Origin of the sequence: Mesorhizobium sp. WSM4308, from assembly GCF_002294905.1 — a bacterium.
Classification (GTDB): Bacteria; Pseudomonadota; Alphaproteobacteria; order Rhizobiales; family Rhizobiaceae; genus Mesorhizobium.
The window spans coordinates 168,930-370,916 of sequence record NZ_NSFW01000006.1; the positions used below are offsets into that span (position 1 = coordinate 168,930).

General features: G+C 64.2%; 197 protein-coding genes, 2 tRNA genes and 2 pseudogenes (1 of these 201 cut by a window edge). 87 read left to right on the top strand and 114 right to left on the bottom strand.

Translation table 11 applies throughout. The features are described 5' to 3' along the window. Positions 1 to 493, bottom strand: partial view of a transporter gene (locus tag CK227_RS13245; protein ID WP_095773250.1) — the 5' portion only. 158 nt of this gene lie to the left of the window's left edge; the window shows 493 of its 651 coding nt (coding positions 1-493); the start codon lies at positions 491 to 493; its stop codon lies off the left edge, out of view. A gap of 5 nt (positions 494 to 498) precedes the next feature. Then, positions 499 to 1,692: a succinyl-diaminopimelate desuccinylase gene (dapE, locus tag CK227_RS13250; RefSeq protein ID WP_095773251.1), complete on the bottom strand. Its 1,194-nt coding sequence runs from the start codon at positions 1,690 to 1,692 to the stop codon at positions 499 to 501. 125 nt (positions 1,693 to 1,817) lie between these two features. Here dapE and CK227_RS13255 point away from each other — a divergent pair, with 125 nt between their 5' ends. Further along, a complete protein-coding gene (locus tag CK227_RS13255; protein WP_095773252.1) occupies positions 1,818 to 2,888 on the top strand; it encodes a 2-dehydropantoate 2-reductase in 1,071 nt (356 codons plus the stop codon). Here CK227_RS13255 and CK227_RS13260 read toward each other — a convergent pair. From CK227_RS13260 to dapD, 4 genes are all read right to left on the bottom strand, one after another. Next, positions 2,791 to 3,564 (bottom strand): hypothetical protein, encoded by a 774-nt coding sequence (locus tag CK227_RS13260; protein ID WP_095773253.1) that lies wholly within the window; start codon positions 3,562 to 3,564, stop codon positions 2,791 to 2,793. The two genes, CK227_RS13255 and CK227_RS13260, sit on opposite strands and share 98 nt — an antisense overlap. A 127-nt stretch (positions 3,565 to 3,691) precedes the next feature. Next, positions 3,692 to 4,069, bottom strand: coding sequence for a DUF805 domain-containing protein (locus tag CK227_RS13265; protein WP_179296442.1), 378 nt, complete (start codon positions 4,067 to 4,069; stop codon positions 3,692 to 3,694). Beyond that, on the bottom strand, positions 4,062 to 4,424 hold the full coding sequence (locus tag CK227_RS13270; RefSeq protein WP_095773254.1) for a DUF805 domain-containing protein: 363 nt from the start codon (positions 4,422 to 4,424) through the stop codon (positions 4,062 to 4,064). Before CK227_RS13270 ends, CK227_RS13265 begins: the two co-directional genes overlap by 8 nt. 72 nt (positions 4,425 to 4,496) lie before the next feature. Continuing rightward, the gene (gene dapD, locus CK227_RS13275) at positions 4,497 to 5,351 is read right to left on the bottom strand and encodes a 2,3,4,5-tetrahydropyridine-2,6-dicarboxylate N-succinyltransferase (protein ID WP_095773255.1); all 855 of its coding nucleotides are present in this window, start codon (positions 5,349 to 5,351) and stop codon (positions 4,497 to 4,499) included. A 224-nt stretch (positions 5,352 to 5,575) separates the two neighbouring features. Between dapD and CK227_RS13280 the strand changes: the two genes are divergently transcribed. Further along, positions 5,576 to 6,421 carry an LOG family protein gene (locus CK227_RS13280; protein WP_095773256.1) on the top strand — a complete coding sequence of 282 codons (846 nt, stop codon included), beginning with the start codon at positions 5,576 to 5,578 and terminating at the stop codon, positions 6,419 to 6,421. Between the two features lie 120 nt (positions 6,422 to 6,541). Here the strand turns inward: CK227_RS13280 and CK227_RS13285 are convergent, their stop codons facing one another. After that, a complete protein-coding gene (locus CK227_RS13285; protein WP_095773257.1) occupies positions 6,542 to 7,246 on the bottom strand; it encodes a pyrimidine 5'-nucleotidase in 705 nt (234 codons plus the stop codon). A gap of 162 nt (positions 7,247 to 7,408) precedes the next feature. Between CK227_RS13285 and CK227_RS13290 the strand changes: the two genes are divergently transcribed. The 3 genes from CK227_RS13290 (at position 7,409) to CK227_RS13300 (ending at position 9,989) form a co-directional block, all read left to right on the top strand. Then, complete coding sequence (locus CK227_RS13290) at positions 7,409 to 8,170, top strand: GGDEF domain-containing protein (protein WP_095773258.1); 762 nt, start codon at positions 7,409 to 7,411, stop codon at positions 8,168 to 8,170. 185 nt (positions 8,171 to 8,355) lie between these two features. Then, a complete protein-coding gene (locus CK227_RS13295; protein ID WP_095773259.1) occupies positions 8,356 to 8,553 on the top strand; it encodes a hypothetical protein in 198 nt (65 codons plus the stop codon). After that, on the top strand, positions 8,550 to 9,989 hold the full coding sequence (locus CK227_RS13300; RefSeq protein ID WP_095773260.1) for a GMC family oxidoreductase: 1,440 nt from the start codon (positions 8,550 to 8,552) through the stop codon (positions 9,987 to 9,989). Before CK227_RS13295 ends, CK227_RS13300 begins: the two co-directional genes overlap by 4 nt. Before the next feature lie 48 nt (positions 9,990 to 10,037). On the opposite strand, the gene CK227_RS36720 is transcribed toward CK227_RS13300, so the two are convergent. Further along, on the bottom strand, positions 10,038 to 10,205 hold the full coding sequence (locus CK227_RS36720) for a hypothetical protein (protein WP_179296443.1): 168 nt from the start codon (positions 10,203 to 10,205) through the stop codon (positions 10,038 to 10,040). 94 nt (positions 10,206 to 10,299) lie between these two features. Between CK227_RS36720 and CK227_RS13305 the strand changes: the two genes are divergently transcribed. Further along, positions 10,300 to 10,794 (top strand): MarR family transcriptional regulator, encoded by a 495-nt coding sequence (locus CK227_RS13305; protein ID WP_095773261.1) that lies wholly within the window; start codon positions 10,300 to 10,302, stop codon positions 10,792 to 10,794. A gap of 60 nt (positions 10,795 to 10,854) precedes the next feature. Here CK227_RS13305 and CK227_RS13310 read toward each other — a convergent pair whose 3' ends face one another. After that, entirely contained in the window at positions 10,855 to 11,478 is a 624-nt protein-coding gene (locus tag CK227_RS13310) for a TetR/AcrR family transcriptional regulator (RefSeq protein WP_095773262.1), read from the bottom strand. A gap of 102 nt (positions 11,479 to 11,580) precedes the next feature. Between CK227_RS13310 and CK227_RS13315 the strand changes: the two genes are divergently transcribed. Continuing rightward, positions 11,581 to 11,985: a VOC family protein gene (locus tag CK227_RS13315; RefSeq protein WP_095773263.1), complete on the top strand. Its 405-nt coding sequence runs from the start codon at positions 11,581 to 11,583 to the stop codon at positions 11,983 to 11,985. A gap of 66 nt (positions 11,986 to 12,051) precedes the next feature. Here CK227_RS13315 and phhA read toward each other — a convergent pair whose 3' ends face one another. Further along, a complete protein-coding gene (gene phhA / locus CK227_RS13320) occupies positions 12,052 to 12,888 on the bottom strand; it encodes a phenylalanine 4-monooxygenase (protein ID WP_095773264.1) in 837 nt (278 codons plus the stop codon). A gap of 138 nt (positions 12,889 to 13,026) precedes the next feature. Here phhA and CK227_RS13325 point away from each other — a divergent pair, with 138 nt between their 5' ends. From CK227_RS13325 to CK227_RS13335, 3 genes are all read left to right on the top strand, one after another. Beyond that, on the top strand, positions 13,027 to 13,503 hold the full coding sequence (locus tag CK227_RS13325; protein ID WP_095773265.1) for an Lrp/AsnC family transcriptional regulator: 477 nt from the start codon (positions 13,027 to 13,029) through the stop codon (positions 13,501 to 13,503). Positions 13,504 to 13,614: 111 nt separating this feature from the next. Continuing rightward, a complete protein-coding gene (gene bchE / locus CK227_RS13330; protein WP_095773266.1) occupies positions 13,615 to 15,162 on the top strand; it encodes a magnesium-protoporphyrin IX monomethyl ester anaerobic oxidative cyclase in 1,548 nt (515 codons plus the stop codon). Positions 15,163 to 15,327: 165 nt separating this feature from the next. Beyond that, complete coding sequence (locus CK227_RS13335; protein WP_010912737.1) at positions 15,328 to 15,726, top strand: RidA family protein; 399 nt, start codon at positions 15,328 to 15,330, stop codon at positions 15,724 to 15,726. Between the two features lie 30 nt (positions 15,727 to 15,756). Here the strand turns inward: CK227_RS13335 and argB are convergent, their stop codons facing one another. Continuing rightward, positions 15,757 to 16,650 (bottom strand): acetylglutamate kinase, encoded by an 894-nt coding sequence (gene argB, locus CK227_RS13340; protein ID WP_038651183.1) that lies wholly within the window; start codon positions 16,648 to 16,650, stop codon positions 15,757 to 15,759. Between the two features lie 162 nt (positions 16,651 to 16,812). After that, positions 16,813 to 18,309: an amidase gene (locus tag CK227_RS13345; protein ID WP_095773267.1), complete on the bottom strand. Its 1,497-nt coding sequence runs from the start codon at positions 18,307 to 18,309 to the stop codon at positions 16,813 to 16,815. Positions 18,310 to 18,447: 138 nt separating this feature from the next. On the opposite strand from CK227_RS13345, the gene CK227_RS13350 reads away from it, so the two are divergent. The 4 genes from CK227_RS13350 to msrB all read left to right on the top strand — a co-directional run bounded on the left by CK227_RS13350 (position 18,448) and on the right by msrB (position 21,201). Further along, positions 18,448 to 18,987 (top strand): sigma-70 family RNA polymerase sigma factor, encoded by a 540-nt coding sequence (locus CK227_RS13350; protein ID WP_095773268.1) that lies wholly within the window; start codon positions 18,448 to 18,450, stop codon positions 18,985 to 18,987. Continuing rightward, the gene (locus CK227_RS13355) at positions 18,984 to 19,706 is read left to right on the top strand and encodes an anti-sigma factor (protein ID WP_095773269.1); all 723 of its coding nucleotides are present in this window, start codon (positions 18,984 to 18,986) and stop codon (positions 19,704 to 19,706) included. The genes CK227_RS13350 and CK227_RS13355 overlap by 4 nt, the downstream gene beginning before the upstream one ends. 225 nt (positions 19,707 to 19,931) lie before the next feature. Continuing rightward, positions 19,932 to 20,489: a fasciclin domain-containing protein gene (locus CK227_RS13360; RefSeq protein ID WP_095773439.1), complete on the top strand. Its 558-nt coding sequence runs from the start codon at positions 19,932 to 19,934 to the stop codon at positions 20,487 to 20,489. 208 nt (positions 20,490 to 20,697) lie between these two features. Continuing rightward, on the top strand, positions 20,698 to 21,201 hold the full coding sequence (msrB, locus tag CK227_RS13365; protein WP_095773270.1) for a peptide-methionine (R)-S-oxide reductase MsrB: 504 nt from the start codon (positions 20,698 to 20,700) through the stop codon (positions 21,199 to 21,201). Between the two features lie 174 nt (positions 21,202 to 21,375). Here the strand turns inward: msrB and CK227_RS13370 are convergent, their stop codons facing one another. Both CK227_RS13370 and CK227_RS13375 read right to left on the bottom strand, forming a co-directional pair. Continuing rightward, entirely contained in the window at positions 21,376 to 22,971 is a 1,596-nt protein-coding gene (locus tag CK227_RS13370; protein ID WP_095773271.1) for a DHA2 family efflux MFS transporter permease subunit, read from the bottom strand. A gap of 72 nt (positions 22,972 to 23,043) precedes the next feature. Beyond that, on the bottom strand, positions 23,044 to 24,231 hold the full coding sequence (locus tag CK227_RS13375; RefSeq protein WP_095773272.1) for an HlyD family secretion protein: 1,188 nt from the start codon (positions 24,229 to 24,231) through the stop codon (positions 23,044 to 23,046). A 128-nt stretch (positions 24,232 to 24,359) separates the two neighbouring features. Between CK227_RS13375 and CK227_RS13380 the strand changes: the two genes are divergently transcribed. Then, complete coding sequence (locus CK227_RS13380) at positions 24,360 to 25,094, top strand: TetR/AcrR family transcriptional regulator (RefSeq protein WP_095773273.1); 735 nt, start codon at positions 24,360 to 24,362, stop codon at positions 25,092 to 25,094. Between the two features lie 97 nt (positions 25,095 to 25,191). Here CK227_RS13380 and yihA read toward each other — a convergent pair whose 3' ends face one another. The 6 genes from yihA to rpmH form a co-directional block, all read right to left on the bottom strand. After that, positions 25,192 to 25,851, bottom strand: a complete 660-nt coding sequence (gene yihA / locus CK227_RS13385) for a ribosome biogenesis GTP-binding protein YihA/YsxC (RefSeq protein WP_019862432.1) — start codon at positions 25,849 to 25,851, stop codon at positions 25,192 to 25,194. Further along, positions 25,848 to 26,486, bottom strand: coding sequence for a CatB-related O-acetyltransferase (locus tag CK227_RS13390; protein WP_095773274.1), 639 nt, complete (start codon positions 26,484 to 26,486; stop codon positions 25,848 to 25,850). Before CK227_RS13390 ends, yihA begins: the two co-directional genes overlap by 4 nt. A gap of 399 nt (positions 26,487 to 26,885) precedes the next feature. Further along, complete coding sequence (locus CK227_RS13395) at positions 26,886 to 27,446, bottom strand: fasciclin domain-containing protein (protein WP_095773275.1); 561 nt, start codon at positions 27,444 to 27,446, stop codon at positions 26,886 to 26,888. A 166-nt stretch (positions 27,447 to 27,612) separates the two neighbouring features. Further along, the gene (gene yidC / locus CK227_RS13400) at positions 27,613 to 29,424 is read right to left on the bottom strand and encodes a membrane protein insertase YidC (RefSeq protein WP_095773276.1); all 1,812 of its coding nucleotides are present in this window, start codon (positions 29,422 to 29,424) and stop codon (positions 27,613 to 27,615) included. Between the two features lie 14 nt (positions 29,425 to 29,438). Next, entirely contained in the window at positions 29,439 to 29,792 is a 354-nt protein-coding gene (gene rnpA, locus CK227_RS13405; RefSeq protein ID WP_027040889.1) for a ribonuclease P protein component, read from the bottom strand. 14 nt (positions 29,793 to 29,806) lie between these two features. After that, positions 29,807 to 29,941 carry a 50S ribosomal protein L34 gene (gene rpmH, locus CK227_RS13410; protein WP_008833937.1) on the bottom strand — a complete coding sequence of 45 codons (135 nt, stop codon included), beginning with the start codon at positions 29,939 to 29,941 and terminating at the stop codon, positions 29,807 to 29,809. A gap of 280 nt (positions 29,942 to 30,221) precedes the next feature. Here rpmH and CK227_RS13415 point away from each other — a divergent pair, with 280 nt between their 5' ends. Together CK227_RS13415 and CK227_RS13420 are read left to right on the top strand one after the other, a co-directional pair. Continuing rightward, positions 30,222 to 31,709, top strand: a complete 1,488-nt coding sequence (locus tag CK227_RS13415; RefSeq protein ID WP_095773277.1) for a HAMP domain-containing sensor histidine kinase — start codon at positions 30,222 to 30,224, stop codon at positions 31,707 to 31,709. A gap of 277 nt (positions 31,710 to 31,986) precedes the next feature. Beyond that, a tRNA-Arg gene (locus tag CK227_RS13420) sits at positions 31,987 to 32,063 on the top strand. A gap of 108 nt (positions 32,064 to 32,171) precedes the next feature. Here CK227_RS13420 and CK227_RS13425 read toward each other — a convergent pair. Beyond that, a complete protein-coding gene (locus tag CK227_RS13425; RefSeq protein WP_095773278.1) occupies positions 32,172 to 33,719 on the bottom strand; it encodes a winged helix-turn-helix domain-containing tetratricopeptide repeat protein in 1,548 nt (515 codons plus the stop codon). 108 nt (positions 33,720 to 33,827) lie between these two features. On the opposite strand from CK227_RS13425, the gene CK227_RS13430 reads away from it, so the two are divergent. Beyond that, positions 33,828 to 34,289 carry a cupin domain-containing protein gene (locus CK227_RS13430; protein WP_095773440.1) on the top strand — a complete coding sequence of 154 codons (462 nt, stop codon included), beginning with the start codon at positions 33,828 to 33,830 and terminating at the stop codon, positions 34,287 to 34,289. 44 nt (positions 34,290 to 34,333) lie between these two features. Here the strand turns inward: CK227_RS13430 and CK227_RS13435 are convergent, their stop codons facing one another. Beyond that, entirely contained in the window at positions 34,334 to 35,239 is a 906-nt protein-coding gene (locus CK227_RS13435) for a LysR substrate-binding domain-containing protein (RefSeq protein ID WP_095773279.1), read from the bottom strand. A 112-nt stretch (positions 35,240 to 35,351) separates the two neighbouring features. Here CK227_RS13435 and CK227_RS13440 point away from each other — a divergent pair, with 112 nt between their 5' ends. Then, positions 35,352 to 36,743, top strand: a complete 1,392-nt coding sequence (locus tag CK227_RS13440) for an FAD-binding oxidoreductase (protein WP_095773280.1) — start codon at positions 35,352 to 35,354, stop codon at positions 36,741 to 36,743. Positions 36,744 to 36,746: 3 nt separating this feature from the next. Beyond that, on the top strand, positions 36,747 to 37,943 hold the full coding sequence (locus tag CK227_RS13445) for an MFS transporter (protein WP_245318141.1): 1,197 nt from the start codon (positions 36,747 to 36,749) through the stop codon (positions 37,941 to 37,943). Positions 37,944 to 37,979: 36 nt separating this feature from the next. Here the strand turns inward: CK227_RS13445 and CK227_RS13450 are convergent, their stop codons facing one another. From CK227_RS13450 to CK227_RS13470, 4 genes are all read right to left on the bottom strand, one after another. After that, a complete protein-coding gene (locus CK227_RS13450; protein WP_095773281.1) occupies positions 37,980 to 38,270 on the bottom strand; it encodes a helix-turn-helix transcriptional regulator in 291 nt (96 codons plus the stop codon). 111 nt (positions 38,271 to 38,381) lie between these two features. Then, the gene (locus CK227_RS37235) at positions 38,382 to 38,645 is read right to left on the bottom strand and encodes a hypothetical protein (RefSeq protein WP_095773282.1); all 264 of its coding nucleotides are present in this window, start codon (positions 38,643 to 38,645) and stop codon (positions 38,382 to 38,384) included. Positions 38,646 to 39,239: 594 nt separating this feature from the next. Then, the gene (locus CK227_RS13465) at positions 39,240 to 40,085 is read right to left on the bottom strand and encodes a DUF3313 domain-containing protein (RefSeq protein ID WP_095773283.1); all 846 of its coding nucleotides are present in this window, start codon (positions 40,083 to 40,085) and stop codon (positions 39,240 to 39,242) included. A 216-nt stretch (positions 40,086 to 40,301) separates the two neighbouring features. Continuing rightward, positions 40,302 to 40,931, bottom strand: a complete 630-nt coding sequence (locus CK227_RS13470) for an isoprenylcysteine carboxylmethyltransferase family protein (protein WP_179296444.1) — start codon at positions 40,929 to 40,931, stop codon at positions 40,302 to 40,304. 109 nt (positions 40,932 to 41,040) lie between these two features. On the opposite strand from CK227_RS13470, the pseudogene CK227_RS37240 reads away from it, so the two are divergent. Further along, positions 41,041 to 41,235 (top strand): annotated as a pseudogene (locus CK227_RS37240) (hypothetical protein); the annotation flags it as partial. Continuing rightward, positions 41,235 to 41,504, top strand: coding sequence for a hypothetical protein (locus CK227_RS13475; RefSeq protein WP_095773285.1), 270 nt, complete (start codon positions 41,235 to 41,237; stop codon positions 41,502 to 41,504). The pseudogene CK227_RS37240 and the gene CK227_RS13475, both read left to right, overlap by 1 nt. A gap of 52 nt (positions 41,505 to 41,556) precedes the next feature. Here CK227_RS13475 and CK227_RS13480 read toward each other — a convergent pair whose 3' ends face one another. The 6 genes from CK227_RS13480 to CK227_RS13510 all read right to left on the bottom strand — a co-directional run bounded on the left by CK227_RS13480 (position 41,557) and on the right by CK227_RS13510 (position 47,599). Next, complete coding sequence (locus CK227_RS13480; RefSeq protein WP_095773286.1) at positions 41,557 to 42,846, bottom strand: HAMP domain-containing sensor histidine kinase; 1,290 nt, start codon at positions 42,844 to 42,846, stop codon at positions 41,557 to 41,559. Between the two features lies 1 nt (position 42,847). Continuing rightward, the gene (locus CK227_RS13485; protein ID WP_095773287.1) at positions 42,848 to 43,534 is read right to left on the bottom strand and encodes a response regulator transcription factor; all 687 of its coding nucleotides are present in this window, start codon (positions 43,532 to 43,534) and stop codon (positions 42,848 to 42,850) included. A 272-nt stretch (positions 43,535 to 43,806) separates the two neighbouring features. Further along, a complete protein-coding gene (locus CK227_RS13495) occupies positions 43,807 to 44,331 on the bottom strand; it encodes a GNAT family N-acetyltransferase (RefSeq protein WP_095773288.1) in 525 nt (174 codons plus the stop codon). Positions 44,332 to 44,344: 13 nt separating this feature from the next. Further along, on the bottom strand, positions 44,345 to 44,896 hold the full coding sequence (locus CK227_RS13500) for an XRE family transcriptional regulator (RefSeq protein WP_095773289.1): 552 nt from the start codon (positions 44,894 to 44,896) through the stop codon (positions 44,345 to 44,347). 70 nt (positions 44,897 to 44,966) lie between these two features. After that, positions 44,967 to 46,820 (bottom strand): ABC transporter ATP-binding protein, encoded by a 1,854-nt coding sequence (locus tag CK227_RS13505; RefSeq protein WP_095773290.1) that lies wholly within the window; start codon positions 46,818 to 46,820, stop codon positions 44,967 to 44,969. 248 nt (positions 46,821 to 47,068) lie between these two features. Further along, the gene (locus CK227_RS13510) at positions 47,069 to 47,599 is read right to left on the bottom strand and encodes a dihydrofolate reductase family protein (protein WP_095773291.1); all 531 of its coding nucleotides are present in this window, start codon (positions 47,597 to 47,599) and stop codon (positions 47,069 to 47,071) included. A 176-nt stretch (positions 47,600 to 47,775) separates the two neighbouring features. Here CK227_RS13510 and CK227_RS13515 point away from each other — a divergent pair, with 176 nt between their 5' ends. After that, complete coding sequence (locus CK227_RS13515; protein ID WP_095773292.1) at positions 47,776 to 48,429, top strand: glutathione S-transferase family protein; 654 nt, start codon at positions 47,776 to 47,778, stop codon at positions 48,427 to 48,429. A 29-nt stretch (positions 48,430 to 48,458) separates the two neighbouring features. Here CK227_RS13515 and CK227_RS13520 read toward each other — a convergent pair whose 3' ends face one another. Beyond that, complete coding sequence (locus CK227_RS13520) at positions 48,459 to 49,175, bottom strand: GntR family transcriptional regulator (protein ID WP_095773442.1); 717 nt, start codon at positions 49,173 to 49,175, stop codon at positions 48,459 to 48,461. A gap of 252 nt (positions 49,176 to 49,427) precedes the next feature. Between CK227_RS13520 and CK227_RS13525 the strand changes: the two genes are divergently transcribed. The 8 genes from CK227_RS13525 (at position 49,428) to CK227_RS13560 (ending at position 57,439) form a co-directional block, all read left to right on the top strand. Next, positions 49,428 to 50,069 (top strand): GntR family transcriptional regulator, encoded by a 642-nt coding sequence (locus CK227_RS13525; RefSeq protein ID WP_095773293.1) that lies wholly within the window; start codon positions 49,428 to 49,430, stop codon positions 50,067 to 50,069. 89 nt (positions 50,070 to 50,158) lie between these two features. Then, complete coding sequence (locus CK227_RS13530) at positions 50,159 to 51,010, top strand: transporter substrate-binding domain-containing protein (protein ID WP_095773294.1); 852 nt, start codon at positions 50,159 to 50,161, stop codon at positions 51,008 to 51,010. 74 nt (positions 51,011 to 51,084) lie between these two features. Then, a complete protein-coding gene (locus CK227_RS13535) occupies positions 51,085 to 51,798 on the top strand; it encodes an ABC transporter permease subunit (RefSeq protein WP_095773295.1) in 714 nt (237 codons plus the stop codon). Further along, positions 51,795 to 52,487 carry an ABC transporter permease gene (locus tag CK227_RS13540; RefSeq protein WP_095773443.1) on the top strand — a complete coding sequence of 231 codons (693 nt, stop codon included), beginning with the start codon at positions 51,795 to 51,797 and terminating at the stop codon, positions 52,485 to 52,487. Before CK227_RS13535 ends, CK227_RS13540 begins: the two co-directional genes overlap by 4 nt. A gap of 130 nt (positions 52,488 to 52,617) precedes the next feature. Next, positions 52,618 to 54,204, top strand: coding sequence for a gamma-glutamyltransferase (ggt, locus tag CK227_RS13545; RefSeq protein ID WP_095773296.1), 1,587 nt, complete (start codon positions 52,618 to 52,620; stop codon positions 54,202 to 54,204). A gap of 197 nt (positions 54,205 to 54,401) precedes the next feature. Further along, positions 54,402 to 55,922, top strand: a complete 1,521-nt coding sequence (locus tag CK227_RS13550; protein ID WP_095773297.1) for an acyl--CoA ligase — start codon at positions 54,402 to 54,404, stop codon at positions 55,920 to 55,922. A gap of 2 nt (positions 55,923 to 55,924) precedes the next feature. Further along, the gene (locus CK227_RS13555) at positions 55,925 to 56,905 is read left to right on the top strand and encodes a 2-dehydropantoate 2-reductase (RefSeq protein ID WP_095773298.1); all 981 of its coding nucleotides are present in this window, start codon (positions 55,925 to 55,927) and stop codon (positions 56,903 to 56,905) included. A 141-nt stretch (positions 56,906 to 57,046) separates the two neighbouring features. Continuing rightward, positions 57,047 to 57,439 (top strand): lysozyme inhibitor LprI family protein, encoded by a 393-nt coding sequence (locus CK227_RS13560; RefSeq protein ID WP_095773299.1) that lies wholly within the window; start codon positions 57,047 to 57,049, stop codon positions 57,437 to 57,439. Positions 57,440 to 57,514: 75 nt separating this feature from the next. Here CK227_RS13560 and CK227_RS13565 read toward each other — a convergent pair whose 3' ends face one another. From CK227_RS13565 to CK227_RS13585, 5 genes are read right to left on the bottom strand one after another with little or no spacing between them, the layout of a single operon-like run. After that, positions 57,515 to 58,486 carry a branched-chain amino acid ABC transporter permease gene (locus CK227_RS13565; protein WP_095773300.1) on the bottom strand — a complete coding sequence of 324 codons (972 nt, stop codon included), beginning with the start codon at positions 58,484 to 58,486 and terminating at the stop codon, positions 57,515 to 57,517. A gap of 22 nt (positions 58,487 to 58,508) precedes the next feature. Continuing rightward, positions 58,509 to 59,396 carry a branched-chain amino acid ABC transporter permease gene (locus CK227_RS13570; RefSeq protein WP_095773444.1) on the bottom strand — a complete coding sequence of 296 codons (888 nt, stop codon included), beginning with the start codon at positions 59,394 to 59,396 and terminating at the stop codon, positions 58,509 to 58,511. 7 nt (positions 59,397 to 59,403) lie between these two features. Then, positions 59,404 to 60,114 carry an ABC transporter ATP-binding protein gene (locus CK227_RS13575; RefSeq protein WP_095773301.1) on the bottom strand — a complete coding sequence of 237 codons (711 nt, stop codon included), beginning with the start codon at positions 60,112 to 60,114 and terminating at the stop codon, positions 59,404 to 59,406. After that, positions 60,107 to 60,886 carry an ABC transporter ATP-binding protein gene (locus tag CK227_RS13580; protein WP_095773302.1) on the bottom strand — a complete coding sequence of 260 codons (780 nt, stop codon included), beginning with the start codon at positions 60,884 to 60,886 and terminating at the stop codon, positions 60,107 to 60,109. Before CK227_RS13580 ends, CK227_RS13575 begins: the two co-directional genes overlap by 8 nt. Positions 60,887 to 60,898: 12 nt before the next feature. Continuing rightward, positions 60,899 to 62,107 carry an ABC transporter substrate-binding protein gene (locus tag CK227_RS13585; RefSeq protein ID WP_095773303.1) on the bottom strand — a complete coding sequence of 403 codons (1,209 nt, stop codon included), beginning with the start codon at positions 62,105 to 62,107 and terminating at the stop codon, positions 60,899 to 60,901. A gap of 371 nt (positions 62,108 to 62,478) precedes the next feature. Between CK227_RS13585 and CK227_RS13590 the strand changes: the two genes are divergently transcribed. The 3 genes from CK227_RS13590 to CK227_RS13600 are packed head-to-tail and all read left to right on the top strand — an operon-like array spanning position 62,479 to position 67,313. Next, positions 62,479 to 63,354 (top strand): glycosyltransferase family 2 protein, encoded by an 876-nt coding sequence (locus CK227_RS13590; protein WP_245318142.1) that lies wholly within the window; start codon positions 62,479 to 62,481, stop codon positions 63,352 to 63,354. 22 nt (positions 63,355 to 63,376) lie between these two features. Beyond that, the gene (locus CK227_RS13595) at positions 63,377 to 64,663 is read left to right on the top strand and encodes a rhamnan synthesis F family protein (protein WP_179296445.1); all 1,287 of its coding nucleotides are present in this window, start codon (positions 63,377 to 63,379) and stop codon (positions 64,661 to 64,663) included. Then, positions 64,656 to 67,313 carry a glycoside hydrolase family 99-like domain-containing protein gene (locus CK227_RS13600; RefSeq protein ID WP_143750504.1) on the top strand — a complete coding sequence of 886 codons (2,658 nt, stop codon included), beginning with the start codon at positions 64,656 to 64,658 and terminating at the stop codon, positions 67,311 to 67,313. The genes CK227_RS13595 and CK227_RS13600 overlap by 8 nt, the downstream gene beginning before the upstream one ends. Before the next feature lie 12 nt (positions 67,314 to 67,325). On the opposite strand, the gene CK227_RS13605 is transcribed toward CK227_RS13600, so the two are convergent. The 8 genes from CK227_RS13605 to CK227_RS13640 form a co-directional block, all read right to left on the bottom strand. Further along, on the bottom strand, positions 67,326 to 69,089 hold the full coding sequence (locus CK227_RS13605; protein ID WP_095773307.1) for an ABC transporter ATP-binding protein: 1,764 nt from the start codon (positions 69,087 to 69,089) through the stop codon (positions 67,326 to 67,328). A 163-nt stretch (positions 69,090 to 69,252) separates the two neighbouring features. After that, positions 69,253 to 70,197 carry an acetamidase/formamidase family protein gene (locus tag CK227_RS13610; protein WP_095773308.1) on the bottom strand — a complete coding sequence of 315 codons (945 nt, stop codon included), beginning with the start codon at positions 70,195 to 70,197 and terminating at the stop codon, positions 69,253 to 69,255. Then, complete coding sequence (locus tag CK227_RS13615) at positions 70,187 to 71,830, bottom strand: ABC transporter substrate-binding protein (RefSeq protein WP_095773309.1); 1,644 nt, start codon at positions 71,828 to 71,830, stop codon at positions 70,187 to 70,189. Before CK227_RS13615 ends, CK227_RS13610 begins: the two co-directional genes overlap by 11 nt. 34 nt (positions 71,831 to 71,864) lie before the next feature. After that, entirely contained in the window at positions 71,865 to 72,785 is a 921-nt protein-coding gene (locus CK227_RS13620; RefSeq protein ID WP_095773310.1) for an ABC transporter permease, read from the bottom strand. Continuing rightward, positions 72,782 to 73,648 (bottom strand): ABC transporter permease, encoded by an 867-nt coding sequence (locus CK227_RS13625; RefSeq protein ID WP_179295954.1) that lies wholly within the window; start codon positions 73,646 to 73,648, stop codon positions 72,782 to 72,784. Before CK227_RS13625 ends, CK227_RS13620 begins: the two co-directional genes overlap by 4 nt. Positions 73,649 to 73,667: 19 nt before the next feature. Next, positions 73,668 to 74,285: an ANTAR domain-containing protein gene (locus CK227_RS13630; RefSeq protein ID WP_095773312.1), complete on the bottom strand. Its 618-nt coding sequence runs from the start codon at positions 74,283 to 74,285 to the stop codon at positions 73,668 to 73,670. After that, positions 74,282 to 75,376, bottom strand: coding sequence for a transporter substrate-binding protein (locus tag CK227_RS13635; protein ID WP_095773313.1), 1,095 nt, complete (start codon positions 75,374 to 75,376; stop codon positions 74,282 to 74,284). The genes CK227_RS13630 and CK227_RS13635 overlap by 4 nt, the downstream gene beginning before the upstream one ends. 152 nt (positions 75,377 to 75,528) lie before the next feature. Then, entirely contained in the window at positions 75,529 to 76,395 is an 867-nt protein-coding gene (locus CK227_RS13640) for a helix-turn-helix domain-containing protein (protein WP_095773314.1), read from the bottom strand. A 95-nt stretch (positions 76,396 to 76,490) separates the two neighbouring features. Here CK227_RS13640 and CK227_RS13645 point away from each other — a divergent pair, with 95 nt between their 5' ends. Both CK227_RS13645 and CK227_RS13650 read left to right on the top strand, forming a co-directional pair. After that, on the top strand, positions 76,491 to 78,035 hold the full coding sequence (locus CK227_RS13645; protein WP_095773445.1) for a 4-hydroxyphenylacetate 3-hydroxylase N-terminal domain-containing protein: 1,545 nt from the start codon (positions 76,491 to 76,493) through the stop codon (positions 78,033 to 78,035). A 6-nt stretch (positions 78,036 to 78,041) separates the two neighbouring features. Further along, positions 78,042 to 78,551 (top strand): flavin reductase, encoded by a 510-nt coding sequence (locus CK227_RS13650; protein ID WP_095773315.1) that lies wholly within the window; start codon positions 78,042 to 78,044, stop codon positions 78,549 to 78,551. A 31-nt stretch (positions 78,552 to 78,582) separates the two neighbouring features. On the opposite strand, the gene hpaR is transcribed toward CK227_RS13650, so the two are convergent. Beyond that, positions 78,583 to 78,978 (bottom strand): homoprotocatechuate degradation operon regulator HpaR, encoded by a 396-nt coding sequence (hpaR, locus tag CK227_RS13655; protein WP_245318148.1) that lies wholly within the window; start codon positions 78,976 to 78,978, stop codon positions 78,583 to 78,585. 212 nt (positions 78,979 to 79,190) lie between these two features. Between hpaR and CK227_RS13660 the strand changes: the two genes are divergently transcribed. The 5 genes from CK227_RS13660 to hpaH all read left to right on the top strand — a co-directional run bounded on the left by CK227_RS13660 (position 79,191) and on the right by hpaH (position 84,022). Then, positions 79,191 to 79,577 (top strand): 5-carboxymethyl-2-hydroxymuconate Delta-isomerase, encoded by a 387-nt coding sequence (locus CK227_RS13660; protein WP_095773317.1) that lies wholly within the window; start codon positions 79,191 to 79,193, stop codon positions 79,575 to 79,577. Positions 79,578 to 79,589: 12 nt separating this feature from the next. After that, on the top strand, positions 79,590 to 81,107 hold the full coding sequence (gene hpaE, locus CK227_RS13665) for a 5-carboxymethyl-2-hydroxymuconate semialdehyde dehydrogenase (protein WP_095773318.1): 1,518 nt from the start codon (positions 79,590 to 79,592) through the stop codon (positions 81,105 to 81,107). A 15-nt stretch (positions 81,108 to 81,122) separates the two neighbouring features. Beyond that, positions 81,123 to 82,103 (top strand): 3,4-dihydroxyphenylacetate 2,3-dioxygenase, encoded by a 981-nt coding sequence (hpaD, locus tag CK227_RS13670; RefSeq protein WP_095773319.1) that lies wholly within the window; start codon positions 81,123 to 81,125, stop codon positions 82,101 to 82,103. Positions 82,104 to 82,346: 243 nt separating this feature from the next. Next, positions 82,347 to 83,219, top strand: coding sequence for a fumarylacetoacetate hydrolase family protein (locus CK227_RS13675; protein WP_095773320.1), 873 nt, complete (start codon positions 82,347 to 82,349; stop codon positions 83,217 to 83,219). Beyond that, a complete protein-coding gene (gene hpaH, locus CK227_RS13680) occupies positions 83,216 to 84,022 on the top strand; it encodes a 2-oxo-hept-4-ene-1,7-dioate hydratase (RefSeq protein ID WP_095773321.1) in 807 nt (268 codons plus the stop codon). The genes CK227_RS13675 and hpaH overlap by 4 nt, the downstream gene beginning before the upstream one ends. A gap of 9 nt (positions 84,023 to 84,031) precedes the next feature. On the opposite strand, the gene CK227_RS13685 is transcribed toward hpaH, so the two are convergent. The 6 genes from CK227_RS13685 to CK227_RS13710 are packed head-to-tail and all read right to left on the bottom strand — an operon-like array spanning position 84,032 to position 90,482. Continuing rightward, positions 84,032 to 85,054 carry a phosphotransferase gene (locus tag CK227_RS13685; RefSeq protein WP_095773322.1) on the bottom strand — a complete coding sequence of 341 codons (1,023 nt, stop codon included), beginning with the start codon at positions 85,052 to 85,054 and terminating at the stop codon, positions 84,032 to 84,034. Beyond that, a complete protein-coding gene (locus tag CK227_RS13690; protein WP_095773446.1) occupies positions 85,051 to 86,358 on the bottom strand; it encodes an aminotransferase class III-fold pyridoxal phosphate-dependent enzyme in 1,308 nt (435 codons plus the stop codon). Before CK227_RS13690 ends, CK227_RS13685 begins: the two co-directional genes overlap by 4 nt. A gap of 37 nt (positions 86,359 to 86,395) precedes the next feature. Continuing rightward, complete coding sequence (locus CK227_RS13695) at positions 86,396 to 87,745, bottom strand: aminotransferase class III-fold pyridoxal phosphate-dependent enzyme (protein WP_095773323.1); 1,350 nt, start codon at positions 87,743 to 87,745, stop codon at positions 86,396 to 86,398. A 21-nt stretch (positions 87,746 to 87,766) separates the two neighbouring features. After that, entirely contained in the window at positions 87,767 to 88,435 is a 669-nt protein-coding gene (locus CK227_RS13700) for an HAD-IA family hydrolase (RefSeq protein WP_095773324.1), read from the bottom strand. Further along, positions 88,432 to 89,712 (bottom strand): Tm-1-like ATP-binding domain-containing protein, encoded by a 1,281-nt coding sequence (locus CK227_RS13705; RefSeq protein WP_095773325.1) that lies wholly within the window; start codon positions 89,710 to 89,712, stop codon positions 88,432 to 88,434. Before CK227_RS13705 ends, CK227_RS13700 begins: the two co-directional genes overlap by 4 nt. Further along, a complete protein-coding gene (locus CK227_RS13710; protein WP_095773326.1) occupies positions 89,712 to 90,482 on the bottom strand; it encodes an IclR family transcriptional regulator in 771 nt (256 codons plus the stop codon). Before CK227_RS13710 ends, CK227_RS13705 begins: the two co-directional genes overlap by 1 nt. 187 nt (positions 90,483 to 90,669) lie before the next feature. On the opposite strand from CK227_RS13710, the gene CK227_RS13715 reads away from it, so the two are divergent. From CK227_RS13715 to CK227_RS13735, 5 genes are all read left to right on the top strand, one after another. Next, positions 90,670 to 92,118: an APC family permease gene (locus tag CK227_RS13715; RefSeq protein ID WP_095773327.1), complete on the top strand. Its 1,449-nt coding sequence runs from the start codon at positions 90,670 to 90,672 to the stop codon at positions 92,116 to 92,118. Positions 92,119 to 92,173: 55 nt separating this feature from the next. Continuing rightward, positions 92,174 to 93,661 (top strand): aldehyde dehydrogenase, encoded by a 1,488-nt coding sequence (locus CK227_RS13720; protein WP_095773328.1) that lies wholly within the window; start codon positions 92,174 to 92,176, stop codon positions 93,659 to 93,661. 241 nt (positions 93,662 to 93,902) lie between these two features. After that, complete coding sequence (locus tag CK227_RS13725; RefSeq protein ID WP_095773329.1) at positions 93,903 to 94,757, top strand: MetQ/NlpA family lipoprotein; 855 nt, start codon at positions 93,903 to 93,905, stop codon at positions 94,755 to 94,757. Between the two features lie 92 nt (positions 94,758 to 94,849). After that, positions 94,850 to 95,947, top strand: coding sequence for a methionine ABC transporter ATP-binding protein (locus CK227_RS13730; protein WP_095773330.1), 1,098 nt, complete (start codon positions 94,850 to 94,852; stop codon positions 95,945 to 95,947). Then, on the top strand, positions 95,928 to 96,584 hold the full coding sequence (locus tag CK227_RS13735) for a methionine ABC transporter permease (protein ID WP_095773447.1): 657 nt from the start codon (positions 95,928 to 95,930) through the stop codon (positions 96,582 to 96,584). Before CK227_RS13730 ends, CK227_RS13735 begins: the two co-directional genes overlap by 20 nt. Before the next feature lie 83 nt (positions 96,585 to 96,667). On the opposite strand, the gene CK227_RS13740 is transcribed toward CK227_RS13735, so the two are convergent. The 4 genes from CK227_RS13740 to CK227_RS13760 form a co-directional block, all read right to left on the bottom strand. Next, positions 96,668 to 97,129: a Fic family protein gene (locus CK227_RS13740; protein WP_348628967.1), complete on the bottom strand. Its 462-nt coding sequence runs from the start codon at positions 97,127 to 97,129 to the stop codon at positions 96,668 to 96,670. Between the two features lie 3 nt (positions 97,130 to 97,132). Next, on the bottom strand, positions 97,133 to 97,339 hold the full coding sequence (locus CK227_RS13745) for a hypothetical protein (protein WP_095773331.1): 207 nt from the start codon (positions 97,337 to 97,339) through the stop codon (positions 97,133 to 97,135). A 272-nt stretch (positions 97,340 to 97,611) separates the two neighbouring features. Continuing rightward, positions 97,612 to 99,297 carry a hydantoinase B/oxoprolinase family protein gene (locus tag CK227_RS13755; RefSeq protein WP_095773448.1) on the bottom strand — a complete coding sequence of 562 codons (1,686 nt, stop codon included), beginning with the start codon at positions 99,295 to 99,297 and terminating at the stop codon, positions 97,612 to 97,614. Positions 99,298 to 99,304: 7 nt separating this feature from the next. Beyond that, positions 99,305 to 101,398, bottom strand: a complete 2,094-nt coding sequence (locus CK227_RS13760; RefSeq protein ID WP_095773333.1) for a hydantoinase/oxoprolinase family protein — start codon at positions 101,396 to 101,398, stop codon at positions 99,305 to 99,307. Between the two features lie 220 nt (positions 101,399 to 101,618). On the opposite strand from CK227_RS13760, the gene CK227_RS13765 reads away from it, so the two are divergent. From CK227_RS13765 to CK227_RS13785, 5 genes are all read left to right on the top strand, one after another. Beyond that, entirely contained in the window at positions 101,619 to 102,446 is an 828-nt protein-coding gene (locus CK227_RS13765; RefSeq protein WP_095773334.1) for a ferredoxin--NADP reductase, read from the top strand. A 184-nt stretch (positions 102,447 to 102,630) separates the two neighbouring features. After that, positions 102,631 to 103,677 (top strand): deoxyribose-phosphate aldolase, encoded by a 1,047-nt coding sequence (gene deoC / locus CK227_RS13770; protein ID WP_010912704.1) that lies wholly within the window; start codon positions 102,631 to 102,633, stop codon positions 103,675 to 103,677. A 67-nt stretch (positions 103,678 to 103,744) separates the two neighbouring features. Beyond that, the gene (locus CK227_RS13775) at positions 103,745 to 106,117 is read left to right on the top strand and encodes an aldehyde dehydrogenase family protein (protein ID WP_095773335.1); all 2,373 of its coding nucleotides are present in this window, start codon (positions 103,745 to 103,747) and stop codon (positions 106,115 to 106,117) included. 191 nt (positions 106,118 to 106,308) lie between these two features. Beyond that, positions 106,309 to 107,040 (top strand): SDR family oxidoreductase, encoded by a 732-nt coding sequence (locus CK227_RS13780; protein WP_019862384.1) that lies wholly within the window; start codon positions 106,309 to 106,311, stop codon positions 107,038 to 107,040. Positions 107,041 to 107,232: 192 nt separating this feature from the next. Beyond that, positions 107,233 to 108,078, top strand: coding sequence for a fumarylacetoacetate hydrolase family protein (locus CK227_RS13785; RefSeq protein WP_095773336.1), 846 nt, complete (start codon positions 107,233 to 107,235; stop codon positions 108,076 to 108,078). A gap of 211 nt (positions 108,079 to 108,289) precedes the next feature. Here the strand turns inward: CK227_RS13785 and CK227_RS13790 are convergent, their stop codons facing one another. The 6 genes from CK227_RS13790 to CK227_RS13815 all read right to left on the bottom strand — a co-directional run bounded on the left by CK227_RS13790 (position 108,290) and on the right by CK227_RS13815 (position 114,640). Continuing rightward, entirely contained in the window at positions 108,290 to 109,288 is a 999-nt protein-coding gene (locus CK227_RS13790; protein ID WP_095773337.1) for an ABC transporter ATP-binding protein, read from the bottom strand. A 58-nt stretch (positions 109,289 to 109,346) separates the two neighbouring features. Then, complete coding sequence (locus CK227_RS13795; RefSeq protein WP_095773338.1) at positions 109,347 to 110,408, bottom strand: Gfo/Idh/MocA family oxidoreductase; 1,062 nt, start codon at positions 110,406 to 110,408, stop codon at positions 109,347 to 109,349. Continuing rightward, positions 110,405 to 111,244 carry a carbohydrate ABC transporter permease gene (locus CK227_RS13800; protein WP_010912697.1) on the bottom strand — a complete coding sequence of 280 codons (840 nt, stop codon included), beginning with the start codon at positions 111,242 to 111,244 and terminating at the stop codon, positions 110,405 to 110,407. Before CK227_RS13800 ends, CK227_RS13795 begins: the two co-directional genes overlap by 4 nt. Positions 111,245 to 111,253: 9 nt before the next feature. Continuing rightward, positions 111,254 to 112,183 carry a sugar ABC transporter permease gene (locus CK227_RS13805; protein ID WP_095773339.1) on the bottom strand — a complete coding sequence of 310 codons (930 nt, stop codon included), beginning with the start codon at positions 112,181 to 112,183 and terminating at the stop codon, positions 111,254 to 111,256. Positions 112,184 to 112,418: 235 nt separating this feature from the next. Further along, a complete protein-coding gene (locus CK227_RS13810) occupies positions 112,419 to 113,678 on the bottom strand; it encodes an ABC transporter substrate-binding protein (RefSeq protein ID WP_010912695.1) in 1,260 nt (419 codons plus the stop codon). Between the two features lie 2 nt (positions 113,679 to 113,680). Then, complete coding sequence (locus tag CK227_RS13815; RefSeq protein ID WP_095773340.1) at positions 113,681 to 114,640, bottom strand: N-acetylmuramic acid 6-phosphate etherase; 960 nt, start codon at positions 114,638 to 114,640, stop codon at positions 113,681 to 113,683. A 198-nt stretch (positions 114,641 to 114,838) separates the two neighbouring features. On the opposite strand from CK227_RS13815, the gene CK227_RS13820 reads away from it, so the two are divergent. The 6 genes from CK227_RS13820 to CK227_RS13845 all read left to right on the top strand — a co-directional run bounded on the left by CK227_RS13820 (position 114,839) and on the right by CK227_RS13845 (position 121,954). Beyond that, positions 114,839 to 115,720 carry an N-acetylglucosamine kinase gene (locus CK227_RS13820; protein ID WP_095773341.1) on the top strand — a complete coding sequence of 294 codons (882 nt, stop codon included), beginning with the start codon at positions 114,839 to 114,841 and terminating at the stop codon, positions 115,718 to 115,720. Beyond that, complete coding sequence (locus CK227_RS13825) at positions 115,717 to 116,499, top strand: GntR family transcriptional regulator (RefSeq protein ID WP_095773342.1); 783 nt, start codon at positions 115,717 to 115,719, stop codon at positions 116,497 to 116,499. Before CK227_RS13820 ends, CK227_RS13825 begins: the two co-directional genes overlap by 4 nt. Further along, complete coding sequence (locus CK227_RS13830) at positions 116,496 to 117,530, top strand: SIS domain-containing protein (protein WP_095773343.1); 1,035 nt, start codon at positions 116,496 to 116,498, stop codon at positions 117,528 to 117,530. The genes CK227_RS13825 and CK227_RS13830 overlap by 4 nt, the downstream gene beginning before the upstream one ends. Continuing rightward, positions 117,527 to 118,699 carry an N-acetylglucosamine-6-phosphate deacetylase gene (gene nagA, locus CK227_RS13835; protein ID WP_095773344.1) on the top strand — a complete coding sequence of 391 codons (1,173 nt, stop codon included), beginning with the start codon at positions 117,527 to 117,529 and terminating at the stop codon, positions 118,697 to 118,699. Before CK227_RS13830 ends, nagA begins: the two co-directional genes overlap by 4 nt. 9 nt (positions 118,700 to 118,708) lie before the next feature. Next, positions 118,709 to 119,821: an NAD(P)/FAD-dependent oxidoreductase gene (locus CK227_RS13840; protein WP_095773345.1), complete on the top strand. Its 1,113-nt coding sequence runs from the start codon at positions 118,709 to 118,711 to the stop codon at positions 119,819 to 119,821. Between the two features lie 75 nt (positions 119,822 to 119,896). After that, a complete protein-coding gene (locus CK227_RS13845) occupies positions 119,897 to 121,954 on the top strand; it encodes an ABC transporter ATP-binding protein/permease (protein ID WP_095773346.1) in 2,058 nt (685 codons plus the stop codon). Between the two features lie 117 nt (positions 121,955 to 122,071). Here the strand turns inward: CK227_RS13845 and CK227_RS13850 are convergent, their stop codons facing one another. The 5 genes from CK227_RS13850 to CK227_RS13870 form a co-directional block, all read right to left on the bottom strand. Beyond that, a complete protein-coding gene (locus tag CK227_RS13850; RefSeq protein ID WP_095773347.1) occupies positions 122,072 to 123,586 on the bottom strand; it encodes a malonyl-CoA synthase in 1,515 nt (504 codons plus the stop codon). A gap of 179 nt (positions 123,587 to 123,765) precedes the next feature. Beyond that, positions 123,766 to 124,509 carry a GntR family transcriptional regulator gene (locus CK227_RS13855; RefSeq protein WP_095773348.1) on the bottom strand — a complete coding sequence of 248 codons (744 nt, stop codon included), beginning with the start codon at positions 124,507 to 124,509 and terminating at the stop codon, positions 123,766 to 123,768. A gap of 359 nt (positions 124,510 to 124,868) precedes the next feature. Then, the gene (rpe, locus tag CK227_RS13860; protein ID WP_095773449.1) at positions 124,869 to 125,546 is read right to left on the bottom strand and encodes a ribulose-phosphate 3-epimerase; all 678 of its coding nucleotides are present in this window, start codon (positions 125,544 to 125,546) and stop codon (positions 124,869 to 124,871) included. Between the two features lie 188 nt (positions 125,547 to 125,734). Continuing rightward, the gene (locus CK227_RS13865) at positions 125,735 to 129,598 is read right to left on the bottom strand and encodes a hypothetical protein (RefSeq protein WP_095773349.1); all 3,864 of its coding nucleotides are present in this window, start codon (positions 129,596 to 129,598) and stop codon (positions 125,735 to 125,737) included. Positions 129,599 to 129,608: 10 nt separating this feature from the next. Continuing rightward, positions 129,609 to 131,846, bottom strand: a complete 2,238-nt coding sequence (locus tag CK227_RS13870) for a hypothetical protein (protein WP_095773350.1) — start codon at positions 131,844 to 131,846, stop codon at positions 129,609 to 129,611. A gap of 212 nt (positions 131,847 to 132,058) precedes the next feature. Between CK227_RS13870 and dnaK the strand changes: the two genes are divergently transcribed. From dnaK to CK227_RS13900, 6 genes are all read left to right on the top strand, one after another. Further along, positions 132,059 to 133,975, top strand: a complete 1,917-nt coding sequence (gene dnaK, locus CK227_RS13875; RefSeq protein WP_010912682.1) for a molecular chaperone DnaK — start codon at positions 132,059 to 132,061, stop codon at positions 133,973 to 133,975. Positions 133,976 to 134,198: 223 nt separating this feature from the next. Further along, positions 134,199 to 135,329: a molecular chaperone DnaJ gene (gene dnaJ, locus CK227_RS13880; RefSeq protein WP_095773351.1), complete on the top strand. Its 1,131-nt coding sequence runs from the start codon at positions 134,199 to 134,201 to the stop codon at positions 135,327 to 135,329. Positions 135,330 to 135,480: 151 nt separating this feature from the next. Next, the gene (pmtA, locus tag CK227_RS13885; protein WP_095773352.1) at positions 135,481 to 136,086 is read left to right on the top strand and encodes a phospholipid N-methyltransferase PmtA; all 606 of its coding nucleotides are present in this window, start codon (positions 135,481 to 135,483) and stop codon (positions 136,084 to 136,086) included. A 153-nt stretch (positions 136,087 to 136,239) separates the two neighbouring features. Further along, a complete protein-coding gene (locus tag CK227_RS13890) occupies positions 136,240 to 136,836 on the top strand; it encodes an NADPH-dependent FMN reductase (protein ID WP_095773353.1) in 597 nt (198 codons plus the stop codon). A gap of 11 nt (positions 136,837 to 136,847) precedes the next feature. Next, positions 136,848 to 137,561, top strand: a complete 714-nt coding sequence (pyrF, locus tag CK227_RS13895) for an orotidine-5'-phosphate decarboxylase (RefSeq protein WP_179296456.1) — start codon at positions 136,848 to 136,850, stop codon at positions 137,559 to 137,561. Between the two features lie 15 nt (positions 137,562 to 137,576). Continuing rightward, entirely contained in the window at positions 137,577 to 137,864 is a 288-nt protein-coding gene (locus tag CK227_RS13900; protein ID WP_095773354.1) for a DUF1330 domain-containing protein, read from the top strand. A gap of 22 nt (positions 137,865 to 137,886) precedes the next feature. Here CK227_RS13900 and CK227_RS13905 read toward each other — a convergent pair whose 3' ends face one another. Then, on the bottom strand, positions 137,887 to 138,633 hold the full coding sequence (locus tag CK227_RS13905; protein WP_095773355.1) for a GntR family transcriptional regulator: 747 nt from the start codon (positions 138,631 to 138,633) through the stop codon (positions 137,887 to 137,889). Positions 138,634 to 138,715: 82 nt separating this feature from the next. On the opposite strand from CK227_RS13905, the gene CK227_RS13910 reads away from it, so the two are divergent. Continuing rightward, positions 138,716 to 139,252, top strand: a complete 537-nt coding sequence (locus CK227_RS13910; protein ID WP_095773356.1) for an autotransporter — start codon at positions 138,716 to 138,718, stop codon at positions 139,250 to 139,252. Positions 139,253 to 139,259: 7 nt separating this feature from the next. On the opposite strand, the gene CK227_RS13915 is transcribed toward CK227_RS13910, so the two are convergent. From CK227_RS13915 to CK227_RS13935, 5 genes are all read right to left on the bottom strand, one after another. Continuing rightward, complete coding sequence (locus CK227_RS13915) at positions 139,260 to 140,333, bottom strand: D-alanine:D-lactate ligase-like protein (protein WP_095773357.1); 1,074 nt, start codon at positions 140,331 to 140,333, stop codon at positions 139,260 to 139,262. A 157-nt stretch (positions 140,334 to 140,490) separates the two neighbouring features. Beyond that, positions 140,491 to 141,366: an SMP-30/gluconolactonase/LRE family protein gene (locus tag CK227_RS13920; RefSeq protein WP_095773358.1), complete on the bottom strand. Its 876-nt coding sequence runs from the start codon at positions 141,364 to 141,366 to the stop codon at positions 140,491 to 140,493. Continuing rightward, a complete protein-coding gene (locus CK227_RS13925; RefSeq protein WP_095773359.1) occupies positions 141,363 to 142,001 on the bottom strand; it encodes a 2-dehydro-3-deoxy-6-phosphogalactonate aldolase in 639 nt (212 codons plus the stop codon). Before CK227_RS13925 ends, CK227_RS13920 begins: the two co-directional genes overlap by 4 nt. Then, positions 141,998 to 142,957 (bottom strand): 2-dehydro-3-deoxygalactonokinase, encoded by a 960-nt coding sequence (locus tag CK227_RS13930; RefSeq protein WP_179296446.1) that lies wholly within the window; start codon positions 142,955 to 142,957, stop codon positions 141,998 to 142,000. Before CK227_RS13930 ends, CK227_RS13925 begins: the two co-directional genes overlap by 4 nt. Next, on the bottom strand, positions 142,954 to 143,721 hold the full coding sequence (locus tag CK227_RS13935; RefSeq protein ID WP_095773452.1) for an SDR family oxidoreductase: 768 nt from the start codon (positions 143,719 to 143,721) through the stop codon (positions 142,954 to 142,956). Before CK227_RS13935 ends, CK227_RS13930 begins: the two co-directional genes overlap by 4 nt. A gap of 57 nt (positions 143,722 to 143,778) precedes the next feature. Between CK227_RS13935 and CK227_RS36160 the strand changes: the two genes are divergently transcribed. After that, a complete protein-coding gene (locus tag CK227_RS36160) occupies positions 143,779 to 143,970 on the top strand; it encodes a hypothetical protein (protein ID WP_142877238.1) in 192 nt (63 codons plus the stop codon). 18 nt (positions 143,971 to 143,988) lie between these two features. On the opposite strand, the gene CK227_RS13940 is transcribed toward CK227_RS36160, so the two are convergent. The 4 genes from CK227_RS13940 to CK227_RS13955 all read right to left on the bottom strand — a co-directional run bounded on the left by CK227_RS13940 (position 143,989) and on the right by CK227_RS13955 (position 149,130). Further along, complete coding sequence (locus tag CK227_RS13940) at positions 143,989 to 145,338, bottom strand: EAL domain-containing protein (protein WP_095773360.1); 1,350 nt, start codon at positions 145,336 to 145,338, stop codon at positions 143,989 to 143,991. A gap of 210 nt (positions 145,339 to 145,548) precedes the next feature. Next, the gene (locus tag CK227_RS13945) at positions 145,549 to 147,366 is read right to left on the bottom strand and encodes a polysaccharide biosynthesis protein GtrA (protein WP_095773361.1); all 1,818 of its coding nucleotides are present in this window, start codon (positions 147,364 to 147,366) and stop codon (positions 145,549 to 145,551) included. A 115-nt stretch (positions 147,367 to 147,481) separates the two neighbouring features. After that, positions 147,482 to 147,889 (bottom strand): GtrA family protein, encoded by a 408-nt coding sequence (locus tag CK227_RS13950; RefSeq protein ID WP_095773362.1) that lies wholly within the window; start codon positions 147,887 to 147,889, stop codon positions 147,482 to 147,484. After that, positions 147,886 to 149,130, bottom strand: coding sequence for a glycosyltransferase family 2 protein (locus CK227_RS13955; protein ID WP_095773363.1), 1,245 nt, complete (start codon positions 149,128 to 149,130; stop codon positions 147,886 to 147,888). Before CK227_RS13955 ends, CK227_RS13950 begins: the two co-directional genes overlap by 4 nt. 657 nt (positions 149,131 to 149,787) lie before the next feature. On the opposite strand from CK227_RS13955, the gene gshB reads away from it, so the two are divergent. Beyond that, entirely contained in the window at positions 149,788 to 150,732 is a 945-nt protein-coding gene (gshB, locus tag CK227_RS13965) for a glutathione synthase (RefSeq protein WP_095773365.1), read from the top strand. Positions 150,733 to 150,913: 181 nt separating this feature from the next. Beyond that, positions 150,914 to 152,446, top strand: coding sequence for a YifB family Mg chelatase-like AAA ATPase (locus CK227_RS13970; RefSeq protein WP_095773366.1), 1,533 nt, complete (start codon positions 150,914 to 150,916; stop codon positions 152,444 to 152,446). A 60-nt stretch (positions 152,447 to 152,506) separates the two neighbouring features. On the opposite strand, the gene CK227_RS13975 is transcribed toward CK227_RS13970, so the two are convergent. The 8 genes from CK227_RS13975 to CK227_RS14015 all read right to left on the bottom strand — a co-directional run bounded on the left by CK227_RS13975 (position 152,507) and on the right by CK227_RS14015 (position 160,753). Beyond that, positions 152,507 to 153,094, bottom strand: a complete 588-nt coding sequence (locus CK227_RS13975) for a TetR/AcrR family transcriptional regulator (protein ID WP_095773367.1) — start codon at positions 153,092 to 153,094, stop codon at positions 152,507 to 152,509. Between the two features lie 130 nt (positions 153,095 to 153,224). Continuing rightward, a complete protein-coding gene (locus CK227_RS13980; protein WP_095773368.1) occupies positions 153,225 to 153,815 on the bottom strand; it encodes a DUF308 domain-containing protein in 591 nt (196 codons plus the stop codon). Between the two features lie 379 nt (positions 153,816 to 154,194). Beyond that, positions 154,195 to 156,378, bottom strand: coding sequence for a malate synthase G (locus CK227_RS13985; protein WP_095773369.1), 2,184 nt, complete (start codon positions 156,376 to 156,378; stop codon positions 154,195 to 154,197). Positions 156,379 to 156,677: 299 nt separating this feature from the next. After that, positions 156,678 to 158,720 carry a hydantoinase/oxoprolinase family protein gene (locus CK227_RS13995; protein WP_095773370.1) on the bottom strand — a complete coding sequence of 681 codons (2,043 nt, stop codon included), beginning with the start codon at positions 158,718 to 158,720 and terminating at the stop codon, positions 156,678 to 156,680. A gap of 176 nt (positions 158,721 to 158,896) precedes the next feature. Further along, positions 158,897 to 159,199, bottom strand: a complete 303-nt coding sequence (locus tag CK227_RS14000; protein ID WP_095773371.1) for a cupredoxin family copper-binding protein — start codon at positions 159,197 to 159,199, stop codon at positions 158,897 to 158,899. Between the two features lie 59 nt (positions 159,200 to 159,258). Next, positions 159,259 to 159,885 (bottom strand): CDGSH iron-sulfur domain-containing protein, encoded by a 627-nt coding sequence (locus CK227_RS14005; protein WP_095773372.1) that lies wholly within the window; start codon positions 159,883 to 159,885, stop codon positions 159,259 to 159,261. Positions 159,886 to 159,996: 111 nt separating this feature from the next. After that, entirely contained in the window at positions 159,997 to 160,368 is a 372-nt protein-coding gene (locus tag CK227_RS14010) for a hypothetical protein (protein ID WP_095773373.1), read from the bottom strand. Positions 160,369 to 160,510: 142 nt separating this feature from the next. Next, on the bottom strand, positions 160,511 to 160,753 hold the full coding sequence (locus CK227_RS14015) for a DUF1127 domain-containing protein (RefSeq protein ID WP_245318143.1): 243 nt from the start codon (positions 160,751 to 160,753) through the stop codon (positions 160,511 to 160,513). Positions 160,754 to 160,984: 231 nt separating this feature from the next. Here CK227_RS14015 and CK227_RS14020 point away from each other — a divergent pair, with 231 nt between their 5' ends. Next, positions 160,985 to 162,499, top strand: coding sequence for a winged helix-turn-helix domain-containing protein (locus tag CK227_RS14020; RefSeq protein ID WP_179296447.1), 1,515 nt, complete (start codon positions 160,985 to 160,987; stop codon positions 162,497 to 162,499). A gap of 132 nt (positions 162,500 to 162,631) precedes the next feature. On the opposite strand, the gene CK227_RS14025 is transcribed toward CK227_RS14020, so the two are convergent. Next, complete coding sequence (locus CK227_RS14025; RefSeq protein ID WP_095773453.1) at positions 162,632 to 162,988, bottom strand: hypothetical protein; 357 nt, start codon at positions 162,986 to 162,988, stop codon at positions 162,632 to 162,634. 44 nt (positions 162,989 to 163,032) lie between these two features. Here CK227_RS14025 and CK227_RS14030 point away from each other — a divergent pair, with 44 nt between their 5' ends. The 3 genes from CK227_RS14030 to CK227_RS14040 all read left to right on the top strand — a co-directional run bounded on the left by CK227_RS14030 (position 163,033) and on the right by CK227_RS14040 (position 164,035). After that, a complete protein-coding gene (locus CK227_RS14030) occupies positions 163,033 to 163,257 on the top strand; it encodes a hypothetical protein (RefSeq protein ID WP_095773376.1) in 225 nt (74 codons plus the stop codon). A 96-nt stretch (positions 163,258 to 163,353) separates the two neighbouring features. Beyond that, positions 163,354 to 163,533, top strand: coding sequence for a hypothetical protein (locus CK227_RS14035; protein WP_179295948.1), 180 nt, complete (start codon positions 163,354 to 163,356; stop codon positions 163,531 to 163,533). A gap of 124 nt (positions 163,534 to 163,657) precedes the next feature. Further along, a complete protein-coding gene (locus CK227_RS14040; RefSeq protein ID WP_095773378.1) occupies positions 163,658 to 164,035 on the top strand; it encodes a YkvA family protein in 378 nt (125 codons plus the stop codon). A 94-nt stretch (positions 164,036 to 164,129) separates the two neighbouring features. On the opposite strand, the gene CK227_RS14045 is transcribed toward CK227_RS14040, so the two are convergent. Then, positions 164,130 to 164,438: a UBP-type zinc finger domain-containing protein gene (locus CK227_RS14045; protein ID WP_095773379.1), complete on the bottom strand. Its 309-nt coding sequence runs from the start codon at positions 164,436 to 164,438 to the stop codon at positions 164,130 to 164,132. Between the two features lie 57 nt (positions 164,439 to 164,495). Beyond that, positions 164,496 to 166,178, bottom strand: a complete 1,683-nt coding sequence (locus tag CK227_RS14050) for a cyclic nucleotide-binding domain-containing thioredoxin-disulfide reductase (RefSeq protein WP_095773380.1) — start codon at positions 166,176 to 166,178, stop codon at positions 164,496 to 164,498. A gap of 242 nt (positions 166,179 to 166,420) precedes the next feature. Between CK227_RS14050 and CK227_RS14055 the strand changes: the two genes are divergently transcribed. Genes CK227_RS14055 through CK227_RS14065 form a run of 3 tightly spaced genes read left to right on the top strand, consistent with a single transcriptional unit; the run spans position 166,421 to position 169,512 of the window. Then, positions 166,421 to 167,257 carry an FMN-binding protein gene (locus CK227_RS14055; RefSeq protein ID WP_095773381.1) on the top strand — a complete coding sequence of 279 codons (837 nt, stop codon included), beginning with the start codon at positions 166,421 to 166,423 and terminating at the stop codon, positions 167,255 to 167,257. A gap of 24 nt (positions 167,258 to 167,281) precedes the next feature. Then, on the top strand, positions 167,282 to 168,004 hold the full coding sequence (locus CK227_RS14060) for an FAD:protein FMN transferase (protein WP_245318144.1): 723 nt from the start codon (positions 167,282 to 167,284) through the stop codon (positions 168,002 to 168,004). Then, positions 168,001 to 169,512, top strand: coding sequence for an RnfABCDGE type electron transport complex subunit D (locus CK227_RS14065; protein ID WP_095773383.1), 1,512 nt, complete (start codon positions 168,001 to 168,003; stop codon positions 169,510 to 169,512). Before CK227_RS14060 ends, CK227_RS14065 begins: the two co-directional genes overlap by 4 nt. A gap of 7 nt (positions 169,513 to 169,519) precedes the next feature. Here CK227_RS14065 and CK227_RS14070 read toward each other — a convergent pair whose 3' ends face one another. The 13 genes from CK227_RS14070 to CK227_RS14130 form a co-directional block, all read right to left on the bottom strand. Then, entirely contained in the window at positions 169,520 to 170,863 is a 1,344-nt protein-coding gene (locus CK227_RS14070; protein WP_095773384.1) for a HAMP domain-containing sensor histidine kinase, read from the bottom strand. Further along, entirely contained in the window at positions 170,863 to 171,528 is a 666-nt protein-coding gene (locus CK227_RS14075; RefSeq protein ID WP_095773385.1) for a response regulator transcription factor, read from the bottom strand. Before CK227_RS14075 ends, CK227_RS14070 begins: the two co-directional genes overlap by 1 nt. Beyond that, a complete protein-coding gene (locus tag CK227_RS14080; RefSeq protein ID WP_245318145.1) occupies positions 171,528 to 171,845 on the bottom strand; it encodes a hypothetical protein in 318 nt (105 codons plus the stop codon). Before CK227_RS14080 ends, CK227_RS14075 begins: the two co-directional genes overlap by 1 nt. 117 nt (positions 171,846 to 171,962) lie before the next feature. Further along, a complete protein-coding gene (locus CK227_RS14085) occupies positions 171,963 to 172,505 on the bottom strand; it encodes a cytochrome b (protein WP_095773387.1) in 543 nt (180 codons plus the stop codon). 292 nt (positions 172,506 to 172,797) lie between these two features. After that, a tRNA-Leu gene (locus CK227_RS14090) sits at positions 172,798 to 172,882 on the bottom strand. 140 nt (positions 172,883 to 173,022) lie between these two features. Beyond that, entirely contained in the window at positions 173,023 to 173,643 is a 621-nt protein-coding gene (locus tag CK227_RS14095) for a 2,3-bisphosphoglycerate-dependent phosphoglycerate mutase (RefSeq protein ID WP_095773388.1), read from the bottom strand. Between the two features lie 41 nt (positions 173,644 to 173,684). Then, entirely contained in the window at positions 173,685 to 174,506 is an 822-nt protein-coding gene (gene dapB / locus CK227_RS14100; RefSeq protein ID WP_095773389.1) for a 4-hydroxy-tetrahydrodipicolinate reductase, read from the bottom strand. Next, positions 174,503 to 176,362, bottom strand: a complete 1,860-nt coding sequence (locus CK227_RS14105; protein ID WP_095773390.1) for an ABC transporter ATP-binding protein — start codon at positions 176,360 to 176,362, stop codon at positions 174,503 to 174,505. Before CK227_RS14105 ends, dapB begins: the two co-directional genes overlap by 4 nt. A gap of 135 nt (positions 176,363 to 176,497) precedes the next feature. Then, on the bottom strand, positions 176,498 to 177,523 hold the full coding sequence (locus tag CK227_RS14110) for a glucokinase (RefSeq protein ID WP_095773391.1): 1,026 nt from the start codon (positions 177,521 to 177,523) through the stop codon (positions 176,498 to 176,500). A gap of 188 nt (positions 177,524 to 177,711) precedes the next feature. Then, on the bottom strand, positions 177,712 to 178,797 hold the full coding sequence (gene mepA / locus CK227_RS14115) for a penicillin-insensitive murein endopeptidase (protein ID WP_095773392.1): 1,086 nt from the start codon (positions 178,795 to 178,797) through the stop codon (positions 177,712 to 177,714). A 121-nt stretch (positions 178,798 to 178,918) separates the two neighbouring features. Continuing rightward, positions 178,919 to 179,818, bottom strand: coding sequence for an SDR family oxidoreductase (locus tag CK227_RS14120; protein WP_095773393.1), 900 nt, complete (start codon positions 179,816 to 179,818; stop codon positions 178,919 to 178,921). Then, on the bottom strand, positions 179,815 to 180,969 hold the full coding sequence (gene queG, locus CK227_RS14125) for a tRNA epoxyqueuosine(34) reductase QueG (RefSeq protein ID WP_095773394.1): 1,155 nt from the start codon (positions 180,967 to 180,969) through the stop codon (positions 179,815 to 179,817). Before queG ends, CK227_RS14120 begins: the two co-directional genes overlap by 4 nt. Continuing rightward, on the bottom strand, positions 180,950 to 181,642 hold the full coding sequence (locus CK227_RS14130) for a glutathione S-transferase family protein (protein WP_010912586.1): 693 nt from the start codon (positions 181,640 to 181,642) through the stop codon (positions 180,950 to 180,952). The genes queG and CK227_RS14130 overlap by 20 nt, the downstream gene beginning before the upstream one ends. A gap of 317 nt (positions 181,643 to 181,959) precedes the next feature. Here CK227_RS14130 and CK227_RS14135 point away from each other — a divergent pair, with 317 nt between their 5' ends. Beyond that, on the top strand, positions 181,960 to 182,766 hold the full coding sequence (locus CK227_RS14135) for an undecaprenyl-diphosphate phosphatase (RefSeq protein ID WP_095773395.1): 807 nt from the start codon (positions 181,960 to 181,962) through the stop codon (positions 182,764 to 182,766). A 147-nt stretch (positions 182,767 to 182,913) separates the two neighbouring features. Here CK227_RS14135 and CK227_RS14140 read toward each other — a convergent pair whose 3' ends face one another. Next, on the bottom strand, positions 182,914 to 183,291 hold the full coding sequence (locus CK227_RS14140) for a YraN family protein (protein WP_095773396.1): 378 nt from the start codon (positions 183,289 to 183,291) through the stop codon (positions 182,914 to 182,916). After that, the gene (gene rsmI, locus CK227_RS14145; RefSeq protein ID WP_095773397.1) at positions 183,284 to 184,213 is read right to left on the bottom strand and encodes a 16S rRNA (cytidine(1402)-2'-O)-methyltransferase; all 930 of its coding nucleotides are present in this window, start codon (positions 184,211 to 184,213) and stop codon (positions 183,284 to 183,286) included. The genes CK227_RS14140 and rsmI overlap by 8 nt, the downstream gene beginning before the upstream one ends. A gap of 154 nt (positions 184,214 to 184,367) precedes the next feature. Here rsmI and CK227_RS14150 point away from each other — a divergent pair, with 154 nt between their 5' ends. Both CK227_RS14150 and CK227_RS14155 read left to right on the top strand, forming a co-directional pair. Further along, the gene (locus CK227_RS14150) at positions 184,368 to 184,553 is read left to right on the top strand and encodes a hypothetical protein (protein ID WP_095773398.1); all 186 of its coding nucleotides are present in this window, start codon (positions 184,368 to 184,370) and stop codon (positions 184,551 to 184,553) included. Between the two features lie 7 nt (positions 184,554 to 184,560). Next, entirely contained in the window at positions 184,561 to 184,749 is a 189-nt protein-coding gene (locus CK227_RS14155) for a hypothetical protein (protein ID WP_038650961.1), read from the top strand. Positions 184,750 to 184,830: 81 nt separating this feature from the next. On the opposite strand, the gene CK227_RS14160 is transcribed toward CK227_RS14155, so the two are convergent. The 6 genes from CK227_RS14160 to rph form a co-directional block, all read right to left on the bottom strand. Continuing rightward, positions 184,831 to 185,154 carry a low molecular weight protein tyrosine phosphatase family protein gene (locus CK227_RS14160; protein WP_095773399.1) on the bottom strand — a complete coding sequence of 108 codons (324 nt, stop codon included), beginning with the start codon at positions 185,152 to 185,154 and terminating at the stop codon, positions 184,831 to 184,833. 42 nt (positions 185,155 to 185,196) lie between these two features. Beyond that, positions 185,197 to 185,520, bottom strand: a complete 324-nt coding sequence (locus CK227_RS14165) for a hypothetical protein (protein WP_095773400.1) — start codon at positions 185,518 to 185,520, stop codon at positions 185,197 to 185,199. Positions 185,521 to 185,602: 82 nt separating this feature from the next. Beyond that, the gene (gene hemW, locus CK227_RS14170) at positions 185,603 to 186,781 is read right to left on the bottom strand and encodes a radical SAM family heme chaperone HemW (protein WP_179296448.1); all 1,179 of its coding nucleotides are present in this window, start codon (positions 186,779 to 186,781) and stop codon (positions 185,603 to 185,605) included. Then, entirely contained in the window at positions 186,778 to 187,440 is a 663-nt protein-coding gene (rdgB, locus tag CK227_RS14175; RefSeq protein ID WP_095773402.1) for an RdgB/HAM1 family non-canonical purine NTP pyrophosphatase, read from the bottom strand. The genes hemW and rdgB overlap by 4 nt, the downstream gene beginning before the upstream one ends. Continuing rightward, positions 187,440 to 187,850, bottom strand: coding sequence for a VOC family protein (locus CK227_RS14180; RefSeq protein ID WP_095773403.1), 411 nt, complete (start codon positions 187,848 to 187,850; stop codon positions 187,440 to 187,442). The genes rdgB and CK227_RS14180 overlap by 1 nt, the downstream gene beginning before the upstream one ends. A gap of 183 nt (positions 187,851 to 188,033) precedes the next feature. After that, entirely contained in the window at positions 188,034 to 188,750 is a 717-nt protein-coding gene (gene rph, locus CK227_RS14190; protein WP_095773405.1) for a ribonuclease PH, read from the bottom strand. 157 nt (positions 188,751 to 188,907) lie between these two features. On the opposite strand from rph, the gene hrcA reads away from it, so the two are divergent. The 6 genes from hrcA (at position 188,908) to CK227_RS14220 (ending at position 194,637) form a co-directional block, all read left to right on the top strand. Further along, positions 188,908 to 189,990 (top strand): heat-inducible transcriptional repressor HrcA, encoded by a 1,083-nt coding sequence (hrcA, locus tag CK227_RS14195; protein WP_010912575.1) that lies wholly within the window; start codon positions 188,908 to 188,910, stop codon positions 189,988 to 189,990. Positions 189,991 to 190,120: 130 nt separating this feature from the next. Further along, positions 190,121 to 190,318 carry a hypothetical protein gene (locus tag CK227_RS14200; protein WP_010912574.1) on the top strand — a complete coding sequence of 66 codons (198 nt, stop codon included), beginning with the start codon at positions 190,121 to 190,123 and terminating at the stop codon, positions 190,316 to 190,318. Between the two features lie 92 nt (positions 190,319 to 190,410). Continuing rightward, positions 190,411 to 191,778: a sorbosone dehydrogenase family protein gene (locus CK227_RS14205; protein ID WP_095773454.1), complete on the top strand. Its 1,368-nt coding sequence runs from the start codon at positions 190,411 to 190,413 to the stop codon at positions 191,776 to 191,778. Between the two features lie 313 nt (positions 191,779 to 192,091). Next, positions 192,092 to 192,709, top strand: coding sequence for a LysE family translocator (locus tag CK227_RS14210; protein WP_095773406.1), 618 nt, complete (start codon positions 192,092 to 192,094; stop codon positions 192,707 to 192,709). Positions 192,710 to 192,889: 180 nt separating this feature from the next. Further along, positions 192,890 to 193,870, top strand: a complete 981-nt coding sequence (gene cysK, locus CK227_RS14215) for a cysteine synthase A (RefSeq protein WP_095773407.1) — start codon at positions 192,890 to 192,892, stop codon at positions 193,868 to 193,870. A 140-nt stretch (positions 193,871 to 194,010) separates the two neighbouring features. Then, positions 194,011 to 194,637 carry a glutathione S-transferase family protein gene (locus tag CK227_RS14220; protein ID WP_095773408.1) on the top strand — a complete coding sequence of 209 codons (627 nt, stop codon included), beginning with the start codon at positions 194,011 to 194,013 and terminating at the stop codon, positions 194,635 to 194,637. 3 nt (positions 194,638 to 194,640) lie between these two features. Here CK227_RS14220 and CK227_RS14225 read toward each other — a convergent pair whose 3' ends face one another. Next, positions 194,641 to 195,885 (bottom strand): RNA polymerase sigma factor, encoded by a 1,245-nt coding sequence (locus CK227_RS14225; protein ID WP_095773409.1) that lies wholly within the window; start codon positions 195,883 to 195,885, stop codon positions 194,641 to 194,643. 25 nt (positions 195,886 to 195,910) lie between these two features. Beyond that, positions 195,911 to 196,279 (bottom strand): YciI family protein, encoded by a 369-nt coding sequence (locus CK227_RS14230; RefSeq protein WP_095773410.1) that lies wholly within the window; start codon positions 196,277 to 196,279, stop codon positions 195,911 to 195,913. Between the two features lie 221 nt (positions 196,280 to 196,500). On the opposite strand from CK227_RS14230, the gene CK227_RS14235 reads away from it, so the two are divergent. Beyond that, positions 196,501 to 196,962, top strand: a complete 462-nt coding sequence (locus CK227_RS14235) for a RidA family protein (RefSeq protein ID WP_095773411.1) — start codon at positions 196,501 to 196,503, stop codon at positions 196,960 to 196,962. Between the two features lie 351 nt (positions 196,963 to 197,313). Here CK227_RS14235 and CK227_RS14245 read toward each other — a convergent pair whose 3' ends face one another. Continuing rightward, a complete protein-coding gene (locus CK227_RS14245; protein WP_013892047.1) occupies positions 197,314 to 197,454 on the bottom strand; it encodes a hypothetical protein in 141 nt (46 codons plus the stop codon). A 398-nt stretch (positions 197,455 to 197,852) separates the two neighbouring features. On the opposite strand from CK227_RS14245, the gene CK227_RS14250 reads away from it, so the two are divergent. The 3 genes from CK227_RS14250 (at position 197,853) to ligD (ending at position 201,848) form a co-directional block, all read left to right on the top strand. Further along, positions 197,853 to 198,359 (top strand): ferritin-like domain-containing protein, encoded by a 507-nt coding sequence (locus CK227_RS14250; RefSeq protein WP_095773412.1) that lies wholly within the window; start codon positions 197,853 to 197,855, stop codon positions 198,357 to 198,359. 114 nt (positions 198,360 to 198,473) lie between these two features. Continuing rightward, complete coding sequence (locus tag CK227_RS14255; protein WP_095773413.1) at positions 198,474 to 199,340, top strand: Ku protein; 867 nt, start codon at positions 198,474 to 198,476, stop codon at positions 199,338 to 199,340. A 12-nt stretch (positions 199,341 to 199,352) separates the two neighbouring features. Further along, the gene (gene ligD / locus CK227_RS14260; RefSeq protein ID WP_095773414.1) at positions 199,353 to 201,848 is read left to right on the top strand and encodes a DNA ligase D; all 2,496 of its coding nucleotides are present in this window, start codon (positions 199,353 to 199,355) and stop codon (positions 201,846 to 201,848) included. A gap of 18 nt (positions 201,849 to 201,866) precedes the next feature. Here the strand turns inward: ligD and CK227_RS37245 are convergent. After that, positions 201,867 to 201,987, bottom strand: a pseudogene (locus CK227_RS37245) (IS110 family transposase); the annotation flags it as partial.

A 201,987-nucleotide genomic window follows, 5' to 3' on the forward strand; every position in this document is an offset into this window, starting at 1 on the left:
CCTTGCCGATCGTGGCATTGGTCATGCGCCAGGTCAGCGCCATCGACAAGGCGAACAGCAGCAGCGACACAAGGCTCGAGACCTGGCTTGCCGACGACAGGAAAAGCCTGATCAGCGCCGAGGGCAGCATGAGCCAGGCAGTGATGGCCGAGGCCCAGTTGCTGGCGACGACATAGTGGACGAAGCGCCCGCCAATGCCGGCGCGCGGCGCGACCAGGGCAAGCACGACCAGCGGCAGCACCCAGGAGCCGATGTCGACCGTCGCCAGGCGCACCAGCATGCCGAAACGGCCCACGAAGGCGTTGGGATCGCCGATCTCGTTGGCGATGCCGACCCAGCCCACGATCAGCGCCGGCGCGGCAACGACGATGGCGAAGAAGGAATTCCAGAAACCGTCGGCCGACAGGTCGAGCAGGCGCAGGCCGTCGGCCTTGCCGAGCATAAGCCGCCAGGCACCGGTCAACGAAGCTTGGGTTTCATCCGCCGAAAGCATGCTGCTCAGCCCTGTCCGAACCAGTCTTCGATGAAGCGCTGGTAGATCCGCGTCAGCGTTTCGAGATCGGCAAGGGCGACGCGCTCGTCGACCATATGCATGGTCTTGCCGACCAGACCGAACTCGACCACCGGGCAGTAATCCTTGATGAAACGCGCATCCGACGTACCGCCGGAGGTTGACAATGTCGGCTCCTTGCCGACCGCCGCCTTGATCGAGCCGGCAAGTGTGTCGACCAACTTGTCGTCGCGGGTCAGGAAGACATGGCTTGGCCGGTCGCGCCAGACAAGGTCGTAGTCGACCGGCGTCTTCTTGCCCGGTCGGTACTTCTTGCGCTTCGCCGCCTGGTCGAGCCTGTTGTGGATTTCGGCCTGGACGGTCTCGGCCGTCCAGGTGTCGTTGAAGCGGATGTTGAAGGTCGCGGTCGCCTTCGCCGGGATGACATTGGTGGCCGGATTGCCGACATCGATGGAGGTGACCTCCAGATTGGTCGGCTGGAAATCCCTGGTTCCCTTGTCGAAGACGGGATGCAGCAAGGCGTCGACCAAGCCGATCAGACCGCGCACCGGATTGTCGGCAAGCTGCGGATAGGCGGCATGGCCCTGGCGGCCGTTGACGGTGACCGAACCGGACAGCGAACCGCGCCGGCCGATCTTGATCATGTCGCCCAGCGCATCCGGGTTGGTCGGCTCGCCAACGATCGAGGCATCCCATTTCTCGCCCCTGGAAGCCGCCCATTCGAGCAGCTTGACCGTGCCGTTGATGGCCGGGCCTTCCTCGTCACCGGTGATCAGCAGCGAGACCGAGCCCTTGGGGCCGCCATGCTTCTCGACATGGCGCGCTATCGCCGCGATGAAGCAGGCGATGCCGCCCTTCATGTCGACGGCGCCACGGCCATACATCTCGCCATTGGCGATCTCGGCGGCGAAAGGCGGATGCGTCCAGGCGGCCTCGTCGCCGACCGGCACGACATCGGTATGGCCGGCGAACATCAGATGCGGGCCGTTGCCGGACCGCCGTGCATAGAGGTTCTCGATGTCGGGCGTGCCGTCTTCCGAAAAGACCGGCCGGTCGACCAGGAAGCCGAGCGGTTTCAGCATCGTTTCCAGGGCGCCCAGCGCACCGCCTTCGGCTGGTGTCACTGAGGCGCAACGGATAAGGGCGGCGAGGTTTGCGGCGGGATCGGTCGGCAGCGTCATGGCAAAAGCGATAGTCGAAAGCTGAGGGCCTGTCACGGGCAGACATAGGAGCCAGCGCAATGGCAGACGATGCCGCCGACATTATGGTTTTCATGTCGTATAGTCGGGCCGGTGCGGAGCAAGAGATGGCAGACGGGGAAAAACGGATCGTCATCGCCGGCGCCGGCAGCATCGGCTGCTATGTCGGCGGCTGCCTGGCGCTTGCCGGGCGGCCGGTTGTGCTGCTGGCCCGGCCGCGCATCGAGGCAGCGCTGCGGCAGGGCGGATTGCGCGTCAGCGACCTTGAAGGCCGCGATCGCCTGGTCAAGCCTGACGCGCTCGGGATCACCGCCGATCCGGCCGTCGCTCTGCCGCGGGCGGATGTGATCCTGGTGACCGTCAAGAGCGGCGCGACGCAGGCGATGGCGGCGCTGATCGAGGCCCATGCCCGACCCGACGCGGTGGTGGTCAGCCTGCAGAACGGCGTCGACAATGCCGACAGGCTGCGCGCCGGGTCTGGCCAGCGCACCGTGCTGGCCGGCATGGTGCCGTTCAATGTGGTGCAATCGCCTGACGGCGAGCTGCCGCTGCGCGTCCACCGCGCCAGCGACGGCAAGGTGATGATCGAGGATGGCGGCCCTGCCGGCCGTCTCGATGTCGCCGGCCTTCTCGATGTCGCCAGTCTTCTTGATGTCGAAGGGCTGGCGGCAGAGACGCATGGCGACATGAAGGCCGTGCTGTGGGGCAAGCTTTTGATGAACCTCAACAACGCTCTGGTGGCATTGTCGGACCTGCCGCTGGCGAGCGAACTCGCCGATCGGCGCTGGCGGCTGATCCTGGCCGGCCAGATCGACGAGGCGCTGCGGGCGATGAAAGCCTCCGGCATCGCGCCGGCGCGGATCGCCGGACCGCGGCCGGCGCTGCTGCCGAAAGTGCTCCGGCTGCCGGACTGGCTGTTCAAACTGCTGGCGCGGCGCATGCTGGCGATCGACCCTCAGGCACGCTCGTCGATGTGGGACGATCTGCAGCGCCGCCGGCCGACGGAAATCGGCGAACTGCAAGGCGCGGTGCTCGGCCTCGCCGAAAAAACGGAGACGCCGGCGCCGCTCTTGAAAAGCGTTACCGCTTTGGTGCGCGCGGCGGAAGCGGCGCGGCTTGGCCCGCCCGGCCTGGCGCCGGAACAGGTCGTGCCGCCGGGTGCCTCTCGATCAGCGTGATCTTCTGCCAGATCTTGCGCGACAGGTTGGACGCCAGGTTCTCGATGTCATTGACGCCGTCGATGACGACATTGTCATTGACCGACTGCGCGAACAGCGCGGCGATCTTGCCGGTGATCGACAGCATTTCGGAGCAATAATCGAGGTAGCGAGCGAGATCGGCGGCATTGGTGATGCGGGCCGGGGAATGCGCCGTCGGCTTGAAATCGGCCGAGAGCGCCGCCGGATCCTTGGTCAGCTGGTGCATGTCGACGACATGGATCAGCGAGCGCAGGCCGTGCAGCTGGCGAAACACCCGCTTGCGCTTTATGCGCTCCTCGGTGCGGATCAACGCCAGCAGGCCGAGCACGGCAAGGATGATCATGTTGATCGTGGCTTCGATGCCTTGCACCGACTGCACCGCATCGTCAGCCTGGGAGATGTGAATGAGCGGCAGGATGGTGCCGACGAACAGGAAGATCAACGCGCCGGCGAGGACGGCGGCGATGATGAGCCCGCGCAGCCACCAGATCGGCGCTTCGAGCGCCTGGGCCGCCCTGGCCAGATCGCGTGACAGCGACACCAGTTCGGCGGCGACGCCGCGCAGCCCGGCCTGGGGAAACCGTTCCGCAACGCGCTCCTCAAGCCGTTCGGCGGTCTCGATGATCAGTTTCGGATCAAGCGTGCGGTAGCGCATGTCCGATCGGCCCTCAGAGCATGATGCCGAAAAGTGTGAAGCGATTTTCGGACGACATCATGCTCTATCTCTTTGATTTAGAGACGGATTCAGATTTCAGGTCGATTCGACCTGAAATCATCCGGCTCTAGCGTTGCGCCGGCTCGTTGGTGCGCCGGCCATAGCGGTTGGGCCCAGGCTGCCCTGGAAACAGGCACAACACAAGAAAGGCGACGATCGAGACGACCGGTACGAACAGGATCAGCGCGGCAATGCCCGGCTTGTCGAGGTCGTGCAGCCGCTTCACCGCCAGCGCGATGTTCGACCATAGCGAGGCAATGAAGGCGATGAAAAAGATGAACGACCACATATTGCCCTCGGCCGAGCCTTCCGGCACCAGCGTGAAGCGGTAGAGCGGGAAGGCCTGGATGATGGCGACGAGCAGGCCGCCAAGAAAATAGGCCGCGCGGCTGACGCGGCCCGATGTCTTGAAGAAAAGCCAGGTGAGATTTGGACTGTCAGGCAAGCGGGTCCGGTCCGTATTGATTGGCACCGCTGGTGCCTTGGAGGATGCCGAGTTCGACCAGCAGCCAGATGCCGCCGATGACAGGTACGAGGCCAATCAGCGTCCACCAGCCCGACTTGTCGCGGTCGTGCCAGCGTTTCGCGTAGAGGGCAATAGCGAAATAGATCGATGCCAGCGCGAAGAGGATGCCGATGATGCCGACCTGAGCGCCGCTGCTGGTGGTGAAACGCGTGCCAAGGATCGAGTCGAGAATGAAGGCGACGATGCCGATAACGATGAACACGCCGATGCCGGCCCAGAACTTGGCGCGATTGATGCGGCCGTCGAAACTTGTCAGCAGATATTTCCAGTCCATGTCACCCCTCCATGTTGAACCAGCGCGACGGATTGTCGCGCCGGCGGAAGGTGCGCCCGCTTTGCGGAAAGATCAATCGCGCAGCAATTCGTTGATCGAGGTCTTGGACCGGGTCTTGGCGTCGACGCGCTTGACGATGACGGCGCAGTAGAGGCTGGGCCCCGGCTCGTTGTTCGGAAAAGGCTTCCCCGGCAGCGAGCCGGCGACGACCACCGAATTGGGCGGCACTTCGCCGTAGAAGATCTCACCGGAGGCGCGGTCGACGATCTTGGTCGACTGGCCGATGAACACGCCCATGCCGAGCACCGAGCCTTCGCGCACGATGCAGCCCTCGACGACTTCCGAACGCGCGCCGATGAAGCAATTGTCCTCGATGATGGTGGGGCCGGCCTGCATCGGCTCGAGCACGCCGCCAATGCCGACGCCACCCGACAGATGCACGTTCTTGCCGATCTGGGCGCAGGAGCCGACCGAGGCCCAGGTATCGACCATGGTCCCCGTATCGACATAGGCGCCGACATTGACAAAGGATGGCATCAGCACGGCGCCCGGCGCGACATAGGCGGAACGGCGCACGATCGACGACGGCACGGCGCGGAAGCCTGCCTTCTCGAAATCGACCGCACTCCAGCCATCGAACTTGGACGGCACCTTGTCCCACCAGACGGCCTGGCCCGGGCCACCCTTGATGATCTCCATCGGGTTGAGCCGGAAGGAGAGCAGAACGGCCTTCTTCAGCCACTGGTTGACCTGCCACTTGCCGTCGGCCTGGCGCTCGGCGACGCGCGCCGTGCCCCGGTCGAGCAGGTCGAGCGCGGCCTGGATGGCGTCGCGCGTCTCGCCGCGGGTCGCGGTCGAAATCGTATCGCGTTCGTCGAAGGCCTTCTCGATGGTCTTTTCGAGGCTCGCCAGATCGGGCTTCGACATGAATTCGCTCCATTACCAAGCTGTTAAGGGGCCGCGCCTTAACCTGTTTTGAAGTCGCGTGGACCCTGGGCGTGCTTCGCCTGCCTGGGTCTTTGCATAAGCAGGTTCTTGTCGCAAAACCGCCGGACACGTTTGCGGAACCTGCTTATGTTAAGGCTCAGTGAGGGTCAATCGCACCTGCGTCATGGGACGGCGCAGTCAAGGAAATCTGGACGGGTAATTTGATGACACCTATGGAAAAGGCGGGGTGGACGCCGCTGCCGCATTCGGACGAGGATCTGGAGCGGTCGAAAAGCGTGCCGGACACGCCGCAGACGCGGGCCGAGACCTACCGGCTTGCCTGGAACGATCCCGACTTCATGACGCGGCGCGAATTGCGCGCGGTGCGGCTGCAGCTCGAACTCTTGAAGCCGGAAATGATCCTGGCCGAGCGCGGCATCCGTTCGACGGTGATCCTGTTCGGCGGCGCGCGCCTGCCGGAACCCGGCGGCGTGGCCTGGGCGGCCAAGAACGAGACGCAGAAGAAGAACCTCGAGGAAAACAGCAAATATTACGAGGAGGCGCGCAAATTCGCCCGCCTGTGCTCGCGGCAATCGGCCGCCTCATACTACCGCGAATATGTTGTGGTGACCGGCGGCGGCCCCGGCGTGATGGAAGCGGGAAATCGCGGCGCCGACGATGTCGGCGCGCCGTCGATCGGACTCAACATCGTGCTGCCGCATGAGCAGGCGCCGAACGTCTATGTGACGCCGGAGCTGTGTTTCAACTTCCACTATTTCGCCATCCGCAAGATGCATTTCGTCATGCGCGCCAAGGCGGTGGCGGTGTTTCCCGGCGGTTTCGGCACGATGGACGAGTTCTTCGAGACGCTGACGCTGATCCAGACCGGACGCATGGAGCGCGTGCCGGTGATCCTGTTCGGCAAATCGTTCTGGAAACGCGCGATCAACCTCGACTTCCTCGCCGAGCAAGGCACGATCAGCCCCGGCGACCAGGACATCATCGATTTCGTCGACACCGCCGACGAGGCCTGGGGGATTGTCAGCCGGTTCTACAAGTTGGGGGAGTGAGGGAGGAGTTGGGGAACTGGAGAATTGAGGAATTGAGGAATTGAGGAATTGAGGAATTGAGGAGAATCGTGGCCCCCGCATTCCCGATCAAATCCCCAATTCTTCAGTTCTTCAATTCCCCTACTCCCTCTCCACAATCGCGGTCAAAAACCCCGCCAGATCGTCAGTGACGAAATCGACGTCGTCTTCCTGCGTGGGGTCGCGTTCCCAGATCTCGGCGAAGGTCGGCTCGAAATTGCGCGGCACGACGAGCACGGTGGTCATGCCCAGCGCCTTGGGCACCTCCAGGTTGCGGGCGAGGTCCTCGAACATCACCGCATTGTGGCCGGTAACGGCATGCAGCTCGGCGAACTTCTCGTAGGTCTGGCGCGCGGGCTTGGGATTGAGGCCGGCGGCGACGATATCGAAGATGTCGTCGAAATGGTCGAGGATGCCGAGCTGGCGCGCGGTGCGCTCGGCATGCCGGCGGTCGCCATTGGTGAAGATGAACTTGCGGCCGGGAAGCTGGCGGATGGCGGTGCCCAGGACAGGGTCGGGCACCAGCCATGAATAGTCGATGTCATGCACCTTCTCGAGGAAATCGTCGGGATCGATGCCGTGGCGCGCCATCAACCCGTTCAGCGTCGTGCCATATTCGCGATAAAGCTCCTTCTGCAGCTTGCGCGCCTCCTCGCGCGGCAGCGACAGCAACTCCCCGACATAGGCGGTCATCTTGACGTCGATCTGCGAGAACAGATTCGAATGATGCGGATAGAGCGTGTTGTCGAGGTCGAACACCCAGTCGGTGACATGGGCGAAGCGGGCGGGGTCAGGCTGCGTGGTCATGCGCTCCTTATGGCATGAAACGCGGATTCTGAAATGGACTTTATCCACAACTTCCACGCGCTTTTGGTGGCAGAAATGGCCGCAAGATTCAAATTTTATGCAACCGGGAAAGGTGGCCTTCAGGGCTTGCTGGCACAGAGAAAGTCCTGTGGGGAGCCCGCGATGAACAGCATCATTCTGAAATCCGCCGCTATCGCTTTCGCCTCCGTCGCCGCCTCGCTTGTTCTGACGCTGATCATCGTTCCGGCCTTGGGATTCCCGATCAGCCGAACGATCTGGCTGAGTTCGACGCTCTGTCCGCTGGTGCTTGCATGGGTGGCCTGCGCCAGCACCTTCTGGCAGAGCGACAGGCTGAAGAACGCGCACCGCGAACTGGCCCGGGCACACGCCCAGCTTGCAGCCGCGCACCGCCGCCTGTCGGAGAAGGCCAGCCGCGACGACATGACCGGCATGCTCAACCGGGAAAGCTTCTTTGCCGCGTTGGACGGTTCGCGGCGCAAGTCCGACCGCGGCGCGCTGCTGATCATCGACGCCGACCATTTCAAGAAGATCAATGACAGTTTCGGCCACCTGACCGGTGACGACGCGCTGCTGCTGATCGCCAGCGCCATCGAGCGCGGCGTGCGCAGCGGCGACGTGCTTGGCCGCATCGGCGGCGAGGAGTTCGGCGCCTTTCTGGTCGGCGCCACCGAGCAGGAAGCCAAGCGTGTCGCCGAGCGCATTCGCCGAGAGGTCGAGCTGATCCGCTTCCGGCCGGTGGACGAACGGACCATTCCGCTGACCGTCAGCATCGGCGGCACCGTGTGCGGCGAGGACGTCAACGTATCGGATTTGATGCGCGCCGCGGACCGGCGCCTCTACCAGGCCAAGCATGGCGGCCGCAACCTGACGATCCTCGATACGGACATTTCCGCGGCCGCGTGAGCCGGCCGGTCGGGCACACCTCGCCCGTTAAGGAATTTCTAACCCTGTTTGCATTCGGTTGTAGCACTTGCCCGCCTTTTCACGCCTTGGGGCCGGGCTTGGCACGATACTGGCGTCTGTGACGATGCGTGTGCCGTTTGGGGAATGTCATGCGCGCATCGAGGCCCTTATCCGAGAGACCCGGCATGAGCTTCTTCAAGAAAATGTCGCGCCGCACGCTCGTGCAGGCGCTGATCGCCCTGCCTGCCTTGTCCTTGTTCCGCAAGCTGCCTGAAGCCGACGCGGCCCGTGCCGGTCCTTCAAGGGCCGATCCGTCACCGGCCGACCCGAATGAGATCGTCGAGGTCAATGGCTGGATCCTGAAGCGGAGCGACCTGGCATGATCTTCGACAGTCATGAGGCGTATCGCGCCGCCAACTTCAAACCCAAGGTCTGCATCCTCGGTTCGGGTCCGGCCGGCACCACCATTGCCCGCAAGCTGGGCGCCGCCGGCATCCCCGTCGTGGTGCTGGAGGCCGGCTCGCGCGAGTTCAGCGACGAGTCGCAGGATTTCTACCGCGGCACCACGGTCGGCGATTTCTATTTCGACCTCGACATCACCCGGCTGCGGTATATGGGCGGCAGCTCCAACCATTGGGCCGGCTGGTGCCGCGTGCTCGACAAGCAGGATTTCGAGCCGAAGGCCTGGGCACCCGACACAGGCTGGCCGATCAGCCGCACCGACATCGAGCCCTATCTGCCGGAGGTGCACGATATCCTCGAACTTCCTGATTTCCGGCCTGATGTGCCGATCTCGGACGACATTCGCTGGGTGCAGCTGATCAAGAGCCCGGCGGTGCGCTTCGGCGAGAAATTCGCCGACGAGCTCGACAAGAGCCGCAACATCGCCGTCGTGCTCAACACCTATGCCACCGAGCTTGCCGGCGACGGCAAACGGGTGACCGGCGCCAAACTATGGTCCAACGGCCAGGACGCGGGCGCCTTCAGCGCCGACTATTTCATCGTCTGCACCGGCGGGCTGGAGAATTCACGGCTGCTTCTGTGGTCGAACCAGCGTTCCAATGGCGGCGTCGTCCCGAACGCCACGGCACTTGGCCGCTACTGGATGGAACACCCGACCTTCGAGGGCGGCAATGCCATTCTTGCCGACTATGGCGAGTTCGAAGTGGATGCCGTCAACGAGGCCTTCTTCTCGCCGACGCTTGCCGCGATGGAGCGCCTGCGGATCATGAATTTCGGCATCAGGCTTATCGAGACGCCCTATGCCGGCGTCAAACATGTGATTGCCGACCTCGCCTGCACGGCGCCCGACATGGCCGAATGGGTCGCCTATCGGCTCAGCCAGAACCTGCGCTGCGCGGCGCAGCTCTACGTCGCCTGGGAACAGGCGCCGCTGGCCTCCAACCGGATCGAGCTGTCCAAGACCGATGTCGACCATGCCGGCGTGCCGCGCATCGAGCTGCACTGGAAGAAATCGGAGCTCGAGCGCCGCACGCTTGTCGAAGGCTTGAAGCTGTTCGGCACGACGCTCATCGAGAAGAATCTCGGCCGTGTCCGTCTCATGGACTGGATTGCCAATAGCGAGGATTATCCGACCGACGAGGAGACCGCCGGCCACCATCACATGGGCGGCACGCGCATGGGCACCGACATCACCAGGAGCGTGGTGGACGCCAACTGCAAGGTGCACGGCATGGACAATCTCTATGTCGGCGGCTCCTCGGTGTTCTGCACATCCGGTCAAGCCAACCCGACGACGACGATCACCGCGCTGGCCTGCCGGCTGGGAGATCATCTGAGCAAGGTGGTCGCTGTCTGACATTCCACGGTAGCCGGCGCCAGTGATGGCGCCGGCAGATGCTCCAGCTCAGAAGCCCTGGATGGCGATGCGCACCAGTACCGCCGCGGCGGCCAGCGCGACGAGCAGGATGCCGAGGCCGATGGGGGAACCCCAGCCGTACCATTCCATCGCCAGCTTGGCGTATTTGAATTCGTCTTCGTGCGAGAGAGGGGTACGTTGTTCGATCGAGCTCATTTTTCACTCCGTGTCGGCGGCCGGCCCTTGCCTTGTCGGCACTGCCGCCGCATATTGCTGCGATAGTCTAAATGTTAGACGGATTGATAGTTAGATGATCGAAATAAAGTCGTCAAGCGGGGATCGCGACGAAATGGCGGCCGCGATCGGCGTTGCCGTGATGCAATGGCAGGACGCCACCCAGGCCTATGACGAGGCGGTGGGGATGAGGCTCGGGCTGAACATGGCCGAGCGCCATTGCATCGGGCTGCTCCATGGCGGCCCGCAATCGGCTGGCGCGATCGCGACCGCGACCGGCCTGACGCCGGCCGCCGTGACGGCGCTGATCGACCGGCTGGAGGCGCGCGGGCTGCTGACGCGCACGCGCAGTCTCGAGGACAGGCGCAAGGTGGTGATTGAAGCGACCGAGGCGACGCGGGAGCTGTCGGCGCGCTATTACGGCGCCATCGCCAAGGAGGGCGAAAAGGTGATCGCCACCTTCAGCGACGCCGAGCTCGCGACCATATCACGCTTCGTCAACGCCGCGCTCGAACTGCAGCGTGCCCAGCTTGCACGGCTGAAGGCCGAGGGGCCGGACACCCCTGGATGATAGGGTTCGGTGTGTCGGCGGCGTTGTCGCAAACGTCGGCGGGGAACGGCACTATTTCGGCTAGGCCCCGTAGACGGCCAGAAATGCATCGACCGAGGCATCCGCGTGCCGTTCCAGTTCGGCCTTGGAGCGCCGGTTGCTGCCCGTGAACATGGCTTCATTCATGGGGATCCAAAGAAGCATTCCAAAAAGATGGCTGGCTGCCAGATAGGGATCACTTGTTTGTAACAGTCCTCGATTGGTGAGCTTTTGAAAGCAGGACGCCGTCGAGGCAAGCATGCGCTCAAAACCTTTTTCGTACCAAGCGCGGCCAAGCTGCGGCATTCGATCCGCGTTGGCGATGATCAAGCGTCGCAGCTTCAACAACTCTTCATCCATGAGAACCGCTATCAGGCGTCTGGCAAGCTGCTGCAGGCCGCCTTCCATGAATTTCGCCTCGGAAAGCAGCGTCGTCACGGCCTCGATGATGTCATTGACCTGGGTAGCGGTTGACAGAACGACTTCGCCGAACAGCGTCTCCTTGTCGGTGAAATGCTTGTAGACGGTCTGCTTGGAAGCCCCCGCCTTGGTGGCGATTTCCTCCATGCTGGTCCCGTCATAACCCTTGCTGATGAACGCCGCCGTGGCCGCCTGGATGATCTCACGATCCTTGCGAGCCGATCTGGTCTCACCGTCGGTTTTCATTGCGCCCTTCCAACCAGTACTAGACGGTACCGTTCTCTCATGGTAGCCATGATACGGTACTGGACTGACTAGTACCTGTCAACGAAGGCAAGGCTTAGACCGATGACCAAGATGATCTTCATAAATCTGCCGGTGCGCGATCTGCAGGCAGCGACCAACTTCTATCTCGCGATCGGCGGCACGCTCAATCCGCAGTTCTCGAACGACCAGGCGAGCTCGATCATGTTCTCCGACGCGATCGGCGTGATGTTGCTGACGCACCAGCATTACGGCCAGTTCACAACCCGCCAGATCGGCGACGCCAGGCGCGACAGCCAGATGCTGATCGCGCTCACCGCCGGCAGCAAGGACGAGGTCAATGCCACGATCGAGAAGGGCGTCGCGGCCGGCGGCCGCGCCGATCCCAACCCCGCGCAAGACCTCGGCTTCATGTTCAACCGCCACATCGAAGACCCCGACGGCAACGTCTGGGAGCTCCTGTGGATGAACCCCGCCGCCATGCAATAGCCCAGCGGGATCAAAGCGTCCAAAGCGCGTCGCGTTGAAACGGATTCATGCGACGCGCTTTGTGTTTTAGACCGTCGCCGGGTCGAGTGCCGGCTGGTCCTTGCGGCGCGCGACGATCGCCTCGAAATCGGCCGTCTGGAAAGCATCGCGCAAGGCGTCGAAGGATGGCAGCACGAAATAGGCGCGCTGGAACTTGTCGATCTCGTAGCCGGTGCGCATCACCGTTTCGAGATCGAAAGGCACATGGTGGGCGTCCTTGCCCTCGACGGCGAACTGCAATTCGGTGAAGGACGACATCAGGCCGGCGCCAAAGGCCTTCAACGGCTGGCCGGCCTCCTGCATCAAGCCGTATTCGGCCGTGTACCAGTAGAGCCGGGTGATCATCTCGTCACCGCCGAGCGCGATGATGTCGCCGGCCTTCTTGCCATACATCTGCATGAAGTCGGCGAAGACCGGCTGCGATAGCACCGGCACGTGGCCGAAGAAATCATGGAACATGTCCGGCTCGACGATGTAGTCGAGCTCCTGCCTGGTGCGCAGCCAGTTGGTGACCGGGAAGCGGCGGTTGGCGAGATGATCGAAGAAGGGGGCGGCGGGAATGAGGCCCGGCACCGCAACGATCTCCCAGCCGGTCAGCTTGCGCAGCTTGGTGCTGACGTCCTCGAAGTCGGGAATGCGGTCGAGCAGGCCGAGTTTGTCGACACCGTCGAGATAGGAATGATGGGCGAGCTTGCGCGTCAGCTTGGTCTGGCGGTCGCACAATGTGCGCCACACCGCCTGTTCCTCGCCGCTGTAGTCATAGCCCTGGGCCACGGTGAAATCGGCACGGCAGACCGAATAGTCGCCGCGCAACCCCTGCGCCGCGCAATCGCGGGCATATTCGGCAACACTCATCGTCGTCATGGTTTTTCTCCTCGCAAATCGGCAATGGCAGCGTGTTCGGAGGGTAACCGGATTTGCCGAGGCAATTTGGTTCTGATGGTGGCTCATCAGCGATATTCGGGATAACATTCACTCACAATCCGCATCGCAGGAGTGAAAATGCCTCAATTTGACGACTTCGAGATCAAGATGCTCGATGTGCTGCAACGCGACGGGCGCAAGCCCGTCTCCGAACTGGCGCAAGAGATCGGCCTGTCGACGACGCCATGCGCGCGGCGCTTCGAGGCGCTGCGCGATGCCGGCATCATCAAGGGCTTTGCCGCGGTGATCAGCCGCCGCGCGGTCGGCCTGATGGTCGAGGTGTTCATCCAGGTGCGCCTGGTCAGCCACAGCGACGGCTCGCCGGAAAAATTCATTGCGGCGGTGCAGCGCATGGACGAGGTGTCCTCGTGCTGGACGATGACCGGCGACCACGACTTCCTGCTGCATGTGATGGTGCCTTCGGTCGACGAGCTCAACGCCTTCGTCATGCATCGGCTGATGCGGCTCGACGGCGTGCGCGACGTCCACACGCAGCTGGTGCTGCAGAACATCAAGGGCCCCGGCCACGTGCCGCTCGCGCATCTCAGGAAGTAGCGCCATCTCCAGCGCTCCTGCGGAAAAGCTGCACGCAAACTGCTGAAACGGGCCAATCGGGCGGCTAGATCGCCGGCCAGCATGCGCGGACCAATCTCTCGGAGGTCCGCCATGAAAATCGTCCTGATCAATCCGCCGCACACCGCCATCGGCAGCCGGGTGCCGGATGATCATCTGCCGCCGCTTGGACTGCTGGCGATCGGCGGCCCGCTCATCGATGCCGGCCACGACGTACGCCTCGTCGATGCCGAGTTCGGGCCGATGCCGCTCGACAAGGTGGTGGACGACGCCTTGGATGACATCCCGGACTTCGTCCTGATCGGCCATTCCGGCTCGACCTCGGCACACCCGACCGCCTTGCTGATCGCCAAAATGATCAAGGAGCACGAGCCGGCGACCATCATCATCTATGGCGGCGTCTTCCCGACCTACCACTGGCGCGACATATTGGCGGCGACCGACGTCTTCGACTTCATCGTGCGCGGCGAGGGCGAAGCGACCGTGGTGGCGCTGGTCGAGGCGCTGGAAATGCACCAGCCGCCGGCGAGCGTCGCCGGCATCGCCTTTCGCGACGATCTGCGCCGGCCCTTCGCCACGCAGGCGGCCATGACCATTGCCGAACTCGACGCCTACCGCGTCGGCTGGGAGCTGATCGACCACCGCCGCTACAGCTACTGGGGCGGCAAGCGCGCCGTGGTGATGCAGTTTTCGCGCGGCTGTCCGCATCTGTGCAACTATTGCGGCCAGCGCGGCTTCTGGACCCGCTGGCGGCATCGCGATCCAAAAAGGTTCGCGCAAGAGATCGCCTGGCTGCACCGCGAACATGGCGTCGAGCTGGTCAATCTCGCCGACGAGAACCCGACGGTTTCGAAGAAGGCGTGGCGGGCCGTTCTCGACGCCCTGATCGCCGAGAACGTGCCGGTGCTGATCGTCGGCTCGACGCGTGCCGACGACATCGTGCGCGACGCCGACATCCTGCATCTCTACCGCAAGGCCGGTGTCATCCGCTGGCTGCTCGGCATGGAAAACACCGACGAGCAGACGCTGCAATCGATCCGCAAGGGCGGCAGCACCTCGTCCGACCGCGAGGCGATAAGGCTGCTGCGAAAGCACGGCATATTGTCGATGGCGACGTGGGTGGCCGGCTTCGAGGATGAGGGGTTTCGCGACCTGTGGCGCGGTTTTCGCCAGCTCATCGCCTATGACCCCGACCAGATCCAGGCGCTCTATGTGACGCCGCATCGCTGGACGCCGTTCTTCCGCATCGCGCGCGACCGCAAGGTCATCCAGAAGGATGCCCGGCTGTGGGACTACAAGCACCAGGTGCTGGAGATGACACGGCTGAAGCCGTGGATGCTGTTCTTCAGCGTCAAGCTGATCGAGCTTGCCGTGCAATCGCGGCCGAAGGCGCTGGCGCGCATCCTGTTCCACCCCGACCCCGAGCAGCGGCATTCGATGCGCTGGTACACCAGGATGGGCCGCCGGGTCTGGTTTCGCGAGGTCTGGGGTTTCCTGGTCCGAGACATCAGGGTGAAGGACGGCCCGACGCTTGCCGAATTCTGGGGCGCGCCGCAGGACGCCGAGGAGGAATCGATGATCGTCGCACGTCCACCGCGCAAGCCGGCCGAAGCTGCCGCCGCGATTTCGCCGGGCGCCTGACCGGCTTGCCGCTCTCTCACAAAAATACGCAGCGTATCAATATTGACATACGCCGCGTATGCACCCACATCCGGCATACGGGGCGTATGTAAATTGCCCCGGACAGTGGAGCGCAGGTCGCGATCGTCGGGAGATCGGGCCTGCCTTTGTTTGAACGGAGTGAAAATGACCAAACGTGACGCGATCTTCCCTGCCGGCCGGCAGGCTCTCTATGACATCAACCGCTATTCGGCGGCGATCCGCTCGGGAGACCTTCTGTTCGTCTCAGGGCAAGTGGGCAGCCGCGAGGACGGGTCACCCGAGCCTGTCTTCGAAAAGCAGGTCCAGCTTGCCTTCGACAACCTCGCGGCCGTACTGAAGGCCGCAGGCTGCACGTTCGACGACATTGTCGACGTCACCACATTCCACACCGATCCCGCCGCGCAGTGGCAGGCGATCGACGCCGTCCGACTGAAGGTGTTCGGCGAACCGCCCTACACGAACTGGACCGCGGTGGGCGTGAACTGGCTGGCGGGCTTCGACTTCGAGATAAAGGTCATCGCGCGCCTTCCGCAACCCGCCTGATCGGCTGAGCGGGAGCGACGAGCGTGCTGCTCAAGGCACGATCAGCGTGCCGGCGCCGTGTTCGGTGAAGAGTTCGAGCAGCACCGCATGCGGCGTCTTGCCGTTGAGGATGACGACGCCTTCGACGCCGCGCTCGATCGCCTCGATGCAGGTCTCGACCTTGGGGATCATGCCGCCGGAGACCGTGCCGTCCTTGATCAGCGCCCTGGCCTCGGCGACGGTCAATTCGTCGATCAGCTTCTTGTTCTTGTCGAGCACGCCGGGCACGTCGGTGAGGAACAAAAGGCGCGAGGCCTTGCAGGCGCCGGCGATGGCGCCGGCGAAAGTGTCGGCATTGATGTTATAGGTATGGCCGTCGCGCCCGGGCGCCACCGGCGCCAGCACCGGGATCATTTCGGAGCGGGCCAGGAGGTCGAGCAGCGTGCGGTCGACCTCGACCGGCTCGCCGACGAAGCCGAGATCGAGCACGCGCTCGATGTTGGAATCAGGGTCGATCATGGTCTTGCGCGCCTTTTCGGCGAAGACCATGTTGCCGTCCTTGCCGCAGAGGCCGATCGCCCATTCGCCCTCGGCGTTGATCAGCGCGACGATCTCCTTGTTGATCGAGCCGGCCAGCACCATCTCGACGATCTCGACCGTCTTCTGGTCGGTGACGCGCAAGCCGCCCTCGAATTTGGATTCGATGCCCATCTTGGTCAGCATGGCGCCGATCTGCGGCCCGCCGCCATGAACGACGATCGGGTTGACGCCCGATTGCTTCAGCAGCGCGATGTCGCGGGCGAAGGCCTTGCCGAGCTCGATGTCGCCCATGGCGTGGCCGCCATATTTCACCACGACGGTCTTGTGTTCGTAGCGCTGCATGTAGGGCAGCGCCCGTGACAGCAGGGCGGCCTGCATTTCGGCGGTGGCGGCGATGTCCGTCATCGGGCGGTTCCCTGGCTTTTTGGTTTATGCATGTCGTTGCCCCAAAACCGCCGGGCACTTTTGGGCGACATGCATCAGGTAAAGACGGCGGCGTCTTAGCGGGAATTGGCGCGGGGGGCAAATGGCATTGCTGTCATATTCGCCGCGTTCACGGCCTCGTCATCATGACGGCACCATCAGCGGCGCCCGCCGTTTCAGCCAACCCGAAAGCTTCTCCATCTGCGCGGCGAAGGACAAAAGCGTCTCCTCGTCGCCCGGGCGCCCGGCGGCCTGGATGCCGAGCGGCAGGCCGGCCTCGGTGACATGGACGGGCAGCGCGATCGATGGCTGGCCGCTGACATTGTGGATCGCCGGCCAGTGCGTGAACAGAAGGCTCTTGTCCATCAACTGGCCGAACAGTGGCTTGAGCTTCAGCAAAGGCGTGAGATGAAGCTTGTCGAGCAGGTTTTCGATCAGCTCGTCGGCGCCTTTCGGGTCCATGGCGCCGCAGGCGAGCGGCGGGTGCGCGATAACAGGCATCAGCACCGCATCGTAGTGCGCGGTTTCCTCGATCATCCGGCGCGAGGCGGCGTGTAGCCGCTGCAGGCCGGCATAGATCTCGCCGGCAGAGACCATTTCGCCCAACCGGCCGAGCACCCGGGTGGCGCGCTCGACGTCGCCGGTAACGGAACGGCCGACGCGCAGCGCTTCGGCCCGCAGCATGCCAGCGACGGCGGAAGCAACCGTCCTGCAGAAGTCGGCCATGAAATCGCGGCCGATGAAGGGCAGGTCGATCTCCACGACGGTGTGGCCGCCCTCGCGCGCAAGCGCCACGGCGGTGTCGAGCGCTTTCATCGTTTCGGCCGAGATCGGCAGGCCAAGCGGCGACTTGCGGTAGACGGCCAGGCCGAGCTTGCCCGGATCACGCGCGGCAGCGGCGGCGAATGTGCCCTTCGGCGGCAGTGCCGCATAGGGCGACAGGGAGTCGGGACCGTGGGTGAGGTCGAGCAGCAGCGCGCTATCGCGCACCGAGCGGGTGACGGCATGATCGACCACCATGCCGTACCAGCTTTCGCTGACCAGCGGCGTCAGCGGGATGCGGCCGCGCGAGGTCTTGAGGCCGACCAGGCCCGTGCAGGCGGAAGGCACACGGATCGAGCCCCCGCCATCGGAGGCATGCGCCACCGGCACCACGCCGGCAGCGACCAGGGCCGCCGCGCCGCCCGACGAGCCGCCGCTGGTATGGCCGGTGTTCCAGGGATTGCGGGTGATGCCGAAGGCCTTGGATTCGGTCATCAGCCGCAGCCCGTGCTCCGGCGATGTCGAAGTGACGATCGGGATCAGCCCGGCGGCGAGGTAGCGGTCGGTCATAACCGAATTGACGTCGGGCACCGAGGCCGGAATGCGGCTGCCGCCATGCGAGGGCACACCCTTGACGGCGATGCCGAGGTCCTTGATGGCAAAGGGCACTCCGGCCAGTGGCAGCGAGCGGTCCATGGTTTTCGCCCGCGCCCGCGCGGCCTCGTAGAGCGGCTCGGCCGTGGCATTGATTTCAGGCCTTGTGGCCTCGGCGCGCGCGATCGCCGCGTCGGTCAGCTCGATCGCCGACAGCTCGCCCTTGCGCACCAGACCGGCGAGGCCGGTCGCGTCTTCTTGCCACAGGATCCATTCGACCGACATCGGCGCTTCCCCGTTCCCCGCCAAGCTAGCCAGCGGCTGATCCCTTGGCAATCGAAGCCTGCGCCAGGACGCCGGACTTTAGGTGCACCGAATATTTCCAGCGTTGCAAATACAACGCAATCGCCTAACTTGGCGCGCATGACGCCGCAGGACATCACCAAGCTGATCGTCCGGACTTCGATGAAGGATCGGGCCGCGTTCGATCTGCTCTACCGGCAGACCAGCGCGAAACTTTTCGGTGTGTGCCTTCGTGTCTTGAACGACCGGGGAGATGCTGAAGAAGCGCTACAGGAAGTCTTCATCAAGATATGGACGAAGGCGGATCGTTTTGCCGTCTCCGATCTGAGCCCGATCTCCTGGCTGGTGGCAATCGCCCGCAACCACGCGATCGATCGCGTCAGGGCGCGGCGCAAGCCTGCTGCCGATATCGATGCCGCGCTTGACGTGGCCGATCCGGCACCGGGACCTGAAGCGATGGTGGTGGCGGGCGACGAATCCGTACGCATCCATCATTGTCTCGGGGAGCTGGAGAAGGACCGGGCGGCGGCCGTCCGGGGCGCTTATCTCAAGGGCGAAAGCTATGCCGAACTGGCGGAGCGCCACGGCGTGCCGCTGAACACGATGCGTACCTGGCTGCGGCGCAGCCTGATGAAACTGAGAGAATGTCTGGAACGATGACACTGGCAGAGGACAATGGACCGGAACGTGGAGGCGACGACCTGTTCGCCGCCGAATACGTTCTCGGTGTTCTGCCGGTGGAAGAGCGGCAGATCGCCTCCAGGCGCATCGACAGCGAGACCGATTTCGCGCGGCTCGTCGATGGCTGGGAGGTACGCCTGTCGCCATTGGCATCAGCCTATGCGGAGGTCGAGCCGCCGCCTACGGTGAAGGCTGCTGTCGACCGCCGGCTGTTCGCATCGAGCGCGGCCACATCGGCCGAGGCCCGCGCCGGCCTGTGGTCCAGCCTCGCCTTCTGGCGCGGCCTTGCCGTGGCTGCGGTCGCGGCCCTGGCTCTCTATATCGCCGTGCCCTATGTCAACCGGCCGGCTGAACAGCCGCAGGCGCGGCTTGTCGCCTCGCTGGCGGCCGACGGCAGCGACGTAAAATATCTCGCCGTCTATGATTCCGAGCGGCATGAGGTCAGCCTTTCGCATGTTTCCGGCACGCTCGCTTCCGGCAAGGACTTCGAACTTTGGATGATCGAGGGCAAGAACGCTCCGGTCTCGATGGGCGTCATCCCGGCCGGCGCGACCGCGCATATCGGGGTCTCGCCCGCCACGCAGCAGAAGCTGGCGCAGGGCGCGGTGCTGGCCGTTAGCCTGGAACCGGCCGGCGGCTCGCCGACGGGACAACCGACCGGACCGGTGGTTGCCGCTGGCGACCTGAAGGGCATCTGACCTGCTGCATCTCGCAGCGAAGCCGTCTCCGGAATGTTCCCAATATATCTTATGTAACACATGCCTAGAACAGGTGTGCGTGCCGGCAAGAAGGTACGCCAGCAGATCTCTTTGCCCGAGCGAAAAAATCAAAAATCTGATAATATTCTGAAACTCGTGCGTTTGTGCTCCGTATCTCCTCGCGTTCCCACAAATGGGAAGAGAAACCCGAGGAGTTTGAACATCATGCGTAGATACGCCACCCTTTTGCTTGCCGGTACGATCGCTATTTCCGCTCTTGCCACCGCGGCCTATGCCGAAAACCCGATGGTTGGCGGCGCCGCCATGTATGCCCAGAAGAACATCGTCGAGAACGCCGTGAAGTCGAAGGATCACACCACGCTGGTCGCCGCCGTCAAGGCCGCTGGCCTGGTCGAGACGCTGCAGGGCGCCGGTCCGTTCACCGTCTTCGCGCCGACCAACGAGGCCTTCGCGGCACTGCCGGCCGGCACGGTCGACACGCTGCTCAAGCCCGAGAACAAGGACAAGCTGACCAAGGTCCTGACCTGCCATGTCATCGGCGCCAAGGCGATGGCGGCGGATGTGGCCTCGATGGCCAAGGCTGACGGCGGCACGCACAAGGTCAAGACGGTCGGCGGCTGCGAGCTGTCGCTGAAGGCCGAGGGCGGCAAGGTCACCGTCACCGACGAGAACGGCAATGTCGCCAATGTGACGATCGCCGATGTCGAGCAGTCCAACGGCGTCATCCACGTCATCGACAAGGTTCTTTTGCCGAAGATGTAACAAGGGGCTTGCCGCGGACGAACCTGCGGCAAGAGCTCTCCGCCGATTGCGTCATCCCGCTCCCGTGATCCGCAATCGACGCGCACGCTCCGCGCCGCGCATGGTCAACCATGGAACGGCGCGGAGTGTCGTTTGGGGCAACCGTCACCGGCTTTTGATTTTGGCGTGGCGGTATAGTTTGGCAAAAGGACAACCGGAGGAACTGGTCATGAACCGTCGCGACTTTCTTTTGAGCGGGGCCGCCGCCATTGGCGTCGTCGGAGCCGCCGCGACCATGCTGCGCATGGGCACTCCGCAGCCCGCGCTGGCGGCCGAGAAGTTCGAGATCACCAAGACGGACGACGAGTGGAAAGCCATATTGTCGCCCGCCGCTTTCGACGTGCTGCGCAAGCAAGGCACGGAATATCCGGGCACTAGCCCGCTGCTCAACGAGCACCGCAAGGGCATTTTCGCCTGCGCAGGCTGCGACCTGCCGGTCTACCCCTCTGAGACGAAATTCGATTCCGGCACCGGCTGGCCGAGCTTCTGGCAGGAGATCGCCAACGGTATCGGCAAGACCGAGGACAGGTCGCTCGGCATGACCCGCACCGAAGTGCATTGCCGCCGCTGCGGCGGTCATCTCGGCCATGTCTTCGACGACGGTCCGGCGCCGACCGGCCTGCGCCACTGCATCAACGGCGTGGCGCTGACCTTCAAGCCTGCCACGGCCTGACGAGTTAGACCGGAAACGAAAACTCCGGGTCTTGCGGCCCGGAGTTTTTTTGCGCGGTCAGAGCTTTTCGGGCGTGGACTGGAGGAACTTCCCGAAACCGCTGCCCACGTGTTGGTTATTCTGTTTTGGCGCAATTCCTGACGGAAAACCGTTTCACACTTTTCCTGGAATTGCTTAGTGCCCGCCGCCCCCACCTCCACTGGGCGCGGCCGGCTTGTTGATCAGCATGGTGAACAGGCCGAGGGTCGCGAACAGCACCGTCAGCATGTAGAACACGTCCATGAAGGACAGCAGCGCCGCCTGCTGCTGGACCATGCCCGACAGCTTGGAGATCGCTGCACCGGCCGCGTCGAGGCCTGATGTCTGCTCGAAGTTCAGCGTCATGTTCTGCAGCTTGGTCTGCGCGGCGGCGCTGCCCCACTGCACATGCTCGGCCAGCCTCGCATAGTGGAAGGCGTTGCGGTCGATCAGCACGGTGTTGATGAGGGCAAGGCCGACGGCGCCGCCGAGGTTGCGGGTGAGGTTGAACAGGCCGGACGCGTTCTTCAGCCGGTCGGGCGGCAAGGTGCCGAGCGCGATGTTGTTGATCGGCACCATGCACAGCATCATCGAACAGCCGCGCAGGATCTGCGGGATGAGCAACTCGTAGAAATCCCAGTCGGCGGTCAGATGCGTCATCCACCAGGTGCCGGTGGCGAAGCCGAAGAAGCCGATCATCATCATCAGCCGCAAATCCATCTTGCTCGACAGGATGCCGGAGATCGGCGCGGTGACGAACATCGCCAGGCCGCTGACGAACAGCGCCTCGCCGATCATCATCGAATCATAGCCGCGGATACGGCCGAGGAAGACCGGATAGAGATAGGTCAGGCCGTAGAGGCCGATGCCGATGACGAAGGAAAACAGCGAGCCGAAGGCAAAGTTGACGTTGCTGAAGGCCCTGAGATCGACGATCGGCTCCTCGGCGGTGAAGACACGCCAGAAGAAGATCACCGCGCCGACGCTCATGACGATGGCGCAGATGAACACACCCTGGTCCTGCAGCCAGTCATTGTTCGGACCCTCTTCCAGCACATATTCCATGCAGCCGAGGAAGGCCGCCATGCCGGCGAGGCCCCACCAGTCGAACTTGTTGAACAGCTTGAGATTGGGCTTGTCGAAATCGATCAGCGACCAGGCGGCGGTCGCCACCAGGATGCCGGGTACGACATTGACCAGGAACAGCCAGTGCCATGAAAAGGCGTGACTGATATAGCCGCCGACGGTCGGGCCGATGGTCGGCGCCAGCGTCGCCACCAGACCGATCATCGGCGAGACGACGGCGCGCTTGGAGGGCGGAAAGATGGTAAAGGCCGCGGCAAAGACGCTCGGGATCATGCCGCCGCCGATGAAGCCTTGCACGGCGCGGTAGACAATCATCTGGTCGATGTTGGTGGCGGTCGCGGCAAGCGCGCTGGCCGCGGTGAAGCCGGCAGCGGCGATGGTGAACAGCACGCGCGTCGACAGCATCCGGCTGAGGAAGCCCGACAACGGGATCATGACCACCTCGGCGATCAGATAGGCCGTCTGCACCCACGGAATTTCGTCGGAGCTGGCGCTGAGGCCCGCCTGGATTTCGGCCAGCGAAGCCGACACGATCTGGATGTCCAGGATCGCCATGAACATGCCGAACACCATCGCCAGGAAGGCGATGACGCGGCGTGTGGAAATGGTGTCAGGGACCGCCGGCCTTGCCGGCGGCGCTCCTGCGGTGATGGTTGCGGTTGCCATTTCATGGGCCTCCTTGAGGCAGGCCGGGCGGCCCAGCGCTTCATCAGCCGCCGAGCCGCCCTCCGAAAGCGCTTAGTTGGTCGTCGCGGCAGGTGCGGTGCGGCTGTCGACGTTGACGACAACGCTCAAGCCAGCACGCAGCTTGCCGGCCTTCAGGGCATCGGCCGGCACGTCGATGCGGACCGGGACGCGCTGCACAACCTTGGTGAAGTTGCCGGTGGCGTTTTCCGGCGGCAGCAGCGAGAAGACCGCGCCTGAGGCAGGAGCGAGCGACGAGACGGTTCCCTGGATGGGATGGCCGTCTATGGCGTCGACCGAGATGTTGACCTTTTCGCCGGGAACCAGGCGGGCAAGCTGCGTCTCCTTGAAGTTGGCGACGATGTAGAGCTTGTCCAACGGCACGACGACGGCGAGCTTCTGGCCAGGGCTGACGAGGTCGCCCTGCTCGACGGAACGGTTGCCGACGACGCCGTCATAAGGCGCCTTGAGCACGGTGAAGGACAGGTCGCGCGCGGCCTTGTCGCGGCTGAGCTGCAGCGAAGCGAGCGTGCTCGCGGACTCGGCGCGCTGCGCCTCGAACACGCCGATATTGGCCTGCGCGGCGGCGATCTGCGCATCGGCGCCAACCAGCGCTGCATTGGCCTGGTCGAGCGCGGTCTGCGCGTCGTCCAGTTGCGCCTGCGTACCGACATGGGTCTTGACCAGCTGTGCGGCGCGCTGCTGGGCACGGGCGGCGTTGTCGGCAGCGGCCCGGTCGGCGACCTTCTGCGCCTGGGCCTGTTGCAGGGACGCCTGTGCTGCCTTGGTCTGCGCGTCGATGCGGTCGAGCGTCTTGGCCAGCGTGGCGATCTGCGCCTCGGTCTGGGCGACGGCGATCTTGTAGTCGCCATCGTCGATCGTCAGCAGCGGGTCGCCGGCCTTGACCAGCTGGTTCTCGCTGACCTTGACCTGGTCGACATAGCCGGAGATCTTGGGCGAAACGAACGCCATGTCGGCCTGGACATAGGCATCGTCGGTCGAGATCATGAAACGGCCCGTGGTCCAGTAGTCATAGCCGTACCATGCGCCGCCGCTCAGGAGGGCAAGGCCGATGATCGGCAGCAGGAAGGAGCGCACCGAGCGCTTCTTCTTGGCCGGAGCTTCAGCCGCCGGCGGCGGTGCCACCGGCAGGACGGGAATTTCCGGTGCTTCCGTCGCCGGAGCGACCTTGGCGTTGGGGAAAGGGCGGACTTCGGCAGTGCTGGGCGCGTTCGAGGACATGACATCTCTCTAAAGTAATAATACTGAACCGTTCGGTTCGATCCGGCCGTTGACATAGCGTGAAAAGAGGACCATATCAAGAGGCAATCGAACCGGTTGGTTCGAATTATTTTCGAGGTGTGACTTTTATGGCCGAGACAACGCCCGACGTCGAAAACGACAAATGCGGCGATCTGCTGGAGAGCCTGCGCCGTGGCAGGCCGGCGGCCGGACAGGACCCGGTCAAGCGCAGCCAGATCATCGATGGCGCCCGCCGTGTCTTCATAGACAAGGGCTTCGAGGCCGCCTCGATGAACGACATCACGCGCGAAGCGGGCGTGTCGAAGGGCACCATCTATGTCTACTTCGCCAACAAGGAAGAGCTGTTCGAGGCGCTGATCGAAGAAGAGCGCGGCACCATCTTCAAGAACATGTACGACATGCTCGACCGCGCCGACGATCTGCGCCAGACGCTGGTGAAGTTCGGCACGGTGCTGTCGATGAAGATCACCTCGGCCAAGGTCATCCAGGCGCAGCGCACGGTGATCGGCGCCTCCGACAGGATACCCGACATGGGCGCGCGGTTCTACGAACGCGGCCCCAAACGCGGCCATGACAAGGTGGTGGCGTTTCTCAATGCCGCCATCGAACGCGGCCTGCTCAAGATCGACGATGTCGATCTTGCCGCCTACCAGTTCACCGAACTGTGCCTGGCCGGCCTCTTCCGGCAGTGCATCTTCGCCTACCGCACCAAGGCTCCGAGCGACGAAGAGATCGACCACATCGTCAGGTCGGGCGTCGGCATGTTCCTGAAGAACTACGGCACCGAACGGCTCGCCGAGGAAGAAAGCCACCAGATGATAGCGCTGGAGGCAAAGGCCTAGAGCGTTTCACCGTTTCATGGAAACGGCGAACCGCTCTGACTCACTGTTTTGACGCAATTCCCAAGGGAAAACCGCTCGCACTTTTCCTGGAATTGCCCTAGCCGCCATTGGCGGCAAGCACGATCGCGGCCTGCAATTCCTCCAGCCCCTCGCCCTTTTCCGATGACGTCGCCAGGACGAACGGAAACGCCGCCGGCCGTTTCTTGATCTTTTGCAGCGTCTCCTCGATCAGCCGCGGTACGCCGGCGACCTTGATCTTGTCGGTCTTGGTCAGCACGATCTGGTAGGACACCGCCGCCTTGTCGAGCAGCGACAGCACCTCGTCGTCCTTGGCCTTGATGCCGTGGCGGGCATCGATCAGCACATAGACCCGCTTCAGCGTCACCCGGCCCTTGAGATAGTCGAAGACCAACTTGGTCCACTCGTCGACCTTCTCCTTGGGCGCGGTGGCGTAGCCGTAGCCCGGCATGTCGACCAGTGCCATCGGCGGCAGGTCGGCGCCCTCGCCCGAAAATCCGTCCGGCACGAAATAATTCAATTCCTGCGTGCGCCCCGGCGTGTTGGAGGTGCGCGCCAGCCCTTTCTGGTTGACCAGCGCGTTGATCAGCGACGATTTGCCGACATTGGAGCGGCCGGCAAAGGCGATTTCCGGCGGCCCTTCCGGCGGCAGGAACTTCATGGCCGGCACGCCGCGGATGAAGATCCACCCGCGCGTGAACAGGTCGGTGGTGATCACAGTGCTGTTCAGAGCGTTCAAGCTGCTGCCTCCAGAAGAGAGATGTTGGCGCCCCTGATGGCATCAAGGTTGCGGCCGATCTTGTCCACCGGCCAATGCCACCATGCCAGTGCCAGCAAACGCCTGATCGTCCTGTCGTCGAAACGCATCTTCACCACCTTGGCGGCATTGCCGGCGACAATGGCATAGGGCGGCACATCGTGCGTCACAACCGATTTGGCGGCGATGATGGCGCCATGGCCGATTTCCACGCCGGGCAGGATCACCGCCTCCATGCCGATCCAGACATCGCTGCCGACCACCGTGTCGCCGCGCACCTCCTTCGACCATGTCGCCGGGTCAAAACCCTGTTCCCAGCCATGGCCGAAAATGTTGAACGGATAGGTGGAAAAGCCGGACATTGCGTGGTTGGCGCCGTTCATGATGAAGCGCGCGCCTTCGGCAATGGCGCAGAACTTGCCGATGATGAGCTTGTCGCCGATGAAGGGATAGTGGTGCAGCACGCATTTCTGCGCGAATTTGTCCGGTCCGTCCGGGTCGTCATAATAGGTGAAGTCGCCGATCTCGATGTTCGGCTCCGTCACCAGCGGCTTCAGGAAGCCGACGCGGGTGTGCATCGGGATCGGGTGCTTGATGTTGGGGTTGGGTCCGTCCATGTCGGTTCGTCCGGGAATTGGCAGACAGACGCATCCGCTGCCGGAGGCGCCTGGTCAAAATAACGTGATCCGCCCTATAGCACCAATCGGCCGGGGAGCGAGTCTTCCGTGCGTGCCAGGCTCAAGTGTTGCCGCTCTTGCTGCGCAAGCCAGGCACGCCGGCCAAGCTCGACCATCGTGCCGTGATGGAATGATGCGCCGGAAACGGTTGATGTTCGATCGCTGAAGACCAGCGTCTTCAAGGTACGCAAAAAGAAACCGGGGCCCTGTGAGTGACTACAGGACCCCGGCCTCGCCGATAACGACTTCCCCAAGAAACTTGGCACCTCGTCATGAGGCGGGGATGGCAGGCCAAGAAAGCCCCAACGACCTGCCACTGCCCCCTTTCGCCGGAAGCCGCTACTTCGGCAACAGCACCTTGTTGACGACATGGATGACGCCGTTCGACTGGTTGACGTCGGCGATGGTCACCTTCGCCTCGCCGCCGGACTCGTCCACGATGTAGAGCTTGCCCTTCTTGACCTCGGCGGTCAGCGTGTCGCCCGAGACGGTCTTCATCTCGTATTTGCCGCCCATCGCCTTGGCCTGCTTCATCATCTCGGCGCCTGAAATCTTGCCGGCCACGACATGCGCGGTCAGCACCTTGGTGAGCTTGTCCTTGCTCTCGGGCTTGAGCAGCGTATCGACCGTGCCGGCCGGAAGTGCCGCGAAGGCCTCATTGGTCGGCGCGAAGACGGTGAACGGGCCGGCGCCCTGCAGCGTGTCGACCAGGCCGGCAGCCTTGACGGCGGCGACGAGCGTGGTGTGGTCCTTCGAATTGACGGCGTTCTCGACGATGTTCTTGGTGGTGTACATCGGCGCCCCGCCGACAACAGGGTTCTTGGCGTAGGCTGGGGCGGCAATCGCCACGCCGGCGACGAGAGCGGAAACGGCGATGATCCTGAACGACGGCAAGCGCATGTGGTCTTCCTCCGGGTGAGGGCTGATCGGAATTGATAGCCTTTGGAAATGCACACGCAGTCACGCTCCGCGACCGCTTGCAGTTTCGCCGATCACGGGAACGTGAACGAATGTCCGCCCAAAGAAAAAGCCCGGACGAACCGGGCTTTTAGAGAGAGGGGAGCTTTTATTCCGCCGGCGACGGTTTCTTTTTGAACAGTGCCATCAGATTGTCCCATAGCTCGATCTTGGCGCCCTGGCGCTTCATGATCACACCCTGCTGGAGGATCGACAGCGTGTTGTTCCAGGCCCAGTAGATGACGAGGCCGGCCGGGAAGCCCGCCATCATGAAGGTGAAGATAACAGGCATCCAGGTGAAGATCGCGGCCTGCGTCGGATCCGGCGGCGTCGGGTTCATGCGCATCTGCAGGAACATGGTGACGCCCATGATCAGCGGCCAGACACCGATCATCAGCATGTGCGGCAGCGTGACCGGGACCAGGCCGAACAGGTTGAAGATCGACGTCGGGTCGGGCGCCGCCAGATCCTGGATCCAGCCGAAGAACGGCGCATGGCGCATCTCGATGGTGATGTAGAGCACCTTGTACAGCGAGAAGAAGACCGGGATCTGCAGCGCCACCGGCCAGCAACCGGCAAGCGGATTGATCTTCTCGGTCTTGTACAGCTCCATCATCGCCTGCTGCTGCTTCATCTTGTCGTCCGCGTATTTCTCGCGGATCTCCAGCATCTTGGGCTGCACCTTCTTCATGTTCGCCATCGACGCGTAGGACTTGTTGGCGAGCGGAAAGAAGATGGCCTTGACGATGACGGTGGTGGCGAGGATCGCCAGGCCGAAATTGCCGAGGAATTTGTAGAGCGTGTCGATCAGCCAGAACATCGGCTTGGTGATGAAGTGGAACCAACCCCAGTCGATCAGAAGGTCGAACCGCTTGATGTGGCGCTCTTCGGCATAGGCGTTGATCTTGGCGACTTCCTTGGCGCCGGCGAAGACCTCGGTCTCGACGGTCGCCGACTGGCCGGCCTCGACATTGATCGCGTCGGTCAGGAAGTCGGACTGATAGCGGTGGCGGCCATCCTCGAAATAGGCATAGCGCGGCTGGAACGGCTGCTTCTCTGTCGGCACAAGCGTGACGGCCCAATATTTGTCGGTGATGCCGAGCCAGCCGTCGCTCGACTTGCCCGGTTGGTATTGCTTGTCCTTCTCGATGGACGCGTATTTGTGTTCCTGCAGGCCTTCGGTGCCGGTGAAGCCGATCAGGCCTTCATGCAGCACATAGGTGCTGGCGACGGCCGGTTTGTCGTAGCGGGTAACGCGGCCGTAGTTGAACAGCGAAACCGCGCTGGTGCCGGAATTCTGCACCGTGTCGGTGACCGTGAACATGTAGTTGGCGTCGACGGAGAAGGTGCGCTTGAAGGTCAGGCCCTTGTCATTGGTGTAGGTGAGCGTCACCGGCGTCGACGGGCTCAGCGTCGGATTGCCGTCGACATTCCACACCGTTTCGGCACCCGGCACCGTGCCGGTCTTGTCGTTGCCGACGAAGCCGATCTCGGCGAAATAGCCGGTAGGCAGCGCCTGCGGGTTGAGCAGTTCGATCTCGGGCGAATTCTTGTCGACGGTCTCGGTGTAGTGCTTGAGCTTGAGGTCGTCGAGGCGGGCGCCGGTCAGGTTGATCGAGCCCTCGAGGCTCGGCGTGTCGATCTTGACGCGCTTGGAAGCGGCCAGCGCCTGATCGCGGCCGGCCGCGGTGACGGTGTCACCGCCGGGCGCGTTGGGAATGGTGCCCGGCGCCGGAGCCGGTGTTCCAGCACCCGGATTGGCGGCCTCGGCCGCCTTCTTCTGCTCTTCCACCCGCTGCTGCTCGATCTTGGCGGCCTCGCGCTGCTGCTCGACGCGCGGGTTCATGTAGAAAACCTGCCACAAAGTCAGGATCAGCACCGACAGCGCGATGGTGATGAAGAAGTTCCGGTTGTTTTCCATCGAGAGCCCTTGGCCTATCGTGTTCCGCGAAGTCGGCGGGAGAGTTCGGCCTTCAACTGGCCGAAGGGGGCGCGCAGCGCATCATCGCGCCCGACGATGACATAATCATTGCCGGGCACCATGTCATCTGCGGCATGGACGCGGACGGCCTCTTTAAGCCGCCGCCTGACGCGGTTGCGCACAACAGCGTTGCCGACCTTCTTGGTGACGGTGTAGCCGACGCGCGGCACCCCGCCATCGCCGCGGTCGAGGACCTCGACGAGGAAAAACCGTCCGCGTCGCTTTTCACCACGACGGACGGCCAGGAATTCCGCGCGTTTCAGAAGCCGCTTGGGATTTTGCCCCACTGGCTTGCCGGTTGCGGGCAACGATATCGTCTCGCTTAGGCGCTGAGCCGCTTGCGGCCGCGGTTGCGGCGAGCTGCGACGACGCCACGACCACCCTTGGTGGCCATGCGGGCACGGAAACCGTGCCGGCGTTTGCGGACGAGTTTGGACGGTTGGTAGGTACGCTTCATTTGTTTTAATACCGCGGGGTGCGGCCCTTCTTGATTCTGTCACTCTGTAACAGGAGCTTTGCCGGGCCGGCTTTGGCGCGATCGAAACCGCGCCGGGACGAATGGCCCGAGCGTGAGCGGGCTTATAGAAAGAAGGGTTTTGGAAGTCAATCCGGCGTCGGCGCGGCGTGGACGCAGGCTTCATGACGGTAATTTAATGTTCCGGCCAAAGGATGAAATTGGCAAAAATGCCGTAATCGCCTAATCTTGGCCGATCAAGTGATTGTGAAGACAGGATCGCATGAGCGAAACCAGCCAGGCGGGGGAAGTGAACGGAACGGCGCCCGCCGCCGTCCGCACGGTACCCCTGTCGCGCGGCCTGTCGACGAAACTGCTGCTGCTGACGATCGTTTTCGTGCTTCTGGCCGAAGTGCTCATCTTCCTGCCCTGGATCGCCAGCTACCGGCTGAGCTGGCTCAAGGAACGGCTGAGCACGGCGGCGGCCGTGTCGATCGTGCTTGTGCAGGGCGAGTCGACCTCGCTGTCGCGCACGGCGCAGAATGACGTGCTGATGGCGATCGGCGCCAAGGCGATCGCGGTGCGCGACGGCGGCGTCTCGCGGCTTCTGGTGGTGGCGGACATGCCGCCGCAGGTCGACGAGCATATCGACCTCGCCAGCGTCGGCATGATCAAGGGCATGACCGGCGCGCTCGATACGCTGTTCTTCGGCGGCGACCGGATGCTGCGGGTCTTCGGTCCGGTCGGCGACAGCGACAAGGAATTCGAGCTGATCATGCCGGACTACTCGCTGCGTAAGGCCATGCTCATCTATTCGCGCAACGTCGCCTTCGTCTCGCTGCTGATCTCGCTGTTCACCGCCATGCTGGTCTATGCCGCGATCGACCTGATCATGATCGGGCCGATCCGCACCATGACGCGCTCGATGCTGTCCTTCTCCGAAGCGCCCGACGACCCCGGGCGCATCATCCGTCCCGCCGCCCGCTCCGATGAGATCGGCGTTGCCGAACGCGAGCTGTCGCAGATGCAGGAGCGGCTGCAGAAGATGCTTTCGGAGCAGAAACACCTTGCCGATCTCGGCCTGGCGGTGTCGAAGATCAACCACGACATGCGCAACATCCTGGCCTCGGCGCAGCTGATATCGGACCGCCTGCGCCAGGTCAGGGACCCAACCGTGCAGGCCTTCGCGCCGAAGCTCTTGCGCGCGCTGGACCGGGCCGTCTCCTATTCGGAAGGCGTGCTGCACTATGGCCGCACGCAGGAGCCGCCGCCTTCGCGCCGCCGGGTGCGGCTGCGCCAGCTGGTCGAGGACGTGCACGGCCTGCTCGACATCGAGGAAGGCATCGAGTTCATCAACGCCGTCGAGGCGGCTTTCGAGGTGGACGCCGATTCCGACCAGCTTTTCAGGGTGCTCACCAATCTGTGCCGCAACTCGGTGCAGGCGATGGCGGCCGACACGGAGAGCGCCGTGGTGCGGCGGCTCGCCGTATCGGCCGAGCGCATGGGCAGCGTCAGCCGCATCGCCGTCACCGATACCGGCCCCGGCCTGCCGCCGAAGGCGCGCGAAAACCTGTTCGCGGCGTTCCGCGGCTCGGCGCGCAGCGGCGGCACCGGCCTTGGCCTGGCGATCGCTCACGAACTGATCCGGGCGCATGGCGGCACGGTGGAACTGGTCGAATCGATCGGCGGGCGCACCACTTTCGCCGTCACCATTCCCGACCAGCCGGTGCGGCTCGATCAGGCCCGCGGCAGCCTGCGCCGCCCGGCGTGACGGCCTCGGCGCTGTTTTCCCGAGGCTTCTGCCCTTCGAGCCTGACGCTTTCGATGAGCTTCGCCCGAGACCTTTCCCCTCTCGGCCTGAGCGAGACCGGCTTCGCGGCAGCTTCAAAGCCCTGGGATCGGGGCCTTCGTCACCGGATGACACGCCCACGACAAAACTTTTGCCGGATCGGCTTGCTTTTCCCAAATTCAGTCGTTAGGGAACTGCACACATTCGCGGCCGGTCCCTGGGATCGGATCGTGGGGCCGTTGAAAACATGGCCTGATGCGCGCCCGTAGCTCAGCTGGATAGAGCACCAGACTACGAATCTGGGGGTCAGGAGTTCGAATCTCTTCGGGCGCGCCATTTCATCCACTGCCACCGCGCGACGCCACAATTTCCCGCCGATAGGCGCCGGAACCTCGCCCGAGCCGAGATCGGGAAATGGCGGAAGGCGAAAAGCGCAGCAGCACGCTACTCCGGGAGCCCGGCGGTCCGCAGCGCATCGCCAAGAGTTGCCGCAAGCGCCGGGGCACAATTCACCCCGGCGAACTGGCGGCCATAGCGGAATGCTGGATGCAGTTCGAGCACCCTCGCGGCGGCTGCCTTTGCTTCTTCCAGCCGTCCGAGTTTCACGAGTGCCGCGGCCAATTGCACATAAGTGATGCTGTGCGCGGGATTGGCCTGAACTGACTTGTAGGCCGCACGGCAGGATTCCTCATAGCGGCCGCGCAGCAGATGGCTCATCGCCTGCGCGTCGAACGCGGCGAAGGCCCATGGATCGAACGGGCTGAGCCGCATGCCGCGCTCGCTCCATTCGATGGCCCGTTCGGCGTCGCCGGCCCACCCGAGAATGACGCTGCCAAGGATGTAGGTCAGTGCCGACGATGGACTGATGGCGAGTGCGGCTTCCAGCGCGGTGAAAGCAGCGCCGCGGTCGTGCCCATCCATGCCAATGGAAAACCCCGCCAGCGTCAGCGCCGACGCATCGTCCTGTCCGTGGAGAATCGCGGAACGGGCGTGGCGGATCGAAGCGGCACGGTTGGCTTCCTGCAAGCCGGCGCGGAGGAACAGGCAATGGTGGCACATCGCTGCGCTGCCGTGCGCCAACGCGTAGGCGGGATCGAGTTCGATCGCACGTTCGAGCAACACAAGCGCTCGCGTGATCTGCTCAGGCATGCCGGAATCGACATCGAGCTGGGCCCGGAGCACGAGATCGTAGGCATCGAGACTGTCGGGACGCTTGCGCTTCACCCTGTCGATTTCGGCACGCCGTATGCTTGGTGCAATTGCGCCAACGGCCGACAGCGCGATCTCATCCTGAAGCGCGAAGATATCGTCGGAGCTGCGGTCGTAGCGTTCGGCCCACACATGAGCGCCGGTCGATGCATCGATCATCTGGCCGGTCACACGCACGTTGCAGCCCGCCTTTCGCACGCTGCCTTCGAGCACGTAGCGCACGCCAAGTTCGCGACCGACCTGCTTCACGTCCACGGCACGACCCTTGTAGGCGAAGGTCGAGTTTCGCGCGATGACGAACAGCCACTTAATGCGTGCGAGGCCCGTGATGATGTCGTCGACCATCCCTTCGGCGAAGTAGTTCTGCTCTGGATCGCCGCTCAGGTTCGAGAACGGCAGAACCGCGACGGATGGCTTGTCGGGCAATGTCAGTGCCGACCCGGCAGGGGCAGGATCATTGGCCGTAACGGCCGGTCCGACATAGCGATAGCCGCGCCGCGGCAACGTTTCGATCCAGCTCTCCGCATCCGCCGCATGCGCCAGCACCCGGCGCAAGGCTGCGATCTGAACCGTCAGATTGTTGTCGGCAACCGCCAATCCGCCCCAGCCGGCCTCGACCAGCGCGTCCTTTGACACCGGTACGCCCGCGTTTTCGAGCAGTTGGCGCAGCAGCGCGACGGCGCGCCGCCCAAGCATGGTCGGCTCGGTCCCTCGGTAGAGAATGCCCGCCGCCGGGTCGAGGCGGAACGGGCCGAACCGGTAGATGTCGCCTCCGATTGTCATTCAACGCTTTTAGCAGATTTTTAGGAACGGATTCACGACTTCCCGGCACGGAGCACCGATCTTACGCACGTGCCTGCAGAAGTCAGCACATGGTCGATGGAGGATCACATGAGCGCCGATGCCGTCATTCGCATGCCCGAAGAGAAGAACGGAGTCATGCTGCGTGGTCATCCTATGGTCTTCCTCGTCACCGGCGAACATACCAAGCACACGAGCATGTTCGACTGGACGATCCCGGCGGGGTTCGCCACCGGGCGGCATGTTCACCGGGTGCAGGAGGAGACCTTCTACCTGCTTGAGGGCGAGTGTGAGTGGCATGTCGGCGACAAAACGATCCGCGCAACGCCCGGAACCTATCTGTTCATCCCGCCATGCGTGCCACACAACATCACGAATGTCAGCGAGAAACCGGCCCGCGTGCTGATGACAGTCTCTCCGCCCGGGCATGAGCACTATTTCGAAGAACTCGCGAAACTCGCTGCGCAGGGTGCGCCGGACCCAAAGGCGCTCGCCGATCTGCGAAACCGCTATGACACGGCTCAGCTCTCGACTTTGACGACAAGACCGTGAGATCGATCAGGGCCGCAACGTCGCCAGTCGCCGGTTTTCCGTCTTCAACTGAGCGCCCTCAGCCACATCGAGAAGGCCGCGATGGCCGGCATCCGCGGACTGTGGGCCATGGAGACGAGATAAAATCCGTAGCCGGGCAGGGAGAGCGGATGCGCCTTCACCAGCAGTCCGTTTCTCAATTCATTGCTCACGACCACGTCACTGCAGATCGCAACGCCCTGTCCGCCGACAACGGCATCGATCGCATGGAGCTCCTCGCGGAAACTCAGGTCCCAGACCTTTTCGAGGGGGGTGAAATCGGGATCGATCGACCGTGCAACCGCCAGCCATTGCCGCCAGGTCGGCGCTTCCGGATCGCGGTTCATCCAGTCATAGTGGATCAAAGGAAGACGCAGGAGATCCGCAGCCCGCGTGATCGGGCCATGGCGCTCCAGCAGATGTGGGCTGCAAACGGGAATGTATACGTCCCGAAACACCTCGTGTGCCACAAAATCGAGCGGCGGCTTTCGCGCATAGCGGATTGCGACGTCCGCGGCGCCCGCCCTCAGATCGAGGACAGTGTCCGTGCCGATGATCTCCAAAGGGACGGCGGGGTTTGCTTCACGCCATTTCGGCAGTTGCGGAACCAGCCATTTGCTGGCGAACGCGTTCGGGCTCGTCACGCGCAGCGGCGCTTGTACATCCTCTTCGATCAATAGCGCCACCGCCGAGGCCAACGCGTCGAAGCCATTGCGCAAGGCCGGATAGAGACGAGCGCCCGCGCTCGTTAGGAGCAACGGCCGCGGGCGGCGTTGGAACAGCTTGACACCGCAGGCCTCTTCCAACTGTCGGATCTGGTGGCTGATTGCCGTCGGCGTCACGCCGAGCTCCTTCGCGGCGGTCCCGAAGCTGTGATGCCGGGCTGCGGCCTCGAAGGCATGGAGCGCGCGAAGCGGTGGAAGCTTCCTCATTCCATCAGCGTAGATGAGATTTTCTCATCCAGCACCTGAATTCTTCGATTTTGAAATGGTTTGGCACTCCATGAGATGATGGCATGGGCATTTGCGGCGAGGAGCAGATCGGATGGAGCAGCGACAGCCATATGACGGCCTGATAGGCAAATCGCGCCCCGGACCTCGGCCCACCCCACGGCCACGGCTCAAGGGCAATGTGATCCTCGAGGGGAACGCCGGTTACGACGAGGCGCGTAAGGTCTGGAATGGCGCCATCGATAAAAAGCCGGCCATGATTGCCTACTGCGCCGATGCCCAGGATGTGGTTGAGGCTGTGACGTTCGCGAGATCCAGCGCGCTCCCGGTAGCCGTCCGCAGCGGAGGCCACAATGTCGCTGGCCTCTCGGTCTGTGACGGCGGCATGGTCATCGACCTGTCGCGGATGAAACGCATCGATGTCGATCCGGTCCGTCGAACCGCGCGCGCGGAGGCCGGCCTCGATCTGGGCGAATTCGATCGTGCCACGCAGGCGCACGGACTGGCGACCACCATGGGCGTCAACAGCGATACCGGTATCGCCGGGCTCACGCTTGGCGGCGGCTTCGGCAAGCTCGGGCGAAAATACGGGCTGACCTGCGACAATCTGATTGCCGCCGAAGTGGTGACCGCCGAGGGACAGATCCTGAGGGCCAGCGCGACCGAACACCCGGACCTGTTTTGGGGCTTGAGGGGCGGCGGCGGCAATTTTGGCATCGTGACGGCGTTTGAATACCAGTTGCATGCGATCGGCACTTCACTGCTTGTCGCGTCGGCGCTTCATCCTTACGATCAGGCGCGTGGCGCCATGCAGTTCTATGATGAATTCGCCCGAAACGCTGCCGATGAGGTAAACGTCGATGCAGCTCTCGTAACGCTGCCGTCGGGCGACCGGTTCTTCAGCATCGCCGGCAGCTATGTCGGTTCGCAACATGACGGCGAGCTTGCCCTTTCACCGATCGTCAAGTTCGGCTCGCCCGTCGAGACACGCCTGGCAACTGTCCCTTATCTTGAGATTCAGTCGGGCGGCGATGCCCTGTTTCCGCGCGGCCGCCGCTACTATTGGAAGGCGCAATTCCTGCGCCAGATCAGCATAGGCGCGATTGATGCGCTGCTCGACGCCTATGCGCGAGCTCCCAACACCTCGTCTTTGCTGGTTTTCCAGCACGTCGGCGGGGCAATCGCACGGGTTCCGATAGCGGATTCACCCTACGCCAATCGCGATGCGGCCTTCGACTGCTTTCCGATCGCGATCTGGAACGATCCGGCCGATGACGACGCGAACATGGGTTGGGCGCGCGAGCTGTGGAGCGCCCTCAGGCCCTATTCGACCGGCGGTGTCTATGCCAACAATCTCGGTGACGAGGGCGAGGACCGGGTGCGTGACGCCTATGGTGAAAATTACGCACGCCTTGTCGCGCTCAAGGACAAATACGATCCGACCAATTTCTTCCGTCTCAACCAGAATATCAAGCCGACGGCATAGTCTATGGCATTGGGCGAAATCCAGGTGCGAAGCCGCTGGACGATTCTTGCCGTCCTGTTCGTCGCTCGTGCCGCCATCGCTTTTCAGTTTCAGAGCGTCGCCGCCGTCGCGCCACAGCTCAGCCAGGCTCTCGGCGCGAGTCTGGCCGATATCGGTGTTCTGATCGGACTCTATTTTGCGCCGGGCGCCATGCTGGCCTTGCCTGGCGGCGCGATCGGCCGCCGCTATGGCGACAAGGTGACGGTCCTCGCCGGACTGGTGATGATGCTGGCCGGCGAACTGCTGATGACCGCGTCACCGTCATGGAGCGCGCAGATCGCGGGCCGACTGACAGCGGGCATCGGCGGTGTTCTCCTGAACGTTCTGATGACCAAGATGGTCGCAGACTGGTTTGCCGGTCGGGAAATCGCCACCGCGATGGCCGTTTTCATCAACTCGTGGCCGGCTGGCATCGCAATCTCGCTGATGCTGTTGCCAGCAATCGGAGCGACATTCGGGCTCCATGCCGTCAACCTTGCCGTCGCGGGGTTGATCCTGATCGGTCTCTGCCTCGTGACTTTGGTCTATCGCGCGCCAGATGCGCCCGTCGCGGTCAAAGCAGAGCGCGGCAACCTGACCGCCGGCACGGTCTGCGCGGTGATTGCCGCCGGCTTGATCTGGTGCCTCTACAATATCGGCTTTGCGATGATCTTCAGTTTCGGGCCGTCGATGCTTGTCAAGCGAGGCTGGTCCAGTGCGGCCGCCGGACCAACCATCAGTATCGTGCTCTGGCTCGCCGTGCTTTCGGTTCCGTTCGGCGGCTTCCTCGCCGATCGGACCAAACGCGGAGAGACCATCGTCGTCACAGGCTGCATTGCCTTCGCGCTACTGACACTTCTCCTGTCGCGAAGCGGCGCCGTGCTTCCCATCGTCGTCGCTCTTGGAATCTTCTGCGGCTTGCCGGCTGGTGCGATCATGAGCCTGCCCGCGCGCGTGCTCGAGCAGAAAACGCGGCCGATCGGAATGGGATTATTCTACACGGTCTACTACGCCGGCATGCTGGCCGGACCGGCGATCGGAGGAAAGCTCTCCACATCGGTCGGCTCCGCGAGCGCCGCGCTCGACTTCGGCGCCGTCGCGCTCCTGGTTTGCCCGGTCATCCTGTGGCTCTTTCGTCGTATCGTTGCCGGCCGGTATCGGCCGGCCGCTTCACCGACTTGAGCGCGACCCAGAGGTCACGCAAGGTCTGCGCTCCGGCTATTGTCGGTCGTAAAGTCCACAGGCCGCGATAAGGCGCACCAACTCCGCCTGTCGCCGCGTCTCCGTCTTTTCGGATAGGTGCTGCAGCTGGGTGCGGGCCGTGCCCGGGCTGATTTCAAGCTCATCCGCGACCACCTGAAGCCCTTCGCCGCGTGCGATCACCATGGCCGCGGCGGCTGCGGCCGCGGTCAGCCGACAGAGATTGCTCAACTGGTCCTGCGCGGTCTGCGGCGCGCTGTCCGGATCGGCCACGAACACGATCGCGGCGGGGATCGCAGGCCGGACCATTCACTGTTTGAGGGACCAGAGCTCTTGGAATGCGCTTCCGCAGGGCGTGAACCGCAAGGTCGCGTCATAGCTGGTCCTAACCGTACACGAAAGGCCGCCTAGCTCCCGCGCCTAAGGCACTGCGCCGGACAACATTAGAACGATGCCGACCGCTATCATTAGCAGCCCTGGCCAGTTGCGCGAGAAGCCGAGAAACCCGAGCCCACGCCGGCGCGGCTCAAGAGTTGGGCCAGGCGTTGCCAGCCTTGAGGCCGACCGGTCGGCTGGAGTGCCGTGCGGTGCCAAATTGCTGAGCCGACCGTATGAGAGTGCCGCGCCTGCCATGTAGACAATGCCAGCGATGATGAGTAACGCACCGATGAGGATGACAGTCAATTTTCGTCCTCCTCTCTTTAGCTTTCCAAGCCTGGCCCCGCAAATGAATGAAACGATCGTGACGGCTGACAGTTCCGGCAGGAGCGCCCAATCGGCTTGGACGTGTCGGGCCCGATGAAGGTGAGCGACCGTACGAGGCCGGCGCTTTCGCCACCTACGCAGGACCGGAGGTCAGTGCCGCGGGGAAACTCAGCGTTCTGGCTCCAATCGGCCAAACAACTGCTCGGCGACCAGCATAAGGGCCTTGCCCACCATCGCGATGCCGGAAATTTGGCTGACGATTTGGGCGGCTCGCGGTCGCGTTCGCAGCAAAGATTGTGACGAACTGAGACGGTTCAGAGCGGCCTCTTGGGACCCATAGACCTGCCAGTGACCATTGATTGACCATGGCCTCCGCGACAGTCCTGAAGCGAAGTCCTTTTGGAATATCTTAGCCAATCGAGCCTAAACCGACGTCTGATTACGGCCCCTCAATAACCGCTGAGGACGAGGCCGCAACCGGGTGGTGAGCAGATTCTGTCGCGCGGCACGGTGTCTGCGCGGCTACGGTCGAGACCCGTAATGGCCGATTCTCGCGACATGTGCTCTCCGTCGCTAGTGGGAGACTACAGCGCCCTTGTCGGTCCAGGTGGGCGGCAAGCCAAATCGGGCGGCGACGAGCCCCGAAATGCCGGGAGCCCTCCCGAACGCCTTGCAGGCGTCGTATTTCGGATTGCCGCCCAGCGAAGCGCGCAGTCTTTGCATGGATGGTATCGCCGGCATTCCCTTGAATGGGTCCTTGCCCGTGACCACCATGCGGGCGAAGTCCGCGGCGAAGGCCGAAGAGAGGGCGTACGCATCCCCGACAGCGGACACCCGAGGCTTTGTCGTGATCATGTTGGCACCGCGCGACCAGAGCATGGCTGCCCTTTGCGAGCCTTCCTTGTCGATCGCCTCGGCCTCGATCGCCAGGCCGCCGAGGCCGATCGGAAGGCGCGGGATTGGAACCCCGAGCCCCGCCGCCGCGCCGCCGAGCGACGCAACGACTGAACCCGCCGCTGCCGTACGGTTCGTCGCAACGATGTTGGTGACCGTCGCTTGGACGGTGAGGTCCGCCGGCTGGCTCGCGGCCACGACCTTGAAGCGGTCGGCAAGGTCGGTGCAGAGTGCCCGGTCGATCGCGTTGGTCACCAGCGTCAGGTCGTTGGTATCAAAGCCACGGCTGCCGACCTGCGTAGAGGTCGGTACGATGCGCACCGTCTGCGCGGCGAGCACCGGTGCCGAATCCACGCGCAATTTTGCATGCGTGAGGGTGCCGCCCGATGGGCGCATTCCGGCGGAGGAATCGAGGGACGTGCCCTCCGGCAAGGGCACATTTGTGCAGGCGGACAACCATGAGAACAGGGCCACGCTGAGCGCTGCCCGCGGCCGCATTTCAAGTCGACGAAGCTTAACGATCATTGTCAAAATCGCCTGAACCGGGGATCATGGGTTCAGGCTTTACCGGCCCCAGCGTTAATGGCGGTAAAGGCAGTGTAAAGTTCGGTAAAACTTGCCATCAGCCTCGATCTTTAGCCGGCGCATACATCGCCGGCTGCCGAGGAAGCGCCAGCGTGATCGCGCGGCCCTGCAACCGCACGCAGGTTCGAAACCGTCTCAACGGGCGGGCAGCCGCTATCAAAAAAGGGGCAACATAGGCTTGAGGAGTCTTGCAAATCGCAACGTCTCGATGAGTTCGGACGCGGGGATTGCCAGGAGAAAGCAAGAACTGTCGATTGCAGTACGCTTCAGCGCAGCTGGGTTGAACGTCATGGGCAGCTGATCTGCGGCGTCGCCGGCGCTTCGTCCGAGGCGGGGGAAGAAGGCGGGAACCTCGCGGCAATATTCCCGGTAAGCATCGCCGAAAAGCCCGTCCAGAGCGATCGATTCGCGGGCGCAGACATAAGCGAAGACCAGATACCCGAACAAAAAGTAGAAGGCCGCGATAGCGATCGACCCAAAAGTCAGGCCGATGCCGGCAAGCCCCAGGGAAGAAAAGAAGTACAGCGGGTTGCGGGTGTATCGATAAGGGCCGTTCGTAATGAGGTCTCGATTCTTGTGTCCGCCTATATACAGCGATGCCCAGCACCGCCCGGCGATACATAGGAGGATAAAGGCGCAACCCATGAATTCCATGCCTTGGCGGGGAAGTGTCTCCGGCGGCCAAGCGCTCTGCGACAACAGGATTGGCATCAAAAGCAATGGGACGGCCAGCCAGAGGAACCGCATCCTCTTGCCCTGCTGGAACACCGCATCGGTCGCCGACATCAGTCCATTCTCTCGCATTTGAAGAACCGGGATCACGGTCCAGCTTTAGCGATGCCGGCGTTAATGGCCGTAAAGGCAGTGTAAAGTTGGGTAAAACTTGGGTAGTGGGTCAGTGTATTACAACTTCGTCCGCATCCATAAGACGCTGCGCGTTCCCCCAGCTATGGCCGCTGGCGTCACTGACAGGCTTTCGGAAATTGGTGATATTGTCGCGCTCGTTGAAGCTAAGGAAGCCGAGAAACCGACGGTGCGCGGGCCCTACAAAGCACAGGCGCGCCAACCTCTCAGCGTTGGAGGCGCTTAATGATTTCTGCGGGTAGCATAGTGACCGTCATTGGTGCGCCTGAGGACCTTAAGGATGATCTTCCGGGCGATTACATGCGCACCAAAGAACTTTTCCTCGGATGTGTCGGGCGAAAATTTGAGGTTATCAGCGTCACGAATGATTCGGGGACACACTTGCTGGAGTTGGAGGTCGGTGAGGTCTTTGGAGAACCCGCCTACATGCATTCGATCTGGATCGAGGAGAAATATGTGTCGGCGGTCAACCCGCCAACGCATGAGGCTGAGTAGGCCGCCTGCCATGGTGCTGTAATTCAAACTGACCCACTACCAAAACTTGCGATCAGCCTCGATCGTTCGCCGGGCCGCTCATCGCCGGCCGCCGGGGAATCTCCAGCATGATGGCCAGGCCGCCGACATCCGGTAGCGACGCGTATACCCGCCCGCCATGGCACTCGATCGCCTGCCTGGCGATCGCAAGGCCAAGCCCGTAGCCGCCTCCCGGTGCCGCGTCGTTCCCGCGGGAGAATGGCTGGAAGATCCGTTCGAGTTCGCCTCGCCCGACGCCCAGCCCCTGATCCGCGACGCGCACCTTGAGGAGGTCGCCTGTCGTCTGGCATTGCACGGTGACTTGCGAATGTTCGGCGGTGTATTTGACGGCGTTGCGAATGACGTTTTCCAGCGCCCGGTAGATCAGCTCGCCTTCGACCTCGGCAAGGAAGCTGCCGTCAACATTGGCGGTGATCGAAACCTCGCGGGCCTGGGCTTCGAACGCTGCGTCGCCCAGGATTTCGTTCAGGAGATCGATCACGTCCAGCGTCTGTGTCTTCAGCGGGAGCCGGGAACCGGCTGTCAGCCTGGCGAGAGTGAGCACTTCGCCAACCAGCGCATCGAGCCGTTCGACCTCCCGGTCCATGCGGTCCAGCATGGCATCGAGTTTGCCCGGACTCTGCCGAAGGACACCCCCAACGGCCTGCAAACGTGACAGCGGGGAGCGCAGTTCGTGGGATACGTCGTGGAAAAGTCTCTGCTGTGCATCCTGCAGCTCCTGCAGCCGCGCGGCGCTGGAATCGAAGTCATGCGCGAGTGCGGAGACCTCATCCTTGCGACCTGCCATCTTGTGCCCGATGCGGACGTCGAAACGGCCATGGGCAAGCGCGCTCAGGCCGTCGCGAAGGTGGACGACAGGACGAATGAGATATCGGGCGAGCGCGGCCGCCGATATCGCGCTCGAAATCAGAATACCGAACCCCGGTACGAACGGACCAAGCTTGTCGAGAATGACATTGCCTTGCCGAGGCACGGAGATCCGGTAGCAAATCCCGTCCTTCAGGACGGTTCTTGTCTCCGCCGTGCTCCTGTCGGCACATGCGCCGGTCTCCGCGATCCGGGAGATCGTGAGGCCGACCGGTACCGTATCCTCGCTCGCATGGGCAAGGCGCCGAGCGGCGTCTTCACCGTCCTTGACGAGCAGGTTCTCGGTCAGGTCGAGGACGACTTCGCGCTTCTGGCGTTCCAGTTTCGAAGCGGAAGGAAGCGTCTCGAAGAAGTTGAGCGTCGCGATTATGATCGCGACGGACCCGGCAAGCGTCAGCCAGGTTATCACGAAGAACTTCTTGAACAGTCGGGGCATGTCAGTCCAAAAGAAGTTGATAGCCTTGGCCGCGGACAGACTTTATCCGCGACTGTCCATCTTCCCCGAGGCCGAGCTTCTGACGCACGCTGCTGATATGGACGTCGATGCGGCGATCGAACGGGGTCAGCGGCTTTCCAAAAGCCCGTTTCGAGATGTCTTGCTTCGATATCAACTGGCCGGCATTGCGGGCGAGAACTTCGAGCAGGCTGAACTCCGTGCCGGTAAGCTCCAGCGGCCGTCCGTTCCATTCGGCGGTTCTGTTGCCTGGATGAACCACCAGTTGTCCGGCCCTCAGCGTTTCGGCGGCCGCGCCGGCGGCAGGCTGGTTCGCACGACGAAGGATGGCGCGCACCCTGGCCGCGAGTTCTCCAGGCGAACAGGGTTTCGTCACATAATCGTCGGCACCGAGGTTCAGGCCGGATATCCGGTCGATGTCATCGCCTCTCGCCGTCAGCATCAGCACGGGAACCTGGCTCAGCTTCCTGATCCTTTGCAGGACCTCGATCCCGTTCATTCGGGGCATCATGATATCGAGCACGATCAGGTCCGCCGCGTTGCGCGCGGCGGCGGCAATCGCCGTGCCGCCGTCCGTGCCTGTCGCGACGTCATACCCTTCTTCGACCAGGTATTCCTGCAGCAGCGTCGTCAACTCGACATCGTCGTCGATGAGGAGGACCTTGTTCATTGCACTCCGTCCGTCATTCACGCCGGTCACCCATAAGGCACAAACGCGCGCGGGCGGCGGGATTTTACCCAGCTTAACACAACTTGACCGCGCTTAAGGTTCACCCGGCCACGCATGGACCGGCGACACCGGGCGCGTCCGACTACCGCCGAGATCCGTCGGCCTTCAATTTGGCTTCGCCGGTCCGCCCCGCTTTCATAGCGGCGATGAGATCGGCGCGCATCGCCGATTACCGGCTCATGCCGGCGAAACTCAGACCCGCTGGCACCTGACTATATCCGCCTGAACATGTAGGTCGTCGCGTGCAGCGCCTTGCCGTCCGGGTCCCAGGCGAAGTCAGGGATCACACCAGCCGCCTCGAAGCCAACGGAAGCGTATAGCGGCTCCGCGGCGTCCCCGGTTCGCGTGTCGAGGGTTACGAGGGTTTTCCCCAGTTCACGCGCGCGATCCAGCGCTTCATTCATCAGGGCTCGCCCGATGCCGAGCCTGCGTGCTTGCGGATGGACGATCATCTTTGCGATCTCGCAGCGATGCGGCTGGTTGGGCGGCATGGCGGTGAGAAGCTGGACGGTTCCGACGATCTCGCCGCCCCGCTCCGCGCCGAAAAGCACTCTGCGTCCCGCGGCGACCTCACGCTGAACATCGCCCGACCAGAACCGGGCCGCGTCCTCGTAGGGCATGGGCGCCATGAAGCTGATCGCAGCGCCATCGGCTACGCTGTCTGCGAGAACCCTGGAAAGCTCCCCCAGCCTTTTTTCGATGGCGAGACCGTCGAGTTCAATGATCTGCGTTTTCATGCATGGCGGTTCCTTAAGTCATGGCGATAATGTAGCGGGCCGATTGTTCGCCGGTCTCAAAGGAAGAGGCGCCGCGCAGCCGATAGCGCAGGCAGTCACCGGGACGCAGGTCGTGCCGAACGCCATCGGCGATCAAAACAAGCGCACCTGCCAAAAGCACCAGGTGGTGTTCGTGCCCCGGAAGAGCGGGCCGCTCGTAGACGATGCGCTGGTTGGGCGCGATCTCGCACTCGATCATTTCCAGATTCAGTCGCCCGCTGGGCGGCGAAAGAGCACGGCGGGTGAAGCCCTTCTCCTGGTCCGACCATATGCTTTGGTCAGCGCGGCGGACAAGCGGGGGAAAGTCCGGCTCGAGCGGCGCCAGAAGCTGGGAAAGCGGCAACGCGAAAGCCGATGCCAGACGACCAAGCGTTTCCGCTGTTGGGCTGACTTCGCCATTCTCGATCCGGGACAGCGTCGCCCGACTGACCCCGCTGTTTGCCGCGAGCTCCTGAAGGGTAAGTCCACGATCTGCCCGGAGCAGCCGAAGATGGTCGGCCAAGGCTTGGGATGAGGCTGTGTCCATATGTGGGAAAATATCCCAAATCAGAGAAATTGCAAGCGGAGCTCGACCAAAATCGGGGGGCGTTTCCAGGCTAGCCGATCTCTTCAGGGAGAAAGCCACCTGTCTGGCGCTTCCACAGCCGTGCAAACAGGCCGTCCCGCTTGACCAGTTCGTCCGGCTTTCCTTCTTCGACGATCCGGCCCTGCTCGAGCACGACTATCCGGTCCATCATGGCAATCGTCGAGAGGCGATGTGCGATCGCGATCACCGTCTTTCCCTCCATCACGAGGTTAAGCCTCTCCTGGATGGCAGCCTCGGACTCGCTGTCGAGGGCGGAGGTTGCCTCGTCGAGCACCAGGATCGGCGCGTTCTTCAACAACACGCGGGCGATGGCGACCCGCTGGCGCTGGCCGCCTGACAGCTTGATGCCGCGGTCGCCGACGAAGGCTTCATAGCCCTTGCGGCCTTCGGCGTCCGAAAGATCGGCGATGAAGGCATCGGCGGCGGCCATCTTCGCCACCTCTTCGATCTCCTGTTCGCTCGCCTCCGGCCGGCCATAGCGGATATTGTCGCCGACCGAACGATGCAGCAGCGCGACATCCTGCGCGATGACACCGATGGCGCGCCGAAGGCTTGCCTGGCTGACGGCGCGGATATCCTGCCCGTCGATCAGGATCGCGCCCTCCCTGACATCGTAGAAGCGCATGAGCAGGTTCGCGAGCGTGGTCTTGCCGGCGCCCGAGAGCCCGACGAGGCCGACCTTCTCGCCGGGGCGGATCGTCAGCGACAGATCCTCGATGACCGGCTTTCCGGCCTTGTAGGCGAAGCGCACGTTTTCGAAACGGATCTCGCCGGTCTCGACCTTGAGATCGATCGCATCCAACTGGTCGGTGATGGTGGGCGGGGTCGTCATGACCGGCATGGCGTCCTTGATCGTGCCGATCGCCTGGAAGATCTGCTGGCCCATCTGCAGGAATGTGAAGATCTGTGTCGACAGGCGCTGGAGGATGTAGACGGCGCCGACAAACTGGCCGATGGAGAGAAACCCGTTGACGAGACCGGAAAATCCGATCGAAAGCGTGGTCAGCCACAGCGTCATGTTGAGGACGACGACAGTCAGTTCCGAGGTACGATAGATGCGTTGTTCGCTGTGTTGGGTGTGCACGGCCTGCTGGATGATGCGACGGATAGCGCCCGCCTCGCTGTCCTCGGCGGCGAACTGCTTGATCATCTGCATGTTGGTGTAGAGATCGGTGATGGCGCCCGCCACCATGCTGCGCTGCCTGGCGGTGCGGCGCGAGCGCTCGGCAAAGGTGGGAACGATCCTGACGGTGAATGCCACGTTCAGCGCGATCCAGACGACCACCGGCAAGGCAAGCTGCCAGGACAGCGCGCTGAGCAGGACCACCGAACCAACCAACTGCAGCAGGAAGCGCGGAATGGACTGGAAGGCGGCAATGATCTGCTGCTGGACGGCAGATGCCACCTGCTGCAGGCGCGAGGCGACCTGACCGGCATAAAGGTCATGGAAGAAGGCGAGATCCTGCCGTTCCACCGCCTTGTGACCCTGCCACTGGATGGCGGCCGGCATGCCGACGCCGAGCGTGTGCGAGGTCAGCGTGTTGAGCAGGAACGAGACCACCGGCATGGCCGGAAAGATCAGCAGGCCGAGGAACGTCAAAAGCGGCCATTCGTTATGCAGGAAGGCTGAAGCGCCCTGTTGCGTGACGCCATCGACGATGACCGAAAGCCCCCAGACGATCGTCAGATTGATGGCTTCCATCGCCATGGAGGAAAGCGCCAGGGCAATCAGCACGCCGCGAAACATCGAAATGAAGTGCAGGAGGACGGCCACAGGCCCCTTGGCGGGCAGCGGCCGGTAGGGAATATCCAGCGGCTGGATCAAGTTTTCGAACGGGCGGTAGATCGTATCGGAAATCGACATGGTGCGCTTGAGCTCTGGATGGAACCGAGGGCGAGGACTCAACTGCCGCAATAGGATCACCTGCCGGCCGCAACCACAATTAGAACATCTCCGGCAAATGTCATGAAGGGGTAGCTGCTTTTCCAACAGCGGCGCCGCCATGCGCGATGTCGTCCGGGCTCGCCGCCAAAGCGAACCCGTCCCCCGTCGCCTTGGCTCAACACAAGACCGGACTTCAGCGGCGAATTTCCATCCGGCGGGCCGCGAGATTATGCGGGAACGTAGGTCAACCTGATCACATCCTCGCCGATCCGATCATGGGTCATGAGGCGCAGTGGTGGCCGGGGTCCGGCGAAATAGGGCTTGCCGTGCCCCAGCACGACGGGGTGCAGGTAGATCCGATACTCATCGATCAGGCCAAGTTCGGTGAGGCTTTGCGCCAGGTTCGGGCCGGCAACTTCAATCTCCCCGTCGCGCTCGCCCTTCAACTCCCGGATCGCGCCCTCCAGATCATCCCCGACAAGCCTGGCGTTGGGGCCAACCGACTTCAACGAGCGCGAGACGACCCATTTCGGCTGTCTCCGCCACGCCGCCGCGAAGGCGCGTTCGTCCGCATTCCATTCAGGATGATCGTCGTCCCAGTATCGCATGATTTCATACATCTGGCGGCCATAGACACTGCCCGCCTGCGCCTGAGCTTCCATGATGAAGTGGCGCAAGAGCGTGGGGCCCGGCGCAAATGCCATATGGTCGACATAGCCGTCCAGGGACTGGTTCATTCCGAACACGAGCTTGGCCATACCCCATCCTTTCTCACCGGCACGTCCGTTCGGTTCCGATTGTATTATGCAATCGGTTGTAGGCTAGATCGACCGATTTTGGATCGCAATTGGTTTTTGGGGTCACCGCTTGCAAGACAGGATCAGTTCGCTGATAAATGATCGCTTGCCATTTGCAATCAGTTGAAGACGTACTCATGATCACGGTGTTCGGGGAAGGCAGAGGCTTTCGGGTTGTCTGGCTGCTGGAGGAGATGGGGCTCGCTTACCGGTTGCGGCCCGTGGACCTGGCGGCCGGCGTCCAGGACGACACGGAGTTCATGGCCATCAACCCTGGCGGGTTCATCCCGGCTATTCGGGACGGCGACGTCGTCATGGTCGAGTCGATTGCAATCATGGAGTATTTGATGGCGCGTCATGGGCCGACGCCGCTGGCGCCAGGCCCGCAAGATCCTGCATTCCCCGCGTACCAGCAGTTCCTCCACCTCGGCGAAGCCGGCCTCGCGGCCCCCATTTATTTCGTCGGCGGCGCCCGCAATTTTGCACCCGAGGTGGAGCGAAGGAACTGGAGCGCCCGCCAGGCTCTCCGCGTGTTCCAGACCCGGCTGGGACTGGTGAGCCGGCAGCTGGCGCTTTCGCCATATCTGGCCGGCGACAGGTTCACCGCCGCCGACATCTCGGTTTACTACGCATTACAGCTGGCCCGCGGATTTGGCGGAGTCGCCCTCGGTGCCGCCGAGCTAACCTATATGGCCCGGCTCAGCGAACGCGATGCCTTCGGGCGGGCGATGGAAAGCTGTCAGGCCACGCGGGCGTGGGTCGAGGCGTCCGCCAAAGCGTGCCGCGCCTGAACGGATTCATGCCTCGCGCTTTGGTCTCCTCAGGACGCCTTGGCGAGAAAACTCTGGTAGTCCGACTTCGCCTGCAGCAGGCGCAGCACGTTTTCGCGTGAGCCGCGCACATGGGCACGGGCCAGGGCGCCGGCCCGGGCGGCATCGCCGGCGCAGATCGCTTCGACGATCTCGGCATGCTCGTCGCGGGCGATCTTCCATTCGTCGAGCCACAAGAGTTCGGTCCAGACATAGTGCTGGCACTTGTCGAGGATGCCGCACAGCATGCCGTGCAGCATGGCATTGCCGCTGATCTCGGCGATGACGCGGTGCAGGTCGATGCCGACCTCCAACTCCTGGAATTTTTCCTTTGTGGTGCGGTCGGGAATGGCGGCCAACCGCTCGCATTCGGCCAGCATGGCGCGCAGCCGCGCTTTGTCCTTGTCGGTCGCGGCGGCCGCAGCCAGTTCGGTCGCGTGGCCGTCCAGCAGTTCGCGGATGGCGAAGGCCTCGCGGAACATGTTGATGTCGAACTCGGTGACGACATAGCCATGGCGCGGGCGGCCGGTGACCAGGCCGTCGCGCTCGAGGCGGTTGAAGGCCTCGCGCACCGGCGTGCGGCTGACATTGAGCTTTGCGGCGATGTCGTTCTCGGTGACGCGCGAGCCGGGCGGAATCTGGCCGGTCACGATCATCGCCTTCAGCGAAGTGTAGACCGAGTCGCGCAGCGTGTTCTTGGTTTGCTTGGCCCCAGATTGGTTTCCAATTTCGCGCTTTAGCCTGTTGTCGTCCCATTTGGAGTCGTAGCCGGTCTGATTTGCCACGCCCAGGGCGGCACCATCCCAAAGACTCGCCCGGCCCGAAATAGATCGTGCCGGTGGTGCACTGCACCGGTATCGGCTTCTGAACGTCGTCACCGGGGGTATTGACGATGAAATAAAATTTGGATTTGATAATACGTGGATACAAAAATACTTTTTAGGTGCCGCGTGCCAGCAGCCTTTCCGGCAGAACCACAGATGTCCTCCACGGCGGAGGAAGAGGCGTACAGGCACGTTCAGAGAGCCCTTCGCCTCGGCCGCTACAAACCGGGCGACAGGCTTATTCCGGAGGAGATTGCCGCCGAGATCGGCATGAGTCGCATGCCGGTGCGGGAAGCCTTTCGGCGCCTGGCCTCCGACGGGCTGGTGGTTCTGCGGCCCAATCGTGGATGCGTGGTCGCAGGCCTGACGGTCGATGAGCTTTACGAGATTTTCGAAATTCGCTCGGTTCTGGAGGGACTGGCCGTAAGGCTGGCGATGCCCCGGATCGATGAGGAGGAGTTCGAGGAACTCGATCGCCTGCTCGAGCGCATGGAACGCGCGGGCCAGAGCGGCAGCAGCGACTGGGTGGTCCGCCACCAGGAATTCCATGGCCGTATCTGTGCGCTAAGCCGGAGGCCCAAGCTTATCCATCAGATATCGGCGCTGCATGTGGTGATAGAGCCCTACATGCGCATCTGGTTCGACGACTGTGACAAGCCGCATTCTGCGCGCGAGGAGCATGCCGCCGTGATCGCGGCCTTGCGTTCAGGCGACGAACTTCACGCGGAAAAGGTGATGCAGGATCATATTCTCAGCACAGCACCGATGCTGGCCGAGTTCGTGAGTCCGAGTCGGTGACGAACGCCGGCCGGACAAGAATGGCCTCGAACCGGCAATGCGGCCGGACGTAGGAACAGATCGATCACCTATCAAAAAAGGGGAACCACATGAAAGTTTGTCGTTTGGCCGCAGTTGCCGCAGCACTCAGCATGCTCGGCTTCATGCACACCGCATTGGCCGAGGATGCGCCCAAGGCCATAACCATCGCCACGGAGGGCGCCTACGCACCGTGGAACTTCACCAACGCAGAGGGCAAGCTCGACGGACTGGAGATCGAACTCGCCAACAATCTTTGCGAGCGGATGAAGGTCAAATGCACCATCATCGCTCAGGACTGGGACGGACTTATTCCTTCGCTGAAGGTCGGCAAGTTCGATGTGATCATGGCCAGCATGTTCATCACGCCGAAACGCCTCGAGACCATTGACTTCACCCAGCCTTATGCGATCGACCCGGGCGGGTTCGCAGCCGCCAAGGATAGCGATCTGGGGAAGCTCGGCGCTTCGACCGAGAAATTCAAACTAGACGATGAGGCTGCTTCCAAGGCTGCGGTCGACAAGTTGAAGCCCCTGCTGAAGGGCAAGGTGGTCGGTGTCCAGGCGGCCACGGCCATGCTCGAATTCCTCAAGAAATACTTCGGCGACACGGTGGAGATTCGCGAATACAAGACGACCGAGCAGCACGATCTCGATCTGGCCGCGGGCCGCATCGATGCAATATTCGCTCAGAAGACAGCGCTCGCCGCGACGCTCGCAAAACCCGAATTCTCGGGCTTCACGGTTGCAGGTCCGGGCTTTGTCGGCGGCTTGTTCGGCGCCGGAACGGGTGCGGGACTCAGGAAGGAAGACGCCAAGCTCAAGGAAATGCTGAACGACGCGATCAGCGCCGCCATTGCCGACGGGACCATTAAACGTATCTCGGAAAAATGGGTGAAAACGGACGTGACGCCGGTCAAGTAGCCACGTGTGTATTCTGTCCGGCCGACTGGTATCAACCGATCGGCCGGGTGCCGCGCTGAACGATCAGGTTTCACATGACGGACGCACTCCATATCCTTTCCGTGGGTAAGGGCGGCTGGGGCGGAGCCCTGCTGCTGGCAGCTGGTGTGACATTTGCGCTGTCAGTCCTCGGCTTCCTGCTCGGCGCTCTCTTCGGCGCGGTTGCAGCAGGAGGCCGGCTCTCCACGAGAGCTTTACCGTCATGGGTCGCCAAGGGCTATGGCACGGTGTTTAGGGGTGTGCCCGATCTGTTGACGATCTACCTGCTTTACTATGGCGGCAGCATAGCATTGACTGAGATCGGTAAATTCTTCGGCAGCGCAGGCTTCGTCGGGCTGCCAACATTTGCGACTGGCGTCCTGGCGATCGGCATCATTTCGGGCGCCTATCAAGCCGAGGTCTATCGCGGAGCATATCTCGCCGTCGATCTCGGCCAGCTTGAGGCTAGCAAGGCGCTCGGCCTGTCCCGGTTCCAATCGCTGCGTCTCGTCATCGTGCCTCAACTGATGCGGCACGCCCTGCCGGGCCTCGGAAATGTCTGGCAGCTTGTGCTCAAGGATTCGGCCTTGATCTCCGTGATCGGCTTGGTGGAATTGATGCGGCAATCTCAGATCGGCGCGGGATCGATGCGGGAGCCCTTCGTCTTCTATATAGCAGCCGCGACGCTGTATTTCCTCATCGCTACCGTGACCGGATCGGTCTTCCGCTACGGCGAGGCACGGGCGTGGCGAGGCACGGTCCACGCATGATCGACTTCGCCTTCTTTGTCGAGATCATTCCCACCCTTCTCTCCGGCTTGCCGTTAACCTTGCAACTTGCGGGGTTGTCGATCGGAATAGGCTTCGCCTTGGCCCTGTTGCTCGCGCTGGCGCAGCAGGGAAATCATCGGATGCTGGTCTGGCCCATACGCTCCTTCGTTGCCGTCTTCCGCGGCACGCCATTGCTCGTCCAGATATTCCTCATCTATTACGGCCTCGGCCAGTTCCGCCCCACACTTCAGGCAGTTGGGCTCTGGTGGCTGTTTCGCGAGCCCTATTGGTGCGCCATCATCGCGCTCAGTCTCAATACCGCGGCCTATGGCAGCGAAATCCTGCGGGGTGCGATACGGGGTGTGCCGCGCGGCCTTGTCGAGGCGGCCTCTGCCTTCGGCATGACACGGCTCCAGACCCTGCGTCTCGTCGTTCTGCCTTTGGCGCTGCGCCAAGCCATACCGAGCTACGGCAACGAGATCATCCTCATGGTAAAGGGTACGTCGCTTGCATCGATCGTCACCCTGATGGAAGTGACGGGCATCGCCCAGGGGCTTATTTCGCAGACCTATCGCGCCGTAGAGGTTTTCGTGGCTGCGGGCACGATCTATCTCACCATCAATTTCACGATCATCTCGGCACTGAACGCGCTGGAAATCTGGCTAACGCCTTATCGAGCCCGAGCCTGATACGCGTCTGGCGTAACGAGGAGAATTGGCAAAATGAGCAGTGTCGAGAAGCCGAAGCGATCCGTTGCCGTGTCATGTTACGCCATGGCGGCAACGTCGCATCCATCAGACCAAGGGATACAAAGACAGAATGCGTGATTTCCAGTTTCCCGGCCGCTCGCCGGTTCGTGCCACGCAAGCGGTTGCCGCGACCTCGCACCCGCTTGCGACCCTTGCCGCGATCGACATGCTGCGCGCCGGCGGCAATGCCATGGACGCAGCCGTCTGCGCCGCCGCCGTGCAGGGCGTCGTCGAGCCGCAATCGACCGGCATCGGCGGCGATTGCTTTGTCCTCTACTGCCCGAAGGGACAAGGCGACTTGCTGGCCTTCAACGGTTCGGGCCGCGCGCCCGCCAAGGCGACTGTCGACTGGTACCTGGACAAGGGTTTCAACGAACTTCCGAAACAGGGTCCGCACGCGGTGACCGTGCCGGGCGCCGTCGATGCCTGGAGCCGTCTGTTGGAAGACCATGGCCGCAAGAGCCTGGCCGAAGTGCTGGCGCCGGCCATCCACTATGCCGAGAACGGCTATGTCGTGCATGACCGCGTCGCCTTCGACTGGGCCGATCCGGAAACCGACCTGTCGGCCGATGAACATGCCGCGCGCATCTTCCTGCCGGGCGGCCAGGCGCCGAAGGCCGGCGATGTCCACCGCCAACCGGAACTCGCCGCCACCTTGCGGGTGATCGCAAAGCAGGGCCGCGCCGGCTTCTACGAGGGCGCCGTTGCCGACGACATGGTGCGCCGGCTCAATGAACTGGGCGGGCTGCACAGCCACGAGGATTTCGCGGCGACCAAAGGCGACTATGTGACGCCGGTCGGGACCACCTATGGCGGCTATGAGATCCACCAGATGCCGCCGAACAATCAGGGGCTGACGGCGCTGCTCATGCTGAACGTGCTGTCGGGCTTCAAGCTCGGCGGGCTCGACCCCAACGGCGCCGAGCGCCTGCATCTGGAGATCGAAGCCGGACGCCTGGCCTATCAGGACCGCGATCGCTTCGTCGCCGACCAGGACCAGGTTGATGTGCCGGTGCGGCAACTTCTGTCCGGCGCCTATGCCGACCGGCTGCGCGCCGAGATCCACCGCGACCGCGCCATGACGCGTCTGCCGCGCCTGGAGCTGCCCGGCAGCGACACGGTCTATATCTCGATCGTCGACCGCGACCGCAACGCGGTCTCCTTCATCAACTCGACCTACTATTCCTTCGGCAGCGGCGTCGTCGGCCCGAAGACCGGTGTCGTGCTGCAGAATCGCGGATCGAGCTTCCGCCTCGACCCGGCGCACCCGAACGCGATCGCGCCCGGCAAGCGGCCGATGCACACGATCATGCCTGGCATGGCGACGAAAGACGGCCGCGTGGTGATGCCGTTCGGCGTCATGGGCGGCGGCTACCAGCCTTTCGGCCATGTCCATCTTTTGACCAACATGATCGACTTCGGCATGGATCCGCAGCAAGCGCTGGATGCGCCGCGTGTGTTCTACAATGATGATACCGTGGAGGCTGAGCGCAACGTTCCCACCGAGGCGATCGAAGGCTTGCGCAAGCGCGGCCATCGCGTCGTCGAACCGCAGCATCCGCTTGGCGGCGGGCAGGCGGTGCTGATCGACTGGGAGAAAGGCACGCTCACCGGCGCTTCCGATCCGCGCAAGGATGGGATGGCGCTGGGATATTGAGGGGCGATCGGGGAGCCGGTTCGTGGACGTTGGCGATGCCCCTCATCCACCCTCCGGGCGTTCGTCGTTCGAGGAGCCAAGCAGTTGGCTTTTCGTCCTGCGCGGACCACTCCTCAACGCCCCGTGAACAGTAGAAGGAAGCGGCGCTTGTCCCCAGGGCTTTCTAGAAGCAGTCGTTTGACACATAGTCGGTGACCATGAGCACGAATTCAAAAGACCTCTCCAATCGTCTCGCCGCCGGCGCCGACGACGCGCCGGCGATCCTGGCGCCCGACAGGGCGACGCTCAGCCATGGCGGGCTGCGCCGCCTGATCGCAACCACGGCCGGGCGGCTGCATGCGCTCGGCATCGGCCGGGGCGACCGGGTGGCGATCGTGCTGCCGAACGGACCGGAGATGGCCACCGCCTTCGTCGCGGTGGCGGCCGCCGCGTCGACGGCGCCGCTCAATCCCGCCTATCGCGCCGACGAGCTCGATTTTTACCTCACCGACATCGGCGCCAAGGCGATCCTGGTCGCGGAGAACGAGAGCGGTCCGGCGGTGGCGGTTGCCGAACGTCTCGGCATCGGCGTGCTGCGGCTTATCGTTTCGCCGGGCATGCCCGCCGGCTCCTTCACCATCGAGGGCGCGGCGATCGGTCCGCAGGCTGCGCCCGACATGGCAGGAGATGACGACATCGCGCTGCTGCTGCACACGTCGGGCACGACATCGCGCCCCAAGCTGGTGCCGCTCAGCCATGCCAACATCGCCGCCTCCGCGCGCCATATCGGCGCCACGCTCGGCCTGAGCGCCGATGACCGCTGCCTCAACATCATGCCGCTGTTCCACATCCACGGCCTGATCGCGGCGGTGCTGTCGTCGCTGGCAGCGGGCGGCAGCATCTACTGCACGCCGGGCTTCAACGCGCTGCGCTTCTTCCAGTGGCTGGGCAATGCCAAGCCAAGCTGGTACACGGCGGTGCCAACCATGCACCAGGCGATCCTGCCGCGGGCCGCGCGCAATGAAGAGGTGCTGGCCGCGGCACGCCTGCGCTTCATCCGCTCGTCCTCGGCGTCGCTGCCGGCGCAAGTGATGGCGGAACTGGAAGCGACCTTCGGCTGCCCGGTGATCGAATCCTACGGGATGACCGAGGCCGCCCACCAGATGGCGTCGAACCGGCTGCCGCCGGGCCTGCGCAAGCCAGGCAGCGTCGGCGCCGGCGCCGGACCGGAGGTCGCGGTGATGGCGCCGGACGGGCGGCTGATGGAAGCCGGCGAGACCGGCGAGATCGTCATTCGCGGACCCAATGTCACCGCAGGCTATGAAAAGAACCCGGATGCCAATGCCACGGCCTTCGCGCATGGCTGGTTCCACACCGGCGACCAGGGCGTGCTCGACGAGGACTTCTATCTCCGCGTCACCGGCCGGCTGAAGGAGATCATCAACCGCGGCGGCGAAAAGATCTCGCCGCTCGAGGTCGACGACGTGCTGATGGACCATCCTGCGGTCGCGCAGGTCGTCACGTTCGCCATGCCGCATGACAAGCTTGGCGAGGAGGTGGCGGCGGCCGTGGTGCTGCGCGAAGGCATGAGCGCCACGGAGAGCGACATCCGCAGCCATGCCGCGACGCGGCTCGCCGACTTCAAGGTGCCGCGCAAGGTCCTGATCCTGGACGAGATCCCCAAGGGCGCGACCGGCAAGCTGCAGCGCATCGGGCTCGCCGCCAAACTCGGGCTTTGACGATGAAGATCACCATTTTCGGCGCCGGTGCGATCGGCGGGTATCTCGCCGCCAAGCTGGCGATCGCCGGCCGCACCGACCTGTCGATCGTCGCGCGCGGCGCGCATCTGGAAGCGATCCGGGCGAACGGACTGCGCCTGATCGAGGACGGCGAGGAATCGGTGGCGCCGGTAAGAGCCGCCGCCAAGGCCGAGGAACTCGGCGTGCAGGACACTGTCGTGCTGGCGCTGAAAGCCCATTCGCTGACCCCCGCACTTGACCAGATCGCGCCGCTGCTCGGGGACCATACATCCGTCGTCACCATGCAGAACGGCGTGCCGTGGTGGTATTTCCATCAACTGGGCGGGCCACTCGAAGGCACAAGGCTGAACGCGGTCGATCCCGGAGGGGCGATCTGGCAGCGGATCGGGCCGCAGCGCGTCATCGGCTCGGTCGTCTATCCCGCCGCCGAGGTCGACGCGCCCGGCCTCATCCGCCATGTCGAAGGCAAGCGCTTCTCGCTCGGCGAACCCTCGGGCGAACGCAGCGAACGGGTCACGCGACTGGCGGAGGAAATGGTCAAGGCCGGCCTGCAGGCGCCGGTGCGCGACGACATACGCTCAGAAATCTGGGTGAAGCTGTGGGGCAATCTCTCCTTCAACCCGATCTCGGCGCTGACCGGCTCCACGCTGGCGGGAATCGTCGCCGACGAAGGCACCCGCGCGCTTGCCCGCACCATGATGCTGGAAGCCCAGGCGATCGGCGAAAGCCTCGGCGTGCGCTTTCCGATCGGGGTCGACCGCCGCATCAAGGGTGCCGGCGATGTCGGCGAGCACAAGACCTCGATGCTGCAGGATCTGGAACGCGGCCGACCGATGGAAATCGACGCGCTGGTGAGCGCGGTGCAGGAGCTTGGCCGGCTGACGGACAAGCCGACGCCGACCATAGATGCGGTGTCGGCGCTGGTGCGCCGGCTGGCGGTGGAGCGCGGGTGTTACGGGTGATGGGGGCACGGCGGGCCAAACCTTGACGCGTTCGCGGCCTGCCCAACATATCGTGGGCGCCCTTGTTGCCGATCCAGAGGACGTGCCGAAACAGAGAGACCCTGACCCGCATCCAGCCTTTGGTTTCAAGGAACCGCCTCCATGCTCCGACATGCCTGCTTCCTCGGAATTTTGGCCATGACAACGGCTCATCCCGCGATGGCACAGAGCGATGATGAAATGAAAGCATGCGTCGGCCAGTCCGGCGGCTACACGGGGAAAATGCTGGATTGCGGGAAAGTCGAGATCGACAAGTACGATGCCAGGTTGAACGCCGCTTACAACACCTTGATGCGTCGTGAGCATGGCCCTCAACGTGCCCGGTTGCAGCGCGAGCAGCGCGCCTGGCTGAAACATCATCTGCGGGAAACGCATCGTCTTGCCGCCGATCCCGACAACGGGGAAGCCGCCTTCTTCACATCTCAAGGGTTTGAACTGGACGATCTGAGCGCGCGCACCGCCGAACTCGAAAAGCGTGTGCAGCAAAGCCCGTAGCCACTCAAACGGGGTCATCGTTGGCCGGCGCCCTGGCGCGGCCCGGTCAACCGCGCCCGGTCGATCTGGAACTGATCAGTGCTTGCCCTGTCGCTTGAGAAGCCGTGCATAAACCTCCCCGACAATGCCGCGCCGGAAGACCAGCACGCACACCATGAAGATCATCCCGGTGGCGATGGTCACCGGGAAACCGGAGGTGGCAAGCGTGTTCTCCAGCCCGACGACGAGGCTGGCGCCGACGATCGGCCCGACCATGGTGCCGATGCCGCCCAGAAGCGTCATCAGGATCACCTCGCCCGACATCTGCCAGGTGACGTCGGTGAGCGTGGCGAACTGGAAGACGATCGCCTTGAGGGAGCCTGCCAGCCCGGCCAGCGCCGCCGACATGACGAAGGCGCCGAGCTTGTGGTTGGCGACGGAATAGCCCAGCGAAATGGCGCGGCTCTCGTTTTCCCGGATCGAGCGCAGGATCATGCCGAAGGGTGAATTGACGATGCGCCAGATGGCGAAAACGCCGATGAGGAATACCGCGAGCACGAAGTAGTACATGTTCAGCGAGACGTTCAGGTCGAGGACGCCGAACAGCATGCCGCGCGGCACGCCCTGAATGCCGTCCTCGCCCTCGGTGAAAGGCGCCTGCACGCAGAAGAAGAAGAACATCTGCGACAGCGCCAGGGTGATCATGGCGAAATAGATGCCTTGCCGGCGAATGGCGAAGAAGCCCATGACCAGGCCGAGCAGCGCGCCGCCCGCCATGCCGAGCAGGATGCCGGCTTCCGGCGGCCAGCCCCACACCTTGACGGCGTGCGCGGTGAAATAGGCGGCGCCGCCAAAGAAGGTGGCGTGGCCGAACGACAGCAGGCCGGTGTAGCCGAGCAGGAGATTGAACGCGCAGGCCAGCAGCGCGAAACACAGCATCTTCATCAGGAAGATCGGATAAACCAGGAAGGGCGCAACCAGCAGCGCCGCTATGGCGAGCCCGACCAGCGTCCATTCGGGCCATGCCGGGGTTCCGGCTGCTGTCTCGCGAGGCGACGGCCCGGCCATGTCAGATGTCCCTTCCGACATGTCAGGCATCCCTCCCGAACAGACCGGCCGGCCGGACCAGAAGCACGATCGCCATGATGACGAAGACCACGAGGTTGGAGGCCTCGGGATAGAAGACCTTGGTCAGGCCCTCGGCGAGGCCGAGCATGTAGCCGGTGACGATCGCGCCAAGAATCGATCCCATGCCGCCGATCACGACGACCGCGAAGACGACGATGATGAGATCCGATCCCATCAGCGGGCTCACCTGATAGACGGGGGCGGCCAGAATGCCGGCAAGCCCGGCAAGGGCGGAACCGAGACCGTAGGTCAGCGTCAGCAGCAACGGCACGTTGACGCCGAAGGCCTGGACGAGACGGGGATTCTCGGTTGCCGCCCGCAGATAGGAGCCGAGCCTGGTCTTCTCGATCAGCGCCCAGGTTCCGAAGCAGACGATCAGCGAGGCGACCACGACCCAGCCGCGATAGTTGGGCAGGAACATGAAGCCGAGATTGGTGCCGCCCGCAAGCAGCGGCGGCACGGCGTAAGGGTTTCCCGACACGCCGTAGTAATAGCGGAATATGCCTTCGAGCACGAGCGCGAGACCGAAGGTGAAAAGCAGGCCGTAGAGCGGATCGGTGTCGTAAAGCCGCGACAGCGCCAGGCGCTCGACCGCGATGCCGAAGAGGCCGACGATCAGCGGCGCGAGGATCAGCGCGGGCCAGTAGCCGATGCCGAGATAGGTGAGCAGCAGGTAGCCGACGAAGGCGCCGAGCATATACTGGGCGCCGTGGGCGAAATTGATGACGCGCAGCAAGCCGAAAATGACGGCCAGCCCCAGGCTCAGCATGGCGTAGAAGGAGCCGTTGATCAGCCCCACCAGCAATTGGCCAAGCAGTGCCTGGACGGGGATTCCGAAGATCATCGTCATGGCGTCCTCATACACCCAGAACGTCGTGGAGCTGCCCCATGCGGTTCGTCAGTTCGCCGACCGGGAACCCTGCGACGACCTTGCCGTTCTCCATCAGGTAGAAGCGATCGGCCACACGGCTGGCGAAGCGGAAATTCTGCTCGACCAGCAGGATCGTCATGCCGCGCTTCTTCAACGTCACCAGCAACTCGCCGATGCGCTGCACGATGACGGGAGCCAGGCCCTCGGTCGGCTCGTCGAGAAGCAGCATCTTGACGCCGGTTCGCAGCATGCGGGCGATCGCCAGCATCTGCTGTTCGCCGCCCGACAGCCTCGTGCCGGGACTGTTGCGGCGCTCCTTCAGATTGGGGAAGAGGTCGAATATCTCCGCGACGCTCATGCCGCCCTCGGCGACGACCGGCGGCAGCACCAGATTCTCGTCGACCGTCAGCGTCGCGAAAATGCCGCGCTCCTCCGGCACGAAGCCGATGCCTTGATGCGCGGTGCGGTGCAGCGGCAGGCGCATCAGATCCGCGCCGTCGAAAACGACCTCGCCGGTCCGCGTGCGGATCAGCCCCATGATGGCGCGCAGCGTCGTCGTCTTGCCGACGCCGTTGCGGCCGAGCAGCGTGACCGTCTCGCCGACAAACACCTCCAGATCGACGCCGTGCAGCGCATGGCCCTCGCCATACCAGGCGTTGAGGCCGCGGACCGCAAGCAGGGGGGCGGCACTAGTCATCTGCGGTGCCCATGTAAGCGACCTTCACCCGCTCGTCGCGGCTGACCGTCGCGTAGTCGCCGGCCGCCAGCACCTCGCCGCGCTGCATGACGGTTATCCAGTCGCAGAGATCGGCGACAACAGTCAGATTGTGCTCGACCATCAGCACCGCGCGCGCGCGCGCCACCGAACGGATGAGGTCGGAAACCATGGCCACGTCCTCATGCCCCATGCCGGCCATCGGCTCGTCCAACAGCAGCACCTTCGGGTCGAGGGCCAGGGTCGTGGCGATCTCCAACGCGCGCTTCCTTCCATAGGAAAGGTCGCCGGCCAGCCTGTTCCTGGCGTCGTCGAGACCAACGGAGCGCAACAGTTCGACGGCTCGCGGCGTCAACCGATCGAGCGCCGCCAGGGAGCGCCAGAACTGGACGCCGAGCCCGCCCGGCCGCTGCAATGCGACGCGCACATTGTCGAGCACGCTGAGGTGCGGAAAGATCGCCGATATCTGGAACGATCGCACCAGCCCCATGCGCGCCACCTTTGCCGGTGGCGTGCGGGTGATGTCGTGGCCGAGCAGTTCGATCCTGCCGCTGGTCGGCGCCAGGAACTTGGTGAGCAGGTTGAAGACAGTCGTCTTGCCGGCGCCGTTAGGCCCGATCAGCGCATGGATGTTGCGATGGCGGACATCGAGATCGACATTCCTGACGGCGACGAAGCCGGCAAAATCGCGCCGCAGCCCGCGAGCGGAGAGCACCACCGGCGGCTCGTTGGCGTTGAGATCAGACGGCGCCACGGGCCGCACCGATCACTGGGCCGCGGTTGGACAGCCGCTTTCCTTCTCGCTCAGGAAGGCCTGGTTGCCGGGGATGGTTGCGAGATATTTGTAATAATCCCAGTCCTTGGTGCTCTCGCCGGGCGCCTTGACCTGGTAGAGATACATGTCGTGGACCATGTTGCCGTCCGCCTGCACCTTGCCGTTGGTCGTCACGGCGTCGTCAACCGGCATCGAATGCAATTGCTTGGCGACGGCTTCGGTCGCGTCGGTGCCGGACTTGTCGATCGCCTTCAGATACTGCGTCACCGCCGAATAGGTCGCGGCCTGGACCATGTTCGGCATGCGGTTGGTGCGTTTGAAAAAGCGCTGTCCGAATTTGCGGCTCTTGTCGTCGCGATCCCAGTAATAGCCCTCGGTCAGCACGACTCCTTGCGCGGCCTGAAGGCCCAGCCCATGCACCTCGGCCAGCGTGAACAGAAGCGCGGCAAGGCGCTGGCCGCCCTGGACGATGCCGAATTCGGCCGCCTGCTTGATGGAGTTGGAGGTGTCGAGGCCAGCATTGGCCAGCCCGACGACCTTGGCGCCCGACGACTGCGCCTGCAGCAGGAAGGATGAATAATCGGTCGACCCCAGGGGATAACGCACTTCGCCAAGCACCTTGCCGCCGTGGCTCTCGACGAATTTGGCGGTCTGCTCCTTGAGCGAATAGCCGAACGCATAGTCGACGGTGACGAAGAACCAGCTGTCGCCGCCCTGCTGCACGAGGGAGCCCCCGGTTCCCACCGCCTGCGAATGGGTGTCATAGGCCCAGTGGAAGCCGTAGGGCGAGCATTGCTTGCCGGTGAGATCGGTGGTTGCCGCGCCGGTAACGATGTCGATCTTCTTCTTTTCCTTGGAGATCCCCTGGACGGCGAGCGCGACCGATGAGGTCGTCAGCTCCATGATGGCATCGACCTGTTCGGTGTCGTACCATTGCCGCGCGATGTTGGAGGCGATGTCAGGCTTGTTCTGGTGGTCGGCGCTGATGATCTCGATCGGCACGCCCTGTACCTTGCCGCCGAAGTCCTCGACCGCCATCTTGGCCGCCTCGACCGACCATTTGCCGCCGAAATCGGCATAGACGCCGGATTGATCATTGAGGATGCCGATCTTGACTTTTCCATCGGAAATTTCGGCGGCCGAGGCGGGGATAGCGGCCGCGGCAAGAAGCGCGGCGGAAACGAAATAGCATACCTTCATTATCGACTTCCTCCCATGATGAATCCGACCGTTCCCCCGGACGATCACCAGCAAGCGGTATTGAACATGAGCAAGATGGGGAATAACGGCAAGGGGCCGTTGCGGATTTCTGGTTCGAAGCAGCCCTTCCTCGCCGGGAGTTTACCGCCACGAGGGCAGCCAAGGCGACTGGCCATCACGCCAGCCGGAAACCTCGGAAGCAGCAAGACCATGTGAACCGTGACCGGCGGCCTGGCGAGACCGCGCGTCCATGCCCACGAACTTAGTCGGGAGTATGGACTCGACCACCGGAGTCACAGCGCTTAGATTGCGTACGGATCACTAGTCTTTCCACGGGGGAAGCCAACTGAGGTATCAGGATGGCTTTGGCAATGAACAGGTCGATAACTGCCATTACTGTGACGCATAACAGCGCGCATACCGTGCGGGGCGCGCTCGCTCGCCTGCCTCCAGGGGTGGAGATCGTATGCGTCGACAATGCAAGTACCGACGATCTATCCACCGCGCTGTCCGGCCTTGCCGTTCATCGTATCGACAATCCTGTAAACCTCGGCTTCGGGCGCGCCTGCAACATCGGGGCGGCGGCGGCGACGGGTGAGTATCTGCTGTTCGTCAACCCCGACGTGCGTCTTGGGACGGACGCCGTCGATGCGCTCATGCAGGCGGCTGAACGCTATCCAAATTGCCGCGTCTTCGTGCCGCGCACCAATACGGTGGATGGCCGGCTCTGGTTTCGCGAGGAGAGCGAGATCGATCGCCTTTCAGGCATGTCGCTGCCCACACGCATCCGGCAGGTCTGGGGAGATTGTTGCGTCCGCTTCGTCAATGGCGGCGTGTTCATGATCAAACGAACGCTCTTCCTCGATACGGGCGGGTTTGACGAGGATATTTTCCTGTATTTCGAGGATGACGACCTTTCATATCGTCTGCTGCAGCGTGACGAGCCCATGATCCTTGTCAGTGGCGCGCATGCTGTCCACGACATTGGCACATCGGTTGCGCAATCAACCCGGGCGCGTATTTTCCGGTATCGCTCTAAGATGCGATCGGAGATCCACTTGCGCAAGAAATACGGCATCGCCTATAGCCCATTTGTAGACATACTCCGTTACTTGACGAAAATAGGCTTCTATTGCCTGACGCTTAATCGAAACAGATTGATCAATTCCCTGGGCCGGCTGATTGGCATATTCGACAGCATCCTTGACCGATCGCGCGCGAATCGGAACGGCGGCTATGTCGCCTGACGCTGCCGACACGAGCGTTGCCTTGCCTGATGTCCTGTCCCGCGAGCCGCGAAAAGGCGACAGCGTCGACCCAAGCAGTGCCGTGGGCGAAATCCACATCCACGCGCCGGGACGCTATGTCGTCGAGCTTTGGCCGACAGAGAGGTCGATGCCGTTTCTCCGGCTCGATGTTCGCCGCCCAGGACATGCGGACAGGGTCGTCTATGTGCCGGTCACCACGCGGACGTCCTATCTGCTCACAAGCAGCGAAGGCGGCCTGGGACTGCAATTTGATAGAGGCGACGTCGTCGCGGCGAGTGTTCGGCCCTTAGCCATCGGGGATATTGGCGCGCTGCTGCGCCGGCGTCGTCGCCACAAGCGATTTCAGCTGCCGCTCGGCGAAGGCCTGGTCTTGCAGCCTCTCTTGCACATCTCGGGACCGCAAGGGCGAGAATTGGCCCGCGCCCTCGGCAGTCTTGCCGGTTGGGGCTTTGGCCCTGCGAGCGACAATCTGCAGAAGACCCTGTCGCGGCACTTTGATGGTCCGCCAGCCGAGGCCCCCGAACGCCGGCCCACCGCCGAGCCGAAGATTGCCGTGGCGCTTCACCTGCATTACCCCGATCTCTGGCCCGAGTTCGAGGCGTTGCTGGAAGCGACCGGGCGTCAATTCCAGCTCTTTCTCACGCTGACCCGGCCTGACGCGGCACTCGCGCAACGCGTTCAGGCGAGATTTCCGGGTGCCGAGATCACAGTCTACGACAATCGTGGCCGCGACGTCGGCCCCTTCATCCAATTGCTTCGCGAAGGAAGGTTCGATCCCTTCGATCTTATCTGCAAGCTGCATGGCAAGAAGTCGGGGCAGAGCGGGCCGCGCATGGTTCTCGGCGAGATCTGGCGCCAGGCGAGTGCGTTCGACCTGATCGGATCCCGCGGCGTGGTCGACCGCATCATCGCCAAGTTCGAACGTTCTCCCGACATCCAGATGATTGGATCCGGACGCTTTCGGATGCCCAATGAATGGAAGGGGGAGAAGGCTGCGTGGGGCGAGAACAGGGCGATGGCCCTCAATCTGCTGGAGGCAATGGGGATGCCCTCCAGTTCTCCCCTCGATTTCTTTGCCGGGACGATGTTCTGGGTTCGTCGCGACGCGCTGGAACCGCTGCGACGGCTCGATCTGCCCTTGGCAGCCTTTCCCGAGGAGACAGGCCAACAAGACGGCACATTGCAGCATGCCCTCGAGCGTGTTCTTGGAATGATCTGCACAAAGATCGGCGTTGCCTCGGATGGTGACATGACGACGGATTCCCGCGAGGCAGACCCGATTGGATAGATCCGAATTCTTGGTCTTGGTAAGATCGCTCACCAGCAGAAGCCGATGGAAGAGATTTCGCCTGCGGCAACGAATTCGAGCCAGCGGTCTGTTCGATGTGTCGTGGTATCTGGTTCAAAATCCGGATGTAGCCCGGAGCGGGAAAGATCCGATCCTGCATTACATCAGGCATGGTGTCTCGGAGTCCCGAAACCCGAGTCCGAACTTCGACAACGAATACTATCTGACGAAAAATCCCGACGTGGCTGCCGCGTCGATGAATCCGTTGGATCACTACATTCGTTTCGGCAAGATCGAAGGGCGCAGCCCCCGACGTGCTCCGGGCACAGATGCCGGCGCCATCCAGAGACCCGCCACCTACGTGCCGCGATCCAGCGAGAGGCGACCCGCCGCATTGAAGGCGCGCCTCATTGCCTTCTACCTACCACAGTTTCATCCGATTCCTGAAAATGACGCCTTTTGGGGAAAGGGTTTCACGGAATGGACGAATGTGACGCGCGCGGCGCCGCAGTTCGATGATCATTATCAGCCCAGGCGGCCGGCGGACCTCGGCTTCTACGACCTGAGAGTGAAGGACATCCAGAAGGAGCAGATCGAGATTGCCCTTCAGTACGGTGTCTCGGGGTTCTGTTTTCACTTCTACTGGTTCAACGGCAAGCGCGTCCTCGAGATGCCGATCAGGCAATTCGTCGAAAACGATGCGCACGAACTGGGCTTCTGCATCAATTGGGCAAATGAACCCTGGAGCCGCCGTTGGCATGGGCTCGAACAGGAGGTGCTGATTGCGCAATCGCATTCACCCGAGGACGACCTGGCCTTCATCGAATATGTATCCCGCTATTTTCGCGACCGGCGATACATCCGCATCGGCGGCAAGCCTCTCCTGATGATTTACCGGCCCGGATTGTTTCCGTCGGCCGCTGAAACAGCACAACGCTGGAGAGCCTATTGCCGGGAAGCCGGCATCGGCGAGATTTTTCTTGCCTACCCGCAGTCGTTCGACAAGGACGATCCCGCCGAATTCGGATTCGACGCCGCCGTCGAATTCCCACCGAATCTTGGGAAATTTCGCGAGATCAGCGGCAGAATTCCAACGCTCAAGAGCGGCTTCAGGGGAAAGATCTTCGACTGGACGGAGCTCCTCAAACGCAGCCGCGCCTACCCACAGGTTCCCTACACGCTGTTTCGCGGACTTTGCCCTTCCTGGGACAACACCGCACGGAGGATGGAGGCAGCCCACATTCTGGTGAACGCATCGCCGCCCCGCTACGCAGAATGGCTCGCCAACGCGGTCGCCGATACATGCGATCGTTTCGCCGATTTCGACAGCCGCCTGATCTTCGTCAATGCCTGGAACGAGTGGGCGGAGGGAGCCTATCTCGAGCCTGACGCCCGCTATGGCTACGCCTATCTGCAACAGACGCGGAACGTCCTGTCGGCTCCGTCAGCGGCCGGCAAATTCCCCGGGGGCGCGTCCTGGCGCGTTCTGTTCGTTTCGCACGATGCGGCTCTCGGTGGGGCGCAGGCTTCCTTGATCGACATCGTCCAATGGCTGCAATCGCACACGGAGCTGGAGATCAAGGTGCTGTGCCTGGCAGGCGGTGAACGGCTGGAACAGTTTCGACGCATCGTCGATACCACCCTTCTGGACGATCTGGTTTCGCCAACCGAGACGACCGCCACGAAGCTGGCCCGCATCGCCGATTGGTACGGTGGCAGACCGGACCTCATCTATTGCAACAGCCTGGCCACCGGCCGTGTGCATGCGCTGCTTGGGGAACTGGGCATTCCTATCCTGACGCATGCCAGGGAATTGGCAATGAGCGTCGCCCGATACGCCAAGGACGACATGGAGGATGTGGTTTCCCACACGCGGAGATTCGTTGCGTGTTCGCCAAGCGTCCGGGACTATTTGGTGGCCGAGCACAAGGTCGAAACGAACGCCATCGACGTCATTCCAAGCGCGGTTCCACAGCCCGGCGCCGATCCCGGTCAGACGGAAACCCAGCGTCTTGAACGTCGCCGGCTGGCCGGCTGGCCCGTGGACAAGACCATCGTCCTGGGATCCGGCCTCGCAATGCCATTCCGCAAGGGTGCCGACCTGTTTATCGAGGTGGCCCGAATTCTTCGGGCCCGTGGGGTCGAGGACTATCATTTCTACTGGCTCGGCTCGTTTCCGGAGCGGGAACGGGATGAGGCTCTCGGCACCTGGTCGCAGCACCTCGACAGGATGCGGGCGGACGGGTTGGACGAGAACGTTACATTTCTGGGCGATGTCGACGATGTGCGCGGCTATCTTCGGGCTGCCGATCTGTTTCTTCTGACATCCCGCGAAGAGCCGTTCGGCCGCGTCATGCTGGAGGCGGCATTCGCCGAGTTGCCGGTAATCTGCTTCGCAGGCAGCGGCGGGGCACCGGATTTCGTCGAGGACGATGCCGGCATCATCGTCGAACGGGCCGATCCGGCCGCCATGGCCGACGCCACACTGAAACTGATCCGGGACAAGCCGCTGCGGACGAAGCTCGGCAGGCAGGCGAGCGCCAAGGCGCGGCGGCATTTTTCCACCGACCAGGTCTTTCCGCGCCTGCTGTCGACCATGCGGAAGGTTGCAGGCCAGCCGCCCGCGGGCCCGATCATCATGCCGAACTAAAATTACCGCCCGCTACCTGTCCGCAGCGACGAGGTGGCCGTTGCCGACATCCTGCAAAGCCAGTTTCAGCGGCGCCTCGCCGATCCTGCGGGTGGCGCTCGGGATTTCCTGGTCGAGGCGGGCGAAGCGGCTTCTGCGCCGCGCTGGATCGGGCACCGGCACGGCTTCGATCAGCCGCCTGGTGTAGGGATGGCGCGGGTTGGAAAAGACCTGGTCGCGTGTGCCCATTTCGACGATCTGGCCGAGATACATGACAGCGACGCGGTCGGAGATGTTCTCGACCACCGCCATGTCATGCGAGATGAAGAGATAGGCGACGCCGAATTCGCGCTGCAATTCCTTCAACAAATCGAGCACGCGCGCCTGCACCGAGACGTCGAGAGCCGAAACGCTTTCGTCGGCGATGATCAGCTTCGGCCGCAAGGCGAGCGCGCGGGCAATGCAGACGCGCTGGCGCTGTCCGCCGGAGAATTCGTGCGGATAAAGCTCCATCTGATCGGCCGAGAGGCCGACGCGCTCGAACAGGGCCGCGACGCGCTGGCTGCGCTCTTCCCTTGAGGCGATGCCGTGGATCACCAGCGGCTCGGCGACGAGGTCGCCGACGCGCATGCGCGGATCGAGCGAGGCGAAAGGGTCCTGGAAAATCATCTGCACGTCGCGGCGCACCGCCTTGCGTTCGTCGCGGCCGAGGCCCGACAAATTGCGCCCGCCAACGATGATGTCGCCGCTGTAAGGTACCAGCCCGGCCAGCGCCTTGGCGGTGGTCGACTTGCCGCAGCCGGATTCACCGACCAGCGCCAGCGTCTCGTTGGGCGCGACCGAGAAGCTGACGCCCTCGACCGCATGAACCCGGCGGGTGACCCGGCCGAAGACGCCTCCGCGCAGGTCGAAGCGGACATGCAGGTCTTTGACCAAGGCGACGCTGGCTGGCGTTGCCGTCTCCACATGCCTTGATTTCTGCCGCCCGACGCCGCTGCCGATGCGCGGCACGGCGGCCAGCAGTTCGCGCGTATAATCCGCCTGCGGCCGGGCGAAAATGTCCGATGTCTTGCCCTCCTCGACCATGCGGCCATGCCGCATGACGATGACGCGATCGGCCATTTCGGCGACCACGCCCATGTCGTGGGTGATGAGGATGACGCTGGTGCCGTGCTGGCGCTGCAGGTCGCGCAGCAGTTCCAGCACCTCGCCCTGCACGGTGACGTCGAGGGCGGTCGTCGGCTCGTCGGCGATCAGTACGTCGGGCTCGAGCGCCAGGGCCATGGCGATCATCACCCGCTGGCGCATGCCGCCGGACAGCTCGTGCGGGAACTGAATTAGCCGGCTTTCGGCTTCCGAAATGCGCACCGCCTTCAGCGCCTCGATGGCGCGCTGGCGGGCTTCGGCCGGCGAGAGGCTGGTATGCGCCTCGATGGATTCGGTGAGCTGCCGGCCGATCGACAGCACCGGATTGAGCGAGGTCATCGGCTCCTGGAAGATCATGGCGATGCGGTCTCCGCGAATGCGGCGCATCCGGCGCTCGTCGAGGTCAGCCAGGTCGGTATCGCCAAGTCGGATCTTTCCAGATGAAATGCGGGCGGCAGGCTGCGGCAGGAGCTGCATGATCGCCAGCGCGGTCATCGACTTTCCGGAGCCGGATTCGCCGGCGATGCAAAGCGTCTCGCCACGCGCCAGCGTCAGCGACAGGTTGGACACGACCTCGCGCTCGCCATCCTCGCCGCGCACGCTGACGGAGAGGTTGGCGATGTCGAGGACGGTCTGGGGGGCTGAGGTCATTGGGAGAGCAGGGTTCTGAGAGGTTTATTCGGGCACGCCCCCCACCCGGACCTTCGGTCCGACCTCCCCACAAGGGGAAGGTAGGGCGCCAGCGCTTCACCCTCCCCCTTGTGGGGAGGGTCGCTGCGAAGCAGCGGCGTGGGGGTGCGGCGCCAACCTCGCGTCATTCAAACACGCAGCGCGGGAAGTAGAACGACACCACCCAATTCGGCATGTCGACGATCTCGCTGATCCTGAGATCGCCGCACACCGAGGCGAGCATATAGGCCTCGACCGGGTCGATCTGGTAGCGCCCGGCAATCAGGTCGACCATCTGGGCAACCGCTTCCCTGGCGCCGGCCATCAGGTCGGGGCCGATACCCGTCGTCACTTCATAACCCTTGGCGTCGAGGTGACGCGTCACCGGGCCAGGGGTGGTGAAGCGCGGCGTCTTCAGCCTGGCATCCTTGAGCAGGTCGAGCTTGAGCACGACGTCCATCGGGCTTTCGATCGCCGTGCCGCAGACCTCGCCGTCGCCTTGCGCGGCGTGCGTATCGCCTACCGAGAACAGCGCGCCGGTCACCTCCACCGGCAGGTACAGTATGGTGCCGGCGGCGAGATCGCGGATATCGAGATTGCCGCCGACGCGCCGCGGCGGCACCACCGAGTGGAGGCCCATCTCGGCCGGCGCATTGCCGATGGTGCCGGCGAACGGCTTCAGCGGTACGCGGGCATTCTTGCCGAACAGCGCCGGCTCGAGCGAGGCGGCGTCGTATTTCCAGATGTTGAGCGCCGGCTCCTTGAAGTCGTCGGCGAGCAGGCCGAAGCCCGGAATGTTCCCCGTCCAGCCGAAGCCGGACGGTTTGAACAGCTCGATCGTCACCTTCAGCGCGTCACCGGGCTCGGCACCTTCGACGAAGATCGGCCCGGTCACCGGGTTGATGCCGGCGAAGTCCAGCTTGGCGATGTCGGCGACCGTGCTGTCGGGCTTCAGCTGGCCGCCGGCGGAATCCAGGCACTGGAACTCGATGGTCGATCCGGGCGCCACCCGCTCGGCCGGGACAAAGGAATTGTCCCAGCCGAAATGGTGATGGCGCCCATGGATGGTGTAGTCGCAACTATTGCACATCTTTTACGTACACATTGTCATAGTTGATCGGGATATGGACCGGGTCGACATAAAGGTTGTCGGCACCGCCCATGCGGGCCGATTTCATGGTGAAGCGCTGCTCGTTGAACACCGGCGCCCAGGGTGCGTCCTCCATGATCTTGTCGTAGATGGCGCTCCACATCTTGCCGCGCTCCACGGCCTTGGCCGGGTCAACCACGGAGTCGGCCTCGGCCGCCTTGGCGTCGAGGTCCTTGTTGCAATACCACGACCAGTTCCAGCCGCCCGGTACCGCACCGGCGCAGCCGAGGATCGGGCCGTAGAAGTTGGACGGATCGGGGAAGTCGGCGATCCAGGCCATGCCGCCCGACCAGATCATCGGCGCGCCGGCCTTGTCGCCGCCGGCGGCGATGACGTTGGCCTGGGCGAGCGACTGGATGCTGGCCTTGATGCCGATCGCCGCCAGATCCTGCTGGATCGCCTGGGCGATGCGCGGGTTCGGGTCGGTGTTCATGGCGAACAATTGCGTGTCGAAGCCATCGGGATGGCCGGCCTCGGCCAGCAGTGCCTTGGCCTTGGCAACGTCATACGGGTAACCCTTATACTCCTTGTCGTAGCCCGGCATCGATGGCGGCAGCGGCTGGTTGGCCGGCACGGCGCGGCCGTTGATGATCTGGATGACGCGCGCCTTGTTGATCGCCATGTTGACGGCCTGGCGCACCTTCACATTGTCGAACGGCGCCATGGTGGTGTTCATGGTGACATAGCCGGTGTGCAGCTGGCCGCCTTCGACGACGCGCGCCTTCTGCTCGGGATCGGCCATCACCTCCTGGAATTTTGCCGGCGGAATGCCGTCGCCGGGCACGTCGATCTCGCCCTTCTGCAAGCGCAGCAGCGCCACGATCGGCTCCTGGCCGATCTCGAAGGTGATCTTGTCGAGATGCGGCAGACCCTTGTGCCAGTAGTCCGCATTGCGCTCGAAGACGATGCGCTGGCCGAGCGTCCACTCGGCGAGCTTGAAGGCACCGGTGCCGACCGGATGCTTGCCGAAATCCGCGCCATATTTCTCGACCTCCTCCTTCGGCACGACATGCGAGAAGTTGATGGCCATCACATGCAGGAAGGTGGCGTCGGGGCGGGTCAGCTCGAACTTGACCGTATAGGGATCGACGACGGTGACGCCGGACAGGCTTTCGGCCTTGCCGGCGGCGACATCGTCATAGCCCTTGATCGAGCCGAAGAAGCCGGCGCCCGGGCTCTGCGTCTTCGGATTGGTGACGCGATCGAGCGAATATTTCACGTCGTCGGCGGTCATCTCGCGGCCATTGTGGAATTTCACGCCGTGCCGCAGCTTGAAGGTGAAGGTCTTGCCGTCTGGCGAGATCTCGTAACTTTCGGCAAGGTCGGACTTGAGGTTGGTGGTGCCCGGTTCGTAGTCCATCAGGCCGTCGAACAGGCTCTTGATCATCGACCAGTTCTGCCAGTCATAGCCGATCGCCGGATCGAGGGTGGCGACATCGTCCTTGTAGGTGATGGTGATGGCGCCGCCCTGCTTGGCGTTGGGGTCGATCGTGTCCTCGGCGCGGGCGCTTGCCATGCCGAGCATCAGCGCCAGCGCCGATGCCGCCACGGTGGTAGCCAGAAATCTTTTCATTTGGTGTTCCCTTTCTCTGATTGTTTTCTTGGTTTCATCTGAGTTTGATGCGGGGGTCGATGAAGGGCGCGATGATGTCGGCCAAGAGGTTGCCGAGCACGATGGCGAAGGCCGAGACCAGCGTGACGCCCATGATGATGGGGATGTCGACGCGCTGGATGGCCTGCCAGGCGAGCTGACCGATGCCGGGCCAGCCGAACACGCTTTCGACGACGACGATGCCGCCCATGAAGATGCCGATATCGATGCCGATCATGGCGATGACCGGCAGGATGGCGTTGGGCAGCGCATGGCGAAAAATGATGGCGCCGCGCGCCAGGCCTTTCGCACGCGCGGTGCGCACATAATCCTGGCGCAGCACGTCGATCATCGACGAGCGCATCATGCGGGCGTACCAGCCGGCGCCGAGGATGCCCATGGTCAGCGACGGCAGCACCAGATGGCGCCAGGTGCCGTAGCCGCCGATCGGAAACCAGCTGAGCCGCACGGCAAAGACGTAAAGCAGCAAAAGCCCGACGACGAATTGCGGCGCCGAGACGCCGACGAAGGAGGCGACCATCAAGGTCTGGTCGGTCGCGGTGCCGCGCTTGACGGCGGCGATGAGGCCCATGCTCAGCCCGATCAGTAGCTCGCACAGGATGGCACCGACCATCAAAAGCAGGCTGGCCGGCAGCCGCGAGACGATGAGTTCGGTGACTTCGGAGCGCTGGATGTAGGAGCGGCCGAGATCGCCGCTGACGAGCCTGGTCAGATAGTGCCAGTACTGGACGACAAAGGGCTGGTCGAGGCCGAGCTGCTGGCGGATGTTCTCGACCGTCTGCGGCGTGGCGCTGCGGCCGGCGATCTGGCGGACCGGGTCGGCGGGCAAGAGATAGAGCAGCGCGAAGGTGATCAGCGAAACACCAAGCAGGATGAGCAGCGACTGGATGAGGCGGCGGCCGAGATAGGCGATCATGCCCGGCCCCTTTGCATCGGATCGAGGATGTCGCGGAGCGCGTCGCCGATCAGGTTGAAGGCGAGCGCCAGCGCCAGGATCGCGGCGCCGGGGAAGAACACCAGCCAGGGTGCTGCCTGGAAATAGGTCTGGTTCTCGAAGATGATGTTGCCCCAGGACGCCGTCGGCGGCTGCACGCCGATGCCAAGAAAGGAGAGCGTCGCTTCGAGCAGCACCGTCGTCGAAATGCCGAGCGTGCCCCAGACGATGATGGTCGGCAGGAGATGCGGCAGGATGTGGCGGAACAGGATGCGCGGCGCGCCGGCGCCGATGGTGCGCTCGGCGTCGATGAATTCGCGCTCTGCAAGCGAGGAGGTTTCGGTGTAGATGACGCGCGCGGTCTGCACCCAATTGACCAATGCGATGACCATGGCGACGATCCACAGGCTCGGTTGGAAAACCGCCGCCAGGCAGATGGCGAGCAGCAGCGCCGGAAACGCCATCATCAGATCGGTGAAACGCATCAGCGCACTGCCGATCCAGCCGCGGAAATAGCCGGCGGTGACGCCGACCAGTGTGCCGATGAACAGCGCCACCCCATTGGCGACGATGCCGATGATCAGCGAGGTGCGGGCGCCATAGAGGATGCGGGTCAGAAGGTCTCGACCGAGCAGGTCGGTGCCGAGCCAGAATTTGGCATCCGGCGGCAGCGGCGAGCCCTCTATGGTCAGGCCGTCGAACATCTGCCCGTTGGGATCATAGCCGGTCAGCCACGGTGCCAGCACGGCGCCGGAGACGACAATGGCGACGATGACCAGGCCGAGCAGCGCCAGGCGACGTTTGACCAGCCGGCGCCAGACACCGGCGCGCGGCTTGGCCGGCATGCGCGCCGTGGCCGGGAGGTCAGGCGCGATGGGACTGGTCATCGCCGCCTTCCTCACCCGTTGCTTCCTCATCGGTCATCGCCACGATCCGGCGCGCGGCATCCTCGACGCTGATCTGCCAGCTCATCGCCAGCGAGCGCAGCTGCGCATAGGCGCGCTCGTCGTCCGAGCCTTTCGACAACGCCGCCACCGCGCGCACGATGGTCTGCCGCTCCGCGACACGCTGGCGCAGCGATGCAATTTCGCCGGCTAAGTGTTTACGCGCCTCGAAACTCTGCCTTGCGATCAATAGCGCGCTGTAGACGCCGGCAGTGCCGACCGGCTTAAGCAGTTGCGCGTCGGCCTTGTGCGAGAGCGCCCATTCGATGCGGCCGGGCGCCTCGGAACCGATCAGCGCCACCAGCGGCATCGGCGCTTCACCGGCTTTCCAGGGGAATTGCTCGTCGAAACCGAGATCTGCATCGAAGAAGACGAAATCGGCGGCCAGCGCCTCCGGCGGCAGTTCCGGCCAGCAGTCGAGCGCGATCAGGCCGATCGCCGACAATTGCCTGGTGATGGCCTGCACCGTCGAATGCGGGCGATGCAGGATGAAGGCCCTGGCGCCGCCGAGGTTGGGAATGCGCGGCGTCCTGGTCACGACACCACCCGCAGGCGCGGACGCCCGAACGTCCTGGCAGGATCATAGCGCGACAGATAGGGATCCGGCGCGACCTCATCCTCACGGCTGACGACCTCGAAGAACCCATCGGCGATCCGGCCGATGATGACAGGCAGCGTCGCGTGCTGGGTGTTGGCGTCGATGACGATCGGTCCAAGCCGGGTGGAGAAGCGCCGTTCGGCGAAAGCCTTGGAGAATTCCGCGGGTCCAGCTTCGGGATTGCGCGCGAGCACGTCGGCCATCACCTGCACCGAGGCATAGGCCGAGGCCTCGAAGGACGACGCGAAGGCCGCCGGCCGCGGCGCGAAATACGGGCCGACGGACAGATGGCCTCTCCCCGTCTCGCCGATCGCCGGCAGTTCGCCCTCGGTGAGGTTGCAGGAGATGACAGGACAATTTTCCGGACGGAAGGCGGCATCCTCGTCGCCCAAATCGCGATAGGCGGCGAGGAAGGCGTAGGACGAGGTGCCTATCAGATTGTTGAGGATGAAGCTCGGCCGCGTCGCCCGGATTTCCCCGATGAGGCGCGACACGTCGGTCTCGCCGATGCGCAGATAGCGTTCGCCCAGCACCTTGCCGCCGGCGTCGGCGATCAGGTCGCGCGCCACGCGGTTCATCTCCCAGCCCCAGATATAGTTCGAGCCGAGCAGGAAGCCGTTGGCGCCGAAGCGCGGCACGACATGGGCCATCAGCGGCACCAGATGCTGGTTGGGACAAGCGTGCATGTAGACGACATGCTCGTTGGCCTCGAAGCCTTCATAGGGGCATGCATACCAGAGCATGCCGCCGGCCTTCTCCAGCACCGGAATGGTCTCCTTGCGGCTCCAGGAGGTGACGCAGCCGACGACGTGGCGCGCGCTGCTGGTCTTGAAGATGTCTTCGCAAAGCGTCGCGTAGCGGTCGGCATTGCTTTGCGGATCGCGCTCGACCGGCACCAGCTCGATGCCTGAGCCGCGGTCGGCATTGATGTCGGCGATCGCCCGCATGGCACCCATGCGGCATGCATCGGAGACGAGCTGATAGCTCCCCGAACGGGAATAGAGGATGCCGATCTCGATGCGCCGTTTCAAACAGGACCCCAGAAAATGAAAATGCCCCGCAGCCAGCGCCGCAAGGGCGAGGCATACGAGGCATTCTTGCCGCCCGGCGATCAGGGCCGGTATTTGGCCTTAGGGTATTCGGTCCGGCTGGTCAGTCAAGCGGGAAAGTGCGAGGGCTTGCCTCAGCCCTGCAACTGCTTGCGCCGCCAGGCGGCAGGCGCTTCGCCTATCCGTTCGCGGAAGAAACGCGAGAAATAGGCGGGGTCGTCGAAGCCGATCTCGTAAGCGATGTCCTCGACCGTGCGCACGGTGAACAGCAAGAGCCGCTTGGCTTCCAGCAGCCGCCGCTCGCTGACGACGCGCTTGACGCCGCTGCCCAGCACCGCATGGGCAGCCTTGTCGAGGAGATGCGGCGTGGTGGCCAGCGTCGCGACGTAGCGGTCGACCGGCCAGTTGTCGCGGAAATGCGCATCGACAAGCCGGCGCAGGCCCATGGCCAGCGACGCATCGGAAGACGGTGCGGCGGCGACTGTCGCCGGCGCGAGACGCGCGATGTGGGAGAGCGCTACGGCAATCAGCGACGGCAGGATTTTGTCATTGCCGGCCTGCGCCTCGGCATATTCGGCGGCGATCATCTCCAGCACCGTCGCCAGCTTTTTCCATGCGGCGTGTCGGGGCAGGCCGTCGGCAAAGACCGGCCTGTCCAGCGGCAACAGGCTATGGCCGGCAAGGGCGGCGAGCGCATCGTCCGCGACGGAGACGACGATGGCGTCGGTGCCGGGGCCGATCGAGAAGCCATGCACGATGGTGCTCGGCACGAAGCTGACGGCCGGCGCCGAAAAGTCCCAGGCGCGGTCCTCGATGCGGTAGGTGCCGGAGCCGCTGGTCCAATAGGTGATCTGACCCATCTGCGGATGCTTGTGCGCTGCCACCTGGCCGAGATGGATGTTGCTGCGCGCAAGCACTGTCTCGACATGCAGGAAGCCGACATCGAGCGGCCGCACCGGCTCGCCATAGACGAAGAAATCGGGAATACCAGTTTCGCTCATGCCAGTGGAAAAAGTCCAAGCGGATTCGTGCTTTTGTCCATAAACCTTTGTAACGGCCAGCGCTATTGTTAACACGTTAAGGGAGGATGATGATGATGCGATCGGAAGATTTCCGGGCCGACACGAAACGCCCGTTCACCGGGGCCGAGTATCTGGAGAGCCTGCGCGACGGCCGCGAGGTCTATATCAACGGCGAGCGTGTGGCCGACGTCACCACGCATCCGGCGATGCGCAATTCGGTCCGCTCGCTCGCCCGCCTCTACGATGCCTTGCACGACCCGGCGCGGCAAGCGGCGCTGACCTCGCCGACCGACACCGGCTCGGGCGGCTACACCCACAAATATTTCCGCGTCGCCAAATCCTCTGGCGAACTCGCCGCCCAGCAGACGGCGATCGCGCAGTGGTCGCGCATGTCCTATGGCTGGATGGGGCGCACTCCCGACTACAAGGCGGCGCTGATGAACACGCTCGGCGCCAATGCCGACTGGTACGGGCCGTTCAAGGACAATGCGCTCGCCTGGCACAAACGGGCGCAGGACGCCGTGCTGTTCATGAACCATGCCATCGTCAACCCGCCGATCGACCGCCACAAGCCGGCCGAACAGGTGAAGGACGTGTTCGTCCACATCACCAAGGAGACGGATGCCGGCATCCATGTCTCCGGCGCCAAGGTGGTGGCGACGTCCTCGGCGCTGACGCACTACAATTTCCTGGCGCAGGGCTCGGCGACGGTCACCGAGGATCCGTCGCTGTCGGTGATGTTCATCGTGCCGATGAACGCGCCGGGGATAAAGATGTTCTGCCGCGTCTCCTATGAACAGACGGCCAATACGGTGGCGGCACCCTTCGACTATCCGCTGTCGTCGCGCTTCGACGAGAACGACGCGATCCTGGTGCTCGACAATGTCTTCATCCCCTGGGAGGATGTTCTGGTGCTGCGCGACGCGCAGAAGATCCTGTCGTTCCACCCGGCGTCGGGCTTCATGCATGGCTATTGCTTCCAGGGCTGCACGCGCTTCGCCGTCAAGCTCGACTTCCTCGCCGGTCTGCTCGCCAAGGCGCTGCGCGCCACCGGCGGCGACGCCTTCCGCGGCAATCAGGCGGCACTTGGCGAGGTGATTGCGCTCAGGCACATGTTCTGGAGCTTTTCCAACGCCATGGCCTACAATCCGATCCCGTGGGCGAATGGCGCGGTGCTGCCCAATCTCGACGCCGCCCTCGCCTACCGCACCTTCATGTCGGAAGCCTATCCGCGCGTCATCGACACGGTGCGCCGGGTGATCGCCTCGGGGCTGATCTATTTGCCGTCATCTGTGCGCGACTTCAACAATCCCGAGATCGACAAGTACCTGGCGCAATATGTGCGCGGCTCCAACGATATGGGCCATGTCGAGCGCATCAAGATCATGAAGCTGTTGTGGGACGCGACCGGCACCGAGTTCGGCGGCCGCCACGCGCTCTATGAGCTCAACTATGCCGGCGCACCGGAAGAGGTGCGGCTGCAGGTGCTGAAGGGCGCCGAACGCGGCGGGCGGCTGAAGGCGATGGAGGAACTGGTCGACACCTGCATGGCCGACTATGACGAGAATGGCTGGACTGGCGACACCTGGCTGCCGCCGCTGACCTCGACGGCTGGATGAACTCCGATGGCCACGCAGATCTCGAAAACCGATTTCCGCGACGCCATGGCCAGGGTCTGCGCGCCGGTCAACATCGTCACGACGGACGGCCCGGCCGGGCGCGGCGGCTTCACCGCCACCGCCATGTGCAGCGTTTCCGACGAGCCGCCGACGCTGTTGGTCTGCATGAACGGGCGTTCGACGCAGGCCGCCATGTTCCTCGCCAACCGGCGCTTCTGCGTCAATGTGCTGACGCATGACCACATGCACCTGGCGGGAAAGTTCGCCGGTGCGACAAGGGACATGGAGGCCCGCTATTCGGCGGCGCGCTGGCAGACGCTGACCTCGGGCACGCCGGCGCTGTCGGACGCGATCGTCAATTTCGACTGCGAGATCGAGGACGTGCATATCGTCGGCACGCACAATGTCATGATCGGCCGCGTCATCGACGTGCGGCACGGCGGCGGTGGCTCGGCGCTGCTCTATGTCGACCGCAACTACACGCAGCCGACACGGCTCGGAAGCTTTGGAGGGTGAGGCGGGGCGAACGACGCGGGACGGAGAGCGCTCAGCTCTCGCCGTCGATCAGCGCCTCCAGCAGATCGAGCAACTGCTCCAGCCGCTCATGGCCGAAGCGCTTTTCGATGTCGTCGTAGATGACGCGGCGTTCGGGGGACAGGGCGTCGATCAGGGCAGAGCCGGCCGGGGCGATGGTCAGGATGACGCGGCGGCCGTCGCCTTCCGCTTTGTTCCGGGTGATGAACTTTCGGCCCTCGAGCGCCTTGATGATGCGCGTCAGGCTGGGCGGCAGCACCGAGGCGCGATCGGCAAGCTCGGTCGCCTCGACCGGGCCGGCCTCGCTCAGCACGCGCAACACGCGCCATTGCTGTTCGGTCACGTCATGCGCGGCGAGCATCGGGCGAAACCGCGCCATCACCACTTCGCGGGCATGAAGGAGCGCCATTGGCAAGGAGCGGCGGGTGTTCTCGGGCAGCAAGTAAAATTCTCTCCAGCGCTGGCTTGCGATCGGCGGCGGGCTTTGCCCGGCAGCGCTGGCCGTCAAAGCCTGTCATCCCGTATCGTCGCCTCGGGCCGGATGCAAGGCTTGACTTCGGCGACATCACATGTAATTAACGCGTTAACTACAACAAGCAATGTTCCAGGGAACGAGACGCGGTGCCTCACTTCTCCATCGAGTATTCAGCCAATCTCGATGCCAAGGTCGACATGGCCGAATTGTGCGCGCTGGTGCTGCGCACCGTGCTCGACACCGGGCTGTTCGAGACCGGCGCGGTGCGGGTGCGAGCCTTCCGCGCCGAGGCCTACGCCATAGCCGACAATCTGCCGGAAAATGGCTTTCTCGACATGTCGTTTCGCGTCGGGGCGGGCCGCAGCGCCGAGGACAAGAAACGCACCGGCGATGCCGTCTTCAAGGCGGTGAGCGAATATCTGGCGCCGCTGTTCGAGACCCCGCATTTCGCTTTGTCCCTGGAGATCCGGGAAATCGATCCGGCGCTGAGCTGGAAGAAGAATGCCATCCACCCGCGGCTGCGCGGCAAGTGACGGAAAGCTGACATGTCCGACCTCGAAGGCAATCTGAAGAAGGCCGAGGCCTATCTGGCTCGTTTCAAGAGCGACGGCGTGCTGAACCAGATCGGCGGCGAACCGGTGCCGGCCGCTGACGGCTCGACCTTCGAGACGCTGTCGCCAGTCGACTTGAAGCCGCTGGCCAAGGTCGCGCGCGGCAGCAGTGCCGACATCGACCGCGCCGCCAAGGCGGCCAAGGCGGCCTTTCCGGCCTGGGCGGCCATGCCTGGCGAAGCGCGCAAAAAGCTGCTGCACAAAATCGCCGACGCGATCGAGGCGCGCGCCGAGGAGATCGCCTTCGTCGAATGCATGGACACCGGCCAGGCGCTGAAATTCATGGCCAAGGCTGCGTTGCGCGGTGCGGAGAATTTCCGTTTCTTCGCCGACCGCGCGCCGGAAGCGCGCGACGGCGAGACGCTGCGGACGACCGGCCAGATCAATATGACCACCCGGGTGCCGATCGGCCCGGTCGGCATCATCACGCCCTGGAACACGCCGTTCATGCTGTCGACCTGGAAGATCGCGCCGGCGCTGGCGGCAGGCTGTACGGTGGTTCATAAGCCGGCTGAGTTCTCGCCGCTGACGGCGCGCCTGCTGGTCGAGATCGCCGAGGAGGCCGGCCTGCCGAAAGGCGTCTGGAACCTGGTCAACGGGCTTGGCGAACATGCCGGCAAGGCGCTGACCGAGCACCCCGACATCAAGGCGATCGGCTTCGTCGGCGAGAGCCGCACCGGCTCGATGATCATGAAACAGGGCGCCGACACGCTGAAGCGTGTGCATTTCGAGCTCGGCGGCAAGAACCCGGTGATCGTCTTCGCCGACGCCGACCTCGAACGCGCGGCGGATGCGGCGGTGTTCATGATCTACTCGCTCAACGGCGAGCGCTGCACCTCGTCGTCGCGGCTGCTGGTTGAAGCCTCGGTCTACGACCGGTTCACCGATCTGGTGGCGGAGAAGGCCAAGCGCATCAGAATAGGCCATCCGCTCGATCCGAAGACCGTGGTCGGGCCGCTGATCCATCCGGTGCATGAGGAGAAGGTGCTGTCCTATATCGAGATCGGCAAATCGGAGGGCGCCGTGGTCGCTGCCGGCGGCGGCAAGTTCGCTGGCCCCGGCGGCGGCTGCTATGTCAGCCCGACGCTGTTTACCGGCGCCACCAACCGGATGCGCATAGCCCAGGAGGAGATTTTCGGGCCGGTGCTGACGGCAATCGCCTTCAAGGACGAGGCCGAAGCGCTGGCACTGGCCAACGACACGCAATACGGCCTGACCGGTTATCTCTGGACCTCCGACGTGACACGCGCCTTTCGCTTCACCGACGCGCTGGATGCCGGCATGATCTGGGTCAATTCGGAGAATGTGCGGCATCTGCCGACACCGTTCGGCGGCGTCAAGAATTCCGGCATCGGCCGCGACGGCGGCGACCATTCCTTCGATTTCTACATGGAGACGAAGAACATCGCCTTCGCCACCTCAGCGCATGCGATCCAGAAACTCGGCTGCTGACCGGAGGAGATCAGAATGCCCTTGCCCAAGCCCAACCTCTATCCGGCCTTCAACATCGTGCGCCTCAGCCATGTCGAGTTGGCGGTGACCGATCTGGCCAGATCGCGCGCCTTCTATGTCGACACGCTCGGCCTGCAGGTCACCGACGAGACATCGGGCGCCATCTACCTGCGCGCCATGGAGGAGCGCGGCCATCACTGCATCGTGCTGCGCAAGGCAACGACGCCGGAAGCGCGCGACCTCGGCTTCAAGGTCTTTTCGGATGAGGACCTCGACAAGGCGGCGCATTTCTTCAAGGGCAAGGGCCTGCCGGTGGACTGGGTCGAGCGGCCCTACCAGTCGCGCACCTTCCGCACGCGTGACCCGCACGGCATTCCGCTGGAATTCTATGCCGAGATGGCAAGGCTGCCGCCGATCCACCAGAAATACGCGCTCTATCGCGGCGTGAAGCCGCTGCGCATCGACCATTTCAACTGCTTCTCGCCCAATGTCGACGAGTCCGTCGCCTTCTACAACGAGCTCGGCTTCCGCGTCACCGAATACACGGAGGATGCCTCGAGCGGAAAGCTGTGGGCGGCCTGGACGCACCGCAAGGGCGGCGTGCACGACATCGCCTTCACCAATGGGATCGGACCGCGCCTGCACCATGTCGCCTTCTGGGTGCCGACGCCGCTCAACATCATCGACCTGCTCGATCTGATGGCGACGACCGGCTATCTCGCGAACATCGAACGCGGCCCCGGCCGGCACGGCATTTCCAATGCCTTCTTCCTCTATGTGCGCGACCCAGACAACCACCGCATCGAGATCTATTGTTCGGACTACCAGACGGTCGATCCGGACCTCGAACCGATCAAATGGGACCTCAAGGACCCGCAGCGCCAGACGCTGTGGGGCGCGCCGGCGCCGAAAAGCTGGTTCGAGGAAGGCAGCGCATTTGCCGGAGCGGAGGTGCGCCAGCCGGATCTGACGGCCTCGCCGATTGTGGCGCCCTGATGAGATTTGATCGATGACGGCATTCCTTCGCGCCCCCCTCTGTCCTGCCGGACATCTCCCCCACGAGGGGGGAGATTGGACGTCATCTCCGCCTTCGCCAATCTCCAACGCTGCAAGAAGAGCGCCATCCGTCCGAGCTGCCAATCTCCCCCCGTGTGGGGGAGATGTCCGGCAGGACAGAGGGGGGCGCCGTAGGGCTCCAACCTCGCCGATATTCCGCATCACCATCGGCGGAGCCGCCGCATGACCCCGTCACGCCTCGCCACCTTCACCGCCGGCGGCAAGGCGCGCTATGGCGCGGTCACAGGCAAGGGCGTCGTCGACCTGTCGGCCTGCTACAGCCAGTGGCCGACATTGCGCGAGGTGATCGAGGCCGGCGCCTTGCGGCGGCTGGCGGAAGAGGCGGAGGGGTTTGCCGCCGATTTTCCGCTCGACGCCGTCGCCTACGACATCCCTGTCCCGTCGCCGGAAAAGATCATCTGCGTCGGCGTCAACTATCCGGACCGCAACGAGGAGTACAAGGACGGGCAGGCGGCGCCGGCCAACCCGTCGCTTTTCATCCGCTTCCCGCGCTCCTTCGTCGGACACGGCGCGCCGCTGGTGCGGCCGCCCGAATCGCCACAGCTCGACTATGAGGGCGAGATCGTCATCGTCATCGGCAAGGGCGGCCGCCGCATCGCGGAGACCGACGCGTTCGGCCATATCGCCGCGCTGTCGCTGTGCAATGAAGGCACCATCCGCGACTGGGTCCGGCATGCCAAGTTCAACGTCACGCAAGGCAAGAATTTCGACCGCACCGGCTCGATCGGCCCGTGGCTGGTGCCGTTCACGGACGAGGCGCAGATCGCCGACATTACGCTCTCCACCCGGGTCAATGGCGAGCTGCGCCAGCAGGACCGCACCAGCCGCATGATCTTTTCCTTCCGCAAGATCATCAACTACATCTCGACCTTCACCACGCTGGTGCCAGGCGATATCATCGTCACCGGCACGCCGACCGGCGCCGGCGCCCGCTTCGACCCGCCGGTCTGGCTGAAGCCGGGCGACGTGATCGAGGTCGAGGCCGACGGGATCGGCGTGCTGCGCAACAGCGTCGTCGACGAGGCAGCTTCATGACCCCGGAACAGGTGGAAGACGCCGCCAACCGGCTGTTCGAAGCCGAGCGCTCGCGCCGCCAGATCCGGCTGCTCAGCCTCGATTTTCCCGACGCCACCATGGAGGACGCCTATCGCGTCCAGGCGGCGCTGGTGACGCGCAAGATCGATGCCGGGCTGAAGCCGAAGGGCTGGAAGATCGGCCTGACCTCCAAGGCGATGCAATATGCGCTGGCCATCGACACGCCGGATTCCGGCGTGCTGTTCGACGACATGTTCTTCAACGACGGCGCGACCATTCCCGCTGGCCGCTTCATCCAGCCGCGCGTCGAGGCCGAGATCGCCTTTGTCATGAAAGCGCCGCTCAAGGGGCCAGGGGTGACCCTCTTCGACGTGCTCAATGCGACCGGCTACATCACGCCGGCGCTGGAAATCCTCGACACGCGCATCGAACGCGTCAACGCCGAGACGAAGAAGGCGCGCAGCTTCTTCGACACGATCTCCGATAACGCCGCCAATGCCGGCATCGTTATCGGCGGGCGGCCGCAGCGGCCCGATGAAGCCGACATGCGCTGGATCGGCGCCATCGTCTCGCGCAATGCCGAGGTCGAGGAAACCGGGCTCGGCGCCGGCGTGCTCAACCACCCGGCCATGGGCGTTGCCTGGCTGGCCGACCGGCTCGCCCGCTACGGGATGTCGATCGCCGCCGGCGAAGTGGTGCTGTCGGGCTCATTCGTGCGTCCTGTGGAGGCGCGGCCCGGCGACACGATCGTCGCCGATTTTGGCAGTTCAGGCACGGTCAGCATTCATTTCGCCAAGGGCTGACGGTGCCGCCTATTCGCCGCGCAGATAGGCGATCACCACATCGGCCGCGATGTTGGACATGCGCAGGCCGACCTCCCTGGTGATGTCGCCTTCGACGCGGCTCTGCACCCAGCCCAGAAAGGCGAATGACCGCAGCGCGGCGAACAGCGGTAGCGCGGCGACATCGTGCGGCGTCAACGTCCGCTCCTGCCGGTAGCCCTCGAGCAGCGATGCCTCGATCAGCGGATAGAGCGGCTCCTGCCGGTTCTGATACAGGGCGACGGCAAGGTCGTACATATGCCAGCCAAAGCCGCAATCGTCGAAGTCGATGATGCGCACCGCGCCGTCATGGATCAGCACGTTCTCGCGCACCAGATCGGCATGGATGATGCCGAAGTTGCGAGGGCCGCGCTCATGCTCCGAAAGCGCCTTTGCGGCCTTGTCCCATGCCTGCAGAACAAGGTCGCGGCGCGGGCCATCGAGAAAGGGCGAGGTCTCGAAGCGGCCCCAGGTCGGGCTCGGGCCGAAGAAGCCGTCGAAATCCCAGGCATGGCGGGCAAAACCGGCGGGCGGCGTCCAGCTGGCGCTGATATTGTGCATCTGCGCGATGGTTCGGCCGATCGCGGTGAAGACCTGCCTTGCCTGTTCAGGAGTGTAGGCCAGGGGTACGCCCCGCGCGCCGACGGCGCGGCCTTCGAGCCAGCTCAGGCAATCGGCCTGGCGAGGCGGTCCTGAGGCGGCCTTCCTGACAAGCACGAAGAGATCGCCGGCCGGTGTCGGCACCGGAGACGGCGTGGCGATACCGGCGGATTGCAGAAAACTCATCCATTGCAGTTCCGAGCGCAGCGCGGCATCCGTGTGGTAGCCAAGCCGATGGATGCGCATGGCGGCCGGCTGGCCGTCCGGCAAAGAAACGCGGAAGACCGCATTCTCGCGGTATTTCAGCAGCTCCGGTTCGCCGTCGCGGACGCCCCAATGGGTGAGCGCATGCCGGGCAAGTGCGGTAACATGCGCTTCCGTCTCGGGCTCGGATCGCTCGGAAACCACGTTCACGCCGTCCCTCCGTCGACTTCATCGAGCACTTCGTCGAGCGTGCCGATCAGCAGATCGGCATGGGCGCGGGAAAACGGCATGGGCGGGCGGATCTTGAGCACATTGCCGTGGATGCCGGTCTTGCCCATAAGCACGCCACGGTCGCGCATCGCGTTGATGACGCGCCCGGCGATGTCGGGCGCGGCCTCGCGCGTCTCGCGGTCGTGGACCAGCTCGGCGCCGAAGAACAGGCCGGCGCCCCTGATCTCCCCGATGCAGTCATGCCGATCGGCCAGCGGCCGCAGCAGGCCGAGCGCATAGGCGCCGACATCGCACGCGTTGGCGACGAGGTTTTCGTCTTCCAGGACATCGAGGACGGCATTGGCGACCGCACAGGAAACCGGATTGCCGCCAAAGGTGTTGAAGTAGCGGAAGGCGTTGCGGAACGTCGACAGGATCTCTGTGGTGGTGACGACAGCGGCGACCGGGTGGCCATTGCCCATCGGCTTGCCCATGGTGACGATGTCGGGAACGAAGCCGGCGCGCTGATGGCCCCAGAAATGGCTGGCGGTGCGGCCAAAGCCGGGCTGCACCTCGTCGGCGATGACCAGACCGCCGGCCTCACGCACCGCCGCCACGGCGTCGTCGAAGAATCCGGTGGGCAGCGTCGGGAAACCCTCATTGGCGAGCAGCGGGCAGAGGATCATGCCGGACAGGCCGATGCCGTCCTTTGCCAGCGAAGCGATGGCTTCGCGCACGGCGTCGCCGAACGCCTTGCCGTTGGCCATGGCGTCGGGATGGCGAAAACTGTCGGGCGCCGGCACCAGCCGGACATAGGGCGCACGGCCGCCGACCGGAGGCATGCGCGTTGAGACCTGCGAAACGGCGGAAGTGTTGCCGTGATAGGTGGCGTCGGTGGCGATGATACCCATCTGGCCTGACGTCGCCTGCGCCATGCGCAGCGCGATGTCGTTGGCCTCGCTGCCGGTGCAGGTCAGGATGGCGGTGGACAGGCCGGCATCGAATGTCGCGGTCAGCCGCTCGACATAGTCGAGGATGGCGGTGTGGAGATAGCGCGTGTGGGTGTTGAGCAGGCCTGCCTGCCGGCACAGCGCCTCGACCACATGCGGGTGGCAGTGACCGACATGGGCGACATTGTTGTAGGCATCGAGATATTGGCGGCCGTCAGCGTCATAGAGCCAGACGCCTTCGCCGCGCACCAGATGGACCGGCTCGTCATAGAACAATTGCGATTTCGCGCCGAGCAGGCGACCACGCCGGCCAATCAGCGTTTCTCCAGCCGGTTTCTTCTGGGATTGAGCCATCTGCATGTATCAAAACTCCGTTGTATCAGCCGCTTTGTCAGGCCTTCGAGAGGCCGGCGTCCAGCGCTTCGCCAATCTTCGCCACATCGGCGGCGCTGATGATGAGGGGCGGCGACAGGATGATGTTGTTGCCGGAGACACGCAGCATGACGCCGGCCTCGTAGGCCGCCTCCGAAACCACGGCCATGGTCTTCTTGTCGGTCGGCTTCTTGGTCGCGCGGTCGGAGACCAGTTCCAGTGCCGCCATCAGGCCCTTGTACCTGACATCGCCGACGATGGCGTGCCGGGCCTTCAGCCCTTCCAGCACCGCCCCAAGCTCGACGCCGCGCGCGGCCGCGTTCTCGTTCAAACGGAGCCGTTTGGTCTCGGCAAGTGCCGCCAATCCCGCCGCGCAGCCGACCGGGTGGCCGGAATAGGTGTAGCCATGGCCGATCGAGCCAAAACTAGTCTTGTCGGCCTCGAAGACATCGGCCACCTTGGCGCCGATCAAGGTCGAGCCGAGCGGGAAATAGCCCGAGGTGATCGCCTTGGCGATGGTCATGAAATCCGGCTTCACACCGGTCAGCCGCGAGCCCGACCAGGCGCCTGTGCGGCCGAAGCCTGTCACCACCTCGTCGGCGATCAGCAGGATCTCGTGGCGGTCGCAGATCTCGCGCACCAGCGGCATGAAGCTTTCGTGTGGAACGATGACGCCGCCGGCGCCGAGCACCGGCTCCATGATGAAAGCGGCGATGGTGTCGCCGCCCTGGAAGGCGATCTCGTCCTCCAGCGCCTTGGCGCAGAGTTTGGCCAGCCGCGCCGGGTCGGTCTCGTCGAACGGGTTGCGGAAGGTCCAGGGTGCCGGGATATGGAACACGCCGGGCAGCAGCGGCTCGTAGTTGCGGCGGAAATTCGCGTTGCCGTTGACCGAAGCACCGCCGAAATGCGTGCCGTGATAACCCTTCTTCAAGGCGAGGAACTTGGTGCGGTCGGCCTGGCCGCGGATCTTCCAGTATTGCCTCGCCAGCCGCAGTGCCGTCTCGACCGAATCCGAGCCGCCCGAGGTGAAGAAGGTCCGCACCATGCCTTCCGGCGCGAACCATTCGGCGAGTTCGTAGGCGAGCTCGATCGACGGCCCGGTCGAGGTGCCGCGAAAGCCTGAATAGTAAGGCAGCGCGCCGAGCTGGTCGGCGATCGCCTTCTTGATCGGGTCGCAGCTGTAGCCGAGATTGACGTTCCACAGGCCTCCGACCGCGTCGAGCACGCTCCTGCCATCGATATCGGTGACGGTGACGCCCTCACCCTTCATGATCACCTTGGGCGGATTGGCCCGCATCTCGGCCGGATGCGCCATCGGATGCCAGATCGGCTTGGCATTGGTCTCGGTGAGGAAATTGATGTCGCGCATCACAAGGCTCCGCAAATGGTCTCAGGCAACTGGGACGAGGTCGAAATGGGCAAGGGCTTCGGCGTAGGAAAGCGCTGGCCGGGCAACGTCGAAATACACCGTGCGCATGCCGGCGGCATGGCCGCCATCGACATTGCGCTGCTGGTCGTCGACGAAGACACAAGCCTCGGCAGGCAGGCCTAACGCCTCGGTGACGAAACCATAGGCGCGGGCGTCGGGCTTGAGGATGCCGGTATAGGTGGCGTCGACGATCACGTCGAACAGGCCGAGCAGCGGCAGCCGCCGGCGAAAATCGGCACCGTAGAACAGGTCGAGTTCGTTGGACAGGATCGCCAGGCGAAAGCCGGCGGCATGAACGGCGCGGATGGCATGTTCGGCTTCGGGCCGCACCACCTTTTCCGGCTCGGCCCCCCGTGCGCGCTGGACGAAGGTTTCCATTGCCTGCCAGTCCTCTCCGACGAGACGCCCGACCTCACTGGTGCGGGTGCGCCAATAGTCACGCTCGCTGATCTCGTCGGCCTGCATCGAGCGCCACAGCGGATCGCTGGCTGGATCGAACGGGCCGCGCCATTGCAGCGTTCCCGGCTTCAAGCCGAGCGCCTGTTCGGTCAGGGCATGGGTCTCGAACAGCGTGCGGGTGACGACGCCGCCGAAATCGAGGACGAGCGCCTGGGCCGGAGCAGCGCTCACGCTGCCACCCCCTTGGCCGGCATGCCGCGCGGGATGATGCCTTCCTCGACCCAGCGGTCGAAGATCTCCAGTGCCTTGGCGACAAAATCGTCGCTGTTGATATGGGCGTCGATCTCGTGGAACTCGACTTCGGGGGAAATCGCCTTGCGCATCTCGTCGACGAAGGCGGCGAGGGCTTCCGGCTCATAAAGCGGCTCGCCCGGCATGTCCCACTCCTGGATGCCTTGGGAAGGCAGGATGAGGGCGGAGCGCCCTTTCGAGGCGCCGAGCTTGGCGGCGATGGTCCTGGCGACCTCGCGGCGGTCGTCGGCATCGACGGTGATCGAGGCGATCAGCCTGTTATGGGCGTGAAACGGGCGCTCGGAAAATTTAGCCGGCAAATCCTGCCAAGTCGGCAGGTCGACCATGTCCACCGCGCCAGGGGCGGCGATCTGCGGAATGCCGCGAGCGCCGGCATTTTCCAGCCGGTCATTGCCGGAGGAGACGACGGAACCGGCCAGATGGTTGGTGATCTCCTGCAGGCTGAAATCGAAGACGGCGCAGAAATGATCCTGGCCGGCGATCGATTCGAAGGCGCGGCCGCCCATGCCTGTGGTGTGGAAGACGGCGACATCATAGCCGCGGCGTTCCAGCGCCGGCTTCAGCGTCTTCATGTAGCGCAGGCAGGAGCTGCCGAGCGACGTCATGCCGATGGTGGGGCCGATCGCCGGGGCCGAGGCGCGGTTCTCCAGCAAGATCCTGGCCGCGCCGACCACCGCGCCGCAGGCCTGCGACAGGACCAGTCTGCAGATCGAGTTGAGGCCGTAGAGCCCGCCGGCCCAGAGGATCATCATCAGGTCCGGCGCGACGCGTTCGGGCGGGATCAGGTGCGAATAGGCGATGGTGGAGACGACAAATTTCGGCACGCCGAGCGGCAGGGAAAGCGCGACGTCGAGCGCCAGGTCAGTACCCATCGAGCCGCCTATGGCGATGAAGGCGTCGATCTCGCCATTGCGGTGCAGCTGGCGCACCAGTTGCACGGCCCCGCCCGCCATCAGCGTCATGGCGGTGTTCTCGTCACCGCTCGCGACGATCTCCTCGATCGTCACGTCGACGGCCCGGGCCACGGCGTGCTTGTCGTGATCAGGGCTGTAGGGCGGATTGCCCAGCACACTGACATCCATCATCACGGCGCTGCCGCCCGATGCCTCGATGCAGGCTTTCATGAACAGCAATTCGTCGGCCTTGGTGTCGCCGGTGCCGATGACCAGGATGCGGGGCGCGGTCTCTGCGGACATCAGGCCTGCCTCCTCAGACTTTGCAGATTGTCGCCATTGAGGCGCATCGAAATCTCCCGTGCCGTTGCCATGACCGCAAGTCCGCGTTGCGTGATGTCGGCCGTCGTCGTCCTGGCCTTCGGCGCGGCCACCGCGATGGTGCCGAGCGCGAAGCCGTCCGCCGCCAGGATTGCCGCCGCGACGGATATGACGCCTTCTTCCAGGCCCTGATCGCAGATCGAATAGCCGCGTTCGCGCGCCTCGGCCATGGAACGGGAAATGGCCGCGGGCTCGGTCAGCGTGTGCGCCGTGAAGGCTTCGAGAAGACCCGCCAGGCATGCCTTGACGGCCTCATCCCTGGCAAAGGCCAGATAGGCGATGCCCGACGCGGTCGAATGCAGGGGCAGAAGCTGGCCGATATCGATGTTGACGCGGTTCGCCCGGGCCGGATGCTCGACATGGACGGTGACCAGCCTGTCGATGCCGAATTCCGACAGATGCACGGTCTCGGCCGTGGCGCTGGCCAGATCCCGCACCAGCGGTACCGCGGTCCGCAGGAAAGGGAAGCGCGCCTCGCGGATGCGTGCCAGCCGCGACAGGCCGGCACCGAGCCTGTAGTGCCGCGTGGCGGCGTCCTGCTCGACGAAGCCATGGCCCGTCAGCGCCACCAGCAGCCGCCGCGTCGTTGCCTTGTCGAAGCCCGAGCGGCGCGCCAGATCGCTCAGCCCGAGTTCGGGTTCGGCCACGGTGAACAGCTCCAGAAGTGAAATCGCCTTGCCGACCGTACCCAATGCGTCCTCCCGGCATTTGCCTCCCAGCAGGGGCAATCAATTAACGTGTGAATTAACTTGACAGCAAGCCGCTTGGTTTGCAAGTCTATATTCAAAATAACGGTTCAAATAATGAACCAGCATCCAGAGCATATGGGACAGGCCATTCGGCCGGCGAGCCAAACCGGTTTGCAAACAGGAGGGACCAATGACAGCAGTTTCGGAACAGGCGCCGGCCAACAGGCTGCGCAAGAACAGTCTCGGCGTCGGCGCCATCACCTTCATGGTGATCTCGGCGGCCGCGCCCCTTACGGCGGTGGCCGGCGGCACGCCGCTCGGCATGCTGATGGGCAATGGCGCGGGCTTTGCCGGCACCTACCTGATCGTGACGGTGCTGCTGCTGCTGTTCGCGGTCGGCTATGTCGCCATGTCGCGCCATGTCGGCAATGCCGGCGCCTTCTATGCCTATGCCGCGCGCGGCCTGGGCGGTTTCGCCGGCGGCGCCACGGCGCTGATCGCCATCCTGTCCTACAATGCCATGCAGATCGGCGTCATGGGCCTGCTTGGTGCAGCCACCTCCGGCCTGTTCGCCGGCTGGGGCATCAACCTGCCCTGGTGGGTGTGGAGCTTCATCGCCATCGCCATCGTCGCCGTGCTCGGCTACCGCCAGGTCGACCTGTCGGCCAAGATCCTGACGGTTCTGGTGCTGTGCGAATATGCCGTGGTGCTGATCCTCGATCTGACGATCCTCAAGACCGGCGGCGACAGCGGCCTGTCGGCCGCGCCGTTCAGCTGGAGCCAGATCATTTCGGGCGCACCGGCCATCGCCATCCTGTTCTGCTTCGCCGCCTTCATCGGCTTCGAGGCGACGACGATCTATGCCGAGGAAGCCCGCGACCCCAAGGTCACCATTCCGCGCGCCACCTATTTCTCGGTGCTTTTGATCGGCGTGTTCTACATGGTCACCGCCTGGCTGATGGCGGTGGGCGCCGGCGTCGACAAATTGCTGCCGGCGCTGCAAGGCCTGCAGGATCCGACGACCTTCCTGTTCGGCTTGTCCGACCGCTACGCCGGAACGCTGCTGACCCACGCCATGAGCATCCTGTTCGTGTCGAGCCTGTTTGCCGGCGTGCTGGCGTTCCACAATGCGGTCGCCCGTTACATCTATGTCTCTGGCCGCGAGAAGCTGTTGCCGCAGTCGATCGGCGTGACGCATTCGGCGCATCAGAGCCCGCATGTCGCCTCGGTGATCCAGAGCGTGCTTGCTGCCCTCGTCGTCGGCCTGTTCGCCGTGCTCGGCCTCGATCCGGTGCTGGCGCTGTTTTCCTGGCTGACCAATGTCGCGACGCTCGGCGTCATCGTCATGATGGCGGTGGCCTCGCTGGCCGTGGTGATGTATTTCCGCGCCAACCCGTCGGCGCAGGAGAACGCGGTGAAGACCACCATCCTGCCCGGGCTGACCTTCATCGCCTTCGTCATCATCATCTATCTGATCGTCATCAATTTCGGCAGCCTGTCGGGCGCCGGCGGCTTCCTCGGCGTGTTCCTGCCCGGGCTGGTGCTGATCGCCGCGGTAGTCGGGCTGCTGCTGGCCGGCGCCCTGCGAGGCCGCGACCCGGTCGCCTTCGAGAGCCTCGGCCTGCCGCTGAAGGATTGAGCGAAATATCTGGGCGGCATACCAAGCCGCCCAGCCCACCTGAAATGAGAAGATCATGATCAGTCAAAATGCCATCGACACGCTGCGCCACACGGAGATCGGCACGCGCGGCCTGTTCATCGATGGCGCACAATCGCAGGGAATAGCCGGCGCGACGCTGCCGGTGATATCGCCGATCGACGGCCGCGTTTTCGCCAGCATCGCCGACGGCAATGCCGCTGATGTCGACCGCGCGGTGACATCGGCGCGCAAGGCGTTCGAAAAGGGTTCGTGGTCGCGCGCCGCGCCCGCCTTCCGCAAGAAGGTGCTGAGCAGGCTCGCCGAATTGGTCGAAAAGCATGCCGACGAACTGGCGGTGCTCGGCGTGCGCGACAACGGCACCGAGATCGGCATGGCCTACAAGGCAGAGCCGCTGTCCGCGGCCGGCACCATCCGCTACTACGCCGAGGCGATCGACAAGGTCTATGGCGAGATCGCGCCGACGGCAGAGAACGTGCTGGGCCTGATCCACAAGGAGCCGCTCGGCGTCGTCGGCGTCATCGTGCCGTGGAATTTTCCGCTGATGATCGGCGCCTGGAAGGTCGCGCCCGCCCTTGCCGCCGGCAATTGCGTGGTGGTCAAGCCGCCGGAGATCGCCTCGCTGACGCTGTTGCGGCTGGCGGAACTGGCGGCCGAGGCCGGCCTGCCCGCCGGCGTGCTCAACGTCGTCACCGGGCGGGGCGCGGTCACCGGCGAGGCGCTCGGGCTGCATATGGATGTCGACGCCATCGCCTTCACCGGCTCGGGGCCGGTCGGCCGACGGCTGCTCGACTATTCCGCCCGCTCCAATGTGAAGCGCGTCTTCCTCGAACTCGGCGGCAAGTCGCCCAACATCGTCTTCGCCGACGCCCCGGACCTGAAGCAGGCGGCGGTCGTCTCGGCCAACGGCATTTTTCGCAATTCCGGCCAGGTCTGTGTCGCCGGCTCGCGCCTGCTCGTCCAGGCATCGGTCTATGACCGTTTCATGGACGAGCTTGTCTCGGCGACCACGCGGCTGAAGGTCGGCGATCCGCTCGATCTCACCAGCGACATCGGCGCGGTGTCGAGCGCGGAACAGCTGGACAAGAACCTCGGCTTCGTCGCCCGGGCGCAAATCGAAGGTGCACGCCTGGTCACCGGCGGCGAACGCATCCTGGCCGAGACCGGCGGCAGCTACATGGCGCCGACGATCTTCGAAAACGTCACGCAGAACATGCAGCTTGCCCGCGAGGAGGTGTTCGGACCGGTGCTCGGCGTCATGCGTTTCGATACCGAGGAAGAGGCCGTGCGCCTTGCCAATTCCACCGTCTACGGGCTCGCCTCCGCGGTGTGGACCGCCAACCTCTCCACCGCGCACCGCATGGTGCGCGCCATCAATGCCGGCGTCGTCCACGTCAATACCTATGGCGGCGCCGACATCACCGTGCCGCTCGGCGGCGTCAAGCAGTCCGGTTTCGGCCGCGACAAGTCACTGCACGCGCTGGAGAAATATCTGGAGCTGAAGACCGCCTGGATCGCGCTGTGAGGGCCCGCTGGGCCTCCAGAATCTGATCCCTCCCGATTGCCCCGGATCGCAGCGCTACATCGCCGCGGTCGATCCAATGGCGTCTTGTGCTCCCGCCCTTCAAATTTTTGAGAGAATATTCCGGGCTTTGCCGAGAACGGCGAAACACGTTCTTTGATAAACTCGATAGAATTTCTGACGATGTGACCAAGCCTGGGCAATCCGCCTTGCTGCCATGACTTCACAACCGCAGAGATCAATCATGTCCGACGTCAACAACACTTTGCCATCTTCCCTTTGGTCAACCATCAACCGCCGCAGCGGCCTGGCTCTGCTGTTCGCATCCGCCGTCGCGGTCGGCAGCCTGGTGGCGCCGCATGCGTCTTTCGCCGAGGACAAGAAGGCGATCAAGGTCGGCATCATCAGCGGCGAGGACGAGGATGTCTGGCGCGTCGTGGTTGCCCAGGCCGCCGAAAAAGGCCTGACCATCGAGACCGTGGTGTTCAACGATTACACCCAGCCCAACGAGGCGCTGGAGCGCGGCGAGATCGACGCCAACGCCTTCCAGCACCAGCCCTATCTCGACAACCAGATCAAGACTCAAGGCTATCACATCGTGCGCGTCGGCTACACCGGCGTCTGGCCGATCGGCCTCTACTCCAAGAAGTACAAGGCGGTCGCCGATCTGCCCGAGAGCGCGGTGATCGGCGTGCCGAACGACCCGTCCAATGAAGGCCGGGCGCTGCGCGTGCTGCAGAACGAGGGCGTGATCAAGCTGAAGGACGGCACCGGCATCCTGGCGACCACGGCCGACATCGCGGAGAACCCCAAGAAGGTCGAGATCAAGGAACTCGACGCCGGCATCGTCGGCCGCTCGGTCGAGGATCTCGATGCCGCCGTGGTCAACACCGACTGGGCGCTGAAAAGCGGTCTGACGCCGGAAAACCGCATCGCGCAGGAGCCCATCGCTGACAATCCCTACCGCAACTTTATCGCTGTCAAGGTCGGCAATGAGAACTCGGCCTGGGTGAAGACGCTGGTGGCCTCCTACCAGAACGACGCGGTGAAGGCCGAGTTCGACAAGGTCTACAAGGGCACCGGCCTCAGCGCCTATTGATCCGCGACCGGACGCCCGGTTCGAGAGCAAATGCGGTCCGCGCCTGAGCGCGGGCCGCACTTGCGTTTTCGATGGCGAGAACAGGAAACCGTATGAACCAGCATATCACGGCATCCAGGGAGATCGCCGATCCGCCCCACGCCGGACCCGACCTGTCGCAAGACGTTGTGCGCCTTGTCGACCTGAGGCGCCGCTTCGGTGCCACGCCGGCGATCGACGGCATCTCGCTGACGGTGCGCAAGGGCGAGATCCTCGGCATTATCGGCCGCAGCGGCGCCGGCAAGTCGACGCTGATCCGCTGCCTGAACGGGCTGGAGCGGCCCGATTCCGGCAAGGTCTTCATCGAGGGCCGTGAGATCAGCCGGCTCGGCGAGCGCGACCTGCAGCCGTTGCGGCGGCGAATCGGCATGATCTTCCAGCATTTCAACCTGCTGTCGGCCAAGACGGTCGAGGACAATGTGGCGCTGCCGCTGAAGATCGAGGGCCGTCCGAAGGCCGAGCTGCTGGCGCGGGCGGCGGAGCTGCTCGAGCTCGTTGGCCTGTCGGAGAAAGCCCGGGCCTATCCGGCATCGCTGTCAGGCGGCCAGAAGCAGCGCGTCGGCATCGCCCGGGCGCTGGCCGCGCGGCCGGCGCTGCTGTTGTCGGACGAAGCGACATCGGCGCTCGACCCGGAGACGACGCGCTCGATCCTCGCGCTGCTGAAAGACATCAACCGGCAGCTTGGGCTGACCATCCTGCTGATCACCCATGAGATGGAAGTGATCCGCTCGATCGCCGACCGTGTGGCGGTGATCGACACCGGGCGCATCGTCGAGCAAGGCCCGGTCTGGTCGGTGTTCGCCGAGCCGCAATCGGACATCACCAAAAGCCTGCTCGGCGCCATCCGGCCGCAACTCCCGGCCGAACTGGCGGCGCGGCTGCTGCCGGCTTCCGGCGCGGAGACGATCCTGCGCGTGGACGTGGCCGGCGAAGCGGCAAGCGGCCCGCTGCTGTCCGACCTTGCCATTGCTGTTCCGGGCGCCTTCCGCCTCGTCCATGGCGGCATCGACCATATCCAGCAGCAGCCGGTCGGGACGCTGTTTCTCTCTGTCGCTGGCAGCGATGCAAGCCACCTCGCTGCCGTCATCACATTCCTGAAGGCCCGCCAGGCGCGGGTGGAGGTGCTTGGCCATGTCGCCAGTCCTGTTTGAGCTTCTGCTGCGGTCGATCTGGGAGACGGTGCTGATGACGGCCGCCTCCGGTCTGATCTCGCTGGTCTTCGGCCTGCCGCTTGGACTTGCCCTGATCGCCACCGAGCGCGGCGGCATCGCCGAGAGCCTGTGGGTCAACCGCGTGCTCGGCGCAATCATCAACGGCTTCCGCTCGGTGCCGTTCATCATCCTTCTGGTGGCGCTGATCCCGCTGACGCGGCTGATCGTCGGCACCTCGATCGGCACATGGGCGGCCATCGTGCCGCTGTCGATCGCCGCCACGCCGTACTATGCGCGCATCGCCGAAGTGTCGCTGCGCGAGGTCGACCACGGCCTGATCGAGGCGGCGCGCGCCATGGGCGGCAACCGCTGGACGATCATCCGCGAGGTGCTGGTGCCGGAGGCGCTCCCCGGCATCGTCGCCGGCTTCACGGTGACGCTGGTGACGCTGATCGGCGCCTCGGCCATGGCCGGCGCCATCGGTGCAGGCGGCCTCGGCGACCTCGCCATCCGCTATGGCTATCAGCGATTCGAGACCTCGGTGATGGTCGCGGTGGTGATCGTGCTGATCATCCTGGTGTGTGGCATCCAGTGGGCGGGGGATCGATTGGTGGCGCGGCTGGATCGGCGGGGATGACCCGGCGAGCTACGCGATGATGTCTTCGATGAGAGCCTGTAGTGGTGCCTCGGACCCACTGAAACTGTCTATCATGGCCTGAATCACCCGAACGTGAAGCCTGCGTGCTCGGCGAGCATGGCCAGGAATGTAAGATGGGTACGGCCATTGCCTTCACGAAATGGGTGAACGGCATTGATCTCCGCGATGATGTGCGCCAGATGCTTCGCAAAGCTGACTCTGTCAAGATCAGCCAGGTGGTCGGGGTTGCCGAGTTCGCGGAACACCCGAGCCATCTCACTGGCTATGTGCTCAGGATAACAGAACCAGCTGCCGGCCTTGCCGATGCGGATCGTGCGCGCCTGACCCGCCCAGCCATAGACATCCTGGAACAAGTGCTGGTGCACGTAGTCGAGTTCGCCTGCCGGAAGAGGCTCATCGGCGCGAGTCAGGAACAGGGCGAGCTCAACCTCATCGAGTTCGGCCTGATCGCGGACGTCCAGCAGATTGATGAGCACCGTCGTGCCGGGATAGCAGAGCGGATCGAACTCGGCAGCGTAGGCCAATGTCTATTTCTTTTTGCGGATTTCTTCCTTGATGAGCGAACGCCGCTCATCACCGGACAGTCCGCGCCGCACGCCCTGGCTAAGTATTTCACCCATGCGAGGGGAGAGCTTCATGCCTTCCACGGCGCTGATTTTCTCGCCGCGCACGCTCGTCAAGACGAACTGGCCTGTCTTGGCCGAACGGATGATTCTTGAATTGGGAGCCTTCATTCGCAAATCATATCATGGACCCGGAGGGGAAACCAAAACGATTCCAGGCAAGCCGGGCTACCCCCTCAATCTCATACCCTCGGGATCGAAGAACGGCATCGGCGCCAAGCGCAGATGCGCGGTCGCCAGCGCCTTGCCGTCGTCTTCGTAGCCGAACTCCACCCCGCAACAGGAGCATATGGCATAGCTCGGTTCTCTGCCGCTCTCGCCCCACGGCATGTCGGGGGACTGATCGAGGCCGCAGACACGGCACTTGAACTTGCCCTGAGGGTTCATTTGGTCCCGAACAAATCCTTGGCTTGCTCGGCTGTATAATAGCCAAGCCGGACGTCGCGCGCGACCAATTCCGGGTCGCGCTGGCGCGGGTCGCCGTAACCGCCGCCGCCGGGCGTGCCAACGCGCACGCGGTCGCCGGCCTTGAGCGGAATGTCCTGCTCCTTGGACAGATGCGGCGGCACGTGTTCGACGCCGCCACGGAAGACGGTCACGCTGTTGGGTTCGCCGTCCTTGCCGCCAAGCGCGCCTTGCGGGCCGAAACGGCCGTGATCCATGACGAAGGAGGCCCGCGCATCGCCACGCAGGATCTCGACCTCATAGGCGAGGCCGAAACCGCCGCGATGCTTGCCCGCGCCGCCCGAGCCTTCGCGCAAGGCGTAGTGGCGATAGAGCACCGGAAAGGCCTGCTCCATGATCTCGACCGGCGGCGATTTTGAAATGCCGATGGTCGAGCAGCCATTGGTCAGCCCGTCATGGCCCGAATTGCCGCCATAGCCGCCACCGGAGATCTGGTACATGACGTAATCGCGGCCGCGCGCCGGGTCGTTGCCGCCGAGCGCGAAATTGCCGCTGGAGCCGGCGGGCGCCGCCGTCACCTTGTCCGGCAGCGCCTGCACCATGGCCGCGAACACCGCCTCGGCGATGCGCTGCGAGACTTCCGCCGCGCAGCCCGAAACCGGCCTTGGGTACTTGGCGTCGAGGAAGGTGCCTTCCGGCCGCTTGACGATCAACGGCTCGAAGGCACCGGCGCTGATCGGCACGTCCGGAAAGATGTGGCGCATGGCGAGATAGACCGAGGACAGGGTCGTCGCCAGCACGCTGTTCATCGGTCCGGCGCAAGGCTTGGACGAGCCGGCGAAATCGAAGACCAGCGTGTCGCCTTGTTTTTCCACCGCAAGGGCGATGGTCAGCGGCTCGTTGACCACGCCGTCGGAATCGACGAAGGCCTTCGAGCGATAGGTGCCGTCGGGAATGGCCGCAATGTTGGCGCGCATCTGCTCGGCGGCCCGGCGGCGCAGTTCGGCGATCGCCTCGACAACGGTTTCGTCCCCGTAACGATCCAGTATTCCATTGAGCCTATCCTGGCCGATCAGCAGCGCGGCGGCCTGGGCCCTGATGTCGCCGATGCGCTGGTCGGCGACGCGGATGTTGGAGCAGATGATGGCGTAGATCTCGGGATCGAGCACACCCTTCTTGAACAGTTTGACCGGCGGCAGCCGCAGGCCTTCCTGTTCGACCGCCGTCGCCGAGGCCGAGAAGCCGCCGGGCACCGAGCCACCAATGTCGGGCCAGTGGCCGGTGTTGGACAGCCAGCAGAAGATCTTGCCGTCCCGGTAGACCGGCATGGCGAAGCGCACATCCATCAGATGCGTGCCGCCAAGATAGGGATCGTTGACGATGTAGATGTCACCCGGCTCAGGGGCCAGGCAACGGCCATCGGCGATCATCTCGATCACCGTTTTCGTCGAATATTGCATGACGCCGACGAACACCGGCAGGCCCTGGCTTCCCTGCGCGATCAGCGAACCGTCGACGGCGGAATAGATCCCGTCGGAACGGTCGTTGGCTTCGGCGATGACCGGCGAGAAGGCAGCGCGGGAGAATGTCAGGTCCATCTCGTCGCAGACCTGCTGCAAGGCCGCCTGGAGGACCGAAAGGGTGATGGCGTCGAGCTTTGCCATGTCAATGTCAGGCATCCCAGGCCTCGCCAATGTCGATGATGATGTTGCCGTCGGCGTCCGACCTTGCGCGGTCGCCGGGTTCGAGCACGGTGGTGGCGTCCATCTGTTCGAGGATCGCCGGGCCTTCGATGACGGCATCGAGCGGCAGTTTTTCCCTGATATAGACCGGCGTGTCGTGCCACCGGCCTGCATACCAGACCGGCCGGATCTCGCGCCGCGCCTCGTCCAGCGTCTCGGCGCGCCCGGCCGGGTCGATCAGCCGCGACAGGTCGATCGCCGGGCGCACGCCGGTGACCGAGGTGTTGAGGTTGACGAGGTTGGCGCGGATTTCCGGCAGCTCGACCTTGAAGCGGGCAAAATAGGCCTTTTCGAACAGGGCCTGCAGCTCCTGCCGGGTCACGGACGAGGACGGCAGCGGCACGTTGATGATATGGGTCTGCCCGACGAACTGCATGTCGGCGGAGTGGGTGACGCGGATCGTCTCCGGCTTCACCGCTTCCTTGCCGATCAGCTCCTCGCCTTCGTTTCGGTGCCGTTCCAATACTTGATGAAGCTGACTTTCGTCCAGAACCGCGACCGGCTGGTTGATGGTGTTGACGAAGTCATGGCGCAGATCGGCAACGACGCAGCCGAGCGCGTTGGTGATGCCGGGGCGCGCCGGCACCAGCACACGGGGCAGGCCGAGTTCGCGCGCCAGCGCCGTCGCATGCAGCGGCCCGGCGCCGCCGAAGGCAAACAGCGCGAAATCGCGCGGGTCATGGCCGCGCGACACCGAGACCATGCGGATGGCGCCGGCCATCTTCATGTTGCCGAGCCTGAGCACCGCACCCGCCGCCTCGACACCGGACAGGCCGGTCGCCTTGCCGATCTTGTCCTCGAAAATGCCGGTGACGCGCTCCACGGTGACCGGGTTTTCGACGGCCAGCAGCTTCTTCGGCGCCAGCCGGCCAAGCACCAGATTGGCGTCGGTGATGGTAGGCTCGAGGCCGCCGCGGCCATAGCAGATCGGCCCGGGATTGGCGCCGGCGCTTTCCGGACCGATCTGGATCAGGCCGGCGGCGTCGACGCGGGCGATCGAGCCGCCGCCGGCGCCGACCGTGTGCACCGCCACCATCGGCACATGGATCGGCATGGCATATTCGATCTCGATCTCGTTGGAGACCGCCGGCTCGGCGTTGCGGATCAGCGCCACGTCGGTCGAGGTGCCGCCCATGTCGTAGGTGACGAGGTTCTCGAAGCCGGCACGCTTGCCCGTATAGGCGGCGGCGATGACGCCCGAGGCCGGGCCGGACATCACTGTCTTGGCCGATTCACGTGTGACGAAGCGGGCCGAGATCATGCCGCCATTGCCGTTCATGATCAGGAAGTCGCGGGCATAGCCTTTGGCGGCCAATTCCTTGCGCAGCCGCTCGACATAGCGCTCGAGAATAGGCTGCACGGAGGCGTTGACGGAAGCCGTCACCCCACGCTCGAATTCGCGCGCTTCCGACAGCAGCGCGTGGCCCGTGGTGATGTAGCCGTTCGGCCAGAGCTCGGCGGCGATCTCGGCGGCGCGCCGCTCGTGCGAAGGGTTGGCGTAGGAATGCAGGAAATGGATGACGAGGGATTCGCAGCCGGCCGCGATCAGCGCCTTCACCGCCTCGCGCATCCCGGCCTCGTCGAGCGGCGTGCGCACCGCGCCGGAAGCCTCGACGCGTTCCGACACTTCGAGCCTGAGATTGCGCGGGATGACGGGAACGAAAGTGCCGGTCATGCCATAGGGTTGCGGCCGCGTGCGCCGGCCAAGCTCGATCACGTCGCGAAAGCCGCGCGTGGTGATCATGCCGGTCTTGGCCAACCGGCGCTCCAGCACTGCATTGGTGGTGGTGGTCGTGCCATGCACGATGAGGTCGATGCCGTCGATCGCAAATCCGGTGGCGCCAAGTGCCGAAACCACGCCGAAGGCCTGGTTGTCGACCGTCGTCGGGGTCTTGGCGATATGCACCTTGCCGCCGTGCTTGCCGTCGATCAGAAGCAGGTCGGTGAAGGTCCCGCCGACATCGATGCCGGCCACGACGCTGCCCAGGGAATCCGGCGGCTGCACCGAAAAATTCTCTTTCATTGTCGAAACCCGAAATGCTGGGACTACGGATATGGCACAGTTTGGAAAGGTGTTTCGCGACGGTATCTTGACGCAAATATCGTTTGTATACTAATAAATTCCGGACACAAGAGCTTACCGCTTTGGAGTGTGCGAGCAGCACGCCGGGACCTGAACGGTCCGGGCGCGCAGGAAAAGGTTTGGCGCCCGCGTCCCCGGCTGGGCCAGAAAGTTGGATTTGATGAACACCACATCCGCCTTCAACACCGCCGGCGCCCGCCCGCTGCAGTTTCCTATACCGGCCAATGTCTATGCCGAAACCGTCGTCTCGGTGAAGCACTACACCGACCGGCTGTTCTCGTTCCGCATCACCCGCCCGCAGTCGCTGCGCTTCCGCTCCGGCGAATTCGTCATGATCGGCCTGCCCAATGCCGAGAAGCCGGTGTTCCGCGCCTATTCGGTGGCAAGCCCGGCCTGGGACGAGGAGCTGGAATTCTTCTCGATCAAGGTGCCGGACGGCCCGCTGACCTCGGAACTGCAGAAGATCCAGGTCGGTGACACCGTCATCATGCGCCAGAAGTCGACCGGCACGCTGGTGATCGACGCGCTGACCCCGGCCAAGCGGCTGTTCATGATCTCGACCGGCACCGGCATCGCGCCCTTCGCCAGCCTGCTGCGCGACCCCGACACCTATGAGAAATTCGACCAGCTGATCCTGACCCATACCTGCCGCGACAATGCCGAACTGACCTATGGCCAGGAATTGGTGGCGGCGCTGGAAAGCGATCCGCTGATCGGCGAACTGACCACCGGGCGCGTCACGCTCTACAATTCGACGACCCGCGAAGAATCGGCCCGCATGGGCCGCATCACCGCGCTGATCGGCTCGGGCAAGTTCTACGCCGATCTCGGTATCGAGAAGCTCAATCCGGAAACGGACCGCATCATGATCTGCGGCTCGATGCATATGCTCAAGGACGTCAAGGAACTAGCCGAAAGCCTCGGCTTCCAGGAAGGCTCGCTCAGCCATCCCGCGACCTTCGTCGTCGAGCGCGCCTTCGTCGGCTGAGGGCCGCACGCCCGGCACCTTAAAACCCGCATTTTGACCATGCGGTCAAAAACTAGCTGCTTTTGCGGCCTTTTTCAGCTATCCCTCGCTTGAGGACTCGTGAAGCGTGGCTTCACGGGCTATCTTGTCGGGAAACGACGCGCACCAAGACATAAGCGCAAGTCGCTGAATGAAAGGGCAGGAGATGAGCAGCACAATCCGCGAAGCCGATCTTGGCACCAAGGTGACGCCGCTGCCGGCCCGCGCCGCCGCCAACACCCCCGTGCCGCTGGACCATCGCATTGCGCGCAATCCGGGCATGAAACTCGACCTCGGCTTCATGGAATCGGTGCGCAGCGTCAACCGCTCGGCACTGGAACGGCGCGTCGCCAGCCTGACCAAGCGGCGCTCGATCAAGGCCGACAACCAGGCGGCCTGGCTGCTGCGCGCCGTCGCCTGCATGGATCTGACGACGCTGAACTCCAACGACACCGAGGAGCGGGTGCGCCGGCTCTGCGCCAAGGCGATCAATCCCTTCCGCCGCGATATCGTCGAAGGCCTCGGCATCGCAGGTGAAACCATCCGGCCGGCTGCCGTCTGCGTCTACCACCCCTTCGTCGCCACGGCCGTCGATGCCGTGCGTGGCACCGGCATCCACGTCGCCGCCGTCTCCACCGCCTTTCCGCATGGCCTGGCACCCCTGTCGACCCGGCTGCAGGAAATCGAGGCTTCGGTGCGCGACGGCGCCGACGAGATCGACGTCGTTATTCCGCGCGGGCTGGTGTTCGGCGCCAAGTGGCGGGAGCTCTACAATGAGATCGTGTCGATGCGTGCTGCCTGCGGCGATGCGCATCTGAAGGTCATTCTGGGCACTGGCGACCTCGCCACTTTGCGCAATGTCATGCTGGCCTCGATGGTGGCGATGATGGCAGGCGCCGATTTCATCAAGACCTCGACCGGCAAGGAAAGCGTCAACGCCACGCTGCCCGTCGGCCTCGCCATGGTGCGCGCCATCAGGGCCTATTTCGAGGAAACCGGCTATCTCATCGGCTTCAAGCCGGCCGGCGGCATATCCACGGCAAAAGCCTCGCTCGACTGGCTGGTGCTGATGAAGGAAGAGCTCGGCCGGCCATGGCTGGAACCGGAACTGTTCCGCTTCGGCGCGTCGAGCCTTTTGACCGACATCGAGCGGCAGCTCGAGCATCATCTGACCGGGCACTATTCGGCCAATCACCGCCACGCAATGGCTTGAGCACCCACCCCGATCGGCCTGGCCGATCGACCCTCCCCGCCAAGGGGAAGGGTGAAGGAGGCACCCCATGAATATTCTCGACCGCTATCACGCCATGGAATACGGACCGGCGCCGGAAGCCCGCAACGAGGCCGATGCGTGGCTTGCCGCGCGCGATTTCGGCAAGGCGCTGTTCATCGACGGCGGCTGGAAAGCCGCTTCCGGCGGCAAGACTTTCGAAACCAGCGAGCCGTCTTCCGGCAAGCTGCTGGCCAAGGTCTCCGACGCCAGTGCCGCCGATATCGACGCGGCGGTTGCGGCCGCCACCAAGGCGCTGCCGAAATGGAGTGCCAGTTCAGGCTACCAGCGCGCCAAGGTGCTTTATGCCATCGGCCGTGTCATGCAGCGGCATCAGCGCCTGTTCGCGGTGCTCGAGTCCATCAACAACGGCAAGCCGATCCGCGAAAGCCGCGACATCGACGTGCCCCTGGCGATCCGCCATTTCATCCATCACGCCGGCTGGGCGCAGGCGCTGGACAAGGATTTTCCCGGGCACAAGGGCGTCGGCGTCGTCGGCCAGATCATCCCTTGGAATTTCCCGCTGCTGATGCTGGCCTGGAAGATCGCGCCGGCACTGGCCGCCGGCTGCACGGTGGTGCTGAAGCCGGCGGAGTTCACGCCGCTCACAGCCATCCTGTTCGCCGAGATCTGCGAGCGTGCCGGCGTACCGAAGGGCGTCGTCAACATCGTGCAGGGTGGACCGGAAGCGGGCGCGGCCATCGTCAACCATCCCGGCATCCAGAAGATCGCCTTCACCGGCTCGTCGGAAGTCGGCAAGATCATCAGGAAGGCCACCGCCGGATCGGGCAAGAAACTGTCGCTGGAGCTCGGCGGCAAATCGGCCTTCATCGTCTTCGAGGATGCCGATCTCGACAGCGCCGTGGAAGGTCTGGTCGACGGCATCTGGTTCAACCAGGGCCAGGTCTGCTGCGCCGGATCGCGGCTCCTGGTGCAGGAAGGCATTGCCGAAGCCCTGATCGCCAAGGTCAAGACGCGGATGAGCCGGCTGCGCGTCGGCAGTCCGCTCGACAAGAACACCGATATCGGCCCGCTGGTCGATCCGACGCAGCTCGACCGCGTCAAGGGTCTGGTCGCCGAAGGCGCGAAGCAGGGCGCCGTCTGCTGGCAGCCGGATGCGGCGCTGCCGGCCACCGGCTACTATCACCTGCCGACACTCGCCACCGGTGTTTCGCCGGCTAACATCCTGGCGCAGGAAGAGGTGTTTGGGCCAGTTCTGGCGACCATGACCTTCCGCAACACCGAGGAAGCGATCGAGCTTGCCAACAACACGCGCTACGGGCTCGCGGCGAGCGTGTGGAGCGAGAATGTAAACCTCGCGCTCCATGTCGCGCCGCAGCTGAAGGCCGGCGTCGTCTGGGTCAACGGCACCAACATGTTCGATGCCGCCTGCGGCTTCGGCGGCTACCGCGAAAGCGGTTTCGGCCGCGAGGGCGGGCGCGAAGGCATGTTCGAATATCTCGCGGCAAATCTGCCGCTCGGACCGGTCATCAAGCCGGCAACGGTCTCCGCGCAGCCGGTCGAGCAGGCTGACGGCGCGGCCATCGACCGCACCGCAAAACTGTTCATCGGCGGCAAGCAGGTGCGGCCGGACGGCAATTATTCGCTGGCTGTCGCCACCGCCAAGGGCAAGCTGGCCGGCGAAGTCGGCTTTGGTAACCGCAAGGATATCCGCGACGCCGTCGCGGCCGCCCGCGCTTGCAAAGGCTGGCCGGAGGCGACCGCCTATAACCGCTCCCAGGTGCTGTATTACCTGGCCGAGAACCTTTCCGGCCGCGCTGGCGAGTTTGCCGCCCGTCTCACCGAACTCACCGGGGCGACACCCAAGGCCGCGCGGGAAGAAGTGGACCAGTCGATTGAGCGGCTGTTCCTCTATGCCGGTCTTGCCGACAAGTTCGAGGGGCGCGTGCACCAGCCGCCGGCCCGCGCGGTGACGCTGGCGCTGCATGAGCCGGTCGGCGTCGTCGGCATCGTCGCACCGGACGCATCACCGCTGCTTGGCTTGATCTCGCTGGTGGCGCCGGCGCTGGCCATGGGCAACACGGTGGTCGCGGTGCCTTCGGAACGCTATCCGCTGCTCGCCACCGATCTCTATCAGGTGATCGAATATTCGGACGTTCCGGCCGGCGCCATCAACATCGTCACCGGCCGCACCGCCGAGCTTGCCGGCGTGCTGGCCAAGCATGACGATGTCGACGGGCTCTGGGTGTTCGCCGATGCCGAGACCTGCGCCAAGGCGGAAGCAGAGTCCATCGGCAACCTCAAGCGCGTCTGGAGCGGCAATGGCCGCGGCCTCGACTGGGCATCCGACGAGGCGGCCGGCGATGCTTTCCTGCGCCGCGCCGTCGAGGTCAAGAATGTCTGGGTGCCTTACGGCGACTGACATTTCCCGGCTGTCGCAATGGTGATCGTGTTCGGGCTTGACGCCCGGACATATGTTCTTTAACGAGAAAAAACATCTTTATCAGTGAACTGGCTGCGACGCAGGCCGCACAATCGAGCCTGACTGGCACATGACGCCTCGGCCGGCCGCCGATAAAGGCAGTTGACACCCAAGCAGGCGAGGAAAAAGGCATGGCGGATCTGGCAGGCAAGGTCGTTGTCATCACGGCGGCGGCGCAAGGCATCGGCAAGGCGAGCGCGCTGGCCTTCGCCAAGACTGGAGCCACCGTCCACGCCACCGACATCAACGAGACGCTTCTCGCCGAACTCGCCAAGACGCCAGGGATCAAAACCCGCAAGCTCGATGTCCTCAACGACGAGGCGGTCAACGCCGCCTTCGCCGAGATCGGCCGCGTCGACGTGCTGTTCAACTGCGCCGGCTTCGTCCATTCCGGCTCGATCCTGGAGATGAAGGATGGCGATCTCGATTTCGCCTTCAACCTCAATGTCCGCGCCATGATCCGCACCATCCGGGCCGTGCTGCCCGGCATGCTGGAGCGCGGCGACGGATCGATCGTCAACATGTCTTCCGTCGCCGGCGCCGGCAAAGGCGTGCCGAACCGCTTTGCCTATGGCGTCACCAAGGCCGCCGTCATCGGCCTGACCAAGGCGATCGCCGCCGACTATGTCGGCAAGGGCATACGCTGCAACGCCATCTGCCCAGGCACCGTCGAGAGCCCGTCGCTGCAGGACCGCATGCACGCGCAAGGCGACTATGAGGCGGCTCGCGCCGCCTTCATCGCCCGCCAGCCGATGGGCCGGCTCGGCACGCCGGAGGAAATCGCCGATCTCGCCGTCTATCTGGCCGGCGCGACCTACACGTCCGGGCAGGCCTATAATATCGACGGCGGCTGGTCGATCTGAGATCGGGTTCCGCTCCAACGTCTGCCGTGGATCGGGAAGTCTGAAAATCCGGCGCGCCGGCCCGCCCAACAGCTGTCCGTGCTTGCCCGGGAAGAGGTCGATGGGTACGGTCCGCCCGGCTCCCTGGGGAGCCATCGCCTCGGCGGAGAGTTTGCAAAAGGCCGCGAGGCCGCAACCAGGAGAAGGATTTAGATGAAACTGCTGCGCTATGGCGAGGCGGGGAGCGAACGCCCCGGCCTGCTCGATGCGGATGGAACGATCCGCGATCTCTCCGCCCATGTCGCCGACATTGCCGGCACCACGCTCCATCCGGCCTCGCTGGAGATGCTGGGCAAGCTCGATCCGAAGTCGCTGCCGGCGGTTTCCGGCAAGCCTCGCCTCGGCGCCTGCGTTGGCGGCACCGGAAAATTCATCTGCATCGGCCTCAACTACTCCGACCACGCCGCCGAAACCGGCGCCACCGTGCCGCCGGAACCGATCATCTTCATGAAAGCAAGCTCGGCCATTGTCGGTCCGGATGATGACGTGCTGATCCCGCGCGGCTCTGAAAAGACCGACTGGGAAGTCGAGCTCGCCGTGGTTATCGGCAGAAAAGCCAAATATGTCAGCGAAGCCGATGCGCTCGACTATGTCGCCGGCTATGCCGTTGCGCATGACGTGTCCGAGCGCGCCTTCCAGGCCGAGCGTCAGGGCCAGTGGACCAAGGGCAAGAGCTGCGACACGTTTGGCCCGACCGGCCCGTGGCTGGTGACCAAGGACGAAGTCGCCGATCCGCAGAACCTGAAGATGTGGCTGACCGTCAACGGCAAGACCATGCAGAACGGCTCGACCAAGACCATGGTCTATGGTGTCAAATATCTGGTGTCCTACCTCAGCCAGTTCATGTCGCTGCACCCCGGCGACATCATTTCGACAGGTACCCCGCCCGGCGTGGGCCTGGGCATGAAGCCACCGGTGTTCCTCAGGGCTGGCGACGTGGTGGAACTGGGCATCGAAGGCCTCGGCCAGCAGAAGCAGACGTTTAGGGCTGACGTGTAGGCGCGGCGGCTCCTGACCTTCTCCCCTTGCGGGAGAAGGTGGCCTCGCGAAGCGAGGTCGGATGAGGGGTGCGCGAAGGATCTTAGGTTTGCAGAAGTAAGCGCCTGAAATCTTTCGATCTTTTCACGCCTCACTCCGCTGGAACACCCCTCATCCGTCTCGGCGCTGCGCGCCGATCCACCTTCTCCCACAAGGGGAGAAGGTCAGGGCGCTACTTTATCGTCTTCCCATCCGCGCCAAACCGATAGGTCTTTGCCGGATCCGGTGTCGCATAGAGCGTCGCGCCTGGCTCCGCGTCATAGACGCCGAAGATGCGCACCGTAATCAGCCCGGCCTTTTCGCAGTCGAGATAAAGATTGGTGTCGGCGCCGAGATGTTCGGCATGCACCACCGTGCCCTTCCAGGCGCCTGACTTCGTGTCGACGGTCAGATGTTCCGGCCGCACGCCGATGGTCTTGGCCGTCTCGCCGAGACGCGCACCCTCGATGAAGTTCATCTTCGGCGAGCCGATGAAGCCGGCGACGAATTCGTTTGCCGGTGAATTGTAGAGCTCCATCGGACCGCCGATCTGCTCGATCCTGCCGGCGTTCAGCACGACGATCTTGTCGGCCAGGGTCATCGCCTCGACCTGGTCGTGGGTGACGTAGATCATCGTTGCCTTCAGCCGGCGGTGCAACTGCGCGATCTCAAGCCGGGTGTTGACGCGCAGTGCTGCGTCGAGATTCGACAAGGGCTCGTCGAAGAGGAAGAGCTTGGGCTCGCGCACCACGGCGCGGCCGATGGCGACGCGCTGGCGCTGGCCGCCGGAGAGTTCGGCCGGGCGCCTTTCGAGATAAGGCTCCAGCGACAGCATGGACGAGGCGATGCCGATGCGGCGGTCGATCTCGGCCGCCGGCGTGCCGGCCTGTTTCAGGCCGAGGCCCATATTGTTCTTCACCGTCAGATGCGGGTAGAGCGCATAGGTCTGGAACACCATGGCGATGCCGCGCTTGGCCGGCGGTGTGGCCGACACATCCGCGCCGTCGATCACCACCCGGCCCGAGGTCGAATCCTCCAGCCCGGCGATGACCCTGAGCAAGGTCGACTTGCCGCAGCCCGACGGGCCGACGAAGACGACGAATTCGCCATCCGTCACTTCGAGGTTGATGCCTTTCAGCACCTCGACGGGCCCAAAGGCCTTCTTCACATTCTCGATCTTCAGCGAGCCCACAGCGGTCCTCCAAATTGATGAGTGAGCGCCAAGGCACCCCCCGATGACAATGCCCCGGTCACAATCGCACCGCCTTTCCGCTGCGCACGCTCTCGTCGGCGGCAAGGCAGACGGCGAGCGATCTCACTGCGTCGTCCATGTGCCTATTGAGGTCGATATCCTCGCGGATCGCCTTCAGCACGAAGGCCTGTTCGAGGTCGCAGAGGTCCTGATGTCCGGGTTCGCCGGCCATGGACAGCATCTCGTCCGCCTTGACGAATTTGCCGTCCGGACCGGTCGCCGCACCGTGCAGGCGGATGGTCGAGGTCTTGGTGTGGGTGTCGATGTCGTCCGACTTCACACCTTCTTTCATGACGATCGACACGCAGCCATTCGGCGAGATGACGTCCTTCACGAAGAAGGCGGTTTCGGAAATCATCGGCCCCCAGCCGGCTTCGTACCAGCCGACCGAACCGTCATCGAACAGCACCTGCAGGTGGCCGTAATTGTACATCGTCGGCGCCACTTCCTGCGTCAGCCGCAGCCCCATGCCGCGCACCTCGACCGGCCTGGCGTCGGTGATCTGCAGCATGACGTCGAGATAGTGGACGCCGCAATCGACGATAGGCGACGTCGTCTGCATCAATTGCTTGTGCGTCTCCCAGGTAGGGCCTGAGGACTGCTGGTTGAGGTTCATGCGGAAGACATAGGGGCCGCCGAGCTTGCGCGCCTCGGCGATCAGCCGGATCCAGGACGGGTGGTGGCGCAAGATATAGCCGATCACCAGTTTTTTGCCGTTGGCCTTGGCGGCCGCGACGACGCGTTTTGCGTCGGCCACCGTCGTTGCCAGCGGCTTCTCGACAAAGACATGGCAGCCGGCCTCGAGCGCTTTCACGGCATAGTCGGCATGGCTGTCGGAATAGGTGGCGACGCAGGCGACATCAGGCTTTTCGTCGCGCAGCGCCTCGTCGAAGGAACGCCTGATGCCATAGGCCGACAGGCCTTCCGGCAGCGGCACGTCGGAGCGGTTGATCAGTGCCGCAATCTCGAAGCCAGGATTGGTGTGATAGGCCAGCGCATGGCTGCGGCCCATATTGCCAAGGCCGGCGACGACGACGCGAAGGGGTGGTTTTGAGCTCACTTGACGGCTCCAGACGTAATGCCGCGGATCAGCTGCCGCGAGAAGATGACGTAGAGGATCAGCACCGGCATGATCGCCAGCGAGAGTGCCGCCAGGATGGCGTTCCAGTTGGTGACGAACTGGCCGAGGAAGAGCTGCGCGCCGAGCGTCACCGTCTTGGTCTCTTCCGAGGGCGCCAGGATCAGCGGAAACCACAGATCGTTCCAGATCGGGATCATGGTGAAGACGGCGACCGTCGCCATCGATGGCCGCACCAGCGGCAGCACCAACCGGAAGAAGATGGTGTATTCCGACAGGCCGTCGATGCGGCCGGCATTCTTCAGGTCGTCGGACACCTGCTTCATGAATTCCGACAGGATGAAGACGGCGAGCGGCAGGCCTTGCGCGGTGTAGACCAGGATGAGTGCGGTCAGCGTGTTGACCAGCCCGCTCGCCACCATCAATTGCAGGATGGCGACGGTGCCGAGCCGGATCGGGATCATGATGCCGAGCGCCAGATAGAGCCCCATCAGCGAATTGCCGCGGAAGCGGTATTCCGACAGTGCGAAGGCCGCCATGGCGCCGAACAAAAGCACGAAGAACAGCGAGGCGACGGTGACGACGAGGCTGTTCTGGAAATAGTGGATGAAGTCGCCCTGGCCGATCACCGTGGTGTAGCCGATCAGGTCGAATGTCTTCGGCGTCGGCGGCGTCAGTGGCGCGCCGAAGATACCGGCGCGGGACTTGAACGAATTCATGATGACCAGGATCACCGGAAACAGCGCGATCGCCGTGTAGGTCAGCAGGATCGCGTGGGCGCCGATGGTGCGGGGCAGCGAACGGGTGGCGGTGCTCATCTCTTGCCCTCAGAACTGGTAGCGACGCAGGCGCGTCTGGACGAGGAAGAGGTAGACACAGACGCCGCCGAGGATGATCAGGAACATCATCGTGGCGATCGCCGCGCCCATGTTGGGGTCGCCGACCTGCAGCTGGAAGCCGAAGAAGGCGCGGTAGAGGAAGGTGCCGAGAATGTCGGTCGAATAGTTCGGCCCGGCGAGCGCGCCCTGTGCGGTGTAGATCAGGTCGAAGGCATTGAAATTGCCGACGAAGGTGAGGATCGAGATGATGCCGATCGACGGCAGGATCAGCGGCAGCTTGATCTTCCAGAACTGCGACATACCGGTGATGCCGTCGCATTCGGCGGCCTCGATCACCTCGTCGGGGATCGACAGGAGTGCTGCGTAGATCAGCATCATCGGGATGCCGACGAACTGCCACACCGAGATCAGGCTGAGCGCGGTCAGCGCGTATTCTTCCTTGCCGAGCCACGGCGTGAACAGGCTTTTCAGGCCGATAAGGTCCAGCATGTGCGGCGCCACGCCCCAGAGCGGCGACAGGATCAGCTTCCAGGCGAAGCCGACGATGACGAAGGACAGGATGGTCGGCACGAAGATCGCCGTACGGTAGAAGGCCGCGAATCTGAGCCTCGGGCTGGACAACAGGGCTGCCAGCATCACGCCGATCGGGTTCTGCACCAGCATATGGATGATGAAGAACCAGACGTTGTTGCGCAGCGCATTCCAGAAATTCACCGACCAGTTGGGGTCGCCGAACAGCGTGCGGAAATTGTCCAGTCCGACAAAGACCTGGTGCTGCTCGATGTTGCGGAACAGCGACAGCTGCAGCGTGCCGGCGAGTGGCAGGATCATGATTGCCGTATAGACGAGCACGGCCGGCGCCAGGAAGATGGCGATGTGCCAGCGAAACGGTCTTTTCGGTCGGATATCTGCGGCCATGAGTTCGGTTCCCGCCGTCTCTCGGTTCCAGACGATGTTGTTGCTAGATGATGCCTCGATGCACGGCCCAGACATCCTTGCCCGGTGCGGCAAGAACAGAGGCCTGCGACTGATCAGCTAGCCTTCCCCAAGACGAGCAAGGGTAAGGCCGCGAGGCGGTGCCGACAATCGCTATCTGAACGGGGTATCCGGAACCGGCCAGGCATGCGCCCGGCCGGTTCCGTTGCCTGAGCTCTTACTTCGCCGGCTTATACCAGCTGTCGAGACCGGTCTGCAGCTTCTTGGCCGCGGCTTCCGGCGTGTCGGTGCCGTTGATGACGTTGGCCGATTCAACCCAGGTCTCGTTTTCGAGGTTCGGCGTGCCGCGCGACAGGATCTGGTAGGTCGAGCGGATCGTCGACTTGCACTTGCCGCGCCAGGAGACGAATTCCTGCGCCAGCGGGTCCGCCATCTTCACCGGCGAGGAGTTCAGGCTGAAGAAGCCCGGCAACGCGTTGGCGTAAATGGTGGCGAAGTCCGGCGAGGCGACCCACGACAGGAAGGTCTTGGCCGCGTCGGCATGCTTGGAGGCTGCATTCAGGCCCATGCCGATATCGGTATGGTCGGAGATGTAGCAAGTGTCGCCGGCCTTCTCGACCGGCGGCGGGAAGGCGCCCATCTTGAACTGGGCCTGGGTGTTGAACAGGCCGATTTCCCACGAGCCGGCCGGGTAGATGGCGGCGCGGCCGAGCGTGAACAGGTTCTGGCTGTCCGGATAGGTCTGCGCCTCGAAGCCGTCGCCGAGATACGGCTTCCACTTGGCCAGTTCCTCATAGGGAGCGACCCAGTCCTTGTCGGTCAGCTTCTGCGTGCCCTTGATCAGCGCCTGACGGCCGTCCTCGCCCTTCCAGTAGTTGGGGCCGATGTTCTGGTAGCCCATGGTCGCGGCTTCCCAGAGGTCCTTGGTGCCCATCGCCATCGGGATGTAGGTGCCGTCGGCCTTGATCTTGTCAAGCGCGGCGAAGAACTCGTCGCGGGTCGTCGGCACCTTGATGCCGAGCTTGTCGAAGGCGTCCTTGTTGTAGATGAAGCCGTGGATGACGGACGCCATCGGCACGCAGAAGCTCGCCTTGCCGTCATCGGTCTGCCAGGCGGACTTCGCGACGGGCGAGAAGTTCTCCATGCCGGGCAGCGCCGAAAGATCGGCGAGGTTGCCCTTCTTGTAGAGTTCAAGCGACTTGTCGAAGGGGCGGCAGGTGATCAGGTCGCCCGCCGAGCCGGCGGCGAGCTTGGCGCCAAGGGCGGCGTCATATTCGGTCGGAGCCGATGGTGCGAACACCACCTTGATGCCGGGATTCTTGGCTTCGAAGGCCGGGATCAGCTTGTCCTTCCAGATGGCAAGGTCGTCGCCGCGCCAGCTTTCGATGTTGAGCGTTACGTCCTCGGCGTGAGCCAACCCGGCCGAGCCGAGAATGCTGGTGCCCAGAAGCAGTGCCGTCAGTAGTTTCGTTGTCATGCTCAGTCTCCCTGTTGACCTTTTTCAGGTTCGGTTTTGATGAGAACGGAGGCAGTGCGCCCCTTGCTCCCCTCGATCGCGGAAAGCGCCGGCCTCAGCCTCTGGCCGGTTCCTTCCAGCAGTTTCTCCGCCGCGTCGGCGCTGTCGGCGCCGGCGGCGAGCAGAATGGCGGTCTTGACCGCGCCGCCGCTCTTTTCGAGCAGCCGGGCGGCTTCGTCCCTGTCGCGCCCGCTGATGGCGGCGACGATGCGCGCGGCGCGGGCGCGCAGCTTGATGTTGTCGGCCAGGAGATTGACCATGTACCCGTCATGGACATGGCCGAGATGGACGGCGGTCAGCGTCGACAGCATGTTGAGCGCGATCTTCTGCGCGGTACCGGCGCCCATGCGCGTCGAGCCGGCGATCACTTCCGGCGGCGTTTCCAAGAGGATGGCGGTTTCGGCCTGGCGCAGCAGGGCCGAGTCCCGATTGTTGGCAATGCCGATGGTGGCTGCACCCTGGCTGGCAGCTTCCTCGATGGCGCGCACTGCATAGGGCGTGGCGCCGCTGGCGGAAAGGGCGATCAGGCAATCGCCCACGCCGATACCGGCATTGGCGACGGCAGCCGCCGCTTCCTCCGTATCATCCTCCGGGCCGCCGGCCAGGGTCCTCAAGGCCTCGTCGCCGCCGGCGATCAAGATGGCGATGCGGTCGCGGCGGATGCCGAAAGTGCCGGGAAGTTCCAGGGCGTCGGCCAGCGCCATCAGGCCGGAACTGCCGGCCGCGGCATAGGCAAGCTTGCCGCCGCCGCTCAACCGGCCGGCGATGATCTCGGCTGCCTTGGCGATGGCGGGGATGGCGTTGCGGACGGCCTTTGCGGCTTCGATCTGCGCATCGGCCAGCGAAACAAGGATGGCTTCCGGAGCCTGGATATCCAGCCCCTCGGCATTCCTGTGAAGCGCTTCGGTGCGCGTTTCAGCCATCCGTGTTCCTCCAATACCAGAACAATACCAAAAAAATACCACTTGTCCACATGCATTAACGAATTCACGGAGAGGAAATCGCTGAGCCGGCGAAATGTGCAGAGTTTTCAATAAAATACGGCTTAATCTTTTTGAAACGGAAATTAACTCTTGGCTATTGGTATTTTATTGGTATTATCCGCCCGGAGGAGAAATCGCGTGAAATTCGTGCTCGGCATCGATGGCGGCGGCACCAGCTGCAGGGCCGCCCTGGCAACAGTTGAAGGTTCGGTCATTGGCCGTGCCAAAAGCGGCGCCGCCAACATCCGCACCGATCTCACCGGCGCGCGCTCGAACATTGTCGACGCCGCGCGGCAGGCTTTCATTGCCGCCGGGCAGGATCCCGAACTCATCCCGCAAACACCGGCCATTCTCGGCCTTGCCGGCGCCAATGTCGGCACCTACCGGCAGCAGCTCGAAGCCATCCTGCCGTTCAGCATCAGCCGTGTCGAGACCGATGCCGAGATCGCGCTCGAAGGGGCCGTCGGCTCCGGTGACGGCGCCATGGCCATCCTCGGCACCGGCACCGCCTATATGGCGCGCAAGCATGGCACGTCGCGCGCCATCGGCGGCTGGGGCTTCCAGGTCGGCGACCAGGGCAGCGGCGCCCGCATCGGCCGCGACCTGCTGGAGCAAACGCTGCTTGCCTATGACGGCGTGCGCGCACGCTCGCCGCTGACCGACGCCATGATGGCGATCTTCCGCAACAATCCCGAGGACGTGGTCGAATTCACCACCAACGCCAAGCCCGGCGATTTCGGCGGCTTCGCGCCCAAAGTGTTCGAGCATGCGCAAAAGGGCGATGCCGTCGCCAACTGGATCGTCGACAAGGCGGTCGGCGATGTCGAGGCCTCGCTGGGCGCACTCGACCTTTCGGATGACGCGCCGCTTTGCCTGCTTGGCGGGCTGGCGCCGCTTTATGCGCCGCGCCTGTCGGCGCGCTACCGCGCACTGCTCAAGCCGCCGCTCGACGACGCGCTGGGCGGCGCGGTGCAGATGGCGGTCCGGCTTTTCGCCAAACCGGTGGAGGCGGCGCGATGAGCGACGCCGCCGACCAGATCTTCGCCACGCTGAGGCAATCCGCGCAAAGCGGCGCGCCGCTCTATCTGCAGCTGCGCAAGAGCATTGAGGACGCCGTCAACCGTGGCCTGATCGGGCCTGGCGATGCGCTGCCCTCCGAGCGCGATATCGCCACCAAGGCCGATATTTCGCGCGTCACCGTGCGCAAGGCGGTGCAGGACCTGGTCAAGGGCGGCATTCTCGTGCAGCGCCACGGCTCCGGCACTTTCGTGGCGCCGCGCATGGAACGCGTCGAGCAATCGCTGTCGCGGCTGACCTCGTTTACCGAAGACATGGCGCGGCGCGGCATGGCGGTGCGTTCGGCATGGCTGGACCGCGGCCTCTATGCGCCCTCGCCCGACGAGATGATGGTGCTTGGCCTGTCGTCGAGCGAGCTGGTGGCGCGCGTGGCGCGCCTGCGCATCGCCAACGACACGCCGCTGGCGATCGAACGCGCCTCGCTGTCGGCCAGCGTGCTGCCCGACCCGGCGGGTATCGGCTCTTCGCTCTATGCCGCGCTGGAATTGACCGGCAACCGGCCGGTGCGGGCGGTGCAGCGCATCTCGGCCGCCAATCTCGGCGACAGCGATGCGCGCCTGCTCGAGGTGCCGCCGGGTATCGCCGGCCTGCATATTGAACGCATTTCCTATCTGGCGAGCGGCAAGGTGATCGAATTCACCCGCTCCATCTACCGGGGCGACGCCTATGATTTCGTCGCCGAACTGCGGCTGACAGGGCCGAGCGAAGAGGGCCGACCATGATCTCCAACATCACCCATATGCAGCGCGAGATCGAGGAGATCCCCGAGGCCGTCGCCCGCCTGCTCGACGGCTCCGGCGCCGTGCTCGCCGAGGCCGGGCGCGGTATCAAGGAGCGCGACCCGCATTTCGTCGTCACCGTGGCGCGCGGCTCGTCCGACCATGCGGCGACCTTCATGAAATATGCCGTGGAGCTGACCGCGGGCCTTGCCGTCGCCTCGGTCGGTCCGTCCATCGCCTCGATCTATGGCCGCAAGCTGAGGCTCGACGGCTCGGCGTGTCTGGCGATCTCGCAGTCGGGCAAGAGCCCCGACATCGTCGCCATGGCTGAAACCGCCCGCGCCGGCGGCGCGCTGACCATCGCCGTCACCAACACCGCCGACTCGCCGCTGGCGCGCGCCTGCGACTATTCGATCGACATTCTTGCCGGACCCGAGCGCAGCGTCGCCGCGACCAAGACTTTCGTCAATTCCGCCGTCGCCGGTCTCGCCTTGATGGCGCATTCCACCGGCGACGAAGCGCTTCTGGCAGCGCTGGCCCGCTTGCCCGAGCATTTCGGCAAGGCGATCGCCTGCGACTGGATGAGCGTGCTGGCCGAAACCATCGAGAAGCAGAAATCGCTGTTCATCCTTGGCCGCGGCCCGTCGGCGGCGATGGCCAACGAGGCGGCGCTGAAGTTCAAGGAAACCTGCGGCATGCATGCCGAGGCCTATAGCGCGGCCGAAGTCATGCATGGCCCGCTGGCGCTGATCGGCCCCGACTTCCCGGTGCTGGCATTGGCCGCGCGCGATGCGTCCGAACCGTCCGTCGCCGAAGCAGCCGACGGCCTGGCGGCCAAGGGAGCGCCGGTGTTCGTCACCTCAACGCTCGCCAACCGCGCGACGCGCCTGCCGCATGTCGCCACCGGTCACCCGCTGACCGATCCGCTGACGCTGATCGTTTCGTTCTACGTGTTCGTCGAGGCCTTCGCGCGCCATCGCGGCCTCGACCCGGACACGCCGCGCAATCTTCGCAAGGTGACGGAGACCGTATGAGCGACCGTTTTGCCCTGACTGGCGCCCGCATTTTCGACGGTGACGACTGGCATGAAGGCCACGCCCTAGTCGTGCGCGACGGCTTGGTCGAGGCTATTTTGCCCTCGGGCGCTATTCCCTCGGATATCCGCGCCGTCGACACCGGCGGCGGCATGCTGGTGCCGGGCTTCGTCGACATCCAGGTCAATGGCGGCGGCGGCGTCATGCTCAACGACCATCCCGATGTGGCCTCGATCGAGACCATCTGCCGGGCGCATGCGCCCTTCGGCACGACGGCGCTCTTGCCGACGCTGATCACCGACACGCCCGCGATCACCGCTTCCGCCATCGCCGCCGGCGCGGCCGCCGCACGGCAAAAGGTGCCGGGATTCCTCGGCCTTCATCTCGAAGGCCCGCATCTGTCGATCGCTCGCAAGGGCGCGCATGATCCGGCGCTGATCCGGCCGATGACGGATGCCGACCAGGCAATGCTGATCGCGGCGCGGCCGAAACTACCGGTGCTGCTCACCACGATCGCGCCGGAATCCGTCGATCCGGCGCGCGTTGCGGCCTTGGTCAAGGCCGGCATCATCGTCAGCCTCGGCCATTCCGACACGGGTTATGCCACGGCAAAAGCCTTTGCCGAGGCCGGTGCCGGCGTGGTCACGCATCTGTTCAACGCGATGAGCCAGATCGGCAACCGCGAGCCCGGCCTCGTCGGCGCGGCCGTCAGCATCGGCACATTGTCAGCCGGGCTGATCGCCGACGGCATCCACGTTCATCCGGCAACCATCCGGATCGCGCTCGACGCCAAACGGGGGCCGGGCAAGATCGTGCTGGTCACCGATGCGATGGCGACGATCGGCACCGACATGACCTCGTTCACGCTCAACGGCCGCACCATCTACCGCAAGGACGGGAGCCTCCGACTTGCCGACGGCACGCTGGCCGGCGCCGATCTCGACATGATCTCGGCTGTGCGGTTCATGCACGATGTCGTCGGTGTCGATCTGTCCGAGGCCTTGCGCATGGCTTCGCTCTATCCGGCGCAGGCGATCGGCCAATCGCACCGGCTTGGCCGCCTGGCCAACGGCACGGCGGCCGACATCGTTGCGCTGTCGGACGATCTTGGCATAGGAAGCGTCTGGATCGGCGGCGACAAGGTGTTCGAGGCCGGCGCTTCACGCTGAAGGCGGGCCATGCAGACAATCGATTGTGTCGTCGCCGGAGCAGGCGTCGTCGGGCTTGCCATCGCCAGGGCGCTTGCCGTGTCGGGCCGCGAGGTGGTGGTGGTCGAGCAGGCGGATGCGATCGGCACCGTCACCAGTTCACGCAATTCCGAAGTCATCCATGCCGGGCTCCATTATGCGCCGGGAAGCCTGAAGGCCCGGCTCTGCGTCGAAGGGCGCCGCCGTCTCTACGCCTACTGCGCCGAGCACGGCATCGCCCATAAGCGTACCGCCAAGCTGATCGTCGCCAGCGAGCCAAGCCAGACCGACGGATTGCGGAAGATCGAGGCCAATGCGCGATGCTGCGGGGTCGACGACCTGCAATTCCTGACGCGTGACGAAGCCGAAAACCTGGAACCTGCACTGACATGCGCGGGCGCGCTCCTGTCGCCATCGACGGGCATTGTCGACAGCCATGCGCTGATGCTGTCGCTGCGCGGCGAGGCCGAAGCCGCCGGTGCGTCCTTGGCTTTCCTGACCACCGTTGCCGGAGCGACGATCGGGACCGGCGGGATCCGGATCGACACGCGCGATGCCAATGGCGAGACCTTCGCCCTGGAAGCGGCTGCCTTCATCAATGCCGCGGGCCTCGAGGCTCAGGCCCTGGCCGCCCGGATCGACGGTTTCCCCGAGGATTTCATCCCCCGGCAGTGGCTGGCGCGCGGGAATTATTTCGCGCTTCCCGGCCGCTCGCCTTTTTCGCGGCTGATCTATCCGGTTCCGGTCGACGGCGGCCTCGGCGTCCATCTGACGCTCGACCTTGGCGGCGGTGCGCGCTTCGGGCCCGATGTCGAATGGATCGACCGTGTGGATTATACGGTCGACCCCGGCCGAAGCGCCGTCTTCTACGAAGCGATCCGGCGCTATTGGCCCGACCTTGCCGAGGGCGCCCTGCTACCGGCCTATGCCGGCGTCAGGCCGAAATTGTCTGGCCCCGGCCAGCCTGCCGCCGATTTCATCATCCAGGGTCCGGCCGATCATGGCGCCGGGCGGATCGTCAATCTGTTCGGCATTGAGAGCCCCGGCCTGACGGCAAGCCTGGCCATCGCCGACCATGTCGTCGAACTGCTGCACCCGCGATAACGGGCGCGGTCAGGAATTTGTCATCTCAAGCGGCCATCATGAAACCTTTTGATTTCGAGCTCGTTGTCGGGGCGTATGTCCGAGGCGAAACCCAGATCCAGACCGGCCGACGGCATCAAACCGCGCGGCGCCCCCAAGCCGCGACGGCAGCGTGACGATCGCTCGCGCGCCGAGGAGCCGCGCGAAAAGAAGCCACGCAACAAGAGGATGTCGACCGTCGAAGCGGCCGCGTCCGGGACTGCCGGCGAAGCTCCGCCGCCGGAAGCCGTCGAACCCGATCCCGAACTGACGCCCAAGCAGGCAGAGGAGGCGCGCAAGAAGTACCTGCTGAAGCGATTCTGGATCAGCGGACGCGGCTATTGGGGACGGCACGGCGACAAGCTCGGCTGGCCGTTGACGGTCGGACTGCTGGTCCTGATCGTCGTCAATCTCGGCTTCCAGTACGGGATCAACGTCTGGAACCGCTCGATCTTCGACGCCATCGAGAAGCGCGACGCCCACACCGTCTATTTCCTGAGCGCGGTGTTCGTGCCTGTCGTGCTTGGCAGCATCAGCCTTGTCGTCGCGCAGGTCTATCTGCGCATGACCATGCAGCGCCGCTGGCGCTCCTGGCTGACCGCCTCGGTGATAGCGCGTTGGCTCGCCAACGGCCGCTACTACCAGCTGAATCTCGTGCAGGGCGACCACCAGAACCCCGAGGCCCGCCTCTCGGAAGATCTGCGCGTCGCCACCGAGGCGCCGGTCGATTTCGTCGCCGGCGTGATCGTTGCCACCCTGTCGGCGTCGACCTTCATCGTGGTGCTGTGGACGATTGGCGGGGCCTTGAGCTTCACCCTGGGAGGCTCGACCTTCACCGTGCCCGGCTTCCTCGTCGTCACAGCGGTGATCTATGCCGCGATCACCTCCACCTCGATGTTCGTCATCGGCCGCGATTTCGTGCGGCTGTCCGAAGAGAAGAACCAGACGGAAGCCGAATTCCGCTACGTGCTGACGCGCGTGCGCGAAAACGGCGAGAGCATCGCCTTGCTCGGCGGCGAGGAGGAGGAACGCAGCGGCATCGACAGGACCTTCGGCGGCGTGCTGAAGCGATGGGCGCAACTGACCGGCCAGCATATGCGCACGGCCCTGGTCTCGCAGGGCTCGAGCCTATTCGCACCCGTCGTGCCGGTCTTGCTCTGTGCTCCAAAGTTCCTTGAAGGCTCGATGTCGCTCGGCCAGGTCATGCAGGCGGCCTCCGCCTTCGCCATCGTGCAGGGCGCTTTCGGCTGGCTAGTCGACAATTATCCGCGCCTCGCCGACTGGAACGCCTCCGCGCGCCGCATCGCCTCGCTGATGATGTCGCTCGACGGGCTGGAGCGCGCCGAGCAGAGCGACGAGCTCGGGCGCATCCAGCACGGCGAGACCAAGGGCGATACGATGCTTTCCCTCAACGAGCTCTGCGTGACGCTCGACGACGGCACGTCTGTGGTCAAGGAGACGGAGGTCGCCGTCGAATCGGGCGAACGGGTGCTGGTTTCAGGCGAATCCGGCTCGGGCAAGTCAACGCTGGTGCGGGCGCTCGCCGGCCTGTGGCCGTGGGGAAGCGGCAGCGTCGATTTCCATCCCGACAAGCGGTTGTTCATGCTGCCGCAGCGGCCCTACGTCCCTTCGGGCACACTGCGCCGGGTGGTCGCCTACCCAGCGGCCCCCAACAAGTGGAAGCTCGAGCAGATCAAGGCCGCCCTCGACAAGGTCGGCCTCGGTTACCTCGCCGACCGGATCAAGGAGGAAGCGCCCTGGGACCAGACGCTGTCGGGCGGCGAAAAACAGCGTGTCGCCTTCGCGCGCCTTTTGCTGCATCGCCCCGATATCGTCGTGCTGGACGAGGCGACGTCGGCGCTGGACGAAAAGAGCCAGGACCAGATGATGCAAACGGTGATCCGCGAACTGCCAGAGGTGACCATCGTCAGCGTGGCGCATCGCGCCGAACTGGAAGCGTTCCACACCCGCAAGATCACGCTGGAGCGGCGTAAGGGCGGCGCGAAACTGGTCGGGGATATCGACCTCGTGCCGCGCAACCGCAAACGCGGCCTATTTCAGCGCGCCTTGTGGGGCTCCGGCACGAGGACCGAAAAGCCGCGGAAGGCGAAGTAACGGGGCCCCCCACTACCTAGAGCAATTCCAGGAAAAGTGTGAGCGGTTTTCCGTCCGGAATTGCGTCAAAACAAAGAGTTAGAGCGGTTCGCCGTTTCCATGAAACGGTGAAACGCTCTAGGACGTGTAGAGATCCTTGTAGGCGTCGCGCAGAAGATTCTTCTGGACCTTGCCCATCGTGTTGCGCGGCAATTCGTCGACGAAGATCACCTGCTTCGGGTGCTTGTACCTGGCTAGGCGCTCGGCGATGGCGCCGAGGATTTCGGCTCCGCTGATCGCCGCCCCCGGCGCCCGCACGACGACCGCGGTGACGCCTTCGCCGAAATCCGGATGGGCGACGCCGATGACGGCGCTCTCGCTCACGCCGTCAAGCGCGTCGATCTCGCTTTCCAGTTCCTTCGGATAGATGTTGAAGCCGCCCGAAATGATCAGGTCCTTGCCACGGCCGACGATATGGACATAGCCGTCGGTGTCGATCATGCCGAGATCGCCGGTGATGAAGAAACCGTCGGCGCGGAATTCCGCCTTGGTCTTTTCCGGCATGCGCCAGTAGCCGCCAAAAACGTTCGGACCCTTGACCTCGATCATGCCGACCTCGCCTTGGGCCAGCGGCTTGCCGCTGTCCGGGTCGGCGATGCGCAGCGACACGCCAGGCAAGGGGAAGCCGACCGTGCCGGCGCGCCGTTCGCCCTCATAGGGGTTCGAGGTGTTCATGTTGGTCTCGGTCATGCCGTAGCGTTCGAGGATGGCGTGGCCGGTGCGTTCGCGCCAGGCCTTGTGCGTGTCGGCCAGCAGCGGCGCCGAACCGGATACGAACAGCCGGATGGTCTTCGTCGCCTGTCGGTCCAGTCCATCCTGCTGCAGCAGCCGCACATAGAAGGTCGGCACGCCCATCAGCGCGGTGGCGCGCGGCAGCAGCGCGACGATGCGGGCCGGATCGAATTTCTGTTCGAACAGCATCGAGGCGCCCGCCATCAGGACGACATTGGTGGCGACGAACAGGCCATGGGTGTGGAAGATCGGCAAAGCGTGGATCAGCACATCGCCCGATGTGAAGCGCCATTGCTCGACCAGCACCCGCGCATTCGAGGCCAGGTTTTCGTGGCTGAGCATGGCGCCTTTCGAGCGGCCTGTCGTTCCCGACGTGTAGAGGATTGCCGCGAGATCATCCGGCCCGCGCACCACATCGTGAAAATCCGACGGCAGATGCGAGGCCTGGTCCGCCAGCGATCCCCGGCCATAGCGGTCGAGCGTGACGACGACGGCGCCGGATGGCTCGACCATGCGGCCGATATCGGCCGCCTTTGCCGGATCGCAGACGATGACGCGCGGCGCTGCATCCGAGAAGAAATAGTCGAGCTCGGTCAGCGTGTAGGCGGTGTTGAGCGGCAGGAAGACGGCGCCGGCGCGCACGCAGGCGAGATAGAGCAGCAGCGCTTCCGGGCTCTTCTCGACCTGCACGGCGACCCGGTCGCCGGGCTCGACATCCAACTGCAGGAGCGCATGCGCGAGCTGCGCCGACCGCGCCAGCATGTCGCCATAGCCGAGCGCGCGCCCGTCATCGGTTTCCATCAACAGATGCCCGGGCGCCGGCATCCGGGACCGGAACGCGTCGAACAGATGATTGCTCATGAAGTCTTCCTGCGGTGACGGCAATGGCGACGCCGGCAGTGCCTCTGGGGCGACATGAGTCGGCGGCGAAGAGTTCGCGTTTCCCGGCCATGCCGTCAAGGCCGCAAACGGCGGTCCAGCACGACACGTCCGCCGAAAGGTGGCTAAGGATCGCGACAAGGCGCCAAGGGAAAAGATCGTTACGGCCGGGCACGTGCGGCCGAGGCGGCGACCTTTGAGACTTCGCCTTGCTTGAAACGCTCCATGCATATGGAAGCGGTCAGCTGGTAGTGCTCGATCAAGGCCTTGACCGCGCCGTCGGCATTGCCGTCCAGTGCGCATTCGGCGATCAGCCGGTGTTCGGCGAAATCGTCGCGCGGGATGCTTTCGCCGTCATTGGCCATTTGCCGGTAGCGGTAGGCGTGATCGGAAAGCTGATCGCAGAAACCCACCAGCCAGTGCGACCGGCAGGCCGAAATCAGCACCCGATGGAAGGTGCGGTGCAGTTTCTCCCAATCGGAATCGAGCGACGTGGCATTTTGCAGCGAAAGACGTGAGGCGCGGCCCAGGCGATGCAGCGCCAGCACCAGCTGTTCCTCCCATTCGGCGGTGCGATGGTCGATGGATTCGCGCAGCGCCCGCTCCTCGAGCCAGCAGCGGGTGCGCGTCAGCTCCTCGAGCTCCGCCGCACTGACCGGCATGATGAAAAAGCCACGCTGGTCGTGGCGACCAAGAAGTCCTTCGGAGGCAAGACGATTGAGAGCTTCGCGAACCGGGGAAGCGCCGGCGCCATATTTGGAAACAACCCACTCGACCCGCAGCTTGCTTTCGGTTTCAAGAGCGCCGCTGAGCAGATCCTCCCGCAGTTGATGATAGACGGTGCTGGCAAGCGTGCTCTTGGATCCTGTGCCGTCGTCGTTCAGATTGGCAGCTCCGTACGTCAAAGCGACTCCTCGTCCCAATTTCTGGCCTGGGCAATTCGAGTCCGAAAAAACGTCCCTCTCCGTACATGTATTATACAGCCTCTGCCGTCGGGCGCTCAAGCAGAAGATCGCGTTATTGTACTTTAGCACAAAGAAATATACCCCAAACCGCTGGGGGGTCGGGCAAACTCGCTCATCTCCACAACCAGCGGAAACTTAACGTGTTTCGTATGCACGCAGAATCATCTGTTCTTCGTGTGCTCGCGCGAGCGTCTTTTCTGCCGCGCGCGCGCGCAAAGATGCCGGATCGGGCGGCCGAATCAGCCTTGTCCGGGCTCGACACTCGGCGCATGGATGCACAAGGCGGCCCGCACGAATCCTTAGCCGGCGGCCTTGTCGGCCGCTGTCCTGATCGCCTCGATGTTGGCGCGGTAGGCTTCGATGCTGCCGCCCTTGAAGATGGCCGCGCCCGCCACCAGCACATCGGCGCCGGCTGCCGTGACCAGGGGGGCTGTTTCGGGCGAAACGCCGCCGTCGATCTCGATGCGGATCGGCCGGTCGCCGATCAGCGCCTTGACCCTTCTCACCTTGTCAACGATCCCCGGGATGAAGGCCTGGCCGCCAAAACCCGGATTGACGGTCATGATCAGGATCAGGTCGAGGCGGTCGAGCACATATTCGATCATCGTTTCAGGCGTCGCCGGATTGAGCGATACACCGGCCTTCTTGCCGAGATTCCTGATGGTCTGCAACGAGCGGTCGAGATGCGGCCCGGCCTCGGCATGCACGGTCATGCCGTCACAGCCGGCTTCGGCGAAAGCGGCGAGGTAGGGATCGGCCGGCGCAATCATCAGATGGCAGTCGAAGAAGGCCTTGGTGCGGTTGCGGATCGCCTTGATGACGGGCGGGCCGAAGGTGATGTTGGGGACGAAATGGCCATCCATGACATCGAGATGGATCCAGTCGGCGCCTGCCGCCGCGACGGCTTCGACCTCGTCGCCGAGCCTCGAAAAGTCCGAAGCCAGCACCGACGGTGCGATCAAGGTCTTTCTGCTCATCCTGCGGCCTTTCCAAGCGTCCTTTTTCATCGGGCTCTGAACCGACTGCCTAATGCGCTCCAGATGACTTGTCGAGGGCGCAGGTACGGGCGCCGCCTGCAGCGTATGGCGCGGCAGGATTGCCAAGGATCAAAAAAGAACCCGCCGGATCGCTCCGGCGGGTTTCTGGTCTGGTGTCGAACAGCTGGTTACTGCTGCTGGAGCTTCAGGATTCTGTTTGGATCCTGCTGCTGGTCGACCTGCGGCTGACGCCGTGGCAGCACTTGCTGCAGCAGCAATCCCGGGTTGATCTCCAGCGATGGTTGTCCCCGGATCGGCCGGCAGTTCGGATACCGTCCAATCGTGCCTTCCGGGCAGCGCCGCTTGAAGATCGGCTGGCACTGGCCATTGATCATCTGCGTGCCCGGCGCGCACTCCGTCTGCTGCCTGGGCCTGCGGCATGCGCCGTCGATCACCTCGGTGCCGCGCGGACAGACACACTCGCCGCGCTTGTTGTGGACCTGGCCGCGTATGTCGCATTGCTCCAGTTGCGGCTGCTTGCGCCGGCACGCGCCGTCGATCACCTCGGTCCCACGCGGGCAGACGCAATCGCCATTGGCATCGTGCACCTGGCCGCGGATAGCGCACTGCTCGGGCTTCGGCCGGACCGGCCGGCAGGCCCCATTGCGCACCTCGGTGCCCTGTGGACAGACGCAATCGCCATCGCCATTGCGGATCTGTCCGGGGATGCGGCACTGCTCAGGCTTCGGCCGCACCGGACGGCAGGCGCCGTTGCGCACCTCGGTCCCTTGCGGGCAGACGCAGTCGCCATCGCCATTGCGGATCTGGCCGGGGATGCGGCACTCCTCAGGCTTTGGCCGCACCGGGCGGCAGGCGCCGTTGCGCACCTCGGTCCCTTGCGGGCAGACGCAATCGCCATCGGCATTGTGGATCTGGCCGCGGATGGTGCACTGTTCGGGCCTGTCGGTCCTGACGCACTTGCCGTTCTCCAGCGCCGTGCCGCGCGGGCAGATACAGCGCCCGTCCTCGGTGCGGATCTGGCCTTCGAGCAGCACGCAGCGCTTCGGCGGCGGCGGTGGCGTCGGCAGAATGTTGGTGCCGCCGCCGGTGCACTGGCCGTTGCGGAAGGTGGTGCCTTCCGGGCAGACGCAGCGGCCGGCATCGTTCATGACGAAGCCCGGCGAGCATTCCTTCTTCACCTCATGGGTGATGTTGAAGGGATGGCACGCATAGGCCTTGCCGCGATCGCCCTGCACATTGGCCGCATCCTTGGACAGCACATCGCCGCCGCCCTGCACCCGTGTATCGGGAGACAGGACGCCAACGCAGTTCTGGCCATTGACGTTGCCCTGCAAATTGGCCAGACGCACGTCGTCGGGAATGACCACGGTGACGTGATGCGACTGGCTCTCGCCGGCGCCGAGCGTCAAGTTGGCAATACAGGACAGAGGCAGGGTCGCCGGTTCGGGCGAGCAGCCGAAGGGCGGGTCGATCGAGGTGATCGCAACGCCGTCCAGCCGGCCGAGACCCTCGACGCCGATCGCATCGCCGATGCGAACCGGGCCGGAGAAGGGGCTCGTCCCGTCATTGGTGATGGTGATGTCGAACGAGCAGGGCTGGCCGAGCCGGCATTCGCGGTCGCCGGTCTTCTCGACACGGATGGTCGAGGAGCCGCCACCCTTGGCGCAGGCCTGGCCGATCGGATAGACGATGTCGTCGCCAGGCGCCGGACCATAGGAGCCGCGCGCGCAGTTCTCGAACTCGCCATTGGCCGAGACGGTGACGTCGAAGTGCCTGCTGGTTCCGGGCGTCATGACGGCGCCGGGAATCTGGCACGACAGCGTGTTGGCCGGAAGCGGTCCGCACGCCCATTCCGCGCCGTCGGGGGTGACGGTCTGGATCTGGACCGGCGCCCCGCCCGACACCAGCGCGGCGGCATCGTTGACCCGCACCGGGCCGGTGGGGGCGGCCGTGCCGGCGTTGGAGACGGTGACGCGGCAAGAGACGACCGCGGCACCGGCCAGCGAACCGTTGCACACCTTGGTGATGCGCAGGCCAGGCTTGCCGCCATTGGGACGACGGATGCGTTCCTTGGCGCAGGCCTTGTTGTTGGTGAGGTCGACCTCACCGGGAATGGCCTTCACCGCGGCGCAGTTCTCGACCGTATCCGACTGGTAGCCGGCCGGCATGACCGCCTTGACGAAGATCGGCGTCGAGGCGCCCGCGGGCAGCGAGATGCCGGCATTGTCGCAGCGGAACTGGCCGGGGCCGTTCGGACCGCATGTCCAGGGCGGGCTCGGCCCGAAGGTCGAGGAGCTCGGCGCGCCGCTGGGATAGTTGTCGATCACCGTCAACGGCCCGTTATAGGTCGATGTGCCGTTGTTGATGATGTCGATCACGAAGGTGCAGACGCCGTCCGGCGTGCAGATTTCGGTACGGGCCCGCTTCTTCAGGATCAGGTCGACCTTCTTCTCTACCGGCGGCTGGCAGTCGCGGTCACGATCGCCACGGCGGCAGATCGGGATCGAGGCGCAGCCACGGTCGTTCGACTGGCTGCCGAACAACGGCTTGCCGCTGGCGGCATAGTTGTAGGTCGCGCAGTTGCGCAGTGCACTGCCTTGCCAGCCCCCGGCCGGCTTGAAGCCGAGCTTGAGGTCGACAAAGGCCCCCGGGTTGAGCGTGGTCACCGGATAGGTGCACGTCATCGGGGTGGTGCCGGGCACGCAGACCCAGGGCGGATTGGGCCCCGAACTCAGCGTCGAGCCGGCCGGCAGCGTCACCTCGTCGAGCACGATCTTGCCGTTGTAGGGTGCGGTGCCGACATTGGTGACCCGGATGGTGAAGTCACAGCCGCCGGCCATCGTGCAACGTGGCACGTCGGCGCGTTTCTCGACCTTGAGGTCCGGCTGCTTTTCAGGCGGGCATCTGACGTCGCGCGGGATGACGATGTCGATGGTCTGCGTGCAGCATAGGCCCCAGCCTTCCTTCGGCCCGGCATAGGTCTCGATGCCGGTGACGATGAGGTGGATGACGTCGCCGGGCGATGCGCCGACGATCTTCCAGTTCAGCACGCCGCCGCCTGGAGGCACCAGCTGGGTGTCAGGCATGATGGTGATGCCGGGCGTCGTCGTCGAAACCTGCACCCACTTGCCGCCCATCTCCGGGCCGACCGGCATGTGGTAGATGAAGGCACCGCCGCCGGGCACGCAATCGACGGTGCCGCGTTCCACCTTGAAGCATTCCTTGCCGGGAGGTGGCGGCGGCGGGTTGCATTTGGTGACGTCGATCTTGATCGAGGTCTTCACACCGGTCTTATAGTCGCCGTCGTCCGGCTTGCCCGGATCCTGCGACGGGATGACGGTCGCCGGGCCGCCCCTCAGGCTCACTCTGATCTGGCCCTGGTTGTCGACCGTCGTCGGCGCAGGAAACGCCGCATGGTCTATCTTGGCGGTGATCCGGAAGGTGATGATGCGTTCGTTCACGGCGCCTGACCCGTCGAGGTCGGAGGCGGAAATCCGGAAATCGGAAACATCGGCGGTATCGTCGGGTCCGGCCGAATTGCTGATGACGGCCGCCGGCAGCGGTCCGCCGGAAGCGTCCGTGCCGTCGCCGGCGACCTGCACGTTGACGATCGACAGTCCGTGCGGCAGCTGGTCCTTGAAGTCGATCCTTGCGGCTTTCAGTAAGGCGGCGAGGCTCGGATTGTCGAAGCCTTTCGGATCGCCGCGCAGGCCGAAGCTCAGGAAATATTCGACATAGTCGCAGCTTCGCTGGCCGCCTTTCTTGGTGAAGAAGGGCACGATCCGGCCGGGCTCCGGATTGATCACCCGGGGATTGTCGAGTTCGAGCCGTGGCTCCGGACTGACGGTTTCGAGTTGACCGGCCGGAGCAAGGTCTTCAGCGAAGCCGTGCACCGGGGTGAGCATGGCGACCGCGATACCGGCCGCCATCAGCCAGCGCGCGCCGCGCCTGGCATATGACAGGGGTTTCATGATCGTCTCCATGACGGTTGAGTGGTTTTGCGCGAACGGGGAGAGTGCGAGATTGTTCATCTTCCCCTCCTCAACGTTCGCAGCTGACGGCTGGGGTGCGGAGCGGCAAGGTCATCTTGCAGCAAGGGTAGTAGCCACCCTTGTCCTTGTCGGACTTCCTGTAGAAGCAAAGTCCAACATCCACTCTGTCGCCCGGATAGTGGCCGGTGATGCCGATCGTGTAAGGCGTGCCGGGCGCATGCGACATGGGTGAGGTCACCGCGACGCCTGGCGTCCTGGACTGGGCCTTGATCGAATCGCCGCCGAAGCCGGCATGGTCATGGAGATAGAGATCGGCCTCGAGGCCCGAAGGCGTGCAGTAATACTGGACGTCCTCGACATCGAGACAGGGAGGCAGGTTGCCGGGCGGTGGGAAGTCCGGCGGGTAGAAGGGTGGCAGATAGCCGCCCGGGATTTCTTCATAATAGCCGGCGCGGCCCTCGCAGGGGTGCCAGACGGCGACGTCGCCGACATGGCCTTCCACCTCGGGATCTTCGAAATAGCCGTCGAAATCGACGAACCAGGAACCGAAGGGCGGCACGTTGGCCGGCTTGACCAGGTCCTTGGGCGTGATCTGCACGCCATGCACGGCGAGCGGCCCGCCGGCTGAGAGCTGCTCGGCAAGCGTCGGATTGTCGCGCAATTTGTCGCCGGTGTTGACCAGCGTCTGCGTGCACACCGAGGTGTCGAGATTGCCGTCGGCGTCATAGCCATATTGCAGGTCGAGGCCGCCGGCCGACTGCCGGTTGCCTTGCGGGAAGCCGACCGCATATTCCTGCGGCACTTCCACCCAGACCGATTCCGTTGCCGGATCGTCCGGATTCTCGTGCCAGTAGCGGATGACCTCGCCTTTGCCGGAATCGGCGAACTGGCTGTAATCATAGCGGTTTTCGACCGGGCCGCGCTGGGCGAGATACATGAAGCCGCTGTTGTCGAAGGCGATATCGGTGACGGCGTAGTCCTTGTCGGCCTTGACCGTCAGTTCCCAGCGCGGGTCGCCGGCAAAGCCGCCGTCGCGGGCAATGCCCACCGACCAGATTTCCGACTTTTCGCCGACCGAATAGTAGAGCCGGCCGCCATGGTAGGAGACGGCCCAGACGCGGCGCTCGTCCTGGGTGTAGCCCCAGGTCTCGGGGTCTTCCGTGTCGAAGGCGGCACCCTGAATGTCCATCACCGCGGCATCGTCGGCGACGGGAGCCAGGCCATGCGCCGGGCGCCCGGCGACGCCATGATCGAACGTGTCGATCAATCTGCCGGTGGCGTCGATGCGATGGATCAGGCCGGTGTCGAGATCCGAGGCGAAGAACTGGCGGTGGTTGGGATCGAAGGTGAGATTGCCGATGCCGGGACCGCTGTCGGTGTCGATGTCGGCGAATTTGGCGACCTGGCCGGTGATGCCGTCGATCTTCCAGATGGTGCCCGGGCCGCCGCCGTTTTCGGTGCCGAACTGGCCATCCATGAAAGTGGCGCCTGCCGTGCCGCGGCGCTGCCGCTCCGGCCTGCCGTCACTGTCGGCGTCCGGCGTGACGATGCGGATGCCGTGCAGCGAGGTTGCGGCGGCGTAAAGATTGGGAACGCCCGACGGAACCCCGCCGCGCACGCCGTCATCATAGGTGAGGCCGAAAACCTGGCCGATCTGGCCGGCCGTCACCTCGAAGGGCGGCGGCGTGAAGACGAGCTGGCCCGAGGCCGGCCCGCCGAGATGCGAAACGTCGAAAACGCGCAAGGTGGCGCGCGTGGTGTCGATGAAGGTTTCGTCGACCGGATCGACGCCGGGCGGCAGGCCTTCGTCGAAGTTCGGAATGACGGTGCCGGAAAATCCGGTGACCGCCATCGAGCCGGGATAGATGACCTGGGTGTCCTGCGCCCGGGCGACGCCGCCAAGCCAAAGGCCGGCGGTCAGGGCAATCGCAAGAAGTCCGCCGGTTGCCTTGATCAGGCGGTGCAAACGGCTGGCGCGAGAAGGCACGAACGGGCCGTGATCGCAAGACATGGAACTCCCCCCGAAGTCTGCGGGAGGAGCCTCCGGCTGTGCCGCGCGAACCAGGGCAAGGCGCGGCGGTCCGGCTCGTTCTTCCCTGCTCGAATTGTCTGCTTTCCTCATTGTCACGATACGCCTGCTCTTACGCAGGGTCAACGGAATCAGCAGGAAGCCCAGCGCATCGACCCCGTCCCGAAGGCGGTGGTCGCGCCGAGTTCCTGTTGTTCCCGGAGACCTGGGAGTCTCTGGGTTGCTGGTCATGGGGGCTTCCTTTCCGGGCCGCACCATGCGGCACCTTGACCTCTGTCGCGGACGGAGGTGGAAAGGTTCATGGAAGCCTTGCGCAGAATGCTTGCGCCCGCTGTCGCGTGTTCTTATATACGCGCCAAGCCGTCCGACGCCGGAACTCCGGTGGCCGGACGGGATTTCTTGTGAACAGGGGCTTTCGTCGGAACGCCTTCACGGGTCCTGAAAGCCTGCTTAGCGGAGAGACTAGAAAAATGGCAAAAGTAATCGGTATCGATCTCGGAACCACCAATTCCTGCATCGCCATCATGGATGGCAAGGAGCCCAAGGTTATCGAGAATGCGGAAGGCGCGCGCACGACGCCTTCCATCGTCGCCATCTCGGGCGACGGCGAACGTCTGGTCGGCCAGCCGGCCAAGCGCCAGGCGGTCACCAATCCTGAAAACACCATCTTCGCGGTCAAGCGCCTGATCGGCCGCCGCTATGACGATCCGGTGACGGAAAAGGACAAGAAGCTTGTCCCCTACAAGATCGTCAAGGGCGACAATGGTGATGCCTGGGTCGAAGCCGGCGGCAAGAAGCAGTCGCCCAGCCAGATCTCGGCCATGATCCTGCAGAAGATGAAGGAAACGGCGGAAGCCTATCTCGGCGAGAAGGTCGAGAAGGCGGTCATTACCGTTCCGGCCTATTTCAACGACGCCCAGCGCCAGGCCACCAAGGACGCCGGCAAGATCGCCGGCCTCGAAGTGCTGCGCATCATCAACGAGCCGACGGCCGCCGCGCTCGCCTACGGCCTCGACAAGAAGGATGGCAAGACCATTGCCGTCTATGACCTTGGCGGCGGCACGTTCGACATTTCGGTGCTCGAAATCGGCGACGGCGTGTTCGAGGTGAAGTCGACCAATGGCGACACCTTCCTCGGCGGCGAGGATTTCGACATGCGCCTGGTCGAGTATCTGGCGGCCGAGTTCAAGAAGGAACAGGGCATCGACCTGAAGAACGACAAGCTCGCCTTGCAGCGCCTCAAGGAGGCGGCTGAAAAGGCCAAGATCGAGCTGTCGTCCACCACGCAGACCGAAATCAACCTGCCCTTCATCACCGCCGACGCGACCGGGCCCAAGCACCTGACGCTGAAGCTGACGCGCGCCAAGTTCGAAAGCCTGGTCGAGGATCTCGTCCAGCGCACCATCGACCCGTGCAAGGCAGCACTCAAGGATGCCGGCCTGAAGGCTGGCGAGATCGACGAAGTGGTCCTGGTCGGCGGCATGACCCGCATGCCCAAGATCCAGGAGATCGTGAAGCAGTTCTTCGGCAAGGAGCCGCACAAGGGCGTCAACCCGGATGAGGTCGTTGCTCTCGGCGCCGCCATCCAGGCCGGCGTGCTGCAGGGCGACGTCAAGGACGTGCTGTTGCTCGACGTGACGCCGCTGTCGCTCGGCATCGAGACGCTGGGCGGCGTGTTCACCCGGCTGATCGAGCGCAACACGACGATCCCGACCAAGAAGAGCCAGGTGTTCTCGACCGCTGAAGATTCGCAGTCGGCCGTGACCATCCGCGTCTTCCAGGGCGAGCGTGAAATGGCCGCCGACAACAAGGCGCTCGGCCAGTTCGACCTGGTCGGCATTCCGCCGGCGCCGCGCGGGGTGCCGCAGATCGAGGTCACCTTCGACATCGACGCCAACGGCATCGTCAACGTTTCGGCCAAGGACAAGGGCACCGGCAAGGAGCACCAGATCCGCATCCAGGCCTCGGGTGGCCTTTCGGACGCCGACATCGAGAAGATGGTGAAGGACGCCGAAGCCAATGCCGAGACCGACAAGAAGCGGCGCGCCGTGGTCGAGGCCCGTAACCAGGCCGAGGCGCTGGTGCATTCGTCCGAGAAGTCGCTGAAGGAATATGGCGACAAGGTCTCGGAAGCCGAGCGCACGGCGATTTCCGATGCCATCGCGGCACTGAAGACCGCCGCCGAGGGCGACGACGCGGCCGACATCGAGGCCAAGAGCCAGGCGCTCGCCGAAGCTTCGATGAAGCTCGGCCAGGCCATGTACGAGGCCTCGCAGAAGGAAGCGGCGGAAGCCGACGCCAAGGCGGATGCCGCCAAGGACTCCGACGTGGTCGATGCCGATTTCGAGGAAATCGACGAGGACGACGACAAGAAGAAGTCGGCCTGAGCCGCTTGACGGCAAGATAAAGCGGAAAGCCCGGCGTAAAGCCGGGCTTTTTTGCAACCCTCGCTGAAAAAAGTGCGGGGCCTGCCGAAAAAATCACTGAAAACCACGGACAAGTTCGCGCCGGCCCTAGCATCGGGGCAGCACCGCTCCTAAATCGAGGCGACGTGCCGGCAAACGACGCAACAATGCATCAAGACGTTGAGCATCCGGACAGCGGGAAAAAATGAAAGCTGATTTCTACGAAACGCTGGGCGTACAAAAGGGCGCCGACGAGAAGGAGCTCAAGAGCGCTTTCCGCAAGCTCGCCATGCAGTTCCATCCTGACCGCAACCCCGGCGATCACTCCTGCGAGCACAAGTTCAAGGAAATCAACGAAGCCTACGAGACGCTGAAAGACCCGCAGAAACGCGCGGCCTATGACCGTTTCGGCCACGCCGCCTTCGAACAGGGCGGCATGAATGGCGGGGCGCAGGGCTTTGGCGCCGGCGGTTTCGCCGACATCTTCGAGGATATTTTCGGCGACATGATGGGTGGGCGCCAGCGCCGCTCGTCGGGCGGCCGCGAGCGCGGCGCCGACCTGCGCTACAACATGGAAATCTCGCTGGAAGAGGCTTTCGCGGGAAAGACCGCGCAGATCCGTGTGCCGGCCTCGATCTCGTGCTCGGAATGCTCCGGCAGCGGCGCCAAGCCCGGCACCCAGCCGGTGACCTGCTCGATGTGCCATGGCCATGGCAAGGTGCGGGCGACGCAAGGCTTCTTCTCGATCGAGCGCACCTGCCCGCAATGCCAGGGCCGCGGCCAGACGATCAAGGATCCGTGCCCGAAATGCGCCGGCCAGGGCCGCGTCACCGAGGAGCGTTCGCTGTCGGTCAACATTCCGGCCGGCATCGAGGACGGCACCCGCATCCGCCTTGCCAATGAGGGCGAGGCCGGCCTGCGCGGCGGGCCCTCGGGCGATCTCTATATTTTCCTGGCGGTGAAGCCGCACGAATTCTTCCAGCGCGATGGTGCCGATCTCTATTGCAAGGTGCCGATCTCGATGACGACGGCGGCCCTTGGCGGCTCCTTCGAGGTGACGACGCTGGACGGCACCCAGACCAAGGTGAAAGTGCCCGAAGGCACGCAGAATGGCCGCCAGTTCCGCCTCAAGGGCAAGGGCATGCCGGTGCTGCGCCAGCCCAATATCGGCGACCTCTATATCCAGACCGCTGTCGAGACGCCGCAGAACCTGTCGCGCCGCCAGCGCGAGTTGCTGGAGGAGTTCGAGCAGCTGTCCTCGCAGGACAATTCGCCCCAATCGAGCGGGTTTTTCGCCCGCATGAAGGATTTCTTCGAGTCCTTCAGCGAACGTTGATGGTGCAAGAACGGCGCGGGAATCGATGAAACGCGCCGTGTTTTGAGACGCGACGAAATCTATCTTATCCACGACATGCGTCTCGCAACGCCTTGCCTTGCGTCAACCAGGTGTTAAGTAGCTTTGCGGGGGAGCCTTGAGGAGAGCTTGCATGACACGTGGTCACGGACTGCGGAAGGCGCTTGCCGAGAAGTTCGACGACGAACTCAAATTCTTCAAGGGCTGGATCGACAAGCCGAAGACGGTCGGTTCGATCGTGCCGACCAGTTCGATCACCGCGCGCAAGATGGCCTCGATCGTCAATCCCAGGTCCGGCCTGCCGGTGCTTGAAGTTGGTCCCGGCACCGGTGTCATCACCCGTGCCATCCTCGCCCAGGGCGTGCGGCCCGAAAACCTCTATGCCGTCGAATACAGCGCGGATTTCGTGCGCCATCTGCGCCAGCTCTATCCCGGCGTCAACGTCATCGAGGGCGACGCCTTCAACCTCAACGCCACGCTTGGCGAGAGGAGCGGGATGATTTTCGATTCCGTCGTGTCCGGCGTGCCGCTGCTCAATTTCCCGGTCGCCCAGCGCATCGCCTATATAGAGAGCCTGCTCGACCGCATTCCGGCGGGCCGTCCGATCGTGCAGCTGACCTATGGCCCGATGTCGCCGATCCCGGCCGGTCGCGGCGACTATACGGTCAAGCATTTCGATTTCATCTTCCGCAACATCCCGCCGACGCAGCTGTGGATCTACCGCCGCGAAGCGCATTAAGTGAGAGGGGAGTAAGGGAGTAGGAAATGACGATTCGATTTCCGGACTGTTCCCTGCTGACCTACTGCCTTACCGCCTTACTCCCCTATTCACCGACCCAGCCGTTGATTTGAGCTGCCTCTGGCTGTACCTGTCCGGGAACAAGGGTGGCCAATGGCAGTGATCCCGAAAATCCTCGTCTTCGCCGGCTCGGTGCGCCGCGGCGCCTATAGCGGCAGGACCGCCGATGTGGCGCAGAAGGAACTTGCGGTGCAAGGCGCCGAGGTGACCCGCATTTCGCTCGCCGATTATCCCTTGCCGATCCTCGACGAGGATCTCGAGAAGGAAAAAGGCGTCCCCGAAAACGCCGTCAAACTCGGCCGTCTGATATCAGCCCATGACGGATTGCTGATCGCCACGCCGGAGTATAACGGCTCGATCCCGCCGCTGCTCAAGAACACTATCGACTGGGTGAGCCGGGTGCGCCGCGATGGCGGCCGATCGGTGAGGCCGCTTGCCGGCAAGGTCGCCGGGCTGTGCTCGTCCTCCAACGGCCGTTTTGCCGGCATACGCTGCATCAACCATCTGCGCGCCGTGCTGGTACGCTGCCAGATGGAGGTGGTGACACCGGAATGCTCGGTGCCGGACGGCGGCGATGCCTTCGACGAAGGCGGCAATTTCCGTGACGAAAGACTGTACAAATCGATGGAGCATTTATGCCGCACGCTGATCGAAACCTCGCGCATGCTGTCGACCCGGATCGAGGCGTGACCGCCACGACCATGCAGGCCAAATCCATCCGGGCCCAGTCCATCCAGGAAAGACTGATCGTCGGCCTCGACGTGCCGACCGTGCGGGAAGCCGAGCAGGCGGTGCGCGAACTCGACGGCGTCGTCTCCTTCTACAAGATCGGCTATCAGCTGGCCTTCGCCGGCGGGCTCGACTTCGCCAGGGAACTGGCGAGCGGCGGAACCAAGATCTTCCTCGACATGAAGCTGCTCGACATCGACCATACGGTGGCCAAGGGCGTCGAGAACATCGTCAAGATGGGCATGACCATGCTGACCATCCATGCCTATCCCAAGGTGATGCATGCAGCGGTGGAAGCGGCCAGGGGCAGCGACCTTTGCCTGCTCGCCGTCAGCGTGCTGACCTCGATGGACGAGCAGGACATGATCGATGTCGGCTACGAATATGACCCGCACACGCTGGTGCTGAGGCGCTCGGAACAGGCGCTGCATGCCGGCATGGGCGGCATCGTCTGCTCGGCGGCGGAGGCAGAAGCGGTGCGCCGCATCGTCGGCCCCGACATGGCGGTGGTGACGCCCGGCATCCGGCCGGCCGGCAGCGACCATGGCGACCAGAAACGCGTGGTGACGCCGGCGCAAGCGGTCCGCAACGGCGCCAGCCATCTTGTGGTGGGCCGCCCGATCGTCGCGGCAAACGACCGCCGCGCGGCAGCGCAGGCGATCCTCGACGAAATGCGCTCTGCGTAGACAAGGGAGAGAACAATGCCGAAGGGATACTGGATCGCCCGCGTCGATGTACGCGATGCCGAAGGCTACAAGGCCTATATCGCCGCTTCGAAGCTCGCCTTCGACCGTTTTGGCGCAAAATTCCTGGCGCGCGGCGGAGCCCATGAGCTGGCCGAAGGGCCTGGCCGCGCCCGCAACGTGATCATCGAATTCGAATCGCTTGCGATCGCGCATGACTGCTACCACTCGCCGGAATATCAGCGCGCGGTGGCCATTCGCCAGAAGGTCGCCGACGGTGAGATCGTGCTGGTCGAAGGGGCCTGAAGCCTATCCCGGCCCACAGGCTTCAGACGAAGTCCTGAAGGTTCACGTCCCGCAGCTTGGCCCCGCCAAGCAGCGCCCCCACCAGCTGGTGCTTGAGGGCAAGGCACTGCGAGCGGGCAAGTTTCACGATGCCGGGAACGTCGCTCTTTTCGCAGGCCTGCAGCAATTGCCTCTGCTGTTCGATGATCAGCGGCATGAAATCGCGCGACTTGAAGCCGAGATGAAGCGCCCGTTCCGACTGGTCGAGGATCTGGCTGAGCAGCTGTACCAGCCGCAAATTCTCGGAAAGCTCGACGATCGCCAGGCGGAAGGCACGGTCGGCCGCGAGGAACGCAACGGGGCTGCGCAGCGTCTCCGGCTTCAGCACCTTTCTCGCCGCCAGCCTGATCTCGTCCAGCCCGCGCTCGGTAATGCCGGTGGTGGCAACCCGGAACACTTCCGGCTCGACCAGGCCGCGCACGTCGAAGATCTCGTTGACATCGCGCAGGGTCAGCGTGGTGATGACATAGCCGCGACGCGGCTCGCTCCTGACCAGCCCTTCCTGCATGAGTCGGGCAAGTGCGGAGCGGATCGTCGCCTTCTTGATGCCGTAGCGCGCCTCGATCTGTTTTTCGGTCAAGGCTTCACCGGGCGACAGGACGCAGGCGACGATGTCGCTCTTCAGCTGTTCGTAGGCCTGTTCGCTGCGCAGCACATCGGCCGTCGACAGCGCCGGCGTCCCGTCCGGGGACGCGGCCGATTTCGATGGCGTGGTTTTAGTCGGCCCCATGCTTCTCTCGCTTTGCGTCGGCCTTGACGCGCATTGGCCATCTTAGTTATGCTCGCTGAGCATCTCAATCAGGAGCTGTGGCATGCCGCTATTGGCCGACTCCCCTCTCTACCCCGCGATCAGGGATATCGTCAACGCGGCGGCTGGCGCCAATCCCTTCGAGGACGTCAAGGCCGTGCTGAGCGACTATACCAACCGCTTCCATGCGCGCGGCGGACTGGTTCACGAGGAGGAGGACGACGAGCTTTTGCTGCATGCCAGCCCGCAGCTGACGATCTATCACATCACGCTCTCGCCCGGGGTGCAGTATCCGCCACATAACCATCTGATGGACGCCCTGATCGGCATCTATTGGGGCGGCGAGACCAATTTCATCTACCCGCTCGCCGGCCAAAAGGTCGACAAACCGGAGCGGCAGGATTTTTCAGCGCCCGCGCTGGTGCACATGTCTTCCAGCACCATTCACTCGGTCGCCAATACCGGCAGTGCCCGCTCAGGCGCCCTGCATGTCTATCTCGGCGATCTGCCCGGCACCGACCGCCAATTGTGGAGCCTGGCCGACAACCGGCCGGAGCCGTTCGACAACGCCAGGTACATGGCCGGCGCACGGCCGATATAGGCCGAGCCTAGCCGCCGTGGCGCTCGCCGATAAATCGGCTTGCCGCCGTCTCGGCCATGACGTCGGCAAGCTCCAGGCCCCATTGCCGGCGGCAGTAGGCGCGGAAATCGAAGCAGGGAAGGCCGGGGCAGACCTCGAATTCGATCAGGTGAACCGTGTCGTCGGCCTCGACGCGCAGGTCGATGGAAAACACGTCGCGCAGGCCGAGCCCGCCGATCAGCCGCCCGGCGATCGCTCTGATCCTGGCGTCGGCGACCGGCTGGACATCGGCGACGGCGACGAGCTCTGGTTCGGCATAAAATCCTGCCGCCTTCGCCGCCTCGCCGGTCTCGCCGTAGAGCGCCATACTGTCCGCCATGGTCTGGAAATCCGCGCCGGAATCGACAAAGGCGACGCCGAGCGCCTCGACACCGGTTTGCGGCGTCAGTGCGAGAAAGCTGGCGCGCACATTGCGGCCGGCGACATAGGGCTGGACGACGACATCGTCGCGATAGGCGGCGAAGACCCGCCGGCTAAGCTCCAGCGCGTGGCCGAGATCAGCCACACGTGAATCCGGCCAGATGCCGATCTTGGCGCCAAGCCGGTTGGGCTTGACGAACCAGCCGGCGGCGGAGGCCGGCGGCTCGACCAGCCATTTGCCATCACGGGCAAGGCCAGCCTGCGGCGCCGGCAGGCCGAGCGCGCCAAGCACGGCACCGGAGCGGAACTTGTCCTGGCAGAGCGCGAACAGCGAATCATCGGCGCCGATCGTCCGCAACCCCTTGAGCCGGGCCAGTGCGGGAGCCGCGCCGCCACGGAAATAGGCGACGCCGTCGGACAATGTCCAGACCAGCGTGCTCTGCGCATCCGCACCCTCCAGCGCCTCGGCTGCATCGTCGAGCGCCACCGGCGCAAAGGCGAGACCCCGCGCCTCGCAGGCGGCGGCGAGTGCGGCGAATTCGGGGGCGATGTCCGTCGACTGCGCGAGGTAGGATGAGATCTCGGTGGCGCGCTGCGATGGGAAGCCGTCGGCGATCAGACGATCGAAACAAGCCTTCTCCGGCTCGTAGACAAGGATCAGCTTCGGCTTATGCTTTGACATGATGGGGCGGATTCCAGCGGTGCGATGGCTTAGAGCGCGTCGCGTCGAAACGACATGCATTACCATCCCACGGCGCCTGCCATCGGCTTTCGCGAAACCGACCGTGCCGGGCGCTTGCGTGACAACGCCCGCGAAAACAATTACCTGCCGCGGGTGCTCAGGCGATCAGCACGCGCGGTTCGAACCGGCCGTTGACGGGGATATCGACGAGGAAGGTCATGCCCGCCTGCGGATCGAGCTTGCGCTGCTTGTCGTCCTTGCCCTTCCAGGCCGAGGTCACCGCCAGCCGGTCGGCCTTGGCGCCGATAAAGGCCGGACAGGACGCCTGCGTCGCCGGCATGGGAATTTCGCGCAACAATGTGCCATCGGGCGAATAGGCCTTCACCGCCTTGCCGCCCCAGACGGCATTCCACAGCACACCATCGCGGTCGACGACAGAGCCGTCGACGTAGCCCTTCGACGAGCGGTGGTCGACGAACACTTTCGGTTCGCCAACCGGCAGGCCTGTCACCGGATCGCAGCCGACGCGCATCAACAGGCCGGTCGCGGTGTCGGTGTAGTAGGCGATCGTTCCGTCCTCGGAAAAGCAGATCGAGTTCGACACGGTGATGTCCGAAAACAGGCGGCGCAGTTCGCCCCTAGAGAACCAGTAGATCGAGCCCGCGCCCTTGCTCTCGTCCTTGGCCATCGTGCCGACCCAGAAGGCACCGCAGGGATGGACGCGGGAATCGTTGGAGCGGGTGAGCGGATTATCGGCCTCGATCGGCGTGTGCAGCGTCATCGTGCCGGTCGCGACATCGCGGACAAAAAGCCCGGTCTCGGTGGCGATCAGCTGGCGCTGCTCGTCGATGATGGCAATGGCGCTGGCCATCTGGCCAAGCTCGTGGATCTTCAGGGCGCCCGTGAGCGGCTTTTCCAGAAGCTGGCCGTTGACGATGTCGAACCAGAACAGCGCATCGGTAGCGGGATCGTAGCTCGGGCCTTCGCCGAGCTGGCAGATGTGATCGGAAAAAATCGAAACCGCGCTCATCATGCTTCTCCGAACACCGCATCCCAGGCCGCAACGGCGGCGTGCGCACGGGCGGCGACGTCGTCGACGCTCATGCCCGGTTTGAACAGGCTGGAGCCCAGGCCGAAGACCGTGACGCCCACCGCCTTGTAGCCGGCAAAGTCCTTCTCCGAAACGCCGCCGACGGCGCCGACCAGGGTCTTCGCCGGCAGCACCGCCCGGATGGCGGAAATGCCTGATGCGCCGAGCGCGCTCGCCGGAAAGAACTTCAAGGCCGAAGCGCCCAGCCTGATCGCCTGAAAAGCTTCCGTCGGCGTGAACACGCCGGGCATGGTCACCATGCCGTAGTGCATGGCGCGCGCCATCACCTCGGCATCGATGTTGGGGCTGACCAGCAGCCGCCCGCCGGCCTGGTGCAGGCCGTCGACATCGGCCGCCGTCAGCACCGTGCCGGCACCGACCAAGGCGGTTTTCGGCAGCACTTGGACAATCCTGGCGATCGACGAGAATGGCTGGGGCGAGTTGAGCGGCACTTCGATCGCCTCGATGCCGGCGTCGAACAGCGCCTGCCCCATGGCAATCGCCTCCGTGGGTTTCAGGCCGCGCAGGATGGCGACCAGCCCGCGCTTGAGTCTTGGAAAGGCTGCGGTCTCGGTCATGCCAAGGCTCCGGTTCTGGCGATCATGCCGTTTTCGCGCGCGGCTTCGATGAGGCCGGCGCGCACCGCTTCATCGGCGTCGACGGTGCGGACGGCAAGCCCCGCAAAGCCGAGTGCGGCCTGGTAGAGCACAGCGAGCGCGCCCGAGGCAATCAGCACGACGGGCGCATCGCCGGCGCCATAGCGGAGCTTCGCCGAGGCGATCTCGCCGCCGATCAGAAGCCCGGACAGACAGGAAGCCGCATCTTCCGACTTCAGGTCCTGCAGGAGCCCGGCGGCGCGGATGGCAAACAGCTTCGAGGTGACGTCACCGCCCTCGCCGAGCGCGCGTTCGCACCACTGCCGGAAGAACGGATTGCCCGCAGCGACGGGAGCCGGATGCTCGCCCAGCGAATGTTTGAGGATGGAATGCGCTGAAAGCACCGAGAACAACTCGCCGGTCGGCCATGTGCCGAAGCCGGCAACCGCGCCGTCCTCGACCAGCACCCATTTCGAATGGGTGCCGGGCATGCAGGCGAGATGCCGCCCCTTCGGCGGCAAACCGGCGCCAGCCAATTGTGTTTCCTCACCGCGCATGACATCGGGCGCATCGGCCAGGCGCTGGGCAAGGCCCGGCACGATGCGGATGTCGCGTTTCTGATCAGCCACGCGGGCGGCACCGCCGAGGATGGCGCCGATCGGCGCCGGCACGCTCACATAGGGCGCCTCGATCCAGCCCTGACGGGAGCCGGCCATGCCGCAGATGATGACGGGCAGTGTTTCCGGCGCGCCCAGGGCGGCCAGATGGCCTTCCAGAACGTTCGAAAAACCTTTTTCGCGCGCGGTGATCAGGCCGTCATCGCCGCGGCGCTCGGCAAGCACCTTGCCGCTGCCGTCGATCAGCCATGCGCGAAGCCGGGTCGTGCCCCAATCAAGCGCGGCTACCGCCGGCATATCGCCGGCAAATTCCGGGCTCACAGAAAACCTCCGTCGACGATCAGCATCTGCGCGGTCAGCATGCGCGAGGCATCCGAGGCCAGGAACAGCACCGTGCCGACCATGTCGTCCGGGCGCATGACCTCCTTGATGCACTGCTTGGCGACATGGGCTGCAAGCGCCCCTTCGGTCACCCAGCGTTCCTGCTGCCGCTCGGTGATCACCCAGCCGGGCGCGACGGCGTTGACGCGGATACGGTCGGGCCCGAGCTTGCCGGCCAGCCCTTTGGTGAGGCCGAGGATGCCCGCCTTGGCGGCGGTGTAGGCCGGCATGTCGGGATGGTTGATGAGGTAGGATGTCGAGGTGAAGTTGATGATCGAGCCGCCGCCGGCCCGCTTCATGCCCGGCGCCACCGCCTGCGCGGTGAAGAAATGTGGTCTGAGGTTGATCGCCTGGTTGTTGTCCCAGAACTCCACCGTCACGTCCTCGACGGCGTGGCGCTCGTCCCAGGCGGCATTGTTGATCAGCACGGTGACATCGCCATGCGCCTGTGCCGCCTTGGCCGCCGAGGCGCGCAGCGCCTCGATGTCGCGCAGATCGGTCTTGAGATAGAGCGGCCGCCGGCCGAATTCCTTCTCGATGCGGTCGGCAAGCAGCGTGCTCGGACCCTCGGCGATGTCGATGAAGGCGACATTGGCGCCCTGGCGCACGAAACCCTCGGTCAGCGCCGCGCCGATCCCGGAACCGCCGCCGGTGATCAGCACCGAGGCGCCCTTGAGGTCGGCAAAATCCGCCGATGGCATCATCTTTCTTGTCTCCCAGCGCATGACCCCGAAAATCGGATCGATTTTCGGATAGGGATCATGCGCAAATACAAGTTGCAACAGCGTCCTTTGCGCGTCCCAAGGACGCACGGCGCTGTAGGCGTGAACGGCGCGCATCCTAGCCACGCAAGTCGCGCGGGCAAGGGCGAAACGTCGGATTTGCAGGCTCATGTCGGACAAAACGACAATGCGCCGCAGTGGAAGCGCGCCGCGACATCGGCGGAATGCTGACTACGTCGAAATCGCCGGTCAGATCGCCTTGGCGCGCAGGGCGCCGCGGAAGGAATCGCGGAGATAGCCGAGCGTGGCGTCGGCATCGACCGGCTTGCCAAAGAGATAGCCCTGCCCGCCGGCGCAGCCGAACTGGACAAGGCGATCGGCCTGCGCTTCCTCTTCGATGCCTTCGGCGACCACATCCATGCCAAGCCCTTCGCACATGGCGAGAATGGCGCGGATGATGTGTTCGGACGGGCGGTCGTCGAGAATGGAGGAGACGAAGGCGCGGTCGATCTTGAGCTTGTCGAAATGGAATTCGCGCAGGCGGCCGAGCGAGGACTGGCCGGTGCCGAAATCGTCGAGCGAGACGCGGATGCCGACGCGACGCAGATCCTCGACGATCTGCGCGGCCGAGGCCGGGTCGTTCATCAGGCCGGTCTCGGTAATCTCGATCTCGAGGCGGCGCGGATCAAAGCCGGTGCGGTCGAGGATCGCCAATATGTGCAGGCCGGTGTTCTGGTCGACGAGCTGCGAGGGCGACAGGTTGAAGGACAGGAACAGGTCGCTCGGCCAGTTCCTGGCCGCCTCGGTCGCCTTGCGCAGCACGAGCTGCGACAGCGGGCCGATGATGCCGCGCTCTTCGGCGATGGGGATGAAGACCGTCGGCGGCACGGCACCGAGGTCACGATCGGTCCAGCGCGCCAGCGTCTCGAAGCCGATGGTGCGGCGCGTGGTGAGGTCGACGATCGGTTGGAAATGCGGCTCCACCTCGCCGGCCGAGACGGCGCGGCGCAGAGCCTGCTCGATGCGGGTGACGCGCTTGGCCGCCTCTTCCATCTCGCGGGTGTAGACGACGACCCGGCCACGGCCGGAGCGCTTGGCGTGGTAGAGCGCGGTTTCGGCCTTGTTGATGAGGATCTCGGTGGTCTCGTCGCCGGAATAAAACAGCGAGCAGCCGACCGAGGCCGACAGCCTGGCGGTGCGTTCGCCGACATCGTATGGCGCCGACAGGATCTCGATCAGCATGCGGGATTTTTCCGCCGCCGCTTCCTCGGAGAACACCAGCGGATAGAGGAAGGCGAATTCGTCGGCGCCGATGCGGCAGACCGTCGAATGGCCGTCCATCGAGGCGCGCAGCCGCATGGCGACCTGGATCAGGATGTCGTCGCCGGCCTTGTGGCCGAACAGATCGTTGATCGGCTTGAAGCCGTCGAGGTCGAGAATGCCGACGGTGAAAGGCGCGGGATCATCGGCGCGGTCGCTGATCAGGCGATCGACCTTGTCGAAGAAGCGGCGATGGTTGCCAAGCCCGGTCAACGGATCGGTGAAGGCCAGATCCGTGCTCTCCCTGTTTGCCTGACCGGTGCCAAACGGAGTTTGCATCGGTGTCCCTGTTTTTGACGTCGGAATTTATATCGGAGACTGGCAGCAAACCCTTTAGGAAACGTATCTCGAAAATCGATTTTTTTGCGGCCGGGACACGATCCGGAAAACGCAATCCGGTTTCCCCGGCGATGTTGCCGCGGCAAAGAGCCGGATGCCCAGGGAAAGCCGGCTAAGCTGAGCGTCAAACCCTTGTTTTCGCGGTGATTTTCAGCCGCCAAGCTTGACGCGATAGAGCTCAAGCAGGGGCCCGCCCGTCTCCGCCACTGGCTCCAGCCAGTCCGGCACGTCGCCGCGCGCCAGCCTGGCCAGGAATCCGTCAGGCGCCCTGCCGACGAGCAGGCGGGTTTCCGGGTTGCCACGGCAGAGCGCGACAAGCCCGACATGGTGGCTTTCGACCACCGACCTGGCATCGGCGTCCGATCCGAGGAAAGTATCGAGTGCAAGCAGGTTTCCCGCGACGTTGCGATGATACGGCCCGGCGAAAACGCGATGTCCGGAATAGGCCAGGATGGGCGAGCCGAGATTGGAAATAGCGAGCACGGTGGTGTCCGGCAGCTGGCTGAGCGCCGCAAACGAGGTCTTGCCTTGGCAGTTCCCATTGACACTGGCGCCGTTGACGGCCGCACCGGTTTCGAAGGCGCTTGACGCAGCCACGGCCGCGCACGCCCAGAGTGCATTGACCGAGACCAGCCAGGCCGCGGCCACCCTGAGCGCGGAGCCGCGCGACGGGCTGGCTTCGGCCCGCTGCCGCCATTTGGCGATCCACGCGCAAAGCGGGATCACCGCCAGGGCAATGGAGAAGGTCGAGCCGCGCACTTGCCACGCACTGACCAGGAACGCCACCACCAGCAGCGCGCCAACCAGGCTGTCCTGCCGCTGCGAGCCGCCACGACCGAGGCCAAGCGCCATCAGCAGGATCGCCACCAGTGGCGTGGCAAAACGCTCTACCACCGCGACCCGATTGTAGATGACAAGCTTGTACAGCGACTGCGCCTCTTCGATGTTGTCGAGCCATAATTCCCTGAGGCGCGGATCGAGGTTCGCATAGGGAGCCGCCAGGCATTGCGGGAAAAGCGACACCACGACAGCGGCAAGCACCACGCCAAGCAGGCCGAGTGCCACGAGACGCCGGCCGAGCGTGGCTTTGGCCATATCGAGCGATGCCGCGGCGGCGAGGCCGCATCCGGCGAGCGCGGCCACCACGAACTGCACTGTCGAAAAGGCATCGCAGTGCGGCTGGCCCCACGCCGACGGGGCGATGGTGGTGACGAAGACCAGCCCTGAAACGCCGGCAAAGCCAAGGCCGAAATCCCTGGCGATCCGCCCCTCGCCGCCGGGGTCGGCGACAAACAGCAAGGCAATGCACGCGCCGATGGTGGCGACGTAGGGCGCCGTTTCCATGCCGACCGCCAGCATCAGCGCCGCGCACAGGCCCGCGAGCAGCGCGGCCCAGCGCTGCACGGGTGCATCGAGCAGCAGGCTCAGGCAGGCCATGGTCAGCGTCAGCTGGACATTGTGATGATCGAGCGAGCCGGGCGAAAAGATGCCGATGAAGTGCAGCGCCGCGGCGCCGATGACGACGGCCGGCAGCACGGCGGCGGCACCGGCGAAACTGCGCGCCGCGCGGGCGGTAAAGAGCAAAGCGAGGTAGAAGAGCAGTGCCGGCCAGAGCACCTCGGCGATGGTCTCGGCCCTTGCCATGCTGCCGGTCAGCGCCGAGGCTGCGAGAACGATGGCGGCAAGCGGTGCGTCGACCAGCCGCGACCAGTGCATGACGAAGCCGCCTTCGAGACCCATCCGGTACTGATGCAGGTCGAACCAGCCCTGGCCGGCCAGCATGTCGCGAACCTCGACCAGGCGCAGCAGATTGTCATTGTCGCCGCCGGCGTCGGTCAAGTCACGGAATCCGCTGAGAGCGCTGACGGCAACCATCACCAGCGTGGCGACGAGCACGAGCGCGAGGTCGTTGCGCCGTGACGGAAGTGGTGCGGCCTCGGCGGAGACCATGGTATCGGCAGGAGTCACGGGACGGCCTCTGGGCGCTCTTTTCGTGCCGGAAGTTATCGCGAACTCACTGCGCAAATCTTAAACCAGCCTTGCGCTTCGTCGCATCGCGTCGACGGGCCGCCGTCGAATGCCTTCACGCGGCTCTTTGATCGTCGCGAAAAACCCAGACCGATGAGAGCACATAGCTCGCGGCGCTTGCGGCGACCGTGATGATGGCTGACATGATCAACGGCGAGGCGGAAAATATCGACACCGCGACATGGGCGGACAGGCCTGCGAACGCCGCGCAGACCAGCTGGGTGGCGAGATACCGTGGCAGCGCATGGGCGTGGTCGTGCCGTCCCTCGAACGTCCAGCCACGCTGTGCCGAATACGCCACGACAAAGGCCAGCATGTAGGCGATGACGCTTCCGACGAATGGCGGCATCCCGGCCGACACCAACGCCCATGACAGTACGAAGAGCAGCAGCGCCGCGCCAATGCCGACGATGACAAATCGGACAAGCCGTATGGCGGCGAATTTTCGTAGAAGCCGGCTCATTTTTCAGCAGTCGCGGCGGCTTCGCCTGATCCGCCGGGCTGGCCGGCTTTCAGCCGCTTGACCGGAATCTCCAGGACACCGAGCAGGAATGCCGAAAAGAAGGCCTGGAACGAAATGACGATCAGGCTCAGGCCCAGCACGACGATGCGCGGGATTTCGGAATCGTTCAGCGGGCCGAAGCCAAGATGCGCCCAGCGCAGCACCGCATAGCCGAAGAACAGGACACCGCCGGCAAAGCAGATGCCGGCATTGGCGGCAAGACGGTCGGTGCTGATGGTCCTTCTCAGCCAGTCGGACCCGCGGCTGCGCGGCAGGATGCCGGTGATCTCGGCATAGTATCGCGATATGGCGCCGAAGGTGATGAGCTGGATGCCGGTGATGATCATGAAGCAGGCGGCGACGAAGGTGTTGAGGTCGAGCGAAAGATTGTCGATCACCCGCAGCGGTCCAAACACCAACAGGGCCGCGAACAGCGTGCCCAGGCCGCACAGCGCCGCGCCCGGGATGAAGAACATCCAGCGCGGATTGTAGACGAGCAGGAATTTGAGATGCCGCCAGCCGTCACGCCAGGTCCTGAGATGCGGCGGCCGGCTGCGGCCGTCGGGCTTGAGCGTGGTCGGCACTTCCTCGATGCGCAGCCCGGCAAGCGCGCTGCGCACCACCATTTCGCTGGCGAATTCCATGCCGGTCGTCTGCAGGTCGAGCTTGCGGATGCTCTCGGCGTTGAAGCCGCGCAGGCCGCAGTGGAAGTCCCCGGTCTTGATGCGGAAGAACAGGCGGCCGACGAAGCTCAGCACCGGATTGCCGAGATAGCGATGCAGCGGCGGCATGGCGCCGGTTTCGATGCCGCCCTGGAAGCGATTGCCCATGACCAGGTCGGCGCCGTCGCGCAGGCGCGTCATGAAGGCATCCAGCGCGCCGAAATCGTAGCTGTCGTCGGCATCGCCCATGATGATGAAGCGTCCCCTGGCGGCGGCGATGCCGCCCAGAAGGGCCGCGCCATAGCCCTTCTGCGCCACCGGAACGACACGGGCGCCGCCCTGGGCCGCGATCTCCTGCGAGCCATCGGTGCTGCCATTGTCCGATATCAGCACCTCACCCAGGATGCCGGCCTTGTCGAGGAAAGCCCTGGCCTTGCCGACACAAACGGCCAGCGTCTCGGCCTCGTTGAGGCACGGCATCAGGATGGTGAGTTCAAGCTGGTCGGTCGCGGCGGCGCGGATGGCGGTGAGCGCGTTCATGGTCGTTGTTCCATCGAGGACCCCCATCCGGCGCCTGCCGTTGGGGTATTCGAAGCCTATTCTTGTACGGCAAGGCTTAAGAAAACGATGACGCGGCCGCTTGCCTTGTCTTCAACCGGAAGGCGTCTCCAACCAGAAGGCTGGGGCCGGGCATGCGATTACCTGATGCCAGTCTTCAAAATGTCGCGATTGGCAGACCGAGAGTGAGCCGGCACAGGGGAATGCCTTGCCATTTGCGGACCTTAAATCAGCTCCCATTGTTGTTAATTTTGGAAATTAGGGCACTTATCAAGATTAAGGCCCCGGACATAATTTCGACGAATCGTAATCAGTAAATAAATTTGTACTGCTCAATCGTTATGTATACATAAATTCCTTTCACGTGGTATGGTACTATTTTCCCCACGTCTGGATCAGGTGTCCTGATAAAAGATACATACTCGTTGTCAATGAGAGTGTTATAGAATATCGCCGCTACAAATATGACAAAAAGATACCTCATCGGCTGCTTACGCATTTTGTTCCTCTAATAGGCCACACCAAGGTTGCTTGCACCAAGAGAAGCGCCGCCATCCCGTACCATAACAGGCTCTGGCCAATTGGCAGATGGCTCCGTGACCCTTATATCGCTCTCGTCGACTGCGCTGGGGACCCGCCATGAAGCTGAAAATCGCCGTCCAGATGGACCATATCTCCACCGTGTCGATCGCCGGCGACACTTCGTTCGCGCTGTCGCTGGAAGCGCAGAGGCGCGGCCATCAATTGTTCCACTACACGCCCGACCGGCTGTCGCTGCGCGACGGCAAGGTGTTTGCGCGCATCGAGGAATTGCAGGTGCGCGACGAGAAGGGCAGCCATTACTCGCTGGGCGAGAAGGTGCGCACCGATCTGTCGGAGATGGACGTGGTCCTGCTGCGCCAGGATCCGCCCTTCGACATGAACTACATCACCACCACCCATATCCTCGAGCGCATCCACCCGAAGACGCTGGTGGTCAACGACCCGGCCTGGGTGCGCAACAGCCCGGAAAAGATCTTCGTCACCGAGTTTGCCGACCTGATGCCGGACACGCTGATCACCAAGGACAGCCAAGAAGTCGCCGCCTTCCGCAAGGAGTTCGGCGACATCATCGTCAAGCCGCTCTACGGCAATGGCGGCGCCGGCATCTTCCATCTGCACGAGGCCGACCGCAACCTCGCCTCGCTGCTCGAAATGTTCGGCCAGATGTTCCGCGAGCCCTACATCGTGCAGCGCTACCTGAAGGACGTGCGCAAGGGCGACAAGCGCATCATCCTGATCGACGGCGAGCCGGTCGGCGCCATCAACCGCGTTCCGGCCGAGCACGATTCCCGCTCCAACATGCATGTCGGCGGCCGCGCTGAAAAGACCGAACTGACCGAGCGCGAGCGCGAGATCTGCGCCCGCATCGGGCCGTCGCTCAGGGAACGCGGCTTCATTCTGGTCGGCATCGACGTCATCGGCGACTACATGACCGAGATCAACGTGACCTCGCCGACCGGCGTGCGCGAAGTGCAGCGCTTTGGCGGCGCCGACATCGCCAGCCTGTTCTGGGACGCGGTCGAGGGGAAGCGGCGCAAGTAGGCCGTTTTCGGTCGTATTAACCATGTTCCGCCTTTTCAACCGGGCTCAATCCGGCTGCAACCAGAGCGATTGCCTTGTTCTTGTAATGTTCTTGATTTGACCGGCAATCTGTGATTGTCTTCTGCCAGGGCCACGTTCCAGGCCTATCGCATGGGTTGCGGCCCATATCCGGGGTGGGAAAATGGTGGCGCGGGTTCGCACGGTCGCTTTCCAGGGCATCGAGGCCGTGCCGGTCGACGTGCAGGTGATGATCGCGCCCGGCAAGGTCGGCATGCAGATCGTCGGGCTGCCCGACAAGGCGGTGGCCGAAAGCCGCGAGCGGGTGCAGGCCGCGCTCCATGCGTCCGGCCTGTCGATGCCGTCGAAGAAGGTGACGGTCAATCTGGCGCCGGCCGACCTGCCCAAGGAAGGCAGCCACTACGATTTGCCGATCGCGCTTGGCCTGATGGCCGCGCTTGGCGCCATTCCCGGCGACATGCTGGCCGGTTATGTCGTGCTTGGCGAATTGTCGCTCGACGGCACCATTGCCGCGGTCGCCGGTGCCCTGCCGGCGGCGATCGGCGCCAATGCCGAGGGCAAGGGCCTGATCTGTCCGTTCGCCTGCGGGCCGGAAGCGGCGTGGGCCGGCAAGGATTTCGACATTCTGGCGCCGCGCAGCCTGATCGCCATCGCCAATCATTTCCGCGGCACGCAGGTGCTGTCGCGCCCTGAGGCCGGCATCCACGCCGCGGCGCGCGACCTGCCCGACCTCGCCGACATCAAGGGCCAGGAGACGGCCAAGCGGGCGCTGGAAGTGGCGGCGGCCGGCGGCCATAATCTTCTGATGGTCGGGCCGCCCGGATCGGGAAAGTCGATGCTGGCGCAGCGGCTGCCGTCGATCCTGCCGCCCCTGATGCCGAAGGAATTGCTCGAAGTCTCGATGATCGCCTCGGTGGCGGGCGAGCTCGGCGAAGGCAAGCTGACCGACCGGCGGCCGTTCCGCGCCCCGCACCATTCGGCCTCGATGGCGGCGATGGTCGGCGGCGGGTTGCGCGCCCGGCCTGGCGAAGTGTCGCTCGCCCATCACGGCGTGCTGTTCCTCGACGAGTTCCCCGAATTCACGCCGCAGACGCTCGATGCGCTGCGCCAGCCGCTGGAGACCGGCGACTGCATGATCGCGCGCGCCAACCACCGCGTCACCTATCCGGCGCGCATCCAGCTGGTGGCGGCGATGAACCCGTGCCGCTGCGGCATGGCCGGCGAGCCGGGCTATCGCTGCCTGCGCGGCGAGCGCTGCCGCACCGATTATCAGGCACGCATTTCCGGTCCGCTGCTCGACCGCATCGACCTGCGGATCGAAGTGCCTGCGGTCTCGGCCAGCGACCTGATAAGGCCGGACCGGGCGGAGAAGAGTGCTGATGTGGCGTTGCGCGTGGCACGCGCCCGCACCCTCCAGCGCGAGCGTTTCGAACGGCTCGGCGTGGCCAGCGCCACCACCAACGCCCATTGCGCGCCCTCCGTCATTGAGGAGATCGCCATGCCCGACGCGTCAGGCCTGTCGCTGCTCAAGGACGCCAGCGAAAAGCTCGCCTTTTCGGCGCGGGCCTACCACCGCGTGCTGAAAGTGGCGCGCACGCTGGCCGATCTCGACGCCAGCGAAACCGTTGGCCGCATCCATCTGGCCGAGGCGATCTCCTATCGCATGAGTTCGGAGCGCGTGGCGCAGGCGGCGTAGGCGAAGGCATCTGCAGCTACGCCATGTCCGTTTCTCCGGGCCGATCCATCTTTGCCCGGATCAGTCGGTCGCGGGGATCAACTTCTGAAGCGTCGGCGTCAGGATCATGCCGAAGGTCAAGACATCGCCATAGGCTCGCGCGGAAAGCATTGCGCCATGCACGGTCGCCATGAAGGCCTCGGCCTCAACGCGTGGCGAAGCGGAAATTGCCAGCGTGCCTTTGTCGGCACCGCGCTGGATGACGCCAGTCAGCCATCCCGAGAGAAACTGAAAATACGCCCGGACTTCAACGGCAAGCTCCGGTGGAAGGGCCGGCAGCTCGCTGGCAAGCAGTGCGCAGACGCAGAACGGCATGCTCGCATCCTCGATGCACCGGGCCCAGATGCCGGCATAGGTGCGAAGCAACTCCGGCGGCTCGGGGACATCGCGCTCGAGCCCTGCCATGCCCGTGACGGCATCCTCGAGGTAACGCTTGAGAAGGGTCTGCACGAGGTCGACCTTGCTGGGGAAATGGTGATGGATGCTGGCTTTGCGGATGCCAACCACCTCGGCGATATCGGCGTAGCTGAAGCCATTGTAGCCGCCGGCGACGATGAAGCTTCGCGCGGCGGCCAGGATCTCATCGGCGGTGTTCGAAGGCTTGCTCATGACTTGCTCCGGCGGAGGGCTCCTCTGCACTTAGAGCGGTTCGCCGTTTCATGGAAACCGGCGAACCGCTCTAACTCTTGTTTTGACGCAATTCCCAAGGGAAAGCGCTCACACTTTTCCTGGTATTATCCTAACCTGCGACCCGCGGTGACTTGCGAAGGATGTCGCCGACCGACAGCCATAGAGCGGACACGAGGAAGTAGAAGGCGCCGAACGCGGCATAGGGCGCGACATTGGCGATGCCAATGATCTCCGTGCCGCCGGCCATCTTGACGAAGAAGAGACCCGCCAGCGCCGATTGGGCGCCGCTCAGGATCATCGGCCATTGCGCACCGTTGGTTTTCCAGCGCCGCGCCGCGGTCAGGAGCTGAAACACGCCGGAGACAACGGCCCAGACGCCGTAGACCGAAAGCACCGCGTTCATGCTGTGACCGAGCGCGATGGCGACGGCAATCGTGGCGAGGATGCTGACGGCGAAGTTCAGCAACTGCGACTTGTTGCGGCCGAGCCCGCCGGTACGCTGGGCGTCGATGTAATTCGCGAGCGCGTCCCATGCAGGGTAGGCAACCAGCATGGCGGCGGCGAGCGGCGGGCTGCCTTTCGCGACGGTGAAAGCCACCGCAACCCAGGCCGCCGATACGGCAAACCGCAGATAATAATAGCTTTTGAGCCAGCCGTTCGATGTCGCGGCGCGGCTCTGATCATTCATTTGTCCAGACATGGTGGGGATCTCTCGTTTCACTTCCTACCAACTAGTAGGTAGCCCAGTGACCGTCAAGGCGCCTGGAAACGATTGCCGGTCACCTCGACATCGCATTTGTGTGATCGGCGCTCGATCTCGTGGCGCCAGTTCGCTGTCCAACCAATTGTAGCGCCGCCCCTCATCCGCTTGCCGGCACCTTCTCCCCGTATAGTGACGGGGAGAAGGGAGCTGCTGCGCCCTCGGCGCTCTTCTTGCGACATTGGTGATTGGCGAATCGGCGATAGAAGCGTCTTTCTCCCCGTCACTACGGTGTCACTACGGGGAGAAATGCCCGGCAGGGCAATTGAGGGGCAGCGCGGACCGACGATACTTGGTCGACCCGTTGCGTCAGGCCGTTTCAACGCAAATCCGCTTGATCCTGCTTCGCCTTCAGCTCCAGCCGCCGCGCGTGCAGCACCGGCTCGGTATAGCCGTTGGGCTGGCTGGTGCCCTTGAACACCAGGTCGCAGGCGGCCTGGAAGGCGATGGAAGTGTCGAAATCCGGCGCCATCGGCCGGTAGAGCGGATCGCCGACATTCTGGCGGTCGACGATGGCCGCCATGCGCTGCAGGGAATCGCGCACCTGGATCTCCGAGCACACTTTGTGACGCAGCCAGTTGGCGATGTGCTGCGAGGAGATGCGCAGCGTGGCGCGGTCTTCCATCAGCCCGACATCGTTGATGTCGGGCACCTTCGAGCAGCCGACGCCCTGGTCGATCCAGCGCACGACATAGCCGAGAATGCCTTGCGCATTGTTGTCGAGTTCGCGCTGGATTTCGTCCGGCGTCCAGTTCGGCCGCACGGCCACCGGCACGGACAAGATGTCGTCGAGCCTGGCCTTCGGCCGGTTCTTCAGCGCCGCCTGCACGGCGTGCACGTCGACCTTGTGATAGTGCGTGGCATGCAGCGTCGCGGCCGTCGGCGACGGCACCCAGGCGGTATTGGCGCCGGCCTTGGGATGCGCGATCTTCTGTTCCAGCATCGCCGCCATCAAATCCGGCATCGCCCACATGCCCTTGCCGATCTGGGCATGGCCGGCCAGCCCGCATTCGAGCCCGGTGTCGACATTCCACGCCTCGTAGGCGGAGATCCAGGCGGCCTGCTTCATGTCGCCCTTGCGGATCATCGGGCCGGCTTCCATCGAGGTGTGGATCTCGTCGCCGGTGCGGTCGAGGAAGCCGGTGTTGATGAACACCACGCGTTCCCGCGCGGCGCGGATCGCCTCCTTGAGGTTGACGGTGGTGCGCCGCTCCTCGTCCATGATACCCATCTTGATGGTGTTTTTCGCCATACCGAGCAGCGCCTCGACCCGGTCGAAGATCTCGACGGCGAAGGCGACTTCCTCCGGCCCGTGCATCTTGGGCTTCACGACATACATCGAGCCGGCGCGGGAATTGGCGCGGCGGCCTTTCGGCCCGACATCGTGCAGCGCGATCAGCGCCGTCAGCGCGGCGTCCATGATGCCTTCGGGCACTTCGTTGCCGTCGCGGTCCAGGATCGCCGGATTGGTCATCAGGTGGCCGACATTCCTGACCAGCATCAGCGAGCGGCCGGGCACGGTGAGCTGGCCCCCAGCCGGCGCGGTGTAGGCGCGGTCGGGGTTGAGCTTGCGGACAAACGTCTTGCCGCCCTTGCTGATCTCCTCGGCGAGGTCGCCTTTCATCAGGCCGAGCCAGTTGCGGTAGACGACGACCTTGTCCTGCGCATCCACCGCCGCGACCGAATCCTCGCAGTCCTGGATGGTGGTCAGCGCCGATTCCAGGATGACGTCGGCAATGCCCGCCGGATCGGTGCGGCCGATCTGGTTGGCGCGGTCGATGACGATCTCGACATGCAGCCCGTTCTTCACCAGCAACACGGCATCGGGGTTGGCGGCGTCGCCGCGATAGCCGGCGAATTGCTTGGGATTGGCGAGTGTCGTGACACCGGCACCCTCGCCCAGCCGCAGCATGCCGTTGACAAACGACAGCCCGTTGACGCCGGCCCATTTGCCCGAGGTCAGCGGCGCCGACTGGTCGAGAAAATCCTTGGCCCAGGCGATGACCTTGGCGCCGCGCGCCGGATTGAAGCCCTTGCCCTTTTCGGCGCCGCCGGTCTCGGGAATGGCATCGGTGCCATAGAGCGCATCGTAGAGCGAGCCCCAGCGCGCATTGGCGGCATTGAGCGCATAACGCGCATTCATCACCGGAACGACCAGCTGCGGACCGGCGACGACGGCGATTTCGGGATCGACATTCTCCGTCGAGACGCTGAAGGCCGGCCCCTCGGGAACGAGATAACCGATCTCTTTCAGGAAGCCCCTGTAAGCCTCCATGTCGACGGGCGCGCCATTGTCGCGATACCAGCCGTCGAGCTTTTCCTGCATGGCGTCGCGTTTTTTGAGCAGCGCCCGGTTCTTGGGCGCCAGGTCGTGGACGACGGCCGAAAAACCATTCCAGAACGCATCGGCGGCGATGCCGGTGCCGGGCAGGGCCTCGCCAGCCACAAAATCATGCAGCTCGCGGGCAATCCGCAATCCGGCGATCTCGATGCGAACGGTCATCAGTTTGTCTCCAGACGAAAGGCTCGGGCGCGCCTTTGGCATGTCAGGTCTACAGGGTCAATTCGGCTTAAGGTGAAGGGGACCTTTAGGCAAGGTTGGCGAAGCAGCCGATCTCCCTCCTTGTGGGGGAGATACCCGGCAGGGCAGAGGGGGGCGTGAAGGATCGCAACCTTTACCCTGTGATCGATTTGAGACCGGGCCAAAAGGCTTGATTGAAAACCACTGATAGGTCGGCGGGACAGCGCCCCCCTCTGGCCTGCCGGCCATCTCCCCCACAAGGGGGGAGATCGCTCTCATCCTCACACGGCGATCCTTGGCCGTCCCGAGGCCACCGCCACCACATGCGCTTCGATGAACATGCGCTGGGCTTCCACCGTGGAAACCTTGAATTCGGTCGCGACGTCGATCTCGGCATTGTCGGTGCCGGCGTCCCGGGCGCGCCCGGCGACGATGGCCCGCACATCGGCCTCGGCGGCCGCGATCGCCGCTGCCTCGTCGAGGAAATCACGCACCGTCTCACCCGAGGCAAGCCGGAACAGCCCTTCCCTAGGCTGGCTGACCCGCGCCTCGGCCGAGACCCTGACCTGGCCGACGACGGCGCCAAGCGCGTTGGCGACATCGGTGTCCTCGGGCACCAGGCAGTCATTGCCGACCAGGGGCGCCAGGCCGGCATAGTGCAGCGGCGCCGAGGCGCCGAGGCCGATGACAGGGCGGTCGAGCGCGACGCTCAGCCGGGCGATGCCGGGATGGGCATCGACGGCACGCTGCACCAGCGCGTGTGCCACTGTCGCCGCGCCATCGAGCCCGTCCTCGGCGAAGGCGGTTTCGAGTATGTATTCGGCCGACCAGCGCGTCAGCGTCACCAGTACGCGCTCTGAGATCACCTCCGGCGACGCGGCAATGGGCTGGCCGCGGCCATCGCGCTTGCGGGCGAACAGCTCGGCGCCGAGGCGCGCGGTGGCGGCATCCCAATTGGCCTGTTTGCCCATCACATGCGCCGCGTCCGAGGGGGTGAAGCCTGAGATATGCACCAGGCCGCGCGAGACCAGCCGGTTCAAGGTGGCGTTCTGGGCATTCGACGTCAGCAGCCTGTCGAGGGCCAGCGGGGTCGCGCCGATCGCCTCGTAAAGCCGCGCTTCCGGAGCGGTCAGCCCGGCGGCAAGCCTGTCCGGCACGCCGGTGCGAACCGCGAAGCGGCCGTCCATGCGGCCGGGATTGGGCGAACGCAGCTGGCGTTCGAGCTCCGATTTGACGGCCTCGCCATGCGCCATGCCAGCCAGCGCCAGCGGCACCAGGCGGCGCGGCCCAAGCAGGATCTTTGGATTGAGCGCGCCGTCCTCCAGCGCCACTTCGGAATCGCCGCCAAGGCCGAAGGTGCGCATGGCGACCGCCTCGACCATGGTGCGGAAGCCGCCGACGGTGGCGCCTTCGGGATCCAGGCGCGGCCGGCCCTTGTCGAGCACGGCGACATCGGTGGTGGTGCCGCCAATGTCGGAGACCACGGCGTTGTCGAGCCCGGTCATGTGGCGGGCGCCCACCAGACTGGCAGCCGGACCGGACAATATGGTCTCGATCGGCCGCTGGCGGGCGAACGCCGCCGAGACCAGCGCGCCATCGCCGCGCACCACCATCAGCGGGGCGGCGATGTCGCGGGCTTGCAAAAACCCTTCGGTCGCGGCCACCAGCCGGTCGATCATCGAAATCAGCCTGGCGTTGAGCAGCGTGGTCAGCGCCCGGCGCGGGCCGCCGAGCTTGGCCGACAGTTCATGGCTCGCGGTGACCGGCAGGCCGGTTCTGTCGCGGATCAGCTCGCGGGCGGCGATCTCGTGCGCCGGGTTGCGGGTGGCGAAATAGGCGCAGACGGCAAAGCCGGACACCGAGGCGCCGAGTTCCGGCAAGGCCTCTTCCAGTTCTGACAGATCAAGGTTGGCGGCATTGCCGTGGACATCGTGGCCGCCCGGGCAAAACACCACCGGATCGGTGCCGAGCGCCGTCTTCAGCCCGTCGCGGGCGAGGTCGGCTTCGGAAAAGCCGATCATGACGAGCGCGACGCGGCCACCCTGGCCCTCGACCAGCGCATTGGTGGCAAGCGTCGTCGACATCGAGACCAGTTTGATCGCGGCCGGATCGGTGCCGGCCTTTTCGAGCACCGCGTCGACCGCGCCGGAAATACCAACGGCGAGATCATGCCTGGTGGTCAGCGCCTTGGCCTTGGCCAGCACCTTGCCCTTGTTCGGCTCCTGCTGCGGGCCTTCGGTCTCGGACCACAGCACGGCATCGGTATAGGTGCCGCCGGTGTCGATGCCGAGGAACAGGGGTTTTGGCTTGGTCTTGGCGGTCATTGGCAGTCCGGGCGGTGGGGAATTTTGCTTCCCCGCCCTTAGCCTATCGCGGGCGGCCGATAAAGCCACGAGCGCTGGGCCAACACGCGATGACCGCAATAGGCGCCTCGATCTCCCTTTGGGAGGAGATCGGAGGCCTTGACCGCAGTGCCAGGGACCATCTGGCGAGGATGCCGCTATTTGGCCGTGACAATGCCCTTCATCGAGCTGTGGATCGCACAATGGAATGGATGTGCGCCGGCAGCCGATACCTTGACCTTGGCGCTCTTGCCGGTGGCGAGGTGGCCCGTGTCGAAGGAGCCGTCGAGCGCCGTGGCGGTGTGCGTCATCGGGTCGGCATTGGTGAAAGTGATGGTATCGCCAACGGCGGCCGAGATTTTCGCCGGGTTAAATTTCATGCCCTTGATCTGGACCGCATGATTGGCGGCATAGGCGGGCATGGCAAAGGCAAGCAGAGCAAGAACGAGCATGGTGCGCATGATGGATTTCCTCCTGAACGCGAACCCTCATCCTGCACTAACGCTGGCGAACGGCCTTTTTATGCCACGAAGCCGATCTTCTTATGTGTATTGTCACAAAACGGCTTGTTGGCCGAATGGCCGCAGCGGCAGAGGAAGGTGCGTTGCGTGCGGTCGATCGTGTGGCCGGTGCCGGTGACGATCTCGACATTGCCTTCGAGCTTGAGCGGCCCGTTGGTGGTCGGCGTCACTTTCAGCGGGCCATTGCGCGCTTCTAGCGCCGGCGCGTCCTTCAGCGCCGGTTCGCCGGTGGCGGTGAAGCCGGCCTTGCTGTGGCTGCCGTCGCAGAACGGCTTGTTTTCCGACGCGCCGCAGCGGCACAGCGTGGCGCGATAGAAGGTTTCACCGTCGAGCACGATCTCGGCATGCACGGCGAGCGGGCCGTTTTCGCGCAGCCGCACGGTGTTGACCACCGGCGGCTGTTCCTGCGGCCCGCCATCCTTCCTGACATAGGTGATGGCGCCGGACGGACAGCTTTCGGCTATGGCGACGATCTTCTCGACACCGGCCGCGTCGGGATGAATCCATTGTCCCGGCGCGTTGGGCTCGAAGACATGCGGGTCGCCGAGCACGCAATTGCGCGAGTGGATGCAGCGCTTGCCGGCAAAGCCGACGTCGATCTTCTCACCCTCGACCGTGCCTGCCATTGCCGTGCTCCTCTTGCCTGGGCCGCGTCGCGGCTGAACAGACGCGGCGCGCTTTGGGTATCGGCACAGGCTATGGCTCCCATGGGGAAAACCGTCAAGCTGGCAAACCGGTCAGGGGACGAGATTGATCTCCTCGGTCTCGCCGCCGCTGCAGGTGTAGCAGCAATCCTCGCATTTTTCCTTGTTGCCGGGGCCGACGCCCCAATAGGTGCCCTCGTCGCCATCGACCCAGGCGCCGTAGCAGATCGATTCGCCCTCGTTGCAGGAGATCGGCAGCGACTTGGTCTCGCCGTCATCGAGATAGAAGTCCTTGCCGTTGCCCGGCCAGACATAGTCGCGGTCCTGGCTGTAGAGCTCGAGGCGCATGGCGTTGGGATGGCTGTTCTTGACGGCGAAGGTGACGTCGCCGGCATGGGCGGCTGGTGCAAACAGGATGGCGAGAGAAAACGCGGCGGCAAGCCGGCGCGCTGGTATGAAAGACATGGAAACCCCCGATGAAGAATCGGCCCCCACGGCCGATGGGGTCATCATGCCATGACGGGGGCCGGTGCTAAAGGGGGATGACGACAATCCCTGAAATAATCGCAGGAGTTAAACGACGAACCGGCGCCATTGCGCCCTTCGCCTATCGTTGCCAGAAAGGCAGCTTGGCGATCTCTTCATCGACCTGCCGTCTGGTCAGGCCGATATCGTCGATCAGATGCGGGTTGACTTCCGAGATCCGCTTGAGATCCCAGCGAAAGCGTGTCTGTTGACGCCAGGCCGCGATGGTGTTGCGCAGGGTGGCAAGGCTGTAGCGCCGGCGCGATGCCTGCCCCATTCCCCGCCGCACTGCCCGATGGGGAGCCGATGCAAGAATATTGGTCATGACAACCTCCATATGGTTTGGCGCCCACAGGCTTGAGAATGGGCGGCCTTCGATCTGAACGAGGTTGAATTCTGCAGGATATGGAGGGCGCCGTAATTAAGCCCTGCCAAATAGTTCTCAAAAGTTCCAAACAGGCCCTAACGCGTTGTTTTGGCGTCATTCCCTGGGGGAGGGCGGCGCGCTTTTTTCCCGGTGAAACCGCCTCACACTTTTCCCGGAATTGCTCTATAGATGCGCCCTATGCAGGGATCGCGCTTTGCCTTTGGTCCGTTCGTGCTTGATCCGGGTGCGGGAACGCTGCTTCGGAACGACTATCCCGTTGCCGTCGGCTATCGCGGGCTGAAATTGCTTGCCGCGCTCGTCGGACGGCCCGGCGAAATCCTTGAGAAAGCCGAGCTGATGGACGCGGCGTGGCCGGGGACGGCGGTCGAGGAAGGCAACCTCACCGTCCAGATCGCGCAGTTGCGCAAGCTGCTTGGTTCGCCCGCCGATGGCGGCGAATGGATATCGACGGTTCCGCGCGTCGGCTACCGCTTCACGGGCGCCATCGAACAGCTTGATCGCGTGAAGCGAAAACCCTTGCCGCTGCCGGACAAACCATCGATAGCGGTGCTGCCTTTCGTCAATCTCAGCAACGACCCCGAGCAGGAGGCCTTCGCCGACGGGTTGACCGAAGATTTGATCACCGACCTGTCCAGGGCCCCGGGCCTGTTCGTCATCGCGCGCAACTCGACCTTTGCCTACAAGGGCAAGGCGATGGACGTGCGCGCGATCGCCGAGGAACTTGGCGTGCGCTACCTCCTGGAAGGCAGCGCCAGACGCGCCGCGGGGCGCGTGCGCATCAACGCCCAGCTGGTCGACGCGATAAGCGGCGAGCATCTGTGGGCCGAACGCTTCGATCGCGGCCTGGACGATATCTTTGCCGTTCAGGACGAGGCCACGGCCAAGATCGTGGAGGCGCTGCTCGGACGGCTGCGGGCGCCGCCGCCACGCAACCGGCCGACAAATCTCGAGGCCTACGATCTGTGCGTGCGGGCGCGCAAGCTGATCGACGAATCACCGCAGACGGCACGGGAAGCGCATCTGTTGCTGACGCGCGCGGTGTCCCTCGATCCGGACTACGCCGAGGCCCATCGCTGGCTTGCCATGAACCACTGGATGGGATGGGTGCATTGGGGCGAGCCGGTCGAACCCAACCGTCGCATCGCGCTGGACCTGGCGCGCAAGGCGGTGGCGATCGATCCCAACGATGCCGGCTGCCGTTGGGTGCTCGGCAATCTGCTCGCCTATGAACACAGTTTCGAAGAGTCGGATGCCGAATTCGCCAAAGCGTTCGAACTCGACCCGAACGAGGCCGACGCCTGGGCGACCTTGTCCGACATCGCGGTGCTGGCCGGAAAGGTCGAGGAAGGCCTCGAGCATATCCGCAAGGCGTTCCGGCTCAATCCCTATCCGGCAAGCTGGTACTATCTGACGCTCGGCGAGGCGCAATATGCGGCGCGCGACTACGAAGCCGCCGTCGAGACCTTGCGTCGGGAAGAGACCTACCGGACGAGCTCACGCCGCTTCCTGGCGGCGAGCCTGGCGCAACTCGGCCGGCTCGACGAGGCGCGCGCAGAAGTCGAATTATTCCTCATCGGCAACCCGCATTTCACGACCAGCTACTGGGTCTGGACGGAGCCATTCCGCGATACCGCGATGCGCGATCATTTCGTCGATGGTTTTCGCAAGGCCGGTCTTCCCTAAAGCGGTTCACCGTTTCATGGAAACGGCGAACCGCTCTACGCGCTCAGACTTTTCTTGGAATTGCTCCAGAGCGTTTCCGGACGGAGACCGTTTCACAATTTCCTGGAATTGCCCTGGTGATGCCCCGGCCAATCACGGCACCAGATCGATCGTCTCGGTCGTGTGTTCCACGCAGATGAAGCAGCAGGTGTCGCAAGGCTGGTCGTTGTCAGGCCCGACGCCGGCCGAGATCTTGTCATTGCCGTCGACCCAGGCACCATAGCAGATGCGCTCACCCTGATTGCAGGACAGCGGCACCGATTTCTGGGATTTCGGGTCGATCAGGAACACCTTGCCGTTGCCGGGCCAGACCGTCTCGCGGTCGCGGCTGAACAATTCGACCGCAACCGCTTCCTTGCGCAGGTTCTTGACGAAGAAGGCCATGTCGGCGGCCTCGGCCGAATTGGCGCAGGCCAGCGCCGCGAGCACGGCCACACGAAACAGCGTCACGGTCGGACCTCCCGAATCACCGCCGCAGAATCGCATGGCCGCCCATGCCTGTCGCTGGCTTTTGGAACTATTTCACGGAAGGACCTTCCGCCGCGATCTGCCGCCCAGCCGCGCTGGCCGGCCGGCTCGACGAGGCGCGCGGCTTTGCCGCCGCGATCCGCAGGACATTGCCGGACTACCGCGCCGACGATTTCATCGGCACGTTCCGCTTCGATGCGGACGCCGAGGCGCTGTCCCGGCAAGGCGCAAGGCGCATCGGGCTCAGCTGATTTCGCGCTTGCAGCCCCGTTAACGAAGTCGGAAGGAGTTGCTTAACAGTTCGCCTCTATGTGACCCCTCGGGGGGTCCATGGCAAAGTGAGTATGATGAGCGACAGCCCCGACAAGCGCAGCAACGAATGGCGCGCCATTCTTCATATACAGGCTCGTGTCGCCGTCCTGTTCGTTCCGGTGGTGGCCAGTCTGCTGCTCATAGCCGCGCTTGCCGGCAACGAACGCAGATCCGTTCCCGATGTCGACCGGACGGTCACCGGATCGGTGCGATAGGCGGCACAACAGCCGGCCGCGAACCCGTGTTGGGCGGACGTGCATGTCGAGGGCCGCCAACCATCCTGCGAGGCGCTCAGCGTGCGCTATTGGGCGCGTCATCCTTTGGCGCTAAGGTCATCCAATGGCAACATTGAGCGAATGGGCCCGGGCGATCAAGCGCGACGTGCATGCGCTCTACCTTGCCGCGCGCGATCCGCGAACGCCGTGGTACGCCAAGGCGCTTGCCGTGTGCGTCGCGGGCTACGCCTTGTCACCAATCGACCTGATTCCCGATTTCATCCCCGTGGTTGGATACCTCGACGATGCGATCCTGGTGCCCTTGGGCATCCTTGTCGTGGTCAAGATGATACCGACCGAGGTCATGGCAGAACACAGGCAGGCCGCCGCCCTTGCCGTCGACAGGCCGGTGAGCCGCGGCGCGGCGCTGATCATCGCCTGTATCTGGGTTGCTTCGGTGGCGCTGGCGGGATGGCTGGGGTATCGGTACTTCGTAGGCTGATCCTGAAGCCGAGTCCCGTCGCCTGGAAACAGCCCGATCGCGTTCGCGAACGCGTCCTTGAGCAGCGCCCGGCCCGGCTGCGTGGCACGGCGCCTCAATAAAAGCGCGGGATCGGACCATTCTGCGGCGTCGTGCGGTCGCCAAGGTCGAGAAAGACCTCGTCGACATAGCACCAGCCCCAGCCTTCCGGCGGATCGTAGCCCTCGATGACGGGATGGCTGGTGGCGTGAAAATGTTTGGTTGCGTGGCGGTTGGGCGAATCGTCGCAGCAGCCGACATGGCCGCAGGTGCGGCAGAGCCGCAGATGCACCCACCACGAGCCGCTCTTCAGGCATTCCTCGCAGCCGAGCGCGCTCGGCGTCACATCCTTGATCCCGGCCGCATGCCTGCATTCGTCCGCCATCACTCTCTCCTGAACTGTCTCTTCGTTGAAGCTTTTCCGAAAACCGACTTTTCGGGATCATGCTTTGAGGCGTGACGGCGGGCTGCCGTCCCGCGCGAGATAGGCATGCAAGGCGGCGACCACCTGGGCGCCCTCGCCGACGGCGGCCGCGACGCGCTTGACCGAGCCGCAACGCACATCGCCGATGGCAAATACGCCGCTGCGGCTGGTTTCCATCAGGCCATGTTGCGGTCCGAGTTCCGATCCGGTGCGGATGAAGCCCTTGGCATCCAGCGCCACATTGCATTGCGCCAGCCAGTCGGTGTTCGGGTCGGCGCCGATGAACAGGAAAAGGTGGCGGATCGGGCGTGTCGTCTCTTCGCCGCTGACGCGGTTGCGCCAGCGGACAGTGGCAAGATTGCCCTCCTCGCCCTCCAGCGCCTCGATTTCGGTCTCGGTCAGCACCTCGATGTTCGGCTGCGCCTTGATGCGCTCGACCAGGTAACGCGACATCGAGGCATCGAGGCTGCCGCCGCGCGCCAGCAGCGCCACCTTGCGCGCATGGCTGGCCAGATAGACCGCCGCCTGCCCGGCCGAATTGCCGGCGCCGACCAGCGCGACCTCCTGCCCGGCGCAAAGCCGGCCTTCGATCGGCGAGGCCCAATAGTGCACGGACGTGCCCTCGAACTGCGACAAATTGGCGACGTCGAGGCGGCGATAGCGCGCGCCGCTGGCGATCACCACGCTGCGCGTGCGCACCGTTTCGCCGTCGCCGACATCGAGCAGGTAGCCGGCGCCCGAATTGTCGGTCGCCGCGCTCAACAGCTTCGCCTCGTCCGGGATCACCATTTCGACGCCGAATTTCTGCGCCTGGTTGTAGGCGCGCGCCATCAGCGCCATGCCGGTGATGCCGGTGGGGAAGCCGAGATAGTTCTCGATGCGCGAAGAGGCGCCAGCCTGCCCGCCGAAGGCCCGGCAATCGAGCACGATGGTCGACAGCCCTTCGGAGGCCGCATAGACCGCCGCCGCCAGCCCCGCCGGCCCGGCGCCGACAATGGCGACATCATACAGCGTATCGGCATCGATCGGCCTGAGCAGGCCGATGCAGCGGGCGAGGTCTTTCTCGCTCGGATTCATCAGCAGCCTGCCGTTCGGGCACAACACGACAGGCAAATGGTGCGGATCGACATCGAAACGCTCGACCAGGGTTTTGGCGCACGGATCGCTGCCGGAATCGAGCACGCGGTGCGGCTGGCCGCTGCGGGCCAGGAAGCCCTGCAGCCGCAGCACGTCGACATTGCCGAGCGGTCCGATGATGATCGGCCCGCTGGTGGCGCTTTCCAGGAGCCCGACGCGGCGCAGGATCAGCGCCCGCATGATGCGCTCGCCGAGATTGGCCTCCTGCACCATCAGGTCGCGCACCCGCCGCGAGGGAATGACGAAGGCCTCGACCGGCTCGGCGGCCTCGGCATTGACCAATGAGGGACGGGCCGAAAGCTGCGCCAGCTCGCCGACGAAACTGCCCGGGCCATGGCTGACGATCGTCTCGCGCCGGCCAAGACCATCCTGGATGATATCAACCTTGCCCGACAGCACGACGATCAGGCCGGGCGCGACATCGCCAGCCTTGATGATGTGCTCGCCGGCCGCATAGGCGCTGGCCTCGCCGAAACGGCGCATGTGGTCGATGTCCGCCTCGCTCAGCGTGGGAAATGCCTGGTCGCGCCGGGCGCCGAAGATTGCAGTGCTGGATTGAGACATGCCGCAAGCGTAGCGAAGCCGCGACCCGGTTTGAAGTGGTTTGTTCGGCGCCTAGCCGCGAGGGCAGGTTTGGTTGACGGCCGTCGTCCCATTCGTGCCGGGATGACGACTGGAGGTTCAAGGATCGGTGCTGTCGACGGTGTCCGCGCCTGACAGCCAATTGTCAGCTGGATCGTGAGACATTGTTTCCGAATTGCCGCGAAGTCGATTCGCCGGCACGGGATTGAAGGTGAGACGAGCCAATGAAACAGATTGCCCTGTCGCTTTTCGTGATCGCGTCTTCGGGCGCCTATGTCTGGGACCAGGCAGGCAAGGGTCCTGCCGGCGACATGATCGACACGGCGGGTTCCGCCAATGCCGCCGAGGACAGTGTGGCGCAGCCCCCTGCTCCGGCCAGCCCCGTTCAAACTGATCCCACTCCAGCGCCTCCACCGCCATCGCCCGGGATCCGCCAGCAGAGTGCGCGGCTCGATCCTCCCGCGACCACGCCGACATCGGTCGGCGGCGAAACCACCGCCGCGATCTCCGCGCCCGCGCCAAAGCAGCAGCAGGCGACCAAGCCGCCGCTCTCAGCCAGCTCTCCGCAGCTTTCCCAAGCGCCCGCAGCCCAGCCAGAACAGGCGTCAGCTCAAACTGTCGCCGATGCCGCGCCGCGGACGGCGTCCTTCACCATAACCCCGGCCGTCTATATCCCGATTCCCCAGCCGAGACCGGATTATCCGCAAGCACACGCCCGGGTCTTCAAGGCCGCCATGAAGCTGGCTGTAAGCCCGGGCACCAAGCCGGCGGGGCACGGCTTTGCCGACGGTACCTACACCGGTCCTGCCGCCGATGCCTATTACGGCCTTATCCAGATTCAGGCTTCCATCCAGGGCGGCCGCCTCACGGCGCTCAAGGTGCTGAAATACCCGAATGACCGCCGCACCTCGATCAGCATCAACAGGCAGGCGCTGCCGATGCTGCGTGACGAGGCGATCCGTGCGCAGAGCGCCGATGTCGACATCATTTCGGGCGCCACGCTGACCAGCAGGGCCTTCATCCAGTCGCTTGGCGGCGCATTGAAGAAGGCATCGTCCTGATCCATGCGCGATACGAGGATCTTGATGGGCATGCCCATCACCGTCGACATCGCCGGTGCCTCGGGCGCGACACTTGTCGACACGGTCTTCGATTATTTCGAGCACATCGACCGCCGCTTCAGCACCTACCGGACCGACAGCGAGATTTCGACCATCAACCGGGGTGATCTTCCGATCCGCGACTGGAGCGCCGAAATGACGGAAGTGATGGCGCTTGCCGCACAGACGAAAAACCAGACGGACGGGTATTTCGACATCCGCAAGCCAGACGGATCGCTGGACCCGTCCGGCATCGTCAAGGGCTGGGCCATCCGCAATGCCGCCGGGATCGTTCGCCGGGCCGGCGTCGGCGATTTCTTCATCGAGGCGGGCGGCGACATCCAGTCCTGCGGCCGAAATGCTTCGGGTCTCGACTGGAGCGTCGGCATCCGCAATCCCTTCAATGCCGAAGAGGTCATCAAGATCGTCTATCCGCGAGGACACGGCGTCGCCACCTCCGGCACCTATGTGCGCGGGCAGCACATCTACAATCCGCTCGGGGCCGGCGATCCCATCACCGAAATCGTCAGCCTGACCGTCATCGGCTCGGATGTGTTCGAGGCCGACCGTTTCGCCACCGCCGCCTTCGCCATGGGCCGGCGGGGCATTCTCTTCCTCGAACAGGCGCCTGGCCTCGAAGGCTACGTCGTCGACAGCAACCGTCGGGCCACGCCGACGAGCGGCTTCGGAGCTTTTTGCCAGCCATGATCAAGACCATCGACCGGCTTCTCGACCATCAGACCATGTACCGGCTGGTCCTCTATTACCTGATCGCCCTGCTGGGCACGGCCGTCGTGCTCGGCTTCCTCAAGCTGGTGCCGCATGATCCGGTCATGCTCTCCTTCACGACGGGGCTGGTGCTGGCCGCCTGCTGGGTCACCAACAGGGTTTTTGCGGCCGTCTTCAAGGTTCCGGCCAACACCGAGTCCGTCTACATCACCGCCCTCATTCTGGCGCTCATCCTCGATCCGGTGGCCGCCACGGACCTCAAGGGGATATGCGCGGTGGTGTTCGCCTGCGTCTGGGCGATTTCATCCAAGTTCATCCTCGCCATCGGCGGGAAACACCTGTTCAATCCCGCGGCGCTGGGCGTGGCGCTGACCGCGCTGCTGCTCGACCAGCCGGCCAGCTGGTGGGTCGGCGGCAATTTGCCATTGCTTCCCGTCGTGCTTGTCGGCGGCCTCCTCATGGTGCGCAAGCTGCGCCGGCTCGATCTGGTCGCCACCTTCGGTGTCGTCGCGCTGACGACAATCCTGGCAACCACCGAGCCGTCGCAGTACGCCGCCGCGCTGACGGAGACGCTGGGCTCGTCGCCGCTGCTGTTCTTCGCCTTCGTGATGCTGACCGAGCCGCTGACGGCGCCGACCACACGGTGGCCGCGCATCGCCTTCGCCGCCATCGTCGGCTTCCTGTTCGCGCCAAACATCCATGTCGGCTCGTTCTATTTCACGCCGGAACTGGCGCTTCTGACCGGCAATCTGTTTGCCTACGCCGTGAGCCCAAGGGGACGCTTCGTGTTGACACTCGAGCGCATCGAGCAATCGGCGGTCGACAGCTATGATTTCATCTTCAGGTCACCGCGAAAGCTTGCCTTCCAGGCTGGACAGTATCTGGAATGGACACTTGGGCTCGACCGATCGGACAGTCGCGGCAACCGCCGCTATTTCACGGTGGCGTCGGCGCCCACGGAGCAATCCATACGGCTCGGGGTCAAGTTCTACCCGCAATCGAGCGCCTTCAAGCAAATGCTGGGCACAATGAAGCCGGGCAGCACGATCCACGCCTCCCAACTGGCCGGCGACTTCACCTTGCCGGCCAATCGCCAAACCAAGGTTGCCTTCCTGGCCGGCGGCATCGGCATCACGCCATTCCGCTCGATGCTGCAATATCTCATCGACAGCCGTGAAAGGCGGCCGATCGTCGTCCTCTACGGGGCCGAGACCCAGCAGGACATCGCCTATCGCGATGTGCTCGGCGCGGCGAGACGGGAACTGGGCATAAGGACGGTGCTTGCCGTGGCCCGGGGGGCCGAGCGGGGCCAGTATCCCGGCTATATCGACGCGCGCCTGGTGCGCCTGGCCATCCCCGATTATCTGGAGCGGACCTTCTACATTTCCGGCCCCCAGGCCATGGTCAAAGCGCTGCGCGATACGCTGCTGGGCATGGGTGTTCGCCGCTCGAAGATAAAGGTCGACTATTTCCCCGGCTTTGCCTGAGCGTCGATCAACCTTGCCGGGGGAGGGTGATGGTCACGACCAGGCCGGGGTCGGCGTTGGTCATCGTCAGCCGTCCGCCATAGGCTTCGACAATGTCCGCGACGATGGCCAGGCCCAGCCCGCTGCTGCCGCCCTTGCTGTCCAACTGCACCCCGCGTGACAGGGCGGATTCCCGGTCCGCGTCGGGGATACCCGGGCCGTCGTCGGCGACGGCGATGGACACCTCGCCGCCGGTTGCCCACGCCTTGACCCGGACCGAGGATCTTGCGAAGCGCGCCGCGTTCTCGACCAGATTGCCGAGGATTTCCGAAAGGTCGCCCTCGTCGACCGGCGCCATGAAATCCTCCGCGGCGTCGATCCGGAACGAGAGCTGCTTGCCGCCCGGCGTGCGCTTGATGACGGCGATGACGCCGGCCGCGGCTTCCCTGACGCGGCACGATGCCTTGCCGGAAACGCCGGGCGCCAGACGGGCGCGCGCGAGTTCGCGCTCGACATGACGTCGGATCGCTCCAGCGCTCTTCTCGATCTCGTCGGCCAGCTCGGTCTCGCCCTTGCCGCGCAGGGCCCGGATGTCGGCCGACAGCACCTGCAGTGGCGTCTTGAGGCCATGCGCCAGGTCGGTGGCGCGCGACCGGGCGCGTGCAAGGGCCTTCTCCTGTGCATCGAGGAGGCGGTTGATTTCGTCGGCGAGCGGCTGCACCTCGCTCGGCGCCGCCACGTCCAGTCGTGCCGTCCGCTGCGCGATCACGTTTCGAACGGCGACCCGCAGGCTTTCCAGCGGCGCGAGGCCAACGGTGATCTGGACGAAGAAGGCCACCATGAGGGCGGCGGCGAGCAGGAGGAGCGCCGGGACGAGATCGCGTACATATTCGCGCACCGACACTGTGACGCTGCCATGATCTTCCGCCACGATGGCGCGAAACGACCGGCCGTCGGCATCGGTTATGGTGCGCACGACGGCCACGGTGAGTTCGCCGCCAGGCCCCTTGAGCTCCTCGATCGTTCTCAGTTCGCCGCTCGCGCCCTGGTCGGGCAACGCAAGCGTTGCGTCCCACAACGAACGCGAGCGAACCAGACCATGGCTGGCCAGGTCTTCCACCTGCCAGTAATGACCCGACAATGGATTGGTGAAGCGAGGGTCCGTCAGGTCCGGGGCGACCGAAAGCTGGCCGTTGGCCGCGAAGCTGGTCGCGCCGATCAGTTCATTGAGATCGGCGGTCAGTTCGCCGACGATACGCCTCTCGACATTCAGCTCGAACAGATAGCGCAGCCCGACCCCGGCAATGGCCAGGGCGACGAGAATCGAAATGGTGGCCGCCGACCAGAGCCTGAAGCGGATCGAATTGCCCATCAGGACGGCTCGTCGGGGACGAAATATCCGAACCCGCGCCGAGTCTCGATGACGTCGTTGCCGAGCTTGCGGCGCAGGCGCGCGACAATGACCTCGATTGTGTTCGGATCGCGATCATTGCCGGAATCGTAGAGATGCTCGGCGAGTTCGGTCGGCGCCACCACGCGCCCGGCATGATGCATCAGGAACGCCATCAGCCGGTATTCCAGCGGCGACAATGCGACGGCAACGCCGCGCAGCGAAATGCGCATCTGGCGCGTGTCGAGGAGCAGCGGTCCGGATTTCAGCACCGGCGCCGCCTGGCCTGTCGAACGGCGAAGGATCGCGCGCAGCCGCGCCAGCAGTTCGTCCATTTCGAACGGCTTGGGCAGATAGTCGTCGGCGCCCGCATTGATGCCTTCGACGCGCTCGGTCCAAAGGCCCCGTGCCGTCAGGATCAGGACGGGAAAGCGGCGCGTGTTGGCCCGCCAGCGCTTCAGCACGGTCAGGCCATCGAGTTTCGGCAATCCGAGATCGAGGATCGCCGCGTCGTAATTCTCGACGTCGCCCGCGAACCAGGCGGCCTCTCCGTCGCGCACGGTATCGACGGCCATCCCCGCGGCCTTGAGCACCGCCGCGATGTCGCTGGCGATGCGCGGCTCGTCTTCGGCAAGCAGTATCTTCATCAGTCACCGCCCCTGCCGCGCATCAGCACGCCGGCGCCGGCATCGACATCAACGATCCTGCGGCGTCCGTCAGGGGCGACGACCTGGAAGCGATAAACCCAGCGGTCGCCGATCCGGATGAAATCGACGGCCACGATGTCGCCGGGTGCATCGGCGTGAACCACGCCAAGGATATTGGCCAGGCCCTTTATTTCGCCACGCTCGTAAAGGTCCCGCGCCCGGTCGTGATCGCCATCGTCATCCTCGTCCGCGCGGGCGTGGACCGGTCGAAGCAGGACAAGCCCGACCAGGCTCGCCGTCGCCAGATGTTTCAGCATCGGTTTCATCCGAGGGCCATGCAGCAGACCTTGTGTTTCAATCCGGCTCGTCACCTGGCCTTGTCTCCTGGTCCGCAAACACGGCAAAGGGCATCGCCCGCCGACGTTGCCTTGCAATCAGGGGCCAGTTGTCCCCGGCAGCATACGCTTGAGCACGTCGTCCCCGCGGATATAGTGATGCCAGAGCGCAGCCGCCGCGTGCAGACCGGCAACGATCAGGATCAGATTGGCGCAGAGGCTGTGCAATTCCCTTATGGTTCGGGCCGTGGCGCTGTCCGCGGAGACCGGAGCCGGGATGGTGAAGAGGCCGAAGAAACTCAAGGCGTCGCCCCTGTACCAGGTCACCAGGATGCCAAGAACCGGAATGGCGACAAGCAGCCCGTAAAGCACGAGATGCGCGACCTTGGCCACCCATCGTTCCAGCTCCGACATGTCCCGCGGCAGCCCCGGGGTTCCCAAGATCAGGCGCAGGCCAATGCGGATGACGACCAGCGCCAACAGCAGCATCCCGAACGAGATGTGGAACCACCAGACGAGTGCCCGGCCGGGGTCGTTGCGTGGAAAGATATCCGCGACATAAGTCAGGCCGTAAAGGCCGATAACCAGCAGAAACACGGCCCAATGAATGGCCTTCTGTGCGCTTGTGTAGGTAGGGTTCATGCAAGGCCATCCAATTTTGAATGTTTCTAAACTAGCCGCGATCATGTCAAAGCTTTGTCGGGTCGGTCCCTTCGACGGCAATCGAGGGGGCCGTGACGGTTGGCCCGACGAGAGCGGTTGTGGAACCGGGCATTGACGATCGCGACCCGGCGAGACATTGGCTGGAGGAACCTGTCAGTTCGCTGACAGTCGGGCACCGGACAACGCCGATATGCCGGACAAAGAAAAAGCCCGGACGAACCGGGCTTTTTCTTTGGGTCTCTGAACCATCGAACGGTTCGAAACGGGAATTTGGTGCCCAGAAGAGGACTCGAACCTCCACTCCTTGCGGAACACGGACCTGAACCGTGCGCGTCTACCAATTCCGCCATCTGGGCTGGTGCGGGCTCATGTAAGCGGGCAAGCGATTGCTGTCAACGCGCTTTTTGGACCATGCCGCCGAAAGCTGGAAACACAGCTTTGGCAAAGCGCCATGTTCCAGCCGAGGCTGGACTTCCGCTTGCCGGCTCAGCAAGCCTCAGCCTTCAAGCACTTCCTTCGACGCCACGGTCGAATCGGCGTTCAGCTGGTAGATGACCGGCACGCCGGTGCCGAGTTCCAGCTTGACGATCTCCTCGCCAGACTTGCCGTCCAGCGCCATGATCAGCGCGCGCAGCGAGTTGCCGTGCGCGGCGACCAGCACCGTGCCGCCGCGCAGCACGTGCGGCTGCAGGTCGTGCAAATAGTAAGGCCAGACTCGGGCGCCGGTGTCCTTCAGGCTTTCGCCGCCTGGCGGCGGCACGTCGTAGGAGCGGCGCCAGACATGCACCTGCTCCTCGCCCCATTTCTTGCGGGCATCGTCCTTGTTGAGGCCGGAAAGGTCGCCATAGTCGCGCTCGTTGAGCGCCTGGTCGCGGATGGTCTTGAGATCGCTCTGGCCAACGGCGTCGAGAATATGCTGGCAGGTCTTTTGCGCCCGGCTCAGCGCCGAGGTGAAAGCGATGTCGAACTTCATGCCGCGCGCCTTGAGTTTTTGCCCGGCGGCCTTGGCCTCGGCGTGACCCTGCTCGGTCAGGTCGACGTCACGCCAGCCGGTGAACAGGTTTTTCAAATTCCATTCGCTCTGGCCATGGCGCACGAGCACGAGGGTTCTCGACATGTTTGCTCCTTCAGATTGGCAAAATTGGCAGATTGGCCGCTTCAGCTCAGGCCGAGCACGTCCCGCATCGAATAGAGTCCTGGCTTCTTGCCACGGGCCCACAGCGCCGCCTTGACGGCGCCGCGCGCGAAGATGGCGCGGTCCTCGGCATGGTGGGACAGCGTGATGCGCTCGCCGGTGCCGGCGAGGATGACGCTGTGGTCGCCGACCACCGAACCGCCGCGCAGCGTGGCGAAGCCGATGGACCCGCTCTTTCGCACGCCCGTATGGCCGTCGCGTGAACGCACGTCATTGCCGGCGAGCGCAATGCCGCGCCCGGCGGCGGCGGCCTCGCCGAGCAGCAATGCCGTGCCCGAAGGCGCGTCGACCTTGTGCTTGTGGTGCATTTCCAAAATCTCGATGTCGAAATCGTCGGCGTCGAGCGCGCGTGCCGCCTGTTCGACCAGCACCGCCAGGAGATTGACGCCGAGGCTCATATTGCCCGACTTGACGATCGTCGCGTGGCGCGCCGCGGCCGCGATCCTCGCATTGTCGTCGGCCGAACAGCCGGTGGTGCCGATGACGTGGACGATGCGCGCCTGCGCCGCGTAGCCGGCGAATTCGACCGATGAGCCCGGCGTGGTGAAGTCGAGCACGCCGTCGGCCTTGGCGAAAACCGGCAGCGGATCATCGCCGATCGGCACGTTGATGATGCCTATGCCTGCGAGCTCGCCGGCATCCTTGCCGAGATGGGGCGAATCCGCGCGCTCGACCGCGCCGATGACGCGGGCGCCCGGAATGGTGTGGATGGCGCGGATCAGCGTCTGGCCCATGCGGCCGGCTGCCCCCACCACCACAAGGCCCATATCGCCTTGATCGTTCATGTGCTCCTCACCGCCGTCTTTCTCGCACGCGTGGCCCGGACCGGAGTTTGGATCGGCTTGCTGTCATCGACAAGCCCCAGACCCTTCTTGCCCTGCACCCTGTGGAACCGTGCATAGACACTGTGCGGATCTGCCATCAGCGCGGCATGCGTGCCTTCCTCGACCACCCGGCCCTGTTCCATGACGACGATGTGGTCGGCATTGACCACCGTCGACAGGCGGTGGGCGATGACGATGGTGGTGCGTCCTTCCATGACATGGGTCAGCGCTTCCTGGACGCGGGCCTCCGCCTCGTTGTCGAGCGCCGAGGTCGCCTCGTCGAGCAGCAGGATCGGCGCCTGGCGCACGATGGCGCGGGCGATCGAGACGCGCTGGCGCTGGCCGCCGGACAGCGTCGCCCCGTTCTCGCCGACCGGCGTGTCGTAGCCTTGCGGCTGCTGGCGGATGAACTCGTCGGCCGCTGCCTGGCTTGCCGCGCGCTCGATCTCGGCGTCGGTGGCCGACATGCGGCCATAGCGGATGTTGTCGCGGATCGTGCCTTCGAACAGATAGGGCGACTGCGAGACATAGGCGATCGAGCCGCGCAGCGACTGTTTGGTCACCTTGGAAATGTCCTGGCCATCGACCTCGATGGTGCCGGACTCGACGTCGTAGAAACGCTGCAGTAGCGCCACCAGCGTCGTCTTGCCGGCGCCCGAGGCGCCGACAATGGCGGTCATCTTGCCGGCGGCGGCGACGAAGCTCAGCTCCTGCAGCACCGGCGTCTCCTCGACATAGCGGAAGGACACGTTGTTGAAGCGCACTTCACCCGACGTGAAGTGTGCCTCGACGGCATCCGGCGCGTCGCCCTGTTGCGGCTCGAGGTCGAGCAGTTCGTAGATCATGCGGGCATTGACCAGCGCGCGCTCCATGCCGACCTGCATGCGCGCCAGGCGCCGTGCCGGATCGTAGGCCAGGATCAGCGCGGTGATGAAGGAAAACACCGCGCCCGGCGGCTGGCCGAGAACGAGTGCCCGGTAACCGGAATAGGCGATGACGGAGGTGACGGCGAGGCCGGCCAGCATGTCGGAAATCGGCGCCAGCCGCTCCGAGACGCGGGCGATCTTGTTCGACCGCTGTTCGGCCGTGTCGGCCAAGGCGCCGATGCGGGCCGCCAGCTGTTCCTCCATGGTGAAGGCCTTGACGATGGCGATGCCTTGCGTGGCTTCCTGGACAGCGCCGATCAGCCGGGAATTGATCAGCACGGATTCCCGCGTGATACGCCGCACCCGACGCGTCAGGTGGACGACCGCCCAGATCAGCGGCGGTCCGATCAGCAGCGAACTCAGCGATAGAACCGGATCCTGGTAGATCATGATGCCGACAAGGCCGACCAGGGTCACCGCGTCGCGGGTGATGGATGTCAGCGTGATCGACAAGAGGTCACGGATGCCGCCGACATTCTCGTTGACCTGCGCCGCCAGCCGGCCGGAGCGCGTATCGTTGAAGAAGCCGACGCCGAGCTTCATCAGATGGTCGAAGATGCGTTTCTGGTAGCGCGCCACCAGATTGTTGCCGATCGTGGCCAGCGCCACCGCCTGGCCGTAGCCGGCGAAGCCGCGCACCAGGAAGGCCCCCATGATCCCGGCGCAAATCCACACGACCAGGTCGCCGCGCCGTTCGTAGAAGATCTGGTTGACGATCGGGCTCATGATCCAGGCCGTGAAGGCGGTCGTGCCCGACACCAGCAGCATGCAGGAGACGGCGACGACATAGGACCAGCGATGATCGCGGCCGTTTTCGGAGAGGATGCGGCGCAGCACGGCGTTGACTTCGCCAACGCTGGCTTTCTGCTTGTTTGGAGCTTGAAGTGTCAAATCGGGAGCTTCGTGGGTTTTTCGCCTGGGACCGGGCTGCAATTCGGCACTCCTCTTAGCGCCATGCGGTCGGCTTGCCTATGCCCGCGGCTGATTAACTTCGTCGCGGGCGCCCCGACGATTCGCGCTGGGGGTTCAGGCCTGCCAGCGCCGGCCGGCCGTCTGGACGCCGAACAGCGACGGGTTCCTGGCATAGGCGGCAAGGCCGAGAAGGGCGGCCAGCGGATGGGTGATGACATAGACGGGCATGGTGCGCATCAGCGCGCTGTGCGGCGCCTTGTCCTCGAAGGCGGCACGGAAATTGCCCTCCTTCAGCGCCGGCACGATCTTCTGCGCGATGCCGCCGGTCAAAAACACGCCGCCACGGCTCATGAACACCAGGGCAAGATCGCCGGCGGTGCGCCCAAGGCAGGTGACGAAGGTCTCCAGCGCTTCCTGCGCCACCGGATCGGTCTTGGCCAGCGCCGCGCCGGTGATCTCGGCCGGCGTGGTGAAGGGCGCCGGCTTGCCGTCCGCCTTGGCGACAGCCCGGTAGACGTTGACGAGGCCGCGCCCGCACAGGATCTGTTCGCCGGAAATGCGGCCCTCGAGCTTCTCTATATGCGGAAACACCTCGAAATCGCGCGGCGTGCGCGGGCCGATGTCCATATGGCCGCCTTCGCCGGGCACCGGGATCCAGTGGTGTAGCGCATAGACCAGCCCGGCGACGCCGAGACCGGTTCCAGGCCCGAGCACGACGCGGCCGGCATTAGGCTCAGGCGTGCCGCCGCCGATCTTTTCCATATGCTCTTCGCCGAGCGCCACGACGGCCAGCGCCTGCGCCTCGAAATCGTTGAGCACGACGATGTCGCTCAAGCCGACATTGGCGAACATCTGCCTCGGCTTGACGACCCATGGGCAATTGGTGAGCTCGATCTCGTCGCCGTCGACCGGGCCGGCCACCGCCAGCACCGCCGAATTGGGGCGGACCGACGAGCGGTCGAGCACCGCCGCCTGGATTGCCTCATCGATCGTGTTGAAATTGGCGGTCTGGACGATCTGCGGCTCGGTCGGCTCGGAATTGGCGTCAAGCACGATCGAAAAGCGCGCATTGGTGCCGCCAATGTCGCCGATCAGGATCGGAAACCGCAACGACGTGTCGGTATCGCTTACGCTTGGCATGCTCTCGTCCGTCTCCGGCGCCCCCTGACGGCGTCTCGCCGTTCCTCCGTTGACTAGCGCATGGGTTTGAAAAGGGAAACGGTTTTCGAACCCGTCCGTGCGCAGAGAGGGGTTCTGCGGCCAAACGGCCACTATTTCCCGAAAACAGCTGGCTAAACCGATTGAGCCGGCCGGTGGCGCGGAGGCAATCAGTTCGCGGGCGGCCGTGGCCGTGGCACCGGCGCGCCCATCCTGGGCGTCGCGGCGAAAGCATTTGCCGCGCCTGGCAAATCGCCGCTGCCACCGGCCGCGACGGCAGGCTGCGATGGCACCTCCGGTTCGGGTGCGGCGACCGCGACCGGCACGGCGCCGCCATGATAGGTCGCCGCCTCGGCCGAATCCGGGCTCGGCGCGTCGAGCACGGCGCGGCATTCCTTGGGAAGGTTGGCCATCGTCATCACGTCACGGGCCTTCGGCGCGTCCGGGTTCTTGTTCGGCCGCCATGGTTCTTCGGTGAACCACCAGGCCAGCGGCTTGCCGCAGCCGTCATCATCCGGCGTCGCCTCCTGCGCCTTGCAGTCGGGCGAGCCCGGCTGGCAGCCGATGCGCATATGGAAATGATAGTCGTGGCCCCAGAACGGCCGGATCTTGCGCAGCCAGCTGCGGTCGCCCTTGACGGTGTCGCAGAGCTTTTTCTTGATCCCCGGATTGACCAGGATGCGTTCCACCTCGGTGTAGCTCGCCGCCCGCTTCAGAAGCGCGGTGTGCTGCGGCGTCCACAGCGCGTCCTTCACCAGATGTGTCTTCTCGTCGACCATCAAGGTGGCGCTCATCGATTCGCGCTGCGCCCTGGTCATGGCGCGGTCAGGCATCGGTGTCAGCCAGATGTCGGCATCGAGCCCGATCTGGTGCGAGGCATGGCCTGTCATCATGGGGCCGCCGCGCGGCTGCGAAATGTCGCCGATCAGAAGGCCCGGCCAGCCGTCGGCAGCGGCGTCGCGCGACAGTTTCTCGATGAGCGCGATCATTGCCGGGTGGCCCCAGCGGCGGTTGCGCGAGGGCCGCATGACCTGCCAGGTCGGGCCGTCCATGGGGATGGCGACACCACCGGCGAAGCAGCCCTTGGAGTAGAAGCCGAAGGATTGCGGGGTGGTCGCGGTCGGCAATTTTTCGGCGCCGAACAGGTCTTTTGCCCGTTCCTCGGCCGCCGCGGGCTGCGCGGCCAGAACGAACAGGCCAAGTGCTGCCGCCAGCAGTGATTTCTTGGCCACAACCGGCCGTGACGCTGTCTTCATGAAACCGGATCCCACCGCATCCCAAGGCCGAATCATAGCACGCAACGCAGCCTGCTTCGATCGCCCTAACCCTTGGCGCAATTCCTGAGGAAAAACCGTTTCACGCCTTTCCTGGAATTGCTTAGCCCTTCATCGGGCTGCGCGCTTCGCCGTCGCGCCAGTCGCCGCTTGCCCACATATGGTCGAAGGCGGCGCGGTAGTCGGGAAAGCGAAAGCGATAGCCCGTCGCCTTGATCGCCGCATTGGCGACACGCTTGTTCTCGCCATAGAAGGACCGCGCCATGGGCGAAAGTTGGGCGGTGTCGAATGGAATTTCCGGCGGCGGCGCGACGCCCATCAGCGACGCGGCATAGGCAACGACATCCTGCGGCGGCGCCGGCTCATCATCGGTGATGTTGAAGATCCCGCCCTTGTTGTCCTCGATGAGTTGCCACAACGCCCCGGCAATATCGTCGCAATGGATGCGGTTGAACACCTGATCGGGCTTGACCAGCCGCCGCGCGGTGCCGTTTTCCAGATTGACCAGCGCATTGCGGCCAGGACCATAAATGCCGGACAGGCGCAGGATCGCCACCGGCTTGCCGATTTCCCCGCCGAGCTTCAGCCAAGCCTGCTCAGCCTCGACCCGCATGACGGAGCGTTTCGACACCGGCCGGCATGCGGCCGTTTCGTCGACCCAGGCGCCGCCATGGTCGCCATAGACGCCGACGGTCGAGAGATAGCCGATCCATTCGAGCGCCGGCATCCCCGCGATCGCCTCCCGGGCGGCATTCAAGACGGGGTCGCCGGCCTCTTCCGGGGCGACCGAAATCACCAGATGGGTTGTTTTTTGCAGCGCTTCGCCGATTTCGCCGGTCAACGCGCCATCGAACAGCAGCGGCGCGATGCCGGCCTGGCGCAGGGCCGCGAATTTTTCATTGGACCGCGTCGTGCCAAGGATCGCGGCGGCATCCCTGTTGGCGCGGGCAAAGGCCTTGCCGGAGTAACCGGCGCCGAAGATGAAGATCTGCTTTTCACTCATGCATGCGCCCCGTCTGGCCGCGCCAGGCGCCATTCCTCGCGCACCGCCGCATCGTTCTCGGTTTTCAGACCGGTCGCGGCCCGCTCGGCATATTCGGCGTCAGGCACCAGCCGCGCCAGCGCCCATATTGCCGCGCCCCGCACCAACGGCGAGGGATCGCTAAGCAGCGCGCGCACAGGGACTGCGAGCGCGGCATCGCCGGAATTGCCGGCGGCGATCAGCACGTTGCGGATGAAGCGGTCGCGGCCGATGCGCTTGATCGGCGAGCCGGAGAAGAAGGCGCGGAAGGCCGCGTCGTCCAGTTCGAGCAGGTCGGCGAGCGGCGGCTCGCGCAGATCGTTGCGCGCGGCGAGTTTTGCTTCCGACGCGGCGCGGGCGAACTTGTTCCACGGGCAGGCGGCCAGGCAATCGTCGCAGCCATAGATGCGGTTGCCGATCTTTTCGCGGAATTCGTGCGGGATCGGCCCCTTGTTCTCGATGGTGAGGTAGGAAATGCAGCGCCGCGCATCGAGCCGGTAGGGCGCCGGGAAAGCATCGGTCGGGCAGGCGTCGAGGCAGGCGCGGCAGGAGCCGCAATGGTCGATCTCGGGGCGGTCGGTGACCAATTCGGCCGTGGTGAAGATGGTGCCGAGGAACAGCCAGGAGCCGTGCTCGCGGCTGACCAGATTGGTGTGTTTTCCCTGCCAGCCGAGACCGGCGGCTTGCGCCAGTGGCTTTTCCATCACCGGCGCGGTGTCGACGAACACCTTAACGTCGCCGCCGGCGCGCGCGACGATCTTGCCGGCGATTTCCTTCAGCCGGCCTTTCATCACATCATGATAATCTCGGTTCTGCGCATAGACCGAGATTGCGCCCCGGTCATGCCTGGCCTGTAGCACACGCGGATCATGGTCCGGCCCATAGTTCATCGCCAGCACGACGATCGAGCGCACGTCAGGCCAAAGCGCGGAAGGTTCGCTGCGCCTTGCAATCGTCTCGGCGATCCAGTCCATCGAACCGTGAAAGCCGTCGGCAATGAATTCGGCCAGGCGGGCCGGAGCCAGCGGGATCGCGTCGGGGGTGGTGACGGCAATGGCATCGAAGCCGGCGCGCTGCGCCTCCGCGTCGATCAGCGCGCGCAGTTTTGTGGCGTCAGAAATCGAGGTCCGCATAGTGTGACACCGGCGACAGGCCGCGCACGCGGTCGGTCAAGAGCGGCCGGAAGGAGGGCCGCGACTTCACCCGCGTGTACCATTCGCGCGCCGCGGCATGTTCGCGCCAGTCGATCTCGCCGAGATAGTCGAGCACCGACAACGTCGCGGCGGCGGCGAGATCGGCATAGGTGACCCGGCCGCCGGCCAGCCAATGGCGGGTGCCGGCCAACCAGTTGGTGTATTTCATGTGCTGGCGGATGTTGGCGCGCGCCGCACGGATCGCGCCCGAATCGGGCGAACCGCCACCGGCGGTTTCCGGCATGATCGGCTTCAGCACGCGTTCGCGCACCAGATGGCGGGTGACTTCGCTTTCGGCCTTGTTGAGGTACCAGTCGATCAGCCGGCGGATTTCGGCGCGCTGCATCGGGTCTTCGGCGAACAGCCGCTTGTCGCGCTTGAGCACACCGCGGGTCTCGTCGAGATATTCCGAGATGACCGTCGCGCCGACGATCGGCACGTCGCCTTCGGCGAGCAGGATCGGCAGCGTGCCGGCCGGGTTCAGCGCCAGAAACTCCTTGCGCCGCGTCCACGGCTTTTCCTCGATCAGCGCCAGCTCCTCGCCATACTCGCCGAAAGCAAGGCGGACGAAGCGGCAGGTGGCGAACATGGGATGATGGAAAAGCGTCAGCATGGTTCCGCGATGATAAAGCGCACTGGTGCGGTGGATTTGAAGTTCCTGCCCCCCTCAATGGCATCAGCGTTCAGGAACTTCAAATCCAAACCGCACTAGAACTTAAAGTCACAGTGTGGCTCAGAATCCGGAATTCGCGCATCGCGCTACTCCCAGGTGAGGCGAATTCCGGATTGCACACTGGCGAATCGCCGGGCGCACCGGTAAGTCTTGGCCGCCCGGTTAGCGGGCCGTCAGGGTGTTGCGACCTATAGGGGGACTTCAACGCCATGACAAGCAAGCCGTTCAGTTAGCCGTCGCGCAAAGCCGAGGTAGCCATGGAAAGCCAGACCATCGTCGAAGCCCTGCTGCTCGGCCTGCTGGAGGGCCTGACCGAGTTCATACCGGTGTCCTCGACCGGCCATATCCTGCTTGCCGGCCATTTCCTCGGCTTCAATTCAACCGGCAAGGCCTTCGAGATCCTGATCCAGCTCGGCGCCATCCTGGCGATCCTGAGCGTCTATTTCCGCCGCCTGTGGCAGATGCTGCTCGACCTGCCGCATGACCGGCTGACGCGGCATTTCGTCATCGGCATCCTGATCGCTTTCCTGCCGGCGGCGGTCATCGGCGCGCTGGCGCATGATTTCATCAAGACGGTGCTGTTCGAATCGCCAAGGCTCATCTGCATCATGCTGATCATCGGCGGCGTCGTGCTGCTGGCGGTGGACCGCATGAACCTGAAACCGGTCTATCGCGATGTGGAGCGCTTCCCGACCAGGCTTTACCTGCAGATCGGCCTGTTCCAGTGCCTGTCGCTGATCCCCGGCACGTCACGCTCGGGTTCGACCATCGTCGGCGCGCTGCTTCTGGGCGTCGACAAGCGGGCGGCGGCGGAATTTTCCTTCTTCCTGGCGATCCCGACCATGGTCGGCGCCTTCGCCTTCGACCTGTTCAAGAACCGCAACGTGCTGACCTCCGCCGACCTGCCGATCATCGCCATCGGTTTCGTCGCCGCCTTCGTCGCGGCGCTCATCGTGGTGCGCTTCCTGCTCGACTACGTCTCGCGCAACGGCTACGCGCTGTTCGGCTGGTGGCGGCTGGTGGTGGGTATCGTCGGGCTGGTCGCATTGCTGATCTGGGGGTGAGGAGTGGTCCGCGAGGCGGACGGAAAGCCAATTGCTTGGCTTTCCGAACGACGAACGCCCTGAGCCAGCGAAGGGCGAGCAACGCTTGAGACTCGAACAACCTCCTCGACTTCGTCATCCACGGGCGGAGCAAGGAGCGCCTCCCCTCTAATTCCGCCCATAAAACGCATTCTCGACATGCACCGGCCAGCGCCAGGGCAGCACGGCGACCATGTCGAAGCGCATCGACAATCTGCCGTAATCCGCCTGCCGCGAGAGCCAGATGTCGGCGGCGGCCTCGATGCGGCGCTCCGATTCGTGGCCGATCGCTTCCATGGCTTCCATCAGCGAACGCCGAGCCTTGACCTCGACGAACAGCACGAGATCGCCTCGCCGCGCGATCAGGTCGATCTCGCCGAAGCGGGTGCGATGGCGGCGCGCGAGGATGCGGTAGCCCTTCAGCATCAGCGCGGCAGCCGCCAGCCACTCGCCGCGATGGCCGCGCCGATAGGCTTTCCGGCGGTTGGCGCTCGGGCGCTCAGCCACCGTCGCCTTCTCCTGAGGTGTCCTTGAGTTCCAGCAGCCGCCGGTAAAGCGCCTGTTTCTGGCCGCCGGTCATCTTCGCGGCCTCCGCCGCCGCTTTGGAGGCCGGCATTTCGGCGGCGAGCGACAAAAGCAGGCGGTCAATGTCTTCGGGCTCGTCCGCCTTGGCCTCGGCGGGGCCGATGCAGACGACGATCTCGCCCTTCGGCGTGTCGGCGGCCGCATAGTGGTCGGCCAGCGCCCGCAGCGTGCCGGTGCGCATTTCCTCGAAGGTCTTGGTCAATTCGCGGCCGATTGCGGCTTTGCGCTCGCCGCCGAGCGCCTCGACCATGGCGCCGAGCGATTCGGCCAACCGGCGCGGCGATTCGAAGAAGATCAGCGTCGCCGGCACCGCCTTCAGTGCCTCCAGCCGCGTCAGCCGCTGCCCAGTCTTCACCGGCAAAAAGCCGGCGAACAGGAAAGCGTCGGACGGCAGGCCTGACGCGGTGAGCGCGGCCAGTGGCGCCGACGGACCGGGGATCGGCACGACGCGAATGCTTTGGTCGATTGCTTCGCCGACCAGCCGGTAGCCGGGATCGGAGACGAGCGGCGTGCCGGCATCGGAAATCAGCGCCACGCTCTGGCCGGCCTGAAGCGCCGCGATCAGCTTCGGCCCGGCCTCGCCGGCATTGTGCTCGTGATAGGCCGTGGTGCGGCGGCGGATGCCGTAGCGGTCGAGCAGCACGCGCGACACCCTGGTGTCCTCGCAGGCGACGATGTCGGCGGCGGCCAGCGTCTCCAGCGCGCGCAGCGTGATGTCGGCGAGATTGCCGATCGGCGTCGCCACCAGATAGAGCGCCGGCTCGAGCGGCCGGGCGGGAAATTCGGCCTGCCCGACCACATAGATGCGCTTGCCCGTCTCGTCGGTCACTGATGCCGTCTCCATTCAGCCCTGTTGGCCTGCCAAATCTTGTTTGGCATGGCTGGCGCAGGCTTGCAAAAGCTCACGCCGATGTAAGGTGATCGCCATGCCTTCGCCACAGTAGGGAACCAAACCGGCATTGGCAGATTTAGCCCCTGATTCCTAAAGGGAGGACAGGATGGACAGCCTGAAGATACAGGACGCTTTCGAGCCTTACTATGCCGGCCGCAAGCGCGTTGCCGCCGCCAGGGACAAGCGCCTGCCTGCCAAGACCGACACCAGCCTGACCGAGCGGGCGACAACCGCCCTGCCGACGAATGTCAGGCTTTCCGACAACCAACCAGACAGCACGACGGAGCACTGACCGGACGATGCCCAATCGCTTCGATATCTTCATCACCCGTCTTGAAACGAAAAGCGCCAGGGAAGGCGTGCCGCCACATCCGATGAACGACCAGCACAGCGTTCGCCGCGAAAAGGCCGACGCCAAACCGGCCCGCAACGGAGAGGCGCATGCCGAGAAGGATCGCGGCAAGCGCCGTTTCAAGCACGACGCCTGACCACTGCGATCTCTGGCCGCGACTGCTCTCGCTTCGTTATAGCGGGCGGAGCCACGCGGCATGGACCCGGGGATGACTGGTTCACCCCAGATAGCGTGAAACGCGCGCCTTCAGAAGGTCAATCAGCTCGAGATCCATGAATTCATAATTATCCGGTATATCGAGGCAGATGACCCGGGCCTGCTTCAGGCTGGCCTTGAATTTCTTCTGCAGTTTCGTGCGGTGCACCTTTTCCATGACGAAGATGATGTCGGCCCAGGCGACCAGCTCATGCGTCAGCGGCGTATCCGCGTCATGATTGGTCCCCGCCGAGGCGACCTCGATATCCCCGCGCTTTGAAAACACCTGCTCGGCGGTCGGGCTGCGCAAACGGTTCTGGCTGCAGACGAAGAGGACGTTTTTCAACAGTTATTGGCTTCCTGATTCAGCGGGCCTGCGGCTGCGGCACTACTCATCGAACATTTCGCGTATCGACTTGGTCAGCGGTATGTACTGGTCAAGCGTCAGTCCATGGAGTTCAAACTCCACCGCGTGCTCGCGCGGCAGTGCCCTTAGATTTATGCCGACATAGGCAAGAAAGCCCCGAACCACATCGAACTCAGTCATGCCTGAGGGCCTGTGCCTCGATATAACCTTCTGATTTTTGATAATTACGGCATCGGCTTGGTAGAAATCCTCGTCGGCCTGTGGCTTCGAAATTTCGGTCAATCCAAACTCGAAGACATCATCAGTGTTCACCGTGCGCAGCGTCTCATGGATCAGATACTTCATGTCGCACCCACATCGGAAACGGCGTAATGGTTTTCAGCCAAACCCACAGCATCTTTGCCTGAGCAGAAAACTACCTTTTGGCCTAGCGCGCCAGATCCGCCACCACGGCGTCGAGCACGATCATGCCGGCGGGCGTGGCGCGCAGGCGCGCATTGCCGATCGGCGCCACCAGCCCCTCGCCCTGCAGCACCGACAGCCGCGCGCTCGACAGGCCGCGGCCGGAAAACGCCTCGTAGCGCGAGAGGTCGATGCCCTCGGCCAGCCTCAGCCCCATCAGCAGGAATTCGTCGGCCTCTTCCGAGCGCGTCAGGATCTCGCCGCCGGTGACGCCATGGCCCTTGGCCTCGACCAGGTTGGCCCAGGTCTCCGGCATCCGCTCGGCGATGGTCACCGTGCGATGGCCGTTCTCTACGAAGCGGCCATGCGCGCCGGGGCCAACGCCGACATACTCGCCATAGCGCCAATAGGTCAGATTGTGCCGGCTTTCCGCACCCGGCCTGGCGTGGTTGGAAATCTCGTAGGCCGGCAGGCCATGCGCTGATGTAATCTCCTGCGTCAGCGCATAGAGGTCGGCGGCGCGGTCATTGTCGGGAATGATGAATTTCTTCGCCGCATGCAAAGCGTGGAAGGGCGTGCCTTCCTCGATGGTCAGCTGGTAGAGCGACAGATGGTCGGCGGCATGGCCGATCGCCTGTTCGAGCTCGGCCGCCCAGGCTTCCGGCGTCTGGCCCGGCCGGGCGTAGATCAGGTCGAAGGACAGGCGCGGAAAGATTTCGCGCGCGAGCCCGATGGCGTGCAGCGCCTCGTCGACATTGTGCAGCCGGCCGAGGAAGCGCAAATCCTTGTCGTTCAGGGCCTGCACGCCGAGCGAGACGCGGTTGACGCCGGCCGCGCGATAGCCGCGAAAGCGTTCGGCCTCGACCGAGGACGGGTTGGCCTCCAGCGTCACTTCGATGCCGTCAGGCACCGTCCAGTTCTTCGCCACGGCGTCCAGAACCCTGGCCACCGTCTCCGGCTTCATCAGCGAGGGCGTGCCGCCGCCGAGGAAAATGCTGGTCACCTCGCGCGGCCCGGTCCGCTCACGCATCGTCGCCAGTTCCGCCTCAAAGGCGGCGGCAAAGCGCTCCTGGTCGACCGGCTGGTGGCGGACATGGCTGTTGAAGTCGCAATAGGGGCACTTGGCCGCGCAGAACGGCCAATGGATGTAGACGCCGAAGCCGGGACTGCGGTCGAGCGGCATGATCATGCCAGGTCCAGTCATGCCGAGCCCAATCCCGGCAGATCCAACCGTGCTTGGGCGAATTTCTGGAAGGCGCGGGCGCGATGTGAGAGCGCCGTTGGCTGGCCGGGTTTCCAGCCGTGCTTTTCCTCAGCGCTCATCTCGCCAAACGTCTTGTCGAAGCCATTGGGCAAAAACACCGGATCGTAACCGAAGCCGAGCTCACCACGCGGCGGCCAGACCAGCGTGCCTTCGGCCTCGCCGCGATAATATTCGGCCGCGCCGTCGGGAAAGGCCAGGCAAATGACGGCGACGAAGCGCCCCTTGCGCTGTTCGGCCGAGGCCGCGCCGACTTCCTGCAAAGCCACTTCGGTGCGCTGCATGGCCATGGCGAAGTCCCTGCTGCCGTCAGGGGTTTCGGCCCAGTTGGCGGTGTAGACGCCGGGCGCGCCGTCGAGCGCGTCGACGCAGAGGCCGGAATCGTCCGACAGCGCCGGCAGGCCGGTCGCCTTCGCCGCGGCCAACGCCTTGATGTAGGCGTTTTCCTCGAAGGTCGTGCCGGTCTCGTCCGGTTCAGGCAGGCCGTAGTCCTTGGCCGACTTCGCCTCGAAGCCGAACGGTCCCATCAGGTCGGCGAATTCGCGCAGCTTGCCGGCATTGTGGCTGGCGACGACGATCTTCTTGCCATCAAGTGTATGCATCAAAGGCCCCAGATTCTCGGCTCGGCGAACTCGATCGAATTGCCCGAGGGGTCGCGTATATAGAGCGAACGGCCGCCTTGCGGCCATTCGAATTCGCTTTCGATGGCGATCTTCTTCGCCTCGAGATGCGCTTTCCAAGCCACGATTTCATCCGCGCTGGCGGCAAAGCAGAGATGACCTTCGCCGACCGCGCCGTGCGGCGGCACCGGCAGCCGGGCATCCGGCGCCGGCGGGATCTTGGTTGCCTCGGCGTTGAAGATGAGCAGCACGCCCGGCCCGCAGCGAAAGAAAAGATGCCTGCCGTCGACCTTGCCGAGGAACGTGAGGCCGAGGATGTCGGTGTAGAAATGCTCGGCCGCGTTGAGATCAGTCACATAGAGCGCTGATTCCAAAATTGCATAGGGTGTCACGAGGCACCCCCCTCTGCCCTACCGGGCATCTCCCTCTCGAGGGGGGAGATCAGCAGCCTCAATCTCGCCGCCCATCTTGCAACGCCGGAGATTGGCGAAGGCCGAAATGACATCCGATCTCCCCCCTTGAGGGGGAAATGGCCGGCAGGCCAGCGGGGGGTGCCTGGGCTCGGCATCTAAAACCTACGCCACCGCCATTTGCTGCAAACTCACCAGCCGCGAAATGCCTTTCTTGGCCAGGCCCATCAACTCGGCGAACTGGTCTTCCGAGAAAGGCTCGCCCTCGGCCGTGCCCTGGATCTCGACGATGCCGCCCTTGCCGGTCATGACGAAATTGGCGTCGGTGCCGGCCGCGGAATCCTCGAGATAATCGAGGTCGATGACCGGCTGGCCGTCATGGATGCCGCAGGAAATCGCCGCGACATGGTCCTTCAGCACCTTCGAAACACTGGCCATCTGCCGGGCTTCCATCCAGCGCAGGCAGTCGTACAGCGCCACCCAGCCGCCGGTGATCGAGGCGGTGCGGGTGCCGCCATCGGCCTGGATGACGTCGCAATCGACGGTGATCTGCTGCTCGCCCAGCGCCTGCAAATCGACCACGGCGCGCAGCGAGCGGCCGATCAGGCGCTGGATTTCCAGCGTGCGGCCGCCCTGCTTGCCGGCGGAGGCCTCGCGGCGCATGCGCTCGCCGGTCGAGCGCGGCAGCATGCCATATTCGGCCGTCACCCAGCCCTTGCCGGAATTGCGCATCCAGCCCGGCACCTTCTCCTCGAGGCTCGCCGTGCACAGGACATGGGTGTCGCCGAACTTCACCAGGCACGAACCTTCGGCGTGCTTGGAGACGCCGCGCTCGAAGGAGATGGCGCGCATTTCGTCGAATTGGCGTTTGGAGGGGCGCATTCAGGCTTCTTTCCCAGTCATTTTTCGGAATCGTGGCCGGCTTTTAGCCGCATGGGGGGCAGCGCGCAAAGGAAAACGGACCGGGCGATCCGATACAGAGACCGGTTGCGCCCACCGTGCCGAAGTCTATATCCTGAGGACGGAGGTTTTTGGCCGAATGACCAAGGCAATCGATCCGGGTTCGCAGCCGCTCGCACTTCAATCACTCGACATGCGCTCTCGTGACATCTTCCGGCGCATCGTCGATTCCTATCTCAGGGATGGCGAGCCCGTGGGCTCGCGCAGCCTGTCGCGCATCCTGCCGTCCTCGCTGTCGCCGGCCACCATCCGCAATGTGATGAGCGACCTCGAGCATCTCGGCCTGATCTACGCGCCGCACATTTCGGCCGGACGGCTGCCGACGCAGGCCGGCCTGCGCTTCTTCGTCGATGCCTTCATGGAACTTGGCGACCTCTCCGACGAGGAGCGCCGCACCATCGAGGCGCAGGTGCGGGCCTCAGGCTCTGGCGCGACGCTGGAGCACATGCTGACCGAGGCCAGCCAGATGCTGTCGGGCATGTCGCGCGGCGCCGGCCTGGTGCTGGCCGCCAAGAACGAGGTGGCGCTGAAGCATATCGAATTCATCCAGCTCGAGCCGACCAAGGCGCTCGCCGTGCTGGTGTCGCAAAATGGCGACGTTGAGAACCGCGTCGTCGAGCTGCCGGCGGGCATCACCGTGTCGCAGTTGCACGAGGCTTCGAATTTCCTCAACGCCCATATTCGCGGCCGTACGCTGGCGGAGGCGCGCACCGAAATCGCCCGCATCAAGGAAGAGACGAGAGCGGCCCTCGACACGCTGTCGCAGGACCTCGTCGAGAAAGGCCTGGCGGTGTGGGCGGGCGCCGAAAGCGGCCTGCCGGCACGGCTTATCGTGCGTGGCCGCGCCAACCTGCTCGAAAACGTCACCGCCCAGGCCGACATCGAGCTGCTGCGGCATCTGTTCGAGGACATGGAAACGCAGGACGGGCTGATCCAGCTGCTCGACCTCGCCGAGCAGGGATCGGGCGTGCGCATCTTCATCGGGTCGGAAAACAAGCTGTTTTCGCTGTCGGGCTCGTCGCTGGTTGTCGCGCCCTATCGCGACAAGGACGCCCGCGTCGTCGGCGCGCTCGGGGTCATCGGCCCGACCCGGCTGAACTACGCCCGCATCGTGCCGATGGTCGATTATACGGCGCAGTTGATATCGCGCATGTTGCGCTAAGGTGTGGATGTTCGGGTGGTGCGTACGACCAGTACGCTCCGGTTCTCGGTATCGACCATTTCCGGCTCGGCCTGACCTGAAGCTCTGCACCTTAGTGCCAAGATCGAAACGGGCAGCAAGGAGAAAAAGAATGGCGCTCGAAGAACTCAAGGCCCGGATCAGCCTGCTGCTGGAGGAGATGGTCAACCAGCCGGAAGACCAGCACGAAATCCAGGAACAATTGCGCGAGAAATTGCGGGAAATGCGCGCCATGGGCCTGCCGCTGCCGGCCGATCTCGTCGCGCTGGAAAAACGCCTCGACGACGATTTTTACGCGGCCGGGACATAAAGCCGGACTTTCGCTTCCTCATCAGGTCGAGTGAGGCGGAACCCGGAGACAAGCCGGCCGTTGGTTTCCTTCGCGACCAGATGGAGGACAAGATGATCCGATTGGCCGGACTGGTGATCCCCGCCCTCTTTCTCACAGGCGCGGCATTCGCCCAGCAGGCCGACCAGCCGGTGCTGAAGGGTGCGGCCGCCTTTGGCGACTGGCGTGCCGACAGACCGGGCGTGCGCCGCCTGATCAAGCCGGAAGACCTGCCGAAGCCTTACGTCACCAAGTCGGTGTCGAACAGCGCCGGCCTTGCCGACATGCCGACGGGCGCGAAGCCGCAATTGCCGCCGGGTTTCTCGGCCGAACTGATCGCCTCCGGCATCGACAATCCGCGCGCCGTGCGCGTCGCACCCAATGGCGACCTGTTCGTCGCCGACAGCGAAGCCAACCAGATCCGCGTCTATCGCCTGGCCAAGGACAGCGCCAAGCCCGCCGAGGACCGCATTTTCGCCGGCAATCTCAACCAGCCCTATGGCATTGCCTTCTATCCGCCGGGAGATGATCCGCAATGGGTCTATGTCGCCAACAGCGACAGCATCGTGCGCTTTGCCTACCGCGGTGGCGACCTGAAGGCATCCGGCGAACCGGAAATCATCGTCGCCAACATTCCCTCGAACCATCACTGGACCCGCGACATCGTCTTTTCGCCGGATGGCAAGACGCTCTATCTGTCGGTCGGCTCCGGTTCGAACGTCGCCGAGGACATGGGCAAGGCGCCGGATGGCGGCCTCGACGCGTGGGTGACATCGCAGCCGCTCGGCGCAAGCTGGGGCTCCGAAGAGGGGCGCGCCGACGTGCAAGCCTTCGATCCGGACGGCAAGAACGGCCGCATCGTCGCCACCGGCCTGCGCAACTGCTCGGGCATGACCATCCAGCCGGCGACCGGGGCGCTGTGGTGCGTCGTCAACGAGCGCGACGCGCTGGGCGACAATGTGCCGTTCGAATACGCCACCTCGGTCAAGGACGGCGCGTATTATGGCTGGCCCTGGTACTATATCGGCAACCACGAGGACCCGCGTTACAAGGGCGCGCGGCCCGACCTCGCCGGCAAGGCAACCATTCCCGATGTGCTGATGCAGGCGCATTCGGCGCCGCTCAACATCATCTTTTACGAGCGCAAGGACCTGCCCGCCGACAGCGGTTTTCCCAAGGAATACCGGGGGGATGCCTTCGTCGCCCTGCACGGTTCGTGGAATCGCGGCAACAGGACCGGCTACAAGGTCGTCCGCCTGCTGTTCAGGGACGGCAGGCCGACCGGGGAATATGAGGATTTCATGACCGGCTTCGTCGTTTCCAACGGCGAGGTCTGGGGCCGGCCGGTCGGCGTGGCGGTGGCCCATGACGGGGCGCTGATCATGACCGAGGACGGCAACGGTACGATCTGGCGTGTGACCTATGACGGCGGCCGTTCCTGATCCTGCTTGGACAATGCAGACCCCCTCACCCGGATTGCCAACCGAATTGCGAAGGGCAATTCGGGGCAATCCGACCTCTCCCCCTCGGGGACAGGAGCTTGTTAGCGCCGGCGCCTTTCTCTTCTCCCCCACGGGGGTCCGAAGGACGGGCGAGGCCCGTGACTCGCCCCGGCAAAGGTGGCCGCGAAGCGGCCGGATGAGGGGGGCCTTATAGGGCGAAGACCGCGCTGTCTGGTGCAATCAAATCCAATCCTCAGGAAATTCAATTCCATTCGGATGTATGCAATATGGCCCTTCAATCTGGGACCTATCCATGACCCTCACCGGCTTCCTCGCCTACAGTGCCGCCCTCGGCATCGCCGCCGCCATTCCCGGCCCCGGCGTCACCGCGCTTGTCGCGCGGGCACTCGGCTCCGGTTTTCGCTCGTCGCTGGCCATGTCCTTTGGCCTGATGCTGGGCGACCTCACCTATCTGACCGCCGTGGTGCTCGGCCTCGCCTTCGTGGCGCAGACCTTCGGCATGGTGTTCCTGGCCATCAAATGGGCCGGCGTTGCCTATCTGGCATTTCTGGGCTGGCGCTTCTGGACCGCCGGCATCACGCCCGAAACGGTCGAGGCCCGGAAGGGCAAGGGCGGGCTGGTGTCGAGTTTCATCGCCGGCCTCACCGTCACGCTCGGCAATCCGAAGACGATGATCTTCTACCTCGCGATCACGCCGACCATCGTCGACCTGAAGACCATTACGCTGGCCGATTACGGCATTCTCGCCGCGCTGACGGTGGTCGTGCTGTTCGTCGTGCTGGTTCCCTACCTGGCGCTCGCCGCCAAGGCGCGCTGGTTCTTGAAATCGCCGCGCGCGCTGAAGCTGCTGAACCGCACCGCCGCTGGCTTCATGGTGGGCGCGGCGGCGGCGATCGCGGCCCGCCAATAGCATGCTTTCAGCCAAAACATTCCGGGGGCAGGCTTCCCGGTGAAATGCTTTTCCGGGACATGGGCGTTTTAGACACGGGCCCCACTCGGATATTTCCGGCCAACAGCTTATGTTGCGCGGCTGAAAGCCTTATCTTGCCGGCTGCAATGCCACTTGCCTGAAATCCTGGGAGCGAAACCAATGAACAAGCCAGTCACCTCCGCCCGCGTCCCCGGCCGCGGCCGCACCTACAGTTCCATCACCGACACGATCGGCGACACGCCCCTGGTCCGGCTCGACAAACTCGCCAAGGAGAAGGGCGTCGTCGCCAATCTCGTCGCCAAGCTCGAGTTCTTCAACCCGATCGCCTCGGTCAAGGACCGCATCGGCGTGGCGATGATCGAGGCGCTCGAGGCGGCCGGCAAGATTGCGCCCGGCAAGACCACGCTGATCGAGCCGACCTCGGGCAATACCGGCATCGCGCTCGCCTTCGCCGCCGCCGCCAAGGGTTACAAGCTGATCCTGACCATGCCCGAGACGATGTCGGTCGAGCGCAGGAAGATGCTGGCGCTGCTCGGCGCCGAACTGGTGCTGACCGAAGGTCCGAAAGGCATGAAAGGCGCCATCGCCAAGGCCGACGAGCTGGCCGCGACGATCCCCAATGCCGTCATCCCGCAGCAGTTCGAAAACCCGGCCAATCCGGAAATCCACCGCAAGACGACAGCGCAGGAGATCTGGAACGACACGCAGGGCGAGGTCGACATCTTCGTCGCCGGCATCGGCACCGGCGGCACCATCACCGGCGTCGGCCAGGTGCTGAAGAAGCTCAAGCCATCCGTGCATGTCGTCGCCGTCGAGCCGGAAGCCTCGCCGGTGCTGTCGGGCGGCCAGCCCGGCCCGCACAAGATCCAGGGCATTGGCGCCGGCTTCGCGCCAAAGATCCTCGACACCACGATCTATGACGAGATCGTCAAGGTTTCCAACGAGGATTCGGTCGCCAATGCCCGCCTCGTCGCCCGCCTCGAAGGCGTGCCGGTCGGCATCTCGTCGGGTGCGGCGCTGCAGGCGGCAATCGTCGTCGGCTCGCGGCCGGAGAACAAGGGCAAGACCCTGGTCGTGGTCATCCCCGATTTCGCCGAACGCTACCTGTCGACGATCTTGTTCGAGGGGCTGGGGGCCTAGGTCAGCCCCCATCGACGGGCCGCCGTGCGTCGCTGGCCCGTTGAAAAATCCTCCCGTGGCGCCTGTGACCCGGCTTGAGCAGATCCCTGCTTCCGGGTCATATCGCGCGGTCCGCTTTGCACGGGCCAGGGGAGAATTTCATGTACAAGCTTTATACCCGTCCCGGCAGCGGCGGCTTCGTCGTCGAGGCAGCGCTGGCGCTGGCCAACGTGCCGTTCGAACAGGTCGACGTGCCGAAGTCCGAGCGGCCCGATCCGGCTTTCCTCGACATCAGCCCACTGAACCAGGTGCCGGTGCTGACCTTGCCGGACGGACGCTCGATGACCGAATCGGCGGCGATCTGCATCCTGCTCGCCGAGCGCCATCCGCAGGCCCGCCTGGCGCCGGCGGTCGATGCGCCCGCCCGCGCCGATTTCCTGCGCTGGATGGCCTTCATGTCGTCGGTGCTCTACCCGGCGGTGCTGCGGTTCTACTACGCCCATCGCTACACGACCGACGCCGACGGCACGAAGGCCGTCAAGCAGGCGGCAATCGCCGAGATGGACCGCGGCTTCGCCGTTCTGGACAGCGCTCTGAAGGGGCGTGACTGGCTGGTTGGCGACGAGATGTCGCTGGCCGACATCTATCTCGTCATGCTGGTGGCCTGGCATCCCGACATCGACAGCGCGCGGGCGGCATGGCCTGATATTGAACGTCTCTGGGCCAGGCTGCGCGACCATCCGCTGCTGAAGGCGCTCAACACCTCGCATGAGATGTGGCCGGGCTGAAGGTCAGTTTCGCAGCGCCGCCCTTTTGCCTTGCAGGAAGCGGCGCACCGCCGGATCGCGTTCGAGGCCGATCGCCCGGTCATAGGCCTCGGTTGCCTGCGGTACCTGGCCAAGCCTGGCCAGGAGGCCGGCCCGCGCCGCCCAATAGGGCTGATATTCATTGAGCCGCTTGTCGTCGCCCAGCACATAAAGCGCCGCCAGCCCCGCCACGGCGCCTTCCGTCTCGGCAAGCGCCACCGCGCGGTTGATCGCCACCACCGGCGAACCGACGATCGAAAACAGCGCGTCGTAGAGTGCGCGGATCGCCGGCCAGTCGGTGCGGCCGGTGAGCCGTCGCGCCGCGTGGGCGGACTGGACGGCCGCCTCGAGCTGGTAGCGGCCGACCACACCGCTCGCCGCGGCATGGGACAGAAGCATCTCCGCCTCGTCGATCAGGGCACGGTCCCACAGGTCGCAGTCCTGCTCGGCCAGCGGCACGAAGTCGCCTTCGGCACTGCGCCGGGCGGTGCGGCGGGCCTCGGCGAACAGCATGAGCGCCAGCAGGCCAAGCGCTTCCGGCTCTTGCGGCATCAGCGTCGCCACCAGGCGGCCAAGCCAGATCCCTTCGGTGGCGAGGTTGCGGCGCTGCGTCTCGGTGCCGGCCGGATCGGACCAGCCTTCGGCGAAGGCGGCGTAGATCGCCTCCAGCACCGCGCCCAGCCGTTCGCCGAGTTCGGCCCGCTCCGGCACACGGAACGGAATGCCGGTTTCGCGGATGCGCGTCTTGGCGCGCACCAGGCGCTGGCCCATCGTTGCCGGCGAGACCAGGAAGGCGGAAGCGATCGTCGCGGCATCGAAACCCAGCACGGTCTGCAGGATCAGCGGCGCGCGCACGCCCGGTTCGATCGCCGGATGCGCGCAAGCAAACATCAGCCGCAGCCGTTCGTCGGGCAGCTCTTCGTCGGTCATGCGCGCCTCCATCTCCTCGGCAATCAGCTTGAGATGATCGCGGGCCGCCTCGCGGGTGAGCCGCCGGCGAACCGCATCGACCCGCCGCCGCCGCGCCACGGCGAGCAGCCAGGCTTCCGGCTTTTCAGGCACGCCCGATTTCGGCCAGCGTTCGAGCGCGGCGGCAAAGGCGTCGGCCAGCGCATCCTCGGCCGCGGTCACGTCGCGCGTGCGCGCCGCGAGCCAGGCGACCAGCTTGCCATAGCTCTGCCGGGCGGCGGCCTCGGCGGCCGCCCGGGCGATCTCCGGGCGACTGTCCATCACATGGTCATTTCTTGGCACGTCGTCATTGCTTGGGCATGTAATCGGCCATTTCCCAGATCGGCCGCAACTCGACCGTGCCGGTGCTGGCCGCTGGACAGCGCGCCGCCCATTCGATGGCGGTATCGATGTCGGCCGCCTCGATCATGTAGAAGCCGGCAAGCTGCTCCTTGGTGTCGGCATAGGGGCCGTCGATCACGTTGGTCTTGCCGTCGGCGATCCGCACCGAGGTGGTCGCCTGGGTCGGGCGCAGCCGTTCGCCGGCCAGCCAAGCGCCGGATTGCTTCAACGCCTCGGTATAGGCGTTATAGGCCGCGCTCATCTGCTGGGCCTTCTCGATCGGCATGGCCGCCATTGCGGCTTCGCTATTGTTGATCATCAGCATGTATCGCATGGGTCTTCTCCCGTGTTTCGAAGGCCGCGTCCTTGCGGGGCCAGACGTATGTCGCGCGGCGTCGACCGATTTCGACAGGGCGCAGCAAAAAACTTTCGACTTCGTCACGCGCTTTCGCAAGGACCAGGTTTCGCCAAACGGCCCGCGGCGGCTGGCAATGACGCCCCGCCGCACTATCCTTTGTGATCCAGGCACGTCACGCCAGGGATGGGAGATGAGCAATGGAACTCGTGACCCACAAGAAATTCAAAAGCGGCCGGTTGATGCCGTGGGGCAAGGGGACAGTTGTCACCGGCGCGAAGGGATTTGTCTACCTTTGTGGAAACACGGCGACTGCCGCCGACTACGATCCGGCCGGCAAGCAGGGCGGTCGTTTCGCTGGCGATGCGGCGGCGCAGTGGCTCGAGGTTCTGGGCAACATCAAAGCCGATCTGGAGGAGCTGGGCACCGCGCTTGAACACCTCGTCAAACTGACCTTCTTTGTCAGAGGACCATTTCCCGACGGCGGCGTTCTCAGCTCTGCCAATTTTCGCCTGGACGTTCTGGACGCGTTCTTTGCCGAGCATTGCCCGAAGCACTGCAGTTACAACAACCCGCCGCCCTCGGAGGTGATTGGCGTCGCCGCGCTGGCTCAAGCCGACATCGTCATTGAAATTGTCGCGATAGCGGCCTTGCCGGATTGATCTCAGCCATGGCGTGGCTGCCTCTCACCACCATGCGCACGAAGCCGGAGCACAGCACGCAGACGCCATCGAAGACGATCAGCGGATGGCTGGCATCGAAAGATGGTTCAGCCGGAGGACTGGGCTTGGCCAGACGTGATTGGGGCGGACTTGACTGGGAAAGATCGGTCACGCGGGCCTCGGCTGCTCGTGTCCTGGGACACCAGGCCAGCCGGGAGCGGGATCAAAGACGTGGCGATGTCGCACGGCGCCTGTCGCTCAGAGCCGGGCGCTCGGAACGATAAGTGGTGGCGCGGGTCGTGGTGTCCGGCCTGCAGATGCGGCTGTTGTGGCGGCTCTCGAACGTCATGGTCAGTGCGCGCCCAGCGACGTGCCGCGACGGGCGCAAGCCGGACCAGGGCCGCGCATGTAATAGCGCTCGGGCCGATAGGTCGGCGCGACGAATTCGCGGATGGCGGCGGCGTAGCCGATGAGGTGCGTTAGGAAGTTCATTTACCCTGTCCCTGTCCCGATTTTCGGATGTCCCTTCCGAATTGCGTGAAGGATAGCATCGAGGCGTGAATAGTCGGTGAACACGATGTTAATATCTGGTCGAAAACCCGTTGCTTCGTGGCCGGAATGCGGCTGATTCGGGGTGTTTCCGCGCCTTTTGTCGTCATTCCGGCCAGTGTGACTTTTGCATCACATATGTTTCGTTTGAATGTCGCCTGGGCGCGGTTCTGTTTCAACTTCCGGCTGGCCGATGGAATTTCCTTGCTCAGGCAGGAAAGGAAGGAACCGGCATATAGGGCGGACGTTGACCGTCGGGACTGGCGTGGCCGGTCCGAGATTGCCTGCAAGCCGCAGGCATGTACACCAACACCGCAAGAGCAAATGGAAAGGCTAGAACCATGGGCTTCTTTTCGAAGGACATCAAAACGCTGGACGACCTGTTCGTGCACACGTTGCGCGACATCTATTACGCGGAAAAGCAGATCGAGAAGGCGTTGACGAAGATGATCGACAAGGCCACCAACGCGCAGCTCAAGGCAGGCTTCGAAAAACATCTTGAACAGACCAAGGGCCATATCGAACGCGTCGAAGAGGTGTTCGAGCTGCATGGCGTCAAGGCCAAGGCGATCAACTGCCCGGCCATTGACGGCATCCTCGAGGAAGCTGACGAGGTGAGCGGCGACATCGCCGACAAGCAGGTCCTGGACGCCGCCCTGATCGCCTCTGCGCAAGCGGTCGAGCATTACGAAATGACCCGTTACGGCACGCTGATTGCCTGGGCCAAGCAACTCGGCCGCAGCGATTGCGCCAACGTACTCGCGAAGAATCTCAAGGAAGAGCAAGCGACCGATCGCAAGCTCACCGAGATGGCGGAAAGCAAGATCAATCTCCAGGCTGCCGAATAGGTGAGATGGCAGGCAAGGTCGGCGCGGCAACGGCGCCGACTTGCCTTGTCGCGCGGTCGGAACCGGAATGGGCTTTGCCCCGTTCTGGATTGAACCTGTTGCAAGGAGTTTGTCATGGCGCCGCGTCCAGCCTGGAAAGGCTATCTGAAGCTGTCGCTGGTGACCTGCGCGGTCGAACTGACCAATGTCGTCACCCACACCGAAAGGGTGTCGTTTCGCATCCTCAATCGCAAGACCGGCAACACGGTGAAGCGCATCTATGTCGACGCCGAAACCGGCAAGCCCTTGGACGATGGCGACGAGATCAAGGGTTATGAATTGGACGACGGCGATTTCGTCCATATCGAGGAAGACGAGATCGAGGCGGTGCAGATCGAATCCTCGCACACGATGAGCCTCGACGGTTTCGTCGACAAGGCCTCGATCCAGCAGATCTATCTCGACACGCCCTATTATGTCGCGCCGGCCGACAAGGTGTCGGAAGAGGCATTCGCCGTCATCCGCGATGCCATGGCGGGCAAGAAGATGGCCGGGCTGGCGCGGATCGTGCTTTATCAACGCGAACGGCCCGTGGTCATCGAACCGCTCGGCAAGGGCATGGTGCTAACGACGCTTCGCTACGACAATACGGTGCGCCAGCCGGACAGCGTGTTCGGCGAGATCAAGGCGGTGAAGACCGACCAGGAAATGACCGATCTCGCCGAACTGATCATCGACAAGAAGAAGGCCAAGTTCGATCCGTCGAAATTCGACGACAAATATGAGGACGCGTTGCTCGAGCTGATCCGCGCCAAGAAGGCGGGGCACAAGGCGCCGAAGGCCAAGGCGGCGCCGAAGCCCTCCAATGTCGTCAATCTGTTCGACGCGCTGAAGAAGAGCCTGTCGTCGGATTCCGGTTCGCCGAAACCATCATCGGCGAAAGCCAAGCCGGCAGCCAAACGCGCCAAGCCGAAAGCGGCGCCGAAGCGCAAATCGGCCTGAGGAGACCAAGCAATGGCCGGCCTCGAACAATATCACGCCAAGCGCGATTTCAAGAAAACGTCGGAGCCGGCGGGTAAGGTCGCACGCACGAAAAAGAGCGAAGCGGGCGGCATCTTCGTCATCCACAAGCACGCGGCGACAAGGCTGCATTACGACCTTCGCCTCGAGCATGGCGGCGTGCTGTGGAGCTGGGCGGTGACGCGGGGGCCTAGCCTCGATCCGCATGAGAAGCGGCTCGCCGTTCATGTCGAGGACCATCCGATCGACTATGCGCCGTTCGAGGGCACGATCCCGAAGGGCGAGTATGGCGGCGGCTCGGTGATCGTCTGGGACGAGGGAAGGTGGGTGCCGGAGACCGACCCGGCCAAGGCGATGAAGAAGGGGCATATCAGTTTCGAGCTCAACGGCCATAAGCTGCATGGGCTGTGGCATCTGGTGCGGCTGAAACCCCGCGCGGGTGAAAAGCGCGACAACTGGCTCTTGATCAAGTCGGACGACGCCGCGGCACGCCCGGGCGAGGACATTTTGAAGGAGAGGCCGGAATCGGTGAAGTCGGGCCTGACGATCGAAGAGGTTGGCGAGGGCAAGACCGCCAAGGGCAAGAAGCCCAAGGTCTGGCATTCGAACAAGCCGGCCGCCGGCAAGGCGAAGGCAGCGGCGCGCAAACTCGACTTCATCGAACCGCAGCTGGCGACACTGGAGCGGGATGCACCGCCGGGCAGGGACTGGCTGCATGAAGTCAAATTCGACGGCTATCGCATGCAGGCGCAGATCGCCGGCACGGAAGTGCGGCTCTTGACCCGCACCGGCCTCGACTGGACCGACAAGTTTGGAAGCGAGATCATCGCGGAGCTGGCCGCGCTGAAATGCAGCGACGCTATCGTCGACGGCGAGATCGTCGTTTTGGCCGACAGCGGCGTCTCGTCCTTCGCGCTGCTGCAGCAGGACCTGTCGGCGAAGCGGACACACCGCTTCATCTACTACGTGTTCGACCTGATGCGGCTCGACGGCAAGGATTTGCGTCGCGAGCCGCTGGTCGAGCGCAAGCAGGCCTTGCAGGAGCTGCTCGGCGAGCAGCCGGAAAATGCGGCGGTGCGTTTCTCCGACCATTTTTCCGAGCCCGGCAAGATCATGCTGGAACATGCGTGCCGCATGGGGCTGGAAGGCGTCGTCTCCAAACGTGCCGATGCGCCCTATCGCAGCGGGCGCGGCCCGACCTGGGTGAAGTCGAAATGCACGGCGCGGCAGGAATTCGTCATCGGCGGTTATCTGCCGTCGGACAAAACCGGGCGCGGGCTGCGCTCGCTGCTGGTCGGCTATTACGAGGGCGGCAAACTGCAGTATGCCGGCCGTGTCGGGACCGGTTTCTCCGCCAAGGGCGCCACCGCGCTGAAGCAGAAGCTGGACGCGCTGAAGGCGACGGCTTCGCCTTTCGACAAGGCCGTACCGAAAGGCAAGGGCCTGGTCTGGGTCAAGCCGGAGCTCGTCGGCGAAGTGGAGTTTCGCAGCTGGACGTCGGACCGTATAATACGCCATGCCTCGTTCCAGGGGCTGCGCGAGGACAAGCCGGCGGAGGACGTTGTGCAGGAAAAGCCCAAGGCAGCGACAGGCAAGGCCAAGCCGGCCTCGAGCGGCACCGCCACCCGGACGATGACGACCAGCGTAAGACTCTCCCATCCCGACAAGCTGCTATGGCCCGACGAAAAGATCTCCAAGCAGGGGCTGCTCGACCATTACGCCGGGGTTTGGCCGCGCATGCAGCAATTCGTCGTCAACCGGCCGCTCAGCCTTGTGCGGGCGCCGGACGGCGTCGGCGGCCCGCGCTTCTTCCAGAAACATGCCTCGGCCGGCATGAGCGACAAAATAGCCCGGATGAAGGACCCGACGGATGGCGAGGAAATCCTGTTCGTGCGGGATTTCGACGGTGTCGCGGCGCTCGTCCAGTACGGTGTGGTGGAGATCCACATCTGGGGCTGCACGATCGACAAGCTTGAACAGCCGGACCAGATCATCTTCGATCTCGACCCCGATGAAGGCGTCGATGTGAAAGCGGTGCGCGAGGCGGCGCTCGATATAAGGGGCAAGCTCGACGAGCTGTCGCTGCCGAACTTCGTTAAGACATCGGGCGGCAAGGGCTACCATGTGCTGGTGCCGCTGAAGCCATCGGCCGACTGGGAGGCGGTGAAGACCTTCGCGCATGATTTCGCCAAGGCGCTCGAACAGGGTGCCCCCGACCGCTACACGGCCACACTGTCGAAGAAGGCGCGGACCGGGAAAATCTTCGTCGACTATCTGCGCAATGGCAGGGGCTCGACGACGGTCGCGCCCTATTCCTCGCGCGCCAAGAAAGGAGCCACCGTGTCGATGCCGGTGACCTGGGCCGAGATCGAGGCCGGCCTGGCGCCGAACGCGTTCCCAATCGGCGACAAGACGACGCTGAAGCAGCTGGCGGAAGCCGATCCGTGGATGGATTTCTTCAAGCAGGCGAAGGCGTTGAAGCGGGGGTGAGCCTACCCGACTTCGTCATCAACTCTGAGGAATGGCGGCGTCCCTGAGCCTAGCGTTTAAGGTGACGACGATCTTTCGCATGACGGCAGCGATGGCCACCATTGGCTTTTTGCCGTTGGTGATGAGGCGTTTGTAGAAG

Bases quoted from the DNA above. Each gene is read 5' to 3' on its own strand.
- dapE (WP_095773251.1), bottom strand. From the start codon at position 1,692: ATGACGCTGCCGACCGATCCCGCCGCAAACCTCGCCGCCCTTATCCGT.
- CK227_RS13255 (WP_095773252.1), top strand. From the start codon at position 1,818: ATGGCAGACGGGGAAAAACGGATCGTCATCGCCGGCGCCGGCAGCATC.
- CK227_RS13260 (WP_095773253.1), bottom strand. From the start codon at position 3,564: ATGCGCTACCGCACGCTTGATCCGAAACTGATCATCGAGACCGCCGAA.
- CK227_RS13270 (WP_095773254.1), bottom strand. From the start codon at position 4,424: ATGGACTGGAAATATCTGCTGACAAGTTTCGACGGCCGCATCAATCGC.
- dapD (WP_095773255.1), bottom strand. From the start codon at position 5,351: ATGTCGAAGCCCGATCTGGCGAGCCTCGAAAAGACCATCGAGAAGGCC.
- CK227_RS13280 (WP_095773256.1), top strand. From the start codon at position 5,576: ATGACACCTATGGAAAAGGCGGGGTGGACGCCGCTGCCGCATTCGGAC.
- CK227_RS13285 (WP_095773257.1), bottom strand. From the start codon at position 7,246: ATGACCACGCAGCCTGACCCCGCCCGCTTCGCCCATGTCACCGACTGG.
- CK227_RS13290 (WP_095773258.1), top strand. From the start codon at position 7,409: ATGAACAGCATCATTCTGAAATCCGCCGCTATCGCTTTCGCCTCCGTC.
- CK227_RS13295 (WP_095773259.1), top strand. From the start codon at position 8,356: ATGAGCTTCTTCAAGAAAATGTCGCGCCGCACGCTCGTGCAGGCGCTG.
- CK227_RS13300 (WP_095773260.1), top strand. From the start codon at position 8,550: ATGATCTTCGACAGTCATGAGGCGTATCGCGCCGCCAACTTCAAACCC.
- CK227_RS36720 (WP_179296443.1), bottom strand. From the start codon at position 10,205: ATGAGCTCGATCGAACAACGTACCCCTCTCTCGCACGAAGACGAATTC.
- CK227_RS13305 (WP_095773261.1), top strand. From the start codon at position 10,300: ATGATCGAAATAAAGTCGTCAAGCGGGGATCGCGACGAAATGGCGGCC.
- CK227_RS13310 (WP_095773262.1), bottom strand. From the start codon at position 11,478: ATGAAAACCGACGGTGAGACCAGATCGGCTCGCAAGGATCGTGAGATC.
- CK227_RS13315 (WP_095773263.1), top strand. From the start codon at position 11,581: ATGACCAAGATGATCTTCATAAATCTGCCGGTGCGCGATCTGCAGGCA.
- phhA (WP_095773264.1), bottom strand. From the start codon at position 12,888: ATGACGACGATGAGTGTTGCCGAATATGCCCGCGATTGCGCGGCGCAG.
- CK227_RS13325 (WP_095773265.1), top strand. From the start codon at position 13,027: ATGCCTCAATTTGACGACTTCGAGATCAAGATGCTCGATGTGCTGCAA.
- bchE (WP_095773266.1), top strand. From the start codon at position 13,615: ATGAAAATCGTCCTGATCAATCCGCCGCACACCGCCATCGGCAGCCGG.
- CK227_RS13335 (WP_010912737.1), top strand. From the start codon at position 15,328: ATGACCAAACGTGACGCGATCTTCCCTGCCGGCCGGCAGGCTCTCTAT.
- argB (WP_038651183.1), bottom strand. From the start codon at position 16,650: ATGACGGACATCGCCGCCACCGCCGAAATGCAGGCCGCCCTGCTGTCA.
- CK227_RS13345 (WP_095773267.1), bottom strand. From the start codon at position 18,309: ATGTCGGTCGAATGGATCCTGTGGCAAGAAGACGCGACCGGCCTCGCC.
- CK227_RS13350 (WP_095773268.1), top strand. From the start codon at position 18,448: ATGACGCCGCAGGACATCACCAAGCTGATCGTCCGGACTTCGATGAAG.
- CK227_RS13355 (WP_095773269.1), top strand. From the start codon at position 18,984: ATGACACTGGCAGAGGACAATGGACCGGAACGTGGAGGCGACGACCTG.
- CK227_RS13360 (WP_095773439.1), top strand. From the start codon at position 19,932: ATGCGTAGATACGCCACCCTTTTGCTTGCCGGTACGATCGCTATTTCC.
- msrB (WP_095773270.1), top strand. From the start codon at position 20,698: ATGAACCGTCGCGACTTTCTTTTGAGCGGGGCCGCCGCCATTGGCGTC.
- CK227_RS13370 (WP_095773271.1), bottom strand. From the start codon at position 22,971: ATGGCAACCGCAACCATCACCGCAGGAGCGCCGCCGGCAAGGCCGGCG.
- CK227_RS13375 (WP_095773272.1), bottom strand. From the start codon at position 24,231: ATGTCCTCGAACGCGCCCAGCACTGCCGAAGTCCGCCCTTTCCCCAAC.
- CK227_RS13380 (WP_095773273.1), top strand. From the start codon at position 24,360: ATGGCCGAGACAACGCCCGACGTCGAAAACGACAAATGCGGCGATCTG.
- CK227_RS13390 (WP_095773274.1), bottom strand. From the start codon at position 26,486: ATGGACGGACCCAACCCCAACATCAAGCACCCGATCCCGATGCACACC.
- CK227_RS13395 (WP_095773275.1), bottom strand. From the start codon at position 27,446: ATGCGCTTGCCGTCGTTCAGGATCATCGCCGTTTCCGCTCTCGTCGCC.
- yidC (WP_095773276.1), bottom strand. From the start codon at position 29,424: ATGGAAAACAACCGGAACTTCTTCATCACCATCGCGCTGTCGGTGCTG.
- rpmH (WP_008833937.1), bottom strand. From the start codon at position 29,941: ATGAAGCGTACCTACCAACCGTCCAAACTCGTCCGCAAACGCCGGCAC.
- CK227_RS13415 (WP_095773277.1), top strand. From the start codon at position 30,222: ATGAGCGAAACCAGCCAGGCGGGGGAAGTGAACGGAACGGCGCCCGCC.
- CK227_RS13425 (WP_095773278.1), bottom strand. From the start codon at position 33,719: ATGACAATCGGAGGCGACATCTACCGGTTCGGCCCGTTCCGCCTCGAC.
- CK227_RS13430 (WP_095773440.1), top strand. From the start codon at position 33,828: ATGAGCGCCGATGCCGTCATTCGCATGCCCGAAGAGAAGAACGGAGTC.
- CK227_RS13435 (WP_095773279.1), bottom strand. From the start codon at position 35,239: ATGAGGAAGCTTCCACCGCTTCGCGCGCTCCATGCCTTCGAGGCCGCA.
- CK227_RS13440 (WP_095773280.1), top strand. From the start codon at position 35,352: ATGGAGCAGCGACAGCCATATGACGGCCTGATAGGCAAATCGCGCCCC.
- CK227_RS13445 (WP_245318141.1), top strand. From the start codon at position 36,747: ATGGCATTGGGCGAAATCCAGGTGCGAAGCCGCTGGACGATTCTTGCC.
- CK227_RS13450 (WP_095773281.1), bottom strand. From the start codon at position 38,270: ATGGTCCGGCCTGCGATCCCCGCCGCGATCGTGTTCGTGGCCGATCCG.
- CK227_RS13465 (WP_095773283.1), bottom strand. From the start codon at position 40,085: ATGATCGTTAAGCTTCGTCGACTTGAAATGCGGCCGCGGGCAGCGCTC.
- CK227_RS13470 (WP_179296444.1), bottom strand. From the start codon at position 40,931: ATGTCGGCGACCGATGCGGTGTTCCAGCAGGGCAAGAGGATGCGGTTC.
- CK227_RS13475 (WP_095773285.1), top strand. From the start codon at position 41,235: ATGATTTCTGCGGGTAGCATAGTGACCGTCATTGGTGCGCCTGAGGAC.
- CK227_RS13480 (WP_095773286.1), bottom strand. From the start codon at position 42,846: ATGCCCCGACTGTTCAAGAAGTTCTTCGTGATAACCTGGCTGACGCTT.
- CK227_RS13485 (WP_095773287.1), bottom strand. From the start codon at position 43,534: ATGAACAAGGTCCTCCTCATCGACGACGATGTCGAGTTGACGACGCTG.
- CK227_RS13495 (WP_095773288.1), bottom strand. From the start codon at position 44,331: ATGAAAACGCAGATCATTGAACTCGACGGTCTCGCCATCGAAAAAAGG.
- CK227_RS13500 (WP_095773289.1), bottom strand. From the start codon at position 44,896: ATGGACACAGCCTCATCCCAAGCCTTGGCCGACCATCTTCGGCTGCTC.
- CK227_RS13505 (WP_095773290.1), bottom strand. From the start codon at position 46,820: ATGTCGATTTCCGATACGATCTACCGCCCGTTCGAAAACTTGATCCAG.
- CK227_RS13510 (WP_095773291.1), bottom strand. From the start codon at position 47,599: ATGGCCAAGCTCGTGTTCGGAATGAACCAGTCCCTGGACGGCTATGTC.
- CK227_RS13515 (WP_095773292.1), top strand. From the start codon at position 47,776: ATGATCACGGTGTTCGGGGAAGGCAGAGGCTTTCGGGTTGTCTGGCTG.
- CK227_RS13525 (WP_095773293.1), top strand. From the start codon at position 49,428: ATGTCCTCCACGGCGGAGGAAGAGGCGTACAGGCACGTTCAGAGAGCC.
- CK227_RS13530 (WP_095773294.1), top strand. From the start codon at position 50,159: ATGAAAGTTTGTCGTTTGGCCGCAGTTGCCGCAGCACTCAGCATGCTC.
- CK227_RS13535 (WP_095773295.1), top strand. From the start codon at position 51,085: ATGACGGACGCACTCCATATCCTTTCCGTGGGTAAGGGCGGCTGGGGC.
- CK227_RS13540 (WP_095773443.1), top strand. From the start codon at position 51,795: ATGATCGACTTCGCCTTCTTTGTCGAGATCATTCCCACCCTTCTCTCC.
- ggt (WP_095773296.1), top strand. From the start codon at position 52,618: ATGCGTGATTTCCAGTTTCCCGGCCGCTCGCCGGTTCGTGCCACGCAA.
- CK227_RS13550 (WP_095773297.1), top strand. From the start codon at position 54,402: ATGAGCACGAATTCAAAAGACCTCTCCAATCGTCTCGCCGCCGGCGCC.
- CK227_RS13555 (WP_095773298.1), top strand. From the start codon at position 55,925: ATGAAGATCACCATTTTCGGCGCCGGTGCGATCGGCGGGTATCTCGCC.
- CK227_RS13560 (WP_095773299.1), top strand. From the start codon at position 57,047: ATGCTCCGACATGCCTGCTTCCTCGGAATTTTGGCCATGACAACGGCT.
- CK227_RS13565 (WP_095773300.1), bottom strand. From the start codon at position 58,486: ATGGCCGGGCCGTCGCCTCGCGAGACAGCAGCCGGAACCCCGGCATGG.
- CK227_RS13570 (WP_095773444.1), bottom strand. From the start codon at position 59,396: ATGACGATGATCTTCGGAATCCCCGTCCAGGCACTGCTTGGCCAATTG.
- CK227_RS13575 (WP_095773301.1), bottom strand. From the start codon at position 60,114: ATGACTAGTGCCGCCCCCCTGCTTGCGGTCCGCGGCCTCAACGCCTGG.
- CK227_RS13585 (WP_095773303.1), bottom strand. From the start codon at position 62,107: ATGAAGGTATGCTATTTCGTTTCCGCCGCGCTTCTTGCCGCGGCCGCT.
- CK227_RS13590 (WP_245318142.1), top strand. From the start codon at position 62,479: ATGAACAGGTCGATAACTGCCATTACTGTGACGCATAACAGCGCGCAT.
- CK227_RS13605 (WP_095773307.1), bottom strand. From the start codon at position 69,089: ATGACCTCAGCCCCCCAGACCGTCCTCGACATCGCCAACCTCTCCGTC.
- CK227_RS13610 (WP_095773308.1), bottom strand. From the start codon at position 70,197: ATGTGCAATAGTTGCGACTACACCATCCATGGGCGCCATCACCATTTC.
- CK227_RS13615 (WP_095773309.1), bottom strand. From the start codon at position 71,830: ATGAAAAGATTTCTGGCTACCACCGTGGCGGCATCGGCGCTGGCGCTG.
- CK227_RS13620 (WP_095773310.1), bottom strand. From the start codon at position 72,785: ATGATCGCCTATCTCGGCCGCCGCCTCATCCAGTCGCTGCTCATCCTG.
- CK227_RS13625 (WP_179295954.1), bottom strand. From the start codon at position 73,648: ATGCCGGCCAAGCCGCGCGCCGGTGTCTGGCGCCGGCTGGTCAAACGT.
- CK227_RS13640 (WP_095773314.1), bottom strand. From the start codon at position 76,395: ATGAGCGAAACTGGTATTCCCGATTTCTTCGTCTATGGCGAGCCGGTG.
- CK227_RS13645 (WP_095773445.1), top strand. From the start codon at position 76,491: ATGCGATCGGAAGATTTCCGGGCCGACACGAAACGCCCGTTCACCGGG.
- CK227_RS13650 (WP_095773315.1), top strand. From the start codon at position 78,042: ATGGCCACGCAGATCTCGAAAACCGATTTCCGCGACGCCATGGCCAGG.
- hpaR (WP_245318148.1), bottom strand. From the start codon at position 78,978: ATGGCGCTCCTTCATGCCCGCGAAGTGGTGATGGCGCGGTTTCGCCCG.
- hpaE (WP_095773318.1), top strand. From the start codon at position 79,590: ATGTCCGACCTCGAAGGCAATCTGAAGAAGGCCGAGGCCTATCTGGCT.
- hpaD (WP_095773319.1), top strand. From the start codon at position 81,123: ATGCCCTTGCCCAAGCCCAACCTCTATCCGGCCTTCAACATCGTGCGC.
- CK227_RS13675 (WP_095773320.1), top strand. From the start codon at position 82,347: ATGACCCCGTCACGCCTCGCCACCTTCACCGCCGGCGGCAAGGCGCGC.
- hpaH (WP_095773321.1), top strand. From the start codon at position 83,216: ATGACCCCGGAACAGGTGGAAGACGCCGCCAACCGGCTGTTCGAAGCC.
- CK227_RS13690 (WP_095773446.1), bottom strand. From the start codon at position 86,358: ATGGCTCAATCCCAGAAGAAACCGGCTGGAGAAACGCTGATTGGCCGG.
- CK227_RS13695 (WP_095773323.1), bottom strand. From the start codon at position 87,745: ATGCGCGACATCAATTTCCTCACCGAGACCAATGCCAAGCCGATCTGG.
- CK227_RS13705 (WP_095773325.1), bottom strand. From the start codon at position 89,712: ATGTCCGCAGAGACCGCGCCCCGCATCCTGGTCATCGGCACCGGCGAC.
- CK227_RS13715 (WP_095773327.1), top strand. From the start codon at position 90,670: ATGACAGCAGTTTCGGAACAGGCGCCGGCCAACAGGCTGCGCAAGAAC.
- CK227_RS13720 (WP_095773328.1), top strand. From the start codon at position 92,174: ATGATCAGTCAAAATGCCATCGACACGCTGCGCCACACGGAGATCGGC.
- CK227_RS13725 (WP_095773329.1), top strand. From the start codon at position 93,903: ATGTCCGACGTCAACAACACTTTGCCATCTTCCCTTTGGTCAACCATC.
- CK227_RS13730 (WP_095773330.1), top strand. From the start codon at position 94,850: ATGAACCAGCATATCACGGCATCCAGGGAGATCGCCGATCCGCCCCAC.
- CK227_RS13735 (WP_095773447.1), top strand. From the start codon at position 95,928: ATGTCGCCAGTCCTGTTTGAGCTTCTGCTGCGGTCGATCTGGGAGACG.
- CK227_RS13745 (WP_095773331.1), bottom strand. From the start codon at position 97,339: ATGAAGGCTCCCAATTCAAGAATCATCCGTTCGGCCAAGACAGGCCAG.
- CK227_RS13755 (WP_095773448.1), bottom strand. From the start codon at position 99,297: ATGGCAAAGCTCGACGCCATCACCCTTTCGGTCCTCCAGGCGGCCTTG.
- CK227_RS13760 (WP_095773333.1), bottom strand. From the start codon at position 101,398: ATGAAAGAGAATTTTTCGGTGCAGCCGCCGGATTCCCTGGGCAGCGTC.
- CK227_RS13765 (WP_095773334.1), top strand. From the start codon at position 101,619: ATGAACACCACATCCGCCTTCAACACCGCCGGCGCCCGCCCGCTGCAG.
- deoC (WP_010912704.1), top strand. From the start codon at position 102,631: ATGAGCAGCACAATCCGCGAAGCCGATCTTGGCACCAAGGTGACGCCG.
- CK227_RS13775 (WP_095773335.1), top strand. From the start codon at position 103,745: ATGAATATTCTCGACCGCTATCACGCCATGGAATACGGACCGGCGCCG.
- CK227_RS13780 (WP_019862384.1), top strand. From the start codon at position 106,309: ATGGCGGATCTGGCAGGCAAGGTCGTTGTCATCACGGCGGCGGCGCAA.
- CK227_RS13785 (WP_095773336.1), top strand. From the start codon at position 107,233: ATGAAACTGCTGCGCTATGGCGAGGCGGGGAGCGAACGCCCCGGCCTG.
- CK227_RS13800 (WP_010912697.1), bottom strand. From the start codon at position 111,244: ATGAGCACCGCCACCCGTTCGCTGCCCCGCACCATCGGCGCCCACGCG.
- CK227_RS13805 (WP_095773339.1), bottom strand. From the start codon at position 112,183: ATGGCCGCAGATATCCGACCGAAAAGACCGTTTCGCTGGCACATCGCC.
- CK227_RS13810 (WP_010912695.1), bottom strand. From the start codon at position 113,678: ATGACAACGAAACTACTGACGGCACTGCTTCTGGGCACCAGCATTCTC.
- CK227_RS13815 (WP_095773340.1), bottom strand. From the start codon at position 114,640: ATGGCTGAAACGCGCACCGAAGCGCTTCACAGGAATGCCGAGGGGCTG.
- CK227_RS13825 (WP_095773342.1), top strand. From the start codon at position 115,717: ATGAGCGACGCCGCCGACCAGATCTTCGCCACGCTGAGGCAATCCGCG.
- CK227_RS13830 (WP_095773343.1), top strand. From the start codon at position 116,496: ATGATCTCCAACATCACCCATATGCAGCGCGAGATCGAGGAGATCCCC.
- nagA (WP_095773344.1), top strand. From the start codon at position 117,527: ATGAGCGACCGTTTTGCCCTGACTGGCGCCCGCATTTTCGACGGTGAC.
- CK227_RS13840 (WP_095773345.1), top strand. From the start codon at position 118,709: ATGCAGACAATCGATTGTGTCGTCGCCGGAGCAGGCGTCGTCGGGCTT.
- CK227_RS13845 (WP_095773346.1), top strand. From the start codon at position 119,897: ATGTCCGAGGCGAAACCCAGATCCAGACCGGCCGACGGCATCAAACCG.
- CK227_RS13850 (WP_095773347.1), bottom strand. From the start codon at position 123,586: ATGAGCAATCATCTGTTCGACGCGTTCCGGTCCCGGATGCCGGCGCCC.
- rpe (WP_095773449.1), bottom strand. From the start codon at position 125,546: ATGAGCAGAAAGACCTTGATCGCACCGTCGGTGCTGGCTTCGGACTTT.
- CK227_RS13865 (WP_095773349.1), bottom strand. From the start codon at position 129,598: ATGAACAATCTCGCACTCTCCCCGTTCGCGCAAAACCACTCAACCGTC.
- CK227_RS13870 (WP_095773350.1), bottom strand. From the start codon at position 131,846: ATGGTGCGGCCCGGAAAGGAAGCCCCCATGACCAGCAACCCAGAGACT.
- dnaK (WP_010912682.1), top strand. From the start codon at position 132,059: ATGGCAAAAGTAATCGGTATCGATCTCGGAACCACCAATTCCTGCATC.
- dnaJ (WP_095773351.1), top strand. From the start codon at position 134,199: ATGAAAGCTGATTTCTACGAAACGCTGGGCGTACAAAAGGGCGCCGAC.
- pmtA (WP_095773352.1), top strand. From the start codon at position 135,481: ATGACACGTGGTCACGGACTGCGGAAGGCGCTTGCCGAGAAGTTCGAC.
- CK227_RS13890 (WP_095773353.1), top strand. From the start codon at position 136,240: ATGGCAGTGATCCCGAAAATCCTCGTCTTCGCCGGCTCGGTGCGCCGC.
- pyrF (WP_179296456.1), top strand. From the start codon at position 136,848: ATGCAGGCCAAATCCATCCGGGCCCAGTCCATCCAGGAAAGACTGATC.
- CK227_RS13900 (WP_095773354.1), top strand. From the start codon at position 137,577: ATGCCGAAGGGATACTGGATCGCCCGCGTCGATGTACGCGATGCCGAA.
- CK227_RS13905 (WP_095773355.1), bottom strand. From the start codon at position 138,633: ATGGGGCCGACTAAAACCACGCCATCGAAATCGGCCGCGTCCCCGGAC.
- CK227_RS13910 (WP_095773356.1), top strand. From the start codon at position 138,716: ATGCCGCTATTGGCCGACTCCCCTCTCTACCCCGCGATCAGGGATATC.
- CK227_RS13915 (WP_095773357.1), bottom strand. From the start codon at position 140,333: ATGTCAAAGCATAAGCCGAAGCTGATCCTTGTCTACGAGCCGGAGAAG.
- CK227_RS13920 (WP_095773358.1), bottom strand. From the start codon at position 141,366: ATGATGAGCGCGGTTTCGATTTTTTCCGATCACATCTGCCAGCTCGGC.
- CK227_RS13925 (WP_095773359.1), bottom strand. From the start codon at position 142,001: ATGACCGAGACCGCAGCCTTTCCAAGACTCAAGCGCGGGCTGGTCGCC.
- CK227_RS13935 (WP_095773452.1), bottom strand. From the start codon at position 143,721: ATGATGCCATCGGCGGATTTTGCCGACCTCAAGGGCGCCTCGGTGCTG.
- CK227_RS36160 (WP_142877238.1), top strand. From the start codon at position 143,779: ATGCGCAAATACAAGTTGCAACAGCGTCCTTTGCGCGTCCCAAGGACG.
- CK227_RS13940 (WP_095773360.1), bottom strand. From the start codon at position 145,338: ATGCAAACTCCGTTTGGCACCGGTCAGGCAAACAGGGAGAGCACGGAT.
- CK227_RS13950 (WP_095773362.1), bottom strand. From the start codon at position 147,889: ATGAGCCGGCTTCTACGAAAATTCGCCGCCATACGGCTTGTCCGATTT.
- CK227_RS13955 (WP_095773363.1), bottom strand. From the start codon at position 149,130: ATGAACGCGCTCACCGCCATCCGCGCCGCCGCGACCGACCAGCTTGAA.
- gshB (WP_095773365.1), top strand. From the start codon at position 149,788: ATGAAGCTGAAAATCGCCGTCCAGATGGACCATATCTCCACCGTGTCG.
- CK227_RS13970 (WP_095773366.1), top strand. From the start codon at position 150,914: ATGGTGGCGCGGGTTCGCACGGTCGCTTTCCAGGGCATCGAGGCCGTG.
- CK227_RS13975 (WP_095773367.1), bottom strand. From the start codon at position 153,094: ATGAGCAAGCCTTCGAACACCGCCGATGAGATCCTGGCCGCCGCGCGA.
- CK227_RS13980 (WP_095773368.1), bottom strand. From the start codon at position 153,815: ATGTCTGGACAAATGAATGATCAGAGCCGCGCCGCGACATCGAACGGC.
- CK227_RS13985 (WP_095773369.1), bottom strand. From the start codon at position 156,378: ATGACCGTTCGCATCGAGATCGCCGGATTGCGGATTGCCCGCGAGCTG.
- CK227_RS13995 (WP_095773370.1), bottom strand. From the start codon at position 158,720: ATGACCGCCAAGACCAAGCCAAAACCCCTGTTCCTCGGCATCGACACC.
- CK227_RS14000 (WP_095773371.1), bottom strand. From the start codon at position 159,199: ATGCGCACCATGCTCGTTCTTGCTCTGCTTGCCTTTGCCATGCCCGCC.
- CK227_RS14005 (WP_095773372.1), bottom strand. From the start codon at position 159,885: ATGGCAGGCACGGTCGAGGGTGAGAAGATCGACGTCGGCTTTGCCGGC.
- CK227_RS14010 (WP_095773373.1), bottom strand. From the start codon at position 160,368: ATGTCTTTCATACCAGCGCGCCGGCTTGCCGCCGCGTTTTCTCTCGCC.
- CK227_RS14015 (WP_245318143.1), bottom strand. From the start codon at position 160,753: ATGACCAATATTCTTGCATCGGCTCCCCATCGGGCAGTGCGGCGGGGA.
- CK227_RS14020 (WP_179296447.1), top strand. From the start codon at position 160,985: ATGCGCCCTATGCAGGGATCGCGCTTTGCCTTTGGTCCGTTCGTGCTT.
- CK227_RS14030 (WP_095773376.1), top strand. From the start codon at position 163,033: ATGCCTGTCGCTGGCTTTTGGAACTATTTCACGGAAGGACCTTCCGCC.
- CK227_RS14035 (WP_179295948.1), top strand. From the start codon at position 163,354: ATGAGCGACAGCCCCGACAAGCGCAGCAACGAATGGCGCGCCATTCTT.
- CK227_RS14040 (WP_095773378.1), top strand. From the start codon at position 163,658: ATGGCAACATTGAGCGAATGGGCCCGGGCGATCAAGCGCGACGTGCAT.
- CK227_RS14045 (WP_095773379.1), bottom strand. From the start codon at position 164,438: ATGGCGGACGAATGCAGGCATGCGGCCGGGATCAAGGATGTGACGCCG.
- CK227_RS14050 (WP_095773380.1), bottom strand. From the start codon at position 166,178: ATGTCTCAATCCAGCACTGCAATCTTCGGCGCCCGGCGCGACCAGGCA.
- CK227_RS14055 (WP_095773381.1), top strand. From the start codon at position 166,421: ATGAAACAGATTGCCCTGTCGCTTTTCGTGATCGCGTCTTCGGGCGCC.
- CK227_RS14060 (WP_245318144.1), top strand. From the start codon at position 167,282: ATGGGCATGCCCATCACCGTCGACATCGCCGGTGCCTCGGGCGCGACA.
- CK227_RS14065 (WP_095773383.1), top strand. From the start codon at position 168,001: ATGATCAAGACCATCGACCGGCTTCTCGACCATCAGACCATGTACCGG.
- CK227_RS14070 (WP_095773384.1), bottom strand. From the start codon at position 170,863: ATGGGCAATTCGATCCGCTTCAGGCTCTGGTCGGCGGCCACCATTTCG.
- CK227_RS14075 (WP_095773385.1), bottom strand. From the start codon at position 171,528: ATGAAGATACTGCTTGCCGAAGACGAGCCGCGCATCGCCAGCGACATC.
- CK227_RS14080 (WP_245318145.1), bottom strand. From the start codon at position 171,845: ATGCTGAAACATCTGGCGACGGCGAGCCTGGTCGGGCTTGTCCTGCTT.
- CK227_RS14085 (WP_095773387.1), bottom strand. From the start codon at position 172,505: ATGAACCCTACCTACACAAGCGCACAGAAGGCCATTCATTGGGCCGTG.
- CK227_RS14095 (WP_095773388.1), bottom strand. From the start codon at position 173,643: ATGTCGAGAACCCTCGTGCTCGTGCGCCATGGCCAGAGCGAATGGAAT.
- dapB (WP_095773389.1), bottom strand. From the start codon at position 174,506: ATGAACGATCAAGGCGATATGGGCCTTGTGGTGGTGGGGGCAGCCGGC.
- CK227_RS14110 (WP_095773391.1), bottom strand. From the start codon at position 177,523: ATGCCAAGCGTAAGCGATACCGACACGTCGTTGCGGTTTCCGATCCTG.
- mepA (WP_095773392.1), bottom strand. From the start codon at position 178,797: ATGAAGACAGCGTCACGGCCGGTTGTGGCCAAGAAATCACTGCTGGCG.
- CK227_RS14120 (WP_095773393.1), bottom strand. From the start codon at position 179,818: ATGAGTGAAAAGCAGATCTTCATCTTCGGCGCCGGTTACTCCGGCAAG.
- queG (WP_095773394.1), bottom strand. From the start codon at position 180,969: ATGCGGACCTCGATTTCTGACGCCACAAAACTGCGCGCGCTGATCGAC.
- CK227_RS14130 (WP_010912586.1), bottom strand. From the start codon at position 181,642: ATGCTGACGCTTTTCCATCATCCCATGTTCGCCACCTGCCGCTTCGTC.
- CK227_RS14135 (WP_095773395.1), top strand. From the start codon at position 181,960: ATGGAAAGCCAGACCATCGTCGAAGCCCTGCTGCTCGGCCTGCTGGAG.
- rsmI (WP_095773397.1), bottom strand. From the start codon at position 184,213: ATGGAGACGGCATCAGTGACCGACGAGACGGGCAAGCGCATCTATGTG.
- CK227_RS14150 (WP_095773398.1), top strand. From the start codon at position 184,368: ATGGACAGCCTGAAGATACAGGACGCTTTCGAGCCTTACTATGCCGGC.
- CK227_RS14155 (WP_038650961.1), top strand. From the start codon at position 184,561: ATGCCCAATCGCTTCGATATCTTCATCACCCGTCTTGAAACGAAAAGC.
- CK227_RS14165 (WP_095773400.1), bottom strand. From the start codon at position 185,520: ATGAAGTATCTGATCCATGAGACGCTGCGCACGGTGAACACTGATGAT.
- hemW (WP_179296448.1), bottom strand. From the start codon at position 186,781: ATGACTGGACCTGGCATGATCATGCCGCTCGACCGCAGTCCCGGCTTC.
- rdgB (WP_095773402.1), bottom strand. From the start codon at position 187,440: ATGCATACACTTGATGGCAAGAAGATCGTCGTCGCCAGCCACAATGCC.
- rph (WP_095773405.1), bottom strand. From the start codon at position 188,750: ATGCGCCCCTCCAAACGCCAATTCGACGAAATGCGCGCCATCTCCTTC.
- hrcA (WP_010912575.1), top strand. From the start codon at position 188,908: ATGACCAAGGCAATCGATCCGGGTTCGCAGCCGCTCGCACTTCAATCA.
- CK227_RS14200 (WP_010912574.1), top strand. From the start codon at position 190,121: ATGGCGCTCGAAGAACTCAAGGCCCGGATCAGCCTGCTGCTGGAGGAG.
- CK227_RS14205 (WP_095773454.1), top strand. From the start codon at position 190,411: ATGATCCGATTGGCCGGACTGGTGATCCCCGCCCTCTTTCTCACAGGC.
- CK227_RS14210 (WP_095773406.1), top strand. From the start codon at position 192,092: ATGACCCTCACCGGCTTCCTCGCCTACAGTGCCGCCCTCGGCATCGCC.
- cysK (WP_095773407.1), top strand. From the start codon at position 192,890: ATGAACAAGCCAGTCACCTCCGCCCGCGTCCCCGGCCGCGGCCGCACC.
- CK227_RS14220 (WP_095773408.1), top strand. From the start codon at position 194,011: ATGTACAAGCTTTATACCCGTCCCGGCAGCGGCGGCTTCGTCGTCGAG.
- CK227_RS14225 (WP_095773409.1), bottom strand. From the start codon at position 195,885: ATGGACAGTCGCCCGGAGATCGCCCGGGCGGCCGCCGAGGCCGCCGCC.
- CK227_RS14230 (WP_095773410.1), bottom strand. From the start codon at position 196,279: ATGCGATACATGCTGATGATCAACAATAGCGAAGCCGCAATGGCGGCC.
- CK227_RS14235 (WP_095773411.1), top strand. From the start codon at position 196,501: ATGGAACTCGTGACCCACAAGAAATTCAAAAGCGGCCGGTTGATGCCG.
- CK227_RS14245 (WP_013892047.1), bottom strand. From the start codon at position 197,454: ATGAACTTCCTAACGCACCTCATCGGCTACGCCGCCGCCATCCGCGAA.
- CK227_RS14250 (WP_095773412.1), top strand. From the start codon at position 197,853: ATGGGCTTCTTTTCGAAGGACATCAAAACGCTGGACGACCTGTTCGTG.
- CK227_RS14255 (WP_095773413.1), top strand. From the start codon at position 198,474: ATGGCGCCGCGTCCAGCCTGGAAAGGCTATCTGAAGCTGTCGCTGGTG.
- ligD (WP_095773414.1), top strand. From the start codon at position 199,353: ATGGCCGGCCTCGAACAATATCACGCCAAGCGCGATTTCAAGAAAACG.